The organism is Bacillus sp. iso_77, from assembly GCF_056173625.1.
Genome location: NZ_CM149683.1, coordinates 1896854 through 2127539, shown reverse-complemented (window position 1 = coordinate 2127539; position 230686 = coordinate 1896854). Strand labels below are relative to the sequence as shown.

General features: G+C 40.8%; 257 protein-coding genes, 2 other RNA genes, 4 pseudogenes and 3 riboswitches (2 of these 266 cut by a window edge). Of the genes and pseudogenes, 214 read left to right on the top strand and 49 right to left on the bottom strand.

Going from position 1 to position 230686, the window contains the following annotated elements; all coding sequences use genetic code 11:
- Positions 1–150, top strand: the final stretch of a protein-coding gene (locus tag AC0VYC_RS10825; RefSeq protein ID WP_025207573.1) for a response regulator aspartate phosphatase. The gene continues 1113 nt to the left of window position 1, outside the view; only the last 150 of its 1263 coding nucleotides appear in the window; the start codon falls outside the window, past its left edge; it ends in the stop codon at positions 148–150.
- A gap of 24 nt (positions 151–174) precedes the next feature.
- On the opposite strand, the gene AC0VYC_RS10820 is transcribed toward AC0VYC_RS10825, so the two are convergent.
- Positions 175–1104 carry an alpha/beta hydrolase gene (locus AC0VYC_RS10820; RefSeq protein ID WP_268431868.1) on the bottom strand — a complete coding sequence of 310 codons (930 nt, stop codon included), beginning with the start codon at positions 1102–1104 and terminating at the stop codon, positions 175–177.
- 119 nt (positions 1105–1223) lie between these two features.
- On the opposite strand from AC0VYC_RS10820, the gene AC0VYC_RS10815 reads away from it, so the two are divergent.
- The gene (locus AC0VYC_RS10815) at positions 1224–1448 is read left to right on the top strand and encodes a YqkE family protein (RefSeq protein ID WP_008343840.1); all 225 of its coding nucleotides are present in this window, start codon (positions 1224–1226) and stop codon (positions 1446–1448) included.
- A gap of 174 nt (positions 1449–1622) precedes the next feature.
- On the opposite strand, the gene AC0VYC_RS10810 is transcribed toward AC0VYC_RS10815, so the two are convergent.
- Complete coding sequence (locus AC0VYC_RS10810; RefSeq protein WP_008343842.1) at positions 1623–2549, bottom strand: aldo/keto reductase; 927 nt, start codon at positions 2547–2549, stop codon at positions 1623–1625.
- 168 nt (positions 2550–2717) lie between these two features.
- On the opposite strand from AC0VYC_RS10810, the gene AC0VYC_RS10805 reads away from it, so the two are divergent.
- The 22 genes from AC0VYC_RS10805 (at position 2718) to lysA (ending at position 20882) form a co-directional block, all read left to right on the top strand.
- The gene (locus AC0VYC_RS10805; RefSeq protein WP_217967017.1) at positions 2718–3275 is read left to right on the top strand and encodes an NUDIX hydrolase; all 558 of its coding nucleotides are present in this window, start codon (positions 2718–2720) and stop codon (positions 3273–3275) included.
- On the top strand, positions 3272–4453 hold the full coding sequence (locus AC0VYC_RS10800; protein WP_343489418.1) for a TIGR00375 family protein: 1182 nt from the start codon (positions 3272–3274) through the stop codon (positions 4451–4453). The genes AC0VYC_RS10805 and AC0VYC_RS10800 overlap by 4 nt, the downstream gene beginning before the upstream one ends.
- A complete protein-coding gene (locus AC0VYC_RS10795) occupies positions 4440–4892 on the top strand; it encodes a GNAT family N-acetyltransferase (RefSeq protein WP_343489419.1) in 453 nt (150 codons plus the stop codon). Before AC0VYC_RS10800 ends, AC0VYC_RS10795 begins: the two co-directional genes overlap by 14 nt.
- A 604-nt stretch (positions 4893–5496) precedes the next feature.
- A complete protein-coding gene (locus AC0VYC_RS10790; protein WP_024718936.1) occupies positions 5497–6627 on the top strand; it encodes a S8 family peptidase in 1131 nt (376 codons plus the stop codon).
- Positions 6628–6742: 115 nt separating this feature from the next.
- Positions 6743–7387: a stage II sporulation protein M gene (gene spoIIM / locus AC0VYC_RS10785; protein ID WP_017367532.1), complete on the top strand. Its 645-nt coding sequence runs from the start codon at positions 6743–6745 to the stop codon at positions 7385–7387.
- A gap of 121 nt (positions 7388–7508) precedes the next feature.
- On the top strand, positions 7509–7961 hold the full coding sequence (fur, locus tag AC0VYC_RS10780; RefSeq protein ID WP_003215577.1) for a ferric iron uptake transcriptional regulator: 453 nt from the start codon (positions 7509–7511) through the stop codon (positions 7959–7961).
- A gap of 117 nt (positions 7962–8078) precedes the next feature.
- Complete coding sequence (locus AC0VYC_RS10775) at positions 8079–8306, top strand: YqzK family protein (RefSeq protein ID WP_024718934.1); 228 nt, start codon at positions 8079–8081, stop codon at positions 8304–8306.
- A gap of 6 nt (positions 8307–8312) precedes the next feature.
- Positions 8313–9203, top strand: coding sequence for a site-specific tyrosine recombinase XerD (gene xerD, locus AC0VYC_RS10770; RefSeq protein WP_268431870.1), 891 nt, complete (start codon positions 8313–8315; stop codon positions 9201–9203).
- 153 nt (positions 9204–9356) lie between these two features.
- On the top strand, positions 9357–10541 hold the full coding sequence (deoB, locus tag AC0VYC_RS10765) for a phosphopentomutase (RefSeq protein ID WP_335352368.1): 1185 nt from the start codon (positions 9357–9359) through the stop codon (positions 10539–10541).
- 11 nt (positions 10542–10552) lie between these two features.
- Positions 10553–11365 (top strand): purine-nucleoside phosphorylase, encoded by an 813-nt coding sequence (locus tag AC0VYC_RS10760; RefSeq protein ID WP_019743098.1) that lies wholly within the window; start codon positions 10553–10555, stop codon positions 11363–11365.
- A 159-nt stretch (positions 11366–11524) separates the two neighbouring features.
- Entirely contained in the window at positions 11525–12679 is a 1155-nt protein-coding gene (locus AC0VYC_RS10755; protein ID WP_201297801.1) for a D-alanyl-D-alanine carboxypeptidase family protein, read from the top strand.
- A gap of 157 nt (positions 12680–12836) precedes the next feature.
- On the top strand, positions 12837–13190 hold the full coding sequence (spoIIAA, locus tag AC0VYC_RS10750) for an anti-sigma F factor antagonist (RefSeq protein WP_008344431.1): 354 nt from the start codon (positions 12837–12839) through the stop codon (positions 13188–13190).
- Positions 13187–13627, top strand: coding sequence for an anti-sigma F factor (spoIIAB, locus tag AC0VYC_RS10745; protein ID WP_007501052.1), 441 nt, complete (start codon positions 13187–13189; stop codon positions 13625–13627). The genes spoIIAA and spoIIAB overlap by 4 nt, the downstream gene beginning before the upstream one ends.
- Positions 13628–13639: 12 nt before the next feature.
- Entirely contained in the window at positions 13640–14407 is a 768-nt protein-coding gene (sigF, locus tag AC0VYC_RS10740; RefSeq protein WP_007501051.1) for an RNA polymerase sporulation sigma factor SigF, read from the top strand.
- A 114-nt stretch (positions 14408–14521) separates the two neighbouring features.
- Entirely contained in the window at positions 14522–15142 is a 621-nt protein-coding gene (locus tag AC0VYC_RS10735; RefSeq protein WP_342467431.1) for a stage V sporulation protein AA, read from the top strand.
- Entirely contained in the window at positions 15132–15548 is a 417-nt protein-coding gene (locus AC0VYC_RS10730; protein ID WP_007501049.1) for a stage V sporulation protein AB, read from the top strand. Before AC0VYC_RS10735 ends, AC0VYC_RS10730 begins: the two co-directional genes overlap by 11 nt.
- A 20-nt stretch (positions 15549–15568) precedes the next feature.
- On the top strand, positions 15569–16021 hold the full coding sequence (spoVAC, locus tag AC0VYC_RS10725) for a stage V sporulation protein AC (RefSeq protein ID WP_024718929.1): 453 nt from the start codon (positions 15569–15571) through the stop codon (positions 16019–16021).
- A gap of 12 nt (positions 16022–16033) precedes the next feature.
- Positions 16034–17050, top strand: coding sequence for a stage V sporulation protein AD (gene spoVAD, locus AC0VYC_RS10720; protein ID WP_024718928.1), 1017 nt, complete (start codon positions 16034–16036; stop codon positions 17048–17050).
- Positions 17050–17400 (top strand): stage V sporulation protein AE, encoded by a 351-nt coding sequence (gene spoVAE / locus AC0VYC_RS10715; protein ID WP_007501045.1) that lies wholly within the window; start codon positions 17050–17052, stop codon positions 17398–17400. The genes spoVAD and spoVAE overlap by 1 nt, the downstream gene beginning before the upstream one ends.
- A 6-nt stretch (positions 17401–17406) precedes the next feature.
- Complete coding sequence (gene spoVAEA / locus AC0VYC_RS10710; protein WP_007501044.1) at positions 17407–18015, top strand: stage V sporulation protein SpoVABEA; 609 nt, start codon at positions 17407–17409, stop codon at positions 18013–18015.
- On the top strand, positions 17969–19441 hold the full coding sequence (locus AC0VYC_RS10705; protein WP_007501043.1) for a spore germination protein: 1473 nt from the start codon (positions 17969–17971) through the stop codon (positions 19439–19441). The genes spoVAEA and AC0VYC_RS10705 overlap by 47 nt, the downstream gene beginning before the upstream one ends.
- Before the next feature lie 115 nt (positions 19442–19556).
- Positions 19557–20882 carry a diaminopimelate decarboxylase gene (gene lysA / locus AC0VYC_RS10700; RefSeq protein WP_224559315.1) on the top strand — a complete coding sequence of 442 codons (1326 nt, stop codon included), beginning with the start codon at positions 19557–19559 and terminating at the stop codon, positions 20880–20882.
- Positions 20883–20922: 40 nt separating this feature from the next.
- Here the strand turns inward: lysA and AC0VYC_RS10695 are convergent, their stop codons facing one another.
- On the bottom strand, positions 20923–21807 hold the full coding sequence (locus AC0VYC_RS10695) for a DUF1002 domain-containing protein (RefSeq protein ID WP_008344446.1): 885 nt from the start codon (positions 21805–21807) through the stop codon (positions 20923–20925).
- Positions 21808–22128: 321 nt separating this feature from the next.
- On the opposite strand from AC0VYC_RS10695, the gene AC0VYC_RS10690 reads away from it, so the two are divergent.
- Positions 22129–22566: a peptidylprolyl isomerase gene (locus AC0VYC_RS10690; protein WP_007501040.1), complete on the top strand. Its 438-nt coding sequence runs from the start codon at positions 22129–22131 to the stop codon at positions 22564–22566.
- A gap of 30 nt (positions 22567–22596) precedes the next feature.
- Here the strand turns inward: AC0VYC_RS10690 and AC0VYC_RS10685 are convergent, their stop codons facing one another.
- Positions 22597–23859, bottom strand: coding sequence for an MFS transporter (locus AC0VYC_RS10685; RefSeq protein WP_475388431.1), 1263 nt, complete (start codon positions 23857–23859; stop codon positions 22597–22599).
- 251 nt (positions 23860–24110) lie between these two features.
- Between AC0VYC_RS10685 and AC0VYC_RS10680 the strand changes: the two genes are divergently transcribed.
- From AC0VYC_RS10680 to AC0VYC_RS10650, 7 genes are all read left to right on the top strand, one after another.
- Complete coding sequence (locus AC0VYC_RS10680; protein WP_047945955.1) at positions 24111–24692, top strand: TetR/AcrR family transcriptional regulator; 582 nt, start codon at positions 24111–24113, stop codon at positions 24690–24692.
- A gap of 200 nt (positions 24693–24892) precedes the next feature.
- Positions 24893–25129, top strand: a complete 237-nt coding sequence (locus AC0VYC_RS10675; protein ID WP_017359788.1) for a DUF2164 domain-containing protein — start codon at positions 24893–24895, stop codon at positions 25127–25129.
- 234 nt (positions 25130–25363) lie between these two features.
- Positions 25364–25708, top strand: a complete 345-nt coding sequence (locus AC0VYC_RS10670) for a hypothetical protein (protein WP_008344451.1) — start codon at positions 25364–25366, stop codon at positions 25706–25708.
- A gap of 113 nt (positions 25709–25821) precedes the next feature.
- A riboswitch (FMN riboswitch) is annotated at positions 25822–25963 on the top strand.
- Positions 25964–26215: 252 nt separating this feature from the next.
- Positions 26216–26866: a riboflavin synthase gene (gene ribE / locus AC0VYC_RS10665; RefSeq protein WP_475388429.1), complete on the top strand. Its 651-nt coding sequence runs from the start codon at positions 26216–26218 to the stop codon at positions 26864–26866.
- Positions 26867–26877: 11 nt separating this feature from the next.
- Entirely contained in the window at positions 26878–27501 is a 624-nt protein-coding gene (gene ribB, locus AC0VYC_RS10660; RefSeq protein WP_017359786.1) for a 3,4-dihydroxy-2-butanone-4-phosphate synthase, read from the top strand.
- 26 nt (positions 27502–27527) lie between these two features.
- Positions 27528–27992: a 6,7-dimethyl-8-ribityllumazine synthase gene (ribH, locus tag AC0VYC_RS10655; protein ID WP_007501031.1), complete on the top strand. Its 465-nt coding sequence runs from the start codon at positions 27528–27530 to the stop codon at positions 27990–27992.
- A gap of 113 nt (positions 27993–28105) precedes the next feature.
- Positions 28106–28459, top strand: a complete 354-nt coding sequence (locus AC0VYC_RS10650; RefSeq protein WP_017359785.1) for a GNAT family N-acetyltransferase — start codon at positions 28106–28108, stop codon at positions 28457–28459.
- Positions 28460–28679: 220 nt separating this feature from the next.
- Here AC0VYC_RS10650 and AC0VYC_RS10645 read toward each other — a convergent pair whose 3' ends face one another.
- Positions 28680–29204, bottom strand: a complete 525-nt coding sequence (locus tag AC0VYC_RS10645) for a DUF309 domain-containing protein (RefSeq protein ID WP_138278693.1) — start codon at positions 29202–29204, stop codon at positions 28680–28682.
- Positions 29205–29292: 88 nt separating this feature from the next.
- Positions 29293–29385, bottom strand: coding sequence for a YjcZ family sporulation protein (locus AC0VYC_RS10640; protein WP_008359694.1), 93 nt, complete (start codon positions 29383–29385; stop codon positions 29293–29295).
- Between the two features lie 210 nt (positions 29386–29595).
- On the opposite strand from AC0VYC_RS10640, the gene AC0VYC_RS10635 reads away from it, so the two are divergent.
- The 15 genes and pseudogenes from AC0VYC_RS10635 (at position 29596) to AC0VYC_RS10565 (ending at position 43404) form a co-directional block, all read left to right on the top strand.
- Positions 29596–30354 carry a segregation/condensation protein A gene (locus AC0VYC_RS10635; RefSeq protein ID WP_007501021.1) on the top strand — a complete coding sequence of 253 codons (759 nt, stop codon included), beginning with the start codon at positions 29596–29598 and terminating at the stop codon, positions 30352–30354.
- Positions 30344–30937: an SMC-Scp complex subunit ScpB gene (gene scpB / locus AC0VYC_RS10630; RefSeq protein ID WP_008344462.1), complete on the top strand. Its 594-nt coding sequence runs from the start codon at positions 30344–30346 to the stop codon at positions 30935–30937. The genes AC0VYC_RS10635 and scpB overlap by 11 nt, the downstream gene beginning before the upstream one ends.
- 113 nt (positions 30938–31050) lie before the next feature.
- Entirely contained in the window at positions 31051–31530 is a 480-nt protein-coding gene (locus tag AC0VYC_RS10625) for a YpuI family protein (RefSeq protein ID WP_024718922.1), read from the top strand.
- Positions 31531–31640: 110 nt separating this feature from the next.
- Positions 31641–32792: a D-alanyl-D-alanine carboxypeptidase family protein gene (locus AC0VYC_RS10620; RefSeq protein WP_017367523.1), complete on the top strand. Its 1152-nt coding sequence runs from the start codon at positions 31641–31643 to the stop codon at positions 32790–32792.
- Complete coding sequence (locus AC0VYC_RS10615) at positions 32780–33367, top strand: nucleoside recognition domain-containing protein (protein WP_007501015.1); 588 nt, start codon at positions 32780–32782, stop codon at positions 33365–33367. Before AC0VYC_RS10620 ends, AC0VYC_RS10615 begins: the two co-directional genes overlap by 13 nt.
- A gap of 4 nt (positions 33368–33371) precedes the next feature.
- Positions 33372–33908: a spore maturation protein gene (locus tag AC0VYC_RS10610; protein WP_017359781.1), complete on the top strand. Its 537-nt coding sequence runs from the start codon at positions 33372–33374 to the stop codon at positions 33906–33908.
- Between the two features lie 134 nt (positions 33909–34042).
- Positions 34043–34777, top strand: a complete 735-nt coding sequence (gene rluB, locus AC0VYC_RS10605; RefSeq protein WP_008344472.1) for a 23S rRNA pseudouridine(2605) synthase RluB — start codon at positions 34043–34045, stop codon at positions 34775–34777.
- A gap of 90 nt (positions 34778–34867) precedes the next feature.
- Positions 34868–35398 (top strand): thiol-disulfide oxidoreductase ResA, encoded by a 531-nt coding sequence (gene resA, locus AC0VYC_RS10600; RefSeq protein ID WP_047945954.1) that lies wholly within the window; start codon positions 34868–34870, stop codon positions 35396–35398.
- Between the two features lies 1 nt (position 35399).
- Positions 35400–37079, top strand: coding sequence for a cytochrome c biogenesis protein ResB (gene resB / locus AC0VYC_RS10595; RefSeq protein WP_045034330.1), 1680 nt, complete (start codon positions 35400–35402; stop codon positions 37077–37079).
- A pseudogene (ccsB, locus tag AC0VYC_RS10590) lies at positions 37063–38240 on the top strand (c-type cytochrome biogenesis protein CcsB). The gene resB and the pseudogene ccsB overlap by 17 nt, the downstream one beginning before the upstream one ends.
- Before the next feature lie 86 nt (positions 38241–38326).
- The gene (locus AC0VYC_RS10585) at positions 38327–39049 is read left to right on the top strand and encodes a response regulator transcription factor (protein ID WP_003215596.1); all 723 of its coding nucleotides are present in this window, start codon (positions 38327–38329) and stop codon (positions 39047–39049) included.
- Positions 39046–40827 (top strand): ATP-binding protein, encoded by a 1782-nt coding sequence (locus AC0VYC_RS10580; protein ID WP_017359776.1) that lies wholly within the window; start codon positions 39046–39048, stop codon positions 40825–40827. Before AC0VYC_RS10585 ends, AC0VYC_RS10580 begins: the two co-directional genes overlap by 4 nt.
- A gap of 202 nt (positions 40828–41029) precedes the next feature.
- Positions 41030–41590 (top strand): RNA polymerase sigma factor SigX, encoded by a 561-nt coding sequence (gene sigX / locus AC0VYC_RS10575; RefSeq protein ID WP_007501006.1) that lies wholly within the window; start codon positions 41030–41032, stop codon positions 41588–41590.
- Positions 41550–42656 (top strand): sigma X negative regulator, encoded by a 1107-nt coding sequence (locus tag AC0VYC_RS10570; RefSeq protein WP_327871828.1) that lies wholly within the window; start codon positions 41550–41552, stop codon positions 42654–42656. Before sigX ends, AC0VYC_RS10570 begins: the two co-directional genes overlap by 41 nt.
- 100 nt (positions 42657–42756) lie before the next feature.
- Positions 42757–43404, top strand: a complete 648-nt coding sequence (locus AC0VYC_RS10565) for a M23 family metallopeptidase (RefSeq protein WP_041507009.1) — start codon at positions 42757–42759, stop codon at positions 43402–43404.
- A 32-nt stretch (positions 43405–43436) separates the two neighbouring features.
- Here AC0VYC_RS10565 and serA read toward each other — a convergent pair whose 3' ends face one another.
- Complete coding sequence (serA, locus tag AC0VYC_RS10560; protein WP_017359773.1) at positions 43437–45011, bottom strand: phosphoglycerate dehydrogenase; 1575 nt, start codon at positions 45009–45011, stop codon at positions 43437–43439.
- A gap of 287 nt (positions 45012–45298) precedes the next feature.
- A riboswitch (FMN riboswitch) is annotated at positions 45299–45431 on the top strand.
- 149 nt (positions 45432–45580) lie between these two features.
- On the opposite strand from serA, the gene AC0VYC_RS10555 reads away from it, so the two are divergent.
- Positions 45581–46162 carry an ECF transporter S component gene (locus tag AC0VYC_RS10555; RefSeq protein ID WP_135009204.1) on the top strand — a complete coding sequence of 194 codons (582 nt, stop codon included), beginning with the start codon at positions 45581–45583 and terminating at the stop codon, positions 46160–46162.
- A gap of 34 nt (positions 46163–46196) precedes the next feature.
- On the opposite strand, the gene AC0VYC_RS10550 is transcribed toward AC0VYC_RS10555, so the two are convergent.
- Complete coding sequence (locus AC0VYC_RS10550; protein ID WP_008344492.1) at positions 46197–46445, bottom strand: ferredoxin; 249 nt, start codon at positions 46443–46445, stop codon at positions 46197–46199.
- Between the two features lie 268 nt (positions 46446–46713).
- Between AC0VYC_RS10550 and AC0VYC_RS10545 the strand changes: the two genes are divergently transcribed.
- From AC0VYC_RS10545 to fni, 17 genes and pseudogenes are all read left to right on the top strand, one after another.
- On the top strand, positions 46714–47766 hold the full coding sequence (locus AC0VYC_RS10545) for a YpbB family protein (protein ID WP_475388419.1): 1053 nt from the start codon (positions 46714–46716) through the stop codon (positions 47764–47766).
- Positions 47759–49267 (top strand): RecQ family ATP-dependent DNA helicase, encoded by a 1509-nt coding sequence (locus AC0VYC_RS10540; protein WP_475388417.1) that lies wholly within the window; start codon positions 47759–47761, stop codon positions 49265–49267. Before AC0VYC_RS10545 ends, AC0VYC_RS10540 begins: the two co-directional genes overlap by 8 nt.
- The gene (locus AC0VYC_RS10535) at positions 49264–49905 is read left to right on the top strand and encodes a CPBP family intramembrane glutamic endopeptidase (RefSeq protein ID WP_017359770.1); all 642 of its coding nucleotides are present in this window, start codon (positions 49264–49266) and stop codon (positions 49903–49905) included. The genes AC0VYC_RS10540 and AC0VYC_RS10535 overlap by 4 nt, the downstream gene beginning before the upstream one ends.
- Positions 49850–50614, top strand: coding sequence for a LysM peptidoglycan-binding domain-containing protein (locus AC0VYC_RS10530; RefSeq protein WP_251211240.1), 765 nt, complete (start codon positions 49850–49852; stop codon positions 50612–50614). Before AC0VYC_RS10535 ends, AC0VYC_RS10530 begins: the two co-directional genes overlap by 56 nt.
- Positions 50615–50678: 64 nt before the next feature.
- Positions 50679–51131: a DUF2663 family protein gene (locus tag AC0VYC_RS10525; RefSeq protein WP_007500988.1), complete on the top strand. Its 453-nt coding sequence runs from the start codon at positions 50679–50681 to the stop codon at positions 51129–51131.
- Positions 51132–51218: 87 nt separating this feature from the next.
- Positions 51219–52007, top strand: coding sequence for a metallophosphoesterase (locus AC0VYC_RS10520; protein ID WP_061419508.1), 789 nt, complete (start codon positions 51219–51221; stop codon positions 52005–52007).
- Between the two features lie 164 nt (positions 52008–52171).
- Positions 52172–52750 carry a genetic competence negative regulator gene (locus tag AC0VYC_RS10515; protein WP_007500984.1) on the top strand — a complete coding sequence of 193 codons (579 nt, stop codon included), beginning with the start codon at positions 52172–52174 and terminating at the stop codon, positions 52748–52750.
- A 196-nt stretch (positions 52751–52946) separates the two neighbouring features.
- Positions 52947–54221, top strand: a complete 1275-nt coding sequence (locus tag AC0VYC_RS10510) for a Glu/Leu/Phe/Val family dehydrogenase (RefSeq protein ID WP_007500982.1) — start codon at positions 52947–52949, stop codon at positions 54219–54221.
- A gap of 124 nt (positions 54222–54345) precedes the next feature.
- Positions 54346–55317, top strand: coding sequence for a YpdA family putative bacillithiol disulfide reductase (locus tag AC0VYC_RS10505; RefSeq protein ID WP_475388413.1), 972 nt, complete (start codon positions 54346–54348; stop codon positions 55315–55317).
- Positions 55318–55472: 155 nt separating this feature from the next.
- On the top strand, positions 55473–56129 hold the full coding sequence (prsW, locus tag AC0VYC_RS10500; protein ID WP_008344507.1) for a glutamic-type intramembrane protease PrsW: 657 nt from the start codon (positions 55473–55475) through the stop codon (positions 56127–56129).
- A gap of 132 nt (positions 56130–56261) precedes the next feature.
- The gene (sleB, locus tag AC0VYC_RS10495) at positions 56262–57173 is read left to right on the top strand and encodes a spore cortex-lytic enzyme (protein ID WP_475388411.1); all 912 of its coding nucleotides are present in this window, start codon (positions 56262–56264) and stop codon (positions 57171–57173) included.
- 16 nt (positions 57174–57189) lie between these two features.
- Positions 57190–58539, top strand: a complete 1350-nt coding sequence (gene ypeB, locus AC0VYC_RS10490) for a germination protein YpeB (protein ID WP_008344510.1) — start codon at positions 57190–57192, stop codon at positions 58537–58539.
- Positions 58540–58641: 102 nt separating this feature from the next.
- Positions 58642–59289, top strand: coding sequence for a flagellar brake protein (locus AC0VYC_RS10485; RefSeq protein WP_007500975.1), 648 nt, complete (start codon positions 58642–58644; stop codon positions 59287–59289).
- Between the two features lie 63 nt (positions 59290–59352).
- A complete protein-coding gene (locus tag AC0VYC_RS10480; RefSeq protein WP_008344514.1) occupies positions 59353–59535 on the top strand; it encodes a YpfB family protein in 183 nt (60 codons plus the stop codon).
- Between the two features lie 71 nt (positions 59536–59606).
- Positions 59607–60284, top strand: a complete 678-nt coding sequence (cmk, locus tag AC0VYC_RS10475; protein WP_017359766.1) for a (d)CMP kinase — start codon at positions 59607–59609, stop codon at positions 60282–60284.
- Positions 60285–60507: 223 nt separating this feature from the next.
- On the top strand, positions 60508–61659 hold the full coding sequence (gene rpsA / locus AC0VYC_RS10470; RefSeq protein WP_008344519.1) for a 30S ribosomal protein S1: 1152 nt from the start codon (positions 60508–60510) through the stop codon (positions 61657–61659).
- 14 nt (positions 61660–61673) lie between these two features.
- Positions 61674–62740 (top strand): annotated as a pseudogene (gene fni, locus AC0VYC_RS10465) (type 2 isopentenyl-diphosphate Delta-isomerase).
- A 174-nt stretch (positions 62741–62914) separates the two neighbouring features.
- On the opposite strand, the gene AC0VYC_RS10460 reads toward fni, so the two are convergent.
- Positions 62915–63046, bottom strand: a complete 132-nt coding sequence (locus tag AC0VYC_RS10460; RefSeq protein ID WP_008344525.1) for a YpzI family protein — start codon at positions 63044–63046, stop codon at positions 62915–62917.
- 118 nt (positions 63047–63164) lie between these two features.
- On the opposite strand from AC0VYC_RS10460, the gene AC0VYC_RS10455 reads away from it, so the two are divergent.
- From AC0VYC_RS10455 to ypjB, 36 genes are all read left to right on the top strand, one after another.
- Positions 63165–63767: a YphA family membrane protein gene (locus AC0VYC_RS10455; RefSeq protein ID WP_419145717.1), complete on the top strand. Its 603-nt coding sequence runs from the start codon at positions 63165–63167 to the stop codon at positions 63765–63767.
- A complete protein-coding gene (locus AC0VYC_RS10450; protein ID WP_007500964.1) occupies positions 63764–64648 on the top strand; it encodes a YIEGIA family protein in 885 nt (294 codons plus the stop codon). The genes AC0VYC_RS10455 and AC0VYC_RS10450 overlap by 4 nt, the downstream gene beginning before the upstream one ends.
- Before the next feature lie 6 nt (positions 64649–64654).
- Positions 64655–64849: a capping complex subunit for YIEGIA gene (locus tag AC0VYC_RS10445; protein WP_008344527.1), complete on the top strand. Its 195-nt coding sequence runs from the start codon at positions 64655–64657 to the stop codon at positions 64847–64849.
- Between the two features lie 159 nt (positions 64850–65008).
- Entirely contained in the window at positions 65009–66319 is a 1311-nt protein-coding gene (der, locus tag AC0VYC_RS10440; RefSeq protein ID WP_008344528.1) for a ribosome biogenesis GTPase Der, read from the top strand.
- A 14-nt stretch (positions 66320–66333) separates the two neighbouring features.
- Positions 66334–67371, top strand: coding sequence for an NAD(P)H-dependent glycerol-3-phosphate dehydrogenase (locus AC0VYC_RS10435; protein ID WP_024718502.1), 1038 nt, complete (start codon positions 66334–66336; stop codon positions 67369–67371).
- A gap of 266 nt (positions 67372–67637) precedes the next feature.
- A complete protein-coding gene (locus tag AC0VYC_RS10430; protein WP_024718503.1) occupies positions 67638–67841 on the top strand; it encodes a DUF2768 domain-containing protein in 204 nt (67 codons plus the stop codon).
- A gap of 18 nt (positions 67842–67859) precedes the next feature.
- Positions 67860–68585, top strand: a complete 726-nt coding sequence (locus tag AC0VYC_RS10425) for a hypothetical protein (protein ID WP_007500961.1) — start codon at positions 67860–67862, stop codon at positions 68583–68585.
- Positions 68586–68790: 205 nt separating this feature from the next.
- Positions 68791–70269: a stage IV sporulation protein A gene (gene spoIVA / locus AC0VYC_RS10420; protein ID WP_008344534.1), complete on the top strand. Its 1479-nt coding sequence runs from the start codon at positions 68791–68793 to the stop codon at positions 70267–70269.
- 374 nt (positions 70270–70643) lie between these two features.
- On the top strand, positions 70644–70922 hold the full coding sequence (gene hbs, locus AC0VYC_RS10415; protein ID WP_003215863.1) for a non-specific DNA-binding protein Hbs: 279 nt from the start codon (positions 70644–70646) through the stop codon (positions 70920–70922).
- Between the two features lie 190 nt (positions 70923–71112).
- Positions 71113–71682, top strand: a complete 570-nt coding sequence (folE, locus tag AC0VYC_RS10410) for a GTP cyclohydrolase I FolE (protein ID WP_003215789.1) — start codon at positions 71113–71115, stop codon at positions 71680–71682.
- A 23-nt stretch (positions 71683–71705) separates the two neighbouring features.
- Positions 71706–71936, top strand: a complete 231-nt coding sequence (gene mtrB / locus AC0VYC_RS10405) for a trp RNA-binding attenuation protein MtrB (RefSeq protein ID WP_008344541.1) — start codon at positions 71706–71708, stop codon at positions 71934–71936.
- Positions 71937–72051: 115 nt separating this feature from the next.
- Positions 72052–72819 (top strand): heptaprenyl diphosphate synthase component 1, encoded by a 768-nt coding sequence (locus AC0VYC_RS10400; protein ID WP_024718505.1) that lies wholly within the window; start codon positions 72052–72054, stop codon positions 72817–72819.
- A gap of 3 nt (positions 72820–72822) precedes the next feature.
- Entirely contained in the window at positions 72823–73527 is a 705-nt protein-coding gene (locus AC0VYC_RS10395; RefSeq protein ID WP_007500957.1) for a demethylmenaquinone methyltransferase, read from the top strand.
- A gap of 24 nt (positions 73528–73551) precedes the next feature.
- The gene (hepT, locus tag AC0VYC_RS10390; protein ID WP_160757560.1) at positions 73552–74514 is read left to right on the top strand and encodes a heptaprenyl diphosphate synthase component II; all 963 of its coding nucleotides are present in this window, start codon (positions 73552–73554) and stop codon (positions 74512–74514) included.
- A gap of 129 nt (positions 74515–74643) precedes the next feature.
- Positions 74644–75090 (top strand): nucleoside-diphosphate kinase, encoded by a 447-nt coding sequence (gene ndk / locus AC0VYC_RS10385; RefSeq protein WP_003216015.1) that lies wholly within the window; start codon positions 74644–74646, stop codon positions 75088–75090.
- 144 nt (positions 75091–75234) lie between these two features.
- On the top strand, positions 75235–76011 hold the full coding sequence (locus tag AC0VYC_RS10380; RefSeq protein ID WP_008344547.1) for a CheR family methyltransferase: 777 nt from the start codon (positions 75235–75237) through the stop codon (positions 76009–76011).
- Positions 76012–76087: 76 nt separating this feature from the next.
- Positions 76088–77260, top strand: a complete 1173-nt coding sequence (gene aroC / locus AC0VYC_RS10375) for a chorismate synthase (protein ID WP_008344548.1) — start codon at positions 76088–76090, stop codon at positions 77258–77260.
- The gene (gene aroB / locus AC0VYC_RS10370; protein ID WP_096881578.1) at positions 77260–78351 is read left to right on the top strand and encodes a 3-dehydroquinate synthase; all 1092 of its coding nucleotides are present in this window, start codon (positions 77260–77262) and stop codon (positions 78349–78351) included. The genes aroC and aroB overlap by 1 nt, the downstream gene beginning before the upstream one ends.
- Positions 78348–78731, top strand: coding sequence for a chorismate mutase (gene aroH, locus AC0VYC_RS10365; protein WP_008344549.1), 384 nt, complete (start codon positions 78348–78350; stop codon positions 78729–78731). Before aroB ends, aroH begins: the two co-directional genes overlap by 4 nt.
- A gap of 232 nt (positions 78732–78963) precedes the next feature.
- Positions 78964–80511, top strand: a complete 1548-nt coding sequence (gene trpE / locus AC0VYC_RS10360) for an anthranilate synthase component I (protein ID WP_335350776.1) — start codon at positions 78964–78966, stop codon at positions 80509–80511.
- Positions 80483–81505: an anthranilate phosphoribosyltransferase gene (trpD, locus tag AC0VYC_RS10355; RefSeq protein WP_335350777.1), complete on the top strand. Its 1023-nt coding sequence runs from the start codon at positions 80483–80485 to the stop codon at positions 81503–81505. The genes trpE and trpD overlap by 29 nt, the downstream gene beginning before the upstream one ends.
- Entirely contained in the window at positions 81498–82250 is a 753-nt protein-coding gene (gene trpC / locus AC0VYC_RS10350) for an indole-3-glycerol phosphate synthase TrpC (protein ID WP_024718509.1), read from the top strand. The genes trpD and trpC overlap by 8 nt, the downstream gene beginning before the upstream one ends.
- Positions 82247–82915, top strand: coding sequence for a phosphoribosylanthranilate isomerase (locus AC0VYC_RS10345; RefSeq protein ID WP_024718510.1), 669 nt, complete (start codon positions 82247–82249; stop codon positions 82913–82915). The genes trpC and AC0VYC_RS10345 overlap by 4 nt, the downstream gene beginning before the upstream one ends.
- Positions 82896–84095, top strand: coding sequence for a tryptophan synthase subunit beta (gene trpB, locus AC0VYC_RS10340; RefSeq protein WP_142155373.1), 1200 nt, complete (start codon positions 82896–82898; stop codon positions 84093–84095). The genes AC0VYC_RS10345 and trpB overlap by 20 nt, the downstream gene beginning before the upstream one ends.
- Entirely contained in the window at positions 84092–84895 is an 804-nt protein-coding gene (gene trpA, locus AC0VYC_RS10335; protein WP_335350778.1) for a tryptophan synthase subunit alpha, read from the top strand. The genes trpB and trpA overlap by 4 nt, the downstream gene beginning before the upstream one ends.
- 11 nt (positions 84896–84906) lie before the next feature.
- Positions 84907–86004, top strand: a complete 1098-nt coding sequence (gene hisC / locus AC0VYC_RS10330) for a histidinol-phosphate transaminase (RefSeq protein WP_335350779.1) — start codon at positions 84907–84909, stop codon at positions 86002–86004.
- Between the two features lie 117 nt (positions 86005–86121).
- A complete protein-coding gene (locus AC0VYC_RS10325) occupies positions 86122–87237 on the top strand; it encodes a prephenate dehydrogenase (protein ID WP_217967030.1) in 1116 nt (371 codons plus the stop codon).
- Positions 87238–87247: 10 nt separating this feature from the next.
- A complete protein-coding gene (aroA, locus tag AC0VYC_RS10320) occupies positions 87248–88534 on the top strand; it encodes a 3-phosphoshikimate 1-carboxyvinyltransferase (RefSeq protein WP_475388407.1) in 1287 nt (428 codons plus the stop codon).
- A 289-nt stretch (positions 88535–88823) separates the two neighbouring features.
- Positions 88824–90095, top strand: a complete 1272-nt coding sequence (locus AC0VYC_RS10315; protein ID WP_035702924.1) for a tetratricopeptide repeat protein — start codon at positions 88824–88826, stop codon at positions 90093–90095.
- Positions 90096–90170: 75 nt separating this feature from the next.
- Complete coding sequence (locus AC0VYC_RS10310; protein WP_008344562.1) at positions 90171–90710, top strand: ReoY family proteolytic degradation factor; 540 nt, start codon at positions 90171–90173, stop codon at positions 90708–90710.
- A gap of 61 nt (positions 90711–90771) precedes the next feature.
- Entirely contained in the window at positions 90772–91218 is a 447-nt protein-coding gene (locus AC0VYC_RS10305; protein WP_251211231.1) for a YpiF family protein, read from the top strand.
- 144 nt (positions 91219–91362) lie between these two features.
- Positions 91363–91869, top strand: coding sequence for a ubiquinol-cytochrome c reductase iron-sulfur subunit (locus AC0VYC_RS10300; RefSeq protein ID WP_007500911.1), 507 nt, complete (start codon positions 91363–91365; stop codon positions 91867–91869).
- A 2-nt stretch (positions 91870–91871) separates the two neighbouring features.
- Positions 91872–92546: a menaquinol-cytochrome c reductase cytochrome b subunit gene (gene qcrB, locus AC0VYC_RS10295; RefSeq protein WP_003215804.1), complete on the top strand. Its 675-nt coding sequence runs from the start codon at positions 91872–91874 to the stop codon at positions 92544–92546.
- Between the two features lie 41 nt (positions 92547–92587).
- Positions 92588–93355, top strand: coding sequence for a menaquinol-cytochrome c reductase cytochrome b/c subunit (locus AC0VYC_RS10290; RefSeq protein WP_008344567.1), 768 nt, complete (start codon positions 92588–92590; stop codon positions 93353–93355).
- Between the two features lie 102 nt (positions 93356–93457).
- Positions 93458–94051, top strand: coding sequence for a lipoprotein heptaprenylglyceryl N-acetyltransferase LhaT (lhaT, locus tag AC0VYC_RS10285; RefSeq protein WP_159145779.1), 594 nt, complete (start codon positions 93458–93460; stop codon positions 94049–94051).
- Between the two features lie 65 nt (positions 94052–94116).
- Positions 94117–94923: a sporulation protein YpjB gene (ypjB, locus tag AC0VYC_RS10280; RefSeq protein WP_008344572.1), complete on the top strand. Its 807-nt coding sequence runs from the start codon at positions 94117–94119 to the stop codon at positions 94921–94923.
- Positions 94924–94954: 31 nt separating this feature from the next.
- On the opposite strand, the gene AC0VYC_RS10275 is transcribed toward ypjB, so the two are convergent.
- Positions 94955–95827 (bottom strand): YitT family protein, encoded by an 873-nt coding sequence (locus tag AC0VYC_RS10275; RefSeq protein WP_106031060.1) that lies wholly within the window; start codon positions 95825–95827, stop codon positions 94955–94957.
- Positions 95828–95964: 137 nt separating this feature from the next.
- Here AC0VYC_RS10275 and AC0VYC_RS10270 point away from each other — a divergent pair, with 137 nt between their 5' ends.
- The 17 genes and pseudogenes from AC0VYC_RS10270 to AC0VYC_RS10190 all read left to right on the top strand — a co-directional run bounded on the left by AC0VYC_RS10270 (position 95965) and on the right by AC0VYC_RS10190 (position 110918).
- Positions 95965–96300 carry a nucleotide pyrophosphohydrolase gene (locus AC0VYC_RS10270; protein WP_008344575.1) on the top strand — a complete coding sequence of 112 codons (336 nt, stop codon included), beginning with the start codon at positions 95965–95967 and terminating at the stop codon, positions 96298–96300.
- Positions 96301–96305: 5 nt separating this feature from the next.
- Positions 96306–97109 (top strand): 4-hydroxy-tetrahydrodipicolinate reductase, encoded by an 804-nt coding sequence (gene dapB, locus AC0VYC_RS10265; protein ID WP_058336705.1) that lies wholly within the window; start codon positions 96306–96308, stop codon positions 97107–97109.
- A gap of 17 nt (positions 97110–97126) precedes the next feature.
- The gene (gene mgsA, locus AC0VYC_RS10260) at positions 97127–97546 is read left to right on the top strand and encodes a methylglyoxal synthase (protein WP_035702930.1); all 420 of its coding nucleotides are present in this window, start codon (positions 97127–97129) and stop codon (positions 97544–97546) included.
- Positions 97533–98237 carry a bacillithiol biosynthesis deacetylase BshB1 gene (gene bshB1 / locus AC0VYC_RS10255; protein ID WP_268431907.1) on the top strand — a complete coding sequence of 235 codons (705 nt, stop codon included), beginning with the start codon at positions 97533–97535 and terminating at the stop codon, positions 98235–98237. Before mgsA ends, bshB1 begins: the two co-directional genes overlap by 14 nt.
- Positions 98238–98239: 2 nt before the next feature.
- Entirely contained in the window at positions 98240–99385 is a 1146-nt protein-coding gene (gene bshA, locus AC0VYC_RS10250) for an N-acetyl-alpha-D-glucosaminyl L-malate synthase BshA (protein ID WP_024718520.1), read from the top strand.
- The gene (locus tag AC0VYC_RS10245; RefSeq protein WP_047945931.1) at positions 99378–100580 is read left to right on the top strand and encodes a CCA tRNA nucleotidyltransferase; all 1203 of its coding nucleotides are present in this window, start codon (positions 99378–99380) and stop codon (positions 100578–100580) included. The genes bshA and AC0VYC_RS10245 overlap by 8 nt, the downstream gene beginning before the upstream one ends.
- A complete protein-coding gene (locus tag AC0VYC_RS10240; RefSeq protein WP_327871820.1) occupies positions 100553–101536 on the top strand; it encodes a biotin--[acetyl-CoA-carboxylase] ligase in 984 nt (327 codons plus the stop codon). The genes AC0VYC_RS10245 and AC0VYC_RS10240 overlap by 28 nt, the downstream gene beginning before the upstream one ends.
- A 199-nt stretch (positions 101537–101735) precedes the next feature.
- Entirely contained in the window at positions 101736–102596 is an 861-nt protein-coding gene (panB, locus tag AC0VYC_RS10235) for a 3-methyl-2-oxobutanoate hydroxymethyltransferase (protein ID WP_475388400.1), read from the top strand.
- Positions 102571–103437 carry a pantoate--beta-alanine ligase gene (panC, locus tag AC0VYC_RS10230; RefSeq protein ID WP_475388398.1) on the top strand — a complete coding sequence of 289 codons (867 nt, stop codon included), beginning with the start codon at positions 102571–102573 and terminating at the stop codon, positions 103435–103437. The genes panB and panC overlap by 26 nt, the downstream gene beginning before the upstream one ends.
- Positions 103430–103813 (top strand): aspartate 1-decarboxylase, encoded by a 384-nt coding sequence (gene panD, locus AC0VYC_RS10225; protein WP_017359738.1) that lies wholly within the window; start codon positions 103430–103432, stop codon positions 103811–103813. The genes panC and panD overlap by 8 nt, the downstream gene beginning before the upstream one ends.
- A 115-nt stretch (positions 103814–103928) precedes the next feature.
- Positions 103929–106721 (top strand): ATP-dependent DNA helicase DinG, encoded by a 2793-nt coding sequence (gene dinG, locus AC0VYC_RS10220; RefSeq protein ID WP_268431914.1) that lies wholly within the window; start codon positions 103929–103931, stop codon positions 106719–106721.
- A 132-nt stretch (positions 106722–106853) separates the two neighbouring features.
- Positions 106854–107024: a YpmA family protein gene (locus AC0VYC_RS10215; protein WP_008344594.1), complete on the top strand. Its 171-nt coding sequence runs from the start codon at positions 106854–106856 to the stop codon at positions 107022–107024.
- Positions 107025–107036: 12 nt separating this feature from the next.
- Positions 107037–107522 carry a cell wall elongation/penicillin-binding protein regulator TseB gene (tseB, locus tag AC0VYC_RS10210; protein ID WP_144679437.1) on the top strand — a complete coding sequence of 162 codons (486 nt, stop codon included), beginning with the start codon at positions 107037–107039 and terminating at the stop codon, positions 107520–107522.
- 116 nt (positions 107523–107638) lie between these two features.
- A complete protein-coding gene (asnS, locus tag AC0VYC_RS10205; protein WP_024718525.1) occupies positions 107639–108931 on the top strand; it encodes an asparagine--tRNA ligase in 1293 nt (430 codons plus the stop codon).
- A 97-nt stretch (positions 108932–109028) separates the two neighbouring features.
- Positions 109029–109732 (top strand): annotated as a pseudogene (locus tag AC0VYC_RS10200) (DnaD domain-containing protein).
- A 17-nt stretch (positions 109733–109749) separates the two neighbouring features.
- The gene (gene nth / locus AC0VYC_RS10195; RefSeq protein ID WP_008344602.1) at positions 109750–110412 is read left to right on the top strand and encodes an endonuclease III; all 663 of its coding nucleotides are present in this window, start codon (positions 109750–109752) and stop codon (positions 110410–110412) included.
- Positions 110409–110918 carry a YpoC family protein gene (locus AC0VYC_RS10190; RefSeq protein WP_396466922.1) on the top strand — a complete coding sequence of 170 codons (510 nt, stop codon included), beginning with the start codon at positions 110409–110411 and terminating at the stop codon, positions 110916–110918. Before nth ends, AC0VYC_RS10190 begins: the two co-directional genes overlap by 4 nt.
- A gap of 35 nt (positions 110919–110953) precedes the next feature.
- On the opposite strand, the gene AC0VYC_RS10185 is transcribed toward AC0VYC_RS10190, so the two are convergent.
- A complete protein-coding gene (locus AC0VYC_RS10185; protein ID WP_025207532.1) occupies positions 110954–113641 on the bottom strand; it encodes a PBP1A family penicillin-binding protein in 2688 nt (895 codons plus the stop codon).
- Positions 113642–113660: 19 nt separating this feature from the next.
- The gene (gene recU, locus AC0VYC_RS10180; RefSeq protein WP_072368256.1) at positions 113661–114296 is read right to left on the bottom strand and encodes a Holliday junction resolvase RecU; all 636 of its coding nucleotides are present in this window, start codon (positions 114294–114296) and stop codon (positions 113661–113663) included.
- Positions 114297–114342: 46 nt separating this feature from the next.
- Between recU and AC0VYC_RS10175 the strand changes: the two genes are divergently transcribed.
- The gene (locus AC0VYC_RS10175) at positions 114343–115299 is read left to right on the top strand and encodes a DUF2515 domain-containing protein (protein ID WP_047945924.1); all 957 of its coding nucleotides are present in this window, start codon (positions 114343–114345) and stop codon (positions 115297–115299) included.
- 23 nt (positions 115300–115322) lie between these two features.
- Here the strand turns inward: AC0VYC_RS10175 and sspM are convergent, their stop codons facing one another.
- Positions 115323–115427, bottom strand: coding sequence for an acid-soluble spore protein SspM (gene sspM, locus AC0VYC_RS10170; RefSeq protein WP_017359731.1), 105 nt, complete (start codon positions 115425–115427; stop codon positions 115323–115325).
- 193 nt (positions 115428–115620) lie between these two features.
- Between sspM and AC0VYC_RS10165 the strand changes: the two genes are divergently transcribed.
- The 3 genes from AC0VYC_RS10165 (at position 115621) to AC0VYC_RS10155 (ending at position 116848) form a co-directional block, all read left to right on the top strand.
- Positions 115621–115857, top strand: coding sequence for a DUF5446 family protein (locus AC0VYC_RS10165; RefSeq protein WP_024718530.1), 237 nt, complete (start codon positions 115621–115623; stop codon positions 115855–115857).
- Positions 115858–115906: 49 nt separating this feature from the next.
- Complete coding sequence (locus AC0VYC_RS10160; protein ID WP_234710322.1) at positions 115907–116287, top strand: YppE family protein; 381 nt, start codon at positions 115907–115909, stop codon at positions 116285–116287.
- Positions 116288–116395: 108 nt separating this feature from the next.
- Positions 116396–116848 (top strand): YppG family protein, encoded by a 453-nt coding sequence (locus tag AC0VYC_RS10155; protein ID WP_017359729.1) that lies wholly within the window; start codon positions 116396–116398, stop codon positions 116846–116848.
- Between the two features lie 228 nt (positions 116849–117076).
- On the opposite strand, the gene AC0VYC_RS10150 is transcribed toward AC0VYC_RS10155, so the two are convergent.
- Positions 117077–117496 (bottom strand): Hsp20/alpha crystallin family protein, encoded by a 420-nt coding sequence (locus AC0VYC_RS10150; protein WP_007500867.1) that lies wholly within the window; start codon positions 117494–117496, stop codon positions 117077–117079.
- Between the two features lie 168 nt (positions 117497–117664).
- Here AC0VYC_RS10150 and AC0VYC_RS10145 point away from each other — a divergent pair, with 168 nt between their 5' ends.
- The gene (locus tag AC0VYC_RS10145) at positions 117665–118171 is read left to right on the top strand and encodes a PTS sugar transporter subunit IIA (RefSeq protein WP_475388393.1); all 507 of its coding nucleotides are present in this window, start codon (positions 117665–117667) and stop codon (positions 118169–118171) included.
- 49 nt (positions 118172–118220) lie between these two features.
- Here the strand turns inward: AC0VYC_RS10145 and AC0VYC_RS10140 are convergent, their stop codons facing one another.
- A complete protein-coding gene (locus AC0VYC_RS10140) occupies positions 118221–119339 on the bottom strand; it encodes an NADH-dependent flavin oxidoreductase (RefSeq protein WP_024718533.1) in 1119 nt (372 codons plus the stop codon).
- A gap of 160 nt (positions 119340–119499) precedes the next feature.
- On the opposite strand from AC0VYC_RS10140, the gene AC0VYC_RS10135 reads away from it, so the two are divergent.
- The 12 genes from AC0VYC_RS10135 to pbuX all read left to right on the top strand — a co-directional run bounded on the left by AC0VYC_RS10135 (position 119500) and on the right by pbuX (position 132453).
- Positions 119500–121746 (top strand): DEAD/DEAH box helicase, encoded by a 2247-nt coding sequence (locus AC0VYC_RS10135; protein WP_035391694.1) that lies wholly within the window; start codon positions 119500–119502, stop codon positions 121744–121746.
- 23 nt (positions 121747–121769) lie between these two features.
- Positions 121770–123017: a ribonuclease H-like domain-containing protein gene (locus AC0VYC_RS10130; RefSeq protein ID WP_475388391.1), complete on the top strand. Its 1248-nt coding sequence runs from the start codon at positions 121770–121772 to the stop codon at positions 123015–123017.
- Between the two features lie 314 nt (positions 123018–123331).
- Complete coding sequence (cotD, locus tag AC0VYC_RS10125; protein WP_072368252.1) at positions 123332–123568, top strand: spore coat protein CotD; 237 nt, start codon at positions 123332–123334, stop codon at positions 123566–123568.
- A 49-nt stretch (positions 123569–123617) separates the two neighbouring features.
- Positions 123618–124160, top strand: a complete 543-nt coding sequence (locus AC0VYC_RS10120) for an SLOG family protein (RefSeq protein WP_202394241.1) — start codon at positions 123618–123620, stop codon at positions 124158–124160.
- A 75-nt stretch (positions 124161–124235) separates the two neighbouring features.
- Positions 124236–124541, top strand: coding sequence for a cell division regulator GpsB (gpsB, locus tag AC0VYC_RS10115; RefSeq protein WP_475388388.1), 306 nt, complete (start codon positions 124236–124238; stop codon positions 124539–124541).
- A 60-nt stretch (positions 124542–124601) separates the two neighbouring features.
- An RNA gene (gene rnpB / locus AC0VYC_RS10110) (RNase P RNA component class B) lies at positions 124602–124983 on the top strand.
- 108 nt (positions 124984–125091) lie between these two features.
- Positions 125092–126246, top strand: a complete 1155-nt coding sequence (locus AC0VYC_RS10105) for a THUMP domain-containing class I SAM-dependent RNA methyltransferase (RefSeq protein ID WP_475388386.1) — start codon at positions 125092–125094, stop codon at positions 126244–126246.
- A gap of 106 nt (positions 126247–126352) precedes the next feature.
- On the top strand, positions 126353–126550 hold the full coding sequence (locus AC0VYC_RS10100) for a hypothetical protein (RefSeq protein ID WP_017359721.1): 198 nt from the start codon (positions 126353–126355) through the stop codon (positions 126548–126550).
- 75 nt (positions 126551–126625) lie between these two features.
- On the top strand, positions 126626–128563 hold the full coding sequence (locus tag AC0VYC_RS10095) for an ATP-dependent DNA helicase (protein ID WP_041507044.1): 1938 nt from the start codon (positions 126626–126628) through the stop codon (positions 128561–128563).
- A gap of 127 nt (positions 128564–128690) precedes the next feature.
- On the top strand, positions 128691–130196 hold the full coding sequence (locus tag AC0VYC_RS10090; protein WP_160757571.1) for a carboxypeptidase M32: 1506 nt from the start codon (positions 128691–128693) through the stop codon (positions 130194–130196).
- A gap of 138 nt (positions 130197–130334) precedes the next feature.
- Positions 130335–130434: riboswitch (purine riboswitch) on the top strand.
- Between the two features lie 118 nt (positions 130435–130552).
- Positions 130553–131137, top strand: a complete 585-nt coding sequence (gene xpt / locus AC0VYC_RS10085; protein WP_008346333.1) for a xanthine phosphoribosyltransferase — start codon at positions 130553–130555, stop codon at positions 131135–131137.
- Positions 131134–132453: a xanthine permease PbuX gene (gene pbuX, locus AC0VYC_RS10080; protein ID WP_073414661.1), complete on the top strand. Its 1320-nt coding sequence runs from the start codon at positions 131134–131136 to the stop codon at positions 132451–132453. Before xpt ends, pbuX begins: the two co-directional genes overlap by 4 nt.
- A 64-nt stretch (positions 132454–132517) precedes the next feature.
- Here the strand turns inward: pbuX and AC0VYC_RS10075 are convergent, their stop codons facing one another.
- A complete protein-coding gene (locus tag AC0VYC_RS10075) occupies positions 132518–133372 on the bottom strand; it encodes a polysaccharide deacetylase family protein (RefSeq protein ID WP_138278662.1) in 855 nt (284 codons plus the stop codon).
- Positions 133373–134187: 815 nt separating this feature from the next.
- Here AC0VYC_RS10075 and AC0VYC_RS10070 point away from each other — a divergent pair.
- From AC0VYC_RS10070 to AC0VYC_RS10045, 6 genes are all read left to right on the top strand, one after another.
- On the top strand, positions 134188–135285 hold the full coding sequence (locus tag AC0VYC_RS10070; RefSeq protein WP_135009185.1) for a type III polyketide synthase: 1098 nt from the start codon (positions 134188–134190) through the stop codon (positions 135283–135285).
- Entirely contained in the window at positions 135285–135794 is a 510-nt protein-coding gene (locus tag AC0VYC_RS10065) for an isoprenylcysteine carboxyl methyltransferase family protein (RefSeq protein WP_017367476.1), read from the top strand. The genes AC0VYC_RS10070 and AC0VYC_RS10065 overlap by 1 nt, the downstream gene beginning before the upstream one ends.
- A 64-nt stretch (positions 135795–135858) precedes the next feature.
- Positions 135859–135966, top strand: a complete 108-nt coding sequence (gene fbpC / locus AC0VYC_RS10060) for a Fur-regulated basic protein FbpC (RefSeq protein WP_306172627.1) — start codon at positions 135859–135861, stop codon at positions 135964–135966.
- 131 nt (positions 135967–136097) lie between these two features.
- Positions 136098–139691, top strand: coding sequence for a dynamin GTPase (gene dynA, locus AC0VYC_RS10055; protein ID WP_475388382.1), 3594 nt, complete (start codon positions 136098–136100; stop codon positions 139689–139691).
- 41 nt (positions 139692–139732) lie between these two features.
- Positions 139733–139996 carry a YpbS family protein gene (locus tag AC0VYC_RS10050; RefSeq protein ID WP_008346351.1) on the top strand — a complete coding sequence of 88 codons (264 nt, stop codon included), beginning with the start codon at positions 139733–139735 and terminating at the stop codon, positions 139994–139996.
- A gap of 274 nt (positions 139997–140270) precedes the next feature.
- A complete protein-coding gene (locus AC0VYC_RS10045) occupies positions 140271–141158 on the top strand; it encodes a 5'-3' exonuclease (protein WP_475388380.1) in 888 nt (295 codons plus the stop codon).
- A gap of 38 nt (positions 141159–141196) precedes the next feature.
- Here the strand turns inward: AC0VYC_RS10045 and AC0VYC_RS10040 are convergent, their stop codons facing one another.
- Genes AC0VYC_RS10040 through AC0VYC_RS10030 form a run of 3 tightly spaced genes read right to left on the bottom strand, consistent with a single transcriptional unit; the run spans position 141197 to position 142452 of the window.
- Positions 141197–141322, bottom strand: coding sequence for a hypothetical protein (locus AC0VYC_RS10040; RefSeq protein ID WP_008346357.1), 126 nt, complete (start codon positions 141320–141322; stop codon positions 141197–141199).
- Between the two features lie 43 nt (positions 141323–141365).
- Positions 141366–141761 carry a reverse transcriptase-like protein gene (locus AC0VYC_RS10035; protein WP_017359712.1) on the bottom strand — a complete coding sequence of 132 codons (396 nt, stop codon included), beginning with the start codon at positions 141759–141761 and terminating at the stop codon, positions 141366–141368.
- Position 141762: 1 nt separating this feature from the next.
- Complete coding sequence (locus AC0VYC_RS10030; protein WP_007500834.1) at positions 141763–142452, bottom strand: queuosine precursor transporter; 690 nt, start codon at positions 142450–142452, stop codon at positions 141763–141765.
- Between the two features lie 94 nt (positions 142453–142546).
- On the opposite strand from AC0VYC_RS10030, the gene AC0VYC_RS10025 reads away from it, so the two are divergent.
- The 3 genes from AC0VYC_RS10025 (at position 142547) to AC0VYC_RS10015 (ending at position 143757) form a co-directional block, all read left to right on the top strand.
- The gene (locus AC0VYC_RS10025; protein ID WP_017367474.1) at positions 142547–143218 is read left to right on the top strand and encodes a ribonuclease H family protein; all 672 of its coding nucleotides are present in this window, start codon (positions 142547–142549) and stop codon (positions 143216–143218) included.
- A gap of 1 nt (position 143219) precedes the next feature.
- Positions 143220–143402 carry a zinc-finger domain-containing protein gene (locus AC0VYC_RS10020; protein WP_008346366.1) on the top strand — a complete coding sequence of 61 codons (183 nt, stop codon included), beginning with the start codon at positions 143220–143222 and terminating at the stop codon, positions 143400–143402.
- A gap of 172 nt (positions 143403–143574) precedes the next feature.
- Positions 143575–143757 carry a hypothetical protein gene (locus tag AC0VYC_RS10015; RefSeq protein ID WP_008346368.1) on the top strand — a complete coding sequence of 61 codons (183 nt, stop codon included), beginning with the start codon at positions 143575–143577 and terminating at the stop codon, positions 143755–143757.
- 51 nt (positions 143758–143808) lie between these two features.
- Here the strand turns inward: AC0VYC_RS10015 and cspD are convergent, their stop codons facing one another.
- Entirely contained in the window at positions 143809–144009 is a 201-nt protein-coding gene (cspD, locus tag AC0VYC_RS10010; RefSeq protein WP_003215784.1) for a cold-shock protein CspD, read from the bottom strand.
- Positions 144010–144276: 267 nt separating this feature from the next.
- On the opposite strand from cspD, the gene AC0VYC_RS10005 reads away from it, so the two are divergent.
- Positions 144277–144978 (top strand): AIM24 family protein, encoded by a 702-nt coding sequence (locus tag AC0VYC_RS10005; RefSeq protein WP_007500832.1) that lies wholly within the window; start codon positions 144277–144279, stop codon positions 144976–144978.
- 35 nt (positions 144979–145013) lie between these two features.
- On the opposite strand, the gene AC0VYC_RS10000 is transcribed toward AC0VYC_RS10005, so the two are convergent.
- Positions 145014–146165: a diglucosyl diacylglycerol synthase gene (locus tag AC0VYC_RS10000; RefSeq protein ID WP_007500831.1), complete on the bottom strand. Its 1152-nt coding sequence runs from the start codon at positions 146163–146165 to the stop codon at positions 145014–145016.
- A gap of 227 nt (positions 146166–146392) precedes the next feature.
- Positions 146393–147301, bottom strand: a complete 909-nt coding sequence (gene metA, locus AC0VYC_RS09995) for a homoserine O-acetyltransferase MetA (protein WP_008346374.1) — start codon at positions 147299–147301, stop codon at positions 146393–146395.
- A 138-nt stretch (positions 147302–147439) separates the two neighbouring features.
- Here metA and AC0VYC_RS09990 point away from each other — a divergent pair, with 138 nt between their 5' ends.
- From AC0VYC_RS09990 to AC0VYC_RS09935, 12 genes are all read left to right on the top strand, one after another.
- Positions 147440–149122, top strand: a complete 1683-nt coding sequence (locus AC0VYC_RS09990; protein WP_039165609.1) for a formate--tetrahydrofolate ligase — start codon at positions 147440–147442, stop codon at positions 149120–149122.
- Positions 149123–149196: 74 nt separating this feature from the next.
- On the top strand, positions 149197–149679 hold the full coding sequence (locus tag AC0VYC_RS09985) for a glutathione peroxidase (protein ID WP_007500827.1): 483 nt from the start codon (positions 149197–149199) through the stop codon (positions 149677–149679).
- Between the two features lie 2 nt (positions 149680–149681).
- A complete protein-coding gene (locus tag AC0VYC_RS09980; protein WP_144665659.1) occupies positions 149682–150305 on the top strand; it encodes an HD domain-containing protein in 624 nt (207 codons plus the stop codon).
- Positions 150306–150335: 30 nt separating this feature from the next.
- A complete protein-coding gene (locus AC0VYC_RS09975) occupies positions 150336–151475 on the top strand; it encodes a conserved virulence factor C family protein (RefSeq protein ID WP_268373068.1) in 1140 nt (379 codons plus the stop codon).
- Positions 151476–151785: 310 nt separating this feature from the next.
- Positions 151786–153462 (top strand): dihydroxy-acid dehydratase, encoded by a 1677-nt coding sequence (gene ilvD / locus AC0VYC_RS09970; RefSeq protein WP_007500822.1) that lies wholly within the window; start codon positions 151786–151788, stop codon positions 153460–153462.
- 81 nt (positions 153463–153543) lie between these two features.
- Positions 153544–153978 (top strand): BrxA/BrxB family bacilliredoxin, encoded by a 435-nt coding sequence (locus AC0VYC_RS09965; protein WP_008346384.1) that lies wholly within the window; start codon positions 153544–153546, stop codon positions 153976–153978.
- A gap of 65 nt (positions 153979–154043) precedes the next feature.
- Positions 154044–154841: a class I SAM-dependent methyltransferase gene (locus AC0VYC_RS09960; RefSeq protein WP_475388373.1), complete on the top strand. Its 798-nt coding sequence runs from the start codon at positions 154044–154046 to the stop codon at positions 154839–154841.
- A gap of 266 nt (positions 154842–155107) precedes the next feature.
- On the top strand, positions 155108–155725 hold the full coding sequence (locus AC0VYC_RS09955) for a YpjP family protein (RefSeq protein WP_274660382.1): 618 nt from the start codon (positions 155108–155110) through the stop codon (positions 155723–155725).
- Between the two features lie 18 nt (positions 155726–155743).
- Positions 155744–156271, top strand: coding sequence for a phosphatidylglycerophosphatase A family protein (locus tag AC0VYC_RS09950; protein ID WP_268417681.1), 528 nt, complete (start codon positions 155744–155746; stop codon positions 156269–156271).
- Between the two features lie 103 nt (positions 156272–156374).
- A complete protein-coding gene (locus tag AC0VYC_RS09945) occupies positions 156375–157169 on the top strand; it encodes a thymidylate synthase (RefSeq protein WP_475388370.1) in 795 nt (264 codons plus the stop codon).
- The gene (gene folA, locus AC0VYC_RS09940) at positions 157166–157654 is read left to right on the top strand and encodes a type 3 dihydrofolate reductase (protein ID WP_024718553.1); all 489 of its coding nucleotides are present in this window, start codon (positions 157166–157168) and stop codon (positions 157652–157654) included. Before AC0VYC_RS09945 ends, folA begins: the two co-directional genes overlap by 4 nt.
- 19 nt (positions 157655–157673) lie before the next feature.
- Positions 157674–158297: a lysophospholipid acyltransferase family protein gene (locus tag AC0VYC_RS09935; RefSeq protein WP_035703293.1), complete on the top strand. Its 624-nt coding sequence runs from the start codon at positions 157674–157676 to the stop codon at positions 158295–158297.
- 38 nt (positions 158298–158335) lie between these two features.
- Here AC0VYC_RS09935 and trhA read toward each other — a convergent pair whose 3' ends face one another.
- Both trhA and AC0VYC_RS09925 read right to left on the bottom strand, forming a co-directional pair.
- Complete coding sequence (trhA, locus tag AC0VYC_RS09930) at positions 158336–158971, bottom strand: PAQR family membrane homeostasis protein TrhA (RefSeq protein WP_008346394.1); 636 nt, start codon at positions 158969–158971, stop codon at positions 158336–158338.
- A gap of 13 nt (positions 158972–158984) precedes the next feature.
- A complete protein-coding gene (locus AC0VYC_RS09925) occupies positions 158985–159953 on the bottom strand; it encodes a sigma 54-interacting transcriptional regulator (protein ID WP_475388367.1) in 969 nt (322 codons plus the stop codon).
- Positions 159954–160133: 180 nt separating this feature from the next.
- Between AC0VYC_RS09925 and ilvA the strand changes: the two genes are divergently transcribed.
- From ilvA to ypmT, 7 genes are all read left to right on the top strand, one after another.
- The gene (gene ilvA, locus AC0VYC_RS09920; protein ID WP_008346398.1) at positions 160134–161402 is read left to right on the top strand and encodes a threonine ammonia-lyase IlvA; all 1269 of its coding nucleotides are present in this window, start codon (positions 160134–160136) and stop codon (positions 161400–161402) included.
- Positions 161403–161438: 36 nt separating this feature from the next.
- Entirely contained in the window at positions 161439–161690 is a 252-nt protein-coding gene (locus AC0VYC_RS09915; protein ID WP_008346400.1) for a YpmP family protein, read from the top strand.
- A gap of 187 nt (positions 161691–161877) precedes the next feature.
- Positions 161878–162720, top strand: coding sequence for a DegV family protein (locus AC0VYC_RS09910; protein WP_039963954.1), 843 nt, complete (start codon positions 161878–161880; stop codon positions 162718–162720).
- Between the two features lie 22 nt (positions 162721–162742).
- Positions 162743–163333 carry a cytochrome c oxidase assembly protein gene (locus AC0VYC_RS09905; protein WP_007500791.1) on the top strand — a complete coding sequence of 197 codons (591 nt, stop codon included), beginning with the start codon at positions 162743–162745 and terminating at the stop codon, positions 163331–163333.
- A 69-nt stretch (positions 163334–163402) separates the two neighbouring features.
- A complete protein-coding gene (locus AC0VYC_RS09900) occupies positions 163403–164164 on the top strand; it encodes an SGNH/GDSL hydrolase family protein (protein ID WP_017359696.1) in 762 nt (253 codons plus the stop codon).
- A 9-nt stretch (positions 164165–164173) separates the two neighbouring features.
- A complete protein-coding gene (locus tag AC0VYC_RS09895) occupies positions 164174–164740 on the top strand; it encodes a YpmS family protein (protein WP_024718556.1) in 567 nt (188 codons plus the stop codon).
- Between the two features lie 24 nt (positions 164741–164764).
- On the top strand, positions 164765–164962 hold the full coding sequence (ypmT, locus tag AC0VYC_RS09890; protein ID WP_008346409.1) for a protein YpmT: 198 nt from the start codon (positions 164765–164767) through the stop codon (positions 164960–164962).
- Between the two features lie 188 nt (positions 164963–165150).
- Here the strand turns inward: ypmT and AC0VYC_RS09885 are convergent, their stop codons facing one another.
- The 3 genes from AC0VYC_RS09885 to AC0VYC_RS09875 all read right to left on the bottom strand — a co-directional run bounded on the left by AC0VYC_RS09885 (position 165151) and on the right by AC0VYC_RS09875 (position 166681).
- Positions 165151–165819 carry a DUF4397 domain-containing protein gene (locus AC0VYC_RS09885; RefSeq protein WP_475388365.1) on the bottom strand — a complete coding sequence of 223 codons (669 nt, stop codon included), beginning with the start codon at positions 165817–165819 and terminating at the stop codon, positions 165151–165153.
- Positions 165820–165936: 117 nt separating this feature from the next.
- Positions 165937–166197 carry a hypothetical protein gene (locus AC0VYC_RS09880; RefSeq protein WP_008346413.1) on the bottom strand — a complete coding sequence of 87 codons (261 nt, stop codon included), beginning with the start codon at positions 166195–166197 and terminating at the stop codon, positions 165937–165939.
- Between the two features lie 52 nt (positions 166198–166249).
- Positions 166250–166681, bottom strand: a complete 432-nt coding sequence (locus tag AC0VYC_RS09875) for a MarR family transcriptional regulator (RefSeq protein WP_007500780.1) — start codon at positions 166679–166681, stop codon at positions 166250–166252.
- Between the two features lie 138 nt (positions 166682–166819).
- On the opposite strand from AC0VYC_RS09875, the gene msrA reads away from it, so the two are divergent.
- Complete coding sequence (gene msrA, locus AC0VYC_RS09870; protein ID WP_017367464.1) at positions 166820–167353, top strand: peptide-methionine (S)-S-oxide reductase MsrA; 534 nt, start codon at positions 166820–166822, stop codon at positions 167351–167353.
- The gene (gene msrB / locus AC0VYC_RS09865; protein ID WP_007500777.1) at positions 167353–167784 is read left to right on the top strand and encodes a peptide-methionine (R)-S-oxide reductase MsrB; all 432 of its coding nucleotides are present in this window, start codon (positions 167353–167355) and stop codon (positions 167782–167784) included. The genes msrA and msrB overlap by 1 nt, the downstream gene beginning before the upstream one ends.
- A gap of 53 nt (positions 167785–167837) precedes the next feature.
- Here the strand turns inward: msrB and AC0VYC_RS09860 are convergent, their stop codons facing one another.
- Entirely contained in the window at positions 167838–168866 is a 1029-nt protein-coding gene (locus tag AC0VYC_RS09860) for an SDR family NAD(P)-dependent oxidoreductase (RefSeq protein WP_475388362.1), read from the bottom strand.
- A 254-nt stretch (positions 168867–169120) separates the two neighbouring features.
- Here AC0VYC_RS09860 and AC0VYC_RS09855 point away from each other — a divergent pair, with 254 nt between their 5' ends.
- On the top strand, positions 169121–169843 hold the full coding sequence (locus AC0VYC_RS09855) for an acylneuraminate cytidylyltransferase family protein (RefSeq protein WP_138278649.1): 723 nt from the start codon (positions 169121–169123) through the stop codon (positions 169841–169843).
- Positions 169844–169871: 28 nt separating this feature from the next.
- Here the strand turns inward: AC0VYC_RS09855 and AC0VYC_RS09850 are convergent, their stop codons facing one another.
- Complete coding sequence (locus AC0VYC_RS09850; protein ID WP_234925056.1) at positions 169872–170666, bottom strand: CgeB family protein; 795 nt, start codon at positions 170664–170666, stop codon at positions 169872–169874.
- A 183-nt stretch (positions 170667–170849) separates the two neighbouring features.
- On the bottom strand, positions 170850–171251 hold the full coding sequence (locus AC0VYC_RS09845) for a hypothetical protein (RefSeq protein ID WP_007500770.1): 402 nt from the start codon (positions 171249–171251) through the stop codon (positions 170850–170852).
- 208 nt (positions 171252–171459) lie between these two features.
- Here AC0VYC_RS09845 and cgeC point away from each other — a divergent pair, with 208 nt between their 5' ends.
- The 7 genes from cgeC to AC0VYC_RS09810 all read left to right on the top strand — a co-directional run bounded on the left by cgeC (position 171460) and on the right by AC0VYC_RS09810 (position 177561).
- Positions 171460–171780, top strand: coding sequence for a spore maturation protein CgeC (gene cgeC, locus AC0VYC_RS09840; RefSeq protein WP_050827307.1), 321 nt, complete (start codon positions 171460–171462; stop codon positions 171778–171780).
- Between the two features lie 18 nt (positions 171781–171798).
- On the top strand, positions 171799–173094 hold the full coding sequence (locus AC0VYC_RS09835) for a glycosyltransferase family 2 protein (RefSeq protein ID WP_475388358.1): 1296 nt from the start codon (positions 171799–171801) through the stop codon (positions 173092–173094).
- 157 nt (positions 173095–173251) lie between these two features.
- Entirely contained in the window at positions 173252–174628 is a 1377-nt protein-coding gene (locus tag AC0VYC_RS09830) for a sigma-54 interaction domain-containing protein (protein ID WP_203143358.1), read from the top strand.
- 116 nt (positions 174629–174744) lie between these two features.
- Positions 174745–176145 (top strand): lysine 2,3-aminomutase, encoded by a 1401-nt coding sequence (kamA, locus tag AC0VYC_RS09825; protein ID WP_008346434.1) that lies wholly within the window; start codon positions 174745–174747, stop codon positions 176143–176145.
- A gap of 2 nt (positions 176146–176147) precedes the next feature.
- Complete coding sequence (locus AC0VYC_RS09820; RefSeq protein WP_024718564.1) at positions 176148–176429, top strand: YokU family protein; 282 nt, start codon at positions 176148–176150, stop codon at positions 176427–176429.
- A gap of 79 nt (positions 176430–176508) precedes the next feature.
- A complete protein-coding gene (locus tag AC0VYC_RS09815) occupies positions 176509–176733 on the top strand; it encodes a YozE family protein (protein ID WP_003215834.1) in 225 nt (74 codons plus the stop codon).
- 147 nt (positions 176734–176880) lie between these two features.
- The gene (locus AC0VYC_RS09810; protein ID WP_008346441.1) at positions 176881–177561 is read left to right on the top strand and encodes a hypothetical protein; all 681 of its coding nucleotides are present in this window, start codon (positions 176881–176883) and stop codon (positions 177559–177561) included.
- Here AC0VYC_RS09810 and AC0VYC_RS09805 read toward each other — a convergent pair.
- On the bottom strand, positions 177558–177692 hold the full coding sequence (locus AC0VYC_RS09805) for a hypothetical protein (protein ID WP_017359686.1): 135 nt from the start codon (positions 177690–177692) through the stop codon (positions 177558–177560). The genes AC0VYC_RS09810 and AC0VYC_RS09805 overlap by 4 nt on opposite strands.
- Positions 177693–177811: 119 nt before the next feature.
- Between AC0VYC_RS09805 and AC0VYC_RS09800 the strand changes: the two genes are divergently transcribed.
- From AC0VYC_RS09800 to AC0VYC_RS09780, 5 genes are all read left to right on the top strand, one after another.
- A complete protein-coding gene (locus AC0VYC_RS09800) occupies positions 177812–177982 on the top strand; it encodes a YozD family protein (RefSeq protein WP_440147506.1) in 171 nt (56 codons plus the stop codon).
- A gap of 51 nt (positions 177983–178033) precedes the next feature.
- Entirely contained in the window at positions 178034–178642 is a 609-nt protein-coding gene (locus AC0VYC_RS09795) for a phosphatase PAP2 family protein (RefSeq protein WP_159159730.1), read from the top strand.
- Positions 178643–178696: 54 nt separating this feature from the next.
- Positions 178697–179014, top strand: coding sequence for a YodL domain-containing protein (locus tag AC0VYC_RS09790; RefSeq protein WP_007500756.1), 318 nt, complete (start codon positions 178697–178699; stop codon positions 179012–179014).
- A 110-nt stretch (positions 179015–179124) separates the two neighbouring features.
- Positions 179125–179820 carry a purine-nucleoside phosphorylase gene (deoD, locus tag AC0VYC_RS09785; protein WP_007500754.1) on the top strand — a complete coding sequence of 232 codons (696 nt, stop codon included), beginning with the start codon at positions 179125–179127 and terminating at the stop codon, positions 179818–179820.
- Between the two features lie 68 nt (positions 179821–179888).
- Positions 179889–180719, top strand: coding sequence for a M15 family metallopeptidase (locus AC0VYC_RS09780; RefSeq protein ID WP_017367458.1), 831 nt, complete (start codon positions 179889–179891; stop codon positions 180717–180719).
- Between the two features lie 49 nt (positions 180720–180768).
- On the opposite strand, the gene AC0VYC_RS09775 is transcribed toward AC0VYC_RS09780, so the two are convergent.
- Positions 180769–181020, bottom strand: coding sequence for a hypothetical protein (locus AC0VYC_RS09775; RefSeq protein WP_047946638.1), 252 nt, complete (start codon positions 181018–181020; stop codon positions 180769–180771).
- A 92-nt stretch (positions 181021–181112) separates the two neighbouring features.
- Entirely contained in the window at positions 181113–181811 is a 699-nt protein-coding gene (locus tag AC0VYC_RS09770; RefSeq protein WP_251211168.1) for a class I SAM-dependent methyltransferase, read from the bottom strand.
- A 151-nt stretch (positions 181812–181962) separates the two neighbouring features.
- Here AC0VYC_RS09770 and AC0VYC_RS09765 point away from each other — a divergent pair, with 151 nt between their 5' ends.
- On the top strand, positions 181963–183348 hold the full coding sequence (locus AC0VYC_RS09765; RefSeq protein ID WP_039165529.1) for a S41 family peptidase: 1386 nt from the start codon (positions 181963–181965) through the stop codon (positions 183346–183348).
- A 374-nt stretch (positions 183349–183722) separates the two neighbouring features.
- Positions 183723–184637 carry a class I SAM-dependent methyltransferase gene (locus tag AC0VYC_RS09760; protein WP_178896928.1) on the top strand — a complete coding sequence of 305 codons (915 nt, stop codon included), beginning with the start codon at positions 183723–183725 and terminating at the stop codon, positions 184635–184637.
- Between the two features lie 89 nt (positions 184638–184726).
- On the opposite strand, the gene AC0VYC_RS09755 is transcribed toward AC0VYC_RS09760, so the two are convergent.
- The 3 genes from AC0VYC_RS09755 to AC0VYC_RS09745 form a co-directional block, all read right to left on the bottom strand.
- A complete protein-coding gene (locus AC0VYC_RS09755; protein WP_475388351.1) occupies positions 184727–186220 on the bottom strand; it encodes a sodium:solute symporter family protein in 1494 nt (497 codons plus the stop codon).
- The gene (locus AC0VYC_RS09750) at positions 186205–186423 is read right to left on the bottom strand and encodes a DUF3311 domain-containing protein (protein ID WP_017359680.1); all 219 of its coding nucleotides are present in this window, start codon (positions 186421–186423) and stop codon (positions 186205–186207) included. The genes AC0VYC_RS09755 and AC0VYC_RS09750 overlap by 16 nt, the downstream gene beginning before the upstream one ends.
- A gap of 237 nt (positions 186424–186660) precedes the next feature.
- A complete protein-coding gene (locus AC0VYC_RS09745; RefSeq protein WP_017359679.1) occupies positions 186661–187278 on the bottom strand; it encodes a nitroreductase family protein in 618 nt (205 codons plus the stop codon).
- Positions 187279–187419: 141 nt separating this feature from the next.
- Here AC0VYC_RS09745 and AC0VYC_RS09740 point away from each other — a divergent pair, with 141 nt between their 5' ends.
- Together AC0VYC_RS09740 and AC0VYC_RS09735 are read left to right on the top strand one after the other, a co-directional pair.
- The gene (locus tag AC0VYC_RS09740; protein WP_008346466.1) at positions 187420–187752 is read left to right on the top strand and encodes a winged helix-turn-helix transcriptional regulator; all 333 of its coding nucleotides are present in this window, start codon (positions 187420–187422) and stop codon (positions 187750–187752) included.
- Positions 187753–187827: 75 nt separating this feature from the next.
- Positions 187828–188046 (top strand): hypothetical protein, encoded by a 219-nt coding sequence (locus tag AC0VYC_RS09735; protein ID WP_003215921.1) that lies wholly within the window; start codon positions 187828–187830, stop codon positions 188044–188046.
- 40 nt (positions 188047–188086) lie between these two features.
- On the opposite strand, the gene AC0VYC_RS09730 is transcribed toward AC0VYC_RS09735, so the two are convergent.
- The gene (locus AC0VYC_RS09730; protein WP_039165520.1) at positions 188087–188560 is read right to left on the bottom strand and encodes an Hsp20/alpha crystallin family protein; all 474 of its coding nucleotides are present in this window, start codon (positions 188558–188560) and stop codon (positions 188087–188089) included.
- Between the two features lie 86 nt (positions 188561–188646).
- Here AC0VYC_RS09730 and rarD point away from each other — a divergent pair, with 86 nt between their 5' ends.
- The 4 genes from rarD to bshB2 all read left to right on the top strand — a co-directional run bounded on the left by rarD (position 188647) and on the right by bshB2 (position 190948).
- Positions 188647–189558: an EamA family transporter RarD gene (gene rarD, locus AC0VYC_RS09725; RefSeq protein WP_039165518.1), complete on the top strand. Its 912-nt coding sequence runs from the start codon at positions 188647–188649 to the stop codon at positions 189556–189558.
- Between the two features lie 78 nt (positions 189559–189636).
- A complete protein-coding gene (locus AC0VYC_RS09720; RefSeq protein ID WP_041091271.1) occupies positions 189637–189918 on the top strand; it encodes a hypothetical protein in 282 nt (93 codons plus the stop codon).
- A complete protein-coding gene (locus tag AC0VYC_RS09715; protein ID WP_008346474.1) occupies positions 189915–190265 on the top strand; it encodes a YojF family protein in 351 nt (116 codons plus the stop codon). Before AC0VYC_RS09720 ends, AC0VYC_RS09715 begins: the two co-directional genes overlap by 4 nt.
- A 17-nt stretch (positions 190266–190282) precedes the next feature.
- Positions 190283–190948 carry a bacillithiol biosynthesis deacetylase BshB2 gene (bshB2, locus tag AC0VYC_RS09710; RefSeq protein ID WP_024718573.1) on the top strand — a complete coding sequence of 222 codons (666 nt, stop codon included), beginning with the start codon at positions 190283–190285 and terminating at the stop codon, positions 190946–190948.
- 21 nt (positions 190949–190969) lie between these two features.
- Here bshB2 and AC0VYC_RS09705 read toward each other — a convergent pair whose 3' ends face one another.
- Together AC0VYC_RS09705 and AC0VYC_RS09700 are read right to left on the bottom strand one after the other, a co-directional pair.
- On the bottom strand, positions 190970–192334 hold the full coding sequence (locus AC0VYC_RS09705) for an MATE family efflux transporter (RefSeq protein ID WP_475390039.1): 1365 nt from the start codon (positions 192332–192334) through the stop codon (positions 190970–190972).
- Between the two features lie 59 nt (positions 192335–192393).
- Positions 192394–192519 (bottom strand): hypothetical protein, encoded by a 126-nt coding sequence (locus tag AC0VYC_RS09700; protein ID WP_003215647.1) that lies wholly within the window; start codon positions 192517–192519, stop codon positions 192394–192396.
- Positions 192520–192600: 81 nt separating this feature from the next.
- Here AC0VYC_RS09700 and cdaS point away from each other — a divergent pair, with 81 nt between their 5' ends.
- The 7 genes from cdaS to odhB all read left to right on the top strand — a co-directional run bounded on the left by cdaS (position 192601) and on the right by odhB (position 202845).
- Positions 192601–193227, top strand: a complete 627-nt coding sequence (gene cdaS / locus AC0VYC_RS09695; RefSeq protein WP_024718575.1) for a sporulation-specific diadenylate cyclase CdaS — start codon at positions 192601–192603, stop codon at positions 193225–193227.
- A 404-nt stretch (positions 193228–193631) separates the two neighbouring features.
- Positions 193632–194963 (top strand): C40 family peptidase, encoded by a 1332-nt coding sequence (locus AC0VYC_RS09690; RefSeq protein ID WP_024718576.1) that lies wholly within the window; start codon positions 193632–193634, stop codon positions 194961–194963.
- A 77-nt stretch (positions 194964–195040) separates the two neighbouring features.
- Positions 195041–195619 carry a superoxide dismutase family protein gene (locus AC0VYC_RS09685; RefSeq protein ID WP_125590369.1) on the top strand — a complete coding sequence of 193 codons (579 nt, stop codon included), beginning with the start codon at positions 195041–195043 and terminating at the stop codon, positions 195617–195619.
- Between the two features lie 89 nt (positions 195620–195708).
- Positions 195709–196587, top strand: coding sequence for an ATP-binding protein (locus AC0VYC_RS09680; RefSeq protein ID WP_017359496.1), 879 nt, complete (start codon positions 195709–195711; stop codon positions 196585–196587).
- A gap of 11 nt (positions 196588–196598) precedes the next feature.
- Positions 196599–198515, top strand: a complete 1917-nt coding sequence (locus AC0VYC_RS09675; protein WP_039165511.1) for a vWA domain-containing protein — start codon at positions 196599–196601, stop codon at positions 198513–198515.
- 224 nt (positions 198516–198739) lie between these two features.
- Positions 198740–201574 carry a 2-oxoglutarate dehydrogenase E1 component gene (gene sucA, locus AC0VYC_RS09670; protein WP_017359494.1) on the top strand — a complete coding sequence of 945 codons (2835 nt, stop codon included), beginning with the start codon at positions 198740–198742 and terminating at the stop codon, positions 201572–201574.
- Positions 201575–201588: 14 nt separating this feature from the next.
- On the top strand, positions 201589–202845 hold the full coding sequence (odhB, locus tag AC0VYC_RS09665; protein ID WP_047946567.1) for a 2-oxoglutarate dehydrogenase complex dihydrolipoyllysine-residue succinyltransferase: 1257 nt from the start codon (positions 201589–201591) through the stop codon (positions 202843–202845).
- Positions 202846–202876: 31 nt separating this feature from the next.
- Here the strand turns inward: odhB and AC0VYC_RS09660 are convergent, their stop codons facing one another.
- The 4 genes from AC0VYC_RS09660 to AC0VYC_RS09645 form a co-directional block, all read right to left on the bottom strand.
- Positions 202877–203827 (bottom strand): bile acid:sodium symporter family protein, encoded by a 951-nt coding sequence (locus AC0VYC_RS09660; protein ID WP_159159725.1) that lies wholly within the window; start codon positions 203825–203827, stop codon positions 202877–202879.
- A gap of 151 nt (positions 203828–203978) precedes the next feature.
- Positions 203979–204800, bottom strand: coding sequence for a superoxide dismutase (locus AC0VYC_RS09655; RefSeq protein ID WP_039165508.1), 822 nt, complete (start codon positions 204798–204800; stop codon positions 203979–203981).
- A complete protein-coding gene (locus AC0VYC_RS09650; protein ID WP_475388343.1) occupies positions 204793–206670 on the bottom strand; it encodes a terpene cyclase/mutase family protein in 1878 nt (625 codons plus the stop codon). The genes AC0VYC_RS09655 and AC0VYC_RS09650 overlap by 8 nt, the downstream gene beginning before the upstream one ends.
- 297 nt (positions 206671–206967) lie before the next feature.
- Positions 206968–208452 (bottom strand): aldehyde dehydrogenase family protein, encoded by a 1485-nt coding sequence (locus tag AC0VYC_RS09645; RefSeq protein WP_017359492.1) that lies wholly within the window; start codon positions 208450–208452, stop codon positions 206968–206970.
- Positions 208453–208661: 209 nt separating this feature from the next.
- Between AC0VYC_RS09645 and AC0VYC_RS09640 the strand changes: the two genes are divergently transcribed.
- The 8 genes from AC0VYC_RS09640 (at position 208662) to AC0VYC_RS09605 (ending at position 214380) form a co-directional block, all read left to right on the top strand.
- The gene (locus AC0VYC_RS09640; protein ID WP_017367443.1) at positions 208662–208874 is read left to right on the top strand and encodes a DUF6501 family protein; all 213 of its coding nucleotides are present in this window, start codon (positions 208662–208664) and stop codon (positions 208872–208874) included.
- A gap of 43 nt (positions 208875–208917) precedes the next feature.
- On the top strand, positions 208918–209061 hold the full coding sequence (locus tag AC0VYC_RS09635) for a YozQ family protein (protein WP_242730570.1): 144 nt from the start codon (positions 208918–208920) through the stop codon (positions 209059–209061).
- Between the two features lie 277 nt (positions 209062–209338).
- Positions 209339–209680, top strand: a complete 342-nt coding sequence (locus AC0VYC_RS09630; RefSeq protein ID WP_008346505.1) for a PH domain-containing protein — start codon at positions 209339–209341, stop codon at positions 209678–209680.
- 177 nt (positions 209681–209857) lie between these two features.
- Complete coding sequence (locus tag AC0VYC_RS09625) at positions 209858–210505, top strand: SDR family oxidoreductase (protein WP_061419351.1); 648 nt, start codon at positions 209858–209860, stop codon at positions 210503–210505.
- A gap of 90 nt (positions 210506–210595) precedes the next feature.
- Positions 210596–211096 carry a TraR/DksA family transcriptional regulator gene (locus AC0VYC_RS09620; RefSeq protein ID WP_335350626.1) on the top strand — a complete coding sequence of 167 codons (501 nt, stop codon included), beginning with the start codon at positions 210596–210598 and terminating at the stop codon, positions 211094–211096.
- Between the two features lie 133 nt (positions 211097–211229).
- Positions 211230–211415, top strand: a non-coding RNA gene (gene ssrS / locus AC0VYC_RS09615) — 6S RNA.
- Between the two features lie 135 nt (positions 211416–211550).
- On the top strand, positions 211551–213332 hold the full coding sequence (gene recQ / locus AC0VYC_RS09610; protein WP_138278629.1) for a DNA helicase RecQ: 1782 nt from the start codon (positions 211551–211553) through the stop codon (positions 213330–213332).
- A gap of 256 nt (positions 213333–213588) precedes the next feature.
- Positions 213589–214380, top strand: a complete 792-nt coding sequence (locus AC0VYC_RS09605; RefSeq protein ID WP_007500712.1) for a LysM peptidoglycan-binding and 3D domain-containing protein — start codon at positions 213589–213591, stop codon at positions 214378–214380.
- A 152-nt stretch (positions 214381–214532) separates the two neighbouring features.
- Here AC0VYC_RS09605 and AC0VYC_RS09600 read toward each other — a convergent pair whose 3' ends face one another.
- Complete coding sequence (locus AC0VYC_RS09600; protein ID WP_475388338.1) at positions 214533–215039, bottom strand: GNAT family protein; 507 nt, start codon at positions 215037–215039, stop codon at positions 214533–214535.
- Between the two features lie 204 nt (positions 215040–215243).
- Here AC0VYC_RS09600 and AC0VYC_RS09595 point away from each other — a divergent pair, with 204 nt between their 5' ends.
- From AC0VYC_RS09595 to prpB, 4 genes are all read left to right on the top strand, one after another.
- The gene (locus AC0VYC_RS09595) at positions 215244–215783 is read left to right on the top strand and encodes a DUF420 domain-containing protein (RefSeq protein WP_008346516.1); all 540 of its coding nucleotides are present in this window, start codon (positions 215244–215246) and stop codon (positions 215781–215783) included.
- A gap of 167 nt (positions 215784–215950) precedes the next feature.
- Positions 215951–217093 carry a citrate synthase gene (gene mmgD, locus AC0VYC_RS09590; RefSeq protein WP_025207495.1) on the top strand — a complete coding sequence of 381 codons (1143 nt, stop codon included), beginning with the start codon at positions 215951–215953 and terminating at the stop codon, positions 217091–217093.
- A gap of 2 nt (positions 217094–217095) precedes the next feature.
- The gene (locus AC0VYC_RS09585) at positions 217096–218532 is read left to right on the top strand and encodes a bifunctional 2-methylcitrate dehydratase/aconitate hydratase (RefSeq protein WP_335350627.1); all 1437 of its coding nucleotides are present in this window, start codon (positions 217096–217098) and stop codon (positions 218530–218532) included.
- A gap of 12 nt (positions 218533–218544) precedes the next feature.
- Positions 218545–219462, top strand: a complete 918-nt coding sequence (gene prpB, locus AC0VYC_RS09580) for a methylisocitrate lyase (RefSeq protein ID WP_058336748.1) — start codon at positions 218545–218547, stop codon at positions 219460–219462.
- 124 nt (positions 219463–219586) lie between these two features.
- On the opposite strand, the gene AC0VYC_RS09575 is transcribed toward prpB, so the two are convergent.
- From AC0VYC_RS09575 to AC0VYC_RS09565, 3 genes are all read right to left on the bottom strand, one after another.
- Positions 219587–220939 (bottom strand): IS1182 family transposase, encoded by a 1353-nt coding sequence (locus AC0VYC_RS09575; RefSeq protein WP_427244221.1) that lies wholly within the window; start codon positions 220937–220939, stop codon positions 219587–219589.
- A gap of 129 nt (positions 220940–221068) precedes the next feature.
- Positions 221069–221731, bottom strand: coding sequence for a lysozyme family protein (locus tag AC0VYC_RS09570; protein WP_017359484.1), 663 nt, complete (start codon positions 221729–221731; stop codon positions 221069–221071).
- A 97-nt stretch (positions 221732–221828) separates the two neighbouring features.
- A complete protein-coding gene (locus tag AC0VYC_RS09565; protein ID WP_017359483.1) occupies positions 221829–223154 on the bottom strand; it encodes an APC family permease in 1326 nt (441 codons plus the stop codon).
- A gap of 187 nt (positions 223155–223341) precedes the next feature.
- Between AC0VYC_RS09565 and czrA the strand changes: the two genes are divergently transcribed.
- Complete coding sequence (gene czrA, locus AC0VYC_RS09560) at positions 223342–223671, top strand: Zn(II)-responsive metalloregulatory transcriptional repressor CzrA (protein WP_007500691.1); 330 nt, start codon at positions 223342–223344, stop codon at positions 223669–223671.
- Positions 223672–223706: 35 nt separating this feature from the next.
- Here czrA and AC0VYC_RS09555 read toward each other — a convergent pair whose 3' ends face one another.
- On the bottom strand, positions 223707–224231 hold the full coding sequence (locus AC0VYC_RS09555) for a CcdC protein domain-containing protein (RefSeq protein ID WP_096881532.1): 525 nt from the start codon (positions 224229–224231) through the stop codon (positions 223707–223709).
- Between the two features lie 118 nt (positions 224232–224349).
- On the opposite strand from AC0VYC_RS09555, the gene AC0VYC_RS09550 reads away from it, so the two are divergent.
- The 7 genes and pseudogenes from AC0VYC_RS09550 (at position 224350) to AC0VYC_RS09520 (ending at position 230355) form a co-directional block, all read left to right on the top strand.
- Positions 224350–225273, top strand: coding sequence for a helix-turn-helix transcriptional regulator (locus tag AC0VYC_RS09550; RefSeq protein ID WP_475388333.1), 924 nt, complete (start codon positions 224350–224352; stop codon positions 225271–225273).
- 54 nt (positions 225274–225327) lie between these two features.
- On the top strand, positions 225328–225804 hold the full coding sequence (locus tag AC0VYC_RS09545; RefSeq protein WP_041507089.1) for a GyrI-like domain-containing protein: 477 nt from the start codon (positions 225328–225330) through the stop codon (positions 225802–225804).
- Between the two features lie 38 nt (positions 225805–225842).
- Positions 225843–226562, top strand: a complete 720-nt coding sequence (locus AC0VYC_RS09540; RefSeq protein WP_475388331.1) for an MBL fold metallo-hydrolase — start codon at positions 225843–225845, stop codon at positions 226560–226562.
- A gap of 3 nt (positions 226563–226565) precedes the next feature.
- On the top strand, positions 226566–227138 hold the full coding sequence (locus AC0VYC_RS09535; protein ID WP_426578705.1) for a TetR/AcrR family transcriptional regulator: 573 nt from the start codon (positions 226566–226568) through the stop codon (positions 227136–227138).
- Positions 227139–227288: 150 nt separating this feature from the next.
- Complete coding sequence (locus tag AC0VYC_RS09530; protein WP_039169644.1) at positions 227289–228170, top strand: membrane protein; 882 nt, start codon at positions 227289–227291, stop codon at positions 228168–228170.
- Positions 228133–228738: a DUF4166 domain-containing protein gene (locus AC0VYC_RS09525; protein WP_475388329.1), complete on the top strand. Its 606-nt coding sequence runs from the start codon at positions 228133–228135 to the stop codon at positions 228736–228738. Before AC0VYC_RS09530 ends, AC0VYC_RS09525 begins: the two co-directional genes overlap by 38 nt.
- Positions 228731–230355 (top strand): annotated as a pseudogene (locus AC0VYC_RS09520) (YndJ family protein). The gene AC0VYC_RS09525 and the pseudogene AC0VYC_RS09520 overlap by 8 nt, the downstream one beginning before the upstream one ends.
- On the opposite strand, the gene AC0VYC_RS09515 reads toward AC0VYC_RS09520, so the two are convergent.
- Positions 230352–230686 carry the 3' portion of a hypothetical protein gene (locus AC0VYC_RS09515; RefSeq protein WP_007500681.1) on the bottom strand. 145 nt of this gene lie beyond the right edge of the window, so 335 of the gene's 480 nt are visible here — the last part of the coding sequence; the start codon falls outside the window, past its right edge; the stop codon is at positions 230352–230354. The pseudogene AC0VYC_RS09520 and the gene AC0VYC_RS09515 sit on opposite strands and share 4 nt — an antisense overlap.

The window sequence follows — 230686 nt, the reverse complement described above, 5'->3', positions numbered from 1 at the left end:
GGAGGTCATTTATATGAAAATGAGTTTGATAGTTCTTTTATTGGCAGCAACTGCAGGGTTATCGGTCATGAGTCAGCAGCAATCGGAAGAGAGCCATATGGAGCTGGCGGGCAGACACCATACAACAGTGGTGACTATCGTATAAGTTAGCAAAAAGAGGAGACGAACGGCTGTTCATTCTCCTCTTTCATTTTGATTGAATTGAAATGCTTCCAGAAATGCTTCGACCTCTTGTTCATAGACTTCCTTATTGTCACTATAAGACATCGCATGCGCACCATGTTGCGCAATAAATAGCCGTTTATCACCTTTTTTGCGTGCGTATAACTGCTCGCTTTGCTCACAAGGGATATAGTCATCATGGAGGCTATGAATAAAAAGGATAGGTTCTTTCACCTGATCGATGACATCAAGTGGAGAAACTTGCCGAATGCTGTATCCGTCCCGCCATTTCAACACTTGATCACTTAGTGGAAGAATCCACTGTCCTGAAAGACGAAAATCTGTTTTTAATCGATACAGAAGCTGATCCTCAAAGGAAGCAAAAGGACAATCAGCGATGTAAAAATTGGCGTTTGCATCCGGTTTTGCAGCATATAATAAAGTTGTGACTGCGCCCATCGATTCTCCGTGTATCCCAATGATTGCTTTTTCCCCAAGCCTTTTTCTCAGCCACTTGACGACTTGAGCCAAATCTTCTTTTTCATAATATCCATAGCTCGTTGTTTTTCCGCCGCTCATCCCATGTCTTCTATGATCATAAAGCAGTACATTCCATCCAAGCTTTTGGAATAATTTCATATACTTCACGGAATTGATCAAACTGACTGTAACCCCGTGACAAAGAACGATGGTACGTGTTGTATGAGGGATCGGTACAAAATAGCCATGAAGATCATAACCAAATGCTGAAGGAATACAAACTTTCTCTTTTTGCAGCTGTTGAAACTCCTCGTGATGATAGTGCCCTTCATCTGATTCTCGTTTGATGAGCTCTTCATCCGTTAATTTTCGTATATACATCATTTTATTGGTAAAAAAAATGCCGATTGCAGCGAGTGGAAATAATACCAAGGCGAGTATAGCGAGCCATTTCTTCTTCAAGCTGATTCTTCCTTTCCGAAGGGTTTCTATGAAGATCATACCACATGTTGGGAGTTTGGCGTGACTCTTGCTGAGCAAATAAAACGGATGATACACTAAAGCAAAAGGAGAGAGGCAAAGTGAAAAAGACCAATCAAGATCAAGCAAAGCTAAAGGACGGCATAAAGGATGATGTGAAACAGCAGCTCCTTCAAATGAAGCAGAATCTGGCCGCCGAGACAGAAAAAAGAGAAGAACAAAAACGACAAGACCTCCTTCGGCAACAGAAAGAAAAAGAAAAAAATAAAAGCTTCTCAGAGCTGCTAGATGAAAGTCATTTAGACTGGAGAAAGTATAAAAGTTAAAAAAGGGAGCTATGGTGCTCCCTTTTTTATGTTATATCATTGAGATGAATACATACTACATGAGCTGAGAGAAAACACGTCTGACTCCCTCGTATCACTTCATTTCAAAATCGCACCAATAGGGTTGTACATTAAAACAAAACATAAGTGGCAAGCTGTTCTTCCATTTGTCTTCTATTGATTCAAACGATGCGTCTCATACACAGACTGTTTTGTGAAATATGACAAAGCTTTAACTTCTTGGTCGCTTAATGAACGTGCATTTGCCGCTGCCACATTTTCTTTTAACTGTTTCACCGAGCTTGCGCCAAAAACAACAGAGCTGACTGCAGAATGCTTGAGCAAGTATTGAATGGACAGCTCTGTCAGTGATAGGTCATAAGCGACTTTCTTTAACGAAGGAATGATTTGCTGGAGCTCTTCAAATGAATATTCAAGATACCCGTTCTTTTGAATCGCCGCACTTGCTTGCGAAAGGGGTTTTTCAGTTAATAATCCTTTTGCTAAAGGACCTCTTGCCACGACACTAATGCTTTGTTCTTCAAGAAGAGAGAACCATTCTTCTGGGCGACGATCGAGTAAACTATATTGCATCATCACGCTCACGATATTTGATTTTTTGGCGTATTCTTTAATGACATTCGGACGGATCGACGATATGCCGTAATAGCGAATGACACCTTCTTCAACCAATTCTTCAAATGCCTCGATGGTTTCGTCAATTGGATCGTCAATTGTGCCGCCATGCAATTGATATAAATCAATATAATCTGTTTGAAGTCGTTTCAGGCTTTGTTTCACTGCCTCTTTTATATATGCTTTTGAAGGATCCCAGTCCCAGCCAGGTTTGCCTTTTTCAAAGCGGTTGCCGCCTTTTGTGGCCAAAATCAGATCTTGGCGTCTGTTCTTAATGGCTTCCCCGACGATTTCCTCATTTGTTCCAAAATCATATAAATCAGCTGTATCCAAATAGTTAATCCCAAGATCAATGGCTTCATCTAATAAAGAGAGCGCTTTTTCTTTTTCAGTCCCAAGGGACATACATCCTAGTGCCGCCTCACTAACCAAGAGATCAGAGGTGCCAATTCGTCTTTTTTTCAATTCAATCACACTCCTATCCTTTCACATTAAGTGAAACAATTCTGGAATTCAAGCTAGGTGATTTCAAAAGGCGCATTGAAGCATGCATCCGCATTTTGGCTTCTTCTAAAACATCTATGTTAAAATGAATGAAGTAAAAAGTGAAAGTAGAACGAGGAGCTGACAAAATTGAAGGACTTTGAAGAAAAAACATTATCGTCAAAAACATTATATAACGGAAAAATCATTGACTTGGTTCTTGAAGATGTAGAATTGCCGAACGGAAAACCAGGCAAACGCGAAATCATTAAACATCCAGGTGCAGTAGCCGTCATTGCACGTACAGACGAAAATAAAATCATTTTGGTCAAGCAATACCGTAAAGCACTGGAGAGAGCCATCGTTGAGATTCCGGCTGGAAAACTAGAAAAAGGGGAAGAGCCGGCACATACAGCACTGAGAGAATTAGAAGAAGAAACAGGTTATACAACTCAGGCGCTCCAAAAGCTGACCGCCTTTTATACATCACCAGGGTTTGCGGATGAAATTGTTCATATCTACCTTGCCGATCAGCTGGTCCCGCTTGAAGAGAAACGAGAGCTGGATGAGGATGAATTTGTCGAAGTGATGGAAGTTTCATTAGAAGAAGCGCTGCACCTCATCGAAAAACAGCATATTTATGATGCAAAAACAGCCTATGCCATTCAATACTTACAATTGCAAGAGGTACTTAAGTCTATAAAATGAGGGAATTCTTTGCAGATATCCATATTCATATTGGTCGAACAAGAACAGGCAGGGCTGTCAAAATTACAGGTGCAAGGTCACTGACCATTGACCAAATTCTCATTGAAGCGTCTCAAAGTAAAGGTATGGGGATGATTGGTGTCATTGATGCACAATCTCCTGAAGTACTAGAAGAATTGATAGAAGGTGTAGAGGAAGGCACGTACACTGAACTAACCGATGGCGGTTTATCATTTGGAAAGACCGTTTTGCTTTTAGGCAGTGAGCTAGAAATCAATGATGACCAATCAAAAGGTCCGATTCATGTGCTTGCCTTTATGCCCACGCTTCGCAAAATGTCTGAGTTTTCCGCATGGCTTTCTCTTCATATGAAAAATGTGCATTTGAGTTCACAGCGGTTATATGTGGATGGAAGAACGCTTCAGCATAAGGTGAAGGAACTAGGGGGATTATTTATTCCTGCCCATATTTTTACGCCGCATAAAAGTTTATACGGCAAAGGGGTCAATACGTCTTTAACCGAAGTATTCGATCCAGAACTCATTGATGCTGTTGAGCTTGGCCTTAGCTGTGATACGTCTATGGCCTCCCAGCTAAGTGAGCTAAACCGCTATCCTTTTTTAACAAATTCAGATGCCCATTCTTTAGGGAAAATTGCGCGAGAATATACTAAGATCCGAATGGATCATGCCTCCTTTGCTGAATTCGAGCTAGCGCTTCAAGGAAAAGATGGCAGAAACATCACTGGAAATTATGGGCTCGCTCCGCGGCTCGGAAAGTATTATCATACGACTTGTGAGAAATGCGGAGTAAGACCTGAAAGTCAGGAGCAAGAACAGTGCCAAGCATGCGGCCATACCCGAATGACAAAAGGGGTGAGTGAGCGGTTAAAGGAGCTTGCTGACCAAGAAAGTGACAAAGGAATAAGGCCTCCTTATGTTCACCAGCTTCCCCTTCAATTTATTCCAGGTGTTGGAGCCAAAACGTTAGAAAAGTTAAAAGCTGTCTTTCATACAGAGATGAATATTCTTCATCAAGCAACAGAACAAGAATTAAAAGCGGTCCTGCCTGAGAAAACAGCCGATTACATCATCAAAGCAAGAAGAGGTGAAGTTGGACTGATCGCTGGCGGAGGCGGGGTCTACGGTAAGGTGGATATCAATCATGAATCAACTTAAATGGACATGTCACACATTTGAACAACTGTCTAAAGAGGACCTTTACCTAATTTTAATGGAAAGAGTGAATGTGTTTGTTGTAGAACAAACATGTCCTTATCCTGAAATTGATCATCGTGATCAAGAGGCGCTGCATGTAATCGCCAAAGAGAACGACACGATTGTGGCTTATTGCCGCATTTTCCAAAGCGGGATCATGTACAAAGAGGCATCCATTGGCCGTGTCCTTGTGACGAAGACCGGCCGAAAAAAAGGTTACGGGAAGATCCTGCTCGATCAGGCGATAAAAAAGCTCAGTGAATTAGGCGAAACAAAGATTAAAATCCAAGCACAGGCTTATTTGAAATCGTTCTACGAATCGTTTGGCTTCGAAGCTGTCTCAGATTGTTATGATGAGGATGGAATTCCGCATCTTGATATGGTGAGAATAGAAAGATAGGCGTGTCTACGTCTATCTCAGCGTGTAGACAAACCCTCGCATTCTTTGTCAGTCCTGCGCTCCGGTGCTCACGAATGTCAAATTCGCTCCGCGCCAGTGCTCGTTCTTCCTAGACTGCAAAGGTTTTCTATCACGCTGAAAGAAGACAAAAGGCTAAAATCAAGTACATTTTAGCCTTTTGTCAACAATTTGAGATAGACGTGTATACGTCTATCTTTTTTAGGTTCTTTCATGTATCATAACGACAACGAAAGGGGTTTTGCGAAATGGGAAAAAGCAAAGCAAAGCAAAGAAAAAGAGAGAACACCTTCAAAGGCAGCACAGTCGAAATCCAGAACAATCGAGAGGAAATATACCGCATTTTAGTACACACGAAAGAAAGACAAAAACAAAACAAGAAGCCTTGCAGCATATGATGAAAAAACATAAAGGTAGGAATGCTTATGATCGCTATGAACAGGATCATAAGCATTTTTATTTTGCTTTTTTGTGACAAGTAGATCAAATAATTGGAAAAATTTTAAAAAATAGGACAAACGGTCGTTTCTTTTTGTCTAAAAATGTAGTTAAATGACAAAAAGAAATGAAAGGGAGAGTGGGTATCGTGAAGGTCAAATCATTTGGAGCAGGGCTTTGTATGGCAAGTATGCTGCTGGCATCGATGACATTCGGCGCATCAGATGTATCTGCAAAGGATCAAGCAAAAAAAGAGTATATGATCGGTTTTTCTTCTTCCGTTCAAGACAAAACACAAAAACAGCTTGTTGAAAAAGCTGGCGGTCATGTGAAAGAATCAATAGATAAAATAGATATGATGAAAGTTTCGTTGAACGAAGCATCAAAAGAAAAACTACATCAAGCAAAAGAAGTTACTTTTATTGAGGAAGACCAAAAAGCAAAAACAAGCGGTCAAAGCGTCCCTTATGGTATCAAAAGCATTAAAGCACAAAAGGTACATAAACGAGGATATGCCGGACAGAATGTCAAAGTAGCTGTTCTTGACAGTGGAATCGACGGCAAGCATGAAGATTTACATGTAACTGGTGGTGTCAGCTTTGTTCCAACAGAGTCCGATCCGCTCGTTGACCCGCATGAACATGGAACCCACGTTGCAGGTACGATCGCAGCTTTAGATAATAAGGTAGGCGTCGTTGGTGTGGCACCAAAAGCTTCGATCTATGCGGTGAAAGTGGCAGATGAAAATGGTGACGGCTACTATAGCTGGATCATTAAAGGCATTGAATGGGCGATTGAGAATGAGATGGATGTCATCAATATTAGTATGGGGGGAGCAAGTGAATCGGAGGCGCTGAAAGAAGCGGTCGATCGAGCATATGACAACGGGATTCTCATTGTCGCATCTGCAGGAAATGCTGGGAGCTACGGGTCACTTAATACGATAGATTACCCGGCCAAATACAGCTCTGTCATGGCAGTCGCATCTGTGGATCAACGAAAGCAAAGAGCCTTTGATTCCTCTGTTGGGGAAGAGGTGGAAGTATCAGCACCAGGTGTTTCAACATTAAGTACCATTCCTCATAACGAATATGGATATAAGAGTGGAACGTCTATGGCATCACCTCATGTAGCTGGTGCTGCGGCAGTCATTCTATCAAAACATCCGAATCTCACAAATGATGAATTGCGTGAAAGGCTGACAAAAACGGCCACAAAACTTGGCGAACCTTTTTATTATGGAGCTGGGCTTGTGAACGTACAAAAAGCTGCACGATAAAGGAAACGAGAAAGCAGTGTACAGTTGCTTTCTCGTTTTTCTTTTCATAAAACTGTCATGTTTCGTCTGCTCTCTCATAGAATCTAGTAACCTTTACTATTTGGGAGGAAGGCGCATGCGGAAAAAGTCTTGGAAAGAACATCTTCTTCAGCACGTGAAAGATCATTTATCAATTTATTTGTTTGTTTCTGTACTATTTTTAATGGGCGTCATTTTTGGAGCCATTATCGTCAATAGTATGACAATGAGTCAGAAAGAGGATTTATTCTACTATTTAAATCAATTTTTTGGTCAACTGACGAATGAGAAAGCAGCAGAATCAAAAGAAATGTTTTTGCAAAGCTTTTTGCATCATATGAAATATTTGGGTCTCATGTGGATACTCGGAATTTCCATCATTGGCCTGCCGCTTATTTTTCTGATGATCTTTCTAAAAGGGATTGTAGTTGGGTTTACTGTCGGTTTTTTGGTCAATCAAATGGGGCTTAGCGGTTTTTTTCTATCTTTTGTCTCGGTGCTTCCTCAAAATATCTTGCTCATTCCTGCGTATTTAGTGATCGGAACTTGTGCGATTGCGTTCTCCATTCGTTTAATTGGTCAGCTTTTTATGAAAAAAACCATCAGTCAAGCGCCAATCCATTGGTTTGGCCGGTATGCTTCTGTTCTACTGATGATTTTAACCCTCGCTGCTCTTTCGTCCTTTTTTGAATCATACTTATCATTCATGCTGATGAAAAAGCTGGCAGGTGTTCTGTTTTGATGATTTTATAATCGTTATTAAATAATAATCAATTTATTTATCAATTTAAAATGATTATAGTTGGCTCTCTGCACATCATTTGATATAATGATCAAGTAATGTGGCGTAGGAGGGAAAGTCAATGGAAAATCGGATTGATCGAATTAAGAAACAGCTTCATTCTTCCAGCTATAAGCTCACGCCACAGCGTGAAGCAACAGTAAGAGTACTGCTTGAGAATGAAGAAGACCATTTAAGTGCAGAAGATGTATACCTCCTCGTAAAAGAGAAGTCTCCTGAAATTGGTCTTGCTACTGTTTATCGGACGTTAGAATTGCTTACTGAACTGAAAGTTGTTGATAAAATTAACTTTGGAGACGGCGTTTCGCGATATGATCTTCGCAAAGAAGGAGCCGCTCACTTCCATCACCATCTTGTCTGTATGGAATGCGGAACAGTCGATGAGATAGAAGATGATTTATTAGAAGATGTTGAAGAGATTATTGAACGCGACTGGAAATTTAAAATTAAGGATCATAGATTGACATTCCATGGTATTTGCCACCGGTGTCATGATGATGAATCCGGCAAATAATCCGAATTGGAACCTTTTCATTTAAAATGAAAAGGTTTTTTGCATGTTCGCTGTATATTCCTTGTCCCACCTGGCATATGCTGAAGTAATGAGAACACGAGAAAGGACATGAAGAACATGCGAAAATGGCTCAAAACAACAGGTGAAGTAATGAAAGTATTTATCTTGTTCACTGGTTTTACCGTCCTGTTCTATTATGCTATGATATGGATAAATTCAGAATATGAAAGCTATCATCGTTATGATAAACCAGAAGGTGCAGCGATAAAAGTGATGGAAATGGATCAGCCGAAACAAGACAGGTGGCAGGATCGATTGATTTATTTTTATCAAAACGGGGAGTAGAAACCATTGAAGGATCAATTATCCGACTTTATTCATTTTATGACAGTAGAGAGAGGACTCTCTGAAAATACCATTGTCTCTTATAAAAGAGATTTACAGAACTATTTGTCTTTTTTAATGACGCATGAACAATTGACAGATGTAAAAGACGTCACACGCCTTCATATTATTCATTATTTAAAACAGTTAAAAGACGAGGGGAAATCGAGTAAAACGTCTGTCCGTCATCTATCATCGATACGCTCCTTTCATCAATTTTTGCTCCGTGAAAAAGTGACAACAGATGACCCGTCATGGAACATTGAATCACAAAAAACAGAGCGGAAATTACCGAAAGTTCTATCATTAGATGAGGTAGAAAAGCTGCTCGATACACCTAAGCAGCAAACACCATTTGACTACCGTGACAAAGCCATGCTCGAACTTTTATATGCAACAGGTATTCGCGTAAGTGAAATGCTTGATCTGACTCTTGCAGATGTGCATCTGACCATGGGGTTTATCCGCTGTTTTGGAAAAGGAAGAAAAGAGCGAATCGTGCCTATTGGTGAAGCTGCTGCAAGTGCGATTGAAGCGTATATAGAAAAAGGCAGAAACAAGCTGCTCAAAAAACAGCCGGCCGATGCCTTGTTTCTGAATCATCACGGAAAAAAAATGTCGCGGCAGGGCTTTTGGAAGAACTTAAAGAAACGAGCCATAGAAGCAGGTATTCAAAAAGAATTGACGCCTCATACGCTCAGACATTCATTTGCGACACATTTGCTTGAAAACGGTGCGGATCTTAGAGCCGTACAGGAAATGCTCGGACATGCCGATATTTCTACTACACAAATTTACACACATGTCACAAAAACAAGATTAAAAGACGTGTATCACAAATTCCATCCAAGGGCATAAGTAAAGCATGGCACGGTGAACGTGTATCATGCTTTTTTATGTTTGGACCGTTTATGGTTGTCAATTGACTTGAAAACGGTTTATACTTGAGATGTCTGACCTCTCCAGTTGTGAAAGGTGAAAGGACAAGAATATTGAAGGAGGCGCTTTTTTATGCCTGATTATCAGTATAAACGTATTTTCCTCATTGTGATGGATTCAGTAGGAATCGGGGAAGCACCTGATGCTGCTGATTTTAATGATGTAGGTGCAGATACACTTGGACATATTGCTGAAAAAATGAACGGGCTTCATATGCCGAATATGGCGAAGCTTGGGCTAAGTCATATTAAAGAAATTAAAGGAATTCCAGCGGACGAAAAACCGCTTGCGTATTATGGGAAAATGCAAGAAGCATCCAACGGGAAAGACACAATGACAGGGCATTGGGAAATCATGGGTCTTTACATCGACACACCATTTAAAGTCTTTCCAGACGGCTTTCCAGATGAACTGTTAAATGAATTAAAAGAAAAAACAGGGCGTGGCATCATTGGAAATAAACCAGCGTCTGGTACAGAAATTCTGGATGAGCTTGGCGAAGAGCACATGAAAACAGGCGATTTAATCGTTTATACTTCAGCAGATTCTGTGCTGCAAATTGCTGCACACGAAGAAGTTGTGCCATTAGACGAACTTTACCGCATTTGCGAAATCGCACGTGAACTGACTTTAGATGAAAAATATATGGTAGGGCGCATCATCGCTCGTCCATTTGTCGGGGAGCCGGGGGCATTTGTTAGAACACCAAATCGTCATGACTATGCATTAAAACCATTCGACCGTACCGTCATGAATGAATTGAAAGATGATGGACTTGATGTCATTGCGATCGGAAAAATCTCTGATATTTATGATGGTGAAGGAATCACCTCTTCACTCAGAACGAAATCCAACATGGATGGAATGGACAAGCTAGTGGAGACGCTGAGAACAGACTTTACTGGGCTGAGCTTCTTAAATCTTGTCGACTTTGATGCGCTTTATGGACATAGAAGAGATCCAGAAGGCTACGGTAAGGCACTAGAGGAATTTGACGCACGTCTACCTGAAGTGTTTGATCTATTAAAAGAGGATGATCTGCTTGTGATCACAGCAGATCACGGAAATGACCCGGTTCATCACGGAACAGATCATACAAGAGAATACGTTCCGCTTATTGCTTACAGCAAAAAGCATCAAGAAGCGAATGAGCTGCCAACAGCGAAAACATTTGCTGATCTTGGGGCAACGGTAGCAGATAATTTTAAATCAACGCTGCCAAAATACGGAACAAGCTTTTTATCTCAACTCAAATAGGGGGAAATCACGTGGGAGCACAGTTTTCAGAAGCGGCGGCATATATTAAACAAGCATCGACATATGTACCAACAGTTGGATTGATTTTAGGTTCAGGTCTTGGCATTTTAGCCGATGAGATTGAAAATCCAATCAAATTGAAATATGAAGATATTCCTGGATTCCCTGTTTCAACAGTAGAAGGGCATGCAGGCCAGCTCGTCATTGGAACGCTGAAAGGCACGGTCGTTTGTGCCATGCAAGGACGTTTCCATTACTATGAAGGGTATGATATGAAGCAGGTGACATTTCCTGTCCGTGTAATGAAAGAAATCGGCATTGAAACATGTATTGTGACAAATGCAGCGGGCGGTGTGAATACGTCCTTCCATCCTGGCGATCTTATGTTGATTACAGATCATATCAATATGATGGGAACCAATCCGTTAATTGGACCAAACGACAGTCAAGGGGTTCGTTTCCCTGATATGTCTGCACCGTATGATAAAGATTTGTTGGCACTTGCAGAGAAAACGGCTAAACATTTAGGCATATCTGTGCAGCAAGGGGTTTATGCAGGAATGACAGGCCCTTCATATGAAACACCGGCAGAGGTTCGTTTCCTCAGAACGCTTGGCGCTGATGCAGTCGGTATGTCGACTGTGCCAGAAGTGATTGTGGCACGTCATGCAGGCATAAAAGTACTTGGTATTTCATGCATCTCTAATGCGGCTTCAGGTATTTTAGATCAGCCGCTTTCTCATGATGAAGTGATCGAAGTGACGGAAAAAGTGAAAGCAAGTTTCCTTGATTTAGTGAAAGAAGTTGTCAAACAACTCTCATAGATCGTGTGAAAAAGCCTTCTGTTCATGAAACAGAGGGCTTTTTTTTATGGCAATCAAACGATCTCTGAATAAAACAGCCTTTATGAGGAAAAAATAGAAAGGATTACGATAATGGAGGTCTGCCACTTGAAACGTCATATATGTGCATTGTTTATTTTAATGATCCTTATCTCAATGGTTTCACCATCAGCGATGGCAAAAGAAAAGATTGAAAAGCCAGGAGAAAAACAAACATCAGAATTGGCGCATGAAGCCAAATCAGCAATTTTAATGGAACGTGACACGGGAAAAGTGCTTTACAACAAAAACAGTGATGAAAAGCTTGCCCCTGCAAGTATGACCAAAATCATGACGATGCTTCTCATCATGGAAGCGATGGATCAAGGGAAATTAAAAATGACTGATAAAGTAAGAACGAGCGATCATGCAGCATCTATGGGAGGCTCACAAATTTTCCTTGAACCGGGAGAAGAAATGACGGTTAAAGACATGCTAAAAGGCATTGCGATTGCGTCAGGAAACGATGCTTCAGTTGCCATGGCAGAACATATTGCTGGATCTGAAGAACAGTTTGTTGAGCAAATGAACAAAAAGGCAAAAGAGCTTGGGCTCACCTCAACGGTCTTTCAAAATCCAACAGGACTTCCTGAAAAAGATCATTACAGCACGGCTCATGATATGGCAAAAATGGCGAAAGAGCTGTTGAAATATGAAGAGATCACCAAGTTCACAGGTGTATACGAAGACTATCTTCGTCAGAACACGGATAAAAAATTCTGGCTTGTGAATACAAACCGTCTCATTAAATTTTATCCAGGTGTGGATGGGGTGAAAACAGGCTTTACAGGCGAGGCGAAATACTGTCTAACTGCATCCGCTAAAAAAGGCAACATGCGCGTGATTGCTGTTGTATTCGGCGCAAGTACACCAAAAGACAGAAACGCCCAAGTCGTCAAAATGCTGGATTACGCCTTTAGTCAATATACAACGCATCCTCTGTACAAGCGTGGTCAAGATGTAGCAGAGATCAAAGTGAGCAAAGGGAAAAAGAAAAAAATTCAGCTTGTCACGTCTGAACCGATTTCTCTTCTAACGAAAAAAGGCGAAAATGTCGATCAGATCAAAAAAGAAATTAAATTAACTCAAGATGTCACAGCCCCATTTTCAAAAGGAACGAAACTTGGCACCATCATCTTGAAAAAAGATGGAAAAGTGCTTCATGAAAGTCCTGTTGAAGCGAAAGAAGATATGGAAAAAGCCGGTGTTTGGACGTTCTTCAAACGGGCTATGGCCGAATTTGTTAAATGGAAGTAAAAGGTGAAAGACTGCTGCAACTGGCAGTCTTTTTTGCTATGAACGAAAAGAACATCTAAATGTGACGAATGATCACTAGTTTTGTCATGGTGAAGGATTTGCATGTGAAGAAAGAGAAACATTCTTTATCCGAAAATAGAGCAAGGAGGAAGAAAAGATGAGCCTTGGTATTGATTTTCAAATAAAAGAGAGCGTACTTTGCATTCGGTTGACAGGGGAGCTTGATCATCACTCCGCAGAGACATTGAGACAAAAGGTGACGAATTATTTGGAAACAGAGGACATTCGCCACATCGTGCTGAATTTAGCTGATTTATCGTTTATGGACAGCTCTGGGCTCGGAGTGATTTTAGGAAGATACAAAGAAATTAAACAACTTGGCGGTGAAATGGTCGTCTGTGCGATCTCGCCAGCGGTGAACCGTTTATTTGATATGTCCGGCTTGTTTAAAATTATTCGTATGGAGCCTTCAGAGCAAACTGCGCTGCAAACATTGGGGGTGGCATCATGACAAATGAAATGAATCTGACTTTTTCTGCTTTAAGTCAAAACGAATCTTTTGCGAGAGTAACGGTGGCAGCATTCATCGCTCAGCTCGATCCAACATTAGATGAGCTAACAGAAATCAAAACCGTTGTATCAGAGGCGGTCACGAACTCGATCATTCACGGGTATGACGGGAATCCAGACGGCAAGGTGCACATTAGTGTCACGCTGGATGACCATATTGTGTATCTGACGATTCGAGACGAAGGTATGGGCATTTCAGATCTTGAAGAAGCAAGGCAGCCGCTTTTTACGACGAAACCAGACTTAGAGCGCTCCGGGATGGGCTTTACGATCATGGAGAACTTTATGGATGATGTCATGGTGGACTCATCTCCAGAAATGGGCACAACGATCCGCTTAACAAAGCATCTATCAAAAAGCAAAGCGCTTTGTAATTAAGGAGCTGCTCATATGGATGTGGAGGTAAAAAAGCAAGCAAAAAAAGCACAGCTGTCTAATGATGAAGTGAAACAGCTCATCAAAAAAAGCCAAGACGGAGATCAACAAGCAAGAGACCTCCTCGTAGAAAAAAACATGCGTCTTGTTTGGTCCGTTGTTCAGCGCTTTTTAAATAGAGGATATGAACCAGATGATCTATTCCAAATAGGTTGTATTGGCCTGCTGAAATCTGTTGATAAATTTGATTTATCTTATGATGTGAAGTTTTCGACGTATGCCGTTCCAATGATCATTGGTGAAATTCAGCGTTTCATTCGTGATGATGGAACCGTCAAAGTCAGCAGGTCTTTAAAGGAACTTGGAAATAAAATCAGGCGGGCAAGGGACGAATTGTCTAAATCTCATGGAAGAATGCCGACTGTTCAGGAAATCGCTGAATATCTGGACATCACACCTGAGGATGTCGTCCTTGCTCAAGAAGCGGTCCGCTCACCATCATCTATTCATGAAACCGTGTATGAAAATGACGGCGATCCGATTACGTTGCTCGATCAAATTGCCGATCATTCAGAAGAAAGATGGTTTGATAAAATTGCGCTAAAAGAGGCGATTAAAGAATTAGAAGAGCGTGAGAAACTGATTGTCTATTTAAGGTATTATAAAGACCAAACACAATCAGAAGTAGCAGAAAGACTCGGAATTTCCCAAGTGCAAGTCTCACGGCTTGAAAAGAAAATTTTAAAACAAATTCAAATGCAAATGGATCAAAAAGACAGCTAGCCAATTCGGCTGGCTTTTTTTGTGTGGTAATTACCGGTAAATCAAGTTCTTTCAGTATGAGAACCATTTTTCACCACATACTATTTTTAACCCATCGTATAGGAAGTGACTTGGATGGACGGACAAATCTTTATTCGGCTGCGCCATCGGATTAAGACTGGTAATGATCAGCTTATTTATTTAGAGGATATCGCTCAAATCACTGGAGATGACAGTGCTGTGCAAAAGCTGAGAAAAATGCCGATATACCATGTCAGCAAAAAGGATCGTCACATCGTTGTGTTAGATATCATGCATGTGGTCAAAACGATCAAAAAAACATGGCCTGACATCGACATTCAAACGGTCGGAGGCTCAGAAGCCATTGTTGAAATAGACACAGGCAAACGCCAGCTGTCCCCCGTATTATTCGTGTTTGTATGGCTCCTCTTATTTGTCGGAGCGGCCCTTGCCATCATGAATTTTCATGAGGATGTTAGTATGCGGCTTGTTCATATTCGCCTTTACGAGATGATTACTGGAAACACGGTTGAGCATCCGTATTTATTACAAATTCCATATAGCTTTGGACTCGGTTTTGGCATGATTTTATTTTTCAATCATGTGTTTAAAAAGCGTTTAAACGAAGAGCCAAGCCCGCTTGAAGTGGAAATGTTTAAATATCAGCTCGATCTTGATCATTATGTCGCACTCAATGAAAACAAAGAAACATTGAAAGATATCCATGATCGGTAAATGGCTTTTTGTGGTGCTTGTTGGGCTCGGCGGCGGTTTAACGGTAGGGGCAGGATTTGTGGCGTTTCTCACAGTGCTTGGTATTATCCCTCGATTAATGCAATTAACGAAAACGCAGCGTTTTATTCAAGGATATGAGGCTGCCGTGATAAGTGGAGCGGTCGTTGGCGGCTGGGCTACTTTAAGTCAAGTCCATTTGCATTTATCCAAATGGCTGGCGCTACCGATCGGTCTTTTATCTGGCATTTTTGTCGGCATGCTTGCTGCCGCACTCACTGAAGTGTTAAATGTACTTCCTATCTTAACGAAAAGAATTGGAATGGACGGGAAAATTGTGCTGCTGCTCATGGCCATCGTCTTAGGAAAGGTGTTTGGCTCGCTATTTCATTGGCTTATTTATATTTAAAAATGTGGAGGGAACAACACGTGTCAAGTTTAAAAGAGAACTATCCATCTAAAGTGAAAACGTATCAGCCGAAACCTCCTTATGTACTGAACTGCATCAAGGCTTTTCTTGTCGGCGGTTTGATTTGTGCGATAGGCGAGGGATTGCAAAATTTCTATATTACTTTTTTTGATTTTAATGAGAAGACAGCAGGGAATCCAACGGTGGCGACCCTTATTTTAATTTCTTCTATTTTAACTGGTATTGGTATTTACGATAAAATCGGCCAGTTTGCTGGAGCGGGATCAGCTGTCCCGGTGACAGGATTTGCAAACAGCATGACAAGTGCGGCTCTTGAGCATAAAAGTGAAGGGCTTGTGTTAGGTGTAGCGACCAACATGTTTAAACTGGCTGGGAACGTCATTGTGTTTGGTGTCGTCTCGGCATATGTCGTAGGGATTATTCGATACGTCTTGGAAAAGATGTTTTCGTAGGAGGAATAAAACGTGAAACTAACAGGTAAGCAATCTTGGGTATTTGAACACAAGCTTTATGTGAATGCGGAAGGAACAGCTGCAGGACCGAAAGAAAAAGAAGGCCCAATCGGTCATCTCATTGATAAAACCTATGATGAAATGCACTGTTATCAAAAGAACTGGGAAATGGCTGAAAGGCAGCTCATGGATGATGCCATATCAATGGCCTTATCAAAAGCGAATTTGCAAAAAAGTGATATTGACCTTTTGCTGGCAGGAGATTTACTAAACCAAAACGTGACAGCCAACTATGTGGCAAGAGAACTCAAAATCCCGTTTCTTTGTTTATTTGGTGCCTGCTCCACATCAATGGAATCAGTCGCCATTGCCTCAGCGTTAATAGATGGTGGGTTTGCCAATAGAGCACTTGCTGCGACAAGCAGTCACAATGCGACGGCGGAGCGGCAATTCCGTAATCCAACAGAATATGGCGGGCAAAAACCAGATACAGCCACAAGTACAGTGACAGGGAGCGGTGCTGTCGTCATCAGCCAAGAACCTTCCCAAATTCAAATTACAAGTGCCACCGTTGGACGGGTGATGGATCTTGGGATTACAGATCCATTCGATATGGGTTCGGCTATGGCGCCTGCAGCGGCAGACACAATCAAACAACATTTAGAAGACTTAGGAAGAACAGTAGATGATTACGATCTCATCCTAACAGGAGATCTATCTGGAATTGGATCGCCTATTTTAAAGGATCTTCTGAAAGAAGATGGCATTCAGCTTGGACGGAAGCATGATGATTGCGGATTAATCATATACACACCTGATCAAAATGTATTCGCTGGAGGCAGTGGCTGTGCCTGCTCAGCTGTCGTGACATTCAGTCACATCTTTCAAGAAATGAAAGCAGGGAATTTGCAAAGAGTATTGGTTGTAGCAACCGGGGCGCTTCTCAGCCCAATGATGGTTCAGCAAAAAGAGACCATTCCAACCATTGCGCACGGAGTTGTATTTGAGCGTGCAGGAGGAGAAAGCTAATGGATTATTTGATTGCTTTTGTTGCAGGCGGACTGATTTGCGTGATCGGCCAGCTTTTACTTGATGTACTGAAACTCACACCGGCACATGTCATGACGACCTTTGTTGTGGCGGGGACGATTTTAGACGGGTTTGGTATTTATGATAAATTTATTGAATTTGCAGGAGCGGGTGCTACCGTCCCTATCGTAAGCTTTGGTCATAGCTTGCTTCATGGGGCGATGCATCAGGCCGATGTCCACGGATTTATTGGAATCGGAATTGGGATTTTTGAGTTAACCTCTGCTGGAATATCAGCTGCGATTTTATTTTCATTTATCATTGCACTTATCTTTAAACCGAAAGGATAACCTAATATGGGGCAAAGACGCAAAGTCATTTTAGTGACAGACGGAGATATATATGCTGCCAAAACGATTGAGCTTGTCGCAAAGAAAGTCGGCGGAAGATGTATTTCCAGCTCAAAAGGGAATCCGAGCAAACGAACAGGACCAGAACTGGTCCAGATGATTTTAAAAACGCCGTATGACCCAGTGTTTGTCATGTTTGATGATTCTGGCTTAACAGGTGAAGGAACAGGGGAGACGGCTATGAAGCACGTAGCACGTCACCCTGAAATTGAAGTGATTGGCGCCATTGCAGTGGCATCTAAAACCCATCAAGCGGAATGGACAAAGGTACATGTCTCCATTGACCGGGAAGGTGAACTGACAGAATACGGCGTTGACAAACATGGACTTCCAGAAATGGAACCACACAAAATGAGTGGAGATACAGTGTATTGTCTCGATTCACTACAGCTTCCGATTGTTGTCGGCATTGGAGATATTGGCAAGATGGGACGGAAAGATGATCTAAGCAAAGGGTCCCCCATCACAATGAAGGCAGTCGAATTAATTTTAGAAAGGAGCGGTTTCCATGAAGAAAGACAAGGTGCACGTGTACCGAGATCCGAAGAAAAATGAAGATTTTTTCAAAGACAATGTCGGGATGGGTCTCAGCTTTGACCTTGGCGTTCGGAAAATTTATGTCCATGATCAGGAAATCCAGCTTTACTATGTAAATGGATTATGTGATACACAATATGTGATCTATTTATTAAAAGAACTGATTGAAATCAATGACAACGAACCTGAATCAGATGATCTTGCACGTGTGGTAGAAAACCGTCTTGTCAATCAGCAAGTCTCAAAAGTTGAAACACTTGATGAAGCAGTGGATCAAGTGTTGTCTGGACTTGTGGCAGTCGTTGTCGAAGGTGAAAATTACGCATTTATTATTGACGTCAGGAGCTACCCTGGCAGAATGCCGGAGGAACCGGATACAGAAAAGGTTGTCAGAGGTGCAAGAGACGGCTTTGTTGAAAACATCATTGTGAACACAGCACTCATTCGCAGAAGAGTGCGGGATGAAAAACTGCGATACAAAATGCTTAAAGTAGGCGAGCGTTCTAAAGCAGACGTCTGTGTTTGTTATATTGAAGACATTGCTGACCCTGATCTTGTTGATATTATCGAAAAAGAAGTGTCTGGGATTAAAGTTGACGGACTGACGATGTCTGATAAAACAATAGAAGAATTTATCATTAAGCAAGGATATAATCCCTTCCCGCTTGTGCGATACACCGAGCGCCCAGATGTAGCCGCTAACCATATATTAGAAGGGCATGTCATCATCATTACGGATACATCCCCTAGTGTCATCATTACGCCAACCACTATTTTTCATCACGTTCAACATGCTGAAGAATACCGCCAGGCGCCAGCAGTTGGGACTTTTTTAAGATGGGTGCGTTTTTTAGGCATCTTATGTTCTACTTTTCTTTTGCCGATCTGGTTTCTTTTTATTCTAGAACCGAATCTTCTGCCAGACAATCTAAGCTATATTGGATTTAACAAACCCTCCCATATCCCTGTCATTCTCCAAGTATTCCTTGCTGATTTTGGGGTGGAATTTTTACGAATGGCGGCGATTCATACGCCGACCGCCTTGTCGACTGCCATGGGCTTGATTGCAGCCGTTTTAATTGGACAAATTGCAATTGATGTCGGTTTATTTACACCAGAGGTCATATTATACGTCTCGCTAGCAGCCATCGGTACATTCACCACTCCAAGTTATGAACTGAGTGTCGCTAATAAAATCATCCGACTGATCATATTAGCACTAGTAGCGATCTTTAAGCTGAATGGACTGATCATCGGTTTTACACTGTTACTTATTTACTTAACATCCATTCGTTCCTTACAGACGCCTTATATGTGGCCGTTTATTCCTTTTAATGGAAAGGCTTTGTGGCAAGTGCTCATTCGGACGTCTGTTCCTGGCTCAAAAGTAAGACCAAGCATCGTTCACCCTCAGAACAGATCAAAAATTCCGCCAAATTCTTAACGCTCGTTGAAAGTGGCTGAAGATTGTGATATTGTATTTTTAACTTTGAGAAACGGCAAAAGGCAGCTTGTGCAGCTGTCTTTTTTCAGCCGAGGCGGAGAAAGAGGGAATGACATTGTATTTACACGGCACTTGCAGACAAAATGAACTCGGACATTTAGAAATTGGTGGTGTTGATGCCGTTTCTTTAGCTGAAACGTATGGGACACCACTTTATGTATATGATGTGGCTTTAATACGGGAGCGTGCAAAAAGCTTTCAGAAAGCATTTATTGAAGAAGAACTAAAGGCTCAGGTGGCATATGCGAGTAAGGCGTTTTCTTCTATTGCCATGTTCCAGCTGGCAAAAGAAGAAGGCTTATCACTTGATGTCGTTTCAGGCGGGGAGCTACACACAGCCATTTGTGCCGGGTTTCCAGTAGAAAAAATTCATTTCCATGGTAACAACAAAAGCAGAGAAGAATTAAAGATGGCATTAGCGCATGGAATCGGCTGTATTGTTGTTGATAATTTCTATGAAATCAACCTCATTGAACAGCTTGGGCAAGAGCTGTCAAAACAGGTGAAAGTACTCCTCCGCATCACGCCGGGCGTTGAAGCACATACGCATGACTATATTACAACAGGTCAAGAAGATTCAAAATTCGGTTTTGATCTTCATAATGGACAAGCAGACGAAGCGGTCAAACAAGTGCTTAAATCAGAAGTGATCGAGCTCTTAGGTGTTCATTGTCATATCGGCTCACAAATTTTTGATACAGCTGGTTTTGTCCTTGCGGCAGATAAGATTTTCTTGAAGCTAGATGAATGGAGAGAATCATTTGGATTTATTTCCACAGTGCTGAACTTAGGCGGAGGCTTTGGCATCCGTTATACAGAAGAGGACGAACCACTTCCAGCAACTGAATACGTGGAGAAAATTATTCAAGCGGTGAAAGAAAATGTAGCCCGCTATGAGTTTGAGATGCCTGAAATTTGGATTGAGCCAGGCCGCTCCCTTGTTGGAGATGCGGGAACCACTCTTTATACGATTGGTTCATCAAAACATGTACCTGGCATTCGCGATTATGTAGCCATTGACGGCGGAATGAGTGATAACATTCGACCTGCTTTATATCAAGCAAAATATGAAGCAGTGAGCGCCAATAAAATGAGTCAAACGCATGATCAAACTGTGTCCATTGCAGGCAAATGCTGTGAAAGTGGAGATATGCTCATTTGGGATATTGATCTGCCAGAGTTATCACAGGGAGACTTGTTAGCTGTCTTTTGTACAGGAGCTTATGGCTACAGCATGTCAAACAACTATAACCGCATCCCACGCCCGGCTGTAGTATTTGTAGAAGATGGGGAAGCGCAGCTTGTCGTTGAGCGTGAGACATATGAGGACATTGTCAAATTGGATTTACCTTATCAATCAAAAGTGAAATCATCGACTTAAAAAAAACTGCCTGATCATCAGGCAGCTTTTTCTATGACATTTATTTTCCACCAGTAAATACAGAGACGATCGCGTTCCAAATGGAGACAAAGAAATCCCAAATCTTCTGTAGAAGGTTTTTCCCTTCATCTGATTCTATGAATTTTGTAATCTTGTCTTTTGCTTTATCAATTTGAGATCCGACTTGTTTCCAATCGATATTGATATTTTTCATCTTATCAAAGAGAGAGACAAGTTGATCTTTTTGATCTTGTGTTAGATTTAAGTTCAAATCAGAAGCGGCTTGATCTACTTTTTCTTCCACTTCTTTTGTTGTTTTAGGAACTCCATTTTTGGCAATGTCATCTTTGATTTTTGCAATCAGGGCAGAAGCATTGTCTTTTCCAATAGAGTCTCCCAGTTTAGATGTTGTTACAAGTTCTTCGTTTGCCACCTGTTTCACATCTTCGGGAATGGCTTTGTCGCTTGACACTTCATAGGCTTTTAATAGACCTGTCAGTGCTGCTGTACCAGATACTTCAAACGGCGCCGTCACTACAACCTTTGCATCTTTCACGCCTGCGGTCATTAAAGCATTTAAATACATCTCATCTGTAATGGTCTTAATGTTATGTGTATCCACGGTCAGACCCGTACCTGATTTTTCAATGGTGATGGATGAAGATGATAATGCTCTCGTCCCGATAGAAGAACGAGGGATATACTTTCCTAAATATTCGTGCTCTTCTTTATTGGTTACTTCAATTTTTGTCGCATTTTCAGGTGGATTCAACTCGTCAAGCACCTTCTGACGATCAGCCGGTGTTAAGTCTTGCCCGAGTGTGACGATGACATCGCCGACAGCTGCATCCGCTAAGCTGACTTTTGGCGCACCAATCAGTAAAAGGAGCGCTGCCATCATACCAAGCATTGTTTTTTTAAACATGTTGACCTCCTTCAAGTCGAAAGCGTTTCTCGATGGTGAGAAACTCATCTTTTGAGTACATGATTTGAATCGTACTCCATCATATAGACGTAACAAATCAGTCTGACGTTTCAATTTTCTTTTAAAGATGTTTGAAACCTCCAATATGATGAAGTGATTTGCTCAGTCTATGATCATTTCCTTAGGAGAAAAGGATCAAGCTCTTTTATTTTATCAATGATGGCAAAAGAGGTAAATCACATTCGACAAGCAGGGGATGTTTAACATCACCGAAAATGTGCTATAATGAGCGTTGTTTAACCTGAAAGGAGAATGTGAAAAATGGCAAAAAAAGGATACATACAATTAACGAATGGAAAGAAAATTGAGTTTGAACTTTACCCAGAGGCTGCTCCAGGTACAGTAGCAAACTTTGAAAAATTAGCGAATGAAGGCTTCTACGATGGATTGAAATTCCACCGCGTGATCCCAGGGTTCGTAAGCCAAGGCGGCGATCCAAACGGTAATGGAACTGGAGGACCTGGTTACACAATTAAATGTGAAACAGAAGGAAACCCTCATCAGCACGAGAGAGGTTCATTATCAATGGCACACGCTGGTAAAGACACTGGCGGCAGCCAATTCTTTATCGTACATGACCCACAGCCGCACTTAAACGGTGTTCACACTGTTTTTGGCAAAGTAACATCTGGTATCGAAGCTGTTCTTGATATGGAACAAGGACAAGGCATGGAAAAAGTCGAAGTGATCGATGCTTAATCCAAAACACCGCTTAATTGCGGTGTTTTTTTATTTTACATCTGATGTTCCTGTGATCTGTGCCGTGAAGCGGTAGGTGATCATCCAATATAAAAGGGCTAAGGCGCTGATAGAGGCTCCAAATAAACATACCCCATTCCAGCCAGCGTTTGCGTATATGTTAGTTGATACAATAGAACCGAGCGCACTGCCGAGGGAATAAAAAATCATATAAGCAGCAGTCAGCCGGCTTTTCGCCTCAGGCCGGACCATGAAAATCATACTTTGATTGGTCACATGAACGGCCTGCACAGATAGGTCAAGAATGACTATACCAACGATTAATAAAATGAGGGAATATTCAGTGAAAAAGATAAAACACCATGAAAAGAGTAATAGGACAAGGGCGATGCACGTTGTTAACTGTCCTAAGCCTCGATCAGCAAGGCTTCCAGCTCGAGCGGCACCTAATGCTCCGGCAACTCCAGCAAGGCCAAATGCACCAATTGCCGTATGTGACAGATTGTATGGCGTAGTGCTGAGAGGCAGCACAAGTGAAGTCCACAGCGTGCCAAACACAACAAAGATCAGAAAACCCAGTACGCCACGAATACGTAGAATTCGTTCTTGTCTGAACAATATAAACATTGAAGCGAGCAAGTTCACATAGGATATGGAGGCTCTCTTGCTGTCAGCACGCGGAAGATACCGGTACAACACGCCAGTTATGATGAGCATCATCACGCCGGAAACGAGATAGACTGATCTCCAGCCGGCGAGATCGGTTAGTACACCAGCAAACGTTCGTGCGAGAAGAATACCAATCACAATTCCACTTTGAACCAAGCCCACTATGCGGCCACGTTCTTCAGGAGCGGCCCATGTCGCTGCGAATGCTACGAGTACCTGAGTGACTACAGCGAGCAGTCCCACCGCAGCTAGTCCTATGAACAGGACGGTGGCGGTAGGGGCGATACCGACTAGAATGAGAGATAACACGGATACTAGCATTTGAGCTACGATGAGCCGCCGTTGGTTGAACAGATCACCAAGTGGTACGATCAGTAGCAGTCCTAGCGCATAACAAAGCTGAGTAATCGTAATGACCATACCAACGGATGAATAGCTGATACCAAACTCGGCTGCGAGGGAGTCTAATAATGGCTGTGCAAAGTATATGTTTGCAACTGCCATCCCTGAGGCTGTCGAAAACAGTAGAGCCATCTTGCGAGTCATCGTTGATCGGGTGGTTATTTGTAAATGAATCGTTTCCAGATCACAATGTTCATCGGCAGTCATTTTTTCTTTTTTCATGCATTTCATCCTCTCTTTTTGTACTAAATAGTATAATATACTTATTGGTATAAAATGATTCCTGTTAAGGATAACCAGAGAAACGTTTTAAAGTCAAGATGATGTAGTGAAGATCTTGAGAGGGGCAGTCGATTTGACAATGATACGTCAATAAAATAAAATGATAGTGTACCGATAAGTAAAAATATCCTTATAAGAAATAGATGATTGATTTAGTGAAGAGATTTTTATGATAGAAATGAGGGTTGATGATGGTTCGACAACGGGAATTTGATGAGGAAAAAGCGTTAGATGAGGCCTTGTTGCTTTTTTGGGAGAAGGGGTACAGAGCCACTACATTAAGCGACTTAACTGCAAAAATGGGAATACAGCGGCCAAGCTTATACTCAGCGTTCGGTGATAAAGAGGAATTGTTTGAAGCGGCATTACGTAAATATACAACTCAGCATGCTGCCCACATTCGAACAAAACTTCAAAACAATCTATCTGCAAAGGAAGCATTTCATACATTATTTGCTGAATTAATAGAAGAGGAATATGGACATGGGCCGAGTAAAGGGTGCTTCTGCATCAATACAATAGTCGAGCTTGCCCCCCATGAAGAGAAATTTGAAATTCTCACAAGAGAGCATCAGATGTATCTTTCGGTCATTTTTGAAGAAAAAATTGTACAAGGTATTCGCTCGGGTGAGCTCGAAAGCAGTCTGAATGCCAAAGCCTTAGCACAGGCGCTGGTTGTTTCTTTTATTGGACTTACAGTTCTCATGAAATCTCGCCCAGAGCGTTCATTTGTAGATCATTCTGTAGCGACGATCCTATCCATATTGAAATAAATAGTTTATATAAAGAAAGCGTATTTTGATCAATTGATTAAAACACGCTTTTTCTTTTAGGGTGTTATGGACACGTTTTTGTGATATGATAAGAGAACAAACATTCGTATTCGTGAGTGTCACCATATGTAGCTCTAAAAATAAGTGAAAGTGCACATCTAAAAAGCGTGTGATCATGCTGTAAGAAAGCAGGAGATACTTTGAAACCATTAACAAAAGAAGAAAAAAATCAGATGATGATTGCCATTCAGCGTTACTTTGCTGAAGAACGAGAAGAGGAGATTGGTGAATTAGCAGCCATCAATATATTAGAATTTATCACAAAACATCTTGGAAGCTACTATTATAATCAAGGGGTTCGTGACAGCCGAAATATCGCTGTTCAAAGATCTCAATTGTTAGAGGAAGATCTATTCGCATTAGAGAAAAGAATATAATCAAAAAGCTCGTCTTTCTTGTTCACCCTGCTAACAGATAAAGAGGAAAAAAGACCCCCTTAATAAAGAACGCATATTCGTATCATATGTAATGATGAAAAGGTGGAACCAAAAGTCCATTTGAATCGTTATATAAGTAACCATTAATGAAAATCAGCTTTTTTGGTTTTATTTCATCAAAAGAAGGAATAGAACATACAAATAGGCGAAGTGCAGATGATGGAGGTTCTAAATATGGGGAAAATCAAATTAAAAATCGCAATCTTATTTGTTTTACTGCTTTGTTTAGGCGCAGGTTATTTATACATGAATGGCATGAAAATTGAAGATGTGCCAACAGCCATTGGCGAAAGTTTAACGAATAATGATAAAGATTACACCATCTATGAATATACCATTACAAAAATTGATGGTGATGAGTATTACGGTCAAGCCAAAAATGGCACGAAAATCATTTTTAATGGGAAGAAATTTGAAGATGATGTGGCCGATCTGAAAAAAGGCGATCGTATTAAAGCATACTTTAGTAATGAAAAAAGAATAGACGGTCTTATAAAAGTAGTAAAAGTCGTCAATTAACAAGTCTCCTTTCCTATAGGGAGGCTTTTTTTATGAACAGGTGATAAATCTTGATTGTTGCATTTGACCACAAGGATCGCTATAATAGCCCCTAAGGACAGCTAAATATCGATTGTATCCTTCGGGGCAGGGTGAAAATCCCGACCGACGGTAATAAAGCAAATGCTTTACAGCCCGTGACCCGTTAATTTATTAACGGTTGATTCAGTGAGAAGCTGAAGCCGACAGTGAAAGTCTGGATGGGAGAAGGATAACGAAAGCTATGTATGAACAAAAAATATGTGTTGATCATAGTTTTATTTCTAATGCAAAAAAACCACAGCCCCGGAATTTTTCCGGGGCTTTCTGTATGTCAATATAGTCATCGCATGCAGTGTTTATTAGGTGATCCCTCATTTACCTTGTATGGACCATAAAAAGCGACGAAGGTGTTCAATCGATCACATGTCCCAAACATCGCTTTTTCATAAAGTGAGAAATACAAAAGAAAGAGAAAGGGAGGATCACATGTTTACGGGGATTATTGAAGAAGTGGGTACAGTCCAGTCATTGAGCAAAAGATCCGCAGATGCCATGGAAATTATCATCAAGTGCAGTCGTGTACTAGAAGATGTTCACCTAGGCGATAGTATCGCCATCAATGGCGTTTGTCTCACTGTCACAAGCTTCACAAAAGAACAGTTTGCGGCAGATGTGATGCCTGAGACGGTCAAAGCGACATCACTTGATCAGCTTGCGCCAGGCAGCCAAGTGAATTTAGAGCGAGCGATGTCATCAAATGGACGATTCGGCGGTCACTTTGTTTCAGGCCATGTTGATGGAACGGCTGTGATTACCCGTGTAGAAAAGAAGAGTAATGCCTTTTACTATGATTTGAAAATGGACAAGACCCTCACAGATATGCTCACAAAAAAGGGATCGATCGCAATAGACGGCGTCAGCTTGACTATTTTCGATTTGCGAGATGCTCATGTGACAGTTTCTATCATTCCACATACGCTTGAAGGAACTATTTTCCCGACTAAATCTATGGGGGATGTAGTAAATATTGAATGTGACATGATCGGTAAATACATTTATCGCTTTTTAACAAAAGAGCAAAACGAAAAGCAGCCATCACGATTAACCCCATCATTTTTAAAAGAGCACGGATTCTAGGAGGCGATTGTATGTATCATTCAGTTGATGAGGCAGTAAATGCCCTGAAACGAGGAGAAATCATTATCGTAGTAGATGATGAAGACAGAGAAAATGAAGGAGACTTTGTGGCACTTGCTGAGCATGCAACGCCGGAAGTCATTAACTTCATGGCTTTACATGGAAGAGGTCTTATTTGCACACCAGTTCATGCCTCGATTGCGAAACACTTGGATCTGCATCCCATGGTCGAGCGAAATACGGATGCACATCATACAGCATTTACAGTGAGCATCGACCATACGTCAACAACAACTGGTATAAGTGCTTTTGAGCGCTCAACGACCATTTTGGCCATGTTAAATAAAGAGTCAAAACCAGAAGATTTTGCCCGCCCAGGTCATGTTTTCCCTCTTATTGCGAAAGAGGGAGGCGTAGTAGAAAGACCAGGTCATACAGAAGCGGCCGTTGATCTTGCTAAACTTGCGGGTTCAGTGCCAGCGGGTGTCATATGTGAAATTATGAATGCAGATGGAACCATGGCCCGCGTACCCGAACTACAAAAAATTCAAAAAGAACACGATTTAAAGATGCTGACGATTGAAGCATTGCAGGCATATATAAACAAGCAAACAACGACAATGAAAACAAAATAAAAATCACAAAAAAGGATGATGAACATATGAATACAATACAAGGTAATGTAGTAGCAGAAGGATTAAAGTTTGGAATCGTCGTCGCTAGATTTAATGATTTTATTACAAGCAAATTGCTAGATGGAGCAGAAGATACATTGCTCAGACACGGAGCAAACGGTGACGATATTGATGTCGTGTGGGTGCCGGGGGCTTTTGAAATTCCGTATATGGCAAAAAAACTAGCAGAAACAAAAAAATATGATGCAGTCATTACACTTGGAACCGTGATTCGCGGGGCAACATCACATTACGATTATGTTTGTAATGAAGCGGCTAAAGGAATCGCACAAAGTGCCATCTCAACAGGGGTGCCGATTATCTTTGGTGTACTGACAACAGAATCTATTGAACAAGCCATTGAAAGAGCCGGTACAAAGGCTGGAAATAAAGGCAGTGAATCGGCTGCAGCTGCTATTGAAATGGCCAACCTAAATCGAACGTTTCGTTAATTTGATGAAAAAGAGTTTAAAAACAACCTAAAAGTGTTTATAATGTGTGATGAGCAAGTGATTCATAAGACATTTGCTGGAGAATAGGATAATTTTAATATTGAGGGGTATATATGTTAATTCGTTACAAGAGGTCTTTTGAAAAAATTGCCATGGGACTCCTGTCCTTTATGCCGGGTGAGAAAGACGTCAAACAGCTTCAGCAGACGATAAAGTCGTATGAAATGGATGAAGATCGGCAGCTGTTCCTTTGGAAAGATGGTGAGGATATCGTCGGTGCGATTGGTGTGCTGAAAACAGACGACCAAGTACAAATCGAACATATTAGTGTCAATCCGTCCCATCGTGACCAAGGCATCGGCAAGGAAATGGTATTAGCCGTGGAAGAAGTATTCAAAACGAAAACACTCATTCCAAATGAATTAACGCAAGGCTTCTTTCATAAGTGTCACAATGAAACAAACTAAATATCACACATGTAAAAGCAGAGGTTATATGCCTCTGCTTTAGATTGTTGACAAAGGGCTAAAATGAACTTGATTTTAGCCCTTTGTCTTCCTTTTCAGCGTGATAGAAAACCTTTGCAGTCTAGGAAGGACGAGTACTGGAGCGAATTCGATATTCGTGAGCACCGGCACGCAGGACTGACACCGAATGCGAGGGTTTGTCTACACGCTAGAGCAGAGGTTATATGCCTCTGCTTTTTTTACGTTCCATCTGCTTTTCACGTTCAAGCAATACGTCCGTCCGATCACGCAGTCTATGCTTTTCAATTAAGAATGTATGGGATAAGTTGCTCTCCTGTCCGAAGGTTAAGCCTTCTTTTTCCGCCATCTCTTGGCATAAAGAAAGAAGCGTATCATCTCGGATTGGCAGCATCACACTTTCGTAGGGCGTGTCTTCATCGATTTTCTTTTTCAGTGTTCTCAGCAGTAAAAGAAATGCCTCTTCATCAAGACCTAATTCTGTTAGTACGTTCCGGTCCGAATCTAATATATGAAGGCTGTTTGAAATCAGCCGTTTTGCTCCTTTTCCATTTCCTCGTCTTTGATGATACAAAGCAACAGCAAGCTGAATGAGACCCACCCAGTACTTTTTGCGCTGATGAGGAGGATCTTCTTTCCAAAATTCTTCAAGAATTTCATGACACTCAAAATAATCTCTTGTCGTATGAAATTCATGTAAAAAAGCCACGTACGCTTTAGGATACACAGCGGTCATCTCCTTTTCCACTATCAGTCTAACATACCGAAAAGAAAAGAAGAAAGAGCGCCCCTTTATGAAAGGACGCTCTGTTTCTTTAATAAACCCAAGCCGCGCCAACGATGATCAGCAAGATGAACAGCACAACAATAAGCGCAAATCCTCCGCCGAAGTAATAACCATCTCCCATAATGTTACGGCCTCCTTTTTCATCAGTTCTGATTACAATGGTATTCTATGTATAAATGCCCTCATTGGTATGGGCGAATCCACTGTTTTTCTTTTTTTGCCTGCTGCCTCATGGTCGAAATTATATTGGACGAGAGCTTTATCGTGTCTTATACTAAAGGTTAGCCGATGAAAACGGTACTTAGAAGACAGTAGAAATGGTGAGAAAAGAATGCTGGAATATCAGGTGAAAATAGATTCGTTTGAGGGTCCTTTGGACTTGCTTTTACATTTAATTAACCGTTTGGAAATTGATATTTATGATATTCCCGTCGCTAAAATTACGGAGCAGTATTTATTATATGTCCACACGATGAGGGAGCTTGAACTGGATGTTGCAAGTGAGTATTTGGTGATGGCTGCAACTCTCCTCAGCATTAAAAGCAGAATGCTTCTTCCAAAACAAGAGGAAGAGCTGTTTGATGAAGACCTGATGGAAGAAGAAGAGGACCCTCGTGATGAGCTGATTGGCAAATTAATTGAATACCGCAAGTATAAAAATGCAGCGCAAGAACTGAAGGAACGTGAAGAAGAGCGGCAAAACGCCTTCACAAAACCACCAAGTGATTTAAGTGAATTTGCAAAAGAAGCAGAAGCGAAGGACACAAACTTACACGTCACGGTGTATGATATGTTAGGTGCGTTTCAAAAGGTATTGAACCGCAAAAAAATAACAAAACCAGCACCATCAAAGATTACAAGACAAGAAATCCCGATTGAAGACAAAATGAATGAGATTATGAACCATTTAAGAAAAACAAAAAAGCGAACCAATTTCATGACTTTATTTCAACATGATCAAAAGGAACACCTTGTCGTGACGTTTCTTGCTGTTCTCGAATTGATGAAGAGCCATCAAATCATGCTGGAGCAGGAAGGAAACTTTGAAGATATTTATATCATAGGGAGTGAAACGATTCATGACGCTTGATATCGTGAATTGGAAAGCCATCTTAGAAGCGCTGCTATATGCAGCAGGTGACGAAGGCTTAACAAGAAAACAGCTCATGTCTGTTCTTGAAGTTGATGAGGCAGCGTTGCTTGATATTATGTCTGCCGTAAAGGAAGAATATCAAAAACAAGAACGAGGAATTGAGCTCATTGAATATGCAGATTCATACATGCTGCTGACGAAAAAAGAATACAGCGTATATTTAAAAAAATTAGTAGAGACACCATCGAAAGGTTTGTCACAGGCAGCGCTAGAAGTGCTCGCCATTGTCTCGTATAAACAACCGATTACACGCAGCGAAGTCGAGGAGATCAGAGGCGTTAAATCAGAACGAGTGCTGCATAGTTTAGTTGCCAAAGCACTGCTCTGTGAAGTAGGACGTGCCGATGGACCGGGACGAGCGATCCTTTATGGGACAACACCTACCTTTTTAGAGCAATTTGGTTTAAAAGCCTTAGATGAATTACCGCCACTTCCAGAGAATGTGGAAGCAGATGGGGTGCAAGAAGAGGCTGATCTCTTTTTTGAAAACTTCAATCAAACATTTGAAGAGATAAAATAGTTCAAAATAAGGAAAAATGTATGATAAAATATAAAAAAGATTTTAGGTCTAAAATCTTCGTTTGAAAGATAAAATGGTGACAAAGCCATGAGGGGAAGGTAAACACGAAACAAATGGCACATATGAATGTAAAGGCTCAAGTTGATCAAGCAGGCGTTTTTTTATCAAAGGTTGCAGTTGAAGTGAATGATTTTCTGAACGAAGCTACCTTATCAAGCTTGAAACGATTAAACCCGGAAGCGGAAGCCTATTATTGTGACATATTAAGTACATTGCGGAAGCTTGCAGTTTATAGCGAGGATGCCGCGGCGGTTTGTCGGAAAATCAGGCAGCAGCAGACATTCCCGCAGCAAGCCGCCCAGCAGACGCTTCATCGTATTTATCATCAATGTATCGAAGAATTTTTTACACCAAAAAAGGATACTTGGTATGAAAATAGCCGTTCAGCCTACACAGGAAAAAGCTGCATTGTTTTCCATCATGAAGTATCGGCTGAGGTCAAACGTTTGTTTTCTTCATTAGAAAAAGATTTTTTAACGATGAGAGAAGAGCTGGAATATACAACATCTCATCAGCAAATGAAAATGGTATAAAGAAGACAAAGCAACTCTCACAAGAGAGTTGCTTTTTTTTATGGACGAGGCATCATAACTTTTTCAGCCGCGCATACACTTGTACAAAACGGACAAGGACGTGAATGAACATGCCCTATTTAAAAATTGGAACAGCAGTCCTTCTTCTATTAACACTCTTACTGCCTTTTTCCTCACACGCTCAAGCAGACGTCTCATTATCGGTGAGTGCGAGAAGCGCCATTTTAATAGATGGACAGTCAGGCAGAGTCCTATTTGGAAAGGACGAGCACGAAAAAAGAAGAATCGCCAGTATCACAAAAATTATGACGGCTGTATTAGCCATTGAATCAGGAAAAATGAACGACATGGTCAAAGTGTCAAAACGTGCGATTCAAGCGGAAGGTTCTTCGATTTATTTAAAGGAAGGACAGAAGGTGAGTTTAGAAGACTTGACATACGGGCTCATGCTGCGCTCTGGAAATGATGCAGCTGTTGCCATTGCAGAACATGTTGGCGGCAGCTTAGAAGGGTTTATTTTTATGATGAACCAAAAGGCCTCTGAACTAGGCATGGAGAATACGAATTTTCAAAATCCGCATGGACTCGATGATCATAAAAACCATTATTCATCAGCTTATGATATGGCGATCTTAACGAAGTACGCCATGAAGCATCAGCAATATCAAAAAATTGCCGGTACCACCTTTTATAAAGCAAAAACAATCGAGGGTTATTGGAAAAATAAAAACAAGCTGCTCACGGGTTTGTATCAATATTCGACTGGAGGGAAGACAGGATATACAAAACTTGCAAAACGCACACTTGTCTCCACAGCTGCAAAAGGAGATGCTGCGCTCATTGCTGTGACGATTAATGCACCGGATGACTGGAAGGATCATATCTCAATGTTTGAGTATGCATTTGATCACTATAAAACGTATGTGCTTGCTGAAAAAGGCAGGCTCGCTTCGTTAAAAGGGACTTTTTACGAAAAAAAAGCGTTTATTAAGCGGGATGTGGACTATTTACTAAATGAGGATGAGAAAAAACTAGTGGAAATCGAAACGGAAATGCTGACGCCTGAAAAGAAATGGGAGAAAAACAAAGAAGCGATCCCAGATGTAGTAGGGAAAATGACGTTCTTACTGGATGGTCAGGTAATTGAGCAAGTCCCCATTTTTTATGAAAACAAACGCAACCGAATGCCCCAAAAAAGCTTTCAAGAAATGTTTAAGTCTGTCTTTCAGACATCGATAGGCGGATCTTCATGGTCAATCTGATTTGGGTATTCCTCACGGTCATCGGTCTTGTCTATGCAATGTTTAACGGAACGATGCATGAAGTGAATGAAGCGGTCTTTAAAGGATCAAAAGAAGCGGTCACCATTTCAATTGGGTTGATTAGTGTTCTTGTATTCTGGCTAGGATTGATGAAGATCGCAGAAGAAGCGGGGTTGTTACATTTCTTTAGTAAATTATGCCGGCCCTTTATCTCAAAACTATTTCCTGAGATTCCTGCGAATCATCCAGCGATGGGGTATATTCTGTCCAATCTCATGGCAAATTTCTTTGGCCTTGGGAACGCCGCTACACCACTTGGGATTAAGGCGATGGAGCAGATGAAAGCATTAAATGGCGGAAAAAATGAGGCGAGCCGATCTATGATCACTTTTTTAGCAGTCAATACATCTTCTATCACACTTGTGCCAACGACTGTCATTGCCATTCGTATGACCTATGGCGCAGATCAGCCAACAGATATTGTAGGCCCAACCATTTTGGCGACACTTATTTCAGGTATCGGTGCGATTATGATTGATCGCTATTTCCACTATCGCAGAAGCAGGCGGGGGTGATCTTGTGGCATTTATTAACTGGCTGTCACTTGCTTTGATTCCACTGATCATCGCAGGAATATTGATTGCAGGGACGATTAAAAAAGTACCGACGTACGAAACATTTGTAGAAGGCGGGAAAGAAGGCATTCAAATTGCCTTTTCAATTATTCCGTATTTAGTCGGTATGCTTGTCGCCATTACGATTTTCCGAGCATCAGGTGCCCTTGATTTTGTCATGGAATTATTGAAACCTGTGTTTACAGCGATTGGTGTTCCTACAGAAGTGGTGCCGCTTGCGCTTATTCGTCCTATATCAGGAACAGCGGCGCTTGGTATGACATCAGACTTAATTGCGACTTATGGTCCAGACTCTTTTATCGGCAAGCTTGCCGCCGTTATGCAAGGGTCAACGGATACGACCCTTTATATTTTAACCGTCTATTTTGGAGCAGTTGGTATTAAAAAAATGGGAGATGCACTGAAAGTGGGGCTGCTTGCAGACCTGATTGGGATCATTGCATCAATTATTATCGTCAGTTTGTTATTTAGCGGCGCCTAATCAGGTGCTTTTTTTATTTCGTGGATGGAAAACAGCTTTTTTGTTGAAATTAGACAGATGAAACGCTTATTTTTCCACGAATGCTTGTTTGTTTCAAGCCAAGCAAGTAAGATAGTACATGAGGTGAAAGACAAATGGAACGTTTACAGAAAGTAATTGCCCATGCCGGCGTCGCTTCTAGACGAAAGGCTGAAGAATTAATTAAAGAAGGACGAGTTACCGTTAATGGTGAAACAGTGACAGAGCTCGGAGTAAAGGTGGGCTCTTCAGATAAAATTGAAGTCAATGGCTTAAAGCTTGAAAGAGAAGAACCGGTTTACTTTATGCTTTATAAACCGCGCGGCGTCATTTCAGCTGCCGAGGATGATAAAGGACGCAAAGTCGTGACAGACTTCTTTGATGATGTTCCGCAGCGTCTGTATCCAATCGGCCGGTTGGATTATGATACGAGCGGTTTAATTTTGATTACAAATGATGGCGAATTTGCCCATAAGCTCATGCATCCGAAATATCAAATTGATAAAACGTATGCAGCGAAACTAAAAGGCATCCCTTCAAAAGAATTGCTTAGAAAGTTAGAAAAAGGAATCATGTTAGACCATAAAAAAACAGCACCTGCCCGTGCCAAAATGCTTTCGATTGATAAACGAAAGCAAACATGTATTGTGCAATTAACCATTCATGAAGGCAGAAATAGACAGGTTCGTCGCATGTTTGAAGCAATCGGCCACGACGTTCTAAAACTAAAAAGAGAGCAATATGCTTTCCTTCATATTGAAGGCATGAGACCAGGAGATCGCAGAGAATTGACGCCGCATGAAGTAAAACGCCTAAGAGCGATTGCGGATCATGGGAAAAGCGCTTTTTAATTTTCACATAAACTTCAAAAAATGAAGAAGCATCAAAAGAAGGAGAATGCTATAATTTACCTGAATGTCTATGGGGAAGGGGTACTTCAGATGAAGAAAAGACGATTTTTCATACGGACGGGCATTCTCCTCGTGATGCTTGCTGCACTGAGTTATACGATGTATAACTCAGTATTTGCCAAACAGGATCAAATCAAAGAAGGATCTATTGCGCCGAACTTTGTCCTTCAATCGGTAGATGGGGAACGGATTGAATTAAAGGACTTAAAAGGCAAAGGTGTCTTTCTCAATTTTTGGGGTACATGGTGCGGTCCATGTAAGCAGGAATTCCCTTATATGGCAAATCAGTATGAAGTGTTCAAGGATCGCGGTGTCGAAATTGTTGCCGTAAATGTGGGGGAATCCAATATTGCTGTGAAGAACTTTATGGATGCTTATGGCGTGAATTTTCCTGTTGCCATGGACAAAGATCGTCAAGTGACAGAGGCATATGATATTACGCCGCTGCCAACCACATTTTTAATTAATCCTGAAGGCAAAGTAATCAAAGTCATAAAGGGGACGATGACAGAACGTAATGTCTATGAATATATGAATTTGATTAAACCAAAGGGGTCATAGAATGAAAGAGGTAAAGTGCGAGTGTGGACATATTAATCCAATCGGTACTGTTCTATGTGAATCATGCGGGAATCCCATTTCAGTAAAAGAGAAAAATTCATCGAAACTGCTTGATATGAGATATGACGGCAGTGCAAGACGCTCGCAAACATACAACAAAACGATTGTTGATAAAGTATGGAACTTTTTTTCTTCCGTAAAAGTGGGTGTGTGGCTCATTGTCATCACACTGTTAGCTTCTTCGCTAGGAACTATTTTTCCGCAGGAGCGGTTTATTCCGCCAGGTGCATCAGCTTCCACTTATTATGAGGAGCAATATGGGTCGTTTGGCAAGTTATATTACATCCTTGGATTCCATGATCTTTATAATTCTTGGTGGTTTTTAGCCCTTGTCGCATCTATCGGAATTTCCCTCGTGATTTGCAGCCTTGATCGAGTGATTCCACTTTATCGTGCACTCAAAAATCAAGGGGTTGTCAAAAAAGAAGGTTTTATGAGAAGGCAGCGTCTTTTCAGCGAAACAAACCAAACATTAGATCAACATACATATGAAGGCATCGTTAGTAAAATGAAACAAAAGCGTTACCGCGTAAGAGAAGAAGATGGACATATTTTAGCTGAAAAAGGCCGCTTTTCCCGCTGGGGACCTTACGTCAATCATATTGGATTAATTATATTTCTCATTGGATCCATGCTCCGGTTTGTCCCAGGAATGTACGTGGATGAAACATTATGGGTAAGAGAAGGCGAAACGGCACCAATCCCAGGGACGGGAGGCCAATACTTCTTAAAGAATAATGCGTTTTCAATTGACCGCTATGAATCTGAAAAAGAAAAAGAAGTCTTTGAAAATGCTATTGAAAAGGCTGGCGATGGTCAAGTCGTCAAAAGTTATAAAACCGATGCCGTTTTATACAAACGTGAAGGGGAAGTTGTTTTTGGTGAAAAGCCAAAGCTGAAGCAGGTAACAGAACACGATATTAAAGTGAATGAACCGCTTAAGTTTGACAATTTCTCATTATATCAAGTGGATTTTAAACAAAATGAACTCGATCAAATGGTCTTTCAGCTGATTCGAAAAGATACTGAGAAATCTTTCGGAACAGTGAAGATTAATCTGCTGGAGCCTAAGTCAGAATATGATCTTGGTAGCGGTTACAAAGTCAAGGTGATGAGTTATTTGCCTGATTTTTATTTTGACGAAGATGGCACACCTAGTACGAAAACGAGGAATCCGAATAATCCTGCGTTCGTCTTTGAAATGATCTCTCCTGAAAAACCAAAAGGTGAAAAAAGTTTTGTCGCGATTCAAGAGACAGTAGAGGGTTCTGATAACAATCTTTATAAAATGAAATTTGACCGGGTTGAAACAAAAAACGTGACAGGTTTAACGGTTCGAAAAGACTTAACACTCTGGGTACTTATTGTTGGCGGAATGATCTTTATGATTGGTGTCGTACAAGGGATGTACTGGCAGCATAGAAGAATCTGGCTGTCGGCAAAGGATGGAAAAGTGTTTGTGGCAGGACATACAAACAAAAACTGGTTCGGCTTAAAGTCTGATCTCAAGGTGTTACTGCATGGCAGTGGCATCAAACAGCCAGTGGATCAAAAAGAACTGCCTGATACAACAAGTATCAGCAAAAGCAAGGGGGAAGGATTAGATGGCGGCAGTCAGTGAAAACCTGTTATTTGCAGCTTTTCTATTGTATTTAGCGGCAGTTCCTTTTTTTGGAGGGGCCATTAAAGGAAAAAAGAAAGAAGAGGGTCCGCGCAAAAACAAGGCGGCACTTATCGGCATAACGCTCACCATCATCGGTTTTTTGAGTCAATTTGGCTATTTTATTTCAAGGTGGATCGCGTCTGGTCACGCACCAGTCAGTAATCTGTTTGAATTCACCACAGCCTTTGGCATGATGCTGGTGCTCGCATTTATTATTTTATATTTTGTCTATCAAGTGTCTGTGCTAGGTTTATTCACACTTCCAATCGCTTTATTAATCATTGCTTATGCAAGCATGTTTCCATCGGATATTTCACCGTTGATTCCTTCGCTTCAAAGTAATTGGCTATATATTCACGTCACGACAGCAGCGCTTGGTCAAGCCATTTTGGCGATCAGTTTTGTGGCAGGTGTGATTTTTCTTTTGAAGCATGTCGATCAAACAAAACCGGGGAAAAAAACCTTTGGCTTAGAGCTGGTCATGTTTATGATTGTGGTCACCCTTGCATTTATCGCTGTCACGTCCATTTTTAGAATGACAGGGTATGAAGCGAAATTTAATTGGGTAGATAAAAATAAAGAAGAGAGCGTCATGGTCTATGAGCTGCCTGCTTTAGTAGGACCTCATAAAGGAGAACTTATCACAAAAGATCGTTTAGAGCCTGTAGTTGATCTGCCGCCTGTTTTTTCAGGTAGAAAGGTGAATACAGTGCTGTGGTCATTTGGCGTTGGGCTGATTATTTATGGACTGCTAAGATTGATCATTCGCAAACGACTAAGTGCGCTGCTTCAGCCGCTCGTAAGACAGGTGAATCTCGATTTAGTCGATGAAATTGGGTACAGGGCTGTTTCCATAGGATTCCCTGTATTTGCGTTAGGCGGTCTTATTTTTGCGATGATTGGGCGCAAATTGCATGGACGAGATTCTGGGGATGGGACCCGAAGGAAGTATGGGCTTTAATTACATTTTTATTTTACGCCGCCTATCTCCACCTTCGGTTATCACGAGGCTGGCATGGTGAAAAGTCCGCTTGGCTTGCTGTAATCGGATTTGCGATCATTATGTTTAACCTCATCTTTGTCAACCTAGTGATTGCGGGGCTTCATTCTTACGCGTAATCGCATGAAAAAGGCCAACTTTTATGATTCGATTCGGCTTTTTGTTAAAATGTATGTAACAACGGAGAAAGCAGGAGGATTGTCTAATGGAACACACAACTCAAACGAAAATATTAGTCGTCGATGATGAGGCAAGAATTCGTCGCCTTTTAAAAATGTATTTAGAACGGGAAAATTATGAAATTGATGAAGCGGAAAATGGGGATGAAGCCATTCAAAAAGGACTTCAAACCGATTATGACCTCATTTTGCTTGATTTAATGATGCCTGGGACAGATGGGATTGAAGTGTGTAATCAAATCCGAGATAAAAAAGCCACACCAATTATTATGCTGACAGCAAAAGGTGAGGAAGCTAACCGTGTGCAAGGCTTTGAGGCAGGAACGGATGATTATATCGTCAAACCTTTCAGCCCGCGTGAAGTGGTTCTTCGTGTGAAAGCACTGCTAAGAAGATCGTCTCAAACGTCATACCTTAATACTGGAACAACCACAAAAGATGTTCTCGTGTTTTCTCATCTATCCATTGATCATGATGCACACCGGGTCACAGCAGATGGAAAAGAAGTCAGCCTCACGCCGAAAGAATACGAACTTTTGTACTTCTTGGCAAAAACGCCGGATAAGGTCTATGACAGGGAAAAGCTTCTCAAAGAAGTGTGGCAGTATGAATTCTTTGGGGATCTGAGAACAGTGGATACTCACGTCAAAAGGCTTCGTGAAAAACTAAATAAAGTGTCACCAGAAGCAGCGAAAAAAATCGTGACAGTATGGGGTGTCGGGTACAAATTTGAGGTCGGCGCTGAATGAAGCTGTGGAAAAGTGTCGTAGGAAAGCTATGGTTAACCATTCTTTTCCTCGTGCTCATTGTTTTATCGATTTTAACTGTGCTTCTTTTAGAGTTCATTGAGAATTACCATGTGGAAGAAGCAAAGTCTGATTTAACACAAATGGCGAACAAAGTAGCAGTCATTTTAGAAAGCCATGAGGATCAATCGCTTGCAAGATCAATTACATCAGAACTAGCTGATAAATTGACAAGTATCGCGATTGTTCAAGAGGATGGACTAGAATGGTATTCGTCTGAAAAAGGCGGGAAGCTTCCTGCGATCACAAAAGAACAAATTGAAGCAGACAAAGATTTGAACAAAGCACTGACAGAACGAAAAAAAATCAGTAAACGAGCTGAATCTGATACAGGCAATCAGAAGGATGAGCGCATTGTAGTAGGTGTTCCTTACGAGGCGAACGGAAAGAAAGGGATGGTCTTTCTTTCTCAATCCCTCCTCGCAGTAGAGCAGACAACAAAACATACGACGCGTTATATCTTCCTCGCAGCCGGAATTGCGATTGTGCTGACGACGATTTTCGCTTTCTTCTTATCCACTCGTGTCACCTATCCTCTCAGAAAGATGAGAGAGGGAGCACAAGATTTGGCGAAAGGGAAATTTGATACAAAGATTCCTATTTTAACGCAAGATGAAATTGGGGAACTGGCGATCGCCTTTAATCAAATGGGTAAGCAGCTTAAATTTCATATAACCGCTTTAAATCAAGAAAAAGAACATTTGTCCAACATTCTCAGCAGTATGGCAGACGGTGTCATCACGATCAATATTGATGGAACGATCCTCATGACAAACCCTCCTGCAGAAAGATTCTTGCAGGCTTGGTATTACGAGCAAAATATGAAGATCAAAGATGGGGATGAACTGCCGCCGGAAGCGCGTGAATTGTTTCATACTGCCGTCAGTACGGAAAAAGAGCAAATGATCGAAGTCACGCTGCAAGGGCGTACTTGGGTTCTTCTCATGTCTCCGCTTTATAACCAGCAAGATGTCAGAGGGGCGGTAGCGGTACTTCGCGATATGACAGAAGAGAGAAGACTGGATAAGCTCAGAAAAGACTTCATTGCAAATGTCAGTCATGAACTCCGCACACCTATTGCTATGCTCCAGGGCTATAGTGAAGCGATTGTCGATGACATTGCCGGATCAGAAGAGGAAAAGAAAGAGATTGCCCAAATTATCTATGATGAATCACTTCGAATGGGGCGTCTTGTGAATGATCTTCTCGATCTCGCACGTATGGAAGCTGGTCATATTACACTGAATCTTGAATCAACTGATACAGAAGAGCTGACTGAAAAAATCTACCGTAAATTCCTTGGAATTGCGAAAGAAAAACAAATCAACCTGACGTATGAAATTCAAGTAGAAGAACCGTATTTTGTATTTGATCCAGATAAAATAGAACAGGTTTTTACAAATCTCATCGATAATGCCATTCGTCATACACCAGAAGGCGGAGAAGTTCACTTCTCAGTTCAATCGGTGGAGAATGGGCTCAAGATGGATGTGAAAGATTCGGGAAGCGGCATTCCTGAAGAGGATCTCCCGTTTATTTTTGAACGGTTCTATAAAGCAGATAAAGCAAGAACAAGAGGACGTTCCGGTACGGGGCTGGGCCTTGCGATTGTGAAGAACATCGTAGAAGCGCATCAAGGCTCCATTCATGCACATAGTAAAGCTGGAACAGGTACTCACTTCACTTTCTATATTCCGAAAAAAAAGCAGGAACTCGTCTAATCTTGACGAAGAATCTTGTTACATGAGAAACACTTCTTTTCGAAAGAAAATGAAGTGTTTTTTCTATTTTCATATTTTTAAGGAGAAGTTAAACAAAAAGCCCTTTCCAAATTGTCGATCTTGTAATATATTTGTCATAAAGTTGTAATGTAACGTTTTGTGAGAGTCACTCGACAAAAATAAGTGAACGGAGGGGTTTCCTATGCATGAAACCTTTCAAAAAATATATGATTCGTACCATCAAGATTTGTACCAATTTTTATTTTATATGGTAAAAGATAAAAATCAGGCAGAGGATCTCGTGCAGGAGGTTTACATTCGGGTACTTCACTCATATAAAACTTTTGAAGGAAGAAGCAGCGAGAAAACATGGCTGTTTTCAATTGCAAGGCATGTGGCAATTGACTGGTTTCGCAAACAGCAAACCATCAGACAACGGGTGCTCGGCACGTTTGATTGGGATAAACAGGATGTAAAAGATCCAGACCTGCTCCCAGATGAATTGGCTGTACAGGATGAAAATATCAAAGAAATTTATGCCGCACTTGATCATTGCACCATTGATCAACGAGCCGTCATCATTTTAAGGTTTATCCAAGGCTACTCAATCATGGAGACGGCCAAGGCGCTAAAGTTCTCGGAAAGCAAAGTCAAAACAACGCAGCACCGAGGCCTGAAAGTGCTCCGAAAACATATGGAGCTTTTGAAGGAGGAGCTAGTGAATGAAAACGAACAGGTCCAATTGGAGCGAAGAACGAATTAAAGTATTACTCAGTCAGCTTCCAAAGGTGGAGGACAACCGTTCATCTAAGCAGATTTACCAGCAAATGCTGATGGCAAGCGGGAAGAAAAAGAAAAGTGCCAGATGGATCGGTCCAGCGGTCGCAACCGTTGTGGTCCTATTTATGGCGTTTTTGATTTCTCCTCATTTATTTCAGCCGGCTGCTCAAGATATAAAGAAAGTGAAAATGGACTCGAGTGCTGAAAAAGGACAGGTGAATGCTACATTAGAGGCGGTAAAAAACACAAATGATCCTTCACATGTTGCTTACGCATCTGACAAAGAAAAGTATATGACGATTTCATACATAGATGAATCGACTTCTCAAGTTGTCCCAATCAGTATTCAAAAAGAAAATAAGCATGACGATGTGCAGGCGCTTCTTGATACATATGAAAAACTGGAGCTGCCTGAAATGACAAAACCCCTTCAAGCCTATATGGATATGGTGGATGTGAGTGAAAAAGGGGACACACTGATTTTTCAGCTGAAAAATGATTTGTCTCTTGATACATTAAAAGAAGCCAACCGTTTTAAAGACATGGTCAAAGAAACGTTAAAATGGAGCCAATATAAACAAGTACAGGTCAAGTCTGTCAATGGCTCGCACCTTCAATTAGGGACGAATGGCCGTCTTGGTACCATTTCAATTAATAAACAAACAAAGCACGCTTACTACGTTTTAGAAAATAAGAGCGGGACATTTTTGGTGCCGTCAAAAGATGATTATCCTTCTTATAAAGATGCGGTAGAGGCGATGAAGCGGGCGAATGATGCAGGACTCGATCCACTCATTAAAGAAGAGCCTATTCAAAAGGTGACATCAAAAGGAAGACATGCAACCATCACGTTTGGAGCATCAGCACAATTAACGGACTCAATTGATCATATTTTACTTATTGAAGGACTGCTGCTCACAGCGAAAGATTTCGGTTTTACAGATGTCACGATACAAAATGCAGGAACAGATCAAGTAGGCCCATATGAATTAAAAGAACCGCTAGAGGTACCGGCATTGCCAAACCCAGTTGTTATCAAAGAACGCTAAAGGACGCAACTTATTGCGTTCTTTTTTCATGTATAGAAAAGGGCTTCCTTGAGGTATACTAAGCTGTCATGAAAAGAACTTCAAAGAAGGGAAGTCACTGATGAAAAGGTATTGCTACATATGTGCTAGCTGTTTCTTGTTCGTGACCTTATCACCGTTTGCCCGTGCAGAGAAAACAACCGAGTGGGTGGAACCAATCAAAGGTGAAGTCACTGATTTGTTTGGGACAAGAGGTGGTTCGCATAAGGGGTTAGACATTGCTGCACCGGAAGGAGAATCCATTTTGGCTGCTAGCGAAGGTGTGGTCACTCGTTCCTATGTATCTGCTACATATGGTGAAGTTGTATTTATTCGGCATCCAAATGGATATGAAACCGTCTATGCGCATTTAAATGCGCGTTTTGTGAAGAATGGTGACCATGTACAAACAGGACAGCCGATCGGCATCATAGGCAACACAGGCGCTTCTAGGGGCACTCATTTGCATTTTGAGGTGCACAGGGGTCATTGGTCAGTTAGTAAAGAAGATGCAGTAGATCCGCTCACAATCATTGCAAGAGATCGTTTCCAAGAGCCAGCCCTTCATGTAGATGGATATGAGAAACATACATATGTCATACAACAAGGGGACACGCTCTGGTCCATTGCTAAAGCACATCAAATGACCGTTGATCAATTGAAGAAAATCAATGCACTGACAACGCATCTCATACGTACAGGTGAACGTTTAATCGTTTCAACAAAATAAACCTCATGCTTTTGCATGAGGTTTACCATTTTTTATAGGTCAATCAGACGCACAGAAAGAATATCGCTTACTTCAGTTAACGTTTGGACAATTTCATCTTCAAGGTGCTTGTCAAAAGAAAGCATCATGATGGCTTCGCCGCCTTTTTCTTTACGGCCTACTTGCATTGTCGCAATGTTCACATCGTGGTCGCCTAAAATCTTTCCAACTTGACCGATCACACCAGGTGCGTCAGTATGCTGAATATAGACAAGGTGCCCATCTGGGTAAAAGTCAATATTGAAACCATTAATAGAAACGACACGTTCACCTAGATGCGGGATATACGTTGCTTTTAATGTAAAGGTGGAAAGGTCACCTTTGACTTCAATGGAAATGCTGTTCTCATAGCCAGATTCGCTTGAAGAAATTTTCTCGCTAAAGCTAATGCCACGTTCTTTTGCCACCATACCTGCATTGACTTCATTTACAGTCGAATCGACACGCTCTTTCAAAAAGCCAGAAAGCAGACTTTTTGTAATAAATGATGTTTCGAGTTTTGCGATAGATCCTTCATATGAAATGCTGACTTCTTTTACAGGTTCTCTCATCGATTGAGAAACAAGACGTCCAAGTTTTCCCGCAAATTGATGATAAGGCTGGATTTTTTTGAACTCGTCTTTTGTCATCGCTGGTAGATTAATAGATGACATAACCGGGAGTCCTTTTGCAAATTGAAGAACTTCTTCAGAGACTTGTGCCGCCACATTTAATTGTGCTTCTTTTGTAGATGCACCAAGATGCGGAGTGGCAATGACGTTTGGATGATCCACAAGTGGATTCTCAGTAGGTGGTTCTACTTCAAATACATCGAGTGCAGCCCCTGCGACATGACCATTTTCAAGTGCTTCAAGAAGGTCTCGTTCGTCAATGATGCCGCCGCGTGCACAGTTCACTAGACGAACACCTTTTTTCGTTTTTGCGATTGTTTCTTTATTGAGAAGTCCTCTAGTTTCTTTTGTTAAAGGTGTATGTACCGTAATAATATCTGATACTTCAAGCACTTCATCAAGTGATTTTGCATTGACACCAATTTTTTCGGCACGTTCTTTTGTGAGGAAAGGGTCAAATACGTTGACCGTCATGCCAAATGCTCTTGCACGCTGGGCGATTTCACTTCCAATTCTGCCTAAGCCAACAATCCCAAGAGATTTTCCGTAAAGCTCAGCACCAACATATGCGCCTCTGTTCCATTCTTTTGATTTCACAGAAATATTCGCTTGAGGAATATGACGCATGAGAGATGAGATCATCGCAAACGTATGCTCTGCCGTTGAAATCGTATTCCCATTTGGTGCATTGATGACAATCACACCGTGTTTTGTCGCTTCATCAATGTCAATGTTGTCGACTCCCACACCGGCACGGCCAACAATTTTTAATGAAGTCATTTTTTCATAAAGTTCTTTTGTCACTTTTGTGGCACTTCTGACAAGTAAGGCATCAAACGTGTGTAATTCATCTTCTGCTTCTGTTACATTTTTTTGAACAATTTCAACAAAATCTGATTCTAATAGTGGTAAAAGACCATCATTGCTCATCTTATCTGAGACTAATACTCGAAACATCGTAAGATTTCCTCCTAAAATAAACGTCATAAATATCTGATAATTTACCATATTCCTTTTCACTGTGTCAATCAAATTAAAGCAGTAAAGCGAAAAAGAAAACACGAACATTTTTTAGTGTCTTGATCAAGAATGGACACCTTTAAACAAAAGATAACCAATTTTTACGCATTTGTCATTATAAATTTTAGGTTTTTTACGATTTCTTAAAACTGATGAATTTGCTCAGGATTTTTATCTGTACAAATGCTCATATATCATATATAATGATGTCGAATTGAATAATGATCAATCTTCGGGGCAGGGTGTAATTCCCTACCGGCGGTGATGAGGCATAGTCTCTAAGCCCGCGAGCCTTTTTTGGCAGGATTCGGTGTGATTCCGAAGCCGACAGTATAGTCTGGATGGGAGAAGATGGAGGTTCGTAAACGTTGAAAACATGTCTGTTTATACGTTTATTTGTGTAGCCTAAATTTCCCGCTCCTGTGCATCTATTCAGAGCGGTTTTTTTGTGGCTAAAATTGAACAATCCTCTTTTCGAAAGATTTGATCGAAAAGGAGAGAGAATATTGAATCAAAGTAAAGTAAAACGTTTAGTCGTTATCAGCATGCTTAGCAGTATCGCATTTGTATTAATGTTATTGAATTTCCCTTTCCCTGGGCTTCCTGGGTATTTAAAAATTGATTTTAGTGATATTCCTGCGATTATTGCAATTTTAATTTATGGGCCAGGTGCTGGGATTGCTGTTGAAGCTTTAAAGAATCTACTGCACTACCTCATTCATGGTAGCATGTCCGGTGTTCCTGTGGATCAAGTAGCGAATTTTACAGCAGGTGCACTATTCATCTTACCGGTGGCTTTTATTTTTAAAAAGATTAAATCAGCAAGAGGGTTAGCGTGGTCCATGATTCTCGGAACATTACTCATGACAGTCATGATGAGCATCTTAAACTATTTCTTGTTCCTACCTGCTTATACATGGTTTTTGAATGCACCCGTCCTGTCAGATCATGTGCTAAAGGCAACCATTACAGCAGGGATCTTGCCCTTTAACCTGATTAAAGGAATCATCATCACCATCGTCTTTAGTTTCATTTTTGTCAAAATGCGTCCATGGTTTGAAAATAAACGCCGACTTCAAAATAGTTAATATAAAAAAAGCCCCTTTTAAAGGGGCTTTTATCCTATTCATGCTTAAGTGGATCACCATCGAAAGTTTCGTCCGCAACTTTAATTGAGTCAGTTGGGCAACCTTCAAATGCATCAAGCATATCTTCTTCAAGTACTTCTGGAACTTCTACAGTCCCCTGATTGTCATCAAGCGTGACAAATGCAATGCCTTCATCATCATAATCATAAATGTCTGGAGCAGCTGCACCGCATGCGCCGCAAGCAATACATGTGTCTTTGTCTACAATTGTATATTTTGCCATGTTAAAAAAATACCTCCCAGATTGTTCGATGGAACAAATGGTTTAACCTTTTTAGTTTCACCGATAAAAAACCAATTTCCTCAAACCTTATTGTAATGATTTTAAATTCACATTTCAACTGTAAAGTGATTGAGAATGCTTATCACATAAGGGTTTGTTCATAACTTTCCCCCATTAATTGAGTTTAAACATTTCTTCTTCAATGAAATCTGTTAAAATAAAGGGAGAAAATATTCGAATTTTGTCAGGAAGACAGGTGCTTTGGTCAATGACGATTCATTACTTGGATGTCATGTTGATGGACAGCGTACATAAATTGAACGGCGAACGCTCCATTAGTGCTGTCTACCATCTTTTTAAAGGAAAAAAATCATCGCAAACGATACAGGATGCAAGTTTGTTTCAGCTTTCTAGCTACTTCGGCTGCTATCCAGCTTTTACGAGGGATCAGCTGAATCGCTCTGTAAAAAGGCTGCTAGAGCAACACTTTATCAGAAATACAGAGGATACATTCATTGCCACAGATGAAGGAATAAGTATGCTAAGTCAGCGTTTTGCTGAAAAACCGATGCCAGTTTATTTTGATGGTGCCAAGTATCATGATAAAGCAAAGGTGTTATGGATGAGGCTGTCTTTACTTGTGCAGGTCCTTTCACATTATGCAGCGCGGTCACAACACTATGTGCCGATTCAAAGAGATATATCGGTTCAAAACTGGACGAAATCCTTCTTCTCGCAATATCATCAGAAGAAAAAGCTTTCTGAAGATATCCATCATGAGCTTGAAACACTTCTGGCTCATTTAACTGATCAAGAGGCACTGCTTTTTGTTTATTCATTGACTTCCAATGAAAGAATCGGACGGACGTACCAGCAAATGGCGGAATGGATGAAAGAAGATGTATGGTATGTTTACTTGCTTTTTTGGAATGTGCTCCATTATTTTATTCAATGTGCGAAAAAAGGTGAGGCACCGATCATTCAGCGAATGATAGATGATCTTCAATTCAAACGTGTGCTGACCACCTCTACTCATAAAACGCTTGAGCTTGTACAAAAAGGGTTCAGTATTGATCAAATTGCTCATATTCGTTCACTAAAAAAAGCGACAATTGAAGATCATATTGTGGAGCTCTCGATACATGAGCCGAGCTTCTCGATCGAACCATATGTCAGCAGTGAAGCTCAAAAGGCGATACATGAGGTAGCCGGTCAGCTCCAAACCAACAAGATGAAGCTGATCAAAGAAAGTCTCGAGCATTCATTTACTTATTTTCAAATACGATTGGCATTGACAAGGATGGTGAAAGCAAGTGGATAAGCTTCATCAGACGCTGATGCGATACTTTGGTTATGATGCCTTCAAAACAGGTCAGGAGGACATTATTCGAAGTGTACTTCAACAAAAAGATACGGTTGCCATGCTTCCTACTGGTGGCGGGAAGTCACTTTGTTATCAAATTCCGGGCTATTTGACAGACGGGTTAGTGCTGATCATTTCACCTCTTTTATCACTCATGGAAGATCAAGTGGAACGCATGAAAATGCGCGGTGAAAAGCGAGTGGCTGCGCTTAACAGTACACTGTCTTTTCAAGAAAGAAGACATATTATTCGGTATTTGCCATCATATAAATTTTTATTTGTCGCACCTGAGGCGCTTATGTCAGAGGTATTGTTAGAGCAGCTCAAAGCGATGCATGTGGGTCTATTCGTTGTAGATGAAGCTCACTGTATATCGGAATGGGGACATGATTTCCGCCCGGAATACTCCAAGCTTGGGGAATGGAGGGAAGCGCTCGGCAATCCTGTCGCCTTAGCACTAACGGCAACTGCAACGAAACAAACCTTAAAAGATACTGTGCAAACGTTGCGGCTAGAGCATCCAGATGTTCATATTCATTCAGTCAACCGGCCGAATATTGCACTATTAAAAGAGGCACATGAAACGAAAGAAGCAAAAGAGAAACGAGCACTGGAGCTTGTGGAAACCCTTCAAGGGCCTGGGCTGATTTATTGTCCGACCCGGCAAATGACAGAAGATATTTCACGTTTGGTGAAACAAAAAACGCATCAACGTGTAGAGTTTTATCATGGTGGAATGGAGTCAGGAGACCGCATGCTGATCCAGCAGCAATTTATCAGTGGTCAAATTGATCTCATTTGCTGTACAAGTGCTTTTGGAATGGGAATTGATAAAGCAAATATACGCTTTGTGATTCATATGAGTCCGCCTCAGTCAATTGAAGCATTTATGCAGGAAATTGGAAGAGCTGGACGGGACGGGAAAAATAGTGTGAGCGTTCTTTTATATACAGAAGAGGATGCGGATATTCAAAGTCATTTGATTCAAGCTGAAGGTTTTGATGATCCAGAAATTGATTTTTTCTTAGCCCGATTATCACAAATGCCGATAAATGATGAAAAGAAATTACGTGAACAATTGATGGAAGCAGGGCTTCAGGAGACGCGCGCGCGAATGCTCTCGCATTATTACACGATGTACCAAACTGAACAGCCCCGTTTGCTCATGAAGAAGCTGAAAGAAAAGCTGCAGGATAGACAAACAGAAAAGTTAAAAAAAGTGTGGCAGTTTAAAGAGCATATCACTGGCCATCGCTGCTTTAGGCAATCTCTGTTATCATACTTTGATGAGCAGCTTGATCTAACGGAGGACGCTTCCTTTGGGAACTGCTGCTCTTCATGCGGACTTGACCTGTCTGATTACGAAAAAAAAGATCAACCATTGGAGCTGAATGAAATGAAACACTGGAAGACCGAGCTGGATCGTCTGTTTCACCTGACAAAAGAGGCGCAGCATTGATTGAACAACATCGCCGTATTATTGAAAAATTAACCGATCGACAAGTAGTAGAACAGTTGTATTTCACACAGCTGCTCATGCTGATTGTCTCTTTTTTACTAGGGATGTTTATGTTTGATCATTGGACTGATTTTACAGCCTTATGGCAGATCCGAGATATGCGTATCCTGACTTACGGAATTGGCGGCGCTTTGCTTGTGATTATTGTCGACGCTATTGTCATGAAGGTGTTTCCGGCTCATATGTATGATGATGGCGGATTAAATGAAAAAATGTTCAAAAACCGCAGCATCCTGCATATTGTTTGGTTAACGCTGCTCATTGCCTTTTCAGAAGAAATTTTATTTCGCGGGATCGTTCAGCAGCAATTTGGACTGGAGATTGCAAGCATTGTGTTTGCACTTCTTCACTTTCGCTATTTGTCAAAAATACTCTTGTTTATCCTGGTGGTTTCTATTAGTATTTTTTTAGGACTTTTATACGAGTGGACAGGGAATTTATTCGTTCCTGTCATGACACACTTTGTCATTGACCTAGTCTTTGCATGTCAAATTCGTTTTAAATATTGGGGGAGGGATGAACATGGAAGAAATGTCGAGAATGAAGAGAAAAAAGCAGCAGCTGACAAACATCCATGATGATGATGTAGAGAAAAATCTTGAAGAAGAAAAAGTGCATCCTTCAGATGACTCTCACTTTCCTACACGAGAAGATTTTCATGAATATAAAAAGCAGCGAACCAAAAAGGTGCGTAATCCATTGTTTACGACACTGGCTATTATCTTTCCTATTATTGTCGTCACGGTTTTCTTCCTGTTGATTTATTACACATCAAAGGAAATTAACGATAACAACAATCAAGGTGTTTATATTGATAAAACATCGAGTGCTGACACAGATCCAGTCCCGTCAGCACTTGTTGAAACAAAAAATGATTCAAGCGCTGACAAAGCGGATGCGTCTGATGATGAGAAGAAAAAGAAAGATGCTGATAATGAAAAGCAGCGTTCAAAAGAAAAAGCAGAGCAAAAGAAAAAAGAACAAGCCGCTAAAGAGAAGGCTGAGCGTGAAAAGGCCGAAGCTGCAAAAAAGCGTGAGCAGCAACAGCTCGCTCTTCAAAAACAGCAAGAAGAAAAAAAGCGAAAAGAAGCAGAAGAGAAGAAGAAGCAGGAAGAAAAGCCTGTTCGTGTCGTGCAGCATACTGTTGGACCAGAGGAAAACTTGTATCGAATTTCCATGAAGTATTATCAAAACCGATCAGGGGAAGAGAAAATTCGAGCTTACAATCATTTAAAAGGAAATAGCGTGTACAGCGGACAAGTATTGAATATCCCATTAGAAAATTAATATTTGACATGAATGAATCGAAAAGCACATACATATGTAGAAAAAAGGGACAAGGGTGTATGTGATGACTTTGCACGCAATCAGCCGCTATATGGATCAGCCGACACAGAAAATGATTGAAACATTGATCAAAAGGAAACGCAAATACGAGGGATTTGCAAAACAATGCAAAAGGTGGCAATGGACAGCCCTTTTATCACTTGCGATTCTTCTGTTTTATTTTGTGATAACAGCTAATAGCGGGGGCTCCCTGCAGCCGGAAGCGATGATTGCCACATTGCTTGGCCATGAGGTGTTTCTGTTTTGGATCATGGCTGAAGTGTTTGCTTTTTACGCATCGTATTATTATAAGAAAAAAGAAGAAAAGGCTGAGGATGAATATCATAAGCTCAGATGTGAAATTATACAGAAAAGCACAGATTTATGGCCTCAATCAAATCAGTGGAAAGAGCGCGAGGCCGTTTTTCACTTCATGCAGACGCAATATGATATCAACCTCTATTATGAAAGTAAATAAATGAGCAAAAGACGTTTAAACAGTTGAAACGTCTTTTTTCATTCAAGCGTCCTATAAAAGAAAGCTGATACAAGGGAGTCATTCATAATGAAATATGCCATCGGATTTACTGCTGCCATAGCGGCTGTGACAACAGGTGTGTGTGTAACAGCGAAAATGGTGAAAACGGCAAAACAAAACAACATCAAAAAGCATTACTTTACAATAGAAGGACTTCAGTCAGATCGACCTGCAGTCATTTTCTTTATTTCTGATACCCATCGCCGTCTAATTAGTGATACTTTATTAGCGGAAGTGGAAGAGCAGCAGCCTGATGTCATTATGATCGGCGGGGACTTAGCTGAAAAGGGAGTCCCATATGCTAGAGTCGAAGAAAATGTGAAACGTTTAGCAAGGATTGCCCCGGTGTATTTTGTGTGGGGGAATAACGACCATGAGCTGCATCAGCAAAAACTCAAAGACCTCCTCCATACCTATCAGGTGACGACATTGCAAAATGAGACGGCTGTGTGGGATTTTGAAGGACAGCCCATTAAAATAGGCGGAATCGATGATATCCGGCTTGAAAAAGCAGATTATGAAGCGATACGGCCGGAGTTTGTCAAAGAAGACGTGAATATCCTTTTATCACACAACCCAGATGTGCATCACTTGATGAGTGAAGAAGAGGGAATTGATCTCGTTTTGAGCGGTCATACCCATGGGGGTCAAATTCGCATTGGGAAATTTGGTCCGTATGAAAAAGGAAGAACAGGCCAAGTCAAAGGTGCTTTCTTTCTGATTAGTAATGGTTACGGAACAACAAAGATTCCGATGCGTCTTGGAGCAGAACCAGAAACCCATCTGATCTATTTAATGCCGCTAAAAACGCGCTAAGTTGATGCCCCATCAATATTTTCCATAAAAGTCACCGTAAGCATAGCTTCATGCTTGTCTTCCGTCTTGACACAGTGTAAACTGAATACAAAATTAAGAACCTATGACTCATCATCTCATATACTACAGTATGATGTGTGTTAGAAGAGGCAGGAGGGAACGTTATGCGGCTAGAGCGTCTGAATTATAATAAAATCAAAATTTTTCTCACACTAGATGATCTGACAGACCGAGGTCTTACGAAAGAAGACCTTTGGAAAGATTCGTTCAAAGTTCATCAGCTGTTTAAAGACATGATGAACGAAGCGAATCAGGAGCTCGGTTTTGAAGCGAATGGACCGATTGCTGTTGAAGTATTTTCTCTTCAGGCGCAGGGGATGGTCGTCATTGTGACAAAGAGTCAGCAGGAAGATGCTGATGATGAGTTTGATGAAGATTACATTGAGATGCAAGTCAAGCTCGACGAGAGCAAGCATGTGCTCTATCAATTTGCCTCGTTTGAAGATGTGATTCAACTGTCCCATAGTTTAAGTCGTATTGGACTTTTAGGGGGTACAGTTTACCATTATGAAGGTCAATATTTTCTCAGCCTAGATGATTTCGAAGAACTGTCTGCAGATACGGTCATTTCTATTTTAGCGGAGTTCGGTTCACCGACGACATTAACCATTCACCGGTTAAAAGAATACGGAAAAGTGATCATGCAGGAAGATGCAGTGAAAACGATTCAACTGTATTTTTAATCACTTTTTTCTATTATATTTAATACTGTTGTGATGAAACAACAGTATTTTTTTATATCCATTTTTATATTTATAAACGCTGATATTTTATTTTGATAAAAAACGCTTTTTACCTTTGCTTTACCAGTACGAAGGTGTATACTATTGCTTGAAAGGGAGCAGTAGATCATGAAAGATTTCTAGGGGGTTTATTTTAATGGCAGCCGATCAAAACGCCGCTCATAACGCAGAAGATAAGCTAGATGTTTTAAAGTCAACTCAAACCGTCATACATAAAGCGCTTGATAAATTGGGCTATCCGCAAGAAGTGTATGAATTGCTGAAGGAGCCAATTCGCCTATTAACGGTCAAAATTCCAGTACGTATGGATGATGGATCGGTGAAAATTTTCACTGGTTATCGTGCGCAGCATAATGATGCTGTCGGTCCAACAAAAGGCGGAATTCGATTCCACCCGAACGTTACTGAAAAAGAAGTAAAAGCGCTTTCAATTTGGATGAGTTTAAAATGTGGTATTGTGGATCTTCCTTATGGCGGAGGAAAAGGCGGTATTATCTGTGATCCAAGAGAAATGTCATTTAGGGAGCTTGAAAAACTAAGCCGCGGCTATGTACGCGCAATTAGTCAAATCGTTGGACCAACAAAAGATGTTCCAGCACCAGATGTGTTTACAAACTCTCAAATCATGGCATGGATGATGGATGAGTATTCTAGAATTGATGAATTTAACTCGCCAGGATTTATTACAGGAAAACCAATTGTTCTTGGAGGCTCACATGGACGTGATACTGCAACGGCAAAAGGTGTAACGATCTGTATTAAAGAAGCGGCGAAGAAAAAAGGAATTGACATCAATGGGGCTCGTGTTGTCGTTCAGGGATTCGGAAATGCAGGAAGTTACTTGGCTAAATTTATGTATGATGCCGGAGCGAAAATCGTAGGAATTTCAGATGCTTACGGCGGTTTGTATGATGAAGATGGTCTCGATATTGACTACTTGCTTGACCGACGTGACAGCTTTGGAACCGTCACTAAATTATTTAATGATACAATTACAAACCAAGAGCTGCTTGAGCTAGATTGTGATATCTTAGTACCTGCAGCCATTGAAAATCAAATTACAGAAGATAATGCGGCGAACATTAAAGCCAAAATTGTCGTAGAAGCAGCAAATGGACCAACGACATTGGAAGGGACAAAAATTCTTTCAGATCGTGGTGTACTGCTTGTTCCAGACGTACTTGCAAGTGCGGGTGGAGTGACTGTTTCTTACTTTGAATGGGTTCAGAATAACCAAGGGTTCTACTGGACAGAAGAAGAAGTAGAAACTCGTTTAGAAGATATGATGGTGAAATCATTTAATAATATTTATGAAATGGCGCAAAACCGCCGTATTGATATGCGACTAGCAGCATATATGGTCGGTGTACGTAAAATGGCTGAAGCTTCTCGATTCAGAGGCTGGATTTAAGCGACTTATTTGCATCGCGCCTTAAAATCTCCTATCCTTAAATAGGAGATTTTTTTATGGAATCATGCAAAGAATCAAACAGCCCAGCAATTGTTATTGCAGTGAAACGACAGGAGTGGAACAAATGAAACAAGAAAAAGCGATCATAATAGGAGGCGGCCCGTGCGGTCTATCAGCTGCCATTGCATTCAAGCAAATTGGGATTGATGCACTTGTGATTGAAAAGGGCAATGTGGTCAACAGTATTTATCATTACCCTACACACCAAACCTTCTTCAGTACAAGTGAAAAGCTTGAGATCGGTGACGTCGCTTTTATCACTGAAAATCGGAAACCCGTTCGTATTCAGGCGCTTTCCTATTACCGAGAGGTGGTCAGACGAAAAAGCCTTCGTGTGAATGCTTTTGAAAAGGTAAACGCTGTGACGAAAAAAGATGGCCGTTTTACGGTAAATACATCAAAAGACGACTATACATGTGACTATGTTGTGATTGCGACTGGCTACTATGATCATCCTAACTATATGAATGTAAAAGGGGAAGACCTTCCTCATGTGTATCATTATTTTAAAGAAGGACACCCCTACTTTGATAAAGATGTGACGGTGATCGGCGGGAAGAACTCTAGTGTTGATGCTGCCCTGGAACTTGTGAAATGCGGAAGCAGGGTGAGTGTTTTATATAGAGGAACTGAATATTCATCCAGCATCAAACCTTGGATTTTACCAGAGTTTGAAGCGCTTGTTCGAAATGGCACCATTCGAATGGAGTTCGGTGCAGAGGTGAAGGAAATCACAGAACAGGATATTGTCTTTACAAACCAGCAGGGCCAAACGGATCGAGTGAAAAGTGATTATGTGTTTGCGATGACAGGTTATCATCCTGATCATTCATTTTTAGAAAAAATGGGTGTAACAATCGATCCAGAATCAGGCCGCCCAGCATTTGATGAACAAACAATGGAAACAAATGTAGAAGGTATTTTCATTGCAGGGGTCATTGCAGCTGGTAACAACGCCAACGAAATTTTCATTGAAAATGGAAGATTTCATGGCGGGTTAATTGCAGAAGAAATCAACAAAAGAATCAACGGGTAAAAAAAGAACTGGGTCCTTCTAAGGGATTCAGTTCTTTTTTATGTAAATTGGGATTATATAGAAGATTATTTTTGGGAAAATGGGCTCGAGTCATATAAAAAAGGGGTGATTCGTGGTACGATAATAAAGGATAATGTAGGGAAAGAGGTCTGATTATGATCGCAATCATTTCAGCAGGTTTAGCTCCCGGCATCGCACTTTTAAGTTATTTTTATTTGAAAGATCAATACGACAATGAGCCGGTTCATATGGTCATCAGATCTTTTATGCTAGGTGTCATACTTGTGTTTCCAACCATGTTTATTCAGTATGTCCTCCAAGAGGAAAATATCGCCACGAATCCTATCGTGATTTCATTTGTGACATCGGGTTTTTTAGAAGAATCATTAAAGTGGTTTATTTTAATGGTCAGTGTCTATGCGCACGTACAGTTTGATGAACACTATGACGGGATTGTCTATGGAACAAGTGTCTCACTTGGATTTGCGACACTTGAAAATATTTTGTACTTAGTGGGTCATGGGGTAGAGTACGCGTTTACACGTGCCTTGCTGCCTGTATCAAGCCACGCTTTATTTGGTGTGGTGATGGGATTTTATATAGGTAAAGCTCGCTTTTCTGATAAAAAAGAGCAGCGAAAATGGCTGATTCTCTCTTTAATACTTCCTATCCTTTTTCATGGCTTATATGATTTCATTCTTCTTGGCATGAAAAATTGGGGATATATTATGTTGCCGTTCATGATTTTTTTATGGTGGTTTGGTCTGCGGAAAGCCAAAAAAGCCCGTGCGGTGAAGATGGTACAAATTTAAATTGGAAAACGTCCTATACGTCTTTAGGGCGTTTTTTGTCTTTTCCATCCAATTCCCTCCTGTGATGAATGTATAAAAATAGGGATCGGAAGAAACATATATTCAAACATCAAAAGTACAGGAGGATCAAATATGGACAAAGCTCGTTTCATGAAACAAATCGTCCTTATCTTCTCAATTGTTCTGCTCGCGTCTTCATTGATGACAGCTGAAAAAAGTGAAGCTTTCACGAATCAAGTGATTCAGCGGGGAGCTACAGGAGAAGATGTCGTCGAGCTCCAGGCAAGGCTCCAATACAATGGTTTTTACAATGGAAAAATAGACGGGGTGTATGGCTGGGGAACTTACTGGGCCGTGCGCAATTTTCAAAGCCAGTTTGGTGTAAAGAAAGTCGATGGACTCGTAGGGGAAAAAACAAAAAACCTATTAGTTCAAAAGACGAAATACTATAAAGAGTTTGTGCAGCAGCAGCTGCAAAAAGGGAATCAGTTTACGCATTATGGCGGGAAACCTCTTGATCAGCAAACAAAGGCTCCTGCGCAAAGAAACACGCAAAAAAAGACAGCACAAGGTGCAAAAGAGAATCAAAAAAATCAAAGCGGAGGAAACAGCTCGACTGGGAAGCAGTCAGGAAATGGTCAAGCAAATCAAACGCCGAAACAAACAGCAGCCAACATGCCAGGTGGTTTTTCAAGCAATGACATTCAGCTTCTTTCACAAGCTGTTTATAGTGAAGCGAGAGGTGAACCTTATGAAGGACAGGTAGCGATCGCAGCCGTCATCTTAAACCGTTTAAACAACCCGACCTTTCCAAACACGATTGCTGGTGTCATTTTTGAACCGCTTGCGTTTACTGCTGTAGCAGATGGACAATTTTATATGGCGCCAAATGAAACCGCTAAAAAGGCAGTATTTGATGCTATTAATGGCTGGGACCCATCTGAAAGCGCCGTTTATTACTTTAATCCTGATACAGCAACAAGCCCATGGATTTGGGGAAGACCACAAATTAAACGAATCGGGAAACATATTTTCTGTGAATAAAAAGAGGTGTAAATAAATGATCAGAGGAATATTGATTGCTATTTTAGGAATTGCTGTCATCTCAACAGGATACTGGGGCTATAAAGAGCATCAAGAAAAAGATGCAGTACTGCTTCATGCAGAGAACAACTATCAAAGAGCCTTCCATGATTTAACGTATCAAGTCGATCAGCTGCACGATAAACTTGGCGCAACACTTGCGATGAATAGCCAAACATCTATATCTCCAGCACTGGCAGATGTATGGAGAATGTCATCAGAAGCGCATAACAATGTCAGTCAGCTTCCGCTCACATTGATGCCTTTTAACAAAACAGAAGAGTTTCTAGCGAATGTCGGTGACTTTAGCTACAAATCGTCACTTAAATCTTTATCAGATGAACCATTAAACAAAGATACACACAAAACCATTACCACTTTATATGATCAAGCGGCAGATATTCAAAACGAACTTAGACAAGTGCAGCATCTCGTACTCAACAAAAATTTAAAATGGATGGATGTTGAAATGGCACTGGCTGATGGAGATCGAAAAAACGACAACACCATCATTGACGGATTAAAAACCGTTGAAAGAAATGCTGATGCGTTTGCAGATGTTGATCTTGGCCCTACAAATGTGTCAACTGAATCAGAAACGCAAGGCTACAATCACTTAAAAGGGCAAAAGATTTCAAAAAAAGAAGCGATCCGTATCGCCCAGCAATTTGCGCCTGACCATAACAAAGATTTCAAGGTGAGAAAAAGTGGGAGTAAAACGAACCGTGATGTCTACAGCCTGTCAATGTCTGACCCAGACAACCGGGCAAACTTTTATTTAGACTTGACTGAAAAAGGCGGCCATCCTGTCTATCTTCTTCAGAACCGTGAAGTGAAAAAACAAAAAATCAGTTTAAATGATGCCTCAGAAAAAGCACTAAGTTTCTTAAAGAAGCATGGATTCGATACCGAATCATTTCATTTAGATGAGAGTGCGCAATTTGATAATATCGGCGTATTTACCTATGTCCCTTTACAGAATAACGTATTGCTTTATCCAGATAGTATTCGAATGAAAGTCGCTTTAGATGATGGTGAGGTTGTGGGATTCTCAGCGAAAGACTATTTAATGAATCACAGAAAACGTGACATAAAAGCACCAAAGATTTCTCGAAAAGAAGCTGAAAAGACCTTAAATAAACATGTGAAGATCGAGGATACACATGTAGCTCTTGTTCAAAATGATATGTCAGAGGAAGTTCTCTGCTATGAGTTTTTAGGAACCATTAAAAACGACACGTACCGAATGTTCATTAATGCAGATACTGGAAAAGAAGAAAGAGTAGATAAACTAAAAAATGCAGAACCTATATATAAAGACCTATAGAAAAGGAAGCGAGGAAAAGGCGATTAAGCCTTTTCCTTTTGTTTTATACATGGTTTAATATAAGAGAGGATACGATTTCACAGATGAAAAGAGTGATGAGGAATGTTACAAATAGGGGATGCAATCACAATTGAGTATGTCAATGAGAACAAAGAAGTGAAAACTGCAAAATCGAAAGTTTTGGAAAATAATAACGATGATATTTGCATTAATTATCCAGCTGATAAAGAAACGGGGCGCACGATCTATTTAAATCAAGAAACAGAAATCACCGTCTTCTTTTTCGATGAAAATCAAATTCCATACAAATGTACAAGCAAAGTCATTGGGAAAAGAAAAGAAGATATCCCGATGATTGTCGTTTCGATTCCGCCAAAAGAAGAAATGATTCGGCTTCAGCGAAGAGAATATCTTCGAGTGGATACGATGGTGAAAGCGTCCATTACGCAAAATGGTGAAGAAACCTTCGACACATTTATTGTCAATATGAGTGCTGGCGGTGTAGCAATTGCTGTTCCAGAAGGTGTCTCACTAAAAGAATATGGCGAGGTCGTCACAGAGTTTGAACTTTCACTTAAAGAACCAGTGAAAATTAAAGCGATTGCAGAAATGAATCGTGTTTATCAAGATGAACAGACGGGGAAAACAAGAGCGATCATGGAATTTACTGAAATCACAAACGACCACCAGCAACACATCATGAAGTATTGCTTCCAGCAGCAGCTTCTAACACGTGTGAAAAAAGTATAAGAATAAAGGTTGTCAAAAGCTTCCATACTAGAGAGAAAGAATCTAGCGTTGGAGGCTTTTTGTATGAAAACAATGGAAAGATGGCTATTCAAAGCAGTGCTCATTCAGCTCATTCTGCTTTTGGCGGTTCAGGTCACCCTTCACTTGACGAAAGGAGAACTATTTTTGTCAAAAGTCGTACAATACGAGGGTGTGAATAACATGAGCATTGAAGATTGGATTGAGACATTTAAGCAAAAGGATTGATAGAAAATTCCCCCGTTTGAGCGGTGATCGTGTTACAATTCATAAGGGAGATTCAATCAAGGAGAGGTATTATGAAAAAGAAATTATCTATCGCAATTGACGGTCCTGCTGCAGCAGGAAAAAGCACTGTGGCAAAAATTGTCGCAGCGAAAAAATCATATATTTATATCGATACAGGTGCGATGTACCGCGCAATTACACTTGCAGCACTCAATCAAGGCGTAGACCTTGAAGACGAACAGGCACTTGATGCGTTATTGAAAAACACAGTCATTGAACTTGTGTCAACTGACGAAGGTCAAAAAGTACATTTAGACACGATCGATGTCACAGAAGACATCAGAACAGACCGCGTAAGCAATCAAGTCTCTGTTGTTGCAAAGCATAGAGCTGTCCGGGAAGAAATGGTCCGCAGGCAGCAAGAGCTGGGGAACCGAGGCGGTGTCGTCATGGATGGAAGAGACATTGGCACGCATGTTCTTCCAGATGCAGAAGTGAAAATTTTCTTGCTTGCGTCAGTAGAGGAAAGAGCAAAACGTCGTTTTGAAGAAAATCAGAAAAAAGGCTATGATGTCAATTACGATCAGCTGATCGAAGAGATTGCAAGACGTGACAAGCTTGATTCTGAGCGGGAGGTATCACCGCTGAAGAAAGCAGATGATGCCATTGAAATTGACACGACTTCCCTTTCTATTCAAGAGGTTGCAGGTAAAATTTTAGATGCAGCAGAGCGTGTAGAAAAACAGTAAGAAATTTTAGAAAACTTTTATAAGTTAGAGGTTTATCTCTTGACAAACAAGGTCTTTTATTAGAAGTTTATACTAATACTATTTTTATTGATCATTCAAGCAATTCTGTTGATTTGAATGTTTCTATAATACATATTCGGCTGGCAATCATCATGCTAAGGACACATATTCACCCAGTCGTTTTAACTAAGCTGTGTAGGTTTGGACCAAGGAGGTTATCGAAATGACAGAGGAAATGAATCAAATCGATGTTCAGGTACCAGAGGTTGGAGATGTAGTGAAAGGGATTGTTTCTAAAGTTGAGGACAAGCATGTCAATGTAGATATCGTCAATGTGAAACAACCTGGGATCATCCCAATCAGTGAATTATCAAGTCTTCACGTTGAAAAAGCATCAGATGTCGTGAAAGATGGCGACGAGTTAGAGCTTAAAGTAACAAAGGTCGAAGACGATGCTTTGATTTTATCGAAACGTGCTGTTGATGCAGACCGCGCTTGGGAAGACCTAGAGAAAAAGTTTGAAACAAAAGAAGTATTTGAAGCAGAAGTAAAAGACGTTGTCAAAGGTGGTCTAGTGGTCGACATTGGTGTTCGCGGATTTATTCCTGCGTCTCTTGTTGAGGCACACTATGTAGAAGACTTCACTGACTACAAAGGAAAAACACTCTCGCTTGTTGTGGTAGAGCTTGACCGCGAAAAAAACCGCGTGATTCTATCGCATCGTGCAGTCGTTGAGCAAGAACAATTAGACAAGAAGCAAGACTTCCTGCAAAAGCTTGCAGTAGGCAGTGTGATTGATGGAAAAGTGCAGCGCCTGACTGACTTTGGTGCATTTGTTGACATTGGCGGCATTGATGGATTAGTTCACATTTCTCAACTATCCCATGCGCATGTCGAAAAGCCATCTGACGTTGTTGAAGAAGGACAGGAAGTGAAAGTCAAAGTTCTTGCTGTTGACCGCGATAACGAACGTATCTCACTATCTATTAAAGAAACATTACCAGGACCTTGGAGCCAAATTGGCGAAAAGGTAAAACAAGGTGATGTTCTTGAAGGAACCGTTCAACGCCTTGTGAGCTTTGGAGCATTTGTTGAAATTCTGCCAGGTGTAGAAGGACTTGTGCATATTTCCCAAATTTCACACAAACATATCGGTACTCCTCAAGAAGTCCTTGAAGAAGGGCAGACTGTGAAAGTGAAAGTGCTTGATGTCAATGAAGATGAAGAGCGCATTTCACTTAGCATTCGTGAATTAGAAGAGAATCCTGAAAAACAAATCGAAGAGGATTACCGTCAATATCAGGCGAAAGAAGAAAATACAAGCGGATTCCAGCTTGGTGACCTGATTGGTGATAAACTCAATAAACTAAAATAATTTGGTGATCAAAATTGACGCGAGCAGAAAGAAAGAAACAGCATATTGAGCATGCTTTGTCGACTGGCCAGCATGCAGCAACAGGTTTACAAGATGTTTCCTTCGTTCACGCCAGTTTACCAGATCTTGCGACATCACAAATTGATACACATACGACAATTGGCGGACTGACTTTCGGTTCGCCAATTTTTATCAATGCAATGACTGGTGGAGGCGGAGAATCGACCTATGAGATTAATCGCTCTTTATCTATCGCAGCGAAGGAAACCAATATTCCAGTAGCAGTCGGATCACAAATGGCTGCACTGAAAGATGCAGACGAACGTCGTACGTATGAAGTGGTTCGAAAGGTGAATCCAGATGGACTCGTTTTTGCCAATTTGGGCAGTGAGGCGACAATTCAGCAAGCACGGGATGCCGTTGACATGCTGGGGGCAAACATGCTTCAAATTCACTTAAACGTGATTCAAGAGATTGTCATGCCTGAAGGAGATCGTGATTTCAGAGGTGCTGTTGAGCGGATTCAGCCATTGCTGAATCAATTGAGGTGCCTGTTGTCGTCAAAGAAGTTGGATTTGGGATGAGTAAGGAAACAGCAAAGAAATTATTTGATGCTGGAGTTGCTGCTGTTGATGTAGGTGGATTTGGGGGAACGAATTTTTCTAAAATCGAGAACTTGCGCCGTCAAAAAGCACTTCGCTATTTTGACCAGTGGGGAATTCCAACTGCAGCGAGTCTGGCTGAAGTACATACAGCCTTTCCAGATCAAACCGTCCTAGCTTCTGGAGGCATTCAAGATGCACTTGATGTGACAAAATCAATTGCTCTTGGTGCGTCTGCCGTTGGATTAGCCGGCTTTTTCTTAAAATCCCTGACGAGTGGAGGAGAAAAGGGCCTCATCTCTGATATCATTGATCTACAAGATGATGTGAAGATGTTGATGACAGTACTTGGCATGAAAACAATTGAGGAGCTAAGGCAAGCTCCGATTGTGCTTACAGGGGAAACAAGTCATTGGCTGAAAGAAAGAGGCGTGGATACTACGTACTATAGTTTAAGAAATAAGAAGACAAAGGACTAAATGAAATGTAGCCCTTTGTCTTCTTTTCAGCGTGAAAGAAAACTTTTTTTGTCTATGAAAGACAGCTCCTTTTTGCGGAGCGAATTTGACATTCGTGAGCACAATGCGCAGGACTGACACTGAATGCGAGGGTTTGTCTGCACGCTGAGACATGTGGTAATCACATGTCTTTTTTTATTGATTTCTTTTGCGAGCGTCTTCCGGGCCTTCTAAAGTTGTTGCCCCTTTGTGATGAATGGATTGATCGCGGTCAGATTCAACTCTTCTTGATGCCTTTAGGCGTTTTTCCTGTCTATCCTTACCCATCATACATCCCTCCTCAACTATTAGGGTGTCACCTCTTGTTTATTTCATGCAAATCCCGCACCTTCTCATATGTTTAAAAATTGGAGATTTTCCCATAATGTAATTGAGGTGATGAGGGTTGGAGGCATTGTACTATTATTGGTCAATATGGTTCGTTTGGATTATGGTGACATTTATCATGGAGAAAAGCACGTGGCGCAATGTGCTGGGCGTATGTGTTCTCATTCATATTATATGCAGTCATGTCATGGTTTCTATTTTAGACATTAGGATCAATGCAGGATTTTTGATGACCTTTTTATATGCTTGCATGTCATTCGTGATCTTTCGGCCTGCTCATCGAATCATGCGAATCATGCAATTAGGTTCCATGGTCAGTGCGTATGCCTTTTTTATGATTTTTGCATTATATGATCCAGTTTGGTTCACGATAATAAAGGTGGACTGGGTTGTATTTGCCTTGCTGATCTTGATGTGTTTAACATATGGGCATCAGTTAACGGAACGGATCACTTTATGGATGATGGCTATATGTCTGGGGGAAGCCCTTTATGCGCTTACGATTCATCGCCTCACATCTTCCATTGTCATAGGAGATCTCTCGTTTCTTTCCATGGCTGTTCAAGGAGCTGTTTTTCTATTAGGTGTAGGTCAGCTTGAAAAACTCTTGAACACCCGTTCATCTAGAAAACCAGTAAAAGGGGCTGCAAAATCAACATGACGGATTACACGTTTCCTGTGATTATTGGTGTCATCTTTGGGATGGCGGCTAGGCTTTATATGCTAAGAACTGATTATCGGCAATATCCCACATATATTCATGGACAAGTGATTCACATTGCGTTAGGTTTTATCGCATCAGGCCTTGGTGCTATTATTATGCCTGCACTGATCCAGGAAGAATTCACTGCCATTACCTTTCTGACGCTTGCAGCCACGCAATTTCGTGATGTGCGTAATATGGAAAGAAATACATTGACCCAAATGGATTCGTATGAGCTTGTCTCACGAGGCAGTACATATATCGAAGGCATTGCGATCGCCTTTGAAAGTCGAAATTATATTGCCATTCTTACTGCCCTAATTACAACGACCGCCTGTATTTTCTTTTCGCTCGTCGTTGGGACCGTGGTCGGTATTCTTTGTTTTTTCATGGCAAAACTATTAATGTCAGGGAGCCAATTAAAGGATATCGTGAATATTCAAAAAGGGGAACTTCGCTTTGACGGCGCAGGACTTTACGTAAATGATATTTACATTATGAATATCGGGCTGCCTGAAAAGCAAAAATTGATTTTAGAGCATGGAATGGGGTTCATCTTGACTCCGAAGAATTTTAACTCGGCCACAACCATCGCAAACCTTGGGCAGCGGCAAGCTATCTTATTTGATTTATCCAACGTGCTTGGTGTATACCGAGATTCTGGTGAACCATCGCTTTGTCCGCTCGCAAAACGTGATCTGAATAATGGCACACTTGGCGTATTCATTTTACCGCAATGGCAGCGTGAAGATTTAGCTGTCCGTGTATTAGAAGAGGTGCCTATTTTAGAAAATGCCATTAGAATGCCGACAGATTTCATTAAAAAGAAAGTGAGGTAATAGGGCATGGCGAACACCATTGAACAATTTATATTGGCTGTGGCGACAACAAATAAAGAGCGGGTCATTGGCGGAACAGCCGTTTTTTTCTGTGAAAATAAAGAAGAGCTCGACATGTATGCCATGAATTTAGAGGCCATTTTAGATGGAATTGCACACGGCATTGGAGAAGATCTTTACTTGATCGTCAAACATTTTTAAGTTATTCATTGTGGTCTGATTAAAAATTGATATAATATATAAGTTGAACCCTTCATGTTTGAAGGGTTTATTTCATAAAACTGAATGAAAATTATAAATCCCGGTTGAAACATGATGATGAACATATTGAATCGCGGCTGGATTGAAAGGAAGGGTACTATGGGTAAACCTGTCGTAGCCATTGTTGGAAGGCCCAACGTTGGAAAATCTACAATTTTTAATCGAATCGCAGGCGAAAGAATATCGATTGTAGAAGACACACCTGGTGTAACAAGAGATCGAATCTATAGCTCTGCTGAATGGTTAAATTATGACTTTAATTTAATAGATACTGGTGGAATTGATATTGGAGATGAGCCGTTTTTGGCGCAAATTCGCCATCAGGCTGAAATCGCAATGGATGAAGCGGATGTTATTATCTTTATGGTCAATGGAAGAGATGGCGTCACATCTGCGGATGAAGAAGTCGCAAAAATTTTATATCGCACGAAAAAACCTGTCGTACTTGCTGTCAATAAATTGGACAACCCTGAAATGAGAAGCGACGTGTATGACTTTTATGCACTTGGATTTGGCGAACCGTATCCGATTTCTGGAACGCACGGACTCGGTCTAGGTGATCTGCTTGATGCTGTCGCAGAGCATTTCAAAAACTTACCAGATACACAGTATGATGAAGAAGTGGTCCAGTTCTGCTTAATCGGCCGCCCAAATGTAGGGAAATCCTCTTTGGTGAATGCGATGCTCGGTGAAGAACGTGTCATTGTCAGCAACATTGCTGGTACAACAAGAGACGCTGTAGATACAATGTTTACGTACAACCAACGTGACTTTGTCATTGTCGACACAGCCGGTATGAGAAAAAAAGGGAAAGTATATGAAACAACAGAGAAATACAGTGTACTCCGTGCGTTGAAAGCCATTGATCGATCGGATGTTGTCGCTGTTGTTCTTGATGGTGAAGAAGGCATTATTGAACAGGATAAACGTATTGCAGGTTACGCACACGAAGCGGGTAAAGCCGTTGTGATCATTGTGAACAAGTGGGATGCTGTTGAAAAAGACGAGCGTACAATGAAGGAATTTGAGCAAAACATTCGCGAGCATTTTCAATTCCTTGATTATGCACCTGTCTTATTCATGTCTGCTCTTACGAAAAAGAGGATTCACACGTTAATGCCAACAATCATTACCGCTAGTGAAAATCATGCGATGCGCGTTCAAACTAACATTCTAAACGATATTATCATGGATGCCGTAGCAATGAACCCAACGCCGACCCATAACGGACAGCGTCTGAAAATTTACTATGCAACACAAGTGGCGATCAAACCGCCGTCCTTTGTTGTGTTTGTAAATGATCCAGAACTTATGCACTTTTCTTATGAGCGTTTCCTAGAAAACCGAATTCGAGATGCATTTGGTTTTGAAGGAACACCAATTAAAATATTTGCGAGAGCGAGAAAATAAAAAGGGTGAGCAGGATGAAGAAAATTTCAGTACTTGGAGCAGGGAGCTGGGGAACAGCTCTTGCGCTTGTATTAGCTGATAATCATCATGATGTACACATGTGGGGACATAGACAAGAATTAATTGATCAAATCAACGAGAAACATGAAAATCATGATTACTTGCCTAATGTTGCATTGCCAGCGTCTATTCAAGCGACAACAGATATGAAACAGGCACTAGAAGGGACAGATGCGATTATTGTCGCTGTGCCAACAAAGGCTATTCGAGAAGTATTGAAACAGGCCAATGAGTTCATTACGTCAAAGGTGCCATTTGTTCATGTCAGTAAAGGAATTGAACCAGATACGCTTCTTAGAATTTCTCAAATGATTGAACAAGAAGTCCCAGAAGCGAAAAGGGAAGCAGTGGTTGTCCTGTCAGGACCAAGTCACGCTGAAGAAGTTGGCTTGCGTCATCCGACAACTGTTACTGTCTCGTCAGAAAATATTGAAGCAGCTCAATTTGTTCAAGATTTGTTCATGAACAATCATTTTAGAGTGTACACCAACCCTGATGTGATTGGGGTGGAAATTGGCGGGGCGCTGAAAAACATCATCGCTCTTGCGGCAGGGATCACAGACGGACTCGGATATGGCGATAATGCGAAAGCAGCGCTCATCACAAGGGGTCTTGCTGAAATCGCCCGCCTCGGCACAAAAATGGGAGGAAACCCTCTTACGTTTGCCGGATTAACAGGTGTTGGAGATTTGATTGTCACATGTACAAGTGTTCATTCGCGTAACTGGCGCTGCGGGAATTTACTCGGTAAAGGATATAAGCTCGAAGAAGTGCTTGAAAAAATGGGGATGGTTGTCGAAGGCGTCCGCACAACAAAAGGCGCTTATCAGCTCTCCAAAGAATACAAGGTCAGCATGCCGATTACAGAGGCTCTTTACGGCGTCCTATTTGAAGGGAAAAAGGTTGACGATGCTGTAGAATCCTTGATGGCACGTGTGAAAACACATGAGATGGAAGACCTTGTGAACATGTTCGAAAACCAAACAAAGTAATTGGAAGACTGAACTTAGGCGTGTAGAGGATGCAAGAAGGGGAAGACTTGCATAACATAACAATGAAGTTTGAATAGAGCTTTGCCTCTACAGAATGAGGAAAAATAGTCGACCTAATGACTGAAGCAGAGTCCCCCTCTTTGCTTCAGTTTTTTTATTCACTTTTTTCTGAATGATTGGAAAAATGATTGATATTTTACTTAATTTTGGTTTAGAATGAAATATAAACGCTTACAATTCGTTTATATTAAAGGGGGACAGGCACGATGAGTTTTGCTTTAATCAAGATGTGGTTTGCGCTTGGTTCAATGGGGCTCATGTTTTTAGCCGTTGTAACCATTTATTTGAGTAGGTTTAAGCTGAAGAGCCGATTTCTGAAAATAACAGCTTCGACTGTTGCGTACAGCTTGATGCTCATATCAGGTATCATTGTGTTTTTAGTTGTAGTTAGCGGGCCGGTCAATGAATAAAGAAAAAGGAAGAATGTGATGATCAAAGCAAAAATCAGTGTCATGCTGTTAACACTTATTTTACTTACGGGGTGCCTCTATCCAGAGAATCGCAAAGCTGAAAACCGCGTGCCATATAAAGAGCAGCTGCAAAGTGTGCAGACAGCGATTGAAGACTTTCAAAAAGCGACAAATGGCCTTTTACCGATTGAAACAAAAGAAGGCGACACACCTATTTATCAGAAGTATGTCATTGACTTTAAGCGTCTGTCACCAAGATATTTACACGATGTACCGTCGACATCTTTTGAAGGCGGGGGCGAATATATCTATGTCCTCACAGACGTCGAACAAAATCCAACGGTGAAACTGCTTGATGTCAAAATGACACAAACGATCAGTGAATTACGTCTAAGGATCAAAATATATCAAGATGAACATACATATCCGCCATATGGCAAAGTAGTATCCAAAGATTTATATACGTTAAATGAAAAAAAACTAGGGTTAAAAGCACCGCCTACAGTGACGAGCCCTGTCACGGGTGAATCACTTCCATTACTGATTTCCTCAAATGGCGAAATCTATGTTGACTATCGCAGTGATTTTGCCCAGATTTTGAAAAATACGAAACAAAAGCTGAAACCAGGTGAAAATATTCAAGATGTCTATTGGCAGGAAACCCCGTTTGTACCAGCGTTTTCCGTTCCATATACGATCAACAAAAAAGGTGAGCCGGCTTTTTTAGAAAAAAAGACGTCATAAACAAGAATGAACCTTTCTCCTCTGCATATAAATGAGGAGAAAGGTTTTTTTATGGCTAAACATACTCTCAAAACAAAAAAGGTGTCATATTCAAATAGGACAACGTCATACACATATATTGTCCTGACACCTTTCAAGCACCGTTTGATTGAAGTATAGAGTATTTTATTTGAAAACGAGGATAGCAAGTCCGGGAGGGGATCACTTGGAAAAAGTCGATATTTTCAAGGATATCGCTGAACGAACAGGAGGCGATATATATTTAGGAGTCGTTGGAGCTGTTCGTACAGGGAAATCTACGTTTATTAAAAAGTTTATGGAGCTCGTGGTGCTCCCGAATATCAATAATGAGGCAGACCGTGCAAGAGCACAGGATGAATTGCCGCAAAGCGCAGCAGGAAAAACCATTATGACCACAGAGCCAAAATTTGTGCCAAATCAAGCGGCATCCATTCACGTGAGTGACGGCCTGGATGTCAACATTAGGCTTGTCGATTGTGTAGGCTACACCGTGCCTGGTGCACGTGGGTATGAAGATGAAAATGGTCCGAGAATGATTAATACGCCGTGGTATGAAGAGCCAATCCCGTTTCATGAAGCAGCGGAAATTGGTACACGCAAGGTCATTCAAGAGCATTCAACCATTGGTGTTGTGATTACAACAGATGGATCAATTGGGGAAATCCCAAGACATGACTATATTGAATCAGAAGAACGTGTCATTGACGAACTCAAAGAAGTTGGAAAGCCTTTTATTATGGTGATCAACTCTGTGAGACCTTATCACCCTGAAACAGAAGCACTGCGGCAGGAACTTAGTCAAAAATATGATATTCCTGTACTCGCGATGAGTGTCGAAAGTATGAGAGAACAAGACGTCCTCAGTGTACTTCGTGAAGCATTATATGAATTCCCAGTGCTTGAGGTGAATGTGAACCTGCCAAGCTGGGTTATGGTACTAAAAGAAGATCATTGGCTAAGAGAGAGTTATCAGGATTCAGTGAAAGAAACCGTCAAGGATATTAAGAGATTAAGAGATGTTGACCGAGTGGTAGGTCAGTTCAGTGAATTCGATTTTATCGAAAGAGCGGGCTTAGCGGGCATTGAAATGGGTCAGGGGATCGCAGAAATTGATCTGTATGCGCCGGATGATCTATATGATCATATCCTAAAAGAAGTGGTTGGTGTGGAAATTAGGGGCAAAGATCACCTTCTTGAGCTCATGCAAGATTTTGCACATGCGAAAACGGAGTATGATCAAGTGTCTGACGCTTTAAAAATGGTGAAGCAGACTGGTTATGGAATTGCGGCACCAGCTTTGTCGGATATGAGTTTAGATGAGCCGGAAATCATTAGGCAAGGATCAAGATTCGGCGTCAGATTAAAAGCAGTCGCGCCATCTATTCATATGATTAAGGTAGATGTAGAAAGTGAGTTTGCGCCGATTATCGGAACAGAAAAACAAAGTGAAGAGCTCGTCCGATACTTAATGCAAGACTTTGAGGATGATCCGCTTTCTATCTGGAATTCCGATATATTTGGACGCTCACTCAGCTCGCTTGTCAGAGAAGGCATTCAAGCAAAACTCTCGCTGATGCCGGAAAATGCAAGGTATAAACTAAAGGAAACGCTTGAACGAATTATTAACGAAGGATCAGGCGGTCTGATCGCGATTATTCTATAGGATGTGAGACCTCTCATTGATGGGGGTCTTTTTTTGCGTGCGGGTGAAGTCATAAAAAGACAATTGTATAAAGATTAGTCAGATTCAGGCTGAAATTAGGAATATTCGTTCGCAAAAGTGCCCTTAATCCTTGACGAATAAGGATTCTTCCCTTTAAAATGCTTGATATGGTATTTCATATGTGTTAATCTACTTACAGAAAATCTTCACTTTGTTGGACAAACATTCCTTCAAAGAGAAGTTTTCTAATGAAAAGCCATGTATGACGCTTTCTAGACGCTCTTTTTTTCAAAAAAAGTGTATAGAAAGAAGATGAATTGTGAAGAAATGATAACAATCTATTGAATGCATATTTTTGGGAGGAGGTGAAAGGCATGAACAAGACAGAACTTATTAACGCGGTTGCTGAAGCAAGCGAGTTATCTAAAAAAGACGCGACAAAAGCAGTTGATTCTGTTTTTGATACAATTTTAGATGCACTTAAAAATGGTGACAAAATCCAACTTATTGGTTTTGGTAACTTTGAAGTACGTGAGCGTTCAGCTCGTAAAGGACGTAACCCACAAACTGGTGCAGAGATCGAAATCCCTGCAAGCAAAGTACCTGCTTTCAAACCAGGTAAAGCACTTAAAGACGCGGTGGCAGGTAAATAATCGTTATGTGTAATGATCCTATTGAAGGAGTTATACATATACAGTTTCACACTGGTCTAGAAAAGCCCCTTTGATAAGGGGCTTTTCCTTTTGAATCAAATGGTTTGTTTAGAACGCTCTCCTTTGCTTTTAGGATCTGAAGTGTGCTAGAATCTGAATGAAATGTAATCGCCTTTGGAGGATATAATACATGAGTGAAATAAATAAAGAATTAATCGAACACGCGGTACGCGATATATTAAAAGCAATCGGAGAAGATCCAGATCGTGAGGGACTTCTTGATACCCCAAAACGAGTAGCAAAAATGTATGAAGAAGTGTTCTCGGGATTAAATGAAGATCCAAAAGAACATTTTAAAACCATTTTTGGTGAAGATCATGAAGAACTTGTTCTTGTGAAAGATATTGCTTTTCATTCAATGTGTGAACACCATCTTGTGCCATTCTATGGCAAAGCCCATGTCGCTTATATTCCGCGCGGCGGAAAAGTAACGGGACTCAGCAAGCTGGCGAGAGCAGTAGAAGCCGTGGCAAAGCGCCCGCAGCTTCAGGAGCGCATTACATCAACGATTGCAGATAGTATGGTGGAAACTTTAAATCCACATGGTGTGATGATTGTCGTTGAAGCAGAGCATATGTGTATGACGATGCGCGGAGTGAAGAAACCCGGCGCTAAAACAGTCACTTCAGCCGTACGCGGTACATTTGCAAATGATGCGGCAGCAAGAGCAGAAGTGCTTTCATTTATTAAAAACGACTAATCCATAGATGGAAGGTGAACAGATTGAGTGAAAATAAAGCATCTGATTTTGTGGTGATTAAAGCCATTGATAATGGTGTCAATGTGATCGGCTTAACTAGAGGTTCCGATACAAGATTTCACCATTCCGAAAAGCTCGATAAAGGTGAAGTCATTATCGCACAATTTACTGAGCACACATCAGCCATCAAAGTGCGGGGCGATGCTGTCATTCAAACAAGCTTCGGTGAAATTCAAAGCGAAGCAAAGAAATAACGCACGACTATGCACTTGATAGCATGAAAGTTAGGCCTGATATGGTATAATAAATCTCTATACAATGTAGAGAGCTACATATGAAACTGTAATTTTTGGGACAAGGGTGATATCTTTGCAAGACATCTACGGAATTTTATCTAATCTGAATATAAAATTAAACAAAAAGCTTTCTCATCCTTATTTGGCGAAGCATTTGCGTGCGCCGCTCATCGATGAAGATAAGCTCCTTCTTTTTCATGCAATGTTTGATGAAGCTCAAATCGATGCTGAGAAAAAAGAAAATTATATTTTAACGGCGATGCTTGTGCAAATTGCCCTTGATACCCATGACGAAGTCACAACTGCTGCAGCCATCAAACAAGACGAGTTCAAAAATCGTCAGTTGACCATCCTAGCAGGAGACTATTTCAGCGGTCTCTATTACTCTCTTCTCTCTGACATGAAAGATATTTACATGATCCGTACTCTCGCCACGGCGATCAAAGAGATTAATGAACATAAAATTAGACTATATGATCGATCCATTCAAGATGCAGCCCACTTTTATAAAAGTGTTGCTACAGTAGAATCTGCGCTATTCCAAAGAATTTCTGAGCACTTTCAATTGACGCATTGGAATGAAATTGCAAGTCGCTTCCTTGTTTATAAACGTTTTATGAAACAAGCAGAAGACGACAAACATTTAAAACTTTTTTTGAACGATAGCTATACGGACGCCTATACATGTTTTGACAACTTTGAAAGTGAAGGCTATGAAAAGGCCAAACGATCAATCAAGGAGCATCTAGTTTCATCTCCGATCGTTCAAAAAGAGCTATTAAATCGCTTGGATCATATGAAAAATGAACCTGCGTACCATCAGAAAGTGGAAGAAGGGTAAGTCATGCAGCAATCAAAAGAACAGCGAGTACACGGTGTATTTGAAAAAATTTATAAAAACTATGATCAAATGAACTCTGTCATTAGCTTTAAACAGCATAAAAAATGGCGCGATAAAACAATGAAGCTCATGAATGTTCAAAAAGGAGCCAAAGCGCTAGATGTATGCTGCGGAACTGCCGATTGGACGATTGCGCTTGCAGACGCTGTTGGAGAAACAGGCGAGGTCAAAGGCCTTGACTTCAGTAAAAATATGCTGAGTGTTGGCGAAACGAAGGTGAAAACAGGCGGCTACAATCAAATTGAGCTGCTCCACGGCAATGCAATGGAGCTTCCTTTTGAGGACAACTCATTTGATTATGTCACAATCGGTTTTGGCCTTCGAAATGTCCCTGATTACTTAACAGTGCTAAAGGAAATGACACGAGTGGTAAAACCCGGGGGAATGGTTGTCTGCCTTGAAACATCACAGCCTGAGATGATTGGGTTTAAACAAGGGTATTATGTCTATTTCAAATACATCATGCCGCTCTTTGGCAAGCTGTTTGCCAAAAGCTATCAGGAGTATTCATGGCTTCAAGAATCAGCCAAAACGTTCCCTGGCATGAAAGAATTGGCGTCTCTTTTTGAAGAGGCCGGTCTATCTGATGTCTCGTATCATCCATTTACAGGCGGTGTAGCAGCAACACATATCGGAAAGAAGCTTTGAATAAACGATATTTGGGTGAAAATAATGAAACTAAAAGCAATGATTTCTTTTCTAAATCATGATATCGATATAATTGAAAAAGAGCTTGAACAAACCGTTCGCTCTGATTATGCATTATTAAGTGAAGCCGGTCTTCATTTGCTGCAAGCGGGCGGAAAACGAATCCGCCCCGTTTTTGTTCTCCTTTCAGGCATGTTTGGTGACTATGATATTAATAAAATTAAATATGTAGCCGTAGCGCTTGAATTAATCCACATGGCATCACTTGTCCATGATGATGTCATTGATGATGCAGAACTGAGAAGAGGAAAACCGACGATTAAAGCAAAATGGGACAACAGAATTGCGATGTACACGGGGGATTACTTATTTGCAAGGTCACTCGAGTACATGACGAAAATCAATCACCCAATGGCACATGAAATTTTGTCAAAAATGGTCGTCGAGCTCTGTCTTGGGGAAATAGAACAAGTCAAAGATAAATACAACATGGACCAAAACCTTCGTACATATTTAAGAAGAATTAAACGAAAAACAGCCTTGCTTATTGCAGGTAGCTGCCAATTAGGTGCGATTGCAGCTGGAACAGATGAAAAAACACATAAAGCCCTTTACTGGTTTGGGTACTATGTTGGTATGTCGTACCAGATCATTGATGATGTCCTTGATTTTACATCAACTGAAGAAGAATTAGGCAAACCTGTTGGCGGGGACCTTTTACAAGGAAATGTCACTCTTCCCGTTTTATATGCGCTTCAGAACCCGACGTTAGAAGGTCAGTTGAAGCTGATCAATAGTGAAACGACGGAAACGCAGCTGAAACCTGTGATTGAACATCTCAAACAAACAGATGCGATCGACCGTTCCATTCGAGTGAGTGAAATGTATTTGAAAAAAGCATTTGAACAGCTCGATCAACTTCCGCGCGGGCGGGCTAAATCTTCATTAGCGTCGATTGCAAAATATATAGGTAAACGAAAATTCTGATCAACGTTTCGTTGATTGGTTTTTTTGTGAAATTTTTTGTCAAAAATTGATTATTATAAAAAAAAATGATACGATCACTTTGTAACAATGTAAGCCTATACATACATAACGACGGGGTGGAAAACGTATATGGACAAAACATTTCTTATGGTCAAGCCTGATGGTGTGGAAAGACAATTAATCGGTGAAATTGTGTCAAGATTCGAAAAAAAGGGGCTTCAGCTTGTTGGAGCAAAGCTCATGAGCATTCCAAAAGAAGTAGCAGAAACACATTACGGAGAGCATAAAGAAAAACCATTTTTCGGTGAATTGGTTGACTTTATTACGTCAGGACCTGTATTTGCGATGGTATGGCAAGGTGAACAAGTCGTAGACGTAACAAGGCAGATAATTGGAAAGACAAATCCGAAGGAAGCGCTTCCAGGAACAATAAGAGGCGACTATGGATTAACTGTTGGCAAAAACATTATCCATGGCTCAGACTCACCAGAAAGTGCCGAAAGAGAAATCAACCTGTTCTTCAAACAAGAAGAACTGACAAACTGGGATCAAACGATCTCAAGCTGGATTTATTAATGTTCAAGCCAAAGTGTTCATCAAATGATCACTTTGGCTTTTTTATATTGAGATTTCTATCCGAATTTTCGCATGAGATGATACAAATTTATGATAAAAACAGCTATACTAGGACAAAGATAGATGAGACAGGAGAGGACATTGATGGATCAGTATCAAGTATTTGTTGGAAAATGGAAAAAACTAACTGGGGTAGATCTGAATTTATATAAAGAAGCACAAATGAAACGAAGATTAACATCTCTTTATGATAAAAAAGGATATAAAGATTTTGAGGCATTTGCGTCTGCTCTTGAAAAGGACAAAGCACTATTAGATGAAACGATGGATCGAATGACGATCAATGTGTCAGAATTTTACCGAAACTATCAGCGCTGGGAAGTACTTGATCAAAAAATCCTGCCGCTGCTTTCAAAAAACAGCGGCACCCTAAAAATATGGAGTGCAGCTTGCTCTACTGGAGAAGAACCGTATACACTCTCAATGTTGCTATCAAGCCATCCGCTTGTGAAGGACTTCCAAATTATTGCAACGGATATAGATGATAAAGTCTTGCAATCTGCGCAAAAAGGAAGATATCATGAACGATCTTTGCAAGAGGTGCCAGATCAAATCAAGCAAAAATATTTCACCAAAGAAGATTCTTCATTTTACACGGTGAAGGATGAGATTCGAAAGCACATTCAATTTAAGAAACACAACCTTTTAGCAGATCCATATGAAAAACAGCTGGATCTCATCGTGTGCCGAAATGTCCTCATCTACTTTACAGAAGAGGCGAAAGAAGAAATTTACTTAAAAATGAGCAGCAGTTTAAAGCAAAACGGCGTATTATTTGTTGGTTCTACAGAACAAATTTTTCACCCAGAAAAGTTTGGATTAACCTCTGCTGATACTTTCTTTTATCAAAAGAAGGGGTAGTAGCTGACTTTTTAGTAGGAAGTGTGTTATCATAGTTTTACTTAAAAGCGTTAATGCGATGAAGGGAGAATAAGTCATGAGGTACTTAACAGCAGGTGAATCACATGGTCCACAACTGACCACAATTATTGAAGGAGTTCCAGCGGGACTTTACATAGAGCAGGATGACATCAATTATGAACTGGCTAGAAGACAAAAAGGTCATGGCCGCGGAAGAAGAATGCAGATTGAAAAAGACCAAGCGAAAGTGTTAAGTGGAGTCCGCCACGGGAAAACATTAGGTTCTCCTATTGCACTTGTTGTTGAAAATAATGATTGGAAGCACTGGACAAAGGTCATGGGTGCAGAGCCAATTACTGAAGAAGAAGAGAGTGAAATGAAGCGTCAAATCTCTCGTCCAAGACCAGGGCATGCGGATTTAAATGGTGCGATTAAATATGGTCACCGTGATATGAGAAACGTATTAGAGCGCTCATCAGCACGCGAGACAACGGTTCGTGTAGCAGCAGGTGCAGTAGCGAAACAAATTTTGGCTCACCTTGGAATCAAAGTGGCTGGTCACGTCCTTGAAATAGGTGGAGTAAAAGCTTCCCATACCGCTTATGAATCTATTGAAGATTTGCAAAAAGTAACAGAAGAATCACCTGTTCGCTGCTATGACAGTGAAGCTGGTCAAAAAATGATGGATGCCATTGACGAAGCGAAGCAAAACGGCGATTCAATTGGTGGTATTGTCGAAGTCATCGTTGAAGGGATGCCAGTTGGAGTCGGCAGCTATGTGCACTATGACCGCAAACTGGATAGCAAGCTAGCAGGCGCAGTACTGAGTATCAACGCTTTTAAAGGGGTTGAATTCGGTATTGGCTTTGAGGCGGCTTCTAAAAATGGCAGTGAAGTTCATGATGAAATCATCTGGGATGAAGAAAAAGGCTATACGAGAAAAACAAATCGCTTAGGTGGTCTTGAAGGCGGAATGTCAACTGGCATGCCAATCGTCGTAAGAGGGGTTATGAAACCAATTCCAACCTTATACAAACCATTGCAAAGCGTGGATATTGAGACAAAAGAACCTTTCTCTGCAAGTATTGAGCGTTCTGACAGCTGTGCTGTTCCAGCCGCAAGTGTAGTAGCAGAAGCAGTCGTTGCATGGGAAATCGCCAATGCAGTGGTTGAGCAGTTTGGTCTTGATCAAATTGACCGCATTAAAGAAAATGTGGACAAAATGCGCCAGCTTCAGAGGGAGTTTTAATGAAAACACTGGAAGTGAAGACGTCTTCAGCCACTTATCCTGTATATATCGGTGATGGGATTAGACAAAATATCGTAGACTTGATTACTTCCACTGGGCGATCCTACACGAAGCTCTTTATCGTGACAGATTCAGCCGTCGATGCCCTTTATGGAGATGAAATGGTTCAATTACTTAAACAGAAATGGTCTGTACAAAAAGTAGTGGTGCCAAACGGAGAACAATCAAAATCTTTTGAGCAGTTTGAGCAGATTCATACGAAAGCCATCCAATTTCAACTCGACCGCTCCTCATGCATCATTGCATTAGGAGGCGGGGTGATTGGAGACTTGGCTGGCTTTGCTGCTGCCACTTATATGAGAGGCATTGATTTTATTCAAGTACCGACCACGCTGCTTGCACATGATAGTGCAGTCGGCGGAAAAACTGGAATCAATCATCCGCTCGGCAAAAATTTAATTGGTGCGTTTCATCAACCGGCTGCTGTCATCTATGATACAAGTATGCTAGAGACACTCTCACCAATAGAGCTGAGATCAGGCTTTGCAGAAGTGATAAAACATGCACTGATTTCAAGTGAAGTCTTTTTATCAGAACTGATGTCCATTCGTTCGTTGACAGAATTATCAAGGGATGAACTGGCACATATGCTTTATCAAGGGATTCAAGTGAAAGCATCCATTGTTCAAGAAGATGAAAAAGAACAAGGTGTGCGGGCATACTTGAATTTAGGTCATACACTAGGTCATGCCATTGAAGCGGAGTATGGATACGGTGCGATCACGCATGGAGATGCCATTGCAATTGGCATGCAGTTTGCTTTATATGTCAGTGAAAAAGAGCAAGGACTCAGCCTAGATCGTGAGAAACTTAAAGTGTGGATGAAAGAACTAGGGTTCCCAGTACAAGTCACACAAACGATTTCAACCAAAACATTTGTCGATCGCATGATTGGTGATAAGAAGGCAAGAGGCGGGAGTGTTCAGTTTGTTTTGCTAAAACAAGTTGGAGACGTCACCCTGCAATCTTTCACAAAAGATGAGCTGTATCACTGGCTCGAAGAATGGAAACGGGAGGAGGGCTGTCTATGATGTTTCGCGGGATACGCGGGGCTACAACTGTGACAGAAGATACAGAAACAGAAGTGTTAACCAAAACGAAGCAGCTACTAGAAGCGATCATTTCAAAAAATCAAGTAGATCCAGAGCGTGTCGTGCAGATCTTGATTTCAGCTACACAAGATATTCACTCTGTTTTTCCAGCAAAAGCACTCAGGCAGTTTGAAGGATGGACCTATGTGCCTGTTACTTGTATGCAAGAGCTTGACATTGATGGAGGTCTAAAGAAGTGTATTCGCGTTTTAATGACCGTTCAGACAGATGTCAAGCAGGAAGACATCCAGCACGTATACTTGGAAGAGGCTGTCACGCTTCGGCCTGATTTACAGTTGACAAAAAACAAGGAATTATAATACGATATGAACAGCCGAAGTTTACACACAGGTGTGAACGGCATTGCAAGCTTAGAGAAGATGAGAATGAGACTAGGGTAGTTGAGATGAGTAGAGTTGAGCAGAGATACGATACTTCTATTTAATCATACTGCCTAAAAGAGCGAAGCCTCTTTTAGGCTTATTTCGTATACTCAAACAAATCCTCAAGATGTCCCCTCATTCTCCTTAATTCCATTTAAGGAGTGTGCTTATGAAATCCCAATCAAACCTTACCCAATTTTTAAGAGACAGTCAGTTTTACAAAACCATCCCGATTGTTGAAACCATTACAGTTGATACGCTCTCACCCATTCAAATTGTTGAGAAACTGAAACAGGATATTGTGTATTTGCTAGAAAGCAAAGACGAATCTTCTAGCTGGTCGAGATATTCCTTTATCGGATTACATCCTTTTTTAACATTACATGACGAGCAAGACCATTATATTGCTCGTGACACTGCGGGAAAGTCAGTGATGCAAAAAGCGGAGCTGAAAGAGTTGCTTGACTGGATGAAAGAGCAATATCAAATCAAGACACCTGAAATTGATATTCCATTTACTGGCGGAGCCGTAGGGTACTTAAGTTACGACCTCATTCCCAACATTGAGCCGTCTGTCAAGCCGCATCCGAATGCATCAACAACAGATAATTGCACATTATTTGTATGCCAAACAATGATCGCATTTGATCACGAAACAAACCAAGTTCATTTTATTCAGTACACGCAGCTGAACGGTCATGAAACAGAGGAAGAAAAAATTCTGGTTTATCGAGAAAATCAAAAGCAGCTTGAACTGATGATACAGCAGCTTCATACAAAAATTGATATGAAAGAACTGATTATCTCAGGGAATATGAATGAACCCCCTTCGTTTGAACAGGTGACGTCTACCTATGAAAAAGCAAAATTTTTAAAGGATGTCGAAAAAATCAAGGAGTATATTCGAGCGGGTGATATCTTCCAGGGTGTACTTTCTCAGCGTTTTGACATTCCAGTGACAGTGAGCTCATTTGAATTATATCGTGTGCTTCGGATCGTCAATCCATCACCGTATATGTATTTTATGAAATTAAAAGATCGAGACTTAGTCGGAAGCTCGCCAGAACGATTAATCCATGCGAAAAACGGACACTTAGAAATCCATCCAATTGCTGGTACAAGAAAACGAGGATTGACAAAAGAAGAAGATGATGCACTAGCAAGAGAGTTGCTCGATGATGAAAAAGAAAAAGCAGAACATTACATGCTGGTGGATCTGGCTCGAAATGATGTGGGACGTGTGGCAGAATACGGCAGTGTGTCTGTCCCAACTTTTACAAAAGTCGTGAACTTTTCGCACGTCATGCACATTATTTCTATTGTGACAGGGAAGCTGAAGCAGGATACACATCCAGTAGACGCACTTATGTCCGCTTTTCCAGCAGGCACATTGACAGGCGCCCCCAAAATTAGGGCGATGCAATTATTAAACGAAATGGAGCCTGAGCCAAGAGAGACGTATGGCGGCTGTATTGCCTATATTGGTTTCGACGGCAATATCGATTCCTGTATTACCATTCGCACAATGAGCGTCAAACATCAGACTGCTTCTATACAAGCAGGTGCCGGCATTGTCGCTGATTCCGTTCCAGAAAACGAATGGGAAGAGACATGTAATAAGGCAGGAGCACTTCTAAAAGCCATTCAGCTTGCTGAACATATTTTCTCAGAAAAGGAGAGTGTGCCAAATGAATCAACGACTATCAGCTCTTGTTAATGGAGGAAAACTATCAGAAAAAGAAGCAAATGGCCTGATGCATGATATGATGAGCGGCTCGTTAACAGATGCTGAAGTCGCTGCTAGTCTATCTATTTTAGCGCATCGAGGAGAAACCGCCGAAGAAATGACAGGCTTCGTGAAAGCCATGAGGCAGCATGCAGCACCAGTAGAAAGGTCACTTGATGTCGTTGATACGTGCGGGACAGGAGGCGACGGTTTATCAACATTTAATATATCAACAGCCGCTGCCATCGTTGCTTCGGCTGCTGGGGCGAAAATCGCCAAGCACGGAAATCGTTCCGTCTCCTCTAAAAGCGGGAGTGCTGACGTGCTAGAATGTCTTGGTATTCAAATTCAATCCACACCTGAAGAAACAAGACGGCAAATACAGCAGAAAAACATGGGCTTTTTATTTGCACCGCTCTATCATTCTTCTATGAAACAAGTAGCCGCCGTACGCAAGCAGCTCGGATTTCGGACGGTATTTAACTTATTAGGACCGCTTTGCCACCCGATGCAGGCCAAAAAGCAAATCATCGGTGTGTATGCAAAGGAAAAGGCAAAGCTCATGGCGAAAGCTCTTGCTCCTTTGGAGCCAGAACATGTCCTGTTTGTTTGCGGAGATGATGGGCTGGATGAATTAACCATTACAGCAAATTCATACATCATTGAACTCAAAAAAGGTGTCATGACAGAATATACGTTAAACCCAGAAGACTTCGGACTTGAAAAAGGGCATTTATCAGACATTCAGGTCGAATCACCAGAAGAAAGCGCCAAATTGATTCAGAATATATTGAATTATCAAGCGGGTGGAGCACCGCTTCATATTACAGGGCTTAATGCTGGGGCCGCATTATATGTGGCAGGAAAAGCAGAGAGTCTGATGGCAGGCACAATGAAAGCATTAGAAACGATCAAAAACGGATCAGCTAAAGAACAATTAGCCCGTCTAAAACAAAAAACGAAAGAGGAAGAGATCTATGCTTAATCAAATTATCGCCCGTAAAAAAGAACATGTGCAAACCTTGCAATTACCTGAGGAAGGACATTATGAAAGACAATCATTTAAAGAAGCTCTTATGAATCCTCACCGCTCAATAGGACTGATTGCTGAGGTGAAAAAAGCGTCTCCTTCCAAAGGAATCATTCAGCCTCATTTTGATCCTTTACAGACAGCAAAAGCATACGAAGCATCAAATGCTGATTGTTTATCTGTCTTAACGGATGAACCGTTTTTCCAAGGGAAAAACGAATATTTGTCTCTTATTAAAGAACACATCACACGTCCTATTTTAAGAAAAGATTTCATTATTGACTCTATACAAGTAGAAGAATCGAAACGGATAGGGGCAGATGCCATTTTATTAATCGGAGAGGTGCTTGAGCCGCAAAAGCTGTATGAGCTCTATACAGAAGCGAAAGAAAAAGGACTGGATGTCCTCGTTGAAGTACATGCAGCACATACACTAGAAAAGATCTTACACCTATTCACTCCTGAGATTATCGGTGTGAACAACCGGAATCTCAATACGTTTACAACAACTGTTGAACAAACAAAAGAGATCGCGCCACTTGTTCCAAAAGACGTATTACTAGTAAGTGAAAGCGGGATAAAGACATTTGATGATCTGACCTTTGTGAAACAGCACGGAGCAAATGCCGTTCTTGTTGGTGAATCTTTAATGAGGGAACAATCACAGGAGAAAGCCGTTCAGGCATTGTTCGGAGAATGAAGAAAAGTAAGCCTTACTTAAAATATTGCGGGGCTGTCTCACAAGAGGATGTCGCATGCATCTCGCAATCCCAAGCGGATGCCATCGGTTTTATTTTTGCGCCGAGTAAAAGACGAGTTGATCCAGATCAAGTGAAACACTGGCTGTCACAAGTAAAATGCAAAAAAGAGATAGTGGGGGTATTTGTGAATGAAAAAACACCAAAAGTGTGCGAGATCACAAACAACCTCCCCTTAGATATTGTGCAGCTTCATGGCGATGAGACGCCAGAAGATGCAAGCGACATCAAACAACAAACGAAGGCGCTCGTTTGGAAAGTGTTCCATCACGAGCCCGATGTAAACGACACACTTGAACATATGACGGCATTTGCTCCAAGTGTCGACGGCTTTCTCATTGATGCGAAAGTAAAAGGCATGAGAGGCGGTTCTGGAACAGCTTTTGCATGGGAGGCGGTGCCTTCATATGTTCAGCATGCAAAACAACTGGGAAAAACTTGCGCCATTGCTGGCGGGATCACGCCAGACACCATAATAGATCTGCTTGCTTTTGGTCCAGACGCCATAGACCTTTCAAGCGGTATAGAAGAAAACGGAAAGAAAAGCAGTACAAAGATGAAAGTGCTCGAAGAAAGGATGTTGAACCATGTACGCATATCCAAATGAGATTGGCAGATACGGAGAATTTGGAGGGAAATTCGTTCCTGAAACGCTCATGCAGCCACTAGAAGAGATCGAACAAGCTTTTCGTGAATTAAAAGAAGACCCTGCTTTTCAAAAGGAATATATATCGCTTTTGAAAAACTATTCAGGCAGACCAACTGCACTCACATACGCTGATCAATTATCGGCATATCTCGGCGGTGCTAAAATCTATTTAAAAAGAGAAGATTTAAACCATACAGGCGCTCATAAAATTAACAATGCGCTTGGGCAGGCACTGCTAGCGAAAAAAATGGGGAAATCAAATATCATCGCCGAAACAGGAGCAGGTCAGCACGGTGTAGCTGCTGCAACGGTGGCCGCAAAATTCGGTTTATCCTGCACTGTATTTATGGGAAAAGAAGATGTGGAAAGACAATCACTCAATGTGTTCCGAATGAAACTGCTCGGCGCTGAAGTCATACCTGTCACAAGCGGGAACGGAACATTAAAGGATGCAACCAATGAAGCCATCCGCTATTGGGTCCAGCATTGCAGTGACCACTTTTATATGATCGGCTCAGTCGTTGGACCTCATCCGTATCCTCAAATCGTCAGTGAATTTCAGCGGATGATCGGAGATGAGGCAAAAGCGCAGATACTTGAAAAGGAAGGGCAGCTTCCTCATAAAGTCGTTGCCTGTGTTGGCGGCGGGAGCAATGCGATAGGAATGTACCGGGCATTCTTAGATGAAGAGGTCGATATCATTGGTGTAGAAGCTGCTGGGAAAGGAATCGACACTCCGCTTCATGCAGCGACCATCACGAAAGGGACAAAAGGTGTCATACATGGATCTTTGACATACTTGATCCAAGACGAATTTGGTCAAATTATTGAGCCTTATTCGATTTCAGCTGGATTAGACTATCCGGGGATCGGACCAGAGCATGCGTATTTGCATGCGAGCGGCCGGGTTCAATATGTGAGTGCGACAGATCAAGAAGCACTAGATGCGTTAAAGCTGCTCACAGAAAAAGAAGGAATCCTGCCAGCGATCGAATCTGCACATGCTTTAGCTAAAGCGTTTGAAATGAGCCAGAACATGAGGGAAGACGACATTGTTCTTGTCTGCTTGTCAGGCAGAGGAGATAAGGACGTGCATACATTAATGAATGTGCTTGAAAGTGAGGGTGAAACAAAATGATCACATTTCAATTAGAGCAAGGTCAGAAATTATTTATTCCATTTATTACAGCGGGTGATCCATCAGAAGAGATCACCATTGATTTAGCCCTCGCGCTTCAAGCAGCAGGGGCACATGCGATTGAACTAGGTGTTCCGTATTCCGATCCGTTAGCGGACGGCCCCGTCATTCAAAGAGCTTCTAAAAGAGCACTTCATCATGGTATGAATATCGTAAAAGCGATAGAATTAGCAGGAAAGATGAAAAAAAACGGCGTAAAAATTCCTGTAATTCTATTTACGTATTATAATCCTGTGTTACAATTAGACACAGAATACTTTTTCGCTTTACTGCGCAAAAATCATATTTCGGGACTCTTAACACCCGACTTGCCTTTTGAAGAGAGCAGCGAGCTGCAGAAGAACTGTCAAGCACACGACATTTCATATATATCACTCGTTGCACCAACAAGCAAGGAACGATTAGAAAAAATTGTAGAGCAGGCAGAAGGTTTTGTGTATTGTGTTTCATCTCTCGGCGTCACAGGTGTCAGACAATCTTTCGACGCATCGATTACAGATTTTATTCAACAAGTAAAACAGCTGAGTCAAATACCAGTTGCTGTAGGTTTTGGTATTTCAACAAGAGAACAAGTAGACTCAATGAATAAAATGAGTGATGGTGTCGTTGTCGGCAGTGCGCTTGTCAATAAAATTGAAGAGCTTCAAGAACAATTAGTAGCAAGTGATACACGCCAAGAGGCTTTAAGAGAATTTGAAACATATGCAAAAACATTTAGTCCCCTCTATTCATTCAAATGAGGTGAAACATTTTGCAAATCAAAGATCAATTAAAACAGCTAAAACCGTATCAACCTGGGAAACCAATTGAAGAGGTCAAAAAAGAATATCAATTAGACAAAATTGTGAAATTGGCTTCAAATGAAAACCCTTTTGGATGTTCCACACATGCAAGAGAGGCCATACAAGCTGAACTTGAACATTTAGCGATTTATCCAGACGGATACAGCGCAAGTTTAAGAACGGAACTGGCTGAGTTTCTTCAAGTAAATGAAAAACAATTAATATTCGGGAATGGCTCAGATGAACTTGTGCAAATTATTGCTAGGGCATTCCTTGATCAACATACAAATACGGTGATCCCATCTCCGTCATTCCCGCAATACCGTCACAATGCAGTGATTGAGCATGCAGAGATTAGAGAAGTACCACTTCTAAATGGTGGAGCTCATGATCTAAAGGGAATGCTGGATGCGATGGATGACAACACAAAAGTCGTTTGGGTGTGTAACCCGAACAATCCGACAGGAAATCATTTGTCAGAGTCTGAGCTCGTATCGTTTTTAGATCAAGTGCCTGCTCACGTGCTTGTCGTTCTAGATGAAGCATATTTTGAATATGTTCGCGCGGAAGACTTTCCGAACAGTTTATCTCTATTAAAAGCCTATCAAAATGTCATTGTACTGCGCACGTTCTCTAAAGCATATGGACTTGCGGCACTTCGAGTAGGTTATGGGGTTGCCTCAGAGGAGTTGATTACCGCCATTGAACCTGCGAGGGAGCCCTTTAATACAAGTCGTATCGCTCAGGCAGCTGCACGTGCAGCCATTAAAGATCAAGACTTTATTCAATCGTGCAGACAAAAAAATGAAGCAGGTCTCAAACAATATCAAGATTTTGCAGACCGTTTTGGATTATTTATCTATCCATCTCAAACAAACTTTGTGCTGATTGATTTTAAAAGAGACGCAGAGGAGCTGTTCAATGCACTTTTGAAAAAGGGCTATATCGTTCGATCTGGTCAAGCTCTCGGATTCCCAACTTCTTTACGTATTACTGTTGGAACAAAGGAGCAAAATGAAGAAATCTTAACTACACTTGCCGATTTATTACAAGGCATTCGTGCGTAGCATAACAATGAAGTCATATCCTGTTTATGGGATATGGCTTTCGTTGTAACTCATCCAATATACATATAAGCTATTGAAACAGCTTGTTTAATTTACGCGAAAAATCAGGTGATGAACATGAATGAAGCAAACGAAACCATATTAATCGCTGGGCTTGGTTTAATTGGTGGTTCTATTGCACTGTCGATTAAAAAAGAATTTCCACATAAAAAAATTGTAGGCTATGATGTCTCTAAAGAACAAATGATTGCTGCAACAAAACTAGGAATCATCGACGCGACTGCCGAGTCCTTGATGGAAGGCTTAAAAGCATCAGCAACGATTATTTTGGCAACGCCAGTACAACAAACCGTCAAAATGTTAAGTGATATTGCAGCATCTGGTATTGAAAGAGAGCTCACGATTACGGATGTAGGGAGCACAAAGCAAAAGGTCGTTCACTTTGCTGAAAAAACGTTGCCTGATCATTACCAATTTATTGGCGGGCATCCGATGGCAGGGTCTCATAAGTCAGGTGTCATTGCAGCAAAAGACTTTTTATTTGAAAATGCATTCTACATTTTAACGCCAGCAAAAGTAACAAGTCGTCAGGCTGTTGACCGTTTGAAGGATCTACTGAAGGGAACCAATGCTCATTTCATTGAAATGACACCCGAAGAACATGATGCTGTGACAAGTGTGATTAGTCACTTTCCACACATCGTCGCTGCCAGTCTTGTGCATCAAGCGCATCATTTTGAAGAAGAATATCCTCTTGTAAAACGGTTTGCTGCTGGAGGCTTTCGAGATATTACCCGTATTGCATCAAGTAATCCTGCAATGTGGCGCGATATCCTTTTGCACAATAAAAACAAGATTTTAGACCGATTTCATGAATGGAAAAAAGAGATTGACCGCATTGAATCCTTTGTGCAACAAGAAGATGCTGAGGGGTTATTCTCTTATTTCCAAGAGGCCAAGGAATATCGCGACGGCCTGCCTCTGAGGAAAAAAGGAGCGATCCCTGCTTTTTATGATCTTTATGTCGATGTGCCGGATCATCCTGGTGTTATTTCGGAAATTACAGGATATCTAGCAAATGAAAACATCAGTATTACAAATATCCGTATTATTGAAACGCGAGAAGACATTAACGGGATTTTACGCATTAGTTTTCAAACAGATGACGATCGAAAGCGGGCAGAACTCTGTATAAAAAATAGAGCAAATTACGATACATTTTATGCTGATTGAGGTGAGGAACATGAAAATTCATAAAAGTGCTCCTATGAATGGAGAAATTCATATTCCAGGAGATAAATCCATTTCTCATAGATCTGTGATGTTTGGCGCTATTGCTGACGGGACTACAGTAGTAAAAAATTTTCTTCCTGGCGCTGATTGTTTAAGCACGATTGATTGTTTTAGAAAAATGGGTGTCGACATCGAACAAAAAGGTACAGATGTTGTCATTCATGGTAAGGGACTAAAAGGACTTAAAGAGCCGAGCGATATTCTCGATGTTGGTAACTCTGGCACGACCATTCGTTTAATGATGGGAATCTTGGCTGGCTGTGAGTTCCACAGTACGCTGATTGGAGACGAAAGTATTGCCAAAAGACCGATGAAACGGGTAACAGATCCGCTAAGACAATTGGGAGCCAAGATCGATGGCAGAGCAAATGGCGAGTATACACCGCTTTCTATACGTGGGGGCAATTTAAAAGCTATCTCTTATGAGTCTCCAGTTGCCAGTGCCCAGATTAAGTCGGCTGTCCTTCTAGCTGGACTGCAGGCAAAAGGAACAACGACGTTAACTGAACCGCATAAATCAAGAGACCATACCGAAAGAATGTTATCAATGTTTGGTGTCTCGCTACATGAAGATGCACAAAGTGTTTCAATTGAAGGTGGACAAACGTTAAAAGCAACAGATGTATTTGTCCCTGGAGATATTTCTTCAGCTGCATTTTTCTTAGTGGCTGGATCTATCGTTCCAAACAGCCGGATTGTATTGAGAAATGTCGGTTTGAACAAAACGAGAACTGGTATTATAGATGTGCTAAAACAAATGGGTGCAGACCTCGACATTCAAGAAGTGGATGCTAAAGGCGGAGAACCGTACGGTGATTTAACGATCTCTACCTCTTCATTAAAAGGGATCGACATTTCAGGTGATATGATCTCTAGACTGATCGATGAAATTCCTATTATTGCGCTCCTAGCTACTCAAGCAGAAGGAACAACGATCATTAAAGATGCTGCTGAATTAAAAGTGAAAGAAACCAATCGGATTGATACAGTCGTTTCAGAACTTAAAAAACTAGGTGCTAATATTGAAGCAACAGATGATGGAATGAAGATTCATGGTAAAACGAGCCTTAAAGGCGGTTCAGTCGTCTCAAGCTACGGAGATCATCGAATTGGTATGATGTTAGGAATTGCGGCATGTATAACAGAGCAAGCAATCGAGATTGAAGATACAGATGCAGTACGTGTATCTTACCCAAATTTCTTTGAACACATTGAATACTTAACGCAAACAGTCTGAGGATTTCCTCAGGCTTTTTCTTTCCTTTTGCATATTTGAAAGAACTATAGCATAGCTTGTCTCAAGGTGAAACCTTGAAAAAGAGCATTTTGCTGATTCAAAAACAATTTTTTAGCGTATTCGGTTTACAAATCATCAGTTTAGTAAAGTATTGATTGAAAAAGAGTCTTCAAAACACAAAAATGGCTTCATGTTAAAAGAGCAACATATTTGCTGGATATGCAGCTGTCGATTATGATATGAAGTAACAACAGTTTAGGTTTTTGGAAACAGAAAGGAACGGTTTGATTTGAATAGTTCATTACAAGAAGCCATAAAATTAGTTGAGGCGGGTGAGACTGAAAAGGGACTCCAAACACTTGCTCAAGCAGAGAAGCATCTTCATGATGAAGAAAAAGCGCAGGCAGCTCAGTTATATTATGACTGGGGAGATATTGATAAAGCACGGAATCTAATTAGTGATTTACATGATTTATATCCAGAAGAAACAGGATTAACCTGTTTTTATGCAGAGCTGTTAATAGACTCTGATGAAGAAGAGAAGGCAATAGCAGTTCTTGAAACGATTCCTGAAGATGACGATGCGTATCCAGAGAGTTTATTGTTAATGGCAGATTTGTATCAAATGCAAGGACTATTTGAAGTTAGTGAACAAAAGCTTTTAAAAGCGAAAGAGTTACTACCTCATGAAGCCGTCATTGATTTTGCTTTAGGGGAATTGTATTTTTCCCAAGGTCTTTCAAAGAAAGCAGCCGACTATTTCTACAAAGTGGCCGATCAACAAAATGAAATTGGTGGTGTCAATGTATATCAGCGGCTCGCTGAATCATTAAGCACAGCTGGAGAATTTGAAGATGCCCTTGAATGGTATGAAAAGGCTGTAAAAGATCAAGTGGATCCAAATACACTTTTTGGCTACGGATTTACAGCGATGAGGGCTGGCAGAACGAAAACGGCTATTCAGCAGCTCTCTGAACTAAAAGATATTGATCCTTCGTATTCATCACTTTATATGCCTTTAGCCAAAAGCTATGAGGAAGAAGGACTATATCATGAAGCTTTAGAGATAGTAAAAGAAGGAATTAAAGTGGATGAGTATAACAAAGAGTTATATTTATATGGGGCAAAGATTGATTTGAAAAATGGCCATTCGGAAGATGCGAAAAAATTGCTTCAAGAAGCACTTGCTCTTGATCCAGGATATATTGAAGCGGTTCAAACGCTGCTTGCGATCTATTTAAATGAAGAGCTGTTTGATGAAATTCTGGATGTGATTAAAGAGGTTAAAAGCTTTGGGGAAGAAGATCCAAAATGGAATTGGTATGCTGCTTCTGCTTCTGTCGGACGAGAAGAATACGATGAAGCCGCTGAGTATTTCAAACTTGCTCTGCCTGATTTTGATGAGGAACGTGACTTTTTATATGAATATGCTTCGTTCCTTTTAGAAGAAGGCAGACAAAAAGAAGCCTTGCCGTTATTACGAAAAGTTCTTCAGAAAGATGGCACGAATGAAGAAATTGAAGAAACGATTTTAAGAATTGAAGACGAAATTTCCTTATAGTTTGCAGGAATGAAGAACTGGTTTGTTGAATAATTCATGTATAGCAATTTAATTTACGATAGAGGAGGGAATAACATGCAGACCCCTGTTTCTGTCAATGAAAAGAAGGAATTTATCCGGTGGTTCTTAAACCATTATCAGTTAAAGCGAAGAGAGTGTGTTTGGATATTAAATTATTTAATGAGTCACGACTCTTTGATGGAAAAGGTTCATTTTGTAGAGCAAGCAGAATTTTGCCCAAGGGGAATTATTATGTCAACACACTGTGTGGATGAAGTTCCCTTTAGATTTTATAAAGAAAATATCATGACGACAGATGCAGAAAAATCATTTCATGATATTCGTTTGAATAAACAGCAAGATTTGTTTATTCAATTGAATTTCCGATCTGCATATCGTTCGCCGGAATATGCCGCTGTACTTGAAACAAATCCTCATATTCCTAAAGATCTTTATGAAAATGAAAAAGATAAAGATCTTGCTGAGAAAGTGCTAGAGCATTCTATCGCTACTTTCCAAAAAGAACGGCTGATGAAAGAAATCGATGAAGCGCTTGACCGTCATGATCAAGAAACATTTAATAAGTTAGCAAAAGAATTAAGCCTATTATCATAAACCAAGCCAATAAGCCTTGCCCTATACAGGCAGGGCTTATGTGATGAAAGAGGGGAACTAGATGAAGTTTCAGGCGGAGGACGCGAATCTCTTTTTACAATCTAAAGATTACATTGATACCGCTATCATTCCATTAGTTGGGATAAATGCAAGCCATATCAAACAAACCGTGTCTTTAGGTGAGTTTACAATGCTTGTGTCAGAGGATCTTGAAAGGCAACTGAAAGGCAGAGTGTTTCTTTTTCCTCCATATACATATTTAGAAGTAAACAATCGTAAGCAAGAAGACATACTTGCACTAAAACAATCATTGCAAGAACATTTTCAGCATGTTGTGTTTATCACATCTGATAACAAATGGAAAGAACAGCTAGAAGTGAGCGAATCGGCACTTATATTGCAGTCTGTTCCGCTTGAGCATTTAAAGGTCAATTTAAAGCAAAAAGTCATTCAAGACAGTGTAGAACAAATTTTGAACTTTTTGTTACAAAAATGGAACCCGTCATAAAAACCCTTACATTTGCATTGTACATAGCTTTTTAGGCTGTTGACCTTGTGAATAGATTGATATATTATGAGGGTGTCCTAGTTTTATGAAATTTTTTCTAATTCAGTTATAAAGTAGCTGACGACCTGAGGGGGGGAGAAAAAAATGAGCGAGAAGAGACATGGAGTGTCCAGGCGTCAATTTTTGAATTACACGTTGACCGGCGTGGGGGGATTTATGGCCGCTGGAATGCTCATGCCTATGGTTCGCTTTGCGCTTGACCCTGTGCTAAAAGGAACAGAGGATCAGGATATGGTTCAAGTTGTCAGTGTAGATGAACTGACAAAAGAACCGAAGCGCTTTGACTTTAAAATTGATCAAGTAGATGCATGGTATGAGTCAAAGGAATCTAGGTCTGCATGGGTGTACAAAGAAGGGGATGAAATTGTCGCTTTATCGCCAATCTGTAAACATTTAGGATGTACAGTGAACTGGAACAGTGATCCGAAAAATCCAAACAAATTTTTCTGCCCATGCCATTATGGGCTGTACGACAAGGATGGTACAAACGTACCCGGAACTCCGCCGCTTGCACCGCTTGACCATTATAAGCAGCAAGTGAAGGACGGATACCTCTATCTTGGAAAAGCTGTGCCGAAAGGGGAAGGGTAACGATGCTTAACAAGATTTACGATTGGGTAGATGAGCGGCTGGACATCACACCGATATGGAGAGACATTGCGGATCATGAAGTGCCTGAGCACGTCAATCCAGCACATCATTTCTCTGCTTTTGTGTATTGTTTTGGCGGTTTAACGTTTTTTGTGACGGTCATTCAAGTCCTTTCGGGCATGTTTTTAACGATGTATTATGTACCGGATATTAAAAACGCATGGGAATCTGTCTATTATTTGCAAAATGAAGTGGCATTTGGACAAATTGTAAGAGGGATGCACCACTGGGGTGCGAGTTTAGTCATTGTTATGATGTTTTTACATACGCTGAGGGTCTTTTTCCAAGGGGCGTATAAAAAGCCTAGAGAGTTAAACTGGATTGTCGGTGTGCTCATTTTCTTTGTGATGCTTGGACTTGGTTTTACAGGATATCTTTTACCGTGGGATATGAAGGCGCTATTTGCGACGAAGGTTGGTCTTCAAATTGCAGAGGCGACACCTTTCATTGGGAAAGAGATTAAAACGCTGCTTGCAGGTCATCCTGACATTGTAGGTGCACAAACGCTGACGAGATTTTTCGCTATCCATGTCTTTTTCTTGCCAGCGGCATTATTTGGGCTGATGGCTGCCCACTTTATTATGATTCGTAAGCAAGGAATTTCTGGACCGCTGTAAAATTTTGCGTTTGATGAATGTTCAATGAGGAGGGGATGACTTTGCATAGGGGAAAAGGGATGAAGTTTGTCGGAGATTCCAGAATACCGGCAGAAAGAAAACCTAACATACCTAAAGACTATTCCGAATATCCGGGAAAAACCGAAGCCTTTTGGCCGAACTTTCTTTTAAAGGAATGGCTTGTAGGTGCTGTTTTTTTAATTGGATTTCTTGTCCTAACTGTTGTTCATGCACCTCCGCTTGAGCGGATGGCTGATCCGACAGATACGGGCTATATTCCGCTGCCAGACTGGTATTTCTTATTTTTATACCAGTTGTTAAAATATGAGTTTGCTGCAGGGAGCTATACGGTGGTTGGCGCAATGATTATGCCTGGAATTGCGTTTGGTGCTCTTTTACTCGCACCATTTCTTGATTCTGGTCCTGAACGTAGGCCATATCGAAGACCAATTGCAGTTGGGATGATGATTCTTGCAGTTGGTGCAGCAACCTATTTAACATGGGAGTCTGTTGCTACTCATGACTGGGAAGCAGCAGCGAAGCAAGGTGAAATCAAGAAAGAAGCAGAGATTGATACCTCAGCTGAAGAGTATAAAATCTATCAAGAGCAGACATGTATCTCCTGTCACGGAGATAATATGCAAGGAGGGGCAGCTGGACCGTCACTTGTTGACAATGGCTTAGCACCAGAGGAAATTGCGAAAATCGCTGTAGAAGGAAAAGGCAACATGCCTAAGGGCATTTTTAAAGGCAGCGATGAAGAACTTGAAAAGCTCTCGAAATATTTATCTGAGGTCAAATCTAAATAATTCAGTTGTTTAAATGCAAGTACAAGGATATACTCAAAAGGAGAAAAAAGCTGGCGCTGTCAGCTTTTTTCTGATTTTAACAGATCGTGAGTGAAGAGAAATATGAGATGGATTCAATATCTGCTAGCCACACGCTACATGCTTGTGCTCGTGCTCATTGTCAACTTTCTTGGCACTGCGTACGGCTATTACTGGTATATTCCGCAGCTCGTAGAGACGCCGGCTGTCTTTTTACCTTTTGTACCGGACAGTCCGACGGCAAGCTTTTTCTTTTTATTTGTATTACTAGCCTTTCTAATGAAACGCCATGCTCCTTATTTTGAAGCACTGGCCCTTGTCACCTTGATCAAATATGGATTATGGGCTGTAGGGATGAATCTTTTCGTGCTCGTTTCTGTTGATGATTTTCCGTGGGAAGGATATATGCTAATTGGTTCGCACTTTGCGATGGCGGTACAGGCTGTGTTATTTGCGCCGTATTATCGTTTTCAAATGCGTCATTTGGTTGTAGCAGGCATATGGATTTTACATAATGATGTGATTGATTATGTGTTTGGAATGATGCCGCGTTATTCTATGCTTTCTGCCTATTCAAATGAGATCGGCTACGTGACGTTTTGGTTAAGTATTGCCGTTCTTCTTGTTTCGTATTATCTTGTCCTCTCGAAAAAATCGGTCAAGCTTGAACTCCCTTAACAATGTTGGTCTAACCTTGTCCTTTTCTTCATACGCTGTATGGAGAAAGGCTAGGAGGGACTTGCATGAAACGAAAGTCAATCGCGATGATTCTATTATTATTTCTCGTCTTGCATCCAGCTGCTGCAAAAGGTGAGGAAACAACAGCTGCTAAAGCGCTGCAAGAATTAACGGAACTATCAGATTCAATCTTTCAATTAACGAGACAAGCTAAATATGATGAGGCATTACAAGTCGCATTATATGCTGAAAAGACATTTAAAGCTGAGAATTGGCGTGGAACTCTGACGAATACGCAGGTTCGGCAAATTACACTTGGCTATCAAGATATCATTAAAGGACTCCCGCAGGAAGACTTAAATGAGCGCGAAAAACTTCGGTATGCCTCTCAGTTTAGAATGCTTCTTGATGCGATACAATCAAATTCGGAACCTCTTTGGGGTTCGCTCGAGAAGCCGATTATGGGGTCTTTTCCGACATTAAAGAAAGAAGTAAAAGATCCAGAATCGACGACGTTCTATGAAACTTGGAATGAGCTGGTTTCATTGTATGATATGATTTATCCGAGTTTAACCATTGATATCTCGCCTGAAAAGCTGCAGACGATTAAGCAGCACATGGAAGTAATTGAACAAGGTGAATTTTTAAAAGCATCGAGTGGGACAAAGCTTGAGCGTCTCACGAAACTTGAAGAAGATTTATCAAGTGTGTTTGCGAACGTTGATCAAGATGAAGCGGATCCATCGCTTTTATGGGTCATCTTAACAACAGGAAGTATGATTTTACTCACTCTAACGTATGTTGGGTTTAGGAAATACCGTGCTGAAAAAGAAAAAAAGCAAAAGCGACAAGCCGATTATCCAAAATCATAAAAAAAGAAGCACCGTTATCGGGCTTCTTTTTTTAGTGGGGATTGAGCGGCTTTTTATGTTCATCTAATGTGAAGCCTTCACCGAGTACGTCATGCACGTCACTCACTGATACAAAGGCATGAGGATCGACGGAAGTTACGACGCTCTTGAGGTGGACAAGCTCATTTTTTGGAACGACGCAGTAAAGGACGTTGCGTTCCTGTTTCGTATAGGAGCCGACACCCTTTAAAATGGTCACTCCGCGCTCCATTTCCTCTGTGATTTTCTTTTGAATGATGTCATCCTTTTCAGAAATAATCATCGCTCCTTTGGCAGCGTAAGCGCCTTCTTGCATGAAGTCGATGACTTTTGCAGCAACAAATACGGCAACAAGTGTATACATGGCTTCTTTGTAATTTAAATAGGTGAGAGAGATGGTAATGACGCATGCGTCGAAGATAAACATCGTTCTTCCCATTGCGACTTGATAATGTTTGTTGATCAGTCTTGCAATAATGTCCACGCCGCCTGTTGTCCCGCCGAATTTAAAGATGATTCCGAGGCCTGTTCCGATAAACACACCTGCAAAGAGTGCGGCTAAGGCTAAATCATGCTGAAGAGGCATATGTATTTGAAAGCGCTGGAAGATGGCTAGAAAGACAGAAAGACTGACGGTTCCGACAATTGTATATGTAAACATGGTTTTGCCAAGCATTTTCCAGCCGATAAAAAAGATCGGAATGTTTAACACAAGGTTTGAAATAGATGGATCAATGTGAAATAGAAAATATAAAAGCAGTGTGATACCTGTAAATCCGCCTTCCGCCAAGTTGTTCTGCATATTAAAATGAACAAGGCCGAAAGAAAAAATCGCAGATCCTATTAAAATAAATACGATATTTTTAAGACGAATTTCTTTTAGCAAAAGATCACTCCTTTTTTTGCTTAGACAGCGATAATATTATATGGTATGGAAGAGAAACAAGCAAACTGAGTTTTAAACATTTGTCAAATATTTATGATTTCGCTAACATGTAAGAGATGGATAGGAGGATGAGCTTCATGACGAATGAAAAAACGCTGCGTCACGTGCAGCAAGAAGTCGATGATTACATAGGACAATTTAAAGAAGGCTATTTCAGCCCGCTTGCCATGATGGCCCGTCTGACAGAAGAATTAGGTGAGCTGGCAAGAGAGGTCAACCATTACTATGGAGAAAAGCCGAAAAAAACAACAGAAACAGAAAAAAGCATGGAAGAAGAAATTGGCGATGTGCTGTTTGTGTTAACATGCCTTGCCAATTCACTCAATATATCACTTGAAGAAGCCCATGATCGTGTGATGCATAAATTCAATACAAGAGACAAAGACCGCTGGACGAAAAAAGAAGGGAAGTAGAGAAGATGACGAATCAAACCATCAAAGTTGTAATCGCTGGAGCAAGAGGAAGAATGGGGATAGAGGCTGTCAAGCTGGCAGAAGAAACAAGCCATTTTGAACTAGTAGCAGCACTTGATCACACACATGAGGGGAAAAAGCTATCAGATGTGCTTCTTACAACATCTGATGCGCCCATTTATACGGATATTGACGTGTGTCTTTCAGAAACAGCACCGGATGTATTAATTGATTTGACGACCCCAGAAATCGGGAAAGTACATACAAAAAAAGCCCTTGAACATGGCGTACGTCCAGTCGTAGGCACAACAGGTTTTTCAGAAGACGACCTAAAAGAACTTCAGCAATTAACAGAAGAAAAAGGGATAGGCTGTATTATTGCGCCTAACTTTGCTGTTGGTGCTGTTTTAATGATGAAGTTTGCCAAAATGGCAGCAAATTATTTTCCTGATGTTGAAATCATTGAGCTTCATCATGATAAAAAATTGGACGCTCCGAGCGGTACAGGACTAAAAACGGCTGAAATGATTGCTGAAGTAAGAGAAAGTAAAAAGCAGGGGCACCCTGAAGAAAAAGAACTAATCGAAGGTGCTCGAGGAGCAGATTATGATGGCATCCGTCTTCACAGCGTAAGGCTTCCAGGCATGATTGCTCATCAAGAAGTGCTGTTTGGAATGGACGGGCAGACGCTCACGATTCGTCATGATTCTTATAACCGTGCATCCTTTATGTCAGGTGTGAAGCTTTCTGTTGAACAGGTGATGCATATTGATCAACTCGTCTATGGCTTAGAAAATATTATCGACTAATAAGGAGTGGATCCCTGATGAACATTGCTTTAATCGCTCACGATAAGAAAAAAAGTGACATGATTCAATTCGCCATTGCGTATCGAGATCTTTTGGCAGATCATACACTTTATGCAACAGGAACCACAGGTTTAAGAGTGAAAGAAGCGACTGGGCTGCCCATTCATCGTTTCCAATCAGGACCACTTGGAGGAGATCAGCAGATCGGTGCTATGATTGCTGATAATGCAATGGATCTTGTGCTCTTTTTTAGAGACCCTCTCACTGCACAGCCGCATGAACCGGATGTATCTGCACTCATCCGGCTTTGCGATGTGTATGCCATCCCATTAGCAACCAATATGGGGACCGCCGAAATTTTAGTCAGGAATTTAAATAAAGGTACGTTTGATTTTCGAGATGTAGCAAAAAACGGAGGAACGCATGAAACCACTTGATATCCTTGCATTCGGTGCCCATAGCGATGATGTAGAGATCGGTATGGGTGGAACGATTGCAAAATACGTAAAAAAAGGGGCACGTGTTGGGATTTGTGACTTGACTCAGGCTGAATTATCTTCAAATGGAACGGTTGAAAGCCGAAAAGAAGAGGCCAGAGCAGCCGCTGCCATTTTAGGCGTCACGACTCGAATCCAGCTCACGCTGCCAGATAGAGGACTTTATCTGAATGACGAAGCGATGAAAGAAATTGCAGGTGTCATCCGAACATACAAACCGAGACTTATTTTTGCCCCGCACCACCAAGATCGACATCCTGATCATGGTCATGCGGGTTCACTTGTAGAAGAGGCCGCTTTTTCTGCAGGTATACATAAATTTGAAGATTCATACAAGCAGCCAGCGCATAAAATAAGCCAGATGTATTATTACATGATTAATGGCCACCATCGTCCAGATTTTGTGATCGATATTTCAGACGAGATGAAGCAAAAAATTGATAGCTTACATGCGTATAAAAGCCAATTTGTCAAAACAGAGAGTTCAGTGGAGACACCGCTTGTAAATGGTTATATCGATTTTGTCAAAATGAGAGAGTCGATGTATGGAAGGGAATTCAATAAACCTTTTGCAGAAGGGTTTCTGACAAAGAAGCCACTTTTGATGGACGATGACTTACTTGGGGGGTAATTATGAAAAAATTGAAGATCGGAATCACTTGTTATCCGAGTGTTGGCGGTTCGGGCATTATTGCCACAGAGCTTGGAAAACGTTTAGCTGAAAAAGGGCACGATGTTCATTTCATTACCTCAAGTATTCCGTTTAGACTCAATAAAGTGTATCCGAATATTTATTTTCATGAGGTGGATGTCACTCAATATGCTGTGTTTCAATATCCGCCTTATGACCTTGCACTGGCAAGTAAACTCGCAGAAGTGGCAAAACGAGAGAAGCTTGATATTATTCATGCGCATTATGCGGTCCCTCACGCTGTCTGTGCGTTCTTAGCCAAACAAATGACTGGACAGTCTGTCAAAGTCGTCACCACCCTTCACGGGACGGATATTACGGTTTTAGGCTATGATCCATCTTTAAAGGAAGTTATCCGGTTTGCGATCGAATCATCTGACCGCGTAACGGCTGTATCACATTCATTAGCTGCGCAGACATACGATCTGATTAAACCGAATAAAAAAATTGATACGATCCATAATTTCGTCGATGAGCGCGTATATTTGCGTGAAGATCACGAAGTGCTGAAGACGCATTATGGTCTTCTGCAGGATGAGAAGGTCGTCATCCATGTATCAAATTTCCGTAAAGTGAAGCGGGTGCATGACGTAATCCATGTGTTTAAACAGATTTCTGAACAGGTGAATGCAAAACTGCTACTGATTGGGGACGGACCTGAAAAATCGGTTGTTTGCGAGCTTGTGAAAAAGCTTGGATTAACGGACCGCGTGTTATTTTTAGGAAAACAAGAGAAGGTGGAGGAGCTCTATTCGATTAGTGATTTGAAGCTGCTGCTTTCTGAGAAAGAGAGTTTTGGTCTTGTACTACTTGAAGCAATGGCATGCGGAGTACCTTGTATAGGAACAGACGTTGGAGGAATTCCAGAGGTGATTGCACATGGAGAGACAGGATTCCTTGTTCCGCTTGGTGATGTAGATGGAGCAGCAAAACATGCTATCTCTATTCTGAAAGACAATGCGCTCCATAAGCAAATATCGATGGCAGCCAAGTCTAGTGTTGAAGCCAATTTCTCTTCTGACAAAATTGTGAGAGAGTATGAAGAGCTTTACTTAGAATTGATCGAAGGTGATGTTGAAGATGAATGAACCATTCACACATGCGATCCCTATTTTACATACACTGCATGAACATGGGTATCAAGCTTATTTTGTCGGCGGTGCGGTGAGAGATGTCCTTTTAGGCAGGGAAATTGGGGATATCGATATTGCGACAGATGCCACACCTGATGTGGTGGAGTCTTTATTTGATAAAACAGTAGATGTCGGCAAAGAGCATGGCACTGTTATTGTGTTACTTGACGGAGTCAGCTATGAGGTCACTACGTTTCGGACTGAATCAGAATATGAAGACTTTCGCCGGCCTAAAGAAGTGGCGTTTATTTCATCACTAAAAGAAGATCTTTTAAGAAGAGATTTAACGATCAATGCAGTGGCCATGGATATTCATGGTGACATCATTGACCATGTAGGCGGCAAGCGGGATATGAAGCGAAGACGAATTCAAACGGTTGGAGATCCTGCATGCCGCTTTCAAGAAGATGCGCTTCGGATGATGAGAGCGGTGCGGTTTTTAAGCCAGCTCGGGTTTGAGCTTTCTAAAGAGACGGAAGAAGCAATGAAAAAAGATAAACATCTGCTTGCTAATATATCTGTTGAACGCAAAAAAATCGAAATGGAAAAACTTTTAAAAGGACGCTACTGTGAGCAAGCCATCAAGGTGCTCATCTCCACCAAATTGTATGAAGAATTGCCCGGCCTCAAAAAGGATCAGCTGAATGAAACGTTCCAAGCTTTCCCGTATTATTTATTGGATGGGTTAGATGAGGTGTGGGGAGCCTTTATCCATTTACTTGGTCTAGATGAGGCGGAGGCGGTGTCCTTTTTAAAAGAATGGAAGTTATCAACGAAACTTTTAAAAGAAGCCGTTGCCATTAGCAAATATGTTGATTGTGACTGGGATGCGGAAAAAATGTTTGAAGCTGGTGAACATGTCCTGCTTTCTAGTATGAAAATCACGCAACTCAAACATGAGCGCCGCATTTTCTTTGATGAGCTGGAGGCGGCGAAACGTTCATATGATGCGTTGCCGATTAAACAGCTTCAAGACCTTGCAGTGTCAGGAAAAGATTTAATGGCCTTTCGGCAAAAGCCAGCTGGTAAATGGATTGCAGAAGAGCTTTCTTCTGTAAAAAAAGCCGTTTTGCAAAACCAGCTTGAAAACCGAAAAGAAGCCATAGAGGAGTGGCTCATAGCGTGCGATCAGCGATTAGAAAACGATTAATTGAACTATTTACAGCATCTGAGCAAGATTTTGTCTCAAGCCAGCAAATATGTGATGAGCTTGGCTGCTCCCGAACGGCAGTATGGAAGCATATAGAGGATTTGCGAAAAGAGGGATATGAGGTCGAAGCGGTCAGAAGAAAAGGATACCGGCTGCTTCGTAAACCGGACAAAATTAGTGAAGACGAAATTCTGTTTGGTTTGGAAACAGAGCTGTTTGGCAGGCATATTTATTTTCAAGAAGAAGTCACCTCAACTCAGCTCATTGCCCATGACCTCGTCAATAAAGGAGCCCCGCACGGCTCGCTTGTTGTCAGTGATCATCAGACAAACGGAAAAGGCCGCCTTCAAAGAACGTGGCATTCACCAAATGGGACAGGCATTTGGATGAGTTTGATTCTCCGGCCGGAAATACCGCTGCACAAAGCGCCGCAAATGACGCTTTTAGCATCTGTCGCCATCGCTGAAGCCATAGCGCAGCAAACGGGTCTCAGTCCATCAATCAAATGGCCAAACGATATTTTGCTAAACGGAAAAAAGGTCGTTGGTATTTTGACTGAATTAAAAGCAGAAGCTGACCAAGTTCACGCAGTCATTATTGGTCCAGGCATTAACGTGAATCAGACGGCAAATGATTTTCCTGAAGAATTAAAGGATGTTGCGACGAGTTTGCAAATGGAGCTGGGTGAAAAGGTAGACAGAGCGGCATTGATTCAAACCATCATGTCCACCTTTGAAAAAAGGTATGATGAATATATGACTTATGGTTTTGCTCCGATCAAACAATTATGGGAATCGTATGCGATGACCATTGGAAAGCGTATCATCGCACGCACCGTCAATGGACAATATGCTGGAACGGCGCTTGGGATTAATGATGAAGGCGTTCTTTTACTCGAAACGGAAGACGGAATCCAAAACATCTACTCCGCTGACATTGAGATCAAGTCAACTTAAGTGGAACACCCGGCACATTTTTGATATACTTCGTGTGGGCAGTATCTGAAAAAGAACTGTACCTGTTAGGAAGAAAAATTCGATAAATTTCTGCCTTGATCCTAAGGGACTTGGACAGAGGGATGATTCGTCTGCACATGAGAGATAAAAGCGTGTGAGATCAGACAAGCCATCTCCTCTCCAGAATGAGGAGGAACAAATGAAGACAAAGTTAGATTTTTTCAAAATGAAAGAACAAAACGAACCTATTGTGATGCTGACAGCATACGACTATCCAGCTGCAAAGCAAGCGGAAAAAGCGGAAGTCGACATGATCTTAGTTGGTGACTCACTTGGGATGGTTGTCCTTGGACTTGATTCCACAGTGCAAGTGACGATGGATGATATGATTCATCACACAAAAGCAGTCAAAAGAGGCGCAAAAGACACATTTGTTGTGACGGATATGCCATTTATGTCTTATCATTATTCATTAGAAGAAACGATGAAAAATGGAGCACGCATTATGCGAGAAAGCGGTGCTGATGCCTTAAAGCTTGAAGGTGGAGACGGAGTATTTGAATCCATCCAAGCACTTACAAGAGGCGGTATTCCTGTTGTAAGCCATTTAGGGCTCACCCCCCAATCAGTCGGTGTCCTTGGCGGCTATAAAGTGCAAGGAAAAGACAAAGAGAGTGCACAGAAATTGATTGAAGATAGTCTGAAATGTGAGGAAGCGGGCGCCATCGCTCTTGTGTTAGAGTGTGTACCTGGTGAACTGACAAAACGGATTACTGACATGCTAAAGATTCCTGTGATCGGAATTGGGGCAGGGGCTGAAGCAGATGGACAAGTTCTTGTTTACCATGATGTGGTAGGGTACGGCGTGTCTAGAACACCTAAATTTGTGAAACAATACGCGCAAATCGATGCTGTATTAGAAGAAGCGCTCATACAATATACAAAAGAAGTAAAAGCACGCACATTCCCAGAGGATGCTCATACCTTTCATATGAAAGAAGAAGTCCTTGATGGTTTATATGGGGGATCAAGGAATGAAGGTTGTCTCCCATATTCATGAACTAAAAGAAATGATCAAGCAGCATCAAAAGAAGCAGCATTCCATTGGATTTGTCCCTACAATGGGTTTCCTTCATGAAGGACATCTTACGCTTGCAAAAGAAGCAAGAGATCAAAATGACATCGTAGTGATGAGCATCTTTGTTAATCCATTGCAATTTGGACCGAATGAAGACTTTGAATCCTATCCAAGAGATATGAAAAGAGACCAGCGTCTTGCCGAAGAAACTGGAGTAGATATATTATTTACACCTGATGTGAAGGAAATGTACAAAGACGAGCCATCGATTACGATGACTGTTCAAAAGCGTACAGACGTCTTATGCGGGAAGAAGCGCCCAGGACACTTCGACGGCGTTGTCACGGTGCTGACAAAGCTGTTTCACCTTGTCGCACCAACCAATGTATACTTTGGTCTAAAGGATGCACAGCAAGTCGCTGTTATCGATGCGATGATCAAGGATTTCTTTTTTGATCTTCACCTTGTGTCTGTTCCTACTGTTCGAGAAGAAGACGGTTTAGCGAAAAGTTCAAGGAACGTGAATTTGTCTGAAACAGAAAGGCAAGAAGCACCTGCTTTATACCGGGCATTAAAAAAAGGACAGACAGCTGTAGAAAATGGTGAACATGATGTAAATCGTATTTATCAATTAGTGGAAGAGGAGATTCTTCAAACGAGTGGAGTAATCGATTATATTGACATTTACTCCTACCCAGAACTTGAACCCCTTCAGCACTTAACGGGCCAAGTGATCATTGCCATTGCTGTGAAGTTCTCCCGGGCAAGACTGATTGATAATGTGATTTTCCATGTTCCTGAAAGCGGTGAAAAACATGTATAGAACTTTTATGACCTCGAAACTTCATAAAGCGACAGTGACTGAAGCAAACTTACACTATGTAGGCAGTATTACCATCGACGAAGATTTGCTTGATGCGGCAGGCATGATGGCAAATGAAAAAGTGCAAATTGTCAATAATCACAATGGTGCTAGACTTGAAACATATATCATTCCTGGAGAAAGAAAGAGCGGTGTCATTTGTTTAAACGGTGCGGCAGCAAGATTGGTTCAGCCAGGAGATGAAGTCATTATTATCGCTTATGGGATGTTGTCAGAGGAAGAAGCGAAATCGCACACACCTAAAGTGGTCGTGTTAAATAAACAAAATCAAATTGAACAAATGATTGGGCAAGAGCCTGCGAGAACGATTTTATAACGCACGCTCACATGGAAACAGAACAGTTTCATCATAAGGAAGCTGTTCTGTTTCAGCTATATTGCCCAGAGTGTGTTTCACTATGAGTGGAACGAGGAATTGAGGTGTCCATTTTATGACCGATCAAAGGTTTGTTGTCGTTGATATTGAAACCACCGGGAATTCACCAAAAAAAGGTGATAAAATCATTCAAATTGCTGCGGTGGTCATTGAAAATGGACAAATTGTCGAACGGTATTCAAAATATGTGAACCCAGGGAAAACGATTCCTGGATTTATTGAACAGCTGACAGGTATTAAGCAGCACATGGTTGATGACGCGGTGTTTTTTGAGGACATTGCCCAAGAGGTGTATGATCTCATACAGGGCGCTTATTTTGTTGCGCACAATGTTCATTTTGATTTGAACTTTTTAAACGATGAACTAAAAGCATGCGGGAAACATGAGCTGGATGTGCTAGCGATTGATACGGTTGAAATTTCTAGAATTCTTTATCCTGAGCTTGAAGGTTATAAGCTAACTGAATTAAGCGAAGAGCTCATGCTTCCACATGACCACCCGCACAGAGCGGATAGTGATGCGGAAGTTACTGCCATGTTATTTTTAACCTTATTACATCAATTAAGGAATACACCGCCAAATGTGTTAAAACAGCTGCGCAGATTATCCTCTTATCTTCTAAGTGATATAGGACTTTTAATTAAGCAGCTTGAAACCAATCACTCTAGTCAGGATGATTCGCTTGTAGAAGTAGGATCTTTTGCTGTGAAAGATGTGACCAATCCTATCACTGAATCGACATATGCAGTAGGCGCTGACGACGAGCAACTGTTTGAGGAGATAAAAGAGAAGCTTCCTCAAACATTAGAAGGCTATGAAGTAAGAGAAGGCCAGCTCACGATGATGAACAAAGTAAGAGATGCGTTCCATGAAAGAGCTTATGCGTTAATTGAAGCGGCGCCAGGAATCGGGAAAACACTCGCTTATCTTATACCAGCTGCTTTAGAAGCAAAGAAATCAGGAAAACCTGTCATTATCAGTACATATTCTATTTTACTGCAGCAGCAGATGCTTCAGCGCGATGTTCCGCTACTCAAGCAATTGCTCCCATTTGAGCCAGCCGCCTGTGTGTTTAAAGGGCGGGCACATTATATTTGTTTAGATAAGTTTGAGCATGTCCTGCATGAGGAAGATGATAACTATGATGTTGTCTTAACAAAAGCGCAAATTTTAATGTGGCTTCTTGTCACTGAAACAGGTGATTTGTCTGAACTGAATTTACCGTCAGGAGCTGCAAATATAAAAGACCGTATCTCTTGTGTGCACATGCCATTTACATCGAAAAAACGCCGTTTTAAAGAACATTGTTTTTATGAACGGGCTAAACGAAAGGCTCAAACCGCTGATTTAATTTTGACGAATCACCGTCTGCTTTTATCTCAAACAGAAGGAGCTTCTATCTTTCAGCATGCAGATGTCTATGTGATTGATGAGGCCCACCAATTTGAAAAAACAGCCAATGAAACGCTAGGTGACAGTGCGTCTTATATCCAGCTTCATGCGAAATTAACGCAGCTTGGCTCTTTGCATGGCGGGCTGCTTAAGAAATTGAAAAAGAGATTTCATGGGGCAGGTTTATCAACTGACACCTTTATTGAAATGGACGAGTATCTTCAGCAGCTTCAGATGGAAAGTGACGCATTTTTTAGTACCGTACATTCTTTTGTCAAAAGGACAAAACCAAAAGCGGACATCAATCGTCTCATTCATAGAGTCCGTCATCATTCAAAACATGCTCAGTGGGTCCGAATTAAAGAATCAGCGAGTAAGCTTTGTTCGTTATTGATTGCTTGTGAGAAACTGTATGAGCAGCAAAAAAATGAGTTGCTTCACAAAAGTGATCAGTTCATAGAGCAGTTTGCATTTGAAGCAGAAGAATACGATCAAGTGATGTCATTTATGCAGACATTCTGCAGTACGCTGTACCGGTTTATCTTTGAACCAAACAATGATGAAACCGTTTGGATTGAGATTGATGCAAAGGGTGCCAAGAATGCTGTCTTTATGCACGCGCAGCCGCTGGATACAGGGGAGCTGCTAGCTGATCGGTTCTTCATGAACAAAAAAAGCGTCGTCCTCACATCAGGGACGCTTACCATCAATCAACGCTTTGATTATTGCTTGGAACGATTTGGTCTGCAAGATTTTTACCCACACCTTGTCCAAATTGATTCACCTTTTGAACTTGAAAAACAGCTTAAGGTCGTTGTACCGGCTGACATGCCGCCGATCACAAACCGTGATGAACGCGAATATGTGAAGCAAGCTGCAAATTATATTAAGATCATGGAAAAGCAGGATCAAGCGAAAATATTGGTGTTATTTAATTCACATGAGATGTTAAAAGCAGTGTATGAAGAGCTGAAATCAGAAGGTATGCAATCGGCCTTGTTTGCTCAAGGTTTGACAGGCGGCAGCCCTGTAAAATTGACAAAAATGTTCAAATTGGCTAAGCAGGCCATCTTGCTAGGAACAGGGAGTTTCTGGGAAGGTGTGGATTTTCCTGGCTCAGAGCTAACGACCGTCATTATGGCAAGGCTTCCTTTCCGACCACCCGATTCACCGCTCATTGAAGCAAAATGTGAAGCTGCAAAAAAACAGGGGAAAAATCCGTTTAAAGCCGTCGCTCTCCCGGAAGCTGTGTTAACGTTTAAGCAAGGAGCCGGCCGCTTGCTGCGCTCGGAAAAAGACATCGGAACATTGCTGATTTTAGACCGCCGAGTGAAAACCGCTTCGTATGGAAAACTATTTTTAGAATCACTTCATCATGCGCCAGTTCACGAGATGTCCAAAGAGTCGCTTGAGGCGTATATAGAAAAGCTTAACAACGAAAAGCCGCTGTCATAAGCGGCCTTTCACTGGTGTGGGTTTGGAGTTAATTTATCGTAACGGCTTTTTATGTTCCGTTGTAAAAATAGTATCGGTTCTCACATTGAAAAGTATGACTAACAATATTTACGTACCGAGGAGGAATTAGAAGTGGAAAGTAAAATAGAGGTACTTTCAACTGTTCAAATTAAGCATTCAGAAGACCTATACAAAATCGTCGATTTGCTGAACAGAACGCTTAAAAGGGAAGATCTTATGTTTGGATTAGCATTAGATCAAGAAGATCAAAATCAAGCGATATTTACCATATATCGCACATAGGGGAAGCTTGACATGAAAAAAATAGTTTGGATTATTTCATCCATTGCTGCGCTCGTTTTACTCATTGGCATCATTAGCTTTTCGTGGATTTATCAAATTGCCATGGGACAAAAAGAAGAAGGTCATGAGGCAGCGATTGAACGAGCAAAAAAGCAAGCATCAATAGAACAAGTAGAGCAAGTGGATACCTTTGTTGGGAAAGAAAAGCAATTTATTGTGGAAGGTAAAAACAAACAAAACGAAGCGATCTATGTGTGGGTACCTGCCAGCAAAAAAGAAAAAGTCATTGCTAAAAAAGCAAAAGAAGGCATTACTTCAAACCAAGCAGTACAAGCCGTTCAAAAGGAGAACACCATTTCTAAGCTAAAAAATGTTCAATTAGCACGAGAAGGTGACGTCCTCCTTTGGGAAGTAACGTACTTAAATGAGAACAACCAATATAGTTTCAGCTATGTTGATTTTACGACAGGACGAGTGGAAAAAAATTTAACACCGTAGTTTCTTCTGTCTTGCGTTGACCATGCTGATTTAGAACGGTTATAATAAAATGTATGAAAAAAGAATCACACCTATCTAACAAGGTGAGTTTCTTTCTGGCTTTGGAGGGAAATATGTTGAAAACAACTATTAATCAAGTGTTCAAACACGTCGATGAAGAAGTAACAATCGGCGCATGGATTGCCAATAAACGTTCAAGCGGGAAAATTGCATTCTTGCAGCTTCGCGACGGGACAGGTTTTATTCAAGGAGTCGTTGTAAAAGCAGAGGTAGAAGAGGAAGTCTTTAAGCTTGCGAAATCAGTGACACAAGAGACATCGGTCTATGTCACAGGACAAGTAACTAAAGACGAACGTTCACCACTTGGTTTTGAATTACAAGTGAAATCCATTGAAGTGATTCACGAAGCAACAGATTACCCAATTACACCAAAAGAACATGGAACAGAATTCTTAATGGATCACCGTCATTTATGGCTGCGCTCTAAAAAACAGCATGCCATTATGAAAATCCGTAACGAAATTATTCGTGCTACATATGAGTTTTTCCATCAAGAAGGCTTCGTGAAAGTGGATCCGCCAATCTTAACAGGAAGTGCTCCAGAAGGAACAACAGAGCTGTTTGCTACTAAATATTTTGATGAAGATGCATACCTTTCTCAAAGTGGACAGCTTTACATGGAAGCTGCTGCGATGGCACTCGGAAAAGTATTCTCATTCGGTCCAACATTTAGAGCAGAAAAATCGAAAACAAAACGTCATTTAATCGAGTTCTGGATGATCGAGCCTGAGATGGCATTTGTTGAATTTAATGAGAACCTTGAGTACCAAGAAAATTATGTGTCTCACGTTGTTCAAAGTGTACTTGAAAATTGTAAAGTAGAACTGCACACACTTGGCCGTGATACAGCAAAATTAGAAAACATCAAAGCACCATTCCCGCGCATCACATATGATGAAGCGATTAAATTCTTGCAGGATAAAGGATTTGATGACATTGAATGGGGAGATGATTTCGGTGCGCCGCATGAAACAGCGATCGCCGAAAGCTATGATAAACCAGTCTTTATCACTCATTACCCAACCTCATTAAAACCATTTTATATGCAGCCTGCACCAGACCGTGATGATGTCGTCCTTTGTGCAGATTTAATTGCGCCAGAAGGCTATGGAGAGATTATCGGCGGTTCTGAACGTGTTCATGATTTAGATCTGCTTGAAGCAAGATTAAAAGAACATGGGTTAGATCAAGAAACGTACAAATGGTACACAGAATTAAGACAGTATGGTTCTGTACCACATTCAGGTTTTGGTCTTGGACTTGAACGAACAGTTGCTTGGATTAGCGGAGCGCCGCATGTGCGTGAAACAATTCCATTCCCAAGATTATTAAACCGTTTATATCCTTAAGACGTGAAAGCCTCCAACATATGGAGGCTTTTTCAAACGTCTTAAGGGCAGCACGTATGAGAAAACGTGATATACTGAAAGTGAAGAGGTGTATCCGATGAAAAGGCAGCAATTTATAGATATGCAGAAAATGGGTTCGACCAGTTTGCCTAATTTGCTGATTGCCCATTATGAGCAATTAGGACTGAATGAATCACAAATGATGGTCATGTTAAAGATTAAAATGAATGAAGAACAAGGCGTCTTTTTTCAAACATTTGAAGAGCTTTCACATGGTATGACCATTTCGGCCGAAGAATGTGCTTATATGGTGCAGTATTTGATTCAAAAAGGGTTTATTTCGATCCAGCCGTTTGAAGACAGGTCTGGTATTCAGCATGACCGTTACTCGGTAGAACCCTTATGGGGTGTGCTGTATGACTTTTTAGAAGCAAAACAGGCGAAAGACCTGCAAAAGAATCATGTGCAGGCTGAAAAATCTTTATATGCGCTATTTGAAGATGAGTTTGGCAGACCACTTTCTCCTCTTGAAGGGGAGACACTCTCGATTGGATGGACCAAGACCATCATGATGCTGAGATGATTCGTCTTGCTCTAAGAGAAGCTGTTTTATCAGGGAAATTAAATTTTCGCTATATCGATCGAATATTGTTTGAGTGGAAAAAGAAAGGGCTGAAAACAGCGGAAGAAGCGCAAGAGCATAGCCAGCATTTCCGTTCGCAGCAAAAAGCCCCACCTTCAAAAGAAGAAACATCTTCATATAAAAGACAAGTTCCTTTTTATAATTGGCTGGAACAATAACCAATAAAGGAGAAGGCATGTTATCAAAAAAACAAATCAATGAATGTTTAGATATTATAGGAGATATGTTTCCAGAAGCTGAGTGTGAGCTTGTTCATTCCAATCCATTTGAACTAGTGATTGCTGTCGCACTCTCAGCGCAATGTACAGATGTTTTGGTGAACAAAGTGACCAAACATCTATTTCAAAAATATAAAACACCAGAAGACTATTTAAGTGTGCCGCTTGAAGAGTTGCAGCAGGATATTCGTTCGATCGGTCTTTATCGTAATAAGGCAAAAAACATTCAAAAATTAAGCCAAATGCTGATTGAAGATTATGGCGGTGAAGTGCCAAGAGATCGAGATGAGCTAATCAAGCTCCCAGGGGTTGGACGGAAAACAGCAAATGTCGTTGTGTCTGTCGCTTTTGGAATTCCCGCCATTGCAGTAGATACACATGTCGAGCGCGTCAGCAAACGACTTGGGATTTGCCGCTGGAAGGATTCTGTTCTTGAGGTAGAGCAAACCTTAATGAAGAAGGTGCCAAAAGAGGATTGGTCCGTGACCCATCATCGTCTCATTTTTTTCGGCAGATATCACTGTAAGGCGCAGCGGCCACAGTGTGAATCTTGTCCACTTCTTGATATGTGCAGAGAAGGGCAGAAGAGGCTGAAAAAAGGGCTGGTGAAGCTGGCATGAGCGGAGCAGCTGTTTTCACCTCATATGTCGAAAAGCTAAAAGAGAAAAAGGTAGAGATAAGCGGCGAAAAAAAGGATATATTAAGAATCAATCCACTCGCATTTGATCTATCTTCAGAACCTTTACTAGATGTGCAACCGTGGCAGAAAACGGAAGAATTTGTTCCTTTGATGTTTGATCTGTGGAATGAATTAAAAGACAACATGCTTCCTCGCTTTCAAACGAGAAAATCTCGGTGTGAAGAGGATGATATGCTGCAAGGCATTGTCAGTATGATTGCAATGTTTTACTGGATCAAAGGAGAGAGGCTTCAAACCGTTGATTGGGAGGAAATTAAACAACAGACGTTTCCAGTAGCCCCCATTAACTGGACAGAACGATTAGAGTTTATTTTGCTTAAACCTACTCAATATCATTGCTTTATTCAATTGGACGAGTTATACACAGAGCTCAAAAAGCAGTATGGAAAATACGAAGCACTCAGAAAGTTAAAACAAAATCGTTAAAAAAGCACTTGCCACATAGGGCAAGTGCTTTTTTGTTATTCGTCTTCTTTGCGAGAAGTAGAATTTGACTGAGTATTTGAGCTTTGAGAATTGGCTTTCTCGTCGTCTTTCTTTTTATCTTTATTGGCATCGCTCTGTGAGTTGCTGTTTCCATTTGTACTGTCTGAGCCATCACTTGAACCGCCATTGCCGTTTTCGGTATTTCCGCCTTGATCTTTTTTATCATCAGGCTTCTGCTCATCAGTGCCGCCTTGGTTTTGATTATCATCTGTTTGATCTGTTTGCTCATCATCAGGTTGCTGTGGCTCTTCTTCTTCTTTGTTCTCATCATCTGCTTTTTCTTCCTCTTCTTCGTCATCTTTAATGGTGAGGAAGGTAGAAGCAGCTTTACTTGTGACATCGTCTACAGTCGCTGTCACTTGGAATTTATAGGTGGAACCTGGCTTCACATCAGAGATGACGGCTTCTTTAGAAGAGCTGTTTTGAATGTCTTTATAGCCTCCATCATCGACCGCTTGCTTCACATTAAATGTTGCATCTGCATCGTCATCATAACCCCAAGTGAGTGTAATCGATTTTTTCTCTTCATCATACACCGCTTTTAAGTCAGATGGTTTGTCAGCTTCTTTCTTTTCATATGTGTCAGAAACTTTTGTTGGGACAGTTCCTTTGACGAAGTATTCCGTTGTCTTCTTATCACTTGGTGTGTTTGGTCCAGCTAACTTCGCTGGATCTGATCCTTTTTCAACCGTTGCTTCAACGACACTGTCTGGCTTTTCAAATGAGCCGCTTCCATCATCAATTTGAGAAATTAATTTCTGGAAGACAACTTTGGCAACACGTTGTTCATAATCCGTGAGCCACATTTTGCCGTCTGCATCTTTTGAGTTGCCGATTCCGGTCCACACAGCTGCTGTGTATTGCGGCGTGTAACCGACAAACCATGAATCTTTCGCCCCGCCAGAAGGGATGTTGTATTTATTAATATCATCTTGTGTAAAGTTGGTTGTACCTGTTTTACCAGCTACTTGAACATTCGGTACTTGTGCGAGTGTACCTGTTCCAGATTGTACAGCAGTTTTCAGCATATCTGTGATCATAAATGCAGTGTAATCACTCATGGCTGCTTTAGAGTCTGGTGTTAAGTCAAGCTTCGTCCCGTCATTAAATTCAACAGACGTTACGGCATGCGGTTCATTATAGTATCCGTTGTTACCGAATGCACTAAATGCACCAGCCATTTTAAGAGATGAGACACCTTCGTCAAATCCGCCGATTGAGTAAGACTCAGGAATGTCAGAAGGTAAGTCCAAACCTAAGTTATTGGCGAATTGAACAGCATTGTCTGTACCAGCTTCTTGGAAAGCTTTTAAAGCAGGGATGTTTCGTGATTGTGCCAAAGCACTTCTCATCGACATTTTCCCTAAGTGTCTTCTGTCAAAGTTGTTAATTGGTGTACCGTTAGAGTACGTATAAGGCGCATCATCAATTTGCTGATATGTTGACCATTTTTTGTTTTCAATTACAGGGCCGTAATCTAAAATTGGTTTAATTGTAGATCCCGGCTGGCGTTTTGCATCAGTGGCATAGTTAAAGCCGCCGGCTGGCACATCACGACCACCACCAATGGCACGAATTTCACCATTTTTTGTATCCAGCAGGGTGACTCCAGCTTGCATACCTTTCGTAAATCCGGCTGAATCCCCATTGATGATGTCATCCAGATGATCCTGAGCTTTTCGATCAAGAGAAGTATAGATTTTTAATCCATCTGTTGATACATCTACTTTGGCTTTTTTCTGTACTTCTTCCATGACTTCTTCAATATAAGCAGAGTACTTACTTGAGTTTTGACTCTTATATTTATCAGCTGAAACAACTGTTTTGCTGACAGGTGTTGCTTTTGCTTCCTCATACTCTTTCTCTGAAATATAGCCTTGTTTTTTCATTAGGCCTAAAACGATATTACGGCGTTTTTCCGCTGCCTCTGGATGTTTCACTGGGTTATAGGCAGATGGACTTTGCGGCATACCTGCAAGTGTGGCAGCCTGTGCAACAGTTAGTTTATTTAAATCTGTCACTCCGAAAAATTGTTCAGCCGCTTTCCCAACACCATAAGCATAAGGAGAGAAGAAAATACGGTTTAAATACATTTCTAAAATTTCATCTTTAGAGTATTTTTGCTCAAGCTGAATCGAGAGCCATACTTCCTGTACTTTACGTTTTAACGTCTTTTGATTGTTAAGCAGGGAGTTCTTCACAACCTGCTGTGTAATCGTACTTCCACCTTCTGCTCCAAAACCGTCCTCGACGTTTGCGACAAGAGCACCGCCAATACGGATAGGATCAATCCCGTGGTGTTTATAAAAACGTGCATCTTCAGTTGCAATAAACGCGTCTTTTACCACATCGGGTATATCTTTAATCGAGACATACGTTCTTTTTTCCGCCCCGACTTCTGCAAAGACTTTTTTGTCTTTATCGTAAAGTTTTGAAGAATACGGCGTTTTTAGCTTGCTATCATCAATAGAAGGAGCGCTTGATGCAAAAACGGCAAAAGTTGTGATTCCGGCTACTAAACAAAGAAGACCGATCACGAGTAAAGATAAAAATATTTTTTTAAATAGACCTGCTTTCTTTTTGCCTTTTTTGTTCTTTTGCTTCTTATTGTTTTCTTGACTTGCTTTACGTCGCTGTTCACGACTTGTAAATTGATCAGACATCACATCTCAACCTTTCGTGTTAAACCTTTTTCGAACGTAAATGTTGCTTCCTGTCATCCGAAAAATGAAGTGTCTCCACTACTTTAATATAATCAATTCTTGGCGAATATCCAAGTGTCATGAGGTGACCTGCTTCCATTAATTCATCTTTGCTAATGGATTTACGGCCGTTTTGCTGCTGCCGCTCCCAAAAGAAGAAGAGGTCAGTAGCGGACAAATAATAAACGGAACCAAATGCGGATATAATAACAAAACAAATACCGCCTTGCTTTTCAACCTGTTTCATATGCTCAATTTGATGGTCGTGGAAATTTTTGAGCGGAAACGAGGTGGTGCTTTTGGTTTCCTTTGCTTCAAAATCGATATAACGCCCTTTGTATACCCCGTTGTAGTCTGTTGTGGAGGATTGTTTAAAATAGGCTTCTTTAATGACAGCAGCGCTTCTTTTTGGATAATCCACATTGACAATTTGAACAGGGGTAGGCTTTTTATGAATGACTGCGATCCCGTTGACCAAATAGTACTGGTTCGTTTCATTTAAGTCAGCTTCAAGCGTCATCCCGCGGTTACTATAAGATGATTCGCCGCTGATTCTTTTTTTTGTCCCAATTTGTTGAATGGGCTGATACGATTTTCCGTTAGGATACCGAATCATCAAGTTTCAGCCTCCTTTTAATGCATTTTGTATTGGAGAGATCACCATGTTGTCACAACAAGAGCACATGATTACCCAGCATATTTTACATGAAACGAAAGCGAAAAATAAGGACAACCTGACAAGGACAAATGCGTACAAGCGCTTTTATGACCGTCATCCAGAGATGAAATGGTCTCTGCTTGCTTCTTTTGTCTCCAGAAATGCTGGATGGTCGATGACAGATTTAAAAGGCGAGCTCTTCCATCCGGGTTTAACGGATCAGCAAGGGCATCTGTTCTTTACAGCATATGAAAGAGCGAATTGGCTGATCTTTTCAGATGCTTACCCGCAGCTTCTCTTGTATGAATGGTCAAAAAGGTGCCGTAAACCTTTATTTCATCTGCTGCCCCATTTCGGTGTGTCTCGTTTTATGAGCGCTGAGTGGGAACGATTTTGGCAAACGCGTGACACAGAGCGACTGCTGCATGCACTCATCATAAATGAACAATATACTATACAATCTCCTATTATACAAAATCCTCTCCTGAAAAAGAATGTTTTTCACTCGATTCAATATCTTTTCAGCGAGTGGGCACATTTTCAAACCGTCGTTTTTCCGACAGTAGACGGGCATTTGTATGGGTTAACCATACGAAAGTTTTCCCAAGTAAAAGAGCGCATTACGTTAGGGAAAAAACTAGCAAAACTATTGTTTCGAGCCGATTTGTTTTCGGATTTTTATCATTTTTTGCATACCGTGCCGCATACGGGATCTCGATTTGATTTTGAACCGTTTTTAGGGATTGCGCGAAGGTCAAGCCCTTTCCTCAGAACGGTGTATCCAGTCATGACACATTCATTAGACGATCAAAGGGAAGATTGGTTTCAAAAGAAATTGAGTCCATCCTTGTTTGAAGCAGAGCGTTTACCAAAACAAATTGAGCTGACCGACTGGTATTTTCATAAAAAAAGGCAGCTTCGTTTTCTTTTCTCATTAGAACACTATTTTTTGCATAAATAAAAAGCAGGGGGTACCTGCTTTTTTTACGTGGATGGACGGTTAGGACCGCCGAGCTTTTTATCAAGCTGATCTGTACTGTTTTCTTTCCCTTTTGTTTTTTGCTCTTTTGGTGCTTGCTGCTTTTTCATGACATCTACCTCCTTTGTCCTTAGAATTTACACAATCGGACGCGATCATACAAAGAAGGACAAGCACGTGTCGAAATGGAAGAAATTGCGCTTATCTTCACTTAGATTGGCGATTTAGTTCTAGTTTTGTCATGTATGAAGGAGGGAGCAAAAGAAAAGAGAATGTAACGAGAGATGATAAAGGAGGAATCTGATGATGAGCGAATTTGTATCAAAAGAATCCATTATGCAGTTGTTAGAGGAAATTGAGCGAAAGATTGATGCGGTGGAAGAAGAACTGTCTTTAGCTGTCAAAAAAACAAAAAACGCTGCCGTAGAGGAGCAAGAACAAATCATTGACCGTCTTGAATCTGAAGTGAAGGAATGTGAATTGAAAATTCATGCAGCAGAGTATAAGCTGCAGGCAAGACCCGCATATCACGCCGGATAGCTTTTCTATTTGAGCAATAAGTAAACGTTTGATAGGATGGTTCATAGAGGTGAACACTTTGGACAATCAAACATTACTTAAACATACACAAGAGTTGATCACGTGGATCGAAGAAGCATACGAGCAGTACCTAAAGGGAAAGGCAGAAGAGGAATACCCAGTTTATGATTTTTACAACGATATTAGCCCGGCCGTTGTCAAATTTGATCAGCAAATGGAAGAGTGGCTTACTGCTGCTACCTCATTTATTCATCAGGCCAAACCTAGATACTTACATCAAGAACAGCTTGAAGCCGTCCAAGAAAATGGAAAAGAGGTTGTGCTGCAATCTTATTTTGGCAAACAGCATGCACCTCGTGTGAAAAATTTAGTTGAGTCAGTGATTTATACACTGAACCTTTTAATAGAAGAAATCAACAAACGCAGCTGATGAAACAGCCTGCGTTTTTCTTATGGCTGCTGTAGGCACATCTTCTGCTTCCTGAACATAATATATCATTGACTTCAATATGTTTTCAGAGCGAGAGGAGCGAGATACATGTTCCCTTATTCAAACCAGCCATCTTATGAAATGAATCAATTTCAGCAACGGCCTTTTCCGTATCCAGATATGCAGCAGCCTCCGCAGCCTCCAGAATATTTCATGCCCCCATATCAAGGTGAAATGAACCAGCCGCCGTCTGCAGGTTATCAGCCGCCTTTTGGATATCAGGAAAACTTCCAGCCTTATCAGCCGCAGCCTGAAGCAATGAATCAGCCGCAAATGCAGCCGCCGGGCATGATGCCTATGCAGCAGCCTATGAATCCTTATCCTTTGCCAAGGCCGCAAAAACAGCAATCATCTCAATTTAAAAGTGTGCTGTCACAATTTAAAAAAACGAATGGGCAATACGATTTTAATAAAATGTTTGATACTGCTGGACAAATGATGAGTACAATGAATCAAGTGGGCTCATTGGCGAAAGGATTTACTAGTATTTTTAAAGCTTAGCAAAACCCAATAGATATTACATCTATTGGGTTGCAGCGTGTAGACAAACCCCCGCATTCGGTGTCAGTCCTGCGCTTCGGTGCTCACGAATGTCAAATTCGCTCCGCGCCGATGCTCGTCCTTCCTAGACTGCAAAGGTTTTCTATCACGCTGAAAAGAAGACAAAGGGCTAAAATAAACAACATTTTAGCCCTTTGTCAACAATCTGAAACCCAATAGATATTACATCTATTGGGTTGTTTGTTTTGGCGCAGTCACACGAAGTGATTGATCTTTCCAAACGCTCTTCATATTGGTTTCATCTATTTTTGCAGGCATTAAAATGGTTTTGGTAAAGCTTGAATAGGAGGAAGTCGTGTCTGTTTTGATTTTTTCCTGTACCGATAAGTGTAAATATTGCGCTTTCACTTCTAGTGCGATATCACCTTCGACAAAATGGTCTGGAAATCGAATCTCAATATATACATATTGATCATCTTCTGTCACATCAGTTGTAATGGATGCAAGTGAATGGCTCGTGGTCATCAGCGCCTCTGCACTATTTAAAATGTCGTGAAACGGCGATGATGCAAAAAATTGTTCAATTGCTTCATATAGAATGTCTTCATTTGCTAACAACTCGTGTTTCTTTTCACTTTCATGTTTCATTTGAATCACCTCTCATCTACAGCCTATGCAAAAGGGGCTCAGGCGGTTATCAATTGATGAGAGGAAAAAATTATGATTAAATAGTGTTGAATGAAGCAAGGTGTATGGGCATGAAGGTTTATACGCTGAATAGATCTAGAAGCAAAGCTTGAAGGGAGCAAATGAACATTGCTGAAAAAAATATTCGGTTTCGGAAAAAACCAAGATGATGTAAAGGAAGAAGTCATTTATTCTCCAGTTGATGGTGAGTTAATGGATATGACCGATGTACCAGATCCCGTTTTTTCTCAAAAGATGATGGGAGACGGCGTAGCTGTAAAACCAAAAAACGGAACCATTGTGTCGCCAGTAGATGGTGAAATTATTCAACTCTTCCATACAAAACATGCAATTGGGATTCGAACACTCTCGGGGCTTGAGCTTCTGATTCATATCGGACTTGAAACGGTTGGATTAAATGGTGAAGGCTTTGAAGCACACATAAAAGAAGGGGATAAAGTGAAAGCAGGTGATCCTCTCATTACATGTGATTTAGCGCTGATTGAAGAAAAAGCGGCAAGCACAGTGACACCAATTGTCATCATGAATGGTGATTTAGTAGAACATCTTGACAAAGAACCTAATGGGTCTGTAGAAAAGCAGACGTCCAAGCTTTTTACAGTGAAAATGAAATAATCCAAAAAAACTACCCTGAGTTGATAGGGTAGTTTTTTTGTTGAGGGGATTAATCCTCCATTGGAACCCAGCCTTTACTTGCTTCCATGACAGTCCATAAACCCTCTGGAATCATGTACTTGTCTTTTTGACTGCGTTTAATGACGGTCTCAATCTCGTTTTCTCTGCCTTCTTTAATCTTTACTGCCCAATCGGGATCAACAATGACTTCTCTTGCAACAGCGATGAGTGGAATCCCTTGATTGTATGCATTCAGTGCATCCTCAGCTGTAATGACGCTACCGACGCCGATGAGTGGAAGCGTGTCACCACAGCGCTCTTTTAATAACTCCATCCGCGTCTTACTTGTATCAGCACCACGTCTTGCCTTAGCGTCAATCTCCATTAAAGAAATATGCAAGTAATCAAGGTTTTTCGTCTTAAGTACGTCCACTAAAGTAAATGTTTCTGTCATGGTTAAACCAGGTGTTTCTGGTTCTTCAGGTGATAATCGATACCCAAAGATAAATGGTTTTGTTACATGCTCTTTGATTGCTTCTTTCACCGCATCTACAACTGCAATTGGAAATGCGAGACGTTTTTCTTCGCTTCCGCCCCATTGATCTGTACGCTGATTACTATGCGGGGAGTAGAATTGCTGTAATAAATATCCGTTCGCTCCATGGATTTCGATCCCATCAAATCCTGCTTGGATTGCGCGCCTTGCTGCTTCTTTAAATGAGTCGATGATGTGAGGAATTTCTTCTTCTGTCAAAGCTCTCGCAATTTGTTTTCCATCTTTAAATACATCACTTGGCGCAACGACATCACCGTTTGGGACTAAATGAGGGAGAGCCTGAGAGCCGCCATGATGAATTTGCATAATGGCTTTTGTTCCTTTCGCTTGAATCGCAGAAGCAAGCTTTTGAAGGCCAGGTATATCTTCATCCCTTGCAATAGAAGGCTGTCCTTCAAACGCCTTACCATCTGGCGTCACGTTTGCACATGCGGTGATGACCATGCCCATTTCGCTTGATCTAGCGGTAATAAAATCAATTTCTTCCTTTGAGATCGTGCCATCCTCATGAGAACCGAAGTGTGTCATTGGTGCAACGACTAAACGGCCATCAATAGAGGCACCCCCTGGGAATGTAAAAGGTTCAAATAAAGGCTTAAATTCGTTTTTCAATCTGATCATCTTCTTCCTTGATAAAATCATTTCACTATAGAAGTGTAATAGATATTGTTACAACACATCAAAATATTTGCTCACAAGCGGTGCATCAAAAAATTGCCGCCTAGTCATGCAAACAAATATTCGGTACACTAGAATGAGAGGTGGATACCAGATGAAGAAGAAAACAATGAATGAACTCATAGAAGATTTAAAAAAAGATGAACAGGTCGAGCATTGGCATGAAATTGAAGCGAAGCCTGCACTGACTTCTCCAATTCCTGAAAGAGTCAATGACAGGCTCAAAGTGGCGCTTGAAAAAAGAGGTGTGAGCGAACTGTACATTCATCAAAAGGAAGCCTTTGAACGTGTGATGGATGGTGAGAATGTGGTGACTGTGACACCTACAGCTTCAGGTAAAACGCTTTGTTACAATCTGCCAGTTCTTCAGTCGATCGCAGAAGATCAGACAAGCCGCTCCCTCTATTTATTTCCAACAAAAGCACTTGCGCAAGATCAAAAAAGTGAATTAAACGAAATCATTCATGAGATGGATGTTCCGATTCACAGTGAAACCTATGACGGGGACACCTCCCCAGCGATTCGCCAGCGCGTCAGACAGGCAGGACATATTGTCATCACAAATCCAGATATGCTGCACTCAGCGATTTTGCCTCATCATACGAAATGGGTCAGTTTATTTGAGAACTTAAAGTATATTGTCATTGATGAACTTCATACATACCGAGGCGTGTTTGGCAGTCATGTCGCCAATGTCATTCGTAGACTAAAGCGAATTTGTGCATTTTACGGAAGTGACCCGACCTTTATTTGTACATCAGCGACCATAGCGAATCCGAAAGAGCTTGCAGAGCAGCTGACCGGAAGCAAGGTGCATCTCATTGAACGAAACGGAGCACCTAGCGGTAAAAAGAATTTTGTCTTTTACAACCCGCCAGTCGTCAATAAGCCATTAAATATTAGACAAAGTGCGGCCACTGTTGTGAATCAGCTCGCTAAAACATTTTTAAAAGAAAAAATTCAAACGATTGTTTTTGCTAGAAGTAGGGTAAGAGTTGAAGTCATCCTAAGTCATATTCAAGAACTAGTGAAAAAAGAAATTGGTCCTAAATCGATCCGTGGTTATCGCGGGGGCTATTTGCCGAAAGAGCGGCGCATGATTGAAAAAGGCTTAAGGGAAGGAGACATTCTCGGTGTTGTCAGCACAAACGCACTAGAATTAGGAGTAGATATTGGACAGCTAAAAGTCTGTATCATGACCGGATATCCTGGCAGTGTAGCGAGTACGTGGCAGCAGGCTGGACGAGCTGGAAGGCGTCATGAGGAAGCACTCATTATCATGGTCGCAAGCTCATCGCCACTTGACCAATATATTGTCAGACACCCTGAATACTTCTTTAACAGACCACCTGAATCGGCAAGAATCAATCCTGAGAACCTTATCATCCTAGTCGATCATCTAAAATGTGCGTCCTACGAGCTACCGTTTCGAGAAGATGAACAGTTTGGCGGTATGGAAGTAGAAGAAATCTTGCAATACTTACATGAAGAAGGGGTTCTCCATTTCAGCGGCAACCGTTATTATTGGTCAGATCAATCGTTCCCGGCTCATGGCATCAGTCTGAGATCTGCAAGTCAGGAAAATGTCGTCATTGTCGATCAATCCGATGTAGCGAATGTTCGAATTATTGGGGAGATGGATCGATTCAGTGCGATGACTTTACTTCATGATGAAGCGATTTATTTACATGAAGGGGTTCAGTATCAAGTGGAAAAGCTAGATTATGAGCATCTTAAGGCTTATGTGAAACAAGTCGATGTAGAATATTATACAGATGCAAATTTAGCAGTTCAGCTCAAGGTGCTTGAAATTGATCAAACAACAGAGAAAGAGGCGGTATCTGTTCACTACGGTGATGTGACCGTCAATGCAATGCCGACTATTTTCAAAAAAATTCGATTATCAACCGGGGAAAATATCGGTTCCGGCCCGATTCACTTACCTGAAGAAGAGATTCATACGAGTGCTGCTTGGTTTGAATTACATGAAGCAGAGCGGACATTTGAAGAAAAAACACTTGAACAGCTCTTGCTCGGTATTGCCAATGTTCTTCAGCATATTGTTCCGGCGTTTGTCATGTGTGACCGTTCAGACATTCATGTCATTTCTCAAATAAAGGCAGCCCATACCGGGAAACCGACCGTATTTTTATATGATCATTACCCAGGTGGAATCGGTTTAAGTAAAGAGGTCCAGGCTCGCTTTGATGAAATTGCCCGTGCAGCCACTCAGCTCATTGAGCGATGCAGCTGCGAGAACGGCTGTCCATCTTGTATTGGCATGGAAATGAAAGAGATCGATGGAAAAAGCAGTATCATTCAATTGATGGCAGGATTTTAAGGGAAGGGGGAAAAGACGTACTCATGTCATTAAAAGGAAAATTAAACAGAATGAAAAAACACCTGTCGCACAATCAGTCAGATGAAAAGCGTGGGGCAGTAAAAGAAGGACAAACGCCCACTGTGACGGCTGAAACCATTCCATTTCTAAAAGAGTGGGGGGAATTAGGTGCAGCTCCTTACTACTTTGAAGACTCTTTCTGCCTCATTCGGGAAGTGACCTATCCACTTGACCATCAGCATGGGCGATATTCATTTGCAGAACTGCCGGAGATGGTGAGTGCATGGAACAAAAGTGAGATTCAGCATTCTCTTTCTGCAAAAGGCTACAAGCCTCACGAGCTATTTTTCTTCGATACAGAAACAACAGGACTATCTGGCGGAACGGGAAATATGATTTTTCTGCTTGGGCATGCGAGAGTTTATTCAGATAAAGTGGTGGTAAAACAACATCTGCTCACGAATCCAGGAAATGAAGCGGCACTTTACAAAAGCTTTCTTAGTGAGGTGGATGTCGAATCACTAGTGACATATAATGGAAAATCATTTGACTGGCCTCAAGTCAAAACGAGGCATACATTATTACGCGATCAAATACCTGCTCTACCTGAATTTGGTCATTTTGACCTTCTGCATGGGTCAAGGAGATTGTGGAAACATAAATATGAGCGTATGGCTCTTTCGGTTGTAGAAAAAGAAGAACTGCACGTCAATCGAGAGGGAGATACACCGGGGTTCCTCGCACCAATGATCTATTTTCACTTTTTAAAGGAACAAAACCCGAAACTGATTGAAGGAATTTTGACTCACAATGAACTTGATGTCTTATCGTTAATCAGTCTCTACATTCATTTGTCTAAAAAAATCTTATCCAAAGATGCGGTGAAGGAAGAAGATGAGAAATATGCATTAGCTAAGTGGCATCTTGCTCACCGTGATGTGCAGGAAGCAACAAAGCACCTGCAAGAATTAACGGGAGCAGCGTTTGAGCATGCGGATCAAGCAGCTTATGATCTATCATTACAGTACAAGCGATTAAAACAATGGGATGAAGCGGCATGCATATGGAGGCGTCTATTTGAATCAAGTGATGTTCATTTAAGATTAAAAGCGGGTGTAGAGCTAGCAAAGTATGAAGAACACCGTCAAAAAGACCCAAAAGCAGCCCTTTCCATTACCCAAACATTGTTATCACAATCGTCTTTAAGTGAACGAGACATTTTGGAACTTGACAAGCGAGAAAAGCGGCTCTTAAGAAAAGCTGGGCAATGAAATTATTGCCTGGGAAAGCGCAAAAAATGACAACGTTCGGCTCTCGGCCGAAAATAAAAATTGTTTAGCACTTTTATTGTAGAAAAGTCACGAATCCTGTAAAATAACGTTAGATATTGAATGAGGAGCGTAGAGCATGTATAAGGGTCTTTTCTACTTGTTTTTTCTTGTTGTCATATTGGTCGCGTTTGTGTTTTCAAACTATAAAGATGTTTTTCTTGCAAACTTTTAAAATAGGTTAATGCATTAGTACATGTACACCTCTTGATTCATACATTATTAATGTAAGAAAATCAAGGAGAGGGGAATGCTACATGTACCATCATCATCATTGCAATCCAAATGTTACACAGCCAATTGTACATCCAACGAATCACTGCTGTACGCACAGTGAGTCAACTACAATTGTGCCGCACATCCACCCGCAGCATGTAACAAATGTTCATCACCAAAATTTCCAACATGTTCACTACTTCCCGCATACGTTTTCTCAGGTGGACCCGGCAACACATCAACACTTTAACTGCGGTGGACCTTGCTGTAACAGATAAAGTGAAATGGGACTTTTATAAGTCCCTTTTTTTAAAAGCAGGTGAAAAAATGAAAATTATTGCTGTCACAGGGTACAAGCCATTTGAGCTTGGGATCTTCAAACAAGACGAGCCTGCACTTCAATACATAAAAGCGGAACTTCGGAAAAGGCTGACGGCACTCATTGAAGACGGGCTGGAATGGGTGCTCATTTCAGGTCAGTTAGGGGCAGAAATATGGACAGCTGAAGTGGTCTTTGAGCTTCAAGAGGAGTTTCCAGATTTAAAACTTGCTGTCATTACACCATTTTATGAACAGGAAGAGCGCTGGAATGAACAAAATAAAGAGCTGTATGAAGGCGTTCTTGCACAAGCTGATTTTGTAGAAAGTGTCACGCATAGACCGTATGAAAGTCCGGCACAATTTAAACAAAAGAACCGCTTTTTTATTGAAAAAACGGACGGCCTTCTCGTCTTATATGATCCCGAGCACGAAGGCTCGCCAAAATATATGATCAAAGAAGCTGAAACCTATACCGACTACCCAATTATGTATATCACAATGGATGATTTAAGAGCACAGGTTGAGGCGGAAGATCCGTTTTTTGACTAAAAGCAAGAGAAAATTTGACAACGTCACGTATTTCTGAAAAAATATACTATGAATTCACGATATGAGGTGAAAAAGATGCTTGCTGATAAAGTAAAGCTTTCTGCGAAAGAAATTTTAGAAAAAGAATTTAAAACAGGTGTCCGAGGGTATAAACAAGAAGAAGTCGATAAATTTCTAGATATGGTTATTAAAGACTATGAGACATTCTATCAAGAAATTGAAAAACTCCAACAAGAAAACCTTCACTTGTCAAAACAGCTTGAAGAAGCGGTTGAGCAAGGGAAAAGACAGCCTGCACAGTCCAATACAACAAACTTTGATATTTTAAAAAGACTATCTAATCTTGAGAAACACGTTTTCGGCAGCAAACTTTATGATTGAGTAATACCAAAAAAGCTTGTGTCAGATGACATTGTCGTTTATAATAACGCATGTTGATTAACGTTCGGGTAATCGCTGTAATGCTTTGACATTGCAGAGGAAAGTCCATGCTCGCACGGTGCTGAGATGCCCGTAGTGTTCGTGCCTGGCGAAAAAATAAGCCAGGGCAGCCTGGGAAAGGCTGACGGCAGGAAAAATGCCTACGTCCTTTTAGGATATGGCAAAGTATCCTTGAAAGTGCCACAGTGACGAAGTCTCACTAGAAATGGTGAGAGTGGAACGCGGTAAACCCCTCGAGCGAGAAACCCAAACTTGGTAGGGGAACTTTCTCAAAGGAACCAAACGGAGAGAAGGACAGAGAATTCTGTAGATAGATGATTACCACCTGAGTACGAGGCTTTTGCCGTTTGCAGTACGATGGAACAAAACATGGCTTACAGAACGTTATATCCGTTATCATAAACATGATGAAATCAAAGCTCTCCTATTTCTACATATGGAGAGCTTTTATCTTGATTAAGAAAAGAACGAGAAAACAGGTGATAAACAAATGAAAACCTATACACTCATCGCAACAGCGCCAATGGGAATTGAAGCGATTGTTGCAAAAGAAGTAAGAGACCTCGGGTATGAGTGCACCGTAGATAACGGAAAAGTTATTTTTCAAGGGGATGCGCTTGCCATCTGCCGTGCGAATCTATGGCTGCGTACAGCAGACCGGATCAAGGTCCAAGTTGCTGAATTTTCGGCTAGAACATTTGATGAGCTTTTTGAACAGACTAAAGCCATTGACTGGGCCGCATTTTTACCGAAAAATAGCACATTTCCCGTCATTGGTAAATCTGTTAAATCTCAGCTTGCCAGTGTGCCGGATTGTCAGCGCATCGTCAAAAAGGCTATCGCGCAAAAACTTAGATCGTCTTACAACATACAGTCTGAATGGCTAGAAGAGACAGGCCCTGAATACAAAATCGAGGTAGCGCTTTTAAAAGATAAAGTATTGCTGACGCTTGATACGTCTGGTGTGGGTCTTCATAAACGTGGATACCGTGCAAATCAAGGAGGCGCGCCGATTAAAGAAACCCTTGCAGCGGCGCTTGTCTTATTAACGAACTGGACACCTGACCGTCCGTTTGTCGATCCTTTTTGCGGATCAGGAACAATTGCTATTGAAGCAGCGATGATTGGACAAAACATTGCTCCTGGATTTAACCGTGAGTTCGCATCTGAATCATGGGAATGGATCGGTGAGGACGTTTGGAACAAAGCACGCCATGAAGTAGAAGAAAAGGCGAACTATGATCAGCCGCTTCACATTATCGCGAGCGATATTGATCATCGTATGGTAGAGATTGCGAAACTGAACGCAGAAGAAGCTGGACTTAGTGAACTGATTCAATTTAAGCAAATGCAAGTGAAAGACTTTCAAACAAAAGATGAGTATGGTGTGATTGTCGGAAATCCGCCTTACGGTGAACGTCTCAGCGATAAGCCAGCTGTGGAAAAAATGTATCAAGGCATGGGCGAAGCATTGAAAAATCTAGATACGTGGTCCATTTACATTTTAACGTCACATGAAAAATTCGAAGAGTGTTTCGGAAGAAAAGCGACGAAAAAGAGAAAACTGTTTAATGGATTTATTAAAACAGACTATTATCAATACTGGGGAAAACGCCGGCCTAGAAAGCAAACAACTGAATCGTAACAAATGTCCACACCACGAGAAGGTGTGGATTTTTTTATGCTAAAAAGGTATAAGTCTTCACGGGGCGGAATAAACTGAACTTGATTTTAAAAAAAGAGGTGTCTTCATGATTCATTATGATCAATTTCAGTTAATTCAAAAAGCACTCGCTTCGACGGCCCGAGAAATAGAGGGGATTGAAACGGGACAATCTGCTAAACTTACGGCAGCCATCGAGAACTTAGCAATGGCTCAAAACTACATAGACCATTCAGAGCACGCATTTTTAATGAAGGAAAGCTACCAGCATCGCCTGCGCTCTTAAAAAAAGATTGTCATACCCCAGCATAAATGTTACTATTGAATGTCTGAATGATTCAAAAGTTGGGGGTTGAAGCAGGTGACAGCATCTCGTTTGCCTTTTTCATTAACAAAAGAACATAATTTTTACGAAGAACTGGGCAACTGGATTGGTGATGTGTTTTATGACATTTTGCCAGAAAAGGGCTTTGATCTTCGAGATGAACAAATATTTATGGCTTTTCAGTTAGAAAGGGCCTTTAAAGAAAAAAGTGTGATGTTTGCCGAAGCTGGGGTAGGCACAGGCAAAACAATCGTTTATCTTTTATTTGCGGTCACATATGCAAGATATACAGGGAAACCTGCGATCATTGCATGTGCAGACGAAACGTTAATTGAACAGCTGGTCAAACAAGAAGGTGATATCTATAAAATTGCCAATCACCTTGATATTCAAATAGATGCGAGATTAAGTAAATCGCATGATCAATATTTATGCTTAAAGAAACTAGAGAAAACGATGCAACGTGAAGATGATGAGAAGTGGCTCGACATTTATGAATCGCTTCCTTCATTTGTTCATGAATCTCATGGGATGCAGACATTTTATCCGTATGGTGATCGAAAAGAGTATCCAGAATTAACAAATGATGAGTGGTCAAGAATTGGTTATGACTCTTTTCAGGACTGCTTAACGTGCGACATGCGGCACCGCTGTGGCTTGAATTTATCAAGAGACCATTACCGAAAAGCAACAGACCTCATCATTTGTTCTCATGACTTTTACATGGAACATGTATGGACAAAGGAGTCACGTAAACGTGAAGGACAGCTGCCGCTCCTTCCTGAGCATAGCTCTGTTGTATTTGATGAAGGACATCTTCTTGAGTTTGCAGCACAAAAAGCGCTAACATACCGAGTGAAACAATCAACACTTGAGACGTTTTTGGAGCGTCTTTTGCAAAATGATATTCGTGAAGAGTTTGCAGAGCTTGTTGAAGATGCACTTGCAACAAACGATCAGTTCTTTTATCTCTTAAAAACGAATGCCAAAGAAATCAAAGGATCACACCGTCTTGAAATTGGTCGTGTAGATGAGGTAAAGCGTTCAGCAAGTGAATTATGTGATTTGCTTGAGAAGATTGGAGAAGCGCTCGTATTTGAATCAGAGATGTACACAATTGATCAATATGAATTGTCTGTTGTAGAAGAGTACATTGAACAGATGGCGTATTCTCTGTCACTTTATCAGAAAAATGCCATTAGCTGGCTGGAGAAACAGGAATTAGATACAACCTTTGTCGTCATGCCAAAAACGGTAGCAGAAGTGCTTGGTGAAAAGGTATTTTCGCAAAAAATCCCTTATATTTTCTCATCTGCTACGTTGTCTGAAAATCAATCATTTGATTATTTAGCTGAAAGCCTTGGGATCAAAGATTATTTATCCATGAGTGTGGCTTCGCCGTATGATTATGAGGAGCAAATGCAAATGTATCTCCACGGAATTCAGCAGCCAATGACAGAGTCAGCTGTAAAAGGTCAGCACGTGCTATCTCAGGTAAAAGAAAATGGCGGTCGATCTCTTATTTTATTCCCTTCATTTGATGAACTGCATGTATTTAGAAAGCAGCTCGATGCATCAAATGAATCACTGCCTTTCCATGTGTATTTTGAAGGAGACGAGGAGATCAGTACCATTGTTCAAAAGTTCCAAGCGGATGAAACATCTGTGTTATGTTCCGTTCACTTGTGGGAAGGGCTGGATATTCCAGGACAGTCTCTAACAAATGTGGTCATTTGGGGACTTCCATATCCACCGCATGACCCAGTATTTGAAGCAAAACGGAATGAAGCGAAAGATGCATTTACTGAAGTGGATCTTCCGTACATGTTGCTTCGTCTAAGGCAGGGCATTGGGAGACTGATTCGGACAAGCCAAGATGCTGGCAGCATTCATATTTACTTTGGCAGTCAGAAAGATATTGAGCTGCAAAGTAAAATTGAATCCGTTCTTCCAGTAAGGCCAGTGATCTCTTAATGATAGAAAACCATTCAATAAGAGGAGGATACGATCAGCGTATCCTCCTTTTTCATTGACAAAAGAACATTTATTGAAGTAGCCTTGAAACGTACATACATATTTTATTGATTGGGGGAACGAACGCATGAGTCTTGAATCAAAAGAGAAAGCGTTTTATCAATTACTAGGAAAAATCGCCCATTATACAGAGGCGCTTCATTTACTTTATTGGGACTCTCGAACACAAGCGCCTAAAAAAAGCGCTGATTTCAGAGCAGAAACCATCGGTCAATTATCCAGCGATATCTTTAATATGAAGACTTCTGATGAAATGAGAGATCTTCTTGAAGCATTAAATAAAGAGAAAGAAAAGCTGTCAAAAGACACGCAGAAGGCACTCGAATTATCGCAAAAAGAATATGATGAAAACAGCAAAATTCCAAAAGAAGAATTTAAAGAATACTCCATTCTACAATCAAAAGCAGAGCATGTTTGGGTAGAAGCAAGGGAGAAATCAGATTTTTCACTCTTTGCACCCTATTTAAAACAGCTGATTGATTTTAACAAGCGTTTCATCCAGTACTGGGGCGTGAAAAAAACACCATATGATGTGCTGCTCAATAATTATGAGCCGGATATGACGGTTGAACAACTCGATCAAAAATTCGGTGCACTTCGAGACGCCATCGTTCCTCTCGTGAAAAAAATTGAAGCTTCGCCAAATAAACCAGATACTTCGTTTTTATCGAAAAGCTTCCCGATCGACAAACAAAAAGAGCTGAGTCTCTTTTTCTTAAAAGAGTTAGGGTATGACTTTGACGCAGGACGACTTGATACAACGGTTCATCCATTTGCTGTGACATTAAGCAGAGGGGATGTACGTGTGACGACGCGTTATGATGAGCACGATTTTCGAATGGCGATCTTTGGCACCATTCACGAATGCGGCCACGCCATTTATGAACAAAATATTGATGAGGCACTGAGCGGAACGCTCTTATGTGACGGCACATCAATGGGTATTCATGAATCACAGTCTCTTTTCTTTGAGAATTTTATCGGCAGACATGAAGATTTCTGGAAAACGTATTATCAAAAGCTGCAAGAGGCATCTCCTGAACAATTTAAAGATGTCACTTTAGAAGAATTTGTGCATGCGGTGAATGAATCGAAGCCGACTTACATTCGAATTGAAGCAGATGAACTCACGTATCCGCTTCACATTATTATTCGCTATGAAATTGAAAAAGCCATTTTCAATGAAGAAGTAGCCGTTGAAGACTTGCCAGCGTTATGGAATGAAAAATATAAAGCATATCTTGGCATTACGCCGCCTAACGATGCGCTTGGTATTTTGCAGGATGTTCACTGGTCAGATGGTAGTTTTGGTTATTTCCCTTCATATGCACTTGGTTATATGTATGCGGCGCAATTAAAGCAGCAAATGATCAAAGATTTACCGAATTTTGATGAACTGATTCAAAATGGGTCTTTTGCACCGATAAAAGAATGGCTAACGGAACATGTCCACAAGCATGGAAAACGGAAAAAGCCATCTGAGATCATTCAAGACGCAACTGGTGAAGAATTAAATGTTCAATACTTAATTGATTATTTAACAGATAAGTACACGAAACTGTATTTATCATAAATGAAAGGCACCCTTTGATCAGAAGGGTGCTTTTTTGCTGGTTGAATATTCTAAAAACGAACGTTTAAAGCTTAATGATTATTTAAGTTCGGTATTTTTCTAGAAAAGTGCTTTCCAAGCGTCTGAAATCTTGTTATAATTTGAACACTATGAAACACTCATATAATCGCGTGATGAAGGCACGCAAGTTTCTACCGGACACCGATACCGTCCGACTATGAGTGAGCAAAATGAAACAGCTTTTGTATGAGCTGAAGATCCCGTGGATCGTTTTCGCATTGCTTGCTCCTTAATGGACAGCAATGCTTTTTTTATGCAAAAAAATGAAAGTTGCTAATATGCTGGGAGGAAGAATGATGGAATTGTTACGTCAAAAGATCGAGAACGAAGGAATCGTTCTGTCAAATCAAGTGCTAAAGGTAGATGCTTTTTTAAATCATCAAATTGATCCTGTGTTAATGCATGAGATCGGTCAAGAGTTTGCTAGATTATTTAAGCATGATGGAATTACTAAAATTATCACAATCGAATCTTCTGGTATTGCACCTGCTGTCATGGCTGGACTTGCCCTTCATGTGCCAGTTGTTTTTGCCCGAAAGCGGCAATCACTGACTTTAACGGATAACCTTTTGACAGCAAGTGTGTATTCTTTTACCAAAAAAGTAGAAAGTACGATCGCTGTCTCTAACACGCACCTTAGTGAGGATGATTGTGTGTTAATCATCGACGACTTTTTAGCAAATGGAGAAGCCGCTAAGGGACTAGCTGCAATCGCAAAGCAAGCGAAAGCAAAAGTAGCTGGTTTTGGAATTGTTATCGAGAAATCATTCCAGCCTGGAAGAAAAGAGCTTGTGCAAATGGGCTATAGAGTCGAGTCACTCGCACGTATCGAATCGCTTGAGGAAGGAAAAGTCACGTTTGTACGCGAGGTACAATCATGAGTGCCACTAAAAAAGCCAAAACCCTTTCGCTAGGGATACAGCATGTACTGGCGATGTATGCAGGTGCGGTTCTTGTCCCGCTCATTGTTGGAGATGCGCTTGGGCTCACGCCAGCCCAGCTGACGTACTTAATTTCGGCAGATATTTTCATGTGCGGTGCCGCCACACTGCTTCAAGTATGGAAAAACCGCTTTTTTGGCATCGGTTTGCCTGTTGTACTAGGCTGTACATTTACTGCGGTCTCTCCTATGATTGCGATTGGCTCTAAATATGGAATTTCATCTATATATGGAAGTATTATCGCCGCAGGGTGTATTGTCATTGCTCTTTCATTTTTCTTTGGGAAGCTTGTGAAATTCTTCCCGCCCGTTGTCACAGGTTCCGTCGTCACGATCATTGGAATTACCTTAATTCCGGTAGCCATGAACAATATGGCAGGTGGTGAAGGAAGTGCAGACTATGGTTCTTTTGAGAATCTTGGACTTGCTTTTCTAGTGTTGTTTATTATTGTCCTTCTCTATCGATTTACAAAGGGATTCATGAAAGCCATTGCCATCTTAATCGGCATTCTACTTGGGACAGCAGTTGCTGCTTTCTTAGGGAAGGTGGAGACGGCAGAAGTGGCGAATGCACAAGTTTTCCGCATCATTGAGCCTTTTTACTTTGGGTTGCCTACTTTTGAATTTGCACCAATCATGACAATGACATTAGTTGCCATTGTGTCATTAGTCGAATCAACGGGTGTATACTTTGCGCTCGGAGATTTAACGAATCGTTCATTAAAAGAGAAGGATTTAGCAAAAGGATATCGTGCAGAGGGAATTGCCGTCTTATTAGGCGGTATCTTCAACGCTTTTCCATACACAGCCTACTCCCAAAACGTTGGATTGATCCAATTAACAGGTGTGAAGAAAAATCAGGTCATTGTGGTGACAGGTGTATTATTAATGGTATTTGGCCTTTTTCCTAAAATCGCGGCATTTACAACGATTATTCCTAAATCCGTTCTAGGCGGTGCAATGGTCGCCATGTTTGGCATGGTCATTGCGTACGGGATTAAAATGCTCTCACGCGTCGATTTTGCAAAACAGGAAAACTTACTCATTGTCGCATGCTCAGTTGGCATCGGGCTCGGAGTAACGGTGGTACCGCAAATGTTTGATCATTTGCCAGAATCGATTAAATTGTTAACAAGTAACGGAATTGTCGCCGGAAGCTTTACCGCTATCTTGCTTCATATTATTTATCACATGATTCCTTTTAAAAAAGAAACAGAGCAGGAGCTAATGGAAGAACCTAAGCAATCTGTTATGTAAACACTTCTCTTGGAGAGGTGAAAGCCCGCATCCTTTGGATACGGGCTTGTTGTGATTAGCGCTATTAATGTTGTACCGGCGGCATTGTTTCGTTAATGACTGCAAAAGTATAGCCCCTTGCTTTTAGTTGTGTAATAAGGCTATCTAAATAGTTCGTGGTAGAGGGTTGATCATGCATTAAAATAACTTTTGGTTCCCATGGTTTATTTTTCTCAAACATTTGCAGTTGATTCAATACCTCTTGAACATATTGTGAGTTTTTATATCTCCAGTCAAGGCTATCAATCGTCCAATCCCAGTAAATAAAGCCATTTTGGTTTAAACGTACTTTTTGATCATATGTTAAATTTGGAACACTGCCATAAGGTGTTCTCACAAGACGGGTGTAAACGCCTGTAACAGAAGCAAGAATGAGCTGAGCTTCTCTCATTTCATTTGCGGGAGACTCACTGTTCTGATAAAAGCGGTTTATATCATGCGTCATGCCATGAAGCCCTAATTGATGTCCTTCTTGATAAAGTCTTTTCACCGCTGCTTGGTGAGCTTGGATTTGTGGTCCAAGCATGAAGAATGTCGCCTTCACTTGATGTGCTTTTAAGACATTTAACAGCTGATTTGATGTAGCAGAAGGGCCATCATCAAATGTTAAAAAGACCGTTTTATTCGTTGCCTGTTGGTTTGGATTGGTCTTAAATTGTTGATCCAATGTTCTTGTAGAATGATCTTTTGCTTTCAGACTGATACTTGTGTCTCGGAAGTCACTGCTAGTAACAATTTTTGCTTGCCCATTTGTCGCCTGCAAATGGGGTTTAGACATATCCCAGATAAAAACGAGAAACAGTGTAAGAAGCACTAAACCAATTATCTTCGAGAGAAATATCGTGTTGTAGGGTGTCTGTTTTTTGGACACCTTTTTCATGACAATCACTCCAGTCAATTAAATTTTGTGCCGACATGTAGTAGATTCTGTCTTTATTCACTATTTTTCATGGTGTTCATATTGATTAAGTATACAGGAAAAAAACACCTTTTTATATATAGTTATCAAATAAATTAGCATTTTATGGTTATTTATTTGTGTTGATCAGAAAAAAAGGTGATCCATTCATGTTTAAATGAAATAATTCTGAATAGTGATCGAAAAGTTGGTATTTATACGCTAAGATAGCAACAGATTTAACCATTAATGCGAAGTGAAAGGAGATTCCGTATGAAAGTGTTGTAAAATGACGATTTCAGTGAAAAAAGGATGCTCATGTGGATATTGGAGATAGAGGCTATCAAACGCGAAATACATAGAGAAAAGTCCTCCCCTACAAAATAAAGAAGAAACAAAAAAAGCAAAGTCAGTACAACTGAATCAGAGATTGGCTACTATGTAAAAGGTGTACGTGAAAAGTCATTTGCTTATTCCTTTCATACAGCACTTTTACTTGAAGTAAAGGTGGGGTTTGTCTACGGTCTGCACTTCTCATTTGAGAGGTGTTTTTTTGCATAAAGCTATGTTAACTAATTCTATTAAAATTGCATAAAAAAAGCAGGTTCGCTTGGCTTGGAACGAACCTGTGAAGGAGGAAAACTACATCATGTTTTCACCTATATTATCCAATATTTATCAATTGTCGTCAAGACAAAAAGTTAGACGGAGGAAAATATTTTGACTGAATTGTGTCGTTTTGGCATGTATATCCTTTTTTTGATTGGGGATATTAACCGAAAAAAGAGGTGAAGCCGATGGCATACATTCTTTCAGTTGGAACAAGTCTGCCAAAACATCATGTGGATCAGCAAGCAGCTGCTCAATTTGCAAGGTCTCAATTTAAACGATCGTTTAAAGATATTGATCGGCTATTAAAAGCTTTTAATAATGGCGAAATAGAGAGCAGGCAGTTTGTACAGCCTATTGATTGGTATCAAGAACATCACTCTTTTGAAGAGAAAAATAATCTCTATATCGAAAAAGCATTGGCTCATGCGAAAGAAGCCGTTTTTCACTGTCTGCATGAAACAGCGTTTCTTACAAAGCCAGTTCCTTTTGATGAGATTGATGCTTTGTTTTTCATCTCTAGTACAGGGTTATCAACACCAAGTCTTGATGCAAAGCTGATGAATGTTCTTCCATTTTCTCCTTATACGAAACGAGTGCCAATTTGGGGGTTAGGATGCGGGGGCGGGGCGGCAGGCTTATCTCGAGCTTATGAATACATCAGGGCGTATCCAGAAGCGAAAGTGCTCGTTGTTGCCTGCGAGCTTTGCAGCCTCACTTTTCAGCCGCAAGATCAATCAAAAAGCAATTTAATTGGAACCTCGCTGTTCGGTGATGGGACTGCGGCCGTTCTTCTAACTGGAGAAAAGGCTGCCTCTAAGTATACGCGGTTAAAAACAGTACCTAAAGTGCTTGGCACGCAGTCAGTGACCATGAAAGATTCTGAGGATGTGATGGGATGGGATTTTACCGCCGACGGATTTCGGGTCATCTTCTCACGTGACATTCCATCCATCATTTCTGGGTGGTTAAAAGAGCAAGTGGATCAATTTTTACATCAGCTAGGGTTTTCAACAGAGGATGTATCCGTATTTCTTGCTCACCCTGGAGGAAAAAAAGTGATTGATGCCTATCTTGAAAGCCTATCTTTACAAGAGCATCAGCTATTTTCTTCAAAAGAGGTTCTGAAACAGCATGGAAACATGTCTTCTGCCACCGTTTTATATGTCATGAAGCATTTTCTTGAACATCAGTCACTAGATGCAGGACAGGTGGGGCTTTGCGGAGCACTTGGTCCAGGCTTTTCGTCAGAATTATTGCTCATGAAATGGGAGGGGCTCTCGTGATGATTTTCTGGATAGTGATTGGCATTTTCATTTGTCAGCGTCTCATTGAAATGCTTGTGGCGAAAAGAAATGAAAAGAAGGTGAAGGCGATTGGAGCAATTGAATTTGGTGCAAGCCATTATCCTTATATGGTCGCTATGCATGCAGCTTTTTTCCTCTCGCTTATTGGAGAGACATGGCTGCTGCATCGTCAACCGTCTCGTTTTTTTCTATTGCTGCTTGTGTTTCTGCTTGCGACCCAGGTGATTCGGTACTGGGCACTATGTTCACTTGGGACGTATTGGAATACAAAAATCTTAGTCGTTCCAAATGCGATGATTGTGAAAAAGGGGCCGTATCGCTGGTTAAAGCATCCTAACTATGTGGTGGTGGCGATTGAACTGATGTTCATTCCGCTGCTATTTAACGCATTTATTACTGCCATTTTGTTTACGTGTTTAAATGGATGGATGATGATGGTCAGAATACAAACAGAGGAAAAAGCACTGAATCAGTATTTATTAAATTAATATTGAAAATCATTATCAATTGTGCTACACTTTCATTAATGATAAACATTCTCAATCATGAAGGATGGACGGTGATCACATGACAATGATTTTCTTACTCGGTACGGTCTGTGTATATAGCTTATTGATTGGCTTCGTATTAAAAGGTGTTTCAAAAAAATCTGCTTCCTGATTGCAGTCCATTGTGACTGATCGGGTAGCAGATTTTTTTATTTCCTCAGATGAGAAGAAAAATCTCTTTATTTTGTGTAAAATGGTACACATACATAACTGACTTTTCTAAAAACAAAGGGGTTTATCGTCATGAAAGACTTGTCTATTCGAGATTCGCTCGTTCAAACTACAGGTGCTTTGTATCAAAGCCTTCTGAAAAGGGATGATCACGAGCGCGCAGCCAAACTTGCATCTATTATGAAAAAGGAAGCTGAAGAAGAAGTATATATCGCATTTACCGGCCACTATTCTGCTGGTAAGTCATCACTAGTGAATCATCTTCTTCATGATCACATCCTGCCCACAAGCCCAATTCCAACGAGTGCAAACTTGGTTGTTGTCAGGAAAGGGGTCAGTGAAGTTCAGCTCCATACGTCTGATGGACGTTTTGCAAAAATGAGCGGTTCTTATGATAAAGAAGCGGTGCAGCGTTTTTGTAAAGATGGGGAACAAATTGAGATGGTGGAAATTAGCGGTGATTATAGTGGACTTGAAGAAAAAGTGGCACTCATTGATACACCGGGAATTGATTCAACGGATCATGCGCACTTTTTATCCGCTGCTTCTATTCTTCATCAAGCGGATGCTCTTTTTTATGTCGTTCATTATAACCATGTCCATTCTGAAGAAAACATTCGCTTCATTCGCTCGATTAAAGAGAAAGTGCCCAATCTTTATTTCATCGTCAATCAAGTGGATCGGCATGATGAACAAGAGACAACTTTTGAAAACTACAAAAAACAAGTCGTTGAGATGCTTTTAAAAGAAGGCATTGAAGAAGAACATCTATATTTTACTTCCGTGACGGATGAGGCACACCCAAAAAACGAAATGATCCGTTTAGTGAAGAAACTACAAGAATTACAAACCATGCCTAAAGCATCACTTCGAGCCTATACAGAGCAGAAAATCGAACATGTTTTAAAAGAACATATAGACTCGTTAAAAGAAGAACTGCATGAAGAGGACCTTGATAAGCAGCTTCAAGAAAAAAGGAATGAAGTGCAAGAACTAGAAGAGAAACGCCGATTTATTGAAAATGGTGCAAAGCAGGTAGAAGATGAAGTGTCTTCTGAAGTAGAGAACATCTTAAAAAATGCAAACCTCACGCCATTTAAGATGCGAGAGCTTGCAAGTGACTATATCGAATCGAAAGCACCTGGCTTTAAAGTGGGTTTACTTTTTGCCAAAAATAAAACCGAGCAGGAAAAGGAAAAGCGGGCAAATGATTTCTTAGCAGATGTAAAAAAGAGAATGAAAGCGGAAGTTGACTGGCACATTGCCGAGCTCCTCAAAAAAGAAATAAAACAGCATCAGCTTGGGGAAGCGTTATTAGACAAAGCCATGGCATTTGAGACACCTATTGAAGAATCCTTGCTTGAAAAGGTCATTCACCAAGGGGCAACTTTTTCTAACGAATATGTTCTTCAATATGCGAAAGATGCTGGTGAAGCATTGAAAAGACAGGCGAAACAGCAAGCGCTTCAATTGATTGAACAGATGATTGAAACCTTGAAAGACCAGCTCAAGAATGAACAGGAGAAGCAAGAGGAAAAATGGGAGCAAGCGAAACAAGAGCTTCAGAGCCTTGAGGGGTATAACGAAAAAAATGAACAAATAAGACAGGATATTCAGCATTTATGGGATATTTGGCAAAACGGAACGGATGAGCATATCCCAGGCGACTGGTTTTCTGCGAAAAAGCAATGGATGCAGCACGACCAGCTGGAGAAGAATCGCGCATCAATTCATGTTGAAGAGAGCGATCAAGCTGCTGAACGGACAGAGCGCAATCAATACCGCCAATCGCAGCATTTAACAACAGCACAATCAATTGCACAATTTAAAGAGCTTTCCCGCATTTTATCGCCTTTAGATATTCTAAAGTCTCAAAGAGATTCCTTTGAAAAACGAACAGAACGGCTGCAGGCAAAAGAATTTACACTCGCATTATTTGGCGCTTTTAGTTCTGGAAAATCTTCTTTTGCCAATGCGCTTGTTGGACGGAAGGTGTTACCATCATCTCCTACGCCAACAACTGCGACAATTAACAAACTGACACGACCTACGGAAGATCATCCTCATGAAAGTGTTAAAGTGGTGTTTAAAACGAAGCAGGACATTCTAGAGGAACTCGATCAGATTCTTGGATTTTCGATCACAACAGAAAAAGGAGATTCGTTTAAGGCAAAGCTGGAAAGAGTGCTGAAAAAACGGCAGCTCGAACAGGATCACCGAATCATTGTAGAACATTTTCTACAAGCCTATGCCAAGTTTCATGATGACATTGACAACCAAACCAATTTACATGTCACACTTCAAGAATTAAAGCCTTATGTAGCGGAAGAATCTGTTTCTTGTGTGGTGAAGGAAGTGACGGTGTATTTAAGTACACCTCTGACAGATAAAGGGCTGACGATTGTCGATACACCAGGTGCTAGCAGTATGAATAAGCGTCATACAGAAATCGCCTTCCAGTATATGAAGGATGCAGACGCCCTTCTTTATTTAACGTATTATCAGCATTCTTTCTCAAAAGCTGATCGCTCATTTTTACGGAAGCTTGGACTCGTAAAAGATTCCTTTAGCATGGATAAAATGTTCTTTATCATCAATGCAGCTGATTTGGCTAAGGATCAAGCAGAGCTTGAAACCGTATTTGACTATGTACGAAGCGAGCTCACAAAAGAAGGTATCCGCAATCCAAACCTGCATCATGTGTCTAGTAAGGAAGAGATCGAAGGGAAAGAGCCGACATCTTATAATCAATATGCAACACTGAGAAAACAGCTCGACTATTTTATTGAGGAAGAATTAACGAAAGATGCCATTGAACTTTTGCATTTTGAAGCTAATACATTATGTACAACGGTCGATAGACTACGTGCGACCTTGCATCAATCAGAAGATGAGAAAGAAGCTGAAAAGAAAAACATCAAGACATCCTATGAAGCCATTCTCGAAAAAATGCAAGATGTGAAACGGTCTAAACTTGTGACTGAAAGCGTAAAAAAAGACGTGCATGAACAGCTCTATCATATTGTACAGCGGCTTTCATTATTTGCGAATGATCTATTAAAGTCGGCTTTTTATCCTGGCATATCTCAAGGGAATTTTGGTCAGCAGTTAAAAATGGCACTTGAGAAAGCGTTAAAGGAGTATGAATTTGAATTTGTGCAGGAGCTCAAGGCACTTGATATCCGAATGGAATCGTTTATCCACCATTATTTCCAGGAGGAGTGGGAAAAAGGGATGCAGGCTGCATGTGCGGAAGATCCTTACTTTTCTCTTAGCCTGTCAGCCCCTGAGGAGAAAAATGCTGAGCTAAAACAAATTGAAGTTGAAGCAGAGATTACACCATTTGAGCCGCTTTTAAAGAAACAAAAATCAGCGAAAGCCTTCTTTGAACAAAATGAAAAGGCTACGTTTATTGAAGCCATTCGAGATGTTCTACATCAAATGACAACACGTTGGGCAGATAACGAAAAAGAAGAGTTGCTGAGCAGATATGAAAAGCTAGTGAAGACCTATACGGAAAGGTACGAACAAGATGCTCTCCAACAGCTCAATGAGCAAAAACAGACATTTATGACGAGCCTTACAACAGATGCTGAAAAACAGGCGATCATTGAACAAGTTTATGAACAAACAAATGAATGGAAGAACCAGTTGAAAACGATATGATTCATGATAGACTATATAAAAAAGAAAGCAGTTGATAGACGATGACGAGCGTACACGAAGAAATTTCTGCACATTCACAGAAACAACATGCCCATATCCAATCTTTTCTTGCACTTGAACAAAAAAGAGAGCAGGCGATTGAATCGGCTGTGAAAAAATGTGAACACAATGAACCATTTTCAACAGATGAGATCAATGCCATTACGTCTAAAATGAATGAGCTTGCTCGAGGCGGAATTGTTCCGCTTCGTAAACATGTCACGATTGAGATGGTGGAGGAATACACCCAGCGTAAACAGAAGTAAAGAGTAACTTTCTCATTTTTGGTCATCTTAACAAATGAACCAGAAAGGGGAATGTTCATGGCAAAAAAGCAAAACGTAAAGCAGCAGGAGGAGCGCATGCCGAAGGAAAAAGGCATGCCATCCTACGCAGAAGCGGAAACGAAAAAAATGCAATATGGTAAAAAGTAATCGGGCTGCCTCTTCTTTATCAAAAGAAGAAGGCGCCTTTTTTATGTTCGTTTCGATGTTCTATGATAGAATAGGAGTATTGTTTATAAAAAGGGAGTTTAGATGAATGAATAAACACGTCTTACTTGTAGATGGCATGGCACTTCTTTTTAGGTCGTTTTATGCGACGGCTGTCCATCGCAATTTTATGATAAATGATCGTGGTGTGCCGACAAATGGAGTGAATGGTTATTTGAAGCATTTGTTAACAGCTGTCCAAACATTTGAGCCGACTCATATCGTATGCTGCTGGGATATGGGGAGCCAGACATACCGGAACGAATTGTTTCAAGATTATAAAGCCAATCGAGGCGAGGCGCCTGTTGAGCTTATCCCACAGTTTGATTTAGCAAAAGAGGCGACAGAAGAACTGGGGATCATGAACATTGGTGTGAAAGGTTTTGAAGCAGATGATTGTATTGGAACGCTTGCATCAATCTATCAAAACGAAGCACATGTGACCGTCTTAACAGGAGATAAAGATTTGCTGCAGATCTTGAATGAACAAGTGACCGTGGCTTTAATGCAAAAAGGCATCGGGAATTATAAGCATTATACAAAAGCCCTTTTTGAAGAGGAAATGGGCATATCTCCAAAGGCGCTGATTGATATGAAAGCGCTGATGGGTGATGCTAGCGATAATTACCCTGGTGTAAAAGGAATCGGCGAAAAAACAGCATTGAAATTTATTCAAACGTATCAAACGATTGATCGACTGTTAGAAAATGTTCATGCATTAACGTCAGCTCAGCAAAAGAAAATGCAAGCAGGATTAGAAGATTTGAAGCTTTCTCGTATACTGGCAGAAATTAAATGTGATGTACCACTCAGCTGTCCGATTGACGAAACAAAAATAAAAATGGACCCAGAGCGGGCAGCGACAATGCTTCGCTTGCATCAAATTAAAGGGATCGAACCAATGGTTAACCGCTTAAGTCAATTAGGAATCAGTTAAGGTTAGAAAAAAAAGAAAGGGCTAAAATCAAGTTCATTTTAGCCCTTTGTGTTGCTTTTTTTCGCCTTATTTTCTAATTGCGATATTGGCTGTTTATCTTTTGTCTGCGCATCACCTTGAGGAGTCGTTCCGTTTGTCACACGGCCTCTGTTCTCTTTATCCAATTCGTATCACCTCACACATTAGCATAACCAAAAGAAAAGCGATTCATCCTTTTGAAAGGTGAATCGCTTTTCTAGCGAGCTGATCAGCCACTTGATTTTCCTTGCTCGGAATCCACTTAATGAAAAATAAATCAAATTCGCTTTGAAGCTGCAGCATTTCTTCGATAAAATGACGAAAAGATGGATTTTTAGCAAATCCTGCATTGGCTGCACGATCCACTACTTGTGAATCAGTGCGGAATGACACGGTCCGTAATCCTTTTTCTACGCAAATTTTCATGCCTTCAATGAGCGCGGAAAACTCTGCTTCATGATTGCTCATGATGCCAAGAGGAATGGAGAAAGACTCAGCTTTTCCGTCATATTTCAAGAATATGCCGATGCCAGATGGACCTGGGTTTCCGGCACTAGCACCGTCAATATATATTTCAGCTGGCAATTTATTTCCCCCTTTCATCAATCGGAACCATTTTTTTCGCCGCATAGGCATAAGGTGTGCCAATGGCAGCGACGATAAATTTAATCACATAAGTCGTAATGAAAATTTCGATCCATATATGGAATGGGTAGGTCCCAAGAAAGGCAATGGTTGTGAAAACGAGTGTATCAAGTAGCTGGCTAATCATTGTACTCCCCGCATTTCGCAGCCAGAGCGCACCATCTGAAGGAAATATCCGGCGAATAAACGAATATACATAAACATCTAACATTTGACTGATGATATAAGCAGCAAGACTACCAAGAGCGACCCTTGGCATAAAGCCAAATATCGTTTCTAATGATGATTGGGAAATGTCAGATGGAGCGGGATGGAAAAGCAAAGCCTCCTGCATGACAACAGTTAATGTTAAAAGGGTGGCAAAGCCAATCCAGACAGCTTTTTTCGCTTCGGTTTGTCCATATTTTTCATTTAGGACGTCCGTTGCAAAGAACACACTGCCATATAAAATGTTGCCAAGTGTTGCTGTTAAGCCAAATAATTCAACGGTTTTGACCACTTGTAAATTGGCAGCAACTGTTGCAAAACCAATCCAGACGAAAAGCCCCATCTTGCCAAATCCTTTATAAAATAGAAGAACAATGATAAAATTAATGATCGCAAATAAGATCCAAATACCTTCATTAAACAAGTGACATGAACTTCCTTTCTAAATGTAAAATGTAACTTTTTGATTATAGCATAACGAACGTTTACCTTAAAAGCACGGGAAGGCGATGTGATCAATGAAACTAAGAGCGCACTATACAATGAAAGTGAAATCGATTGGGTCCATTGCTTTTTTCCAAGAAGATTGGATGGAGCTCAAAGAGGCCTTGCTTTTAGCAAAACATATAGACAAAAAAGAACCGCAGTCACTTCTATCATTTGAAGATGAAAAGGGTGCGATGTGGTCGATGAAAGAACTTGAAAAGCTAAACGAAGAACTTAGGCTTGAACCCGATCAGCTTCAGGTCTATTTTGATGCGAGTTTTCGCAAAGAAACAGGTGATGCTGGGCTTGGAATTGTCGTGTATTATCAGCTCGGACAGGATGCATACCGATTAAGGAAGAATCAGCCTTTTCAGAGCACCACGAACAATGAGGCAGAGTATGCGGCTTTATTTGAAGCGGTAAAAGCTTTAAAAGAACTGGGAGCCAGCAGAAACTCTGTTACGATTAGAGGAGATTCTCTTGTTGTGATGAATCAGCTCAAAGGGGAATGGCCTTGTTATGATGATATACATAACAAATGGCTCGACCGAATTGAGGCTGCGATCAAAGAGCTGAAGCTCACGCCAACATATGAAGTCATCGATCGTAAACAAAATGCAGAAGCAGATCAGCTTGCCAGACAGATACTTGCAGACGTCCCTATCGAAAGTAAGTTGAAATTAGAAGCAGACGGAGCTGAATAAAGTGGATAAAAAAACAGCAGTAAAAGAATTAACAGATCTTCAAGACACGTATTGTTCAGATTGCTTGATTAAAAAGCACTTTCGTAAAGAATTTGGCAAAAAATACGCCCACTCCTTTTGTATACAGCAATGCACGGTAGGAGAGAAGATCAAACAATACGGGAATGAATTACTCAAAAAATAAGCGTACACTCCGGTTTTCCCCTAGATGTATCACGCGTTCACGAAAAAAAAACGAATAGAATGTGTAAAAAAAGAACATATTCTGAAAAATGAGCCGATATAACTATAGAAAGTTTTGGTTGAGTTACTTTTTGACTAAGTGACGGATAATAGAGGAAAAGGGGAAGGCCGGCATGGATAATAAGGATTTTGAAACGGTATTACATCGGACATTTCAAGAGGTGTACAGTGATCTAGAGCAACTGGTAGATGTAGCAAAGAAGGGAAGACCTTTTCTCGAAAAAGATATCTCTGAAATTGAACAAAGATTAAAGCAAAATATTTTAGCGATTGAAATTCAGCTGAAAATCAAATAAGAGAGGCATACGCCTCTCTTTATTTTGTCGTTTCATCATTGATTGAGTTGATTAGATTTTTGTTACGTTTGCAGCTTGAGGTCCACGATTACCTTCAACGATTTCAAAAGAAACTTCTTGTCCTTCTTCTAGAGATTTGTAACCGTCACCTTCGATAGCTGTGAAGTGAACGAATACGTCGTCTCCGCCTTCAACTTCAATGAAGCCGAAACCTTTTTCATTATTGAACCATTTTACTTTACCGTTTTGCATATTGCTTTTTCCTCCTAGTACTGTAGCACACCTTTCGGCATACTAAAAAAAATTTTTCATCACCTAACGACTTAAGAAGTTGTTAAATGATGGTTCCACTATACACCATCAAAAGTAAAGCGTCAAGCAGGCAAGCCAAATTTTGAGCAGAATGTTTGATTTTTTTGTTTTTTTAGTGAATGACATTTATCTATAAAACGTCCTAATCTCATGAAACCTAACGTATAACTTGTCCGTATATAGTAAAAATACAGAAAGAGGTGCGTCATGAATCGTTACACAATTGAGGAGTTTGTTCAGAATACGCAGCAAGAAGACAAAGGGGAAGGGGTTTTTGAACTTGAAACACCAAGATTGTTAGAAATTAATTTAACGGATACCATTTGGGCAAAAACAGGCTCCATGGTTTCATATCGCGGGAAAATAAAGTTTGAACGTGAAGGTGTGTTTGAACACGGTGTGTCAAAGATGTTCAAAAAAATGTTATCAGGAGAAGGAACTTCTTTGATGAAGGCCACAGGTGATGGGAAATTATATGTAGCAGACCAAGGGAAAAAAATTTCGATTCTTCGATTGGCTCAAGGGGAGTCTATTTTCGTTAATGGAAACGACTTGCTCGCATTTGAACCGTCTGTTCGGTGGGATATTAAATTAATGAAAAAGGTGTCTGGCATGCTTGCAGGCGGATTATTTAATGTCAAACTTGAAGGACCAGGTCTTGTGGCAATCACAAGTCATTACGAACCGCTGACGCTGATTGTTCAGCCAGGTGATTCCGTTTATACAGATCCGAATGCGACGGTCGCATGGTCAGGAGATTTGCAGACTGAATTTGTGACAGATGTATCGTTCAAAACGTTTATTGGCAGGGGAAGCGGAGAGTCCATTCAAATGAAGTTTAGCGGAAGCGGCTTTGTTGTCGTGCAGCCGTTTGAAGAAGTGTATACAACGAATGGGAATCAAGGTTAAAAGAAGAAAGGTGTCCGTCAATGACGGACACCTTTTTATGATAATGCTTGAGCATACGATTTGTTGCTCATGATCAGATCTGATTGTTCGACGATATCTTCTAAAATGGTTTGAGAAGACTGTTTTAAGTGTAATTTTTTGATGTTTTGTTTCATGGATTCTAATTTTTCTTCGTCTTGCAGCAAGTTGGTGACAGATTCTAAAATGTCTTCATGTCTGTTGATGACAATGGCAGCACCGTAATCTTCAAAGAAAAGAGCATTTTCTTTTTCTTGTCCTGGAACAGGTTTGTAAAGAATAACTGGGACACCAATTGCTGTTGCTTCTGTTAATGTAATTCCGCCCGGTTTTGTAATCATACAGTCCGTTACTCTGAACAATTCATCAATTTGTTCCACATATCCAAGCGCCTTCAATTGATTTGGGTGTGCTTGTTCAAGTTCGCTAAGCGATTGCTTCAGCGCTGCATTCTTACCGCACACAACAACAATTTGTACTTCACTGTCAAGAAGTAGTGCTTCACACAGTTCCTTCACATTTTTTAGTACACCATGGGCACCCGCCATAATGAGAAGGACTTTTTTGTCTGATGATAATCCATATTTTTTATAGATGATCGATTTAGGCACGTCTACTTCAAATTGTGGTCTAATCGGAATGCCTGTTACCTTGACATCGCTTGGATGTGTGCCGATTTCTACTAGCTTTTGTTTCACATAATCGGTTGCAACATAGTATCGGTCAATGTTTTCATGTACCCAAATTTTATGAAGACAAAAGTCTGTCATCACATTAAATGTTGGAATGACTTTACCTGTTTTGTTTCGGTATTCAGGTACAACAATCATCGGGAATGTAATGATGATGATATCCGGATTGTGTAATTGAATTAATTCATCTAGACGCTTATTTCCCATCTTTAAATAAATGTTAAATTTGCGTTTATTGTAAATTTTATCTACACCGTAATAAAACAAGCGATAAAATTGTTTCCCAATGGAGAAGCTCTTTAAATATAAATATTGAGTCACTTCGGACACAATGGGATTTGATTCTTGATACAAATTAGAAACTATCACATGTTCAAACCCTTGGGATTTGCATTCATCATACAGTGTTTTTGCAACCTGCATATGTCCATTTCCATAATTTGCGGTCAAGATTAATATTTTTTTATTGGTATTCAAGAATATTCACCTCAAATGTAATCAACAACAACAAAACTTCGTACGAAACTATAAATCTCATAGGTCTACATATACATAAAGATAACATATAAACAGCGAGAGCATATCATTCGTTACGAAAGAATTAAACTAATTTTAAAAAACAAACAGACTAAATTGATAATGGAAGACAGAGCCATTTGTATTTTAACACATTTTAAGCATTTATCATCAGACTACAGTCTATTTTATTCCCACACATATGGTGTTTCTTGATAAACATAGTAATTAAGCCAATTCATAAACAGCAAAGTAGCATGGGCTTTCCAGCGGTTCACTGGAACTAATGTGTCTCCATCTTCGATGAAATAGTGGACGGGTTTTTTGACTGTATCATGTTTCAACAAATCTCTTTCATATTCCTGCTTCAATGTATCTGTATCGTATTCAGGATGTCCAGTTAAAAATACTTGTTTATCATCATCTGAAACAATTAAACAAACACCAGCTTCCTCAGACGTGCTCAATACTTTTAGATTCGGCGTGTTTTTTAATTGTTCTGTATTAATATCTGTATGCCTAGAATGTGGGACATAGTATACTTCATCGAAACCTCTTACTAATCTTTCTTTTTTCTCTTTGACAAGATGCTCAAAAACACCGAATTTTTTCTCTGGAAGCTTGATTTTTTCAATGCCATAATGATGATAAAGACCGGCCTGTGCCCCCCAGCATATATGGAGAGTAGACGTCACATTCGTTTTACTCCAGTCCAAAATGTCCTGCAGTTCTTTCCAATAGGAAACTTCTTCGAAAGCTAAATGCTCAATTGGTGCACCTGTAATGATCATGCCATCAAATTTTTTATGGCGAATCGAGTCAAAGGTCGTATAAAATTCATCTAGATGCTCTCTCGATGTATTCTTCGGTGTATGTGTACTTGGAATCAAAAATGTAAAATACACTTGCAAAGGAGAATTTCCGAGCATTCTCAGCAGCTGCGTTTCAGTTTGTATTTTTTTTGGCATTAAATTTAAGATCACGATATTCAAAGGACGGATATCTTGTTTGAATGCCCTTGTCTCATCCATGACGAAAATGTTTTCGCTCTCTAGTATTTGTTTTGCCGGCAGATGAACTGGTATGTTAATAGGCAACTCGCCACCCCCTGAACCAAAGCTAATTTCACTTCATTATAGGAACTTTCTGGCGATATTTCAATGTTTCAATTATGTTACAATGAAAAATAGAGCAAAAAAGAAAGCTGTTTCTGTCAAAAAAGGAGGCCATTAATCATGATCACAAAGCATTTATCAGATATTGACATTGCCCAAAAGGCAAAGCTGAGACCGATTCAAGACATCGCAGCAAAATTACAAATACATGACGAAGAATTAGAATGCTATGGTTTCACAAAAGCGAAAATATCTTTGACTATTTTTGACCGTTTAAAGGAACAAAAAGAAGGAAATGTGATTCTTGTGACTTCGATCAACCCAACGCCAGCAGGTGAGGGGAAGTCCACCGTAACAGTTGGCCTCGGTCAAGCCTTCGAGAAAATTGGGAAAAAAGCGATCATTGCCATGCGTGAACCTTCACTAGGTCCCACAATGGGTATTAAAGGCGGTGCAGCTGGCGGCGGATATTCACAGGTGTTGCCTATGGAAGAAATCAATCTTCATTTCACAGGGGATTTTCATGCGATTACATCTGCACATAACGCTTTATCTGCTTTTATTGATAATCATATCCATCACGGAAATGAGCTTGGGATCGACGCACGCCGAATTGTATGGAAACGAGTGTTAGATTTAAACGATCGTGCTCTAAGACAAGTGGTCGTAGGACTTGGCGGTCAATTAAATGGGTACCCTAGAGAAGATGGATTTGATATTACGGTTGCATCCGAAATGATGGCCATCCTCTGTTTAGCAGACGACTTAAACGATCTAAAAAAACGTCTTTCTTCTATTGTTGTTGCCTACAATCAAGAAGGTGAACCGGTCACAGTTGGAAATCTAGGATATGAAGGCGTATTAACCTTACTTTTAAAAGATGCGCTGAAACCAAACCTTGTTCAAACGATTGAAGGAACTCCAGCCCTTGTTCATGGTGGTCCTTTTGCCAATATTGCACATGGATGCAATAGTTTAATTGCCACAAAAATGGCGGCAAAACTAGCAGATTACGTTGTAACAGAAGCGGGATTTGGTGCAGACCTCGGCGCGGAAAAATTTCTTCACATCAAAACAAGAGCCGGTGATTTTAAACCAGGCGCTGTTGTCATTGTAGCAACTGTCAGGGCGCTAAAAATGCATGGCGGAATGCAGAAAACAGAGCTCAAGGAAGCAAATGCACAGGCTGTATTAGAAGGTATACATAATTTAGAGAAGCATATTGAAACAGTGCAAGCCTTCGGTCTACCATACATCGTTGCAGTGAACCGTTTTATTACCGATACAAAAGAAGAAATTCAAGCAATAGAAAACTGGTGCGAAACGAATGGACATCCAGTCAAAGCCGTCAATGTATGGGAAGAAGGGGGAGCTGGCGGCGTAGCACTTGCCGAAGAGCTCACGACACTCATTGAAAAGAATGAAAACAGCTTTTCTTATTTATATGAGGAGCAAGATTCCATTGAAGAAAAGTTGTCAAAAGTCGCCAAAGTGGTTTATGGTGCAGACGGCATCAACCTTACATCAAAAGCAAGAAAGCAGCTAGCTGCAATTGAGAAAAATGGCTGGGCCCATTTGCCGGTTTGTATGGCAAAAACGCAATATTCACTATCGGATGATCCGGCTTTAATCGGCAGACCAAAAGGCTTCACCGTTACGATTCGAGAGTTAAAACCATCTGTAGGAGCAGGTTTTATTGTTGCACTAACGGGAAGCATTCTGACCATGCCAGGTCTCCCTAAAAAACCTGCAGCACTTGAGATGGATTTATTAGAAGACGGCAGTGTGACTGGACTCTTTTAGCAGGAAGCATAAAAAGCGATTTTCTAAAAGAAGCATGTTACGATAGGAAAAAGTGAATCCTAGGAGGCTATGAGATGTCAATTTATGATATTCAGGTCAAGACCATTAACGGTCAGGAAAAATCAATGGCAGATTACAAAGGGAAAGTACTGATCATCGTGAACACAGCGAGCAAATGTGGACTGACCCCTCAATTTAAACAATTACAAGAGTTATACGATCAATATCATGAAAAGGGCCTTGAAATTTTAGGATTTCCGTGCAATCAATTTATGAATCAAGAGCCAGAAGGGGAAGAAGCAATTCAAGAATTCTGTTCGTTAAACTATGGTGTGACCTTCCCGATGTTTGCAAAAGTAGATGTCAATGGTGACAATGCGCATCCGCTTTTCAAATACTTAACGAGTCATGCGAAAGGTGTGCTTGGTACAAAAACGGTGAAATGGAATTTTACAAAATTTATCGTTGACCAAAACGGAGAAGTGACTGAACGATTCTCTCCTAAAACACCACCAAAAGAATTAGAAAGCTCCATTATCGCTCTTTTGGAGAAATAAGCATGTATTCGAGTAAGCAGCAAGAACAATTGGAGGCAGCTGCCTCCTTTGTTTCAAAACAGCTAAAGAATGAACCGACAGGACACGATGAAGCTCATATCAATCGTGTTCGCCAGCTTGCCGTCCATATTGCACAACAGGAGGGCGGGGCGCTTTTTGTCATTGAAATGGCAGCGATTGTCCATGATGTAATTGATGACAAGCTGTCTAGTGAATGGAAGCTTTCACCGCATGATCTCAAGCAGCAGCTCCTTTTGTGGGAAGTGGACACGCGAGATATTCGCTATATCATGGATATCATTACAACGATGTCTTTTCGTCACCGGCATATGCAGCATAAGCCAGTGACATTAGAAGGGGCCATTGTTCAAGATGCAGATCGACTGGATGCGATAGGTGCAACTGGGATTGCAAGGGTGTTTACATATGCCGGTGCAAAAGGGGAGCCTCACTATACAGAGGGTGCTCACCAAGGCACAGTACTTTTGCATATGCAAGAAAAGCTGCTTCAATTAAAAGACTTGATGAACACACGTGCTGGAAAGCAGCTGGCTCATGAGCGACATGAGTTTATGTGTCTATTTATTAAGACATGGAAAGAAGAATGCGGCCTTACAGATGAGTAGGGTCTTTATGTGTGTAAGGAGGATGTATAGATGAAAATAACTGCCATAGAACCAACGCCAAGCCCGAATACAATGAAAGTCATTTTGACAGAAGCGCTTGCAGGCGGTAAAAGCAATAACTACAAAAAAGATCAAAAAGACGAAGCGCCAGAGATGATTAAGCGCATTTTAACCATTGAAGGTGTAAAAGGTGTTTACCATGTAGCTGATTTCTTAGCGGTTGAGCGCAATGCGAAATTTGACTGGCAAGGTATTTTACAGCAAGTCAGAGAAGCCTTTGGACAAGAAACAGAAGGGCTTCAGGGAGCATCGCAGTCAGGTGATGACACATTTGGAGAAGTCAAAGTGTTTGTTCAAATGTTTAATGGGATTCCGATGCAGGTGAAGCTGACAGACGGTGAAAGAGAAGAACGATTTGGAATGCCTGAACGTTTCCAGGCAGCGATTTTAAAGCTAAGAAGCAGTTCAGATAATGTTGTATTTGAACGTGTGTGGAAAGAACATGGCGTACGTTTTGGAGAATTCGCTGATATCGGTCAAGAAGTCACAGAAGAGCTGCAAGCTGCATATGACGACGAGCGTTTATCCCGTTTAACAGAGGCAGTGAAGGAAGGTCAAGAGGCTGTAGATAAACAAGTGAACCGAAAAGCATATGATGTGACAGAAGAGATGCTGCGCGATGAAGATTGGAAGAAACGTTTTGCTCATTTAGAGCAAATGCAGCCAGAGAAAAAAGATATACCTGTTTTAATGAAAGCGATGGAGGATCCAAAAACATCGATTCGCAGACAAGCTGTTGTGAATGCTGGCATGATTGAAGATCCAGCCATTTTGCCTATTTTGTATAAAGGGCTTGAAGATAAAACAGTGACAGTTAGAAGAACTGCAGGAGATTGTATTTCGGATCTTGGTGATCCTAGTGCGATTGAAGCGATGATCCAAGCCTTAAAGGACCCAAGTAAGCTTGTCCGCTGGCGTGCGGCCATGTTCCTTTATGAAGAAGGTGACGAAACAGCACTAGAAGCTTTAAAAGAAGCGGAGCAGGACCCTGAATTTGAAGTCAGTCTTCAAGTAAAAATGGCCATCGAACGAATTGAGCACGGAGAAGAAGCAAAAGGCTCTGTGTGGAAGCAAATGACAGAAAGTAGAAAAAATGCATCAGAATCATAAGAAAGACGAGCAGGCTGCCAATAAAAGGCAGCTTGTTTTCTGAAAATGGCTTTTTTATTGGCAGAAAAATTTTTTTAGAAAAATTATTTTGAATATTGTTGAAATATGAGAAAAAACTCTATATAGTAGTACCAATATAGAATATTGGAGGTCAGATTTTATGACACAATCCTTGCTGAGCACTTGCTTCAGCAGAGAAATCAGTCACTATCTATTATAGGTGGCTAAATAAACAGAAAATTTGTAAAATAAAATGAACTCAAAATCATACAGTCAACAAGACTAGTAGTATAGGAGGCTTTTTAAACAGATGGCAGAACTTCGCAGTAATATGATTAAACAAGGAATTGACAGAGCACCTCACCGAAGCTTACTAAGAGCAGCTGGGGTAAAAGATGAGGATTTTGGCAAACCGTTTATTGCCGTATGTAATTCCTATATTGATATTGTCCCAGGGCATGTCCATCTTCAGGAATTCGGAAAAATTGTGAAAGAAGCCATTCGTGAAGCTGGCGGTGTTCCATTTGAATTCAATACAATTGGGGTAGATGATGGTATTGCGATGGGGCATATTGGGATGAGATATTCATTGCCAAGCCGTGAAATCATTGCTGATTCAGTAGAGACCGTGGTGTCGGCACACTGGTTTGATGGCATGGTTTGTATTCCTAACTGTGATAAAATCACGCCAGGTATGATGATGGCTGCCATGCGTGTGAATATCCCAACTGTATTTGTCAGTGGTGGACCGATGGAAGCTGGTAGAACAAGTGATGGCAGAAAAATTTCTCTTTCTTCTGTCTTTGAAGGCGTAGGCGCATACCAATCAGGGAAAATTAATGAAGAGGAATTAAACGAATTAGAGCAATTTGGCTGTCCAACATGCGGATCTTGCTCTGGTATGTTTACAGCAAACTCAATGAACTGTTTAGCAGAGGCGCTAGGGATTGCTCTTCCTGGAAATGGAACCATTTTGGCGACTTCACCAGAACGAAGAGAATTTGCGAAGAAGTCAGCAAAACAATTGATGGAGCTAATCAAAAAAGACATTAAACCACGTGATATTGTCACTGAAAAAGCGATTGATAACGCATTTGCTTTAGATATGGCACTTGGTGGTTCAACCAATACAGTTCTTCATACATTGGCGATTGCAAATGAAGCAGGCGTTGAATATTCACTTGAACGCATCAATGAAGTCGCAGAACGTGTACCGCATTTATCGAAACTTGCTCCAGCTTCAGATGTATATATTGAAGATTTACATGAAGCTGGCGGAGTGACCGCTGCACTAAATGAATTGTCCAAAAAAGAGGGGGCTCTTCATTTAGATACCATGACCGTCACAGCGAAAACGTTAGGCGAGAATATTGCAGGTCATGAGGTAAAAGATTATAACGTCATTTATCCAATTGACAAGCCATTTACTGAAAAGGGCGGTTTAGCCGTTTTATTTGGAAACCTTGCGCCAGATGGAGCAATCATTAAAACAGGCGGTGTACAAGACGGCATCACACGTCATGAAGGACCTGCGATCGTATTTGAATCCCAAGAGGAAGCACTTGAAGGAATCATTAATCGAAAAGTAGAAGCAGGACATGTTGTCATTATTCGTTATGAAGGACCTAAAGGCGGTCCCGGTATGCCTGAAATGCTTGCACCAACTTCACAAATTGTTGGAATGGGACTTGGTCCAAAGGTTGCTTTAATTACAGACGGACGATTCTCCGGTGCTTCTCGCGGATTGTCTATTGGACACGTTTCTCCAGAGGCAGCAGAAGGTGGCCCGCTTGCCTTTGTTGAAAATGGTGATCATGTCGTTGTCGATATCGAAAAACGCATTTTAAGCGTAGATGTCCCGGAAGAAGAATGGGAAAAAAGAAAAGCAAACTGGAAAGGCTTTGAGCCAAAAGTAAAAACAGGTTACCTTGCCAGATACTCAAAACTTGTGACATCAGCCAATACAGGCGGAATCATGAAAATTTAATGTGAAATTGAACATTTGAAAATTGGCTCTCTCTATAGTATCCTTTATTCACAACATAAGGATTATAGAGGGGGCTTTTTTATGTCAATGGCATATGAAGAATATATGCGTCAGCTCGTCGTACCAATGCGCCAAGAACTGACAAGTGCAGGGTTTCAAGAATTGACGACTGAAGAAGAAGTAGAAAAAACGATGCAGGAAGCAGAAGGAACAACATTTGTTGTCGTCAATTCCGTATGCGGATGTGCTGCCGGTTTAGCACGCCCTGCTGCTACTCAAGCTGTCATGAAAGCAGAAAAAGCACCAGATCGAATGGTGACGGTCTTTGCTGGTCAGGACCGGGAAGCTACGGCTAAAATGAGAGAATACTTCACAGGTGAGGAGCCATCTTCTCCATCTATGGCACTTTTAAAAGGAAATGAACTCGTTCACTTTATCCCGCGTGACGAAATTGAAGGTCATGAAATGGAAGATATTATGAAGAACGTCTTATCTGCATTTGAAAAACATTGCTAATACAAATGTTGAAATGTCCTGTGATCCATCAGGGCATTTTTTCTTGATTATGATGGAGGAACGTCATGCTCATTACAACAAGCTTTAGAGCAAATGAACAAACAATTGAAACGGCAAAGGCCCTCGCAAAGGACTTGCATGGTGAGTATATCGAGCGGCGCAAACAATCTGTCAAACAGTTTGCGATCAAGCGGGGGGATGTACTGGTTGTTGGGAAAAAACGATTTGAATGGTATCAGCCAAATGGTGAAAAGTTCTTTTTCCATCCAAGCTCAGCGATGTTTAGGGTGAAGCGGGTTCTGCGAGGGGAAAAAGATCCATTAATAGAAGCAGCACAATTAAAGCCGGGCGATTCCTTTTTAGATTGTACGCTTGGCTTAGGATCTGATGCGATTACCGCAAGCTGCGCTACAGGAGCCAATGGAAAAGTGTCCGGTATTGAAAAAAATCCGATGACGGCATTGCTTGTTCGAGAAGGACTCAGCACTTGGGAAACGGGTGTGAAAGAGGCAGACGAAGCGATGAAACGGATATCTGTCATCAGCGGGGATAGTATTGAGCAGTTAAAGAAGCTCCCTGATCGATCCTATGATATCGTCTATTTTGACCCGATGTTTGAAGAAACCATACAAGAGTCTGCTAGTATGATGCCGCTTCGTCATGCAGCTGAGCATCATTTTGACCATGAAACCGCTGTGAAAGAAGCAATGAGAGTGGCTAGAAAAAGAGTGGTTTTAAAAGATCATTGGAAAAGCACACGATTTACCACTGATTCCTATCAATTTCAGGTGATGAAACGTAAAACCGCCCAATTCCATTACGGATATATCTCAATAGAAGAAGACAAATCAACAAAACTTTAATCACTCTTAACAATTAAAAAAGCCCTATTTCAGGGCTTTTAATCGGTGATCTCCATATAGACAAAATAAAATAACGTCAGCAAGGAAGCTGTGATGAAAAACCCTTCAAGCATATCCATTCCTCCCAAATTTTAGTCGTCGTTACTGTCATTGTAAACGTTTTATCATGAAAAAGAAAGTCTCAACTCAATGACCAAATTGAATGACTGAAAATTCATTATATGCTAGAATAGCAGTATGATAACTTATGGAAGGAATTAGATATCATGAAAATGTGGATGAGAAAAACGCTCGTTGCACTCTTTACGATTGCGACTTTTGGTTTAATCTCTCCTCCATCAGCTTTGATGACAGACAAGCCATCTGAACTTTCTTCATCTGATAAATCACCTTATACAGCAGTTTATGATACACCAGATGATACGCGCAGCTGGGAATTATCGCAAGAAGACAACAAAGAGCGGGTAGACCCCTTTGAGCAATATAAGCAAGAGGTTCTATCAAGTGCAGAAAACCAATCCTTTCTCAAATTTGGTCGTAAAATCACACCTGTCATTGAGGACGAGTATAGAGAAGAGATTCAACCAAAAATTGAACAAGTGTTAACCGACTTTTTAACAAATTTCAAAGATGACGAAAAATTTCAAGATGTTGTTTTAACTGATCAGCCTTCAAGCGGAAATGGGGAAAAAATCTTCCACATTTATAATAGAAAGACTGGAGAAGATTTGCTTCGTTTTCATGTCAGGAGAGATCAGCCGCCTCACAGCGGATATTGGTTTAACTTTCACTACCATACAGCAGAAGATGGATTCCAGACGCATCATGAACTCGGTAATATTTACTGGGATAAAAACACCCCGCCGAGCTGGATGAGCCACTAGAAGGAGATGTCATGCCAATTGAAAAAGTATACAATGAACGAAATGGTTCGCATTACAAAACAGATGTTAAACGAGCGTGGAGTGAAAATAGAAGATATTGCACACATTGTGCTGAAACTCCAAGAGAAATACAACCCAAATCTTCCACTTAGTGTCTGCGTTGAAAATGTTGAAAAAGTGCTGAATAAAAGGGAAATTGTCCACGCAGTTTTGACAGGACTTGCTCTAGATCAGCTGGCAGAAAAAAAGCTTTTGCCAGAACCTTTGCAGCATTTAGTTGAAACAGATGAACCGCTATATGGAATTGATGAGATTATTCCGCTTTCCATTGTCAATGTATATGGATCAATCGGTTTGACCAACTTCGGTTATCTAGACAAAGAGAAATTTGGTATTATTAGAGAATTAGATGAAGGTCGTCCTGGTGAAGTACACACCTTCCTTGATGACCTTGTCGCTGCGCTTGCCGCTGCAGCAGCAAGTCGCATAGCTCACTCTCACCAAGATATTAAGGACGAAGAGCAGGATCGAGTGAATCAAGCATAAAAAGAAAAACATGTCTGCTCATCTTGCAGACATGTTTTTTTGGTTTCAACAAAAGCAGAAATAAGGTAAACTACAACAAGAACATAAATAAAGGATGAAAAAAATGAAACAATACAAAGAGTTATGCCGTCATGTATTACAGCACGGGGATGAAAAAGGTGACAGAACAGGAACAGGCACTATCAGCACGTTCGGTTACCAAATGAGATTTGATTTACAGGAAGGGTTTCCTTTATTAACAACAAAGAAATTACACCTGAAATCAATCATTCATGAGTTACTGTGGTTTTTAAAAGGTGATACAAATGTCAAATATCTTCAAGAAAATGGTGTCCGTATTTGGAATGAATGGGCAGATGAAAATGGAGAGCTAGGGCGTGTGTATGGTGCGCAGTGGAGATCATGGGCGAGTGGAGACGGAGAGACAGTAGATCGAATCAGCAAGCTGATCCATGATATTGAGAATCATCCTAATTCGAGAAGATTGATTGTCAGTGCGTGGAATCCAGGAGAAATTGATCAGATGGCGCTGCCTCCTTGTCATTGCTTGTTTCAATTTTATGTATCAAACGGTAAATTATCGTGCCAGCTCTATCAACGTTCGGCAGATATCTTTTTAGGTGTGCCTTTCAATATTGCTTCGTATGCACTTCTAACGATGATGATTGCCAAAGTGACAAACCTTGAGCCAGGAGAGTTTATTCATACGCTAGGAGATGCTCATATTTATCAAAATCATCTTCCGCAGGTCAAAATGCAGTTAGAGCGTGAGGAGCGCACACTTCCGCAGCTTCGCATCACTAGAGATGTCAAAAGTATTTTTGATTTTACGTTTGATGATTTTGTGCTCGAGAACTATGATCCACATCCGCATATTAAAGGAGAAGTCAGTGTATGATTTCCATGATAGTGGCGACAGGAAAAGACAGAGTCATTGGCAAAGATAATCAAATGCCTTGGCATTTACCCGCTGATTTAGCGTATTTTAAAAAAGTCACAAGTGGCCATACCATTGTCATGGGCAGAAAAACGTTTGAATCAATTGGACGAGCACTGCCTAACCGCCGGAATATCGTGTTGACCACAAGTTCTTCTTTTCAAGCTGAAGGATGCGAGGTGGTCCATTCAATCGATGATATTTTAACCATTGCGAAGACCGAGGAAGAATTATTGATCATTGGCGGGTCTAAGCTGTATGAGGAAATGATGCCATACGCAGATCGTCTATATATCACGCACATTCATCATTCATTTGAAGGCGACCGTTTCTTCCCTTATTACGATGAAGAGAATTGGACGGTTGTATCACGTGAAAAAGGCCATCGTGACGAAAAGAACCCCTACAATTATGAATTTGTCGTCTATGACAGAAAAGAAGGATAAGTGAGTAGGAGGAGTACGGTTGTTTCGTTATTGGTTTTTAACGATTTATGTTGTTGTATCCTTTTTTAAAAGTATAAGGCATTTGTATGATCATGAATTAACGGATCCACGCATTTCCTATACGAAACGAATGCATCTCATCCATGAGCATGCAAAAAGGTTTGCCAGAGGGTGTATTGATCAATCAGGGTCGGTCATGACCATTCATCAGCAAAAAAAGCTGCCAGATGGTCCTGTTATTTATGTCACAGAAGCACATCATCCAGTGACGACGACATTGCTGATTGGTCACTTAGAGAAGCCATTTGCTTTTATGGCAAAACCGCATCTGTTTCGCTATCCCATCTTAAAACAATGGTTGAAGAAGATGGCGGTGATCAAGCAGAATCAATCTGATGAGGCGTTATTAGAAGAAGCAAGAGAAAGAGTTCTATCTGGCCAGAGTCTGTTGCTTTCTGAACAGTATCGTGTCATGGCAGAAACGCTTGCTGAAGAATGTAACTGCTCACTTGTTCCGGTTGAAACAAGCGGCACAGACCGTCTTTTAACAGGGAAGATCGTCAAAAGACTTCGTCCAGTTAATGTCGATATCCATATCAAAGCACCGGTCAAGATGAGTGATTACGCACAAAAGCGCGCATAGAAAAAACCAGCATCCACATTCGGATGCTGGTTTTTTGATCATGCTGGGATGTTGACACAATAAAATAGAATGCAGAAGAACATGGATGCACTTCCGCCGAGAACAAAGCTGTGCCAAATCGCATGATGATAGGGAATTTTCCGCCAAATATAAAAGATCGTTCCGACTGAATACAAAATACCGCCTAATAGTAAGAGGCTGAATCCAGCTCCTGTTAATTGAATGTACAGAGGTTTAATTGCGATGATAATCATCCAGCCCATTAATAAATAAACAAGGGTGGATACAATGATAAACCGTTTGACGAAAAAGATTTTAAAAACGATACCGCCTGCAGCAAGCGCCCATACGATTGCAAGAAGAGTATAGCCAAGTGCGCCTTTTAATGGGCCAAGCAAAAATGGCGTATATGTACCAGCAATCAATACATAAATCGCAGAGTGGTCAAGGATTTCAAATACATCTTTTGTTTTTTTGTGCCGAATGCTATGAAGCAAAGTAGAGCTTAAATAAAGCAGCAGCATCGACGCGCCAAATATCGAAAAGCTAATAATGTCAGTGACAGTGCCGTATTGAACAGCGAATAAAACGAGAAAAACAATGGCGGGAATGGATAAAATGACGCCAATGCCATGTGTAATTGCGTTGGCAATTTCTTCTTTTACAGTAAACAATGGATGTCCTCCTTTATTGAACCGGTATATAACCATCAAGCGACTTCAGAAATGAGAGACCTTCAAGTGTAATCTTCGTTCCAGCTCTGCCTTTCCCTTTCGTCACATAGGCTTTTTTCTCAAGATCATCTAATCGACTCCTGACTTGCTGAGGGGTCAGCGGGATGTCGCCTTGTTTGCTTAACTCAGACAAGATACGTCTGCTGGCTGCTTCTCCTTTTTCATTTAGAGACTTAATGGCTTCGAGTAAGAAAACAAATTCTTGTTTCTCCATAAGCGTGAGCTGGTGTTCTTCTTTTTTTCCTTTACCAGCTGTTTGTTGAGGTAATAATACAAAAGGTGGCAAGTGATGCAAGAAAACTGTTTGCCCTTCGAGAATCGCGGCTGCATAATGAACGATATTTTTGAGCTCCTGGACATTCCCTTCAAACGAATATTGCTGTAAGACTTTCCACACACTTGAGTCGATGTCAGGCGTCATGTTCAGTTCTTGAAAGAAAGCAGCGGTTAAAATAGGAATATCTGTTTTTCGATCTTCTAAAGGCGGGAGAGGGATATGAAGCACATTGAGCCGATAAAACAGCTCAGGTAAAAAACTGGACGAAACGCTCATCGCCTCTAATGATAAAGACGAAGAAGCAATGATTTTTGTTGCAGGAGAATCTTCGAGAAAACGAATGACCTGATGCTGCATAGGAATACTAAATGCGCTGACTTCGTCTAAATAAAGCACATGATTTGCCGCATGAGTAAATGTTTCCTGCAAAGTCACTTCATCTACAATGGGGCAATAGATATATTTCATCGAAGCCTGCGCAGCAAATGAATGGGCCATTTCTTGTGCAAAGCGTGATTTGCCTGTTCCAATTTCACCTGTGATCAACACAGGCTGATCGTTTTTCGTGAATTGTTTTGCCAAATGAATGGCGTGTTTTATATCTTGGTGTTCTCCATATATATTAGCAAACGGATGTGTGGTCATCGAGCGATTCCTTTCTTTTGGTTCTAATTGGTTTTATTATAACACCCAATTAGAACAAATGTATAGAAAAACGAAAAAGTTCATGAAATTTATCTCCGATCCATGATCTATTGGTTTATTTTTTGAATATTCATGTTATAATGACAAATTAAATAAGGTTAAAGAGAAAGGATCTTGTACATGAAACCGTTGCTCAAAGAAAACACGCTAATTCAAGTGAAAGACATCTTAAAAGCCCATCAAAATTTGAAGGATGTAGTGATTCATACACCACTTCAAAAAAATGAGCGACTTTCTGAACGATATGAATGTAATGTCTACTTAAAAAGAGAGGACCTGCAAGTTGTTCGTTCTTTTAAATTAAGAGGCGCTTTTAATAAAATGAGCCAGTTGCCAAAAGAAAAACTAGAAAACGGCATTGTTTGTGCCAGTGCAGGAAATCACGCACAAGGCGTTGCCTATTCTTGCAAATATTTAGGTATCCACGGGAAAATCTTTATGCCTGCTACCACACCAAGGCAAAAAGTATCTCAAGTGGAGCTTTTCGGAAAAGAATATGTTGACATTATCTTAACCGGAGATACCTTTGATGATTCGTATCATGAAGCAGTCAAATGCGGAGATAAGGAAAAGCGGGAATTTATCCATCCATTTGATGATTTAGATGTCATGGCAGGACAAGGAACAACTGCTGTAGAAATATTAAATGATATCGAAGTGGAGCCTCACTTTTTATTTGCAAGTGTTGGGGGCGGAGGTTTGTTATCTGGCGTTGGCACGTATATGAAAAATATCGCACCAGAAACAGAAATTATTGCAGTCGAGCCGCTTGGTGCCGCCTCACTTCATGCTTCCCACGAGAAAGGGGAGGTTGTCACACTTGATTCAATAGATAAGTTTGTAGATGGAGCAGCGGTTCAGCGGATTGGCGAAAAGACGTTTACGTCGCTTCAGTCTGTTGTCGATAAGATTAGTCTTGTACCAGAAGGAAAAGTATGTACAACCATTTTAGAGCTGTATAATCAATGTGCAATTGTAGCTGAGCCAGCGGGTGCGTTACCGATCGCGGCTTTAGATGCACATCGTGAGGAGATTAAAGGGAAAAATGTCGTTTGTATTGTCAGCGGAGGCAATAATGACATTGGCCGAATGCAAGAAATCAAAGAACGCTCCATGATTTATGAAGGACTCCAGCATTATTTCATCGTTAATTTTCCGCAAAGAGCAGGTGCTCTCAGGGAATTTTTAGATGAAGTGTTAGGGCCAAATGATGATATCTCACGCTTTGAATATACGAAAAAGAATAACCGAAGCAAAGGACCTGCGCTTGTTGGGATCGAATTGAAAGAAAGAGATGACTATGCAGCGCTGATTGACCGAATGAATAAAAAAGGCTTCCACTATGTTGAAGTGAATAAAGATCAAGATTTATTCCACCTATTTATTTAGGCTTAACAGATAATTGGAAAAGAGGATTGATCGTTTGTGCTGCTCAAAACAATATGTTTTAGACGGATGGATGGAGCTCAGATCAAGGTAACAGAAGTCCCTGTTTTAAAGGGAGATGAATCCTATGGTTTCATGCTCACCTTTAGACTTGAAGCTTTCTTGAAAAAAGTCTATGTATCTAAGGGAAAGAGGCATGTGTACTCTTTCAGGGAGGATGTGAAACGTAACGTCAAGTGGAGCACATATGAACAGATCTACCAAGAGCCTACACTAAAACACAATGCGTAAATTGGAATCTTTGCCAAAGAGAGTGAGCGGCCATTTTCAAATGGGGGCTACTCATCTTGGCAAGGATTTTTTACATGAAAAGAAGAAAATGTGACAATTTCAAAAACGTTCTGACAGTTGTTTTCAAGTGTGCACGAAATAAGGTAATATCATATGTAAAGACTAAGACAGCAAGGATGAGACGATAGTGAAACAAATTAAAATTGTAACAGATTCAACTGTGGACCTTCCGCAAGAAAAAATCAATGATCTTTCCATTCATGTCATTCCGCTCAATATCTCCATTTCTGGGGTTGATTATATTGACCGAGTGAACATACAACCAGATGAATTTATTGAAAAAATGGAGGCCGCTGATGAACTGCCGAAAACGTCTCAACCTGCGATCGGTCAATTCGTCGAATTATATGAAAAACTGACGGCAGATGGAAGCGAAGTCATTAGTATCCATTTAACTGGTGGGATGAGTGGTACGGTTCAAACTGCTGAAAGCGCTTCTAAAATGGTAGACGGAAATATCACTGTCATCGATTCGAATTTTATTTCCTATGGTTTAGGGTTTCAAGTCACCAAAGCAGCAGAGCTTGCAAAAAAAGGGGCAAGCCGTGATGACATCCTCAAAGAAATGGACAAAATTCGTCTTAAAACAAAGCTATTTGTCACAATCGATACATTAGAAAATCTCGTGAAAGGTGGACGAATTGGAAGAGGAAAGGCGCTGATCGGTTCACTTCTTCATATTAAACCAATTGCCAGCTTAACAGACGGCATATACACACCAGAAGCGAATGTGAGAAGTTACTCCGCTCTTGTCCGCTATTTGACAAAACAGTATGTACAGGCGGTGAAAGGGAAAACCGTTCAGGCAATTGGGATTGCACATGCAGACGCATTAGAACTTGCAGAAAAGCTTAAAGCAGCACTGCTTGATCACACACCTGATGCACTAGTTGACATCGCTTATACAACACCGATTATTTCCTGTCATACTGGTAAGGGCGCTATAGGCTTTACTTTTTATACCGATTGATTGAAAAGGGGATGTAATTGTCATGTATACAAAAAGGGGAGCCTTATTTGGTGCGCTTACGATTATAAGCGTGCTTCTTTTAGTCTCATGTTCAAATGGACAAATCAAGGATGCATTAAATTATCAAATCCAGCCGTTTGAGTATCAAAACCAGGATGGTCAAAAGGTGTCTCTCGACGATTTAAAGGGGAAAGTCTGGGTGGCAGATTTTATTTTCACAAGCTGTGAAACGATTTGCCCGCCGATGACCGCACATATGACAGAGCTACAAAAACGGTTAAAAGAAGAAAAATTGGATGCGCACATCATTTCATTTAGCGTCGATCCAGAGGTGGATTCACCGAAAAAGCTAAAGGAATTTGCAAAAGCATATCCATTATCCTTTAAAAATTGGGATTTTCTCACTGGTTACTCGCAGTCAGCGATTGAAAAATTTGCAATGAAAAGCTTTAAGACGATTGTGAAAAAACCTGAAGACGAAGACCAAGTGATACACCAATCTCTGTTTTTCCTCGTTGATCAAGAAGGAAAAGTGATGAAAAACTATGATGGTGTTCAAAATACGCCATATGATGAAATCATCAAGGACATCAAAACACTGAATCGAAGCTAGCATAAGGATGTTCAAATGAGCGAAAACATGATACACTTTTTTAATCAGAAAAAGGAGGGACATCATCGTTTGAAGGCTCGTTTGATTTTGATTGTGATGTCTCTAGCTTTTGTTCTTTCTGCATGTTCCGCACAAGAGGCTGGCATAAAGGATAAACTAGAAGACACACAAAACGTAAAAGAACATATTACGATCGCAGCGGTTGGAGATTCCTTAACAGAAGGAATCGGAGATCAAAATAAAAAAGGGTATGCCGGCATCACTCGTGACAAGATAGAAGCGGTGGACGGTGTACAGTCTGTTACATTAAAAAACTATGCCATTAAAGGCAGTAGAACGGTAGATTTATTAAAAAGATTAAAAGAAAAAAAAGTGCAGGATGGACTGAAAGACGCTGATTATATTTTCTTTACGATCGGCGGAAATGACTTAATGCATGTCGTCCGTCAAAATGTGCTCAACTTGACATTTGCTCCTTTTCAAAAAGAGCAAGGTCCTTTTGAAGAGCGTTTTAAGACCATTCTTGCTCAATTAAGAGAGCATAATGACCATGCAAAGATCATGTATGTCAGTATGTACAATCCTTTTAAGTTCAGCTTGTCTGAGCTGAGAGATATTGATGAGGTCGTCAAAGACTGGAATGCTGCTGCCGAAAAAGAACTAAAAAAAGACGGCAATGCTGATATGATCGATGTAGCAGATTTATTTGAAGATGATAAAGATGAAAAATTACTGGCAGATGATGATTTCCACCCAAACCAAAAGGGGTACTCTCTTATGGCAAATCGTTTATTCTCAGAAGTGAAAAAAGAAGGACTGCCGAAGGAATAGGGTGAAAAGATGAAAAAATGGAAGAGTTTATTTTTTATTTTACTGTCAATTAATCTATTGATTGTTCTTGTATGCGGTATTTTTATGCTGCTGCCGAGCGATCAATCCGCTTCGAAAAAAGAAGTGAACAGCGAGTATGCTTTTAACATTTCTAGTTCAAAAGAGTCGCTTACCAGCTTTGTCAATGATTATTTAAAAAACCAAGGATCAAGCGATATGCCCGATTTTCATGTTGCGATTGACCAAGATGTGAAAGTAACAGGTGCAATCAAAGCTTTTTCTTCAACGATTAATGCAAATGTATCATTTACACCATCTGTTGAAGATAATGGGGATGTTCTGCTGAAAGTAGATGACTTTTCAATTGGACAATTAAGCATCCCAATCAGTTTTGTTTTAAGCTACATGGGTCAATTCTATGAACTGCCTGATTTCGTTCATGTGAAACCAGACCAAAAAACAGTGGAAGTGCGCCTTTCAGAAATGCCGCTGACGAATGATATGTATGTCAAAGCGAACAAAATTGATCTTGAGAATGATGAAATTGAATTCTCATATTATCATCCAAAGCAATAGAACGTGTAAGTCAGGAGTGAAACTATGAAGCGAGTCTATCAATATTTTAGTTTACTGTCGCTCTTATTTGCTGCATACTTTGGCATGACAGCTGCCTCTCATTTAAAAGCAGAAAATATCGACCAGTTTTACTTAAATATCGCCTATTGTGCATTATTTTTAGGTACCATGATTCTTGCTTTTGATTTTCAAAAACAAGAAAAAGCTGAAGATGTCTCGTAAATAGCCTTTTCCATTTGGAAAGGCTATTTGTCTTCTTTTCAGCGGAATAGAAAACCTTTGCATTCTAGGAAGGACGAGTACTGGCGCAGAGTGAATGTGACATTCGTGAGCACCGGCACGCAGGACTGACACCGAATGCGAGGCTTTGTCTACACGCTGAGAGCCTTTTCCATTTGGAAAGGCTCTTTTTACATTTGGTGAGACAAGACGACTTTTGCCATTAGCTCTGGCTCTCCGTTTGCAAATCCATGAAGTAAAATAAGATAGGCCCGCTTTGTTTGCAGGTGAACTTTCGGAATATCTAGCAGTACACTTTGAGTACCGGCAGCTTTTAATTCAAAGTGATACTTATTCGGAGAGAAGTGGTGGGTTTGGGTGCCGTTTACATATCCGAGCTCCTTTGATAAGATGCCTTGATTCCGTTCATATATATCAATGAAAGGGAGGTCTGGTGACAGCTGGATAAACGTGAGTGCTGATAGCTCATCTTGCTTAATCAGCGAGTCTTGCTTTTCTGTGAGCAGCGCAAAGCCGGTACGAGCTCCTGTGATACATAGCGTGTAAGTCTCGTTTCCATTAATCATCATACGAGAAGAAAGAATTCTTTCTTTTGTAGCCAGCTTAAATACTTCTATCTCATAAACACCCTCATCCCATTCCATATAAGCAGACAGCTGACCGTATGGCAGCTTTTTTTGGATTGGCTGCTGATTTACAAATACAGCAAGCTCACTTAAATCCGGTGCAGCGTGAAATAATCGAATAACAGCTTTGGAAATGGTGTTTCTCGGATGGTATGGGGGAAAGGTAGCTAATGGACGATATAGAAATTGATTCATCTCGTAGAGCTGCTGCACGTCTTTATCCCTTCTTTCTCTGCAATGTGTTTTTTGTAGCGTATGCAAGAAAGGGACGATCTGTATAGGCAAAAGAAACATAGAAAAAAGCCTGACAAAAAGTGTCAGGCTCTCGTATTAAGAAGGAGATGAATATTGATGATATTCAGCCAACTTAATGAACGTTTTTTCATCCTCAATTAATCCGCAAACGCCGCACTGGACTTTGATTTTCGGTCCTTGATAGTTCATGTGAAAAGGAGAAAGCTGATCTCCTTCATATGTTTCGACAATAGCTCCAGTTGCTGGATCAAGTTTCACAGGTTCTGAATGCTGCTCGATGAGGTTAAAACGCGTTCTGTTGGTTTTGCAGTTCGGACAAAGATATGGACTTGTCATGGTTCATTCCACCTTTTTATCCGTAGCATGTCCTCCACGCTAAATTCTATGCTTAATCCTTTTGACTTTTATCCAGCTTTTTAAATAATTTGATCATCGTTTTCAGTTCTTCATCATCAAATGATTCAAATCGTTCCATGAAGTATTCTGTTTTCTTTTTCTCAAAATGCTCAGTAATTTCCTTACCCTTATCGGTTAAGTGGATTTTGATGATGCGTCGATCCTCTTTTGAACGGATACGAGTGATCCAGCCTTTTTCTACAAGCGTGTCGGTTACAGCTGTAATATGGCTTGCTGATACACCGAGAATTGAGGCGAATTCCGTTACTTTTTTTGCGCCTTGTTCACGCAGCAGATTTAAAATGAGAAATTCATTCCGAGATAATTCGTTTTCAAGCAAGCTGTTAATTTCATAACGTATTTGCTTAAATACGGTTCTCAGTAAAGTATCCATTTCATACATCATTTGTTTTCTTTGTTCCAATCATTAAACCCCCATTATATTTTAAGATACGACAGAATGCTTTCATTTGTTTTTAGGTATACAAGTCGTATCATTTTCATTATTTTTTATCATGTTATAATATGATGATACCATTTTTTAAATGAAGGGGGCACTAATATGTCTGAAAAACAAGAATTAGCCACATTTGCTGGAGGCTGTTTCTGGTGTATGGTTAAACCTTTTGATGAACAGCCAGGCATTATCAAAGTTGAATCAGGGTATACTGGCGGACATACAGTGAATCCAACCTATGAAGAAGTATGTACAAATACGACAGGCCATAGAGAAGCCGTTCAAATTACCTTTGATCCAGATGTTTTTCCGTATGAGAAGCTATTAGAACTATATTGGCAGCAAATAGACCCAACAGATGATGGAGGACAATTTGGTGATAGAGGAGAGTCCTACCGTACAGGGATTTATGTCCACAATGAAAAACAAAGGCAACTTGCAGAAACATCAAAAGAGCAGCTGAGCCAAAGCGGAATTTTCCAAAAGCCAATCGTGACAGAAATTTTAGAGGCTGGTCCTTTTTATCCTGCTGAGGAATATCATCAGCATTATTATAAAAAGAACAAAATGCACTACGAACGATACCATGTCGGTTCGGGCAGAGCAGGTTTTATTCAATCTCATTGGAGTGATAAATAATGGCTAACGAAAAAGAGCAGCGCATCAAAGAATTAAACCGAATGCAGTACGAAGTGACGCAAAATAATGGCACTGAGCCGCCATTTCAAAATGAATTTTGGGATCATAAGGAAGAGGGCATTTATGTAGATATCATTTCAGGCAAGCCATTGTTTTCTTCTTTAGATAAATTTGATGCCCATTGCGGCTGGCCAAGTTTTACAAAGCCGATTGAAGATCAAGAGGTAGAAGAGAAAGTAGATACGAGCCATGGCATGGTGCGGACTGAAGTTCGCAGCAAGACGGCCGACTCTCACCTTGGTCATGTATTCCCTGACGGCCCAGGGCCAAACGGCCTTCGATATTGTATTAATTCTGCCGCTTTAAAGTTTATCCCGAAGGATGATCTTGAAAAAGAAGGCTATGGTCATTTGAAACACATCTTTCAATAATTGATTTTAAAAATCGTCACATGGAAGTCAGCTGCTTCCGTGTGACGATTTTTTTATTTTTTATGGTGGGTATGATGTAATTGTTCAATGATGTGAAACAGCTTCTCTTTTGTAATGAGCGGTGCTTCGTTTGATGTGTAATGGGTCAAATGAACTTTTTGAAAATGAGGGTGAAGATGTGGTCTTGGTAAAATGGCATAAAATTGTTCATGTTCAAACAGTGCATCTGCCTCGTGAGGGAATGTGAGCTCCTCGTGAAGTTTTTCTCCAGGTCTTTTTCCGACAACGAGAATATCAGGAGAAGGAACATTGATCAGATCGGCATATTCATGAAATGCTTTCAATAGATCAGCCAGCTGTAATGACTCCATCTTGAGAATGAATGTTTCGCCGCCTTTCATCATGATAGCTGCTTCAAGCGTGAGAGATACAGCTTCTTCGATAGACATAAAAAAGCGTGTCATCTTAGGATCAGTTACAGTTAGAGGTTGTTCATTTAACAACTGTTGAAGCATGATGGGGATGACGGAACCCCTTGATCCAAGCACATTGCCAAACCGGACAGAGCAAAACCTCGTTTTCTGATTTGAAATACTTTCATTCGCTTGAAAAAACAATTTTTCTGAAATTAATTTTGTAGCTCCCATGGCATTTGTCGGAGAAACCGCTTTGTCGGTTGAAATGTTGACAACATGACTAACTTCATGTTCAAGTGCTGCTTCAATGACATGCTGTCCGCCGATGATGTTGGTTTGGACAGCTTCAAACGGATTATCTTCGCAGGTGGGTACTTGTTTGAGTGCAGCTGCATGGAAGATGATATCTACCCCTTTGGCAAGCTGCCTGACGCGGCTGGCATCCCTCACATCTCCAAGTGCAAATACAACCTCTGGATTTGCCGCATATTCATTTTTCATCATGTATTGTTTACTGTCATCTTTACTGAAGACAATGACCTTTTTAGGAGAGCAGGCTGTTAATTTTTTCACAATCTGCCGGCCAATCGAACCCGTACCGCCTGTGACCAAGATGATTTTGTCACGAAAAAAGGTCTTCAAACTCGTTTCTATTTGTTTGGACATATCTAATCCCCCAACTCTCATTTCTCTACTTTGCATCATATGTGAAAGAGTGGAAGACGTTTGAGGAAAAGAACCACTTCATGCATAAATTAGGTGAACCAATTATAACCATCTGCTTGACGACTTAATAGAATATGTAGAGATAGAAGATTAAGTAGAATAGCGAGGCACCTGAAGAACTTCAGTACGGTGATCAGTTCAGCTCTCAGAATTTATTCTCTGATACTGAGCTGCGCGAGGGGAGAAGATCATACATGTATAGGGGAAATCGTATTTTAGCTATGATACCAGCTTTTAGCAGCAAGCAGGAACATCATGCTGAACACATTCGCGTATTGGCGGAGCGGCCGCTGATCTATTGGACCATTCAGCCATTATTACAAATGATTGAATTAGATGAAGTCATCGTATCTTCAGAGGATGTGAATACTCAAATCATTTCATCTCACTACGGAGCAAATGTGATTGAACTGCCAAGCACACATGTGACGGAACAAACACCTTCTTTAGTAGCTGTGAAGCATGCACTTGCTTATTTAGAACGAGAGGGAAAGACGTTTGATATTGTTTTGTATTTGCATCCATCATCACCACTAAGGCAGACGGCAGATATTGAGAACTGCTTACAGCTTCTAGTAGAGGGTGGATATGATTGTGCGGCTTCTTTTACAGAGGCGTTAGAAAATCCAAATGAAACTTGGACACTTCATGACACCAATGAAGCCAGCCTGTATAAGGACAATCATTATTTTTTTGTACCAACTCAGGAGCACCCTTATACGTATGGACGTTTAAATGGAGCTGTCTATGCGTTTCATGTTCCATATGCAAAAGAATGCATTCATTCCTTTTTAGAAGGATCTGTTGGTGCATATATGATGGATCATGCGCAATCGCTTGTTGTGAAAAGTGAGGAAGATCGGAAAAAGGCAGAGAAGAATTTATTGGCTCGGCAAGATGCAGAAGGAACGGCATAAGATGATGGCAATTAGAAAAAGCGCCCGGTCATAGGGCGCTTTTGACTATTTCATAAAGTCTGTAAGGCAGCGTATCAAATGTGTTCCAGCGAACGACTTGCTCGTAATTGTTCTCTGCAACCGATTGTCTTTGTTGAGGGTTTGTTACATAGTGCTCGACCTGCTTAATCAAATCGTTTTCATGTGTGTAAAAAGCGAAGCTTGAAAATGCCTGTGACGGTTGTAGATCTGTCAACTGAAAGCCTCCGCTTGCAGCGATATCAAATGCTCTGTTGTTGAGGCTCATATTTTGAACATTGGCTTTGTTTTGATTATAGGCAAATTGCGCGGGCCTGTGCGGATTCAGAACAATGGCTGATGTTTGATAGATGTTTGCCATCTGCTCGGGACTCAGCCAGTGGGTCATCAGTGAGAGATCACGATATCGTCTGCGTGATTTATTCAACACGCGATGCCACTCTTTTCCTGCTACGAGAATGCGCCATTTGTTTTGATGTAAGAGTGTATTGATGGCTTTGATGCGGTTTGGATAAGGGTAGCCAATGAGTGCAATGTCATAGATGCACGACTCATGTGGTGATTTTTTTTTCTGAAATACGTGTGTATTGGTTGGAATGGGAAAGTAGTGCGTGTGATCAGCGCCCAGTTGTTTGTAAAATGACAAAGCACCTTCGTCAATCGTTAAGATCAGCTGTGCATCACTTACACATGCAGCTGACACATCTATATAAAAAGGGTCTTCTGTCATCCACAGTACAACGGGGATCTTTTCTTGTTTGAATTGATGAAGCAGTTCTGTTGGAATATGATCACCGATCATCATGAAAACAAAATCCGGAGAAAATGTCCGGATTTTGTGCATATGAGCGGGTAGAGTTTCCCTTTCCACCTTGACGCATGAAAAGGGGGAATCAATCAAGCTATCTTCTATCCATTGATCGAACATCCGATAGATTCCACCGTAGCCAGAGCTGATATAAAGAAGCTTCATGATGGCCCTCTCACATTAAGATGTGAACGTAACACTTTCTACTTTATCTACATCTAATAGAGTCGTTGCAGAGCCCGTAGGTGTCACAGAGCTTTCTTGTGTGACGAAAACAACACCTGTTGAAGCATCGAATGATACGAATTGAACGGGTCCGATTAAGTCACCTGAGTCCATGACAATGCTAATGACTGTTCCAGGTGCAAGTCTTGCGAAAATCCATCTTGCTGGTTGAGATACGTCGAGTGTTGTAGCAGAATCTGAAGGTGATGCTTCAGCAGCTACCTCACTAAATAAATCGTTCAATTTTTCTTCCACTTGAACTCCTCCTTCTTCGAGATTAACTGTTAACGCATGACTAAGCGGTTTGAAAAACAGCTTTAATAGCTCTTTTTTTAATTCGGCACGCTTTTCGCTCATGTTTTCCCCATCCTTTCTTCATCCATTCAAACACACCACTATGTATATGCCGTTCTCTTTTTTTGGTATAAGCAGAATGCTCATTCCTTGCTCTTTTTTTCATTTAATGACTTCACACATTTTTGAAAAATGTTTTCAAATGCTGATGCTAAATGAAGTGATCCTCATACTCTAGTAAAGATCAAACGAGAAGAAAGAGGGAATCTGAATGGAATTTGAACAACTATTAAATGGCTGGAACGAAGAATTACTAGAAACAGAAGGAATACTTGAAGTTGTGTTGATAATACTTCTTCTTCATCTTTTAGAGGAAAGTGAGGAAGGGAATGCGTCAGAGATTAAAGAATTGCTGCGCCCGTGGCTTGAGCTCGGCATTCCGCTGCCGCGTGTTCATTTAGTCAATGGAGATGTGCTGCAAAACGTGGTTGTCGTACAATTGTTTGACTCAGTAGCAGTCTTTAAAAATGCGACAAATCAGCTAAGAGTAAGTGTTCCTTATGTGAACATTGTCAGCTGGGGGGCTTTTTAATCTATTTAAAAAAGGATAATGGTCATGAAAGTATCAGTGATATTAACAAGCTACAACAAACCTGATTTCATTGAACGTGTGCTAAAGAGTGTGGTAGAACAAACGTATCAGCATTGGGAGCTTTTGATCATGGATGATGGCTCTGAACAAGAAACGATCCAAAAGATGCAGCCTTATTTAGTGGATAAGCGTATTCAATTGTATTCTCATCAAATTCATCCTGCAAACCGGCTGAAGACTGTACGTTATGCAACGCTAATTAATGAAGCATTAACACGTATAACAGGTGAGCTGGTTTGTTATGTAACTGATGATACAGTCTACAGAAAAGATCGTTTAGAGAAAATGGTCGAGGTTTTTCAATCGAAGCCTCACATAGATATCGTCTATTCCTCGCAGCGTGTCGTGCATGTGAATCAGCATTTGGTGGAAACGGCGAGCTTCGTTCGAGAAGCAGATCAAGTGTTGGAGCATGCATCCTTTCAAGTCGACCATTGCTCTGTTATGCATAGAAGCCGGCTGCTTTCGCTTATTCATGAAAAATACGGACAATACTGGGCCGACGAACCAAAACATTGGCATCATGCTGACTCTGTGTTTTGGATGAGACTAAATCGTTTTGCTGCGTTCTTTCCATTACAAGAAGTACTTGATACCACATTTAAAACGCCACAATCATTCCATCATATGTTTGCGAGTATGCCCTACGATTTAATTGACGGAGCTGTGATTGAAAGAGAAGGCGCTTATTATCAAATCGCTAGCGGATTTCTTCATCGCATTGACAGGCGCTGGGTGAATGAAAAGAACAGGCGTGCAATTCGTGTTCCTTCCTTATGTACGATGAAATATGAAATGAACGAGCCGCTGACAGTCCCGAATTATACAGTCGTTACCGCAGATAACGGCAGAACATTTTATTATATTGAACATCAGACAAAAAGACGGTTTGCTTCAAGACGTGATGTGCAATATTTTCAGTTTCATCAAAAGGAGATATACACGGTCACAAAACAGCAGCTGGAGACGTTTAAGGATGGCAAGATCATTCAAGTATCTCCTATATTCAGCCCGCCAAATAGACGGCTGTTTAAATGGAAACAAGATGTCTATTTATTTGTGCATGATACCTTTTGCCGAATTGTCCCTGAGGTAGTGAAAATATTTGCGTTTTACCATCAGCCAATCAAACTACAACCTTCTCAATTTACATTTTTTCAAGAAGGAAAGCCAATTGTGCCGCTGTATATGGAGTCTCTTCAGGAATTTGACTTGTCTCTTTATCAAACGTCAGGGCGAAAGCACTCCTCCTAAGAGGGGTGCTTTTTTTAGAATTGACGAAAAAAGCAGGAGATCGACAGGAAAAAGCGAAACGTGAAAAGGATAGGGGAAACACGTTGAATATCATCAAGCCGCTGAAAATTGGGCAATACAGTGCCGAATTTTCGGCATAGAAAGTGAGGGGGAAATAGTGGGGAAGGTTGTCGAAAGAGCGGATTGGTTTGAATTAATTTTAGAAGCCATCGATGAAGCGATTCACGTTGTAGACGATCAAGGGGTCACCATCTTTTATAATCATAATGCAGCGAAGTTCGACTGTTTAGCGAAAGAAGAGGTGATTAGCAAGTACATACTGGATGTGTATCCTTCATTAACTGAAAAGACAAGTACACTCATGCATGTACTTAGAACAGGAAAACCCATTTATCATTCGTTGCAAACCTATTTGAATAAAAATGGAGAAAAAATTGAGACCGTCAACACCACACTGCCCATTATGGAAGGCAGCAAGTTAATTGGGGCGGTAGAAGTAGCGAAGGATGTGTCGAAGCTGTCGGCACTTTCGAATCGTTTAGATCAAAAAAAACGAACGGATGGTGCCGCGGAGACCACTCAAATGCTCGATTTTTCTTCATTTTTAACAAATGATCCACACTTAAAAGAGATGCTGGAGAAAGCGGAAAAAGCTGCTGCATATCCTTCATCGGTTATGGTCTTCGGGGAAACTGGGACAGGAAAAGAGGTACTCGTACAAGCGATTGTTCATGCATCTGATCGGAAAGATCAAGTCTTTATCCCGCAAAACTGCGCTGCTCTTCCAGAATCGCTGCTTGAAAGTCTTTTATTCGGGTCTGTCAAAGGAAGTTATACGGGCGCAATAGATCGCAAGGGGTTGTTTGAGTTAGCAGATGGCGGTACGCTTTTTCTTGATGAGTTGCAAGCGATGCCGCTTACGCTTCAAACAAAATTACTGCGTGTGTTAGAGGATGGTGTTGTCCGCCGGATAGGTGATGCAAAGGCGGTTCAAGTAAATGTCAGAGTGATTACTGCTCTCAATATCGACCCATTTGAAGCCGTTAAAAAACAAATGTTAAGAGAAGACTTATTTTATAGACTGCATGTGTCATCATTTCATATCCCGCCGCTTCGCACAAGGAAGCATGATATCCAGCTGTTATCCCGCCACTTTATTCAAATGTATCATCAGCAATTTTCTAAAAACGTCAACCGCCTTTCTGAAGAAACCGTCCAAGTATTTATGGCCCATCAGTGGCCAGGGAATGTCAGAGAATTAAAACATACGATCGAGCATGCCGTCTTGATGATGCCAAAGGAAGCAGAAGAAATCACCCCAGCATATCTCCCTGCCCATTTGCGGACGCATCAGATAGAAAGTTATCCGCCAGAGTCCTCATTAAAAAGTCAAGTGATGTCATTTGAACAAACGCTGATTCAAGAAGCCTTAAGACAGCACGCAGGGAATATTAAGCAAACGGCAGCCGCTTTAAAAATTCCTCGACAAACATTGCAGTATAAACTAAAAAAATATACAGATGCCGAAAAGTAGGCACTTCAAACAGGTGAATGTGACGGAAAAGCTCCTTTTGTAAAGAATAGGGGCATTTTCCCATGTTGGCACATAACTTGCATAGTATAAAGTGAATGCTGATAGGGGGAATGGATATGAATCAAAAACTGTATCAACCTGCGCGACATTGGAAGGACATTGAACTTTGGAAGGACGTACCCGAGGAAAAGTGGAACGACTGGATTTGGCAGCTGACGCATACGGTCAAAACGCTTGAAGATTTAGAAAAAGTCGTGAACTTAACAGAAGAGGAAAAAGAAGGGGTGAAGATTTCCACGAAAACCATTCCACTCAACATAACACCCTACTATGCCTCACTGATGAATCCAGACGATCCAAGATGTCCAATTCGTATGCAGTCTGTACCGATTGCAGAGGAGCTTCATAAAACAAAATATGACCTCGAAGATCCGCTCCATGAAGATGAGGATTCACCTGTTCCAGGTTTAACGCACCGCTACCCAGATCGTGTGCTGTTTCTTGTCACAAATCAGTGCTCCATGTACTGCCGCTATTGTACGAGAAGGCGCTTTTCCGGTCAGATCGGGATGGGCGTGCCGAAAAAGCAATTAGATGCCGCCATTGGATATATTAGAGAAACCCCTGAAGTGCGGGATGTGTTAATTTCAGGCGGTGACGGGCTGTTAATTAATGATCAAGTGCTTGAATACATTTTGAAAAACTTACGAGACATTCCTCACGTTGAAATCATTCGAATTGGAACACGTGCACCGGTCGTGTTTCCGCAGCGAATTACAGATGAATTGTGTGAGATTTTAAAAAAATATCATCCGGTTTGGCTGAACACTCACTTTAATACAAGCATTGAAATCACAAAAGAAGCGAAAGAAGCGTGTGAGCGACTTGTCAATGCTGGCGTGCCTGTTGGTAATCAGGCGGTGATCCTAGCAGGGATTAACGACAGTGTTCCAATTATGAAGAAGCTGATGCATGATCTCGTCATGATTCGCGTCAGACCTTATTATATTTATCAATGTGATTTATCTGAGGGGATCGGCCACTTTAGAACACCTGTTTCAAAAGGCCTTGAAATCATTGAAGGCTTAAGAGGACATACGAGTGGTTATGCTGTGCCAAGCTTTGTTGTAGATGCACCAGGCGGAGGAGGTAAGATCACCTTACAGCCAAATTATTTATTATCTCAAAGCCCAGAGAAAGTGGTCCTGCGTAACTTTGAAGGTGTGATCACCTCTTATCCAGAGCCGGAACATTACGTCGCAGGCCAAGCAGATGCGTATTTTAATGAAATCTATGAAGAAAAGAAAGAACCCGCCATTGGCATAACAGCACTATTTGAGGATGAAGCAAGATCCTTTACGCCTGAAAATTTAAGCCGAATGAAACGAAGAGAGTCTTATGAAACGAATCCTGAACATGATACGCTCAAAAACAAACGCGAAAAACGAGATGAATTAAAAGAGAAGAAATATCAAGCCCAGCTCAAAAAAGAACAAACCGTAAAGGAGGAGAAATAACGTTGCTGACATGTGATTGGTGTGAGGAGAAGAAAGCGAACGCAGGACAGACCACAGTCTATTGGGAACTCATCACGGGCACACAATCGATTGAGATTTTGGAAACGCCTTCGATTTCTTGCACGCATTGCGGGATGACGTATCAGAAGGATGAGACAGTAAAAGAGATAGAAGATCAATTAATTTTAGTCGATCAAACAAAACTTCCAGAAAAAATCTCATATGAAGAATTAATGAGCATGGAGCGGTTATTAAAGCGTAATTACTTTGATTTTTCTTCATAAGTTGTACCTCCGCCTATACAAGTCATCAAATTCCTGTATAATATAACAACAAAATAGAGTGTCGCGGAGGGAAAAACAGGTGAAGTCGTTTTACCATTATTTAATGAAGTACAGACATCCAAAACCGAAGGATGAAATTAGTCATTTTGCAAATGCTGCTTATGAAGATCACAGCTTTCCTAAAGCATCCACTGATTATCATGAGCTATGTGCCTATTTAGAGTTAAATGGGGACTATTTAAGCTCCATGACGACATTTGATGAGGCTTTTGAGCAATACGAAGTAGAAGTCAAAAAAAAATAACACACACAACCGCTTGTTCCGTATGGAAGAAGCGGTTTTTTCATGAAGAAATAAAATGGCGTTTTGCATGGTGTGGTTGCCCATGCAGAATTCCTTGCGCCGGCATACGATACGTTAAGACCAAAAGTCGGGCAAGGGGGAGACAGAATGAAGGCGAAAGCACCAAAATATAAAGTAGGGGATATTGTCGTCGTTGTCATGTACGGCACAGTTGGAACGATAACAAAAGTCCATCAAATTGACCAACATTATCTATATGAGGTCAATCATAATGAGGTGCTTTATTTTGAAACATCACTTCAGCTTTACGATGAGTACGACGGGGTGATTGTAGATACAGAAAAGCTGGACATTGAATATGAGTTCCTCATTGGCGATGTTGTATATGTAAAGGATTACGGGAAAGAGCTATTTAAAATCATTGGCCATCGGACTGAGATATGGCGCTACCTTGAAGATGGCTGGGAAGATGTCATTTATGAACTGACAAGGTTAAAAGACGGAGAATGGCTGGAAACAGAAGAAGAAGACTTGACGCTTGTCCTAAGAAAATATGAGATGGATCAGTTTGTTCATCAACTTCTTTTTGTGCATTACGTTGGAGAAACCTCAAAAGAAATAGAGGAAGATATGGTGCAAACCGCTCTATTACAGTTAGAAGAGAAACAAGAAAGCGAAGCATCACTAGAATTTCTCGCTGTATCTATAGTGGATGAGCTTCTTGATATTTACAATGATTATAAAATTCTCTATGAATTTTTCAAAGACCCAGAATATAAGGATATGATGGACTTTATTTTGGAAAGTTTAAACGAACATTTTGGTTAAAAGAAGACTTGTCCTAACACGAATAAAAAGTAAGGAACACAGAAAAAAGCAATCACATAAAACCATCCCCTCAAGATACGGCCCATCACCTGATCAAAAGTATGTCCATCTAAAATGCTTAACCATTTCATTGCCTCATGCCCCTTTTCTTTTCGTTTACTGCATTTATATGTATGGAATGAGCCATTATGACAAACTGTAATAAAAATAAGGCAGCGTTCATACATCATAAAAAAGGAGGCGGAAAGCAATGAAAGAAGCAGATTTGGTGATTGATACAGAGGAAATTGCAGAATTCTTCTACACGGAGCTGGTCAAAAGAGGGTACATACCATCTGAGCTGGAAACGTTTGAGCTTGCCGATATTACATTTGAATATATGCTGAGGAAAGCAATGATAGTTGAAGAAGAGGCGCAGTAGGCACTATACTTTGAAGAGATTCTGAGTAGAAAGGGAGGGGAATTGTTTCGCGTGTATGTCATCATTTTTTTCCTTTTGTTTGGCGCCATCGCAGCGCTTATGGTGTCTGGCATGTTCCAGGAGTTGGACAACCAGATCATCTTATCGTTTGAAAACATCAGACTTCCTTTTTTAAATGATGTCATGCTGACTTTGACTGACTTTGGTATCAGTGCGCTGCTTGTCCCAATCATGCTCATCTTTAGCGTGGTGCTGTTTATGTATAAACGCTACCACTCTATTATGCTGCTTTTTCTACTATATATAGCAGAAAAAACGGTCAATCATGAACTGAAAGGACTGTTTGCTAGAGAGCGTCCAGCCTTTGATCATCTAGTGAATGAGACCTATTATAGCTTTCCGAGCGGTCATTCTATGAATGCGGCAACGATCTATCCATTTATCGCCTATCTATTAATTGAAATGATTCCATGGCTGAAAAAGAGACAAAAAGCAGTCTACATGGTGACAGGGTGTTGTGTGCTGATGATCGGCATCAGCAGGATGTATATCGGTGTTCATTATGTCACTGATGTAGCAGGGGGCTTTGCGATAGGACTAGCTTTATTTCTCATATGTAAAAAGATTGACGAAAAATTGTCCGTCATTCGACAAAAATAGAAGAAGGAAATTCATAGATCCCAGCCAATTTTATATAAAAGGGGAGGGATTTGAATGCAATTGACGTTGAGATTTTTTCAAAAGAAACCTTCAGCTTATCACTTAACCATTTATCAAACACCTGAATATGGTGCAGAAAGCGGGCATCAACCTGTATACCGGACAAAGATTGGCGGCAGGACACACCTTGATGTACTAGAAAAAGCATTCTCGACATTTAATGTACAAGATACAGTCCCTAATGATTACAATGCACGGTTTATCACAACAGGAGATATCGTTGTGATTGATGACCAGAAAAAAGGGAAGTGCTACTACCAGCTCTTTCCGGCAGGATGGAAACGCAGTGAACGCCTAATGACGATGAGTTAAATATAAACGACGATGCCAGCTTTACTTTCAGCTGGTATTTTCTTTTTTGATCTCAATCGTTTATAATAAATGGGACTAAACACATGTTAAACGTAAGTGGAGGCTAAAAAATGAGTGTACATATTGGAGCAGAAAAAGGACAAATTGCAGAAACGGTATTGCTGCCAGGCGATCCGCTTCGTGCGAAATATATTGCAGATACATATTTAGAAGATGTTGTGTGCTATAACGAAGTGCGCGGCATGTATGGTTATACTGGAACATATAAAGGAAAACGCATTTCTGTACAAGGTACTGGAATGGGCGTACCGTCTATTTCGATCTATGTGAATGAGCTGATCCAAAGCTATGATGTTCAAAACTTAATCCGTGTTGGTTCTTGCGGAGCGATCAAAAAAGATGTCAATGTACGTGACGTCATTTTAGCTCAAACATCATCAACAGATTCTCAAATGAACCGTGTGGCATTTGGACCGATTGATTACGCACCATGTGCTGATTTTGGTTTACTGAAAAAAGCCTACGACACAGCAGAAGCGAAAAATGTAGCTGTGCGTGTTGGGAATGTATTTACAGCAGACCAATTTTATAATGAAAAACCACTTGAGCTGATGGACCAATATGGAATTCTAGCGATCGAAATGGAGACAACGGCTCTTTATACGCTTGCTGCAAAATTTGGCAGAAAAGCGTTGTCGATTCTGACAGTGAGTGATCATGTGCTAACAGGAGAAGAAACAACTGCTGAAGAGCGTCAAACGACATTTGACGAAATGATCTTAATTGCACTAGATTCTGTTTTATAATAGTATAAAGGGTGTGCTACGATGTAGCGCATCTTTATTTTTTTAGTAGAGCAAAAGGAAGGTATGTCATGAAGAAAAGCTATAAAATACTCTCAATCGCATCGATTCTTGGTTTGACGGCCGCATTATCAGGCTGCCAGTTGCTGGATCAGAAAAGCGGTACCACTGAATCTAACAAAACAAACGAACAAAAGAACGCAGCAAGTTCATCACCCCAGCAAAACTCAAACGATACGGCAGATTCATCTAATCAAGAGCTGACGTTAAAGAGTGAATATTTCAATGACATCAAGGTAGTGAGCGGACTGAAGACCATTCAAAACCCTGAAAATGTGCTTGCTTTAGTGAACAAAGAATATGCACTGCCAGGAACCTATAAACCTTCTGATCTCGTTGTACCAAAAGTGGAATTCTCTTTTTCAGAGGATATTGAAAAACGATATATTCGAAAAGAAGCAGCGGAGGCACTTGCGAAGTTATTCAAAGGTGCTAAAAAGGAAAACTTTGAGCTTGCTGCAGTATCGGGCTATCGTTCCTATGACCGTCAAAAAGTCATTTTTGATAGTGAAGTGAAACTAAAAGGGAAAGAAAAAGCCCAAGAAGCCGTAGCCTTACCAGGCGAAAGTGAACATCAAACAGGTCTAGCTATGGATATTTCCTCAAAAAGTGCCGGCTTTGAAATCTCTGAAAAATTTGGTGAAACACCTGATGGTAAATGGGTAGCCAAAAATGCTTACAAATATGGCTTTATCATCCGTTATCCAAAAGGGAAAGAAGACATCACGAAATATGAATATGAGCCGTGGCACCTGCGCTATGTAGGGAAAGAAGCTGCAAAAGCGATGCATGATCATGATTTAACATTCGAAGAATACATGAACAAAGTGAAGAAAATATAAACAAATAAAAGGCCTCCCGAAGCTGGGAGGCCTTCTTTTATACGCCGTTTTAAAAAAAGAACAAACCTGCTAAAGCGAAGCCGGTAATAAAACCGAGACCGATGCCATAAGCTGCACCCCAGCCATAATAACCTCCGTAATATCCATAACCAAAGCCCCCGCGGGACCCGCCGACTGGACGAATATAAACTTTGCGGTTTGTCACCCGCTCAATACGTCCAACATGTACTCTGCCATTTCGATCAGTAATTCTAGCTACTTTCCCCATATGCTGCTGACAAAGTTTGTAGTAGCGCTCCATGTTTTTCCTCCTTATGACAAACTCTTTTCACTCTTATCCTATGCGAAAGACTTCATAGAGTTTGGACAAAACATATAGGAGATTCGCTCATTTTATACTGTACATTCAAATACAAGGTGACTCAGATGTTCTCGGTGTGTTTGAATCAGGTCATAGTGTGTCTGTAATGTATCATAAAGAGAAGGTGGTATTTCATCTGATAATTCCATTTCGGTCGGCTCCTCCTGCACCATGTGCTCATCGAATGAGAGAATCTGAATGTCACGGAATCCTGCGGACGCTAACTGTTTTTTCCATTCAGAAAATGAAAAGAGGGAGTGAAACCCATAAAACTCCCGAATGGCTGCCTGTTCTTTTGAGGGAAGCGGCACTTTTAACACAGCCTCATTTGCGATCAATTGTTTTCCAGGAGCAAGCACCCGTTTTATCTCAGCAAGCGCAGCAGGTAAATGGGTGAAACTTAAAACAGATTCACTGATCAGTAGAGAGAACGAGTCATCTGCAAATGGTAGGTGTTCGATCGATGCTTGCTGTGCACGGAAAGGTAGTTGTTCCCGCTCGAATCGCAGATTGGCTTTTTCAATCATCAAAGAATGTGTATCAATCGCCTCTACTTCATAACCTAAATGTCCTAAATAGGCGGCTGTTTGTCCTGTGCCGCATCCAACATCCAGTATACGATCGTCAGACGTCAAGTTAAGATGCTCAATCATCGTTTTTGTTAGCTCAATTCCACCAGGATGGGCACCTGATACCCCAAAATAAGCAAGCATTTCTACATAGTCACTCATGGAATCCCTTCTTTCTTTATCATGTTTCTCTCTAAAGATTATGCATTGCAGGGCGAAATGGCTTATCTTTTCAAATAGAAGTTTGATCCTTTGGTTGACGGATGAAGAATCGTCCTTGATAATAATGAAAGGAGATAAAGGTGGTGTTTTTTTGAAAAAACAATTCAAGTTCGTGATAGCCATTCTGGTGACAGCAGCGCTTTCCTCAGTGATTACATTTGTGATCACAAAACAAGGTGCTGTCAGCGTTTCAGGAGATGAGAAGTTTAGTAAACTCATGGCTGCATATACGAAGGTAAAAAACGAGTATTACGAAAAAACGGATGATCAAAAACTAGTAGACGGTGCGATTCAAGGCATGATTGCATCACTTGATGATCCATACTCTACATATATGGATCAGGAGGAAGCCGAAGGGTTTAACAACACCATTTCATCTTCATTTGAAGGAATTGGTGCACAAGTAGAAGAGAAGGATGGACAAATTTTAATTGTCGCACCGATTAAAGGCTCTCCTGCTGAAAAAGCTGGTTTGAAACCTCATGATCGTATTTTAAAAGTGGATAGTAAAAGTACAAAAGGTATGTCAGTGAATAAAGCCGTTTCTCTTATCAGAGGGAAAAAAGGAACGGATGTCAAACTGCATTTGAACCGACAAGGTGTTGGAAATGTGGATGTCACGATCACAAGAGATACGATTCCACTTGAAACGGTGTATGCAAAACTAACAAAAGATAAAATAGGCGAAATCCAAATCACTTCTTTTGCTGAAACCACGTCTAAAGAGTTGGATAAAGCGATTGATGACCTCGAGAAAAAAGGGGCAAAAGGTTTTGTCATTGATCTGAGAGATAATCCAGGCGGCATTATGACAGAAGCAATTGAAATGAGCAATGACTTTATCGATAAAGGAAAAGTCATTATGCAGGTTGAGGAAAAAGGAAAGAAACAAGTGTACAAAGCGGAAAAAGAACGCAAAGTTCATCAGCCGACAGTTGTTCTTATAAACGGCGGTTCAGCGAGTGCTGCTGAAATCATGGCGGGAGCTCTGCACCAATCCTCCAGCATTCAACTTGTTGGAGAAAAGACATTTGGTAAAGGGACTGTTCAGAATGCCCAAAGCTACAATGATGGTTCTAGTGTGAAATTAACCATTGCCAAGTGGCTGACACCAGACGGGTCTTGGATTCACAAAAAAGGAATTGAGCCACAGGTGAAAGCATCTCTGCCGAGTTATGCGAAGCTGCCATACTTAAGTCCGAAAAAGACGTATCAACTGAATGATGATGGAGATGAAGTCAAAGCGGCTCAAAAAATGTTCCAAGCGCTTGGCTACAAAGCAAAAGCCAATGGAGAATATGATCAAGCATTCCAGTCGGTCGTGAAAAGGTTCCAATCAGATCACGATCTAAAGGCTGATGGTATTCTGACAGGGGACACAACGACGGTACTGATGACAAACATCCAAGATAAGCTCAAGAAAAATGATACGCAAATGAAAAAAGCCATTGAAGTGTTGAAAAAAGAAATGAAATAAAAAAACAGTCTCATTAGAGGACTGGTTTCGAACTGTAGATTAACCCCACCTTTACTTTAAGTAAAGTGGGGTTTTTATATTTTTTAAAGTATTTTACGTTGGATATGGTTCTTCCCTTGTATTCATGGCAGTGAAAGTAAGCATTGCATGCACTGAAACCTTTTTGGGATAAGGTAAGAATTTCTTCTTTTTTGCGCCATGTAACACTTGCTAAGTGTGAATATTTGTACGAAAAAAGCTGTGACAAATAATTTATCTTGACAAAATAATTAAATTATGATATAATTTACTTTTATATTTTTTGAGTATATAATAGGGTTCTCCTGGCCAGGAGAACCCTATTTTTTTGTTCTAAAATGAAGGAGTGTGTTTGTATGAAGAAAGATGAATCAAGTGTGACTTCGTTAATATCGGCTTTTGCCAGATCCTATCATAGTCAATTTGATACCCCTAAAATCTTTAATGATTATTTAGCTAAAGAATTCATTTCGGAAAAAGAATTCACTGATATCAAAGAAAATATGGTCCAAGGCATACACTTCTTCAACAAAGATATCGCACAAAAATTCGAGGGAAATACAGAAGAAATATTAAAATGGATTACACAAGTCCAACTTTCTCCAATCACCTTGTCACGAGCTGCGTATTGCGAAAAAGTATTACTTCTTGAGGTAGCGTTAGGATTAAGACAATATGTCATACTTGGTGCTGGATTAGATACTTTTAGTTTCCGACATCCAGAATTGGAAAATAGCTTAGAAATATTCGAAATTGATCATCCCGCTACACAGGAATTTAAAAAGCAAAGGTTGGACGAGGCTAAATTAAAAATCCCAAGTAATCTTCATTTTATTTCTATGGACTTCACCAAAAATTTATCCTATCAAAACCTAAAAGATAGAGGATTTGATAACAAAAAGACGTTTTTTAGTCTTTTAGGTGTTTCTTACTATTTAACTAAAGAGGAAGTTACAAGCTTAATAGATTATCTATTCACCAATGTTCCATCAGGAAGTTCGATCGTTTTTGATTATGCAGACGAAAAACTATTCGAAGAAAAAGGAAGCTCTAATAGAGTTGAGAATATGGTGAAAATGGCTTCAATAGGCGGAGAACCGATGAAATCATGTTTTTCGTACTTTGAAATCGAAAAGATGTTAGAAAAATCAGATCTACTTATTTATGAACATTTATCTCCTGAAAAAGTTAATGAACTGTATTTTAACAATAGAGAAGATTACCTATCAGCTTTTGAGACCATTCATTACATTCATGCTATAAAAAAATAAACCACAACGAACATGGTGTTATACCAAAAATTTGTAGACTTTGTCTACAAGATAAAAGCAGTCCTCATATGAGGACTGCTTTTTTAATCTCACACTTCGTTTACGGTCGTCGCTGTTTTGTCGTGATCTTTTTCAAATAGATCATTCATGACAGAATTAGATGTGACATTCTTCTGGAAGAATGGATTCAAAATCAGGATGACCACAACGTTTGCTAGTAAACCAAGAAATCCTTCATAAAGACCAAACGTGACTTGTGAGATATTGGCTGTAAAGGTGACGATGATGCCAACAACCAAACCCGCAATCGTTGCTTCTCTCGATTGTTTTTTCCAGAACAAGCTGATGGCAATGGCTGGGAAAATTTGAACCATTCCAGAAACACCGATCAGCTGAAGCGTGACAAGCGCAGTCGGGAACAGCATACCGAATAAAAGAGCAAGCCCGATCACGATAAATACCATCGAACGTGTAATGATCGTTAACCGTTTAGGTGACACATTTGGATGGATTAAATCACGGTACAAATTATTGGCAAATAAATTCGATGCCCCAATGGCCATGATCGAACATGGAATGAGAGAAGCAAGTGCAATCGTTGAATACGCAAGCCCCTGCATCACGCCGCCATATGACGTCTGAATTAAATGAAGAAGAGCAAATCTTGGATTTGTATCTTCCGGTAAGACTAAAAAGGCAATGAAGCCAAGGAAGATGACCAAAATCAATACAATGTTGTAAAGAGGTAAAAACATACTGTTTTTACGGATGGCATCTGCGCTTTTGGCTGTGAAAACACCAGTTGCTGCATGAGCCCACATAAATAATGCGAGTGCAGAAACACCTGATGCGGTAATAAACCACAAAATGCCTTTAGGGCCGCTTTCAGGAATCGTCAGAAGCTGTGGGGCTTCCTTAGCTAGCGTATTCATCATTGGTGTCCAGCCGTTAAAATGAATAATCGGGAGGGAAACGACCATAAAGAGCATGATCACCCAAACAAGAATATCTTTAATAATGGCTGTATATGTAGGACCTTTAATACCACTGAAAAATGTATAAAGTGCAACTAAAATAAATGAAATCATAACAACTGCATTCACATTGATATAACTCGTTCCAGCGACAGTTAACGTATCTTGAATCCCGCTTAGCTGAAGACAAATGTATGGAATGAGCATGAGTACACCAACAATGGCAATCAAACTAGATAACAGTTTACTGTCAAATCGCTCACGTGCATAATCAGCAAGTGTTGTCAGCTTGTGATTTTTTGCAACCGTCCAAAGTTTTGGTAAGAAGAAATACGCAATAAAATAAGCAAGAACGGAATAGGGGATAGCGAAAAAAGCAACACTTCCTGCTGTATAAGCTGTACTTGTGAGCCCTAAAAAGGTATAAGCAGTATATAAGTCTGCGCCAACAAGGAACCAGACGAGAAGCCCGCCAAATTTTCTCCCGCCAACAGACCATTCTTCGACTGATTGTCTTGATGATTTATCACGACCAGCGGCAAAACCGATGACCACGACGATGAAAATGATACTTGCAGTAATCAATAAAGCTGTTAAGTTTCCTTGCATTCGTCAGTTCCTCCATTTGAATGTTGCATCCTGTAAATGATAAATGTGCAAACGGGTGTGAGTACAATCCATAGTAAGAGCCAGAAGTGGAAAAAAGGTAGCCCGATGACAAATGGATGAATACGATTCACAAAGGGGAGCAGTGCAAGCTGTCCTATGAATGGAATCGCGATGAGTAGCGCCAGTATCAGTTTTTTGTTCATGTTTTCCTCCTCTAATATTTTGTAATTTCATAATAATAGCAGTTGTCAGATTAGATCACAAGACCATTTTCAGAAAAAACAATCATTTTTATGAATATCATACTAATATAACGCTTTCATTTTTAAAAAGAGGTAAATACTGAAGAATGAGAAAGGAAGACTTGAAAATAAGTATGGAAAAATAATATTTAGAGCAAATAAAAAAGCCCCAGCATGACGCTGAGACTGTGCCGTTTTTTATAGGAAATCAGATACTTCTTCGATGTCAAAACGATTGCTTTTGTGAGCTTCTTTTGCTGCTTTCCCGACAGAAATCAACATCACTGGTTCGTATCGACCACTCACATTGAATTCTTTCACGTACGCTTCTTTGCTGAAACCGCCCATTGCGCATGTATCATATCCCATTGCTTTCGCCGCAATCATTAACTGCATAGCAGCTAACGAAGCGTTTGAATACGCAGCTTCACGTGCATATTGCTCGCTTTGGTATGCACCATTGATTTGCGTCATCAGTGTTTCTTTAATATCTTCTGTGATGAAGCCTTGTTCTGCTAGCTCACTGTAGATTTTTTCACCCTTTAGATTGGCTTCAAGGTCACCTAGCACAGCAATCACAGCTGATGCTTGAGAGACTTGTTTTTGGTTGTAAGCAATTGGAAGAAGTTTTGCTTTTGATTCAGCACTATGGAAAACAGTGAAATGCCAATGCTGAAGGTTCCAAGCAGATGGTGCTTTTGTTGTGATATCAAGAAGCTCTGTTAACTCTTCTTTTGTCATTTCATGAGTTGTATCATACTCTTTTACTGAAGCTCTTTCTTTTAAAATGTCAATCGTTTTTTGATCGCTCGCCATATGGATATTTCCTCCCGTTTTTGTAAATAGTATGGTACAATAAATAAAAAAGTGAGAAACTTACTTATTGTAACTAGAGATATATTTTAAATTGTATACCGTTAGTTTGTCAAACGATTATGAAAAGAAAGGCTGAAATATATGGAATTTCAATTATGTCCAAACATTCAGCAAGCTTTTTTGCTTCTTGGCAAAAGGTGGAATGGTCTCATCATTCATGTATTGCTTGATGGTCCGAAGCGGTTTAAAGACCTGACGGACATTATTCCATCCATCAGTCAAAAAATGCTCGCAGAACGCTTAAAAGAGCTTGAGCAAGAAGGAATCATAAAGCGCACTGTACTTCCTGAAACGCCAGTCAAAGTCATCTATTGTCTAACCGAAAAAGGGAGTGCATTACATGGTGTGTTCGGAGAAGTATCGCGCTGGGCAGGGGAGTATGCTGGATCTCATGTAAAAAAGGAGCAAGCCTAGTTTTAGGTTTGCCCAAACGTTTTGTCTCCTAATGAATATGCTGATGTTAGGCACATGACAAAGGAGGAGAAAAGCATGTACCCTCATACTCCGTATTTTCGAGGCGGTGCCCCTGGCATTCCGCCATATGAATCTAGAGTCCCTTTGTTTTTTGGTTTTGGCGCTCCTTTAGTCGGCGGACTGCTTGGCGGATTTCTAGGAAGTGCGATTTTTAATTATCCTCGTCCATATTACCCGCCACCACCACCGCCTGTTCCACCACCTTATGGCGGCGGATATCCACCATATTATTAAGAAAAAAGAGTAAGCCTGCTTCCATTTCAAAGCAGGCTTTTTATAATGGAATATCAATTTCAGAAATGCCTGGATCATCATGCTTTAAAAACATAATTTCTAAAATACCATCTTGATATGAAGCCTTCGTTCCTTTTCTTTTCACAGCAGCAGGCAGGACAACCTTCTTTTGTTTATTCTCTTCAGGAAAATGATCAATAAACAGCAGATTGGCTGTATGTTTGATTTTTACTTTTTCCGTGTTCGGACGATCTAGCTCTATTTTGACAAACACGTGATCTGTCGTCTCAAATACTTCAACATTCGGCTCTTTCTTTTTTTTATCGTCTGTCTCTCTTGTTTTCTTCTGCTGAGACAGCGGATCCTGAAAGGGGAATTGAGCAGAATAATTGGAGCCGAAAACACTTTCCATGACTTGATTGACATATTGCTCAACGTCTTTAGGATCTGAATTTTTTAACGCTTCTTTTGAAAATTGCTTTTGAAAAGGAAATAATCGGTTCCAGTCAAACATGCAAATCATCCTTTCTAAATGCCCTGAATTAGTATATGCCCATAAAGTGATGTGCGTGCTATAATATACGATAGGTTTAGAAAGGAATGGTTAGATTGAACGAACAACAATCAAAAGGTGTCTTATATACGGCTGCATCTTTTACATTATGGGGATTGTTCCCATTATATTGGAAACTGATGGAGCATATTTCGTCAGGCGAAATTTTAGCGCACAGAATAGTATGGTCCTTTATTTTTATGTGCGGTATTCTTTTATATTTAAAGCAAGTCCGTCCAGCGATGCAGACTGTGAAAGGTCTGATGATAGATGGAAAAGCACTTTTTTCATTACTTTTATCGGCTATTTTAATTTCGGTCAATTGGTATGTATACATTTGGGCGGTAAATCACGATCTTATGCTGGAAGCGAGTTTAGGGTATTATATTAATCCGCTTGTATCAGTTTTACTAGGCATCATTTTCTTAAAAGAACGACTGAATAAAATGCAAACCACCGCCATTCTCATTGCCGCAGCTGGGGTCATCATCTCAACTGTTCAGTACGGCTCATTTCCTGTCGTGGCTTTCGTATTGGCTTTTAGTTTTGGGTTTTATGGGCTGATTAAAAAAAGGATGAGTTTTACGAGTGCCATTGGATTAACCATTGAAACACTGCTTCTTGCACCAGCTGCGCTTGTTTACTTATTCTTCTTCTTAAAAGAACCTGTTGTCACGATGAATCCGAGCAGCTTCGGCTCTCTTGGGCTATTATTTTTTGCAGGTGTCTTTACAGCTGTACCGCTTCTTTTATTTTCTGAAGGGGCCAAAAGAATTCCTTTATATCAAGTTGGTATTTTGCAGTATATTGCACCGACCATTACACTCTTTTTGGGGCTGTTTGTGTATCACGAACACTTATCTGCAGCAAAAATCGTGACATTCCTCTGTATTTGGGTGGCGATTTTACTATTTACAACCTCTCAACTGCGAATGAAAAAAACAGCGAATTCTCATTAAAGAGACGAAGCAGTTTGCTTTTTTTTGCAGGCGGATCATGTCATAATAAGTTGTTACCAAAACTGTAGAGGTGATCACATGTCATCAGTCGATGAGCTTGCACACGCTTATCAATCTTTATGGAAAAATCGGCAGCTTGATGTAGTGGATATGACTTCATTACACGAGGCGATACAAGATGATTTGCTTGATGCACGCACCCATCCTCGCGCAAGAAAGTCATTACATCAAAAGTATGTACTCGCTGTGGAAAGAATTTTAGAAAGCACGATTGAACAGGGTCATCAACTACAGCTGATCAGCTTACATACAAAAAAGCTGCGAGAACTAATTCAAAATGAAGGAAGGAACCACTCATGAAACCAATTCAAACGGAAGATGTCACAGCACATCTTGAATCGTTTTTAAATCGGCCAGTCTTCGTTCATCTTGAAACGACAACTGGTTCTTATTCAGCTCATGTGAATGAGCAAAATATGACGGTCGTGGCGTATATCCGCAACGCAAAAGTCGTCTATTCACAGGCAAAAATAAAAGGACAAGGTCCATACCGTGTCGGGATGAAAACAGAAGATGGCTGGATTTACGCAGAAGGTTTAACCGATTACGTGTTTGATGAACAAGGCCGCCTGCTGTTAGCAGGACACCTGCCAGACGGAAAACTAGCGATCTCATTACAAATTAGTGAAACACCATTTCAGGTGTAGGAGAGAGGGGAACAGTGATGAACGAACATGTACTTGTGATGCTGCCTCACCCCGACGATGAATCCTTCGGGGTCGCAGGGCTCATCGCGCAAAGCAGAAAACGTGGAATTCCAGTGACGTATGCATGCGGGACACTTGGAGAAATGGGAAGAAATATGGGAAGTCCAACATATGCTAACCGTGAGACACTTCCTGAATTAAGAAAACAGGAATTAATCAATGCATGTAAAGAAATGGATGTCACAGACTTGCGTATGCTTGGTCTTCGGGATAAAACGTTGGAATTTGAAGATGATGAGTATTTAGCGGATGTGATGGAAAGTATTATTGATGAAGTGAAACCAACCCTTATTGTCACATTTTATCCAGGTCATGGTGTACACCCTGATCATGACGCGACAGGTGAAGCGGTCATTCGTGCTCTATACCGCAAGAAAAAAGAAGACCGTCCCGTCACATACTGCATGGCCATTACGAAAAATCGAGAAGAAGTGCTAGGAAATGCCGATATTGTGATTGATATTACGGATGTAGCCGATATCAAATTAAATGCACTAAGAGCGCATAGAACACAAACAGAAGGCATGCTAAGAGAGCTTGAACAAAAGTTGAAAAACAAAGAACCAGTCGTTCAAAAATGGTTTGATGAAGAAATTTTCTGGACGTATCAATGGAATGACTAAATGAAAGGCAGCTGACTTCAGTCAGCTGCCTTTTCCTGTTGCAGAATGCATACGTCTTTCAATTAACCTGAGACGAACAAATAGGACGATGGCACCTGCGGCAAGCCCAGTAATCAGACCAATCCAATAACCGAACGCTCCAAATGAGGTATACGTGCCAATCAAGTAGCCAGCTGGAAGGCCGATGACCCAGTAAGAGACAAACGCAGCAATCAGTGTATAATTCACATCTTTATACCCGCGTAGAGCTCCCTGAATTGGTGCGGCGATCGCATCTGACAGCTGGAAAAAGATCGCATACATCAAAAAGTGCTGTGTCATTTGTAAAACAGCTGATTCAGTTGTATATAAACCAGCGATCTCAGGTCTAAATAACAAGATGAGTGCTGCGGTACATAATGAGAACAAAATAGCTGTTGCAATGCCAATATAGCTGTAGCTTTTTGCGTCTTTATACCGCATGGCACCGGCTTCAAAACCTACAACAATCGTTAAAGCCATTGAGATACTAAGCGGCAGGATATATAAAATAGAAGCAAAGTTCATCGCTGCTTGGTGACTGGCGATTGTCACGGTATCAAAGTGACCCATTAAGAGCGTGACAGCTGCAAAAATACTTGTTTCAAAAAAGATCGCAAACCCAATAGGGATACCGATTTTCAGTATTTGACCCATTCGGGAGACGTTAAAGCGAGGTAATGTCTGAAACAACCGAAAGGACGCAAACGGTTCGGCTTTGATGACAATACAAATACTCATGATGAAAATCGCCCAATACGTCAGCGCAGATGCAAGACCTGCCCCTGCACCGCCTAGCTTTGGAAACCCAAAGTTTCCAAAAATAAAGAGATAATTTAAAACAAAATTAATAGGAAGTGCGGTTAACGTAATGAACATCGTCACACGTGTTTTTCCTAATGCATCAATGAACGATCTCATGACTGAATAACCAAAAAGCGGGATGATTCCAATAGCAAGGAAGCTGAGAAAATGACGGGCAATGATTTCTACGGATGGTTCAAGCCCAAGTCTCCCTAAAATAAAAGGAACACACAACGATCCAATGACAATCACCACGATACTTAAAAGAAAAGATAAATAAATGGCCTGAAATACTGCACGAGGAACACCTTCCCTGCGGCCGCCTCCCATCAGCTGAGCCACTATAGGGGTAACAGCCATTAAAATACCAGCGAGACCAGTATAAACAGGTGTCCAAATGCTCGAACCGATGGCTACACCTGCTAGGTCTTCTGCACTCACTTTTCCAGACATCACCGTGTCTAAAAATGTGATGAGCGAAAGACCTGCTTGTGTAATTAAAATCGGAATCAATATGGTTAAAAATTGTGCCAACTTTGCTCGAATACTATTCGTTTCTCTCATCATAAGTTCCTCTCTGAACAGAAATAACGAGAGGAATTATATCACGCTATGTAAAAAAATCAATTCTCCGTCGGATTATTTTTCTTTGAGGGCTTCGTTTTTTTGAACATTTGGGCATAAATAAAAGAAAGACTGACAACACCTAAAATGCTGCAAGCATATTGAATCACTTTTTGAATGGTCATATTGAATTCACCTCCATACAAATAGAATGTGCACAATTTGTTATTTTATGACACAAGCGAAAGAAGGAGGGACATGGTGAGATGATCAATCGCACAAATGAAGAAGCGATGTTTAAGTTAGAAATGAAATCTCATTTAACGCAAATTATGATGGATGCAAGGAAAATCGTCGATTCACTTGACCAGACGGAACAATGCCTTCTTTGTGAACTCGAATCATTGCATGATCAGTTTAATGAAATGCATGCAGAGGCTTCCTCATTTTATTTACAAGCATATATGGAAGAATTCACACCAGGTTTTGCTCAATTTTCTTTAGCCATTGAGAACTTATCAAAACAAAAGCATGGCGCACTGATTGTGATTCAAAGGAGAGATGAGGTGGAGGATTATATACAAAAAGGGACAAACCTCCATGCGAAAATTAGCGCATCATTAATAGAAAGCATTTTCTATCCTGGAAACCCACTTCATGATGGCGCCCTTTTAGTGAAAGAAAACACGCTTGTTTCCGCTGCAAACGTCCTACCGCTCACCTCGAAAAAAGTCAGCCCTTCTCTAGGCACAAGACACCGGGCAGCTATTGGACTTTCTGGCATGACTGATGCCCTTGTTCTTGTGGTATCAGAAGAAACAGGGAAAATGTCGTTTGCGAAAGAAGGCGTCCTCTATCCGTTAACTGTAAAAGATCAAGAAATCAGAAAGTAAACATGAACACAGCATTCTTCATGGGGAAGGGTGCTTTTTTTATTGAGGAGAAAAAACAGGCAATTAAGTAAAAAGTCATTTGATACAGAAAAATTTGTCATGTAGAATAGAACTATGAAACTAGCAACGTGCTTGTTTTGACAAATTTCTAAACGTCAACTTAAAAATTCCTTAAAAAATGTTTATAAATACAGCAAACAGCCGATAGAAACGATATGGCTTTGTTTTAGCATTTTGAGTTTGCTGCTCTAAAACCTATTTAGTATTGCCCAACGTCTTCATGTCGAGTAATATTATAGAAATAAAGATAAAATAGTGCAAGAGAAGCAGAACCATTAAATGCTAAACTCAAAACTAGTACATAAGTCTTATGGTACGAAATCATGAAAGGCGGAGATTCATCTATGAAGAAAAAAGTAGTAACCGGCCTCACAGTTTCAGCGATCGCAGGCTCAGCTGTTATTGCTGCACCGGCAGAAGCACAGACGATCAAGGTGAAAAGCGGTGACTCACTTTGGAAGATTGCCGAACAGTACAACACAAGTATTTCGGAACTTCAATCTCTTAATCAATTAAAAACGACGATGATTTTTGCAGGACAAAGCTTAAAGATTCCTAGTGCAAAAAGTTCAAAATCCAGCTCATCAACAAGTTCAAAAGCAACGAAATCAAGTGCTTCAACAACATCTAGCTATACAGTCAAGCTTGGGGATTCATTATGGCTGATTGCGAAGAATCACAAAATGTCAGTTGCAAGTTTGAAAAGTTTGAACAGCTTAAACAGTGACCTCATTCGTCCTGGACAAAAGCTGAAAGTGTCTGGAACAGCGAAAACGAGCGGCAGCCAGTCCTCAAATTCAAACTCAACATCTAATTCTAGCTCAAGTAACAAATCAACGAATTCTAATAGTTCGTCGTCAGCATCTAGTACATATAAAGTGAAATTAGGCGATTCACTTTGGAAAATTGCCAATTCGTTAAATATGTCGATTGGTGAAATTAAAACATTGAACTCGCTAAAATCTGATACGATTTATCCAAATCAAGTATTGAAGGTAAAAGGAACGGTGACGTCAAAACCAAGTCAACCGAAAGCACCTGCTCAACCTAGCACGCCTTCAAACAGCAATCAGTCTTCAAGTAGTAAAACCACATCTTATACGGTTAAATCAGGTGATTCATTATGGAAAATTGCGAATCAGTTTAAGGTGCAGGTTCAATCAATCCGCACAGCAAACAGCTTGAAAAGTGATGTGCTGAGAATTGGACAAGTATTAAAAATCAACGGAACAGCTTCCGGTTCAACTGGATCTAATGGTTCTACGTCAAATGGTTCAACAACACCGGTCAACAATAATAAAAATGACGTTCCAATGAATGCAAAAATCACGACAATGATTCAAGAAGGTAAAAAGCTCACAGGCATACCTTACAGATGGGGCGGCAATACACCAGCTGGATTTGATTGCAGCGGCTTTGTTTACTATCTCATTAATAAGGTTTCATCAGTATCTAGATTGAGTACAGCAGGATATTGGAATATGATGACACCTGTCAGCACACCACAAGTTGGAGATTTTGTTTATTTCACAACGTACAAAGCAGGTCCTTCTCATATGGGACTATACCTAGGTGGAGGAGATTTCCTTCATGCAAGTGACAGCGGAGTAGGAATTTCAAACTTAAGCAATCCTTATTGGAAAAAAGCCTATCTAGGTGCGAAACGTTTCTTCTAAAAAAGCCGATTTTCGGCTTTTTTTGTTTGCCTTCTCATCAGTTTGTCCATACTGATAGCAAAAGGGGGCAGTCATAAATGAAAAAGTCAGTGTGGATGATCATGATATGTTTGATCTTTACCGCATCAGCATGTCATGCACCGCCGAAAAAAGAAACGACAGAAGAAACAAGAGAAGTTGCCGCACCTAAACAAGCACCAGTCACAACGTCACTCATAAACGAAAGCGGGCAAAAAATAGGGAGCATTGAAATAAGAGAGTCCTCAGAAAATGGGCTGGATCTGCATGTGAAAGCGAAAGGACTGCCGCCAGGTCCTCACGGCTTTCATATTCATGAAACAGGAATATGTGAAACGCCAGATTTTGAAACGGCGGGGGCTCACTTTAATCCGACCCATAGAGAGCATGGCTTCGACAACCCAAAAGGGCATCATGCTGGAGATATGCCTAATTTAGAAGTAGGGGCAAATGGTCAAATTGACGTCGTTGTGAATGTTCCGAATGTGACGGTCAAAGGAGGCCCGAATCAATTGGTTGATCAAAACGGGCGAAGTTTCATCATTCATGCAGAAGCAGATGATTACTTAAGCAACCCTTCTGGCAACTCAGGGAAACGCATTGCTTGCGGAGCCATCACAAAAGAAATGGTAAAATAACAGAAGACGAACCTTTATGTATTGAGTGCATAAAGGTTTTTTTAGTATACTTGGTGAGGAAAATGATCGAAGAGAGGAATTAATCATATATGTTTAACCAACCAGCACTCCCAGAAGAAATTCAAGCAATGATCGAAGCAAAAGGAAAAGTTCTCGAAGAAGAATTTCGTCCGCTTATCGGAACAGGCGGCTATGAATCACAAGATACGTCTATTATTCAAGATGCCATGATTGCACTTGCCCTCGGAAAAAATGTTCTGTTAAAAGGACCGACGGGCTCAGGTAAAACAAAACTAGCAGAAACTTTATCCGCGTTCTTTCAACAGCCGATGCACAGTGTAAACTGCTCAGTTGACCTTGATGCAGAAAGTCTAATTGGCTATAAAACCATCCATAATGATGGACAAGTTGCTTCTATAGAATTCATTGAAGGACCCGTTACAAAAGCAATGAAAAAAGGACACCTTTTATATATTGATGAAATCAACATGGCAAAACCAGAAACACTGCCTATTTTAAACGGTGTACTTGATTACAGAAAAATGATGACAAACCCATTTACAGGTGAAGTCGTTAGAGCAGAAGAAGGTTTTGGCGTGATTGCAGCAATCAATGAGGGATATGTGGGGACAGTGCCGCTCAATGAAGCGCTGAAAAACCGTTTTGTTGTCATTGAAGTTCCTTACATTGGCGGCGGCATTTTAAAAGAAGTACTGCACACTCAATCCGTATTAAAGGATGAGCGGTTAATCGATCAATTCGTACAGCTCTCATCAGATCTCATCGTCCAAGCACACAATGGACAGGTCAGTGAAGAAGCCGCATCCATTCGCGCACTGTTAGATACATGTGATCTTGCGCAATATATCCCGCCGCTTCGTGCAATTGAACGAGGAATTGTAGAGAAGCTAGAAGATGACCGGGAAAAAGCAGCGGTAAGAAATATCGCTCAAACATTATTCGAGTGAGGTTCTGACTTTTGAAATTCATCAAATTTAATGACAGCAGAATCGATTCATTTCTATTTATGGAATTAACGGATTTAGCCAAAACACTTGCCAAAAGTGATGATGTGGAGCTTGAATACGGTGTTCAGTCGTACTATGAACCGTTTGAAAAGAAAATTTTCATCAGCCATTTTTGGGATGATCGTCATCAAGAGGATATGATGGCAGGCCTAAAAAGTGATGTGTTCCTGCGAGCAGTAGGGACGGTGTATAGCGATCTTACAGTATTTGAAGACATCATTCGCTATGCCCACACATTATCCATTCCGGATGTGTGCAAACAATTGTTTATGCTGTTTGAAGATATCCGCATTGAAGAGCGGATTAAACGTGACCGCCCAGGAACAAAAAAGGTATTTAAACGGAGAAGAGAGCTTTACAGACGTCACTTTAAAACACAATTAACGATTAACCAAGAGCGCAGTATTTTAACAGATGCACTCTTTTGTGCGATATACGTGAAGCTGACAGCCGAATCTCCGCTTGAAGAAATTCCACCCCTTCATGAGCGGATAGATCCAATGATTCCGTTTATTGAGTCAAGTCTTGAACGTGTATATGACGCACGCTCGACATCTGATATCGCCATCATTGTGAAGGAATTGACAGAAGGCTTCGATGAGCTCCTTGAAAAGGATATGCTGAACACATACTTTTTCTTCCCAGAATTGGACTATGAAAAAGCGGCAAAAGAACCGCTTTTCCATGACCTCAAAAGAAAGCCTAAATTAAGTGAGGATATAAAAGTTGATCGGGAAAAAGAGGGGGATGAAGACATCCATAGTGAATATATGGAAGTATGGCATAGAGAAACGGAAGCACCATCTAAAAGTTTCCTTCAATTTGATTTAGAACACGGTGGTAAAAGCGATCTCGGTAAAGATGCGGCAAGAGAAGGTGACGATGGAGATCAGGCGCTTGGAACGGTTCAAGGTTCAGCCAAACAAACCCATCGAAAAGACTATTCAAAGCTTGAAGCACTAGAAGAGGCAGAAGGAGAAGAAAGCGGGGCAGATGCGCATGAGAATGGAAAAGAAAACAAATATGCATTTCCAGTCATGATTTCACCAGAACCTCCTTCACCAGAGCAAATAGATGTGTACAAGCAGCACGCAAAGGCAATCGAGCCTTATCAGAAACGCTTAAAACAAATGATTCAAAAAACACTTGAGCATAAAAAATCATGGCCAAAAACAGATCTTCATGCGGGACGTCTCAGTAAAAAGCTCATTCGTTATTTTACAGAGTCCAATCCTCGACTATTTTATAAAAAACAAGCGCCATCTTCTCAAATTGATGCTGTGTTCACTTTATTAGTTGACTGTTCTGCGAGTATGTTTGACAAGATGGATGAGACAAAAAAAGGGATTGTTCTGTTTCATGAAGCTTTAAAATCAGTGCAGGTACCTCATCAAATTGTAGGGTTCTGGGAAGATACAAATGACGCAACTGAAACAAGTCAGCCGAACTACTTTAACACCGTCGTATCGTTCAAAGATTCCTTATTTGACGCAGGACCATCCATTATGTCACTTGAGCCAGAGGAGGATAACCGGGACGGCTATGCGATTCGCCAAATGACAAAAATGATTTTAAAACGAAGAGAAGAGCAAAAGTTCCTCATTGTTTTCTCAGACGGAGAGCCGGCTGCATTCAGCTACGAACAAAATGGGATCGTGGATACACATGAAGCGGTTCTCGAAGCGAGAAAAAAGGGAATTGAAGTGATCAATGTGTTTTTATCCAATTCTCCGATTGAAGAGGCGCAGATGAAAACGATCCAAGATATGTATGGCAAGTTCAGCATTTTTGTACCGGATGTCGATACATTGCCAGATGTGCTATATCCATTACTCAAGAAATTGCTGCATAAAAGCATTGGGGCATAAGGTTTTGCCCCTTTCTTTAAAATATTTTTCGGAATGATTTAAATTTTTTGTTTTTCTTTGAATTTTTTATCTTTAATTGAACAAAGAATGTAGAAAGTAATCCGAAACAGTGGTAGAATATGATTGGAAGCGTTTTATTACATAAATTTGGTCATTGTGTTCTGGAAGTTATATCGAGATAGTGTTCAATCACTTGATGATCAAAGTTGGGGGTAGTGTTCAAAATGTTTCAAAATGATGTGAAACAACCGTTGAGTTGGGAAGAATTTCATGGTCCGAACCTCGGCTACGTGCTCGAGCTCTACGATCAATATGTCCAGGATCCTACTAGTGTTGATGAAGACATAAGAGGCATATTTGATGAACTTGGTGCACCACCGAGTGAAATGAAGGAGGAAATTGGGAAAAAAGAAAATAGCGTAGTTACTTCTGAACAAATCCAAAAGATAGCATCAGTCGTTAAACTGGCAGAAGACATCAGAACGTATGGCCATTTAAATGCTTCCGTCAATCCTCTTCGCAAAGAAAAGGAATTACAAGAGCTGTTTCCATTAAAGGAATACGGTTTAACTGAAGAAGACGTTAAGAATATTCCAATATCAATTATTAGTCCAGATGCACCTAAACACATTTCAAACGGCATAGAAGCCATTAACCATTTGAGAAATACGTATAAGCGTACCATTTCATTTGAGTTTGATCACGTACATGACTTCGAAGAGCGCAACTGGCTCTCTAAATCTATTGAGTCTGGTGAATTATTTAAGAAAAAACCAGCAGATAAACTAGTTTCTGTATTCAAAAGATTAACAGAAGTCGAGCAATTTGAGCAGTTCCTTCATAAAACATTTGTTGGACAAAAGCGTTTTTCTATTGAAGGATTAGACGCACTTGTTCCAGTACTTGATGAAATTATATCCGAGTCTGTTACACAAGGGACTTCAAATATTAACATTGGAATGGCACATAGAGGCCGTTTAAATGTATTAGCACATGTGTTAGGAAAGCCATATGAGATCATTTTCTCAGAATTCCAGCATGCGCCTAATAAAGAGCTTGTACCATCAGAAGGCTCTATCGGCATCAGCTACGGATGGACAGGGGATGTAAAATATCATCTCGGTGCTGACCGCCAAATCAAAGATGAAGATACAAAGAGTGCAAGAGTCACACTTGCCAATAACCCAAGTCACTTGGAATTTATTGACCCGATTATTGAAGGAAGCACTCGTGCAGCTCAAGAATCGCGTACTCAAAAAGGCTATCCAGTTCAAGACGTTGAAAAAGCGTTAGCCATCTTAATTCATGGGGATGCTGCATTTCCTGGAGAGGGAATTGTCGCAGAAACATTAAATTTAAGTCAATTAGTCGGCTATCAAGTGGGGGGAACGATCCATATCATTGCCAACAATATGATTGGATTTACCACAGAAAGCAATGAATCTCGTTCAACAAAATACGCTAGTGACCTTGCAAAAGGTTTCGAGATTCCAATTGTTCACGTCAATGCAGACGATCCAGAAGCTTGTTTAGCAGCTGTTCAGCTGGCGGTAGAATACCGTAAACGGTTTAAAAAGGATTTCTTAATTGACTTGATTGGCTACCGTAGATATGGCCATAACGAAATGGATGAGCCTTCTACTACTCAGCCAATGCTGTATGATGCGGTCAGAAAGCACAAAACAGTCAAGAATATCTTCGCAGATAAGCTTGTCACTGAGGGCCTTCTGTCAAAAGAACAAAGAGAAGAAATTGAGCAGGCTGTCACGGCAAAAATTGAAGAAGCTTATAAAAAAGTACCTTCAAAGAAAGAACATACAATTCAAGAAATCGAACTGCCAGAGCCTGTATCTAACGGCTTCCCTGCAGTTGATACATCTGTAGAGTTTGATGTATTAAGAAAGCTGAATGAAGAATTAATTAGCTGGCCGAAAGACTTCCAAGTATTCGGTAAGCTAAAGCGGATCCTTGAAAAACGTGCAAAAGTGTTTACAGATGATCGCAAAGTGGAATGGTCACTTGGTGAAGCACTGGCATTTGCATCTATATTAAAAGACGGTACGCCGATTCGAATGACCGGACAGGATTCTGAGCGAGGCACATTTGCTCAAAGAAACCTTGTTCTTCACGACAGTCAAACGGGAGATGAATTCATTGCTCTTCATGAACTGAGTGATGCAAATGCATCATTTACAGTCCATAATAGTCCACTGTCAGAAGGCTCTGTCATCGGGTTTGAATATGGTTATAATGTCTATTCTCCTGAAACATTAGTAATTTGGGAAGCTCAATTTGGAGACTTCGCAAATGCGGCTCAAGTGTATTTTGATCAATTTATTTCAGCAGGCCGCGCCAAGTGGGGACAAAAGTCAGGGCTTGTGATGCTCTTGCCACATGGATATGAAGGACAAGGTCCAGAACATTCTAGTGGAAGAACAGAACGCTTCTTGCAATCAGCTGCTGAGAATAACTGGACAGTTGCGAATCTGACAAGTGCAGCTCAATACTTCCATATTCTTAGAAGACAGGCGAAAATGCTGCTTCGTGAAGAGATTCGTCCTCTTGTCATCATGACACCGAAGAGTCTGCTTCGTAACCCGAACACATTATCCGAAGTCCAAGAACTAACAGATGGACAGTTCCGTCCAGTTCTTGAACAGCCGGGCCTGGTGCATGATCATGAAAAAGTAACACGCCTTGTGCTATCGAGCGGGAAGGTATCGATCGATATTAGTGATCGTTTTACTCAAATGGAAGACTCAAAAGATTGGCTTCATATTGCGAGAGTGGAACAATTATATCCATTCCCAGCCAAAGATATTAAAGCCATTTTATCAAAACTGACAAACTTAGAAGAAATCGTATGGGTGCAAGAAGAACCGCAAAATATGGGCGCTTGGGGATATATTGAGCCATATTTACGTGAAATTGCATCTGAAAAAGTAAAAGTACGTTACATCGGCCGCAGAAGACGTTCAAGTACGGCTGAGGGTGATCCAACTGTTCATAAAAAAGAACAAGAACGAATTGTATCTGATAGCTTGACTCGCAAAAACTAAGGGGGAAATGAAAAATGGCGGAAATTAAAGTACCTGAACTAGCGGAATCAATCTCGGAAGGAACAATTGCTCAGTGGCTAAAACAGCCGGGCGATTATGTTGAGCAGGGGGAATACCTGTTAGAACTTGAAACAGATAAAGTCAATGTCGAATTGACAGCTGAAGAATCTGGTGTTCTAAAAGAAGTACTGAAAGATTCTGGTGACACTGTCCAAGTTGGAGAAGTCATCGGAACGATTGCAGCAGGTGAAGCTGGCGGAAGCGAGTCCGCAGCTCCAGCACCTGAGCAAGATTCTGCATCAGCTTCGAAAGAAGAACCAGCAGCTGAACAAAAAGAAGAGGCAGCAAAAGAAGAGCCGAAATCTGGTAATGGCAGAACGATCGCTTCTCCAGCAGCTAGAAAACTAGCAAGAGAGAAGGGGTTAGACTTATCTGAGATTCCAACCGCAGATCCGCTGGGCAGGGTACGAAAGCAGGATGTAGCTTCTTACCAAAAGAATGAAGCTCCTGCAAGTGCACCGAAAGCTGCGCCAAAAGCAAATGCTGCGGTGCAAAATGATCAAGCAGGGAAACCAGTTGAGCGTGAAAAAATGTCACGCCGCAGACAAACCATTGCAAAACGTTTAGTTGAAGTTCAACAAACGGCAGCGATGCTGACAACATTTAATGAAGTCGATATGACAGCTGTCATGGATCTAAGAAAGCGTCGCAAAGATGCCTTCCTTGAACAAAACGATGTGAAACTGGGCTTCATGTCCTTCTTCACAAAAGCAGTGGTAGCAGCACTTAAAAAATATCCACTTCTCAACGCAGAAATTCAAGGTGATGAGCTTGTCATTAAAAAATTCTATGACATCGGTATTGCTGTAGCCGCCAATGAAGGGCTTGTGGTACCAGTTGTCCGTGATGCAGACAGACTATCGTTTGCTGGAATTGAAAAAGAAATCGGTCATCTTGCGAAAAAAGCAAGAGATAACAAATTATCGCTCAATGAATTACAAGGTGGATCATTCACGATCACAAACGGAGGAACATTTGGTTCTCTGCTTTCAACACCAATTTTAAACAGTCCTCAAGTTGGAATTTTAGGTATGCATAAAATTCAGCTTCGTCCTGTTGCAATTGATGAAGAACGCTTTGAAAACCGTCCAATGATGTATTTAGCTCTTTCATACGACCACCGTATTGTCGATGGTAAAGAAGCTGTTGGGTTCCTTGTCACGATTAAAAATCTACTTGAAGATCCTGAACAGCTATTGCTTGAAGGATAATCGAAAGAAAAAGCTAGTACCGGTGAGGGTACTAGCTTTTTTGGTCTTTATTTTCTGGGTAGCCTCTTTTCGACCAAAATGTTGCCAGCCAAGAGCCAGATAAATTATGCCATACGCTAAAAATGGCACTGGGAACGGCGGCAAGTGGAGAAAAATGTGCGGTTGCAAGGGCTGCACCAAGTCCAGAATTTTGCATCCCTACTTCTATTGAAATTGCTCGTTGAGAAGGAATGTCCATTTTACACCATTTTGCAATGAGGTAACCCAATAATAGACCAAGAGCATTATGTAAAACAACAACGGCAAAAATAAGCAGTCCAGATTGCAGAATCTGTTCTTTATTTGCGCTGACAACAGCTGCAATGATGGCGACAATGCCAGTAACAGATACAAGCGGGAGTGCTTGTACAGCATACGTCACTTGTTTTTTAAAAAACAATTTGACGATAACCCCTAAAATAATCGGAATTAAGACAACTTGGACAATCGACAAAAACAAAGCACCCGGTGATACAGATAACCAAGATTTTGCAAAAATATAAATAAAAACAGGGGTCAAAATGGGAGCAAGTAGTGTCGAGATCGTTGTCACGGCAACGGATAAGGCCGTATTTCCTTTCGCCAAAAAGGTCATTACATTGGATGCAGTCCCGCCTGGACAGCAGCCAACGAGAATGACACCAACAGCGATTTCAGAAGGCAAATGTAACCCATAGGCCAATAAAAATGCAATGAGTGGCATTAATGTATACTGCGCTAAAACCCCGATCAATACATAAAGAGGCTTTCTAAAAAGCTCTTTAAAATCTTCAGAAGACAGCGTCAGCCCCATGCCAAACATAATAATGCCAAGTAAAAAAGGGATATAAGGTCCAATCAAAGAAAATGCCGCAGGAAAAGTAAAACCTAGACAAGCAAAGACAATGACCCATATAGCAAATGTTCTTCCCGCAAAGTGACTAATGTGTAAAAGGGTGTTCATACTATCTTTCAACTCTCTTTCTTTTCATATCTTTTCTATTTTAAATGAATTTTCTGAAAAAACAACCTATGATTTTGCATCTGGTGCTCATAATATTATTATGTAAACTAATAAAAAACCACATAGTATATGAACTATGTGGAGTATGCGATCAAAAAGGTGTCCATTTCACTTGTTGAGCCTGTTTTAGTCTTGCTTCTGGCTCACGCCAGTCAACGACATTCCACCACTGGTCTACATATTGCGCCTTCTCATTTCGATATTGGAGGTAATAGGCATGCTCCCACACATCAAGAGCAAGAAGGGGGATGATGTCCCATTGCGAGAGGAACTGATGGCGCTCTGCTTGTAAAATGTCTAAACGCTGAGATCTCGGGGACCATACAAGGATCGCCCATCCGACACCTTCTACTTGTTTGGCAGCAGCTGAAAAATGTGACTTGAACGCCTCATAGCTGCCAAATGATTGATCAATGAGACGAAGCATTTGACCAGTAGGTTTTCTTTTTCCTGAAGGACTCATTGAAAACCAAAAGATACAATGTAAATAATGTCCTGCCCCATGAAAGGCAAGTTCACGTTCCCAATGCTTGATCATCGTAAAGTCATTGGTTCTTCTTGCTTTTTTTAGCGCAAGTTCAGCTTGATTTAGACCATTAACATAAGTTTGATGATGCTTTTGATGGTGCAAGTACATAATTTCTTTTGAAATATAAGGTTCGAGCGCGTCATACCGATAAGGCAGTGGTGGTAACTGATGATTTCCAGCTGCTACATCGCGCACTTCTTCGTGTGGCTGCATGTCTTCTGCAATCCTTTCGGCTAGTTCGTACCATTCTTGTTCACTCGAATGATCATCCTCCATTTTGAGTCGTAAATTTTCCACTTTTCGATGAATTTTATCATCTTGCCACACATGTTGAATCGTGCTAAGCCACTCTTTGAGCTGTGAGCGATATTCTTCTTTATTCATGTATACGCCTCATTTCGTTTAAAAATGTAGAACAAGCCATCATCGGAAACACAAATGGGTAGCTATGATAGGTGATGTAAAATTGTTTTGGCAGTCCAATGCCGACTGGATAGTACATGGCTTCTTCAGTATGGTGATGGTTCACTAAAAAGGAGACAGCTTTCAAAATGGCTGCGTTATTTGCTTTCTCATATTGGAGGAGCGCCTCGGTCGCCCATGCGGTTTGAACCACTGTGCCAAAGGGAAGCGGGACATAGGTTTTCAGTTCTGCACTTTTACACGATTCTCCGAAACTGCCATCTTCAAGCTGAATCTGCTTTAGAAAACGGCACGCTTTTTGCACAGCAGGGTGTGAGGAGGGGACGCCGGCCGCTTTCAGTCCTGTTAACGCTGCCCAAGTTCCATAAATATAACAAACACCCCATCTGCCAAACCATGATCCATTTTTCTCTTGGTGGTCAATGAGCCATTTTACACATCGATCTTTTTGCCTGAGAATCGAGGGTGAAGCAGTATCTTCTTCTTCTAAACCAATCAAATGGAGCACACGACCAGTAATATCAGGAGTTGACGGATCAATCGCCGCATCCTCCGCAGATTCAAGCGGAAGGTGACGAAGTAGAAAGTGATCTTGATTTTTTTCAAAAGCAGAAAAGCCGCCATCACGGTTTTGCATGGAGAGAAGCCAGTCATATCCTCGTTTCCACTGAAGTGGATCGTATTCTTTTGGGATCGCTTTTAACACAATTTGCGTGTCATCACAATCAGGATTATTCGTATTGATATGTGAGAAACCAAAGCCCCCGGGAGCAGCATGACGGTTATGAACTGCCCAATCCGCTTTCTTCATTTGCTGCCGGTCCAGCAAATAGTTGAAGGAATTCATGATCATGGGATCTTCTCGTTTTCTTCCTGCTCTTTGAGAAGCGTAACTGACAAGCGCTGTATCCCACACAGTCGAGGTGGAATTCTCAGCATATATCTTGCCTTGACAGGAGGTGACGAGCCTTTTCATACCTCTGACTGCTTTTTGGATGAGATGATGTCCAGGGGAGTACCCCAGGCTCATGAGGGCATAGACCATAAAGATGGTTGCACTTAAGTAACTATACAGCGTCCCATCTTTTTCAAGACGGTCAAACATGTATCGCTTTGCCGCTTCATATCCGAAAAAGTCGAGCCGGCTGTCGAGGGCTGTATATGACCGCATATACATGAGGAAGTCATCAGTCGAACGTTCTTCTCTTGCCATAAACCAGTCAAATGGATTTTTAGACATGTTTTCATCAAGATGGGCTAATGATGGAAACGCAGCATGAGAGGTGTACCGTTTGTTCAGTGCGATCATCATGGGTACAAAATGAATCCTTGCATAGGCACTAAGGTGGTAGAAGTGCAGTGGAAAAGCCGTAGGGATGAGTAAAAGGGAAAGAGGTGCATAGAAGTAGGGCCAAGGGTGCATGCCATTTACGGCAAGCATCCATTTTGTCATAAAATGAACGCTCTTTAGTCCACCTTTTGAGCGAATATATTGTGCTGCTTTTTCCATATGGGGCTCGTCTTTTTGAAATCTGCCAGATGCGAGCATGCCGCAATAACCTTGTACTGTAGCTGTGAGATGTCCCGACTGGTCATGATACAAAGAAAAGGAACCATCTTCATTTTGTTTGGCATGTATTGCTTCGGCCAATTGATGGATCAATTGCTGATCAGGGTCACCAACGGCTTTTAACAGCATAATGAAAAAAGCATTTGTCATCATAGTTCCTTCAAAGCAGAAAATAAATGCGCCATCTTCTCTTTGTCTGCGTTCTACCTGCATGTGCAGTTCATCGATATATTCGTTGACTCTCGTTTTAAAATCTTGCATTCGGCCATGCTCCTTTCCTTTATCACTATATTCAGGAGTCGGCCTGTCACATGACAGCACAAAAAAAGCCGATGACATCGTCACCGGCTCTGCGTGTAGACAAACCCTCGCATGCGCCCGCAGTCCTGTGTGCTGGTGCTCACGAATTTCAAATTCGCTCCGCGCCAGTACTCGTCCTTCCTAGGGCTGCAAAGGTTTTCTATCACGCTGAAAAGAAGACAAAGGACTAAAATCAAGTTCATTTTATCCCTTTGTCAACAAATTAAGCCGATGACATCGTCACCGGCTTTAGCGTGATTAGTCTTGCAGATTAATCCACACGCTTTTGACTTCTGTATAGTTGTTAAGGGCATATGATCCCATTTCTCTGCCAAGGCCTGACTGTTTATATCCGCCAAACGGGGAGGCGGCATCAAAGACATTATAGCAGTTGACCCAAATGGTTCCTGCTTCTAGGCGTGCAGCGATATCGTGAGCATGCTTTAAGTTTTCTGTCCAAAGTCCTGCCGCTAACCCATAGTCAGATTGATTGGCCCGTTCGACCACTTCATCAATGGAATCGTAAGGAATCGCAGATAGAACTGGACCGAAGATCTCTTCTTTTGCGATTGTCATTTCATCTTCTACATCTCTAAAGACAGTAGGGGAGACGAAATAGCCTGCTTCATAAGGGCAGTCACCACCGACTACGGCTGTTGCACCTTCTGACTTCCCTTTTTCGATGTAACCTAACACACGTTCATGCTGCTCTTTACTCACTAGAGGCCCAATCTGGGTATCATGATGAAGACCGGCTCCTTGTTTTAATGATGTCGCATATTTAGCCATTTGATCGACGACTTCATCATATTGGCTCCGGTGCACAAAGACCCTTGATCCTGCACAGCACACTTGACCTTGGTTAAACATCACGCCGTTTAATGCACCTGGAATGGCTTTCTTTAAATCAGCATCTGGTAAAATAATATTCGGCGATTTTCCGCCAAGCTCTAAAGTAACACGCTTGATGGATTTGGCTGCTTTCTCCATGATCAATTTCCCAACACTTGTTGATCCAGTGAAAGCCAGCTTATTGACATCAGGGTGATCGGTTAATGCTTCACCGGCTGTTTCACCGAATCCAGGAACGATGTTAATCACGCCTTCTGGGAATCCGGCTTTATCCACTAATTCAGCTAAATATAAAGCAGATAGTGGCGTTTGTTCAGCTGGCTTTAAAACGATGGTGCAGCCTGTTGCTAGTGCAGCACCCATTTTCCACATGGCCATGAGCAGCGGGAAGTTCCAAGGAATGATTTGTCCCACAACGCCCACAGGCTCATGGCGGGTATAATTAAAATATCCCTGGCTGACAGGAAGGGTTTGTCCAGTCATTTTTGTGGTCCACCCTGCATAATAGCGCATGTGCTCAATGGCAAGAGGGATATCCGCATTGGTTGTTTCATTAATTGGTTTTCCATTATCAAGTGTTTCCAGCTGAGCCAGTTCTTCTTGATGTTCTTCCATTAAATCTGCCAGCTTAAACATCAAGCGGGCACGTTCGGCTGCAGACATAGAACGCCAAGGTCCATGGAACGCCTTTTTAGCAGCTTTTACTGCCTCATCAATGTCGGCTGCACCTGCTTCATATACATCAATAAGGGTTTCTCCTGTGGCAGGGTTAGGTGTAGAGAATGTTTTGTTATCATGACTTGTGACAAACTGACCGTTAATGTAGAGTTTTTTCGTCCCTTGGAGAAAAGATTCGAGTTTTGAACTGATTTGAAGTGTTGTAGAGCTCATAAATAAACAAACCTCCTTAAAGATATGGGTTGTTCTGCGAGTTCTAGGTGGAAAAAGTGGACATGAAGCCATTTGTATACGTACACGCATGTAAACGTATACATTTATCATATTACACGACATCTTTGAAAGCAATCGATAACACTCATTGCATTTCACGAAAAATTGGCTACAATAAATGTATAGATGAAAAAAGGAGTTTTTTAATCATGATCCATCAAAACTGGCAAACGGCTGAAACGGTAAAACAAGTAAAATGTGTACATACAAATGCGAAAAAATATATGGTTGACCGGGCATTAACGGTTGGACACACATATGATGTGAAAAATGAAACAGAGGAATTTCTCTTTGTCGTTGATAATACGGGTAAAGTAGGCGGGTACTACAAAGAGTATTTCGAAGACAATTCTGCTGAATGATTTTGATGGTCATCACTCATACTAAGAAAAACAGTAAAGGGTGATGATGATGAAAAAGCAGCAGCAAGAAGAGCAGAAACATCAAAATGCTTGGCATGACAATGAAGATGCTGATATGGCGATTACACTTGAACAAATTTCTGATGTGTATGCCGAAGGAACGATTGATACCCCGAAAGATGAATAGTCATTTAAAACAGTGATTTTACATAATCACTGTTTTTTTATGGTCTCACAACGAATGATTTCTTGAAAAAAACTGAAACTTTTTTCCTGCTTTAACAGTCTAAATAAGTAGAGGAAAGAGCATCGGATCAAAAAGAAAAAGTTAAATGAAATTTAATCTATTCGTAATGGAATAACGACGATTTATAGCGTATTCTATAAGTGAGAATAAAACGTACCCACAGAGCCGTGTGGCCGTTTTGTCATAAAGGAATTTGATGCAGGAAGAGGGGGTTTACGTGGGTATTTTTTCTGTCAGTAAACAAAATGATCATAAAAAATTCGAATCCTTATTAATTGAAGGAGAAAGAATTGAGGCTGTTTACAGACTGCGTCACGACCAAATTTGTTTCACCAATAAACGACTGATCTTTGGCGATAACCGCGTATTTTCTAAAAAGAAAGTCAGGGTCTCCTTGCCGTATCGATCTATTGAAAGTTTTGCCATTCAAGAAGCTGGCGTGTTTGATCAGGACACTGGTATGCTGCTTGTTACAAGCTCAAAAGTATTTGAACTCGATTTTTCTAAAGATACCGATTTGAGTGACGTGCAGGCCATTTTAACCAAACATCTTTGCTGATCAACGATGCGATTACATAGATCACATGCACTTTTCTCATTCTTTGTTCTTATTTTTATCTATCGCATATCCCTTGAGCTTTTCCCATCACAGTGGGGAAGGCTTTTTTCTATTCGTGTGTTTGAATCACATCAAAAAAGGATAAAGATGAAACAGATACAGAAAGGAGAATGAACAATGAAAGTATTAGTTGCTGGAGCAAACGGACATACAGGGAGACTTGTCATTCGATATTTAAAAGAAAAAGGACATGAGCCGCTTGCTCTCATTCGAGATGAAAAACAAGCAGATGCGCTAAAAGAACTTGGTGCAGCGCCTGTCATCGGTGATCTTGAAAAGGATGTGACAGATGCTGTGAAGCAAGCAGAAGCTGTCATCTTTGCAGCTGGTTCAGGCTCAAAAACAGGTGCAGATAAAACCATCGCTGTTGATCAAGAGGGAGCAAAACGCCTAGTTGATACAGCCAAAAAAGAAAATATTCAGCATTTTGTGATGCTGAGTTCTTATAATGCCGACGATCCTCATCAAGGAAAAGGACAAGGCAGTATGGAGCTTTATTATGAAGCGAAAAGAAAAGCCGATGAACATTTAAAACAGTCTGGTCTTTCTTACACCATTGTGCGGCCAGGAGCACTGCTGCATGAGGAGAAGACAGGGAAAATAGAAGCGGCTGCTCATATTCCAGACGATCGTGACATTGAGATTTCAAGAGAAGATGTAGCCACTGTCTTAGTGGAAAGCTTAACGGAATCCAATGTGAAAAATAAAGCCTTTGACTTAATCAAAGGTGATACACCAGTAGAAGAAGCACTTCGCAATCTTTAAATGAAGAAAGCTGCTGCCAAAGGCGGCGGCTTTTTTTGATGTTTTCATTTCACATGGAGCGGGAAGGTAAAGAGAAAGGAGTGATTGACCGTGAGCTTAACGAAAGAGCAAAAAGCTGATTTATATGAAAGACTTATTCAATTAAAAGAAGATGTGAAAGGATCAAAAATGAAAGAAGAATCCATGCTGGTCGAATCGAATGAGATTTCAAATGGTGTTGGAAACCATATCGCAGATCACGGAAGCATCTATTTAGATCGCATGACCGAACAGACGCTGGATCAAGTCGATGATCAGCTCGAAGGTGAAATTGATGCGGCGCTTAAGCGGATGGAAGACGGAACATATGGAATTTGTGAAAAAACAGGAAAAGACATTCCATATGAACGTTTGAAAGCAGTACCCTATACTCGTTATTCAATTGATGCAAAGAAAAATGAAGAAACCAATCAAGATCCAAATGAATTTGACCGTTCGTTCTCTGAGCAAATGCGTGAATTAACAAATAGAGAAACAATGGATCAATTACATTCAGATACGTATGAAAGGCTAGAAGAAGAGCAAGATGTTGATGTAGATGAGGAAAAATAAAATGATGAGAGAAATTTATGTTTTCTCAACATAATGTTTTCCCACGTCTACATGGACAAAAATCTTGTATACATGAGTATTTTTTTAGAAAAAACATATCTTGAAATTTAATAAACTTTCGTGTAGTATAGTTTAAAGGCTGCGATGCGCGTAATGTTAATTAAGTTTTAACCTTTAAGCTGTAATAGGGAGTTTTATATTGAAGCCGGAATGTCACGCCTCCTTTGAGAGGAAGACAGGAACGTTTCTGCAAACACCCACTTTGAGGAGTGGTGGTTTAAAACTTTCTTACTTAGATTACGGCATCCGCAGCTTTTCCTAGGATGATTCAAGCCATTTTCCATTTTTGGAAAATGGCTTTTTATTTTGTCCAAAATACGATTTTGAACAGACCGAATGTGGATGTACAAATGTATGTTAAAATAGACAAAACAAACGACGGAGAGGGAATTGGATGTTACAACAAGCAGAAGCACTTCTTAAACAATATTATGGCTTTGATGTTTTTAGACAAGGACAAAAACAAGCCATTGAATCGATTGTGAATAAACGGAAGGATACGGTCTGCATTATGCCGACAGGCGGAGGGAAATCGGTTTGCTACCAGATTCCTGCCCTTATGATGGAAGGAACGACAATCGTTGTATCTCCGCTTATTTCTTTAATGAAAGATCAGGTTGATGCGTTAAATGAGATGGGAATACGATCGTCCTTTTTAAATAGTACACTTTCAGCAGGTGAAATGAATACAAGGCTGAAAAAATGTGAACAGGGGGAGTATGATTTGCTTTATATCACCCCTGAACGCTTACAAAATGAACGTTTTTTTCAGCTGCTTGATCGATTGACGATTCCTTTAATGGCTATTGATGAAGCGCACTGTATATCTGAGTGGGGACATGATTTTAGACCGAGCTATCGCTTTATACAAGAATGTGTAAACAAGCTTTCAAAAAGGCCTGTTATTGTAGCATTAACAGCCACTGCTACAAAGAAGGTCCAACAGGATATATGTGAGCAACTTGGCATGGACGAAGAAGAAACAATCTTTACTGGTTTTGCTAGAGAAAATTTGTCTTTTCAAGTGGTGAAAGGGCAAAACAGCGACCAATTCATCACACAATATATGAAGAAAAACAGTCTTGAGTCAGGCATTATTTATACAGCCACACGAAAAGAAGCAGATCAAATTTATCATCGTCTAAAAAAGCAAAAGATCAAAGCGGGTGTTTATCACGGAGGATTAGATGATGAAGTGAGAGAAGAACAGCAAAATCTTTTTTTAAATGATGATATTCAAGTAATGGTAGCTACATCTGCATTTGGTATGGGGATTAATAAATCTAATGTACGTTTTGTCATTCATCATCAAATTCCAAGAGATATTGAAAGTTACTACCAAGAAGCAGGACGTGCCGGGAGAGACGGGCTTGAAAGTGAATGCATTTTGCTGTTTTCACCGCAAGGCGTACGCGTGCAGCGCTTTCTCATTGAACAATCAACAGAAGATGAATTGCGGTATCAGCATGAATTGCTCAAGTTGAGACAAATGGTAGACTACTGTCATACGGAACAGTGCCTTCAGCAATTTGTGATGGATTACTTTGACCAATCATCAAGTGCCCCTTGTCAAAAATGCAGCAACTGTCTAGACGAGAGAGAGCGTGAAGACGTCACGAGAGAAGCACAAATGGTTTTGTCGTGTACCGTTAGAATGAACGAACGATTCGGAAAAATGATGATAGCTCAAGTATTAGCCGGCTCTAAAAACAAAAAAGTGCTTGATTTTGGTTTCGACCGGCTTCCTACTTATGCTTTAATGAAACAGCATTCAGCCCAACATATCAGTGATTTCATTGAATTTTTAATTACGGAAGAGTATTTACACATGTCTGAAGGAGCTTTTCCAACACTAAAAGTGACACAAAAAGGAAAGAAAGTGCTAGTGGGGCAGGAGACCGTCTATAAAAAGCAGGCGATAAAGGCAGAGGCTATTCAAGAAAATGATGCATTATTTGAGCAGTTAAGAATGGTCAGAATGAAGTTGGCAAGAGAGCAGGGCGTTCCGCCATTTGTTGTCTTTTCTGATCAAACATTGAAGGAAATGTCAGCAGTAGAGCCTAAAACAGAAGAAGAACTTTTAAATATTAAAGGTGTCGGTGCACAAAAAAGAGAGAAATATGGAGATGTTTTTTTAGAAGAAATTCGTTTATTTATAGAAAAAGAGAAAAAATAAAGAGTTTGAAGAAGGAAAATAAATTTTTTTCGTTTCACTTGGACGCGTTTTCATCATGATGATTTCCATCCCTTTAAAACCTTGATATGATGCGGAATTGAGCCATTAAGTGGGCTGATTTACCAATGGAGAGAGATGTTTCATGTAAAGGAACTGTAATCTAAAACATATCGTTTTGTTATTGAAATGACATTTACATATGTTACGATAGCACTCGTTAGCCGCCATAAAAAGCTAACAAGGGAGGATTTACTTTATGAAGAAGACTATTATGTCCTTGGTTGCTGTTGCAGCAATCTCAACAACAGCATTAGGAGCACAGCAAGCTTCTGCAAAGGAAATCACTGTACAGAAAGGTGATACACTTTGGGGAATCTCTCAAAAAAATGATGTGTCTCTAAAGGACCTAAAGGGTTGGAACAATTTATCTACAGACATGATCTATGTAGGAGATAAATTGACAATCTCTTCAAAAGAGAAAACTCAGGAGCAGTACAAAGTCCAGAAGGGGGACAGCCTCTGGAAAATCGCTCAAAAATTCAATGTGTCAATTAGCGATATTAAGTCTTGGAATAACTTAAACTCAGATATAATTATGATTGGTTCAACATTAAGTGTTGCTGGTCAAAGCTCAGCTCCGGTAAGCTCAGAACCTGTTCAAAAACAGGCACCTGTCCAAAAAGAGCAAACAACGAAAAAAGCTGCTCCTAAAAAGGAAACAGCTAAAGCAGAATCATCTTCTGCTAGTCAAAGTGTTCAAAAGGAAATGACTGTAACGGCTACGGCTTATACAGCAAATGATGGTGGCATCTCAGGTATCACTGCAACAGGGGTAAACTTAAACAAAAACCCAAATGCAAAAGTAATCGCAGTAGATCCTAATGTCATTCCATTAGGAAGTAAGGTTTATGTTGAAGGCTACGGTGAAGCCATCGCAGCAGATACTGGCGGCGCAATTAAAGGTAACAAAATTGATGTACACGTACCAAGCAAATCCCAAGCTAAAAATTGGGGCGTAAAATCAGTCAAAGTGAAAGTACTTAACTAGTAGTCTATTGTTTTTGGAAGAAAGCATCAGGTGGCGGCCTGATGCTTTTATTATACCTTTTTTTGGCCGGAAATACACATATTTTTCTGAAAAATTCGCATTTTCGACAAAAACCAGCGTATAAGTCTATCTCAACGCTGGTTTTTGTGTCGTTAGCTGTCCACCCAATAAATTTCTCCGCTTTGCTCTTTCCAATTAATTTGGACATCAAAATGGTGTTTTTCATAAAAATGAATCAGGCGGTCCACATGGTTCCAATCTCTTTTGACGGAATCCCCAGTAATGACTGGAATGTTTTGCTCTCTTGCGATTTCTTTTAAATGCTTCATACAGATGGATCCATAGCCATTATCAGGCGGGCCTTTAATATCGGCAATGTGAATCTTTCCTTCTTCAGGATATTCCGCAATCAAGGAAAAATCAGATTGTCCGCGAAAAGCTTTTTCACAATCGCTTAACATGATTTTGCACGTATCTGCATTCTCAATTGCAGAGACGATCATCCATTCATCTTCCTTCGCTTGATCAATGCCAATAATCTTTGCTTTTTTTGAAATATCTTTTATATTTTCTTGCATTCGATACATTTGGAACTGCAACTGCTGTAATTCTTGCTCTAATGTCTTCACATCTTTTGTTGTTTCCTGTAAGATTGACAAGTCTATTGCTCCTTTCATAGAAGAGTTGATAAAAACCACACAAATTCCCATTCTAAAGGAAGTGAGTGGATCTTTCAAGCCGCTAGAAGGCAGGCAATCGGCAAGTTTGTCTAAAATTCGACGAAGACAGCGAATTCATTGACTTTAGAGAGAAAGTTAAATAACATACTCTTAGTCGGAACTAATAAAGAGAGGTTTTCAAACATGAACGAACAGAATCAAAAACCGAAAAATTTCACCGGCATTGTTGTCTTTTTAACAATTGCCATAAACGGCTTAATTGCTTTATTATTTTTCATGCCAAAAACAGATAAATTTAGTCATCTGGATATTACATTTCTGCCGTTACTGAATGCCGTGATGAACAGTTTTACGTTTATCTTTTTACTTTCAGCGCTCATTATGATTAAACAAAAGAACATTAAAGCCCATAGACGATTTATCTTTGCGGCTTTTTCAACAACACTTGTCTTTTTAATTTCGTATGTGACGTATCATTCAATGGCAGCTGATACACACTTCGGGGGAGAAGGAATCATTCGTCCGATTTACTTCTTTATTCTCATCACACATATCGTCTTATCTGCCGTCATTGTACCGCTTGCACTGATCACTCTCTTTAGAGGCGCACAAATGCAAGTCGAACGTCATCGTAAAATTGCCAGATGGACCATGCCTCTTTGGCTCTATGTCAGTCTAACAGGTGTCATCGTATATATCATGATTTCTCCATACTACAGCTAACGTATGTCCATCTGGGCATACGTTCTTTTATTTACAAGATGAAGTGCTTTGGATAAAATGGGAATTGGGTATCCGACTTGCACGGTATCTTCCCACCTATAGAATCACATCATGTCTGGCCGTTTGCTCGTTTGGAGAACACAATTGAACGAAACGGGGGTTATATGATGACTGAACAATTGCAGTACAAACCGGGGCTTGAAGACATTGTGGCAAGCGAAACGTCAATTTCGTTCCTAGATGTCCAGCAAGAAGAAATTGTGATTCGCGGTTATGACCTCATCGAGCTGGCACAAAACAAGACGTACTTAGAAACAGCCTATCTGCTCATTTATGGAAGATTACCAGATGCAATGGAATATCACCAATTTCAGCAAGATATTTCCTCACAAACAAGCTTACATCCAACCATTCAAACTATTTTGACAAAACTGCCAAAAACCACTCACCCAATGGATGCCATGAGAACGTGTTTATCAGCTCTTGCAGGGTACGATGAACAACTGAATGATCGATCAGAAGCATGCCAACAAGCGCGTGCCGTTCGATTACTTGGCCAGCTACCAGCGATTGTTGCGGGAAGCTATCATATTCTCACACAAGACACCACACCTACTCCAGACCAGACCAAATCCTACACTGAAAACTTTCTAGCGATGTTAACAGGCCGCACTCCGGCACAAGACGAAATCAAAGCATTTGACCAAACGCTCACGCTTTATAGTGAGCATGAGCTGCCGAATTCAACATTTGCAGCAAGAGTCATTGCATCTACTCATTCTGACATGTATGGTGCTTTTACTGGAGCGATTTCTTCATTAAAAGGTGACTTACACGGAGGCGCAAACGAAGCAGTCATGCACATGCTGCTCGAAGGCAAAACAACAGAAGGTTTCCTTGCGCTCATCGAACGTAAATTAGCCGCAAAAGAAAAAATGATGGGCTTTGGACACCGGGTATATATGAGAAAAATGGACCCAAGAGCGGCTCTTTTAAAACGATCGTTGAAAACGCTTACCGAATCAAAAGGAGACACGACGCTTTATGACATGTGCGTCGCAGGCGAGGCATACATGAAAGAAAAGAAAAACCTCTATCCAAACCTTGATTATTACGCAGCACCTATTTATTACGTGCTCGGCATTCCTATTTCACTTTATACACCGATTTTCTTTGCTGCGAGAGCAAGCGGATTAGCAGCGCATGTCATCGAGCAGCATTCACACAATCGGATTTTTAGACCGAGAGTACGGTATTTAGGACCAAGAGGATTAAAAGTCTCAAATGATGATGGAAAAACGGGGGAATGAATATGAATAAAACAGCAGTAGCCAATCAAACAGACCAACTATTAGCAGATATCGCAGCCTATGCCGTGGATGGAGAAATTACGAGCAAAGAGGCCATTGAAACAGCTCGGTATGTACTCATGGATACACTCGGCTGCGGTATGCTGGCGCTCAACTTTCCAGAATGCACGAAGCATCTTGGACCCATCGTACCTGGAACTGTTGTCCCTAACGGAGCAAGAGTGCCCGGCACTTCATTTGTATTAGATCCTGTTCAAGCGGCTTTTAATATAGGATGTATGATCCGCTGGTTAGATTATAATGACACGTGGCTTGCACAGGAGTGGGGCCATCCCTCAGATAACCTGGGTGGGATATTGGCTGTAAGCGATTATATCAGCAGAACGAGGCTTGCAAACGGAGAAGAACCGCTTTCGATGAATGACGTACTGCATGCGATTGTAAAGGCACATGAAATACAAGGTGTGCTTGCTTTAGAAAATTGTTTGAATCGAAATGGCTTGGATCATGTTCTTTTTGTCAAGGTGGCATCAAGTGCAGTCGTTTGTGCAATGCTTGGCGGAACGAAAGAAGATGTGCAGAATGTGTTATCGCAAGCATTTGTGGATAATTCACCGCTTAGAACGTACCGGCATGCCCCGAACACAGGATCAAGGAAATCGTGGGCAGCAGGGGATGCCACAAGCCGTGCAGTGAGACTAGCGATGATGACATTGAAAGGAGAAATGGGCTATCAGACGCCCCTCAGTGCAGAAAAGTGGGGATTTGAAGATGTGTTAATGAAAGGAAAACCACTCACACTTGCCCAGCCGCTCGGGTCATATGTGATCGAAAATGTACTCTTTAAAATTGCCTATCCAGCAGAATTTCATGCGCAAACTGCCGCTGAGGCCGCTGTCATTCTACATGACGCGGTAAAAGACCGTTTAGATGATATTGACAGGATTGAGATTACGACACATGAATCAGCCATTCGAATTATTGATAAAAAAGGACCGCTTTACAACCCGGCAGACCGTGACCATTGCTTGCAGTATATTACGGCCATTGGGTTAATCTATGGTGAGCTGACTGCTGATCATTATGAAGAAGAGACGGCGCAGAATCCGCTCATTGACCGTTTGCGTGATCAAATGATCGTCAAAGAAGATAAACGGTATACAGAAGACTATTTAGATCCGAAAAAGAGATCAATTGCAAACTGTGTTCAAATCTTCTTTAAAGACGGAACGATGACAGATCGAATTGAAATTGAATATCCGCTTGGTCATCGCAGAAGAAGGCAGGAAGGGATCCCGCTGCTTGAAAAGAAATGGGCATATCATTTGAAAACGAGATTTCCACAAAAACAAGTCGATCAAATTGTTTCACTTTGCCAAAATCCAAATCAATTAAAAACAACGACAGTACCAGCATTTATGGATTTATTTGTCATATAAGGGGGAGCTAGTGTGTGGATCGTGAATGATGAAGTAAATCAAGCTGACTTAGCCGCAGCTTTTAAAGAGCAAATGCACAAATCCGCTTTATTTCAAATTCCAGGCGTTCACGATGGAATGTCTGCGCTCTATGCGAGGAAAATGGGATTTCAAGGGCTTTATTTATCGGGTGCCGCTTTTTGCGCAAGCAAAGGGCTTCCTGACCTCGGGATGATTCATTCCACTGAAATGGCGGAAAAGGCAAAGGAAATCATTCGAGCTTCTCAGCTGCCTCTTTTAGTTGATATGGATACTGGCTATGGCGGGGTATTAAATGCAGCCAGGGCAGCAAAAGAAATGGTGGAGAGCAAGGTAGCGGCTGTTCAAATTGAAGATCAGCAAATGCCGAAGAAATGCGGACATTTAAACGGAAAATCACTCGTTTCTGTAGAAGACATGATGGCGAAAATCAAAGCGATCAAACAAGCGGCACCTACACTTCTCGTCATCGCAAGAACAGATGCGAAGTCAGTAAACGGGATGGAGGATGTCATTCACCGGGCGAATCTCTATCTAGAAGCAGGAGCAGATGCCATTTTTCCTGAAGCGCTGATTACAGCAGAAGATTTCACGTATGCTTCAAACAATATAAAAGGGCCGCTTCTTGCAAACATGACGGAGTTTGGAAAAACACCTTATTATCATACAGACGAATTTTCTATGTTTGGCTTTCAAATGGTGATTTATCCAGTGTCATCCCTGAGAGTTGCTGCAAAAGCGTATGAGCGTTTATTTACAGAGATTAAAGAAAAGGGGACGCAACAGGGAATGCTGGAGGACATGCAAACGAGAAAAGAGCTATATGAAACGATTCATTATGATGAATATGAAGAAATGGATCAGCATTTAGCCAAAACAATCCTGCCGGAAATCGGGAAAGAGCATTCATAAAATGAAAAGCACTTCCTTCATGGAAGTGCTCAGATTGTAGAGAAACTCATGTTTTTCTACAATCTTTTTTATTTTCATCGTAATGATGATGGATGAGATTGAATGAAAAAGGCCTCCCACACACCTAACCTAGCTTCGCTAGATGTGTGGCAATCTTCTTCATGTTCTGACAGGCAGCTGTGAGAAGAACTTGCTCACTCACATTTTGTTTTCCCCTCAACCGGCAGTAGCGAAGCCCGTGCAGTTGTTTTGAATCTGCAAAGCTTCGCTCTATTTTTTCTTTTCTTTTTTTATATAGCTCTTTTCCAGAGACAGATAGACGATTTTGTCTGATCTTTTCTTTATGTTCTTCCCATATGTGTCTTGAGATGACTTTTTGATGATTTTTCGACCTTGTGCAACTTTCAAGGAAAGAACACGATGCACATTTTTTAGGATCTGATTTGTAGAATCGATAACCCTTTCGATCAGTTGTTGTATATAATAGCTTCTCACCATTTGGGCATGTGTAATGATCATGTTCAGAATCATACTTGAATTTCCACTTCTCAAATAAACCTCTTGTTGGATGAAAGCGTCTATGTGCGATGACACCAAAAATACGGCGATCTGATAAACCTTTACAGATTGGGGTCGTCAAATAACCAGAATCAAGGGCAACAGCTTCTACTTGAAAACCAAATCGTGCGATTTGGTGATCCAACCGATCAAGATACGGAACAGAATCATGGACATTACCGGGCGTGATGTGGGCATCCGTGATGATATTGTACTTCATATCTGTTGTACGATGGTCCAGGTAGAAAAAGCCTTCCGGTTTGTTTTCACGATAAAGATAGCCACTTTCAGGGTCTGTCATACTTTGCCGAATGTCTTTTTCCGTTTTCACCTCCTCTTTTACCTTTAAGGGCTTTTTTACGTGTGCCACCCGATCTTTTTGGATCGCTTCTTCTAAATCATTTATATAGTTCTGGGTATCTTGTTCAATCGTTTTTCTCGTATATTTATGTTTATTGGCATTGGCTTTAAGATGAGTTGAATCAGTAAAAAGAACGCGGCCTCCTACCATATCATGATTGATAGCTTGAAGCACAATCTCGTCGAAAATGTCTTGAAAAATCGTTGTATCTTTGAATCGAGTACGACGATTCCAACTAATGGTCGAGTGATGAGGAACGGGGTCATTGATGTTCAAACCTAAAAACCATCTATACGCCATGTTATAGTAAATTTCTTTTTCAAGTTGTCTTTCAGAACGGATACCGTACAGGTATCCGATAAACATCATTTTGAACAAAATAAGTGGATCAAGAGAAGGACGACCTTTATTCTCGCTATAATACGGTCTTACTTTATCTACGATAAATGAAAAATCAATGTACTGATCAATTTTACGAAGCAGGTGATCCTCTTCGACCAGTTGATCTAGCAATACAAATTCAGCTTCGTGCTGAGAAGAATTTCTAGTGTGGAACATGAGAAAAACACCTTCCTTTAGTGGGCTTTTCTCTATTATAAAATGAGGAGATGTAAATTTTAAGGAAAAAAATAGAGCTGTCGAGATTTTCTCGACAGCCTGAGCACTTCCTTCATGGAAGTGCTTTTTTTACGATGATGGTGTGGATGATGAAGCCAATTTCATCTTTTCTTCAACTGTTTTCGTTTTTTCTTTTACTTTTTCAGCATAAGTGAAATCACCGTAGCAATACGGATAGCGGAAGTTATCTTTGTCGCCCCCGCATGTATAGACTTCAGGGTTTCGCTTCACTTGCTTTTTGGAGTATTGCTTTGCCAATTTTTCGGAATGTTTTCCCCCGTTTTTTGCAACAAAATCAATATAGCCGATTCCCATGTTATAGCTTTGAATAATGGTTTCCAAATCAACGCCTTTTTTCTTCCCATGCTTGTACATGGTCGAAAAATGATGGACTCCTTGTTTAATGCTTTTCTGAGGGTCATTGATTTCATTTCGTTTCAAACCAAGAGATTCAGAGGACTGCATTGGATCTCCGCCTCTGCCTTTTGATTCTTGATACATCATACCGAGAATTAACGCGGTATATTGATCTAAATCTTGATCTCTTAACTCTGTTTCTACAAGCGGTTTGTAATCATCCAGTCTCGACAAAACAATTGATTCCGTATCAATCGGCAGCTTTTTTAACTCCTTTTGATTAAAGGAAATGACAATGGCCGCTAATACGCAAACAAACAGAAAAATCGTGAAACAGCCTGAAATGGCAAAACATCCTGTTTTTTTCTTTTTCAAGGTCAGTTCACCCCTGTTTTGCCCCGCTTTTAAAAGGGAAGTACAGCCTTTATATTATGCCATATCCTGCACAGGATACCAAGTGAAAACCTTATATTCAATCATAGCCAAACGTAAATTCTGTTCTTGTTTTCAGTCTATAGCAGAAATAAACAAAACCGATCATGAGCCACACCATGCCGATGATTAATGCATTTGTACTGATGCTTGTTAAGAGCCAAATACAAAAAGCCGTTCCGCAAAGAGGGATGATGGCATACCTCAGTGTGTTTAATACACCTCTTTGTTTTTGTTTGATGAAATAGTAAGCGAAAACAGACAAGTTAACAAACGTAAATCCAATTAATGCCCCGAAGCTGATAAACGAGTAAATGACCTCAAGCTCACCAACAACTGCGGTTAACGAAAAAACACCAATTAATAAAATATTAAATACAGGCGTTTTCAATGTTGGGTGAATATAACCGAAGAAACGCTTTGGTAATGATTGATCTCTTCCCATCGCATACAAGAGTCTTGCGGCACTCGCATGTGATGATAGGGAGGAAGAGATGACAGCGACCATGGTGCCGGCTAAAAAGAATGAGTGGAGAAACGCGCCGCCCACAAATTCTGCAATTTCAAGTGATGCCGCATCTGGATGCTTGAACTGTTGAAAATTTGGAAACACCTGCTGTAAAAAATAAGAGGTGAGGGTAAACAGCACACCTCCAATAGCGACCGTTAAAAATATGGCGAGAGGAATCGTTCTTTTTGGTTTAATTGTTTCCTCAGACATGGTCGAAATCGCATCAAATCCTAGAAAAGAAAAACATAAAATCGTCGCACCGGAAAAAATAAGGGCGGGATCTAAGCTCGCTGAATAAAACGGACGGGTTGACAGTATCTCTCCCGTGCCTGCATGCTGCGTGAGCCCATAAATAATAAACCCAACAAATGTCACAGCGACAATCACCTGAAAGGTCACAAATAGCGCTGTAATGTTGGCTGTAAGACGTATACCGATCACATTGACAGTCGTTATGGCGATAGCAAGTATGATGATCCAAATGTAATGAGGTACATCAGGAAAGGCTGCGGTTAAATATGCACTTCCGATTGCAAAATTCACCATAGGCAAAAATAAATAGTCAAGCAATAGTGTCCATCCTACAAGGAAGCCGACGTGAGGATGAATACTTTTTTGCGCGTATGTATATGCAGATCCTGCTTTTGGAAAAGCCTTCACCATATTCCCATAGCTAAGCGCTGTCAATAGTAATGCCAGTAAAGTAAAGATATAAGCTGCAGCAACGTGTCCTTTCGTCAGCTGAGCAACAATGCCGTATGAATCAAATACGACAAGTGGGTCCATATAAGCAAGCCCGATCACAACAAGTGGAAAAACAGTCAGGCTGCGTTTTAGTCTTGGCTCTTCAGTCAATTTGCCTATCAGCTCCTCTAAAAAAATGAATAAATAATGCTCATTTTAAAAAGAATGCTACCACGTGTCAATGCTATTTGAATAAATCTTTTTTCAAAAGGTGTGGAAGCTTTGCATGCTACACGTTTTGGTATATGATGATACATAGAATAAGTCGTGAGTTGACTGACAAGAAAGGTGAAGCGAAATGAAGGAAGAACTGAATACAAATCAAGAACAGGAACGGATGGAGCTGGACGAAGAAAGTCTATTTCTTGTCTCCCAAACATTTAAAGCCTTATCTGATCCGACGCGTATTCGTATTCTGCATTTGCTGTCTCAAGGTGAACATTCAGTAAATGATATAGCAGAAACACTAAACCTTATGCAATCAACCGTATCTCATCAGCTGCGCTTTTTAAAAAATCTTCGTCTCGTGAAATCTAGACGAGCAGGGACCTCGATTTTTTACAGTCCTGAAGATCAGCATGTGATGGAAGTGCTTGAACAAATGATACACCATGCACAGCATGATTGAGAAAAAACCTTCCTACTTTTATATAGGAAGGTTTTTTATGCATGATGTACTTGGGTTGATCGTTTATTTGCTTTCATCATTTGATAAGAAAACACAATATAGTAAGCCGCTAGAAGGAAAAAGCTGAGTATTGTCAGCGCATCATCACTGACAATATGCTGATACAATTCAACGATATCCATTTTGGTGATCGCATGTGTTGTCAGATTGACCGATTTAAATGCAAGCCTAGATAAAAACAAACATAAAATAAAGCTTTCAATCCATTTACTTGTTTTCATATACAGCCGGCCATTTTCTAATTTCATCTGAATCGTCTGATAGGCGTGAACGGCGAGACTGCTCCCGAAGATCATGCCAATGACGGCATAGATAAAAATACTGTGATTTTGCCATCCTTCTGATAAGAGAATAAGGGCAGTGAGACTAAATACATACATTCTCATGAAAAGATTTACCGGGCGCACAAGCTGATAGCGTCTCATTCGATTCATTCGAATGATGATCCAGACGATCATGACGATCCCGATCATGAACAACTGCCATACGTAATGTGTCATGATGCAACCTCCTCCTGCACAGGCAGGGATGTAAACGAATGCTGGCTGTTACTTATCATTACCATTCTTTCTTTTTTTATCAAATCAAAACCTATATTTATGAAAAAGAGGAAAAGTCATGAAAATCGATCGCATTTTGTCCATTGTGATGATACTGATTAGCAAACGGCAAGTACAGGCGAAAGACCTAGCTGAACTACATGAAGTGAGCGTGAGAACCATATACCGTGACATTGATACGATTAATCAAGCGGGGATTCCAGTTGTCACAAAACAAGGCGCAGGGGGTGGAATTTCACTCGTTGACGACTATCGTCTAGAGAAAAAATTATTCACTGATGATGATATTGAACTGATTTTAACAGCTCTTGAAAGCATTACGAGTGCATACACCTTTAAAGAAAGTGAACATGTACTAAAGAAAATGAAATCCCTGATCCCGCCTCAAAATGAGAAACAGCAACATGTATTTATTGATTTAAGCTCTTGGGGGAAAGACAGCTACTTAGAAAAGAAGCTCCAGCTCATTCATACCGCTGCCTCAGCGCATCAATATATCCAGTTCACCTATCGCAATGCAAAAGGCGAAACACTTCCTAGAAAAGTAGAGCCTTATACACTTGTCTTAAAAGGAAGACACTGGTATTTGTATGCGTATTGCTGCGTGAAAAAAGCGTTTCGCCTGTTTAAACTCAAAAGAATGTCAGACCTTATCACGCATTCAGTATCCTTTCTTCCTAAACGAATAAAAAATGAAGAAAAGCCTTGGAATGATTCTTGGCACGAAGAACCTTCCGTCAGTACACTAACGCTCAGGTTGACTGAAGATTCTGTTGGTAAAGTGAAGGAATGGATAGATGAAAATGAATTCACCGTATGTGCAGATGGTACGTATCTTGCCACAATCACGTTGCCTCAGGATGATTGGTTATATAGCTTTCTTTTTTATTTAGGGCCAGATGTCGAGGTTGTCTCTCCGCCATCCGTTCGGGAAGCATTTGATCTCAAGTTGAAACAATTTCAAAAATCAAAAGGAACTTGACACAATGTTGTCAGGTTTCTTTTTATATGATGGAAAAAAAGGAGATGAGAATGTATGTACGATATCGTGATTTTACAGAAACAATGGATCAAGGGATTGTCTGTTCGAACAACAAACGAAATGGAGCAAACAAACGAGCGGAAGATTGCACCGCTTTGGCAGCAATTTTTCACGCAGCAGCTTCGCGGAGGACATGCGCCAGTCATAGGGCTGTATTCAGATTATGAAAAGGATGAAAATGGCGCTTATTTGTTCACAGCGGGGCAATTGGTTGACCAGCAGCTAGCACAAGATGCAAAAGAGATTCCAGGCTCCACCTACGCAAGATTTCAAACGAGAAAGGGCCCGATTGAAGAGGTTGTGTTTGAAACATGGCAGCAGATTTGGAGTTGGGATCAGCGTTATTTGCGAACATATACTGGCGATTTTGAATGGTACGACGAACGATCGATTGATCCAAAAGAAGCGCAAATTGATATTTATATTGCAGTCGATGAAAAAATAGTTGCTAAAACTAATGCTATTAGTTAATATAAAACTAACGACATTAGTTTTAGGGGGAAAACAAGATGAGATTGACAACATTTGACCGTTTGCACCAGCTTACATTAATGCCGCGTATTTTTCCGGTAAATTGTTATGTATTTGAGGAAGAGAATGAACTCATCTTAATTGATGCAGCTTTGAAAATGGCAGCAAGCTCGATAATTGAATTTGCACATCAATTAAACAAACCCATTAACAAAATTATTCTGACTCATAGTCATATGGATCATATTGGCGCACTAGATGAAGTGAAAAAGGCTTTTCCAGAGGCAGTTGTTTATTTATCGAAACGAGATGCTCGCCTGTTTGCTGGCGATTTCTCTTTACTTCCTGGTGAGCCGAAGAAAAAAGTCAAAGGCAGTTTTTCAAAAGACATTCACACAAAACCAGACGTGCTTGTTGAAGAAGGGGACGAGATTGGGGCACTGAAAGTCATTGCCACACCAGGACATACACCAGGAAGCATCTCTTTATACGATGAAAAGTCAGGGATTGTCATTGCGGGTGATGCAGTTGTGACAAAAGGCGGTTTATTTGTAACGGGTGAGTTTCGCTTCACCTTCCCATTCCCGGCTTTTGCCACTTGGGATGCAGAAACAGCACTAAAAAGCGCTGAAAAATTACTGGCATTTCCCTTGTCTTGTCTCGCAGCAGGACATGGTGATCTCATCATAGAGCCTGAGGCAAAGCTCAGAGCTGCTATCGAAAAAAGGAAGCAGCAGCTACAAAAGGGGGGACAGTAAGCCATGTCTCCAAGAATGGGTATCACACAAGAAAAAATTGTTGAATCTGCCATCGAATTTGTCGATGAAGAGGGCTTTTCCGCTTTGACCATTGCTACATTGTCCAAACGGCTTAACATCAGACCCCCATCTCTTTACAACCATATATCCGGTCTTCATGAAATACAGGCAGCTCTTGCTGTCAAGGGGCTCACAATGCTTTGTGAGGCCGGCAAACAAGTAACAGCGGGGCTGGAAAAAGAAGACGCTGTTTTAGCATTTGCAAGACAATATGTTCAATTTGTTCGTCAGCATCCCGGTCTTTATGAGGCTGCTTTTTCACATATGAATGAAAAAGAAGTCAGTGTGGCTGCAGAGCATCTTGCTGATTTTGTCCAATCCATCATGTCTCGTTTTGGTGTAAAAGAAGAGGACATGACGCATGTCGTCAGAGGGCTTAGAAGCTTACTGCACGGTTTTGGAGATATTTCAAACAAAAAAGGATTTCAACGGAAAGAACAGCTTGAAGATAGTGTGAGCTATGCGGTCCGTCTTTATATTGCAGGCATCAAAGAGCAAGAAGATCTGTCTCATTGACAGGTCTTTTTATGTATCGAACCGATATGATGAAGGAGATGTAAACAAATCAAAACATTTTTTGGGCATAAAACCAATAAAGATTTGACAGTTTTGTGAAACATGGTATGCTTATTATGTGAAATAATTCACATAGAGGAGTAGAGGCAGATGAAAAGAAAGCCTGTTTATGTGGAAACAACCATTCAAGCACCTATTGAAAAAGTATGGGAGTATACGCAAAATCCAAAGCTTCATGAACAATGGGATTTGCGATTTTCGACCATTTCATTAAATGGACCTAGTGATGAACAGCCCCAATCCTTTTTGTATGAGAAACACCTTGGATTCGGCATTAGTGTAACTGGGACAGGAGCGTATCGAACGAGCGTGAAGGATGAGCGTCATGAAAGAGCATCCTCACTTCAATTTAAATCATCACACCCTTTGTCTTTCATCAAAGAAGGCGGAGGGTATTGGAAATACATGAAAACGAATGATCACATTGTGTTTCAAACGCAATTTGATTATGAGACAAAGGAAGGAAAAGGGTGGAAATGGGCAGACCGTTTGTTTTTTCGACCAATGATGGGGTTTATGACTGCCTTTAGCTTTGGCGCATTAAAGACGTGGCTTGAAAAGGGCACGCATCCCCGGTTGCTGCTAGAGAGAACACTTGCCCATTATGGCATTTGTTTGTTGTTTGCTATCGTCTGGTTATGTCAAGCGATCATTCCTTTTTCACCTTCTGCTTTTGAACATAGCACCGGATTTCGATTGTTTTATGCGCTATTAGGTGTATCATGGCTCATGCCTAAACTGCCAAAGAAATATATATTCATCCTTCAAAGCATCTTTCTGCTGCTGATGCTTGGTATAGGGATTTTATCACCAGAAACGACTCTGCACGAGCCGCTGGTGCTGAGTGCATTTTTCATTTTATCCGTTGCAGGAATGATTAATTTAAAAGATTGTGTAGATGTGTTTTCGATCAAACGAAAAAGGGGAGGTAGACATGGTCGTTCATCATCATCAAGTAAAGGATTACGATAAGCTACATCCAACATTAAAAGAACGTTATAACCGCGCGTTTACGGCTGAAGGCATCATGGAGGAAATAGGAGGCGGGACAAAGCTCATCCGATTGTTATTCAAAATCGGTCCATTGTTTCGCTGTTTTTTTCCTGAAAGAGGGCGAAATATTCCCTTCCAAATTGTGAACAAGCCTTTTACGACAAGTAAGGGAGAAGAAGGGATGCACTGGTTTCGAACGTTCTATTTTCCTGACAAGGAAAGACATTTTGATGCAGATATGATCATTGATCAGAAGACCCATCAAGTACTAGACTACTTTGGAAAACCTAGGCTTCTTGTGTCAGAGCTTCATTTTACAGTCACGGAAAAAAGGTTCTTGCACATTCAATCAGGTAAGCAAAAGTTTTTGCTGTTTGGGCGGGAGTGGCCGCTCCCTTCATGGCTTTACGGTGAATCTGATGTAACAGAAGGGTACGATGAGCGTGCAGGTGAGTATACGATTGATGTTCAAGTGAAAAATCGCCTTTTTGGCACTCTTTTTACTTATAAGGGCCGGTTTACGGAAAGGGTGTCACCTCATGAATAAATGGCATTTGATGTGTAGCATCGTGTTGATGTCCTGCTTTCTCTTTACAAGTTTGACGACAGCTCCCATACCAGAATTTTTTGTTCTCATCGCGATTTTATTTTTTCTTCCCGCTTTCTTACACTTTTTTTATCAGGAAGAGAAGAAACGGCAGCAGGAGGGGCTGATCGGCTTCATAATGAAAGCCTTTCCAGTAGCAGCTCTATGTGCAACAGGCGCATTCATCTATCATTCTCTTTGGCTTGCATTGGGATGGCTTTTCTTTACAATGATTCTGGCTTTATTTGGTTTCACCCGTTTGCTGAAAAGAGGGGCCCATCCGCTTCATGAGCTGATGATCGATGGCGCATGTATGTATATCGCTCTAGGTGGGCTTTGGTTCTGGCTGTACATAGCAGATATACAAGTGATGACATTTTCACCGATGATTGTACTTTTGACCGCTATTCATTTTCATTACTCGGCTTTTTTTATCCCTATCTTTTATGGCTTATTAGGAAGGCAGCGGAAAAAAGAGACGACGCTATACAAAGTGGGCGGCTGGGTTATTTTACTGTCGCCAGTGATGATTGCTGTTGGAATCAGCTATTCTCGCCTGTTTGATACGTTCAGCGTCATTTTGTATGTGTCGCACTTTATTTGTATGGAATTTTGTGTATGAAAACTTCTTTTCGTTCAACTGTCGCAAAAGGGTTCGTTGTGTTTTCTAGCATCATGTTAATGGGAACCATCGTCCTATCATTCCTTTATTCTGCCGGAATGCTTTTACATGTTACCTACATCAGCATGGATCAAATGATTTGGTTTCATGGCAGTATCAATGCAAGTTTGGTTATTTTACCAGGCCTCATTGGATGGTTGATTGAAAGACCAGCTGATCGATTGAAACAGAAGGATTTTCCGGTATCGAGAGTTCACGGTCGTTTTCAGATCATGTCTTTTCAACATGACGACATGCAGCATGATGAGAAGATTGGTTTAGTCGATTCTCTTGACCAATTAAATGGAAAGGCATTTTCAGCAGAGAGTGTGTCACCTGTTATTCGCAGATTTTATGAGGACCCGATGTCCTTTACGTTAAAAGCAGCCGTCTGTTTTCATTGGTGGGTAAGGCCGTTTGTCTTTTTGCTTCAACCTATTTTTAGACAAATAGGACAGCTCTATTTAGGGTCATCACGAATGCCATATGAAATGCCGGGGAGTCTTTCAAGATTTCAACATCCTCTTGAAGAAAGGAAGAATGTACGTGTGTGGATCAGGCGCAATGAGAAAGGCGAGCAAGTCTTTTATGCGCTCTATGCCCAGCACCATGATGAAGAGACAGTCTATATGAATATTGCTTTGCCGCTTCCTTTTTCACAGCTTACGGCTATTTTAAAACCTTTGAATGAAAAGGCAGATTTTCTATTAAAAAGTAAAAGTCCAAAAGGCAGTACGGGTGATGAAGGATTGTATTTGCATACGTCTTTCATCACCATGAAACTGCCAATGGAAGAAAGCTTTCATATGAAACCGGAGACGGAAAAAAGACTCACAGCAATTCATCAAATGAAGCTATTCGGTATTCCTTTTTTAACGATTCAGTATCAAATCGACAGTGAAAACCACTCATCTTAATCAATGATGTCGCATGGTTCACCGTGACGAATGATGTTCACAATCGCTTGCCCATCACTCGGATGATGATCTGCATACTGTACTGGCAGTAAAGCAAAAAATACATAGTAGACTGAGAAGTAAGCAAATTGATAGAAAAATTGATGTTCTGGCAGGAAATCGTTGGCGATCATTGTGTTCAATATGAGAACACTGAGCAGGTTGCATAATGATCCGCCTAAGTAGACAAGAATGTGTGAGAAACGGTTATTTCTCCTCATTTCTTCATAGTGGCAAAAAGCATCTAGAAAATAGATTCTTCTAATTTCAACGACGCCTATTTTCAATACTT

What these genes read in the sequence shown, in the direction of transcription:
- AC0VYC_RS10800 (WP_343489418.1), top strand. Translation starts at nt 3,272, where the DNA reads ATGAGGGAATTCTTTGCAGATATCCATATTCATATTGGTCGAACAAGA.
- AC0VYC_RS10795 (WP_343489419.1), top strand. Translation starts at nt 4,440, where the DNA reads ATGAATCAACTTAAATGGACATGTCACACATTTGAACAACTGTCTAAA.
- spoIIM (WP_017367532.1), top strand. Translation starts at nt 6,743, where the DNA reads ATGCGGAAAAAGTCTTGGAAAGAACATCTTCTTCAGCACGTGAAAGAT.
- fur (WP_003215577.1), top strand. Translation starts at nt 7,509, where the DNA reads ATGGAAAATCGGATTGATCGAATTAAGAAACAGCTTCATTCTTCCAGC.
- AC0VYC_RS10775 (WP_024718934.1), top strand. Translation starts at nt 8,079, where the DNA reads ATGCGAAAATGGCTCAAAACAACAGGTGAAGTAATGAAAGTATTTATC.
- deoB (WP_335352368.1), top strand. Translation starts at nt 9,357, where the DNA reads ATGCCTGATTATCAGTATAAACGTATTTTCCTCATTGTGATGGATTCA.
- AC0VYC_RS10755 (WP_201297801.1), top strand. Translation starts at nt 11,525, where the DNA reads ATGATCCTTATCTCAATGGTTTCACCATCAGCGATGGCAAAAGAAAAG.
- spoIIAA (WP_008344431.1), top strand. Translation starts at nt 12,837, where the DNA reads ATGAGCCTTGGTATTGATTTTCAAATAAAAGAGAGCGTACTTTGCATT.
- spoIIAB (WP_007501052.1), top strand. Translation starts at nt 13,187, where the DNA reads ATGACAAATGAAATGAATCTGACTTTTTCTGCTTTAAGTCAAAACGAA.
- sigF (WP_007501051.1), top strand. Translation starts at nt 13,640, where the DNA reads ATGGATGTGGAGGTAAAAAAGCAAGCAAAAAAAGCACAGCTGTCTAAT.
- AC0VYC_RS10735 (WP_342467431.1), top strand. Translation starts at nt 14,522, where the DNA reads ATGGACGGACAAATCTTTATTCGGCTGCGCCATCGGATTAAGACTGGT.
- AC0VYC_RS10730 (WP_007501049.1), top strand. Translation starts at nt 15,132, where the DNA reads ATGATCGGTAAATGGCTTTTTGTGGTGCTTGTTGGGCTCGGCGGCGGT.
- spoVAE (WP_007501045.1), top strand. Translation starts at nt 17,050, where the DNA reads ATGGATTATTTGATTGCTTTTGTTGCAGGCGGACTGATTTGCGTGATC.
- spoVAEA (WP_007501044.1), top strand. Translation starts at nt 17,407, where the DNA reads ATGGGGCAAAGACGCAAAGTCATTTTAGTGACAGACGGAGATATATAT.
- AC0VYC_RS10705 (WP_007501043.1), top strand. Translation starts at nt 17,969, where the DNA reads ATGAAGAAAGACAAGGTGCACGTGTACCGAGATCCGAAGAAAAATGAA.
- AC0VYC_RS10695 (WP_008344446.1), bottom strand. Translation starts at nt 21,807, where the DNA reads ATGTTTAAAAAAACAATGCTTGGTATGATGGCAGCGCTCCTTTTACTG.
- AC0VYC_RS10690 (WP_007501040.1), top strand. Translation starts at nt 22,129, where the DNA reads ATGGCAAAAAAAGGATACATACAATTAACGAATGGAAAGAAAATTGAG.
- AC0VYC_RS10685 (WP_475388431.1), bottom strand. Translation starts at nt 23,859, where the DNA reads ATGAAAAAAGAAAAAATGACTGCCGATGAACATTGTGATCTGGAAACG.
- AC0VYC_RS10680 (WP_047945955.1), top strand. Translation starts at nt 24,111, where the DNA reads ATGGTTCGACAACGGGAATTTGATGAGGAAAAAGCGTTAGATGAGGCC.
- AC0VYC_RS10670 (WP_008344451.1), top strand. Translation starts at nt 25,364, where the DNA reads ATGGGGAAAATCAAATTAAAAATCGCAATCTTATTTGTTTTACTGCTT.
- ribE (WP_475388429.1), top strand. Translation starts at nt 26,216, where the DNA reads ATGTTTACGGGGATTATTGAAGAAGTGGGTACAGTCCAGTCATTGAGC.
- ribB (WP_017359786.1), top strand. Translation starts at nt 26,878, where the DNA reads ATGTATCATTCAGTTGATGAGGCAGTAAATGCCCTGAAACGAGGAGAA.
- ribH (WP_007501031.1), top strand. Translation starts at nt 27,528, where the DNA reads ATGAATACAATACAAGGTAATGTAGTAGCAGAAGGATTAAAGTTTGGA.
- AC0VYC_RS10650 (WP_017359785.1), top strand. Translation starts at nt 28,106, where the DNA reads ATGTTAATTCGTTACAAGAGGTCTTTTGAAAAAATTGCCATGGGACTC.
- AC0VYC_RS10640 (WP_008359694.1), bottom strand. Translation starts at nt 29,385, where the DNA reads ATGGGAGATGGTTATTACTTCGGCGGAGGATTTGCGCTTATTGTTGTG.
- AC0VYC_RS10635 (WP_007501021.1), top strand. Translation starts at nt 29,596, where the DNA reads ATGCTGGAATATCAGGTGAAAATAGATTCGTTTGAGGGTCCTTTGGAC.
- scpB (WP_008344462.1), top strand. Translation starts at nt 30,344, where the DNA reads ATGACGCTTGATATCGTGAATTGGAAAGCCATCTTAGAAGCGCTGCTA.
- AC0VYC_RS10625 (WP_024718922.1), top strand. Translation starts at nt 31,051, where the DNA reads ATGGCACATATGAATGTAAAGGCTCAAGTTGATCAAGCAGGCGTTTTT.
- AC0VYC_RS10620 (WP_017367523.1), top strand. Translation starts at nt 31,641, where the DNA reads ATGCCCTATTTAAAAATTGGAACAGCAGTCCTTCTTCTATTAACACTC.
- AC0VYC_RS10615 (WP_007501015.1), top strand. Translation starts at nt 32,780, where the DNA reads ATGGTCAATCTGATTTGGGTATTCCTCACGGTCATCGGTCTTGTCTAT.
- rluB (WP_008344472.1), top strand. Translation starts at nt 34,043, where the DNA reads ATGGAACGTTTACAGAAAGTAATTGCCCATGCCGGCGTCGCTTCTAGA.
- resA (WP_047945954.1), top strand. Translation starts at nt 34,868, where the DNA reads ATGAAGAAAAGACGATTTTTCATACGGACGGGCATTCTCCTCGTGATG.
- resB (WP_045034330.1), top strand. Translation starts at nt 35,400, where the DNA reads ATGAAAGAGGTAAAGTGCGAGTGTGGACATATTAATCCAATCGGTACT.
- AC0VYC_RS10585 (WP_003215596.1), top strand. Translation starts at nt 38,327, where the DNA reads ATGGAACACACAACTCAAACGAAAATATTAGTCGTCGATGATGAGGCA.
- AC0VYC_RS10580 (WP_017359776.1), top strand. Translation starts at nt 39,046, where the DNA reads ATGAAGCTGTGGAAAAGTGTCGTAGGAAAGCTATGGTTAACCATTCTT.
- sigX (WP_007501006.1), top strand. Translation starts at nt 41,030, where the DNA reads ATGCATGAAACCTTTCAAAAAATATATGATTCGTACCATCAAGATTTG.
- AC0VYC_RS10570 (WP_327871828.1), top strand. Translation starts at nt 41,550, where the DNA reads ATGAAAACGAACAGGTCCAATTGGAGCGAAGAACGAATTAAAGTATTA.
- AC0VYC_RS10565 (WP_041507009.1), top strand. Translation starts at nt 42,757, where the DNA reads ATGAAAAGGTATTGCTACATATGTGCTAGCTGTTTCTTGTTCGTGACC.
- serA (WP_017359773.1), bottom strand. Translation starts at nt 45,011, where the DNA reads ATGTTTCGAGTATTAGTCTCAGATAAGATGAGCAATGATGGTCTTTTA.
- AC0VYC_RS10550 (WP_008344492.1), bottom strand. Translation starts at nt 46,445, where the DNA reads ATGGCAAAATATACAATTGTAGACAAAGACACATGTATTGCTTGCGGC.
- AC0VYC_RS10545 (WP_475388419.1), top strand. Translation starts at nt 46,714, where the DNA reads ATGACGATTCATTACTTGGATGTCATGTTGATGGACAGCGTACATAAA.
- AC0VYC_RS10530 (WP_251211240.1), top strand. Translation starts at nt 49,850, where the DNA reads ATGGAAGAAATGTCGAGAATGAAGAGAAAAAAGCAGCAGCTGACAAAC.
- AC0VYC_RS10525 (WP_007500988.1), top strand. Translation starts at nt 50,679, where the DNA reads ATGACTTTGCACGCAATCAGCCGCTATATGGATCAGCCGACACAGAAA.
- AC0VYC_RS10520 (WP_061419508.1), top strand. Translation starts at nt 51,219, where the DNA reads ATGAAATATGCCATCGGATTTACTGCTGCCATAGCGGCTGTGACAACA.
- AC0VYC_RS10515 (WP_007500984.1), top strand. Translation starts at nt 52,172, where the DNA reads ATGCGGCTAGAGCGTCTGAATTATAATAAAATCAAAATTTTTCTCACA.
- AC0VYC_RS10510 (WP_007500982.1), top strand. Translation starts at nt 52,947, where the DNA reads ATGGCAGCCGATCAAAACGCCGCTCATAACGCAGAAGATAAGCTAGAT.
- AC0VYC_RS10505 (WP_475388413.1), top strand. Translation starts at nt 54,346, where the DNA reads ATGAAACAAGAAAAAGCGATCATAATAGGAGGCGGCCCGTGCGGTCTA.
- prsW (WP_008344507.1), top strand. Translation starts at nt 55,473, where the DNA reads ATGATCGCAATCATTTCAGCAGGTTTAGCTCCCGGCATCGCACTTTTA.
- sleB (WP_475388411.1), top strand. Translation starts at nt 56,262, where the DNA reads ATGGACAAAGCTCGTTTCATGAAACAAATCGTCCTTATCTTCTCAATT.
- ypeB (WP_008344510.1), top strand. Translation starts at nt 57,190, where the DNA reads ATGATCAGAGGAATATTGATTGCTATTTTAGGAATTGCTGTCATCTCA.
- AC0VYC_RS10485 (WP_007500975.1), top strand. Translation starts at nt 58,642, where the DNA reads ATGTTACAAATAGGGGATGCAATCACAATTGAGTATGTCAATGAGAAC.
- AC0VYC_RS10480 (WP_008344514.1), top strand. Translation starts at nt 59,353, where the DNA reads ATGAAAACAATGGAAAGATGGCTATTCAAAGCAGTGCTCATTCAGCTC.
- cmk (WP_017359766.1), top strand. Translation starts at nt 59,607, where the DNA reads ATGAAAAAGAAATTATCTATCGCAATTGACGGTCCTGCTGCAGCAGGA.
- rpsA (WP_008344519.1), top strand. Translation starts at nt 60,508, where the DNA reads ATGACAGAGGAAATGAATCAAATCGATGTTCAGGTACCAGAGGTTGGA.
- AC0VYC_RS10460 (WP_008344525.1), bottom strand. Translation starts at nt 63,046, where the DNA reads ATGGGTAAGGATAGACAGGAAAAACGCCTAAAGGCATCAAGAAGAGTT.
- AC0VYC_RS10450 (WP_007500964.1), top strand. Translation starts at nt 63,764, where the DNA reads ATGACGGATTACACGTTTCCTGTGATTATTGGTGTCATCTTTGGGATG.
- AC0VYC_RS10445 (WP_008344527.1), top strand. Translation starts at nt 64,655, where the DNA reads ATGGCGAACACCATTGAACAATTTATATTGGCTGTGGCGACAACAAAT.
- der (WP_008344528.1), top strand. Translation starts at nt 65,009, where the DNA reads ATGGGTAAACCTGTCGTAGCCATTGTTGGAAGGCCCAACGTTGGAAAA.
- AC0VYC_RS10435 (WP_024718502.1), top strand. Translation starts at nt 66,334, where the DNA reads ATGAAGAAAATTTCAGTACTTGGAGCAGGGAGCTGGGGAACAGCTCTT.
- AC0VYC_RS10430 (WP_024718503.1), top strand. Translation starts at nt 67,638, where the DNA reads ATGAGTTTTGCTTTAATCAAGATGTGGTTTGCGCTTGGTTCAATGGGG.
- AC0VYC_RS10425 (WP_007500961.1), top strand. Translation starts at nt 67,860, where the DNA reads ATGATCAAAGCAAAAATCAGTGTCATGCTGTTAACACTTATTTTACTT.
- hbs (WP_003215863.1), top strand. Translation starts at nt 70,644, where the DNA reads ATGAACAAGACAGAACTTATTAACGCGGTTGCTGAAGCAAGCGAGTTA.
- folE (WP_003215789.1), top strand. Translation starts at nt 71,113, where the DNA reads ATGAGTGAAATAAATAAAGAATTAATCGAACACGCGGTACGCGATATA.
- AC0VYC_RS10395 (WP_007500957.1), top strand. Translation starts at nt 72,823, where the DNA reads ATGCAGCAATCAAAAGAACAGCGAGTACACGGTGTATTTGAAAAAATT.
- hepT (WP_160757560.1), top strand. Translation starts at nt 73,552, where the DNA reads ATGAAACTAAAAGCAATGATTTCTTTTCTAAATCATGATATCGATATA.
- ndk (WP_003216015.1), top strand. Translation starts at nt 74,644, where the DNA reads ATGGACAAAACATTTCTTATGGTCAAGCCTGATGGTGTGGAAAGACAA.
- AC0VYC_RS10380 (WP_008344547.1), top strand. Translation starts at nt 75,235, where the DNA reads ATGGATCAGTATCAAGTATTTGTTGGAAAATGGAAAAAACTAACTGGG.
- aroC (WP_008344548.1), top strand. Translation starts at nt 76,088, where the DNA reads ATGAGGTACTTAACAGCAGGTGAATCACATGGTCCACAACTGACCACA.
- aroB (WP_096881578.1), top strand. Translation starts at nt 77,260, where the DNA reads ATGAAAACACTGGAAGTGAAGACGTCTTCAGCCACTTATCCTGTATAT.
- aroH (WP_008344549.1), top strand. Translation starts at nt 78,348, where the DNA reads ATGATGTTTCGCGGGATACGCGGGGCTACAACTGTGACAGAAGATACA.
- trpE (WP_335350776.1), top strand. Translation starts at nt 78,964, where the DNA reads ATGAAATCCCAATCAAACCTTACCCAATTTTTAAGAGACAGTCAGTTT.
- trpD (WP_335350777.1), top strand. Translation starts at nt 80,483, where the DNA reads ATGAATCAACGACTATCAGCTCTTGTTAATGGAGGAAAACTATCAGAA.
- trpC (WP_024718509.1), top strand. Translation starts at nt 81,498, where the DNA reads ATGCTTAATCAAATTATCGCCCGTAAAAAAGAACATGTGCAAACCTTG.
- AC0VYC_RS10345 (WP_024718510.1), top strand. Translation starts at nt 82,247, where the DNA reads ATGAAGAAAAGTAAGCCTTACTTAAAATATTGCGGGGCTGTCTCACAA.
- trpB (WP_142155373.1), top strand. Translation starts at nt 82,896, where the DNA reads ATGTACGCATATCCAAATGAGATTGGCAGATACGGAGAATTTGGAGGG.
- trpA (WP_335350778.1), top strand. Translation starts at nt 84,092, where the DNA reads ATGATCACATTTCAATTAGAGCAAGGTCAGAAATTATTTATTCCATTT.
- AC0VYC_RS10325 (WP_217967030.1), top strand. Translation starts at nt 86,122, where the DNA reads ATGAATGAAGCAAACGAAACCATATTAATCGCTGGGCTTGGTTTAATT.
- aroA (WP_475388407.1), top strand. Translation starts at nt 87,248, where the DNA reads ATGAAAATTCATAAAAGTGCTCCTATGAATGGAGAAATTCATATTCCA.
- AC0VYC_RS10310 (WP_008344562.1), top strand. Translation starts at nt 90,171, where the DNA reads ATGCAGACCCCTGTTTCTGTCAATGAAAAGAAGGAATTTATCCGGTGG.
- AC0VYC_RS10305 (WP_251211231.1), top strand. Translation starts at nt 90,772, where the DNA reads ATGAAGTTTCAGGCGGAGGACGCGAATCTCTTTTTACAATCTAAAGAT.
- AC0VYC_RS10300 (WP_007500911.1), top strand. Translation starts at nt 91,363, where the DNA reads ATGAGCGAGAAGAGACATGGAGTGTCCAGGCGTCAATTTTTGAATTAC.
- qcrB (WP_003215804.1), top strand. Translation starts at nt 91,872, where the DNA reads ATGCTTAACAAGATTTACGATTGGGTAGATGAGCGGCTGGACATCACA.
- lhaT (WP_159145779.1), top strand. Translation starts at nt 93,458, where the DNA reads ATGAGATGGATTCAATATCTGCTAGCCACACGCTACATGCTTGTGCTC.
- ypjB (WP_008344572.1), top strand. Translation starts at nt 94,117, where the DNA reads ATGAAACGAAAGTCAATCGCGATGATTCTATTATTATTTCTCGTCTTG.
- AC0VYC_RS10270 (WP_008344575.1), top strand. Translation starts at nt 95,965, where the DNA reads ATGACGAATGAAAAAACGCTGCGTCACGTGCAGCAAGAAGTCGATGAT.
- dapB (WP_058336705.1), top strand. Translation starts at nt 96,306, where the DNA reads ATGACGAATCAAACCATCAAAGTTGTAATCGCTGGAGCAAGAGGAAGA.
- mgsA (WP_035702930.1), top strand. Translation starts at nt 97,127, where the DNA reads ATGAACATTGCTTTAATCGCTCACGATAAGAAAAAAAGTGACATGATT.
- bshB1 (WP_268431907.1), top strand. Translation starts at nt 97,533, where the DNA reads ATGAAACCACTTGATATCCTTGCATTCGGTGCCCATAGCGATGATGTA.
- bshA (WP_024718520.1), top strand. Translation starts at nt 98,240, where the DNA reads ATGAAAAAATTGAAGATCGGAATCACTTGTTATCCGAGTGTTGGCGGT.
- AC0VYC_RS10245 (WP_047945931.1), top strand. Translation starts at nt 99,378, where the DNA reads ATGAATGAACCATTCACACATGCGATCCCTATTTTACATACACTGCAT.
- panB (WP_475388400.1), top strand. Translation starts at nt 101,736, where the DNA reads ATGAAGACAAAGTTAGATTTTTTCAAAATGAAAGAACAAAACGAACCT.
- panC (WP_475388398.1), top strand. Translation starts at nt 102,571, where the DNA reads ATGAAGGTTGTCTCCCATATTCATGAACTAAAAGAAATGATCAAGCAG.
- panD (WP_017359738.1), top strand. Translation starts at nt 103,430, where the DNA reads ATGTATAGAACTTTTATGACCTCGAAACTTCATAAAGCGACAGTGACT.
- dinG (WP_268431914.1), top strand. Translation starts at nt 103,929, where the DNA reads ATGACCGATCAAAGGTTTGTTGTCGTTGATATTGAAACCACCGGGAAT.
- tseB (WP_144679437.1), top strand. Translation starts at nt 107,037, where the DNA reads ATGAAAAAAATAGTTTGGATTATTTCATCCATTGCTGCGCTCGTTTTA.
- nth (WP_008344602.1), top strand. Translation starts at nt 109,750, where the DNA reads ATGTTATCAAAAAAACAAATCAATGAATGTTTAGATATTATAGGAGAT.
- AC0VYC_RS10190 (WP_396466922.1), top strand. Translation starts at nt 110,409, where the DNA reads ATGAGCGGAGCAGCTGTTTTCACCTCATATGTCGAAAAGCTAAAAGAG.
- AC0VYC_RS10185 (WP_025207532.1), bottom strand. Translation starts at nt 113,641, where the DNA reads ATGTCTGATCAATTTACAAGTCGTGAACAGCGACGTAAAGCAAGTCAA.
- recU (WP_072368256.1), bottom strand. Translation starts at nt 114,296, where the DNA reads ATGATTCGGTATCCTAACGGAAAATCGTATCAGCCCATTCAACAAATT.
- AC0VYC_RS10175 (WP_047945924.1), top strand. Translation starts at nt 114,343, where the DNA reads ATGTTGTCACAACAAGAGCACATGATTACCCAGCATATTTTACATGAA.
- sspM (WP_017359731.1), bottom strand. Translation starts at nt 115,427, where the DNA reads ATGAAAAAGCAGCAAGCACCAAAAGAGCAAAAAACAAAAGGGAAAGAA.
- AC0VYC_RS10165 (WP_024718530.1), top strand. Translation starts at nt 115,621, where the DNA reads ATGATGAGCGAATTTGTATCAAAAGAATCCATTATGCAGTTGTTAGAG.
- AC0VYC_RS10155 (WP_017359729.1), top strand. Translation starts at nt 116,396, where the DNA reads ATGTTCCCTTATTCAAACCAGCCATCTTATGAAATGAATCAATTTCAG.
- AC0VYC_RS10150 (WP_007500867.1), bottom strand. Translation starts at nt 117,496, where the DNA reads ATGAAACATGAAAGTGAAAAGAAACACGAGTTGTTAGCAAATGAAGAC.
- AC0VYC_RS10135 (WP_035391694.1), top strand. Translation starts at nt 119,500, where the DNA reads ATGAAGAAGAAAACAATGAATGAACTCATAGAAGATTTAAAAAAAGAT.
- AC0VYC_RS10130 (WP_475388391.1), top strand. Translation starts at nt 121,770, where the DNA reads ATGTCATTAAAAGGAAAATTAAACAGAATGAAAAAACACCTGTCGCAC.
- cotD (WP_072368252.1), top strand. Translation starts at nt 123,332, where the DNA reads ATGTACCATCATCATCATTGCAATCCAAATGTTACACAGCCAATTGTA.
- AC0VYC_RS10120 (WP_202394241.1), top strand. Translation starts at nt 123,618, where the DNA reads ATGAAAATTATTGCTGTCACAGGGTACAAGCCATTTGAGCTTGGGATC.
- gpsB (WP_475388388.1), top strand. Translation starts at nt 124,236, where the DNA reads ATGCTTGCTGATAAAGTAAAGCTTTCTGCGAAAGAAATTTTAGAAAAA.
- AC0VYC_RS10105 (WP_475388386.1), top strand. Translation starts at nt 125,092, where the DNA reads ATGAAAACCTATACACTCATCGCAACAGCGCCAATGGGAATTGAAGCG.
- AC0VYC_RS10100 (WP_017359721.1), top strand. Translation starts at nt 126,353, where the DNA reads ATGATTCATTATGATCAATTTCAGTTAATTCAAAAAGCACTCGCTTCG.
- AC0VYC_RS10090 (WP_160757571.1), top strand. Translation starts at nt 128,691, where the DNA reads ATGAGTCTTGAATCAAAAGAGAAAGCGTTTTATCAATTACTAGGAAAA.
- xpt (WP_008346333.1), top strand. Translation starts at nt 130,553, where the DNA reads ATGGAATTGTTACGTCAAAAGATCGAGAACGAAGGAATCGTTCTGTCA.
- pbuX (WP_073414661.1), top strand. Translation starts at nt 131,134, where the DNA reads ATGAGTGCCACTAAAAAAGCCAAAACCCTTTCGCTAGGGATACAGCAT.
- AC0VYC_RS10075 (WP_138278662.1), bottom strand. Translation starts at nt 133,372, where the DNA reads ATGAAAAAGGTGTCCAAAAAACAGACACCCTACAACACGATATTTCTC.
- AC0VYC_RS10070 (WP_135009185.1), top strand. Translation starts at nt 134,188, where the DNA reads ATGGCATACATTCTTTCAGTTGGAACAAGTCTGCCAAAACATCATGTG.
- AC0VYC_RS10065 (WP_017367476.1), top strand. Translation starts at nt 135,285, where the DNA reads ATGATTTTCTGGATAGTGATTGGCATTTTCATTTGTCAGCGTCTCATT.
- fbpC (WP_306172627.1), top strand. Translation starts at nt 135,859, where the DNA reads ATGGACGGTGATCACATGACAATGATTTTCTTACTCGGTACGGTCTGT.
- dynA (WP_475388382.1), top strand. Translation starts at nt 136,098, where the DNA reads ATGAAAGACTTGTCTATTCGAGATTCGCTCGTTCAAACTACAGGTGCT.
- AC0VYC_RS10050 (WP_008346351.1), top strand. Translation starts at nt 139,733, where the DNA reads ATGACGAGCGTACACGAAGAAATTTCTGCACATTCACAGAAACAACAT.
- AC0VYC_RS10045 (WP_475388380.1), top strand. Translation starts at nt 140,271, where the DNA reads ATGAATAAACACGTCTTACTTGTAGATGGCATGGCACTTCTTTTTAGG.
- AC0VYC_RS10025 (WP_017367474.1), top strand. Translation starts at nt 142,547, where the DNA reads ATGAAACTAAGAGCGCACTATACAATGAAAGTGAAATCGATTGGGTCC.
- AC0VYC_RS10015 (WP_008346368.1), top strand. Translation starts at nt 143,575, where the DNA reads ATGGATAATAAGGATTTTGAAACGGTATTACATCGGACATTTCAAGAG.
- cspD (WP_003215784.1), bottom strand. Translation starts at nt 144,009, where the DNA reads ATGCAAAACGGTAAAGTAAAATGGTTCAATAATGAAAAAGGTTTCGGC.
- AC0VYC_RS10005 (WP_007500832.1), top strand. Translation starts at nt 144,277, where the DNA reads ATGAATCGTTACACAATTGAGGAGTTTGTTCAGAATACGCAGCAAGAA.
- AC0VYC_RS09990 (WP_039165609.1), top strand. Translation starts at nt 147,440, where the DNA reads ATGATCACAAAGCATTTATCAGATATTGACATTGCCCAAAAGGCAAAG.
- AC0VYC_RS09985 (WP_007500827.1), top strand. Translation starts at nt 149,197, where the DNA reads ATGTCAATTTATGATATTCAGGTCAAGACCATTAACGGTCAGGAAAAA.
- AC0VYC_RS09980 (WP_144665659.1), top strand. Translation starts at nt 149,682, where the DNA reads ATGTATTCGAGTAAGCAGCAAGAACAATTGGAGGCAGCTGCCTCCTTT.
- AC0VYC_RS09975 (WP_268373068.1), top strand. Translation starts at nt 150,336, where the DNA reads ATGAAAATAACTGCCATAGAACCAACGCCAAGCCCGAATACAATGAAA.
- ilvD (WP_007500822.1), top strand. Translation starts at nt 151,786, where the DNA reads ATGGCAGAACTTCGCAGTAATATGATTAAACAAGGAATTGACAGAGCA.
- AC0VYC_RS09965 (WP_008346384.1), top strand. Translation starts at nt 153,544, where the DNA reads ATGTCAATGGCATATGAAGAATATATGCGTCAGCTCGTCGTACCAATG.
- AC0VYC_RS09960 (WP_475388373.1), top strand. Translation starts at nt 154,044, where the DNA reads ATGCTCATTACAACAAGCTTTAGAGCAAATGAACAAACAATTGAAACG.
- AC0VYC_RS09955 (WP_274660382.1), top strand. Translation starts at nt 155,108, where the DNA reads ATGAAAATGTGGATGAGAAAAACGCTCGTTGCACTCTTTACGATTGCG.
- AC0VYC_RS09945 (WP_475388370.1), top strand. Translation starts at nt 156,375, where the DNA reads ATGAAACAATACAAAGAGTTATGCCGTCATGTATTACAGCACGGGGAT.
- folA (WP_024718553.1), top strand. Translation starts at nt 157,166, where the DNA reads ATGATTTCCATGATAGTGGCGACAGGAAAAGACAGAGTCATTGGCAAA.
- AC0VYC_RS09925 (WP_475388367.1), bottom strand. Translation starts at nt 159,953, where the DNA reads ATGACCACACATCCGTTTGCTAATATATATGGAGAACACCAAGATATA.
- ilvA (WP_008346398.1), top strand. Translation starts at nt 160,134, where the DNA reads ATGAAACCGTTGCTCAAAGAAAACACGCTAATTCAAGTGAAAGACATC.
- AC0VYC_RS09905 (WP_007500791.1), top strand. Translation starts at nt 162,743, where the DNA reads ATGTATACAAAAAGGGGAGCCTTATTTGGTGCGCTTACGATTATAAGC.
- AC0VYC_RS09895 (WP_024718556.1), top strand. Translation starts at nt 164,174, where the DNA reads ATGAAAAAATGGAAGAGTTTATTTTTTATTTTACTGTCAATTAATCTA.
- ypmT (WP_008346409.1), top strand. Translation starts at nt 164,765, where the DNA reads ATGAAGCGAGTCTATCAATATTTTAGTTTACTGTCGCTCTTATTTGCT.
- AC0VYC_RS09880 (WP_008346413.1), bottom strand. Translation starts at nt 166,197, where the DNA reads ATGACAAGTCCATATCTTTGTCCGAACTGCAAAACCAACAGAACGCGT.
- msrA (WP_017367464.1), top strand. Translation starts at nt 166,820, where the DNA reads ATGTCTGAAAAACAAGAATTAGCCACATTTGCTGGAGGCTGTTTCTGG.
- msrB (WP_007500777.1), top strand. Translation starts at nt 167,353, where the DNA reads ATGGCTAACGAAAAAGAGCAGCGCATCAAAGAATTAAACCGAATGCAG.
- AC0VYC_RS09860 (WP_475388362.1), bottom strand. Translation starts at nt 168,866, where the DNA reads ATGTCCAAACAAATAGAAACGAGTTTGAAGACCTTTTTTCGTGACAAA.
- AC0VYC_RS09855 (WP_138278649.1), top strand. Translation starts at nt 169,121, where the DNA reads ATGTATAGGGGAAATCGTATTTTAGCTATGATACCAGCTTTTAGCAGC.
- AC0VYC_RS09850 (WP_234925056.1), bottom strand. Translation starts at nt 170,666, where the DNA reads ATGATGATCGGTGATCATATTCCAACAGAACTGCTTCATCAATTCAAA.
- AC0VYC_RS09845 (WP_007500770.1), bottom strand. Translation starts at nt 171,251, where the DNA reads ATGAGCGAAAAGCGTGCCGAATTAAAAAAAGAGCTATTAAAGCTGTTT.
- cgeC (WP_050827307.1), top strand. Translation starts at nt 171,460, where the DNA reads ATGGAATTTGAACAACTATTAAATGGCTGGAACGAAGAATTACTAGAA.
- AC0VYC_RS09835 (WP_475388358.1), top strand. Translation starts at nt 171,799, where the DNA reads ATGGTCATGAAAGTATCAGTGATATTAACAAGCTACAACAAACCTGAT.
- kamA (WP_008346434.1), top strand. Translation starts at nt 174,745, where the DNA reads ATGAATCAAAAACTGTATCAACCTGCGCGACATTGGAAGGACATTGAA.
- AC0VYC_RS09810 (WP_008346441.1), top strand. Translation starts at nt 176,881, where the DNA reads ATGAAGGCGAAAGCACCAAAATATAAAGTAGGGGATATTGTCGTCGTT.
- AC0VYC_RS09805 (WP_017359686.1), bottom strand. Translation starts at nt 177,692, where the DNA reads ATGAAATGGTTAAGCATTTTAGATGGACATACTTTTGATCAGGTGATG.
- AC0VYC_RS09800 (WP_440147506.1), top strand. Translation starts at nt 177,812, where the DNA reads ATGAAAGAAGCAGATTTGGTGATTGATACAGAGGAAATTGCAGAATTC.
- AC0VYC_RS09790 (WP_007500756.1), top strand. Translation starts at nt 178,697, where the DNA reads ATGCAATTGACGTTGAGATTTTTTCAAAAGAAACCTTCAGCTTATCAC.
- deoD (WP_007500754.1), top strand. Translation starts at nt 179,125, where the DNA reads ATGAGTGTACATATTGGAGCAGAAAAAGGACAAATTGCAGAAACGGTA.
- AC0VYC_RS09780 (WP_017367458.1), top strand. Translation starts at nt 179,889, where the DNA reads ATGAAGAAAAGCTATAAAATACTCTCAATCGCATCGATTCTTGGTTTG.
- AC0VYC_RS09775 (WP_047946638.1), bottom strand. Translation starts at nt 181,020, where the DNA reads ATGGAGCGCTACTACAAACTTTGTCAGCAGCATATGGGGAAAGTAGCT.
- AC0VYC_RS09770 (WP_251211168.1), bottom strand. Translation starts at nt 181,811, where the DNA reads ATGAGTGACTATGTAGAAATGCTTGCTTATTTTGGGGTATCAGGTGCC.
- AC0VYC_RS09760 (WP_178896928.1), top strand. Translation starts at nt 183,723, where the DNA reads ATGAAGAAAGATGAATCAAGTGTGACTTCGTTAATATCGGCTTTTGCC.
- AC0VYC_RS09755 (WP_475388351.1), bottom strand. Translation starts at nt 186,220, where the DNA reads ATGCAAGGAAACTTAACAGCTTTATTGATTACTGCAAGTATCATTTTC.
- AC0VYC_RS09750 (WP_017359680.1), bottom strand. Translation starts at nt 186,423, where the DNA reads ATGAACAAAAAACTGATACTGGCGCTACTCATCGCGATTCCATTCATA.
- AC0VYC_RS09745 (WP_017359679.1), bottom strand. Translation starts at nt 187,278, where the DNA reads ATGGCGAGCGATCAAAAAACGATTGACATTTTAAAAGAAAGAGCTTCA.
- AC0VYC_RS09740 (WP_008346466.1), top strand. Translation starts at nt 187,420, where the DNA reads ATGGAATTTCAATTATGTCCAAACATTCAGCAAGCTTTTTTGCTTCTT.
- AC0VYC_RS09735 (WP_003215921.1), top strand. Translation starts at nt 187,828, where the DNA reads ATGTACCCTCATACTCCGTATTTTCGAGGCGGTGCCCCTGGCATTCCG.
- AC0VYC_RS09730 (WP_039165520.1), bottom strand. Translation starts at nt 188,560, where the DNA reads ATGTTTGACTGGAACCGATTATTTCCTTTTCAAAAGCAATTTTCAAAA.
- rarD (WP_039165518.1), top strand. Translation starts at nt 188,647, where the DNA reads ATGGTTAGATTGAACGAACAACAATCAAAAGGTGTCTTATATACGGCT.
- AC0VYC_RS09720 (WP_041091271.1), top strand. Translation starts at nt 189,637, where the DNA reads ATGTCATCAGTCGATGAGCTTGCACACGCTTATCAATCTTTATGGAAA.
- AC0VYC_RS09715 (WP_008346474.1), top strand. Translation starts at nt 189,915, where the DNA reads ATGAAACCAATTCAAACGGAAGATGTCACAGCACATCTTGAATCGTTT.
- bshB2 (WP_024718573.1), top strand. Translation starts at nt 190,283, where the DNA reads ATGAACGAACATGTACTTGTGATGCTGCCTCACCCCGACGATGAATCC.
- AC0VYC_RS09705 (WP_475390039.1), bottom strand. Translation starts at nt 192,334, where the DNA reads ATGAGAGAAACGAATAGTATTCGAGCAAAGTTGGCACAATTTTTAACC.
- AC0VYC_RS09700 (WP_003215647.1), bottom strand. Translation starts at nt 192,519, where the DNA reads ATGACCATTCAAAAAGTGATTCAATATGCTTGCAGCATTTTAGGTGTT.
- cdaS (WP_024718575.1), top strand. Translation starts at nt 192,601, where the DNA reads ATGATCAATCGCACAAATGAAGAAGCGATGTTTAAGTTAGAAATGAAA.
- AC0VYC_RS09690 (WP_024718576.1), top strand. Translation starts at nt 193,632, where the DNA reads ATGAAGAAAAAAGTAGTAACCGGCCTCACAGTTTCAGCGATCGCAGGC.
- AC0VYC_RS09685 (WP_125590369.1), top strand. Translation starts at nt 195,041, where the DNA reads ATGAAAAAGTCAGTGTGGATGATCATGATATGTTTGATCTTTACCGCA.
- AC0VYC_RS09680 (WP_017359496.1), top strand. Translation starts at nt 195,709, where the DNA reads ATGTTTAACCAACCAGCACTCCCAGAAGAAATTCAAGCAATGATCGAA.
- sucA (WP_017359494.1), top strand. Translation starts at nt 198,740, where the DNA reads ATGTTTCAAAATGATGTGAAACAACCGTTGAGTTGGGAAGAATTTCAT.
- odhB (WP_047946567.1), top strand. Translation starts at nt 201,589, where the DNA reads ATGGCGGAAATTAAAGTACCTGAACTAGCGGAATCAATCTCGGAAGGA.
- AC0VYC_RS09660 (WP_159159725.1), bottom strand. Translation starts at nt 203,827, where the DNA reads ATGAACACCCTTTTACACATTAGTCACTTTGCGGGAAGAACATTTGCT.
- AC0VYC_RS09655 (WP_039165508.1), bottom strand. Translation starts at nt 204,800, where the DNA reads ATGAATAAAGAAGAATATCGCTCACAGCTCAAAGAGTGGCTTAGCACG.
- AC0VYC_RS09650 (WP_475388343.1), bottom strand. Translation starts at nt 206,670, where the DNA reads ATGCAAGATTTTAAAACGAGAGTCAACGAATATATCGATGAACTGCAC.
- AC0VYC_RS09645 (WP_017359492.1), bottom strand. Translation starts at nt 208,452, where the DNA reads ATGAGCTCTACAACACTTCAAATCAGTTCAAAACTCGAATCTTTTCTC.
- AC0VYC_RS09640 (WP_017367443.1), top strand. Translation starts at nt 208,662, where the DNA reads ATGATCCATCAAAACTGGCAAACGGCTGAAACGGTAAAACAAGTAAAA.
- AC0VYC_RS09635 (WP_242730570.1), top strand. Translation starts at nt 208,918, where the DNA reads ATGATGATGAAAAAGCAGCAGCAAGAAGAGCAGAAACATCAAAATGCT.
- AC0VYC_RS09625 (WP_061419351.1), top strand. Translation starts at nt 209,858, where the DNA reads ATGAAAGTATTAGTTGCTGGAGCAAACGGACATACAGGGAGACTTGTC.
- recQ (WP_138278629.1), top strand. Translation starts at nt 211,551, where the DNA reads ATGTTACAACAAGCAGAAGCACTTCTTAAACAATATTATGGCTTTGAT.
- AC0VYC_RS09605 (WP_007500712.1), top strand. Translation starts at nt 213,589, where the DNA reads ATGAAGAAGACTATTATGTCCTTGGTTGCTGTTGCAGCAATCTCAACA.
- AC0VYC_RS09595 (WP_008346516.1), top strand. Translation starts at nt 215,244, where the DNA reads ATGAACGAACAGAATCAAAAACCGAAAAATTTCACCGGCATTGTTGTC.
- mmgD (WP_025207495.1), top strand. Translation starts at nt 215,951, where the DNA reads ATGACTGAACAATTGCAGTACAAACCGGGGCTTGAAGACATTGTGGCA.
- AC0VYC_RS09585 (WP_335350627.1), top strand. Translation starts at nt 217,096, where the DNA reads ATGAATAAAACAGCAGTAGCCAATCAAACAGACCAACTATTAGCAGAT.
- AC0VYC_RS09575 (WP_427244221.1), bottom strand. Translation starts at nt 220,939, where the DNA reads ATGTTCCACACTAGAAATTCTTCTCAGCACGAAGCTGAATTTGTATTG.
- czrA (WP_007500691.1), top strand. Translation starts at nt 223,342, where the DNA reads ATGAAGGAAGAACTGAATACAAATCAAGAACAGGAACGGATGGAGCTG.
- AC0VYC_RS09555 (WP_096881532.1), bottom strand. Translation starts at nt 224,231, where the DNA reads ATGACACATTACGTATGGCAGTTGTTCATGATCGGGATCGTCATGATC.
- AC0VYC_RS09550 (WP_475388333.1), top strand. Translation starts at nt 224,350, where the DNA reads ATGAAAATCGATCGCATTTTGTCCATTGTGATGATACTGATTAGCAAA.
- AC0VYC_RS09545 (WP_041507089.1), top strand. Translation starts at nt 225,328, where the DNA reads ATGTACGATATCGTGATTTTACAGAAACAATGGATCAAGGGATTGTCT.
- AC0VYC_RS09540 (WP_475388331.1), top strand. Translation starts at nt 225,843, where the DNA reads ATGAGATTGACAACATTTGACCGTTTGCACCAGCTTACATTAATGCCG.
- AC0VYC_RS09535 (WP_426578705.1), top strand. Translation starts at nt 226,566, where the DNA reads ATGTCTCCAAGAATGGGTATCACACAAGAAAAAATTGTTGAATCTGCC.
- AC0VYC_RS09530 (WP_039169644.1), top strand. Translation starts at nt 227,289, where the DNA reads ATGAAAAGAAAGCCTGTTTATGTGGAAACAACCATTCAAGCACCTATT.
- AC0VYC_RS09525 (WP_475388329.1), top strand. Translation starts at nt 228,133, where the DNA reads ATGGTCGTTCATCATCATCAAGTAAAGGATTACGATAAGCTACATCCA.